The sequence below is a fragment of the Actinoallomurus iriomotensis genome (assembly GCF_030269445.1).
Lineage (GTDB): Bacteria > Actinomycetota > Actinomycetes > Streptosporangiales > Streptosporangiaceae > Actinoallomurus > Actinoallomurus iriomotensis.
Genome location: NZ_BSTJ01000016.1, coordinates 56,019 through 243,193, shown reverse-complemented (window position 1 = coordinate 243,193; position 187,175 = coordinate 56,019). Strand labels below are relative to the sequence as shown.

General features: G+C 71.9%; 179 protein-coding genes, 1 tRNA gene and 1 pseudogene (1 of these 181 only partly in view). 86 read left to right on the top strand and 95 right to left on the bottom strand.

The window, feature by feature from the left end:
• The 3 genes from QSK37_RS45925 to QSK37_RS45915 form a co-directional block, all read left to right on the top strand.
• A partial coding sequence (locus QSK37_RS45925; RefSeq protein WP_285634721.1) for a hypothetical protein occupies nucleotides 1–226 on the top strand: 226 nt, incomplete at its 5' end.
• 380 nt (nucleotides 227–606) lie between these two features.
• A complete protein-coding gene (locus tag QSK37_RS45920) occupies nucleotides 607–1,203 on the top strand; it encodes an Mce/MlaD family protein (protein ID WP_285634718.1) in 597 nt (198 codons plus the stop codon).
• Nucleotides 1,116–1,508, top strand: a complete 393-nt coding sequence (locus tag QSK37_RS45915; protein ID WP_285634715.1) for a hypothetical protein — start codon at nucleotides 1,116–1,118, stop codon at nucleotides 1,506–1,508. The genes QSK37_RS45920 and QSK37_RS45915 overlap by 88 nt, the downstream gene beginning before the upstream one ends.
• Nucleotides 1,509–1,512: 4 nt before the next feature.
• Here QSK37_RS45915 and QSK37_RS45910 read toward each other — a convergent pair whose 3' ends face one another.
• Entirely contained in the window at nucleotides 1,513–2,139 is a 627-nt protein-coding gene (locus QSK37_RS45910; RefSeq protein WP_285634712.1) for a TetR/AcrR family transcriptional regulator, read from the bottom strand.
• 78 nt (nucleotides 2,140–2,217) lie between these two features.
• Between QSK37_RS45910 and QSK37_RS45905 the strand changes: the two genes are divergently transcribed.
• Both QSK37_RS45905 and QSK37_RS45900 read left to right on the top strand, forming a co-directional pair.
• Entirely contained in the window at nucleotides 2,218–3,039 is an 822-nt protein-coding gene (locus QSK37_RS45905) for an oxygenase MpaB family protein (RefSeq protein WP_285634709.1), read from the top strand.
• Nucleotides 3,040–3,117: 78 nt separating this feature from the next.
• Nucleotides 3,118–3,498: a DUF1330 domain-containing protein gene (locus QSK37_RS45900; RefSeq protein WP_285634707.1), complete on the top strand. Its 381-nt coding sequence runs from the start codon at nucleotides 3,118–3,120 to the stop codon at nucleotides 3,496–3,498.
• A 62-nt stretch (nucleotides 3,499–3,560) separates the two neighbouring features.
• Here QSK37_RS45900 and QSK37_RS45895 read toward each other — a convergent pair whose 3' ends face one another.
• The 3 genes from QSK37_RS45895 to QSK37_RS45885 form a co-directional block, all read right to left on the bottom strand.
• Entirely contained in the window at nucleotides 3,561–4,373 is an 813-nt protein-coding gene (locus QSK37_RS45895) for an SAM hydrolase/SAM-dependent halogenase family protein (protein ID WP_285634705.1), read from the bottom strand.
• A gap of 248 nt (nucleotides 4,374–4,621) precedes the next feature.
• Nucleotides 4,622–4,831: a hypothetical protein gene (locus tag QSK37_RS45890; protein WP_349498047.1), complete on the bottom strand. Its 210-nt coding sequence runs from the start codon at nucleotides 4,829–4,831 to the stop codon at nucleotides 4,622–4,624.
• Nucleotides 4,832–5,155: 324 nt separating this feature from the next.
• The gene (locus tag QSK37_RS45885) at nucleotides 5,156–6,232 is read right to left on the bottom strand and encodes a 4-oxalomesaconate tautomerase (RefSeq protein WP_285634703.1); all 1,077 of its coding nucleotides are present in this window, start codon (nucleotides 6,230–6,232) and stop codon (nucleotides 5,156–5,158) included.
• Between the two features lie 353 nt (nucleotides 6,233–6,585).
• On the opposite strand from QSK37_RS45885, the gene QSK37_RS45880 reads away from it, so the two are divergent.
• Nucleotides 6,586–7,074 carry a TIGR03618 family F420-dependent PPOX class oxidoreductase gene (locus QSK37_RS45880; protein ID WP_285634701.1) on the top strand — a complete coding sequence of 163 codons (489 nt, stop codon included), beginning with the start codon at nucleotides 6,586–6,588 and terminating at the stop codon, nucleotides 7,072–7,074.
• Between the two features lie 27 nt (nucleotides 7,075–7,101).
• Here the strand turns inward: QSK37_RS45880 and QSK37_RS45875 are convergent, their stop codons facing one another.
• Complete coding sequence (locus QSK37_RS45875; RefSeq protein WP_285634698.1) at nucleotides 7,102–8,295, bottom strand: cytochrome P450; 1,194 nt, start codon at nucleotides 8,293–8,295, stop codon at nucleotides 7,102–7,104.
• Nucleotides 8,296–8,599: 304 nt separating this feature from the next.
• Between QSK37_RS45875 and QSK37_RS45870 the strand changes: the two genes are divergently transcribed.
• Nucleotides 8,600–9,811 (top strand): CoA transferase, encoded by a 1,212-nt coding sequence (locus tag QSK37_RS45870; RefSeq protein ID WP_285634695.1) that lies wholly within the window; start codon nucleotides 8,600–8,602, stop codon nucleotides 9,809–9,811.
• Nucleotides 9,812–9,872: 61 nt separating this feature from the next.
• Complete coding sequence (locus QSK37_RS45865) at nucleotides 9,873–11,063, top strand: acyl-CoA dehydrogenase family protein (protein ID WP_285634692.1); 1,191 nt, start codon at nucleotides 9,873–9,875, stop codon at nucleotides 11,061–11,063.
• 33 nt (nucleotides 11,064–11,096) lie between these two features.
• Here the strand turns inward: QSK37_RS45865 and QSK37_RS45860 are convergent, their stop codons facing one another.
• Nucleotides 11,097–11,774 carry a TetR/AcrR family transcriptional regulator gene (locus QSK37_RS45860; protein WP_285634689.1) on the bottom strand — a complete coding sequence of 226 codons (678 nt, stop codon included), beginning with the start codon at nucleotides 11,772–11,774 and terminating at the stop codon, nucleotides 11,097–11,099.
• A 215-nt stretch (nucleotides 11,775–11,989) separates the two neighbouring features.
• Between QSK37_RS45860 and QSK37_RS45855 the strand changes: the two genes are divergently transcribed.
• Nucleotides 11,990–12,547 carry a MarR family winged helix-turn-helix transcriptional regulator gene (locus QSK37_RS45855; protein ID WP_285634686.1) on the top strand — a complete coding sequence of 186 codons (558 nt, stop codon included), beginning with the start codon at nucleotides 11,990–11,992 and terminating at the stop codon, nucleotides 12,545–12,547.
• Nucleotides 12,548–12,869: 322 nt separating this feature from the next.
• Here QSK37_RS45855 and QSK37_RS45850 read toward each other — a convergent pair whose 3' ends face one another.
• On the bottom strand, nucleotides 12,870–13,787 hold the full coding sequence (locus QSK37_RS45850) for an LLM class flavin-dependent oxidoreductase (protein WP_285634683.1): 918 nt from the start codon (nucleotides 13,785–13,787) through the stop codon (nucleotides 12,870–12,872).
• 113 nt (nucleotides 13,788–13,900) lie between these two features.
• On the opposite strand from QSK37_RS45850, the gene QSK37_RS45845 reads away from it, so the two are divergent.
• Nucleotides 13,901–14,056 carry a hypothetical protein gene (locus tag QSK37_RS45845; RefSeq protein ID WP_285578574.1) on the top strand — a complete coding sequence of 52 codons (156 nt, stop codon included), beginning with the start codon at nucleotides 13,901–13,903 and terminating at the stop codon, nucleotides 14,054–14,056.
• Nucleotides 14,057–14,067: 11 nt separating this feature from the next.
• Here the strand turns inward: QSK37_RS45845 and QSK37_RS45840 are convergent, their stop codons facing one another.
• The gene (locus QSK37_RS45840; RefSeq protein WP_285634680.1) at nucleotides 14,068–15,363 is read right to left on the bottom strand and encodes an amidohydrolase family protein; all 1,296 of its coding nucleotides are present in this window, start codon (nucleotides 15,361–15,363) and stop codon (nucleotides 14,068–14,070) included.
• 95 nt (nucleotides 15,364–15,458) lie between these two features.
• On the opposite strand from QSK37_RS45840, the gene QSK37_RS45835 reads away from it, so the two are divergent.
• Nucleotides 15,459–15,935: a MarR family winged helix-turn-helix transcriptional regulator gene (locus QSK37_RS45835; protein ID WP_285634677.1), complete on the top strand. Its 477-nt coding sequence runs from the start codon at nucleotides 15,459–15,461 to the stop codon at nucleotides 15,933–15,935.
• A 72-nt stretch (nucleotides 15,936–16,007) separates the two neighbouring features.
• Here QSK37_RS45835 and QSK37_RS45830 read toward each other — a convergent pair whose 3' ends face one another.
• From QSK37_RS45830 to aroB, 11 genes are all read right to left on the bottom strand, one after another.
• On the bottom strand, nucleotides 16,008–16,427 hold the full coding sequence (locus QSK37_RS45830; RefSeq protein ID WP_285634674.1) for a hypothetical protein: 420 nt from the start codon (nucleotides 16,425–16,427) through the stop codon (nucleotides 16,008–16,010).
• A gap of 61 nt (nucleotides 16,428–16,488) precedes the next feature.
• Nucleotides 16,489–16,839, bottom strand: a complete 351-nt coding sequence (locus QSK37_RS45825) for an STAS domain-containing protein (protein WP_285634671.1) — start codon at nucleotides 16,837–16,839, stop codon at nucleotides 16,489–16,491.
• Between the two features lie 192 nt (nucleotides 16,840–17,031).
• Nucleotides 17,032–17,634: a hypothetical protein gene (locus QSK37_RS45820; protein ID WP_285634669.1), complete on the bottom strand. Its 603-nt coding sequence runs from the start codon at nucleotides 17,632–17,634 to the stop codon at nucleotides 17,032–17,034.
• Nucleotides 17,621–19,207 (bottom strand): vWA domain-containing protein, encoded by a 1,587-nt coding sequence (locus QSK37_RS45815; protein ID WP_285634666.1) that lies wholly within the window; start codon nucleotides 19,205–19,207, stop codon nucleotides 17,621–17,623. The genes QSK37_RS45820 and QSK37_RS45815 overlap by 14 nt, the downstream gene beginning before the upstream one ends.
• The gene (locus QSK37_RS45810) at nucleotides 19,204–20,367 is read right to left on the bottom strand and encodes a toxic anion resistance protein (RefSeq protein WP_285634663.1); all 1,164 of its coding nucleotides are present in this window, start codon (nucleotides 20,365–20,367) and stop codon (nucleotides 19,204–19,206) included. Before QSK37_RS45810 ends, QSK37_RS45815 begins: the two co-directional genes overlap by 4 nt.
• Nucleotides 20,368–20,393: 26 nt before the next feature.
• Entirely contained in the window at nucleotides 20,394–21,461 is a 1,068-nt protein-coding gene (locus tag QSK37_RS45805; RefSeq protein WP_285634660.1) for a hypothetical protein, read from the bottom strand.
• Nucleotides 21,462–21,566: 105 nt separating this feature from the next.
• Nucleotides 21,567–22,424 (bottom strand): TIGR03619 family F420-dependent LLM class oxidoreductase, encoded by an 858-nt coding sequence (locus tag QSK37_RS45800; RefSeq protein WP_285634657.1) that lies wholly within the window; start codon nucleotides 22,422–22,424, stop codon nucleotides 21,567–21,569.
• On the bottom strand, nucleotides 22,421–23,935 hold the full coding sequence (locus QSK37_RS45795; RefSeq protein ID WP_285634654.1) for a GMC family oxidoreductase: 1,515 nt from the start codon (nucleotides 23,933–23,935) through the stop codon (nucleotides 22,421–22,423). The genes QSK37_RS45800 and QSK37_RS45795 overlap by 4 nt, the downstream gene beginning before the upstream one ends.
• Before the next feature lie 24 nt (nucleotides 23,936–23,959).
• Nucleotides 23,960–25,063, bottom strand: coding sequence for a sugar phosphate nucleotidyltransferase (locus tag QSK37_RS45790; RefSeq protein ID WP_285634650.1), 1,104 nt, complete (start codon nucleotides 25,061–25,063; stop codon nucleotides 23,960–23,962).
• 23 nt (nucleotides 25,064–25,086) lie between these two features.
• A complete protein-coding gene (locus QSK37_RS45785; RefSeq protein WP_285634647.1) occupies nucleotides 25,087–27,342 on the bottom strand; it encodes a TIM barrel protein in 2,256 nt (751 codons plus the stop codon).
• Between the two features lie 203 nt (nucleotides 27,343–27,545).
• The gene (gene aroB, locus QSK37_RS45780; protein WP_285634642.1) at nucleotides 27,546–28,718 is read right to left on the bottom strand and encodes a 3-dehydroquinate synthase; all 1,173 of its coding nucleotides are present in this window, start codon (nucleotides 28,716–28,718) and stop codon (nucleotides 27,546–27,548) included.
• 276 nt (nucleotides 28,719–28,994) lie between these two features.
• Here aroB and QSK37_RS45775 point away from each other — a divergent pair, with 276 nt between their 5' ends.
• From QSK37_RS45775 to QSK37_RS45760, 4 genes are read left to right on the top strand one after another with little or no spacing between them, the layout of a single operon-like run.
• Entirely contained in the window at nucleotides 28,995–29,915 is a 921-nt protein-coding gene (locus tag QSK37_RS45775) for an SDR family oxidoreductase (protein ID WP_285634639.1), read from the top strand.
• A 26-nt stretch (nucleotides 29,916–29,941) separates the two neighbouring features.
• Nucleotides 29,942–31,366, top strand: a complete 1,425-nt coding sequence (locus QSK37_RS45770) for a trehalose-6-phosphate synthase (protein WP_285634636.1) — start codon at nucleotides 29,942–29,944, stop codon at nucleotides 31,364–31,366.
• Nucleotides 31,366–32,625 (top strand): aspartate aminotransferase family protein, encoded by a 1,260-nt coding sequence (locus tag QSK37_RS45765; protein WP_285634633.1) that lies wholly within the window; start codon nucleotides 31,366–31,368, stop codon nucleotides 32,623–32,625. The genes QSK37_RS45770 and QSK37_RS45765 overlap by 1 nt, the downstream gene beginning before the upstream one ends.
• A 32-nt stretch (nucleotides 32,626–32,657) precedes the next feature.
• Nucleotides 32,658–33,662: an alcohol dehydrogenase catalytic domain-containing protein gene (locus QSK37_RS45760; RefSeq protein WP_285634630.1), complete on the top strand. Its 1,005-nt coding sequence runs from the start codon at nucleotides 32,658–32,660 to the stop codon at nucleotides 33,660–33,662.
• On the opposite strand, the gene QSK37_RS45755 is transcribed toward QSK37_RS45760, so the two are convergent.
• Nucleotides 33,571–34,026 carry a MerR family transcriptional regulator gene (locus tag QSK37_RS45755; RefSeq protein ID WP_285634626.1) on the bottom strand — a complete coding sequence of 152 codons (456 nt, stop codon included), beginning with the start codon at nucleotides 34,024–34,026 and terminating at the stop codon, nucleotides 33,571–33,573. The genes QSK37_RS45760 and QSK37_RS45755 overlap by 92 nt on opposite strands.
• Before the next feature lie 87 nt (nucleotides 34,027–34,113).
• Here QSK37_RS45755 and QSK37_RS45750 point away from each other — a divergent pair, with 87 nt between their 5' ends.
• Nucleotides 34,114–34,773 carry an SDR family NAD(P)-dependent oxidoreductase gene (locus QSK37_RS45750; protein WP_285634623.1) on the top strand — a complete coding sequence of 220 codons (660 nt, stop codon included), beginning with the start codon at nucleotides 34,114–34,116 and terminating at the stop codon, nucleotides 34,771–34,773.
• A 16-nt stretch (nucleotides 34,774–34,789) separates the two neighbouring features.
• Here the strand turns inward: QSK37_RS45750 and QSK37_RS45745 are convergent, their stop codons facing one another.
• Nucleotides 34,790–35,647 (bottom strand): NADP-dependent oxidoreductase, encoded by an 858-nt coding sequence (locus QSK37_RS45745; protein ID WP_285634620.1) that lies wholly within the window; start codon nucleotides 35,645–35,647, stop codon nucleotides 34,790–34,792.
• Nucleotides 35,648–35,687: 40 nt separating this feature from the next.
• Between QSK37_RS45745 and QSK37_RS51970 the strand changes: the two are divergent.
• A pseudogene (locus QSK37_RS51970) lies at nucleotides 35,688–35,864 on the top strand (helix-turn-helix domain-containing protein); the annotation flags it as partial.
• A 384-nt stretch (nucleotides 35,865–36,248) separates the two neighbouring features.
• Here the strand turns inward: QSK37_RS51970 and QSK37_RS45740 are convergent.
• The gene (locus QSK37_RS45740) at nucleotides 36,249–36,950 is read right to left on the bottom strand and encodes an HAD family hydrolase (protein ID WP_285634618.1); all 702 of its coding nucleotides are present in this window, start codon (nucleotides 36,948–36,950) and stop codon (nucleotides 36,249–36,251) included.
• A 177-nt stretch (nucleotides 36,951–37,127) separates the two neighbouring features.
• On the opposite strand from QSK37_RS45740, the gene QSK37_RS45735 reads away from it, so the two are divergent.
• The 5 genes from QSK37_RS45735 to QSK37_RS45715 all read left to right on the top strand — a co-directional run bounded on the left by QSK37_RS45735 (nucleotide 37,128) and on the right by QSK37_RS45715 (nucleotide 40,906).
• Nucleotides 37,128–37,493 carry a histone-like nucleoid-structuring protein Lsr2 gene (locus QSK37_RS45735; protein ID WP_285578536.1) on the top strand — a complete coding sequence of 122 codons (366 nt, stop codon included), beginning with the start codon at nucleotides 37,128–37,130 and terminating at the stop codon, nucleotides 37,491–37,493.
• A 31-nt stretch (nucleotides 37,494–37,524) separates the two neighbouring features.
• Nucleotides 37,525–37,917, top strand: a complete 393-nt coding sequence (locus tag QSK37_RS45730; RefSeq protein ID WP_432705666.1) for a histone-like nucleoid-structuring protein Lsr2 — start codon at nucleotides 37,525–37,527, stop codon at nucleotides 37,915–37,917.
• A gap of 1,279 nt (nucleotides 37,918–39,196) precedes the next feature.
• Entirely contained in the window at nucleotides 39,197–39,508 is a 312-nt protein-coding gene (locus QSK37_RS45725) for a hypothetical protein (protein WP_285634616.1), read from the top strand.
• Nucleotides 39,505–39,831: a hypothetical protein gene (locus QSK37_RS45720; protein WP_285634614.1), complete on the top strand. Its 327-nt coding sequence runs from the start codon at nucleotides 39,505–39,507 to the stop codon at nucleotides 39,829–39,831. The genes QSK37_RS45725 and QSK37_RS45720 overlap by 4 nt, the downstream gene beginning before the upstream one ends.
• Nucleotides 39,832–39,916: 85 nt before the next feature.
• Complete coding sequence (locus tag QSK37_RS45715; protein ID WP_285634611.1) at nucleotides 39,917–40,906, top strand: glutathione S-transferase family protein; 990 nt, start codon at nucleotides 39,917–39,919, stop codon at nucleotides 40,904–40,906.
• 6 nt (nucleotides 40,907–40,912) lie between these two features.
• Here the strand turns inward: QSK37_RS45715 and QSK37_RS45710 are convergent, their stop codons facing one another.
• Nucleotides 40,913–41,884: a zinc-binding dehydrogenase gene (locus QSK37_RS45710; RefSeq protein ID WP_285634608.1), complete on the bottom strand. Its 972-nt coding sequence runs from the start codon at nucleotides 41,882–41,884 to the stop codon at nucleotides 40,913–40,915.
• Between the two features lie 133 nt (nucleotides 41,885–42,017).
• On the opposite strand from QSK37_RS45710, the gene QSK37_RS45705 reads away from it, so the two are divergent.
• Entirely contained in the window at nucleotides 42,018–42,560 is a 543-nt protein-coding gene (locus QSK37_RS45705) for a TetR/AcrR family transcriptional regulator (RefSeq protein WP_285634605.1), read from the top strand.
• Here the strand turns inward: QSK37_RS45705 and QSK37_RS45700 are convergent.
• From QSK37_RS45700 to QSK37_RS45620, 17 genes are all read right to left on the bottom strand, one after another.
• Nucleotides 42,538–43,077, bottom strand: coding sequence for a hypothetical protein (locus tag QSK37_RS45700; protein ID WP_285634602.1), 540 nt, complete (start codon nucleotides 43,075–43,077; stop codon nucleotides 42,538–42,540). The two genes, QSK37_RS45705 and QSK37_RS45700, sit on opposite strands and share 23 nt — an antisense overlap.
• Before the next feature lie 101 nt (nucleotides 43,078–43,178).
• Nucleotides 43,179–43,769 (bottom strand): hypothetical protein, encoded by a 591-nt coding sequence (locus QSK37_RS45695; protein ID WP_285634598.1) that lies wholly within the window; start codon nucleotides 43,767–43,769, stop codon nucleotides 43,179–43,181.
• 32 nt (nucleotides 43,770–43,801) lie between these two features.
• The gene (locus QSK37_RS45690) at nucleotides 43,802–44,557 is read right to left on the bottom strand and encodes an Rv1363c family protein (protein WP_285634595.1); all 756 of its coding nucleotides are present in this window, start codon (nucleotides 44,555–44,557) and stop codon (nucleotides 43,802–43,804) included.
• Nucleotides 44,558–44,587: 30 nt separating this feature from the next.
• A complete protein-coding gene (locus QSK37_RS45685) occupies nucleotides 44,588–45,244 on the bottom strand; it encodes a hypothetical protein (protein ID WP_285634592.1) in 657 nt (218 codons plus the stop codon).
• 11 nt (nucleotides 45,245–45,255) lie between these two features.
• The gene (locus QSK37_RS45680) at nucleotides 45,256–45,732 is read right to left on the bottom strand and encodes an Rv1363c family protein (RefSeq protein WP_285634589.1); all 477 of its coding nucleotides are present in this window, start codon (nucleotides 45,730–45,732) and stop codon (nucleotides 45,256–45,258) included.
• Nucleotides 45,732–46,973: an MCE family protein gene (locus QSK37_RS45675; RefSeq protein ID WP_285634586.1), complete on the bottom strand. Its 1,242-nt coding sequence runs from the start codon at nucleotides 46,971–46,973 to the stop codon at nucleotides 45,732–45,734. Before QSK37_RS45675 ends, QSK37_RS45680 begins: the two co-directional genes overlap by 1 nt.
• The gene (locus QSK37_RS45670; protein ID WP_285634583.1) at nucleotides 46,973–48,184 is read right to left on the bottom strand and encodes an MCE family protein; all 1,212 of its coding nucleotides are present in this window, start codon (nucleotides 48,182–48,184) and stop codon (nucleotides 46,973–46,975) included. Before QSK37_RS45670 ends, QSK37_RS45675 begins: the two co-directional genes overlap by 1 nt.
• Nucleotides 48,184–49,350 (bottom strand): MCE family protein, encoded by a 1,167-nt coding sequence (locus tag QSK37_RS45665; RefSeq protein WP_285634580.1) that lies wholly within the window; start codon nucleotides 49,348–49,350, stop codon nucleotides 48,184–48,186. The genes QSK37_RS45670 and QSK37_RS45665 overlap by 1 nt, the downstream gene beginning before the upstream one ends.
• Complete coding sequence (locus QSK37_RS45660) at nucleotides 49,350–50,360, bottom strand: MCE family protein (protein WP_285578518.1); 1,011 nt, start codon at nucleotides 50,358–50,360, stop codon at nucleotides 49,350–49,352. The genes QSK37_RS45665 and QSK37_RS45660 overlap by 1 nt, the downstream gene beginning before the upstream one ends.
• Nucleotides 50,357–51,403 carry an MCE family protein gene (locus QSK37_RS45655; RefSeq protein WP_285634577.1) on the bottom strand — a complete coding sequence of 349 codons (1,047 nt, stop codon included), beginning with the start codon at nucleotides 51,401–51,403 and terminating at the stop codon, nucleotides 50,357–50,359. The genes QSK37_RS45660 and QSK37_RS45655 overlap by 4 nt, the downstream gene beginning before the upstream one ends.
• Nucleotides 51,400–52,626 carry an MCE family protein gene (locus tag QSK37_RS45650; RefSeq protein ID WP_285578515.1) on the bottom strand — a complete coding sequence of 409 codons (1,227 nt, stop codon included), beginning with the start codon at nucleotides 52,624–52,626 and terminating at the stop codon, nucleotides 51,400–51,402. Before QSK37_RS45650 ends, QSK37_RS45655 begins: the two co-directional genes overlap by 4 nt.
• A complete protein-coding gene (locus tag QSK37_RS45645) occupies nucleotides 52,623–53,450 on the bottom strand; it encodes an MlaE family ABC transporter permease (RefSeq protein WP_285634574.1) in 828 nt (275 codons plus the stop codon). Before QSK37_RS45645 ends, QSK37_RS45650 begins: the two co-directional genes overlap by 4 nt.
• A 3-nt stretch (nucleotides 53,451–53,453) precedes the next feature.
• Nucleotides 53,454–54,242 carry an MlaE family ABC transporter permease gene (locus QSK37_RS45640; RefSeq protein ID WP_285578511.1) on the bottom strand — a complete coding sequence of 263 codons (789 nt, stop codon included), beginning with the start codon at nucleotides 54,240–54,242 and terminating at the stop codon, nucleotides 53,454–53,456.
• On the bottom strand, nucleotides 54,239–55,210 hold the full coding sequence (locus tag QSK37_RS45635; protein ID WP_285578510.1) for an ABC transporter ATP-binding protein: 972 nt from the start codon (nucleotides 55,208–55,210) through the stop codon (nucleotides 54,239–54,241). Before QSK37_RS45635 ends, QSK37_RS45640 begins: the two co-directional genes overlap by 4 nt.
• Before the next feature lie 286 nt (nucleotides 55,211–55,496).
• Complete coding sequence (locus QSK37_RS45630; protein WP_285634568.1) at nucleotides 55,497–56,435, bottom strand: hypothetical protein; 939 nt, start codon at nucleotides 56,433–56,435, stop codon at nucleotides 55,497–55,499.
• Between the two features lie 236 nt (nucleotides 56,436–56,671).
• Nucleotides 56,672–58,096, bottom strand: coding sequence for a DUF6801 domain-containing protein (locus tag QSK37_RS45625; protein WP_285634565.1), 1,425 nt, complete (start codon nucleotides 58,094–58,096; stop codon nucleotides 56,672–56,674).
• A 384-nt stretch (nucleotides 58,097–58,480) separates the two neighbouring features.
• Nucleotides 58,481–59,134 (bottom strand): hypothetical protein, encoded by a 654-nt coding sequence (locus QSK37_RS45620; RefSeq protein WP_285578507.1) that lies wholly within the window; start codon nucleotides 59,132–59,134, stop codon nucleotides 58,481–58,483.
• 572 nt (nucleotides 59,135–59,706) lie between these two features.
• Here QSK37_RS45620 and QSK37_RS45615 point away from each other — a divergent pair.
• The 6 genes from QSK37_RS45615 to QSK37_RS45590 all read left to right on the top strand — a co-directional run bounded on the left by QSK37_RS45615 (nucleotide 59,707) and on the right by QSK37_RS45590 (nucleotide 68,963).
• Nucleotides 59,707–61,017 (top strand): PucR-like N-terminal domain-containing protein, encoded by a 1,311-nt coding sequence (locus tag QSK37_RS45615; protein ID WP_285634562.1) that lies wholly within the window; start codon nucleotides 59,707–59,709, stop codon nucleotides 61,015–61,017.
• A 210-nt stretch (nucleotides 61,018–61,227) separates the two neighbouring features.
• Nucleotides 61,228–62,442 carry a PucR-like N-terminal domain-containing protein gene (locus tag QSK37_RS45610; RefSeq protein WP_285634559.1) on the top strand — a complete coding sequence of 405 codons (1,215 nt, stop codon included), beginning with the start codon at nucleotides 61,228–61,230 and terminating at the stop codon, nucleotides 62,440–62,442.
• Between the two features lie 173 nt (nucleotides 62,443–62,615).
• Complete coding sequence (locus QSK37_RS45605; protein WP_285634556.1) at nucleotides 62,616–63,554, top strand: hypothetical protein; 939 nt, start codon at nucleotides 62,616–62,618, stop codon at nucleotides 63,552–63,554.
• A gap of 175 nt (nucleotides 63,555–63,729) precedes the next feature.
• Entirely contained in the window at nucleotides 63,730–67,107 is a 3,378-nt protein-coding gene (locus tag QSK37_RS45600) for a pyruvate carboxylase (protein WP_285634553.1), read from the top strand.
• Nucleotides 67,108–67,237: 130 nt separating this feature from the next.
• Entirely contained in the window at nucleotides 67,238–68,446 is a 1,209-nt protein-coding gene (locus QSK37_RS45595) for a serine hydrolase domain-containing protein (protein WP_285634550.1), read from the top strand.
• A 253-nt stretch (nucleotides 68,447–68,699) separates the two neighbouring features.
• Nucleotides 68,700–68,963, top strand: a complete 264-nt coding sequence (locus tag QSK37_RS45590) for a GlsB/YeaQ/YmgE family stress response membrane protein (RefSeq protein WP_285578499.1) — start codon at nucleotides 68,700–68,702, stop codon at nucleotides 68,961–68,963.
• 583 nt (nucleotides 68,964–69,546) lie between these two features.
• Here the strand turns inward: QSK37_RS45590 and QSK37_RS45585 are convergent.
• Entirely contained in the window at nucleotides 69,547–70,077 is a 531-nt protein-coding gene (locus QSK37_RS45585; protein ID WP_285634737.1) for a hypothetical protein, read from the bottom strand.
• On the opposite strand from QSK37_RS45585, the gene QSK37_RS45580 reads away from it, so the two are divergent.
• Nucleotides 69,973–71,241 carry an acyltransferase family protein gene (locus QSK37_RS45580; protein ID WP_285634734.1) on the top strand — a complete coding sequence of 423 codons (1,269 nt, stop codon included), beginning with the start codon at nucleotides 69,973–69,975 and terminating at the stop codon, nucleotides 71,239–71,241. The genes QSK37_RS45585 and QSK37_RS45580 overlap by 105 nt on opposite strands.
• A gap of 88 nt (nucleotides 71,242–71,329) precedes the next feature.
• Nucleotides 71,330–72,331, top strand: a complete 1,002-nt coding sequence (locus QSK37_RS45575; RefSeq protein WP_285634547.1) for a sulfotransferase family protein — start codon at nucleotides 71,330–71,332, stop codon at nucleotides 72,329–72,331.
• A gap of 309 nt (nucleotides 72,332–72,640) precedes the next feature.
• On the opposite strand, the gene QSK37_RS45570 is transcribed toward QSK37_RS45575, so the two are convergent.
• A tRNA-Leu gene (locus QSK37_RS45570) sits at nucleotides 72,641–72,716 on the bottom strand.
• 1,019 nt (nucleotides 72,717–73,735) lie between these two features.
• Here QSK37_RS45570 and QSK37_RS45565 point away from each other — a divergent pair.
• Entirely contained in the window at nucleotides 73,736–74,992 is a 1,257-nt protein-coding gene (locus QSK37_RS45565; protein WP_285634544.1) for a lactate racemase domain-containing protein, read from the top strand.
• Here the strand turns inward: QSK37_RS45565 and QSK37_RS45560 are convergent.
• The 7 genes from QSK37_RS45560 to QSK37_RS45530 form a co-directional block, all read right to left on the bottom strand.
• On the bottom strand, nucleotides 74,930–75,880 hold the full coding sequence (locus QSK37_RS45560) for a LysR family transcriptional regulator (RefSeq protein WP_285634541.1): 951 nt from the start codon (nucleotides 75,878–75,880) through the stop codon (nucleotides 74,930–74,932). The genes QSK37_RS45565 and QSK37_RS45560 overlap by 63 nt on opposite strands.
• Before the next feature lie 53 nt (nucleotides 75,881–75,933).
• Complete coding sequence (locus QSK37_RS45555; protein ID WP_285634539.1) at nucleotides 75,934–76,731, bottom strand: SAM-dependent methyltransferase; 798 nt, start codon at nucleotides 76,729–76,731, stop codon at nucleotides 75,934–75,936.
• A gap of 103 nt (nucleotides 76,732–76,834) precedes the next feature.
• Nucleotides 76,835–77,710: a LysR family transcriptional regulator gene (locus QSK37_RS45550; protein WP_285634536.1), complete on the bottom strand. Its 876-nt coding sequence runs from the start codon at nucleotides 77,708–77,710 to the stop codon at nucleotides 76,835–76,837.
• Between the two features lie 318 nt (nucleotides 77,711–78,028).
• Nucleotides 78,029–80,554: an aminopeptidase N gene (gene pepN, locus QSK37_RS45545; protein WP_285634533.1), complete on the bottom strand. Its 2,526-nt coding sequence runs from the start codon at nucleotides 80,552–80,554 to the stop codon at nucleotides 78,029–78,031.
• An 80-nt stretch (nucleotides 80,555–80,634) separates the two neighbouring features.
• A complete protein-coding gene (locus tag QSK37_RS45540) occupies nucleotides 80,635–82,068 on the bottom strand; it encodes an aldehyde dehydrogenase family protein (RefSeq protein ID WP_285634530.1) in 1,434 nt (477 codons plus the stop codon).
• Between the two features lie 35 nt (nucleotides 82,069–82,103).
• Nucleotides 82,104–83,441, bottom strand: coding sequence for a 4-aminobutyrate--2-oxoglutarate transaminase (gene gabT, locus QSK37_RS45535; protein WP_285634527.1), 1,338 nt, complete (start codon nucleotides 83,439–83,441; stop codon nucleotides 82,104–82,106).
• A 119-nt stretch (nucleotides 83,442–83,560) separates the two neighbouring features.
• The gene (locus QSK37_RS45530) at nucleotides 83,561–84,235 is read right to left on the bottom strand and encodes a cyclase family protein (RefSeq protein ID WP_285634524.1); all 675 of its coding nucleotides are present in this window, start codon (nucleotides 84,233–84,235) and stop codon (nucleotides 83,561–83,563) included.
• A gap of 184 nt (nucleotides 84,236–84,419) precedes the next feature.
• Between QSK37_RS45530 and QSK37_RS45525 the strand changes: the two genes are divergently transcribed.
• The 3 genes from QSK37_RS45525 (at nucleotide 84,420) to QSK37_RS45515 (ending at nucleotide 87,820) form a co-directional block, all read left to right on the top strand.
• The gene (locus QSK37_RS45525) at nucleotides 84,420–85,010 is read left to right on the top strand and encodes a helix-turn-helix domain-containing protein (protein ID WP_285634522.1); all 591 of its coding nucleotides are present in this window, start codon (nucleotides 84,420–84,422) and stop codon (nucleotides 85,008–85,010) included.
• 186 nt (nucleotides 85,011–85,196) lie between these two features.
• Nucleotides 85,197–85,718, top strand: coding sequence for a hypothetical protein (locus QSK37_RS45520; RefSeq protein ID WP_285634519.1), 522 nt, complete (start codon nucleotides 85,197–85,199; stop codon nucleotides 85,716–85,718).
• Between the two features lie 137 nt (nucleotides 85,719–85,855).
• On the top strand, nucleotides 85,856–87,820 hold the full coding sequence (locus QSK37_RS45515; protein WP_285634731.1) for a S9 family peptidase: 1,965 nt from the start codon (nucleotides 85,856–85,858) through the stop codon (nucleotides 87,818–87,820).
• 19 nt (nucleotides 87,821–87,839) lie between these two features.
• Here the strand turns inward: QSK37_RS45515 and QSK37_RS45510 are convergent, their stop codons facing one another.
• The gene (locus QSK37_RS45510; RefSeq protein ID WP_285634516.1) at nucleotides 87,840–88,286 is read right to left on the bottom strand and encodes a MarR family winged helix-turn-helix transcriptional regulator; all 447 of its coding nucleotides are present in this window, start codon (nucleotides 88,284–88,286) and stop codon (nucleotides 87,840–87,842) included.
• Nucleotides 88,287–88,360: 74 nt separating this feature from the next.
• Here QSK37_RS45510 and QSK37_RS45505 point away from each other — a divergent pair, with 74 nt between their 5' ends.
• On the top strand, nucleotides 88,361–89,197 hold the full coding sequence (locus QSK37_RS45505; protein WP_285634513.1) for a nitroreductase/quinone reductase family protein: 837 nt from the start codon (nucleotides 88,361–88,363) through the stop codon (nucleotides 89,195–89,197).
• Between the two features lie 232 nt (nucleotides 89,198–89,429).
• On the opposite strand, the gene QSK37_RS45500 is transcribed toward QSK37_RS45505, so the two are convergent.
• Nucleotides 89,430–89,960, bottom strand: coding sequence for a hypothetical protein (locus QSK37_RS45500; protein ID WP_285634510.1), 531 nt, complete (start codon nucleotides 89,958–89,960; stop codon nucleotides 89,430–89,432).
• A 125-nt stretch (nucleotides 89,961–90,085) separates the two neighbouring features.
• Here QSK37_RS45500 and QSK37_RS45495 point away from each other — a divergent pair, with 125 nt between their 5' ends.
• Nucleotides 90,086–91,210 (top strand): helix-turn-helix domain-containing protein, encoded by a 1,125-nt coding sequence (locus tag QSK37_RS45495; RefSeq protein WP_285634507.1) that lies wholly within the window; start codon nucleotides 90,086–90,088, stop codon nucleotides 91,208–91,210.
• A gap of 134 nt (nucleotides 91,211–91,344) precedes the next feature.
• Here the strand turns inward: QSK37_RS45495 and QSK37_RS45490 are convergent, their stop codons facing one another.
• Nucleotides 91,345–92,394, bottom strand: coding sequence for a LacI family DNA-binding transcriptional regulator (locus QSK37_RS45490; protein WP_285634504.1), 1,050 nt, complete (start codon nucleotides 92,392–92,394; stop codon nucleotides 91,345–91,347).
• A gap of 157 nt (nucleotides 92,395–92,551) precedes the next feature.
• On the opposite strand from QSK37_RS45490, the gene QSK37_RS45485 reads away from it, so the two are divergent.
• From QSK37_RS45485 to QSK37_RS45465, 5 genes are all read left to right on the top strand, one after another.
• Nucleotides 92,552–93,274 carry an MBL fold metallo-hydrolase gene (locus QSK37_RS45485; protein WP_285634501.1) on the top strand — a complete coding sequence of 241 codons (723 nt, stop codon included), beginning with the start codon at nucleotides 92,552–92,554 and terminating at the stop codon, nucleotides 93,272–93,274.
• A 121-nt stretch (nucleotides 93,275–93,395) separates the two neighbouring features.
• Nucleotides 93,396–94,238, top strand: coding sequence for a metallophosphoesterase family protein (locus QSK37_RS45480; protein ID WP_285634497.1), 843 nt, complete (start codon nucleotides 93,396–93,398; stop codon nucleotides 94,236–94,238).
• On the top strand, nucleotides 94,238–94,927 hold the full coding sequence (locus QSK37_RS45475; RefSeq protein WP_285634494.1) for a 4'-phosphopantetheinyl transferase family protein: 690 nt from the start codon (nucleotides 94,238–94,240) through the stop codon (nucleotides 94,925–94,927). Before QSK37_RS45480 ends, QSK37_RS45475 begins: the two co-directional genes overlap by 1 nt.
• Nucleotides 94,928–94,972: 45 nt before the next feature.
• Nucleotides 94,973–95,671 carry an LppX_LprAFG lipoprotein gene (locus QSK37_RS45470; RefSeq protein ID WP_285634491.1) on the top strand — a complete coding sequence of 233 codons (699 nt, stop codon included), beginning with the start codon at nucleotides 94,973–94,975 and terminating at the stop codon, nucleotides 95,669–95,671.
• On the top strand, nucleotides 95,668–97,227 hold the full coding sequence (locus QSK37_RS45465; RefSeq protein WP_285634488.1) for an MFS transporter: 1,560 nt from the start codon (nucleotides 95,668–95,670) through the stop codon (nucleotides 97,225–97,227). Before QSK37_RS45470 ends, QSK37_RS45465 begins: the two co-directional genes overlap by 4 nt.
• Nucleotides 97,228–97,234: 7 nt before the next feature.
• On the opposite strand, the gene QSK37_RS45460 is transcribed toward QSK37_RS45465, so the two are convergent.
• Complete coding sequence (locus QSK37_RS45460) at nucleotides 97,235–98,692, bottom strand: MFS transporter (protein ID WP_285634485.1); 1,458 nt, start codon at nucleotides 98,690–98,692, stop codon at nucleotides 97,235–97,237.
• Nucleotides 98,693–98,746: 54 nt separating this feature from the next.
• On the opposite strand from QSK37_RS45460, the gene QSK37_RS45455 reads away from it, so the two are divergent.
• The gene (locus tag QSK37_RS45455; protein ID WP_285634481.1) at nucleotides 98,747–98,938 is read left to right on the top strand and encodes a hypothetical protein; all 192 of its coding nucleotides are present in this window, start codon (nucleotides 98,747–98,749) and stop codon (nucleotides 98,936–98,938) included.
• 27 nt (nucleotides 98,939–98,965) lie between these two features.
• Here QSK37_RS45455 and QSK37_RS45450 read toward each other — a convergent pair whose 3' ends face one another.
• The 3 genes from QSK37_RS45450 to QSK37_RS45440 all read right to left on the bottom strand — a co-directional run bounded on the left by QSK37_RS45450 (nucleotide 98,966) and on the right by QSK37_RS45440 (nucleotide 103,235).
• On the bottom strand, nucleotides 98,966–102,493 hold the full coding sequence (locus QSK37_RS45450; protein ID WP_285634478.1) for an FG-GAP-like repeat-containing protein: 3,528 nt from the start codon (nucleotides 102,491–102,493) through the stop codon (nucleotides 98,966–98,968).
• A gap of 288 nt (nucleotides 102,494–102,781) precedes the next feature.
• Nucleotides 102,782–103,000, bottom strand: coding sequence for a hypothetical protein (locus QSK37_RS45445; protein ID WP_285634470.1), 219 nt, complete (start codon nucleotides 102,998–103,000; stop codon nucleotides 102,782–102,784).
• Nucleotides 102,987–103,235, bottom strand: coding sequence for a DUF6400 family protein (locus tag QSK37_RS45440; protein ID WP_285634467.1), 249 nt, complete (start codon nucleotides 103,233–103,235; stop codon nucleotides 102,987–102,989). Before QSK37_RS45440 ends, QSK37_RS45445 begins: the two co-directional genes overlap by 14 nt.
• A gap of 232 nt (nucleotides 103,236–103,467) precedes the next feature.
• Between QSK37_RS45440 and QSK37_RS45435 the strand changes: the two genes are divergently transcribed.
• From QSK37_RS45435 to hypE, 12 genes are all read left to right on the top strand, one after another.
• Nucleotides 103,468–104,253 carry a hypothetical protein gene (locus QSK37_RS45435; RefSeq protein WP_285634463.1) on the top strand — a complete coding sequence of 262 codons (786 nt, stop codon included), beginning with the start codon at nucleotides 103,468–103,470 and terminating at the stop codon, nucleotides 104,251–104,253.
• A gap of 91 nt (nucleotides 104,254–104,344) precedes the next feature.
• Nucleotides 104,345–104,950 (top strand): sigma-70 family RNA polymerase sigma factor, encoded by a 606-nt coding sequence (locus QSK37_RS45430; protein WP_285634460.1) that lies wholly within the window; start codon nucleotides 104,345–104,347, stop codon nucleotides 104,948–104,950.
• Nucleotides 104,947–105,660 carry an anti-sigma factor gene (locus tag QSK37_RS45425; protein WP_285634457.1) on the top strand — a complete coding sequence of 238 codons (714 nt, stop codon included), beginning with the start codon at nucleotides 104,947–104,949 and terminating at the stop codon, nucleotides 105,658–105,660. The genes QSK37_RS45430 and QSK37_RS45425 overlap by 4 nt, the downstream gene beginning before the upstream one ends.
• Before the next feature lie 157 nt (nucleotides 105,661–105,817).
• Entirely contained in the window at nucleotides 105,818–106,417 is a 600-nt protein-coding gene (locus QSK37_RS45420; protein ID WP_285634454.1) for a D-sedoheptulose-7-phosphate isomerase, read from the top strand.
• On the top strand, nucleotides 106,414–106,617 hold the full coding sequence (locus tag QSK37_RS45415; protein ID WP_285634452.1) for a HypC/HybG/HupF family hydrogenase formation chaperone: 204 nt from the start codon (nucleotides 106,414–106,416) through the stop codon (nucleotides 106,615–106,617). The genes QSK37_RS45420 and QSK37_RS45415 overlap by 4 nt, the downstream gene beginning before the upstream one ends.
• The gene (locus tag QSK37_RS45410) at nucleotides 106,614–107,273 is read left to right on the top strand and encodes a D-sedoheptulose-7-phosphate isomerase (protein WP_285634449.1); all 660 of its coding nucleotides are present in this window, start codon (nucleotides 106,614–106,616) and stop codon (nucleotides 107,271–107,273) included. The genes QSK37_RS45415 and QSK37_RS45410 overlap by 4 nt, the downstream gene beginning before the upstream one ends.
• Before the next feature lie 154 nt (nucleotides 107,274–107,427).
• Nucleotides 107,428–108,432 (top strand): hypothetical protein, encoded by a 1,005-nt coding sequence (locus tag QSK37_RS45405; RefSeq protein WP_285634446.1) that lies wholly within the window; start codon nucleotides 107,428–107,430, stop codon nucleotides 108,430–108,432.
• Nucleotides 108,429–108,920 (top strand): hydrogenase maturation protease, encoded by a 492-nt coding sequence (locus QSK37_RS45400; protein ID WP_285578460.1) that lies wholly within the window; start codon nucleotides 108,429–108,431, stop codon nucleotides 108,918–108,920. Before QSK37_RS45405 ends, QSK37_RS45400 begins: the two co-directional genes overlap by 4 nt.
• Complete coding sequence (locus tag QSK37_RS45395) at nucleotides 108,913–109,305, top strand: hydrogenase maturation nickel metallochaperone HypA/HybF (RefSeq protein ID WP_285634443.1); 393 nt, start codon at nucleotides 108,913–108,915, stop codon at nucleotides 109,303–109,305. Before QSK37_RS45400 ends, QSK37_RS45395 begins: the two co-directional genes overlap by 8 nt.
• Nucleotides 109,280–109,525 (top strand): HypC/HybG/HupF family hydrogenase formation chaperone, encoded by a 246-nt coding sequence (locus QSK37_RS45390; RefSeq protein ID WP_349497877.1) that lies wholly within the window; start codon nucleotides 109,280–109,282, stop codon nucleotides 109,523–109,525. Before QSK37_RS45395 ends, QSK37_RS45390 begins: the two co-directional genes overlap by 26 nt.
• Nucleotides 109,525–110,652, top strand: a complete 1,128-nt coding sequence (gene hypD, locus QSK37_RS45385; RefSeq protein ID WP_285634441.1) for a hydrogenase formation protein HypD — start codon at nucleotides 109,525–109,527, stop codon at nucleotides 110,650–110,652. Before QSK37_RS45390 ends, hypD begins: the two co-directional genes overlap by 1 nt.
• On the top strand, nucleotides 110,645–111,772 hold the full coding sequence (gene hypE / locus QSK37_RS45380; RefSeq protein WP_285634439.1) for a hydrogenase expression/formation protein HypE: 1,128 nt from the start codon (nucleotides 110,645–110,647) through the stop codon (nucleotides 111,770–111,772). The genes hypD and hypE overlap by 8 nt, the downstream gene beginning before the upstream one ends.
• A 9-nt stretch (nucleotides 111,773–111,781) precedes the next feature.
• Here the strand turns inward: hypE and QSK37_RS45375 are convergent, their stop codons facing one another.
• From QSK37_RS45375 to QSK37_RS45365, 3 genes are all read right to left on the bottom strand, one after another.
• Complete coding sequence (locus QSK37_RS45375) at nucleotides 111,782–112,951, bottom strand: MFS transporter (RefSeq protein ID WP_285634437.1); 1,170 nt, start codon at nucleotides 112,949–112,951, stop codon at nucleotides 111,782–111,784.
• A 178-nt stretch (nucleotides 112,952–113,129) separates the two neighbouring features.
• A complete protein-coding gene (gene hypF, locus QSK37_RS45370; RefSeq protein WP_285634435.1) occupies nucleotides 113,130–115,352 on the bottom strand; it encodes a carbamoyltransferase HypF in 2,223 nt (740 codons plus the stop codon).
• 51 nt (nucleotides 115,353–115,403) lie between these two features.
• Complete coding sequence (locus tag QSK37_RS45365) at nucleotides 115,404–116,057, bottom strand: C39 family peptidase (protein ID WP_285634433.1); 654 nt, start codon at nucleotides 116,055–116,057, stop codon at nucleotides 115,404–115,406.
• Between the two features lie 120 nt (nucleotides 116,058–116,177).
• Between QSK37_RS45365 and QSK37_RS45360 the strand changes: the two genes are divergently transcribed.
• Entirely contained in the window at nucleotides 116,178–117,146 is a 969-nt protein-coding gene (locus QSK37_RS45360; protein WP_285634431.1) for an ArsR/SmtB family transcription factor, read from the top strand.
• Here the strand turns inward: QSK37_RS45360 and QSK37_RS45355 are convergent.
• Nucleotides 117,143–118,192 carry an epoxide hydrolase family protein gene (locus QSK37_RS45355; protein ID WP_285634429.1) on the bottom strand — a complete coding sequence of 350 codons (1,050 nt, stop codon included), beginning with the start codon at nucleotides 118,190–118,192 and terminating at the stop codon, nucleotides 117,143–117,145. The genes QSK37_RS45360 and QSK37_RS45355 overlap by 4 nt on opposite strands.
• 37 nt (nucleotides 118,193–118,229) lie before the next feature.
• Between QSK37_RS45355 and QSK37_RS45350 the strand changes: the two genes are divergently transcribed.
• Nucleotides 118,230–118,790, top strand: a complete 561-nt coding sequence (locus tag QSK37_RS45350; protein WP_285634427.1) for a TetR/AcrR family transcriptional regulator — start codon at nucleotides 118,230–118,232, stop codon at nucleotides 118,788–118,790.
• Between the two features lie 16 nt (nucleotides 118,791–118,806).
• Here QSK37_RS45350 and nhaA read toward each other — a convergent pair whose 3' ends face one another.
• From nhaA to QSK37_RS45315, 7 genes are all read right to left on the bottom strand, one after another.
• A complete protein-coding gene (gene nhaA, locus QSK37_RS45345; protein WP_285634424.1) occupies nucleotides 118,807–120,702 on the bottom strand; it encodes a Na+/H+ antiporter NhaA in 1,896 nt (631 codons plus the stop codon).
• Nucleotides 120,703–120,823: 121 nt separating this feature from the next.
• Nucleotides 120,824–123,295 (bottom strand): discoidin domain-containing protein, encoded by a 2,472-nt coding sequence (locus tag QSK37_RS45340; protein ID WP_285634422.1) that lies wholly within the window; start codon nucleotides 123,293–123,295, stop codon nucleotides 120,824–120,826.
• Between the two features lie 104 nt (nucleotides 123,296–123,399).
• Nucleotides 123,400–123,858 carry a TIGR03618 family F420-dependent PPOX class oxidoreductase gene (locus QSK37_RS45335; protein ID WP_285634420.1) on the bottom strand — a complete coding sequence of 153 codons (459 nt, stop codon included), beginning with the start codon at nucleotides 123,856–123,858 and terminating at the stop codon, nucleotides 123,400–123,402.
• A gap of 26 nt (nucleotides 123,859–123,884) precedes the next feature.
• The gene (locus QSK37_RS45330; RefSeq protein WP_285634418.1) at nucleotides 123,885–124,685 is read right to left on the bottom strand and encodes a DUF4253 domain-containing protein; all 801 of its coding nucleotides are present in this window, start codon (nucleotides 124,683–124,685) and stop codon (nucleotides 123,885–123,887) included.
• Between the two features lie 116 nt (nucleotides 124,686–124,801).
• Nucleotides 124,802–125,635 carry an SGNH/GDSL hydrolase family protein gene (locus QSK37_RS45325; RefSeq protein ID WP_285634417.1) on the bottom strand — a complete coding sequence of 278 codons (834 nt, stop codon included), beginning with the start codon at nucleotides 125,633–125,635 and terminating at the stop codon, nucleotides 124,802–124,804.
• A 140-nt stretch (nucleotides 125,636–125,775) separates the two neighbouring features.
• On the bottom strand, nucleotides 125,776–126,756 hold the full coding sequence (locus tag QSK37_RS45320) for an alpha/beta hydrolase (protein WP_285634415.1): 981 nt from the start codon (nucleotides 126,754–126,756) through the stop codon (nucleotides 125,776–125,778).
• A gap of 307 nt (nucleotides 126,757–127,063) precedes the next feature.
• Complete coding sequence (locus QSK37_RS45315; RefSeq protein WP_285634413.1) at nucleotides 127,064–127,321, bottom strand: hypothetical protein; 258 nt, start codon at nucleotides 127,319–127,321, stop codon at nucleotides 127,064–127,066.
• An 803-nt stretch (nucleotides 127,322–128,124) separates the two neighbouring features.
• Here QSK37_RS45315 and QSK37_RS45310 point away from each other — a divergent pair.
• A complete protein-coding gene (locus QSK37_RS45310; RefSeq protein ID WP_285634411.1) occupies nucleotides 128,125–128,409 on the top strand; it encodes a hypothetical protein in 285 nt (94 codons plus the stop codon).
• 524 nt (nucleotides 128,410–128,933) lie between these two features.
• The gene (locus QSK37_RS45305) at nucleotides 128,934–129,542 is read left to right on the top strand and encodes a TetR family transcriptional regulator (RefSeq protein WP_285634410.1); all 609 of its coding nucleotides are present in this window, start codon (nucleotides 128,934–128,936) and stop codon (nucleotides 129,540–129,542) included.
• A gap of 58 nt (nucleotides 129,543–129,600) precedes the next feature.
• Here the strand turns inward: QSK37_RS45305 and mctP are convergent, their stop codons facing one another.
• Together mctP and QSK37_RS45295 are read right to left on the bottom strand one after the other, a co-directional pair.
• A complete protein-coding gene (mctP, locus tag QSK37_RS45300; protein WP_285634408.1) occupies nucleotides 129,601–131,226 on the bottom strand; it encodes a monocarboxylate uptake permease MctP in 1,626 nt (541 codons plus the stop codon).
• A gap of 3 nt (nucleotides 131,227–131,229) precedes the next feature.
• Complete coding sequence (locus tag QSK37_RS45295; protein ID WP_285634406.1) at nucleotides 131,230–131,505, bottom strand: DUF3311 domain-containing protein; 276 nt, start codon at nucleotides 131,503–131,505, stop codon at nucleotides 131,230–131,232.
• Nucleotides 131,506–131,841: 336 nt separating this feature from the next.
• Here QSK37_RS45295 and QSK37_RS45290 point away from each other — a divergent pair, with 336 nt between their 5' ends.
• Complete coding sequence (locus QSK37_RS45290) at nucleotides 131,842–133,998, top strand: anthranilate synthase component I (protein ID WP_285634404.1); 2,157 nt, start codon at nucleotides 131,842–131,844, stop codon at nucleotides 133,996–133,998.
• A 26-nt stretch (nucleotides 133,999–134,024) separates the two neighbouring features.
• On the opposite strand, the gene QSK37_RS45285 is transcribed toward QSK37_RS45290, so the two are convergent.
• From QSK37_RS45285 to QSK37_RS45275, 3 genes are all read right to left on the bottom strand, one after another.
• Nucleotides 134,025–134,744: a hypothetical protein gene (locus QSK37_RS45285; RefSeq protein ID WP_285634391.1), complete on the bottom strand. Its 720-nt coding sequence runs from the start codon at nucleotides 134,742–134,744 to the stop codon at nucleotides 134,025–134,027.
• Between the two features lie 128 nt (nucleotides 134,745–134,872).
• A complete protein-coding gene (locus QSK37_RS45280; protein WP_285634389.1) occupies nucleotides 134,873–136,900 on the bottom strand; it encodes a molybdopterin-containing oxidoreductase family protein in 2,028 nt (675 codons plus the stop codon).
• A complete protein-coding gene (locus QSK37_RS45275; RefSeq protein WP_285634387.1) occupies nucleotides 136,897–137,400 on the bottom strand; it encodes a hypothetical protein in 504 nt (167 codons plus the stop codon). Before QSK37_RS45275 ends, QSK37_RS45280 begins: the two co-directional genes overlap by 4 nt.
• 125 nt (nucleotides 137,401–137,525) lie before the next feature.
• Here QSK37_RS45275 and thyX (QSK37_RS45270) point away from each other — a divergent pair, with 125 nt between their 5' ends.
• Both thyX (QSK37_RS45270) and thyX (QSK37_RS45265) read left to right on the top strand, forming a co-directional pair.
• Nucleotides 137,526–138,323 carry an FAD-dependent thymidylate synthase gene (thyX, locus tag QSK37_RS45270; protein ID WP_285634385.1) on the top strand — a complete coding sequence of 266 codons (798 nt, stop codon included), beginning with the start codon at nucleotides 137,526–137,528 and terminating at the stop codon, nucleotides 138,321–138,323.
• Between the two features lie 5 nt (nucleotides 138,324–138,328).
• A complete protein-coding gene (gene thyX / locus QSK37_RS45265) occupies nucleotides 138,329–139,042 on the top strand; it encodes an FAD-dependent thymidylate synthase (protein WP_285634382.1) in 714 nt (237 codons plus the stop codon).
• Nucleotides 139,043–139,077: 35 nt separating this feature from the next.
• On the opposite strand, the gene QSK37_RS45260 is transcribed toward thyX (QSK37_RS45265), so the two are convergent.
• The gene (locus QSK37_RS45260; protein WP_285634379.1) at nucleotides 139,078–139,770 is read right to left on the bottom strand and encodes an SMI1/KNR4 family protein; all 693 of its coding nucleotides are present in this window, start codon (nucleotides 139,768–139,770) and stop codon (nucleotides 139,078–139,080) included.
• A gap of 60 nt (nucleotides 139,771–139,830) precedes the next feature.
• Complete coding sequence (locus QSK37_RS45255) at nucleotides 139,831–140,226, bottom strand: PaaI family thioesterase (protein WP_285578432.1); 396 nt, start codon at nucleotides 140,224–140,226, stop codon at nucleotides 139,831–139,833.
• Nucleotides 140,227–140,373: 147 nt separating this feature from the next.
• Here QSK37_RS45255 and QSK37_RS45250 point away from each other — a divergent pair, with 147 nt between their 5' ends.
• The 3 genes from QSK37_RS45250 to QSK37_RS45240 all read left to right on the top strand — a co-directional run bounded on the left by QSK37_RS45250 (nucleotide 140,374) and on the right by QSK37_RS45240 (nucleotide 143,917).
• Nucleotides 140,374–141,258, top strand: a complete 885-nt coding sequence (locus QSK37_RS45250) for a DUF4231 domain-containing protein (RefSeq protein ID WP_285578431.1) — start codon at nucleotides 140,374–140,376, stop codon at nucleotides 141,256–141,258.
• 72 nt (nucleotides 141,259–141,330) lie between these two features.
• A complete protein-coding gene (locus tag QSK37_RS45245; protein WP_285634376.1) occupies nucleotides 141,331–143,394 on the top strand; it encodes a toll/interleukin-1 receptor domain-containing protein in 2,064 nt (687 codons plus the stop codon).
• Between the two features lies 1 nt (nucleotide 143,395).
• Complete coding sequence (locus tag QSK37_RS45240) at nucleotides 143,396–143,917, top strand: hypothetical protein (RefSeq protein WP_285634373.1); 522 nt, start codon at nucleotides 143,396–143,398, stop codon at nucleotides 143,915–143,917.
• Nucleotides 143,918–144,051: 134 nt separating this feature from the next.
• Here QSK37_RS45240 and QSK37_RS45235 read toward each other — a convergent pair whose 3' ends face one another.
• Together QSK37_RS45235 and QSK37_RS45230 are read right to left on the bottom strand one after the other, a co-directional pair.
• Nucleotides 144,052–144,711, bottom strand: a complete 660-nt coding sequence (locus QSK37_RS45235; RefSeq protein WP_285634370.1) for a hypothetical protein — start codon at nucleotides 144,709–144,711, stop codon at nucleotides 144,052–144,054.
• Complete coding sequence (locus QSK37_RS45230; protein WP_285634367.1) at nucleotides 144,708–145,304, bottom strand: RNA polymerase sigma factor; 597 nt, start codon at nucleotides 145,302–145,304, stop codon at nucleotides 144,708–144,710. Before QSK37_RS45230 ends, QSK37_RS45235 begins: the two co-directional genes overlap by 4 nt.
• A gap of 262 nt (nucleotides 145,305–145,566) precedes the next feature.
• Between QSK37_RS45230 and QSK37_RS45225 the strand changes: the two genes are divergently transcribed.
• Entirely contained in the window at nucleotides 145,567–146,307 is a 741-nt protein-coding gene (locus QSK37_RS45225; RefSeq protein ID WP_285634364.1) for a type 1 glutamine amidotransferase, read from the top strand.
• Between the two features lie 23 nt (nucleotides 146,308–146,330).
• Here the strand turns inward: QSK37_RS45225 and QSK37_RS45220 are convergent, their stop codons facing one another.
• Complete coding sequence (locus QSK37_RS45220; RefSeq protein WP_285634361.1) at nucleotides 146,331–146,699, bottom strand: hypothetical protein; 369 nt, start codon at nucleotides 146,697–146,699, stop codon at nucleotides 146,331–146,333.
• A gap of 12 nt (nucleotides 146,700–146,711) precedes the next feature.
• On the opposite strand from QSK37_RS45220, the gene QSK37_RS45215 reads away from it, so the two are divergent.
• Complete coding sequence (locus QSK37_RS45215; RefSeq protein WP_285634358.1) at nucleotides 146,712–147,515, top strand: ABC transporter permease; 804 nt, start codon at nucleotides 146,712–146,714, stop codon at nucleotides 147,513–147,515.
• A 44-nt stretch (nucleotides 147,516–147,559) separates the two neighbouring features.
• Here the strand turns inward: QSK37_RS45215 and QSK37_RS45210 are convergent, their stop codons facing one another.
• Nucleotides 147,560–149,512 (bottom strand): discoidin domain-containing protein, encoded by a 1,953-nt coding sequence (locus QSK37_RS45210; protein ID WP_285634356.1) that lies wholly within the window; start codon nucleotides 149,510–149,512, stop codon nucleotides 147,560–147,562.
• Nucleotides 149,513–149,809: 297 nt separating this feature from the next.
• Between QSK37_RS45210 and QSK37_RS45205 the strand changes: the two genes are divergently transcribed.
• Nucleotides 149,810–150,316: a MarR family winged helix-turn-helix transcriptional regulator gene (locus QSK37_RS45205; protein ID WP_285575397.1), complete on the top strand. Its 507-nt coding sequence runs from the start codon at nucleotides 149,810–149,812 to the stop codon at nucleotides 150,314–150,316.
• A gap of 4 nt (nucleotides 150,317–150,320) precedes the next feature.
• Here QSK37_RS45205 and QSK37_RS45200 read toward each other — a convergent pair whose 3' ends face one another.
• Nucleotides 150,321–150,815 carry a universal stress protein gene (locus QSK37_RS45200; RefSeq protein WP_285634353.1) on the bottom strand — a complete coding sequence of 165 codons (495 nt, stop codon included), beginning with the start codon at nucleotides 150,813–150,815 and terminating at the stop codon, nucleotides 150,321–150,323.
• Between the two features lie 66 nt (nucleotides 150,816–150,881).
• Between QSK37_RS45200 and QSK37_RS45195 the strand changes: the two genes are divergently transcribed.
• Nucleotides 150,882–151,316 (top strand): MarR family winged helix-turn-helix transcriptional regulator, encoded by a 435-nt coding sequence (locus QSK37_RS45195; protein WP_285634350.1) that lies wholly within the window; start codon nucleotides 150,882–150,884, stop codon nucleotides 151,314–151,316.
• 119 nt (nucleotides 151,317–151,435) lie between these two features.
• On the opposite strand, the gene QSK37_RS45190 is transcribed toward QSK37_RS45195, so the two are convergent.
• Nucleotides 151,436–152,041, bottom strand: a complete 606-nt coding sequence (locus tag QSK37_RS45190; protein WP_285634347.1) for a TetR/AcrR family transcriptional regulator — start codon at nucleotides 152,039–152,041, stop codon at nucleotides 151,436–151,438.
• A 61-nt stretch (nucleotides 152,042–152,102) separates the two neighbouring features.
• On the opposite strand from QSK37_RS45190, the gene QSK37_RS45185 reads away from it, so the two are divergent.
• On the top strand, nucleotides 152,103–153,227 hold the full coding sequence (locus QSK37_RS45185; RefSeq protein WP_285634344.1) for an FAD-dependent oxidoreductase: 1,125 nt from the start codon (nucleotides 152,103–152,105) through the stop codon (nucleotides 153,225–153,227).
• A gap of 84 nt (nucleotides 153,228–153,311) precedes the next feature.
• Nucleotides 153,312–153,881, top strand: a complete 570-nt coding sequence (locus QSK37_RS45180) for a YrhB domain-containing protein (protein ID WP_285634341.1) — start codon at nucleotides 153,312–153,314, stop codon at nucleotides 153,879–153,881.
• Nucleotides 153,882–154,017: 136 nt separating this feature from the next.
• Here the strand turns inward: QSK37_RS45180 and QSK37_RS45175 are convergent, their stop codons facing one another.
• Nucleotides 154,018–155,373 (bottom strand): aminotransferase-like domain-containing protein, encoded by a 1,356-nt coding sequence (locus QSK37_RS45175; RefSeq protein ID WP_285634338.1) that lies wholly within the window; start codon nucleotides 155,371–155,373, stop codon nucleotides 154,018–154,020.
• Between the two features lie 108 nt (nucleotides 155,374–155,481).
• On the opposite strand from QSK37_RS45175, the gene QSK37_RS45170 reads away from it, so the two are divergent.
• The 5 genes from QSK37_RS45170 to QSK37_RS45150 are packed head-to-tail and all read left to right on the top strand — an operon-like array spanning nucleotide 155,482 to nucleotide 159,869.
• Nucleotides 155,482–156,420, top strand: a complete 939-nt coding sequence (locus QSK37_RS45170) for a substrate-binding domain-containing protein (protein ID WP_285634335.1) — start codon at nucleotides 155,482–155,484, stop codon at nucleotides 156,418–156,420.
• Nucleotides 156,417–157,226, top strand: coding sequence for a nitrilase-related carbon-nitrogen hydrolase (locus QSK37_RS45165; protein ID WP_285634332.1), 810 nt, complete (start codon nucleotides 156,417–156,419; stop codon nucleotides 157,224–157,226). The genes QSK37_RS45170 and QSK37_RS45165 overlap by 4 nt, the downstream gene beginning before the upstream one ends.
• Nucleotides 157,223–158,155 (top strand): ABC transporter substrate-binding protein, encoded by a 933-nt coding sequence (locus QSK37_RS45160; protein WP_285634328.1) that lies wholly within the window; start codon nucleotides 157,223–157,225, stop codon nucleotides 158,153–158,155. Before QSK37_RS45165 ends, QSK37_RS45160 begins: the two co-directional genes overlap by 4 nt.
• Before the next feature lie 5 nt (nucleotides 158,156–158,160).
• On the top strand, nucleotides 158,161–159,108 hold the full coding sequence (locus QSK37_RS45155; protein WP_285634325.1) for an amino acid ABC transporter permease: 948 nt from the start codon (nucleotides 158,161–158,163) through the stop codon (nucleotides 159,106–159,108).
• Nucleotides 159,105–159,869 (top strand): amino acid ABC transporter ATP-binding protein, encoded by a 765-nt coding sequence (locus QSK37_RS45150; RefSeq protein WP_285634322.1) that lies wholly within the window; start codon nucleotides 159,105–159,107, stop codon nucleotides 159,867–159,869. Before QSK37_RS45155 ends, QSK37_RS45150 begins: the two co-directional genes overlap by 4 nt.
• Before the next feature lie 12 nt (nucleotides 159,870–159,881).
• Here the strand turns inward: QSK37_RS45150 and QSK37_RS45145 are convergent, their stop codons facing one another.
• Nucleotides 159,882–162,140 (bottom strand): Orn/Lys/Arg family decarboxylase, encoded by a 2,259-nt coding sequence (locus QSK37_RS45145; RefSeq protein WP_285634319.1) that lies wholly within the window; start codon nucleotides 162,138–162,140, stop codon nucleotides 159,882–159,884.
• A gap of 231 nt (nucleotides 162,141–162,371) precedes the next feature.
• Here QSK37_RS45145 and QSK37_RS45140 point away from each other — a divergent pair, with 231 nt between their 5' ends.
• Nucleotides 162,372–163,475: a PP2C family protein-serine/threonine phosphatase gene (locus QSK37_RS45140; RefSeq protein WP_285634316.1), complete on the top strand. Its 1,104-nt coding sequence runs from the start codon at nucleotides 162,372–162,374 to the stop codon at nucleotides 163,473–163,475.
• On the opposite strand, the gene QSK37_RS45135 is transcribed toward QSK37_RS45140, so the two are convergent.
• Complete coding sequence (locus QSK37_RS45135; RefSeq protein ID WP_285634313.1) at nucleotides 163,476–164,036, bottom strand: TetR/AcrR family transcriptional regulator; 561 nt, start codon at nucleotides 164,034–164,036, stop codon at nucleotides 163,476–163,478.
• A 70-nt stretch (nucleotides 164,037–164,106) separates the two neighbouring features.
• Here QSK37_RS45135 and QSK37_RS45130 point away from each other — a divergent pair, with 70 nt between their 5' ends.
• Both QSK37_RS45130 and QSK37_RS45125 read left to right on the top strand, forming a co-directional pair.
• On the top strand, nucleotides 164,107–165,135 hold the full coding sequence (locus QSK37_RS45130) for an amidohydrolase family protein (RefSeq protein ID WP_285634310.1): 1,029 nt from the start codon (nucleotides 164,107–164,109) through the stop codon (nucleotides 165,133–165,135).
• Nucleotides 165,132–165,830 carry an SDR family NAD(P)-dependent oxidoreductase gene (locus QSK37_RS45125; RefSeq protein ID WP_285634307.1) on the top strand — a complete coding sequence of 233 codons (699 nt, stop codon included), beginning with the start codon at nucleotides 165,132–165,134 and terminating at the stop codon, nucleotides 165,828–165,830. Before QSK37_RS45130 ends, QSK37_RS45125 begins: the two co-directional genes overlap by 4 nt.
• A 15-nt stretch (nucleotides 165,831–165,845) precedes the next feature.
• On the opposite strand, the gene QSK37_RS45120 is transcribed toward QSK37_RS45125, so the two are convergent.
• Nucleotides 165,846–166,553, bottom strand: a complete 708-nt coding sequence (locus QSK37_RS45120; protein ID WP_285634304.1) for a phosphatase PAP2 family protein — start codon at nucleotides 166,551–166,553, stop codon at nucleotides 165,846–165,848.
• Between the two features lie 9 nt (nucleotides 166,554–166,562).
• Nucleotides 166,563–169,778: a sugar transferase gene (locus QSK37_RS45115; protein WP_285634301.1), complete on the bottom strand. Its 3,216-nt coding sequence runs from the start codon at nucleotides 169,776–169,778 to the stop codon at nucleotides 166,563–166,565.
• Nucleotides 169,779–170,025: 247 nt separating this feature from the next.
• Here QSK37_RS45115 and QSK37_RS45110 point away from each other — a divergent pair, with 247 nt between their 5' ends.
• Nucleotides 170,026–170,556 (top strand): cysteine hydrolase family protein, encoded by a 531-nt coding sequence (locus QSK37_RS45110; RefSeq protein ID WP_285634298.1) that lies wholly within the window; start codon nucleotides 170,026–170,028, stop codon nucleotides 170,554–170,556.
• 4 nt (nucleotides 170,557–170,560) lie between these two features.
• Entirely contained in the window at nucleotides 170,561–171,472 is a 912-nt protein-coding gene (locus tag QSK37_RS45105; protein ID WP_285634295.1) for a GlxA family transcriptional regulator, read from the top strand.
• A 17-nt stretch (nucleotides 171,473–171,489) separates the two neighbouring features.
• On the opposite strand, the gene QSK37_RS45100 is transcribed toward QSK37_RS45105, so the two are convergent.
• The 6 genes from QSK37_RS45100 to metX form a co-directional block, all read right to left on the bottom strand.
• The gene (locus QSK37_RS45100; protein ID WP_285634292.1) at nucleotides 171,490–172,149 is read right to left on the bottom strand and encodes a methionine ABC transporter permease; all 660 of its coding nucleotides are present in this window, start codon (nucleotides 172,147–172,149) and stop codon (nucleotides 171,490–171,492) included.
• 1 nt (nucleotide 172,150) lies between these two features.
• Entirely contained in the window at nucleotides 172,151–173,227 is a 1,077-nt protein-coding gene (locus tag QSK37_RS45095; protein WP_285634290.1) for a methionine ABC transporter ATP-binding protein, read from the bottom strand.
• 51 nt (nucleotides 173,228–173,278) lie between these two features.
• On the bottom strand, nucleotides 173,279–174,235 hold the full coding sequence (locus tag QSK37_RS45090; RefSeq protein WP_285634287.1) for a MetQ/NlpA family ABC transporter substrate-binding protein: 957 nt from the start codon (nucleotides 174,233–174,235) through the stop codon (nucleotides 173,279–173,281).
• A 294-nt stretch (nucleotides 174,236–174,529) separates the two neighbouring features.
• The gene (locus QSK37_RS45085) at nucleotides 174,530–175,012 is read right to left on the bottom strand and encodes a CoA-binding protein (protein ID WP_285584216.1); all 483 of its coding nucleotides are present in this window, start codon (nucleotides 175,010–175,012) and stop codon (nucleotides 174,530–174,532) included.
• Nucleotides 175,009–176,358 (bottom strand): O-acetylhomoserine aminocarboxypropyltransferase/cysteine synthase family protein, encoded by a 1,350-nt coding sequence (locus QSK37_RS45080; RefSeq protein WP_285634284.1) that lies wholly within the window; start codon nucleotides 176,356–176,358, stop codon nucleotides 175,009–175,011. Before QSK37_RS45080 ends, QSK37_RS45085 begins: the two co-directional genes overlap by 4 nt.
• Nucleotides 176,359–176,377: 19 nt before the next feature.
• Nucleotides 176,378–177,589: a homoserine O-acetyltransferase MetX gene (metX, locus tag QSK37_RS45075; protein WP_285634282.1), complete on the bottom strand. Its 1,212-nt coding sequence runs from the start codon at nucleotides 177,587–177,589 to the stop codon at nucleotides 176,378–176,380.
• Between the two features lie 82 nt (nucleotides 177,590–177,671).
• On the opposite strand from metX, the gene QSK37_RS45070 reads away from it, so the two are divergent.
• Genes QSK37_RS45070 through QSK37_RS45060 form a run of 3 tightly spaced genes read left to right on the top strand, consistent with a single transcriptional unit; the run spans nucleotide 177,672 to nucleotide 181,067 of the window.
• The gene (locus tag QSK37_RS45070; protein ID WP_285634279.1) at nucleotides 177,672–178,220 is read left to right on the top strand and encodes an OsmC family protein; all 549 of its coding nucleotides are present in this window, start codon (nucleotides 177,672–177,674) and stop codon (nucleotides 178,218–178,220) included.
• On the top strand, nucleotides 178,217–179,470 hold the full coding sequence (locus QSK37_RS45065) for an NAD(P)-binding domain-containing protein (protein ID WP_285634727.1): 1,254 nt from the start codon (nucleotides 178,217–178,219) through the stop codon (nucleotides 179,468–179,470). The genes QSK37_RS45070 and QSK37_RS45065 overlap by 4 nt, the downstream gene beginning before the upstream one ends.
• 7 nt (nucleotides 179,471–179,477) lie before the next feature.
• On the top strand, nucleotides 179,478–181,067 hold the full coding sequence (locus QSK37_RS45060) for an AMP-binding protein (protein ID WP_285634276.1): 1,590 nt from the start codon (nucleotides 179,478–179,480) through the stop codon (nucleotides 181,065–181,067).
• On the opposite strand, the gene QSK37_RS45055 is transcribed toward QSK37_RS45060, so the two are convergent.
• On the bottom strand, nucleotides 181,029–181,565 hold the full coding sequence (locus QSK37_RS45055; protein ID WP_285634273.1) for a dihydrofolate reductase family protein: 537 nt from the start codon (nucleotides 181,563–181,565) through the stop codon (nucleotides 181,029–181,031). The genes QSK37_RS45060 and QSK37_RS45055 overlap by 39 nt on opposite strands.
• A 63-nt stretch (nucleotides 181,566–181,628) precedes the next feature.
• Complete coding sequence (locus tag QSK37_RS45050) at nucleotides 181,629–182,585, bottom strand: AraC family transcriptional regulator (RefSeq protein ID WP_285634271.1); 957 nt, start codon at nucleotides 182,583–182,585, stop codon at nucleotides 181,629–181,631.
• A 311-nt stretch (nucleotides 182,586–182,896) separates the two neighbouring features.
• Between QSK37_RS45050 and QSK37_RS45045 the strand changes: the two genes are divergently transcribed.
• Complete coding sequence (locus QSK37_RS45045) at nucleotides 182,897–184,327, top strand: RNA polymerase sigma factor (RefSeq protein ID WP_285634268.1); 1,431 nt, start codon at nucleotides 182,897–182,899, stop codon at nucleotides 184,325–184,327.
• A gap of 354 nt (nucleotides 184,328–184,681) precedes the next feature.
• Here the strand turns inward: QSK37_RS45045 and QSK37_RS45040 are convergent, their stop codons facing one another.
• Complete coding sequence (locus tag QSK37_RS45040) at nucleotides 184,682–185,002, bottom strand: hypothetical protein (protein WP_285634265.1); 321 nt, start codon at nucleotides 185,000–185,002, stop codon at nucleotides 184,682–184,684.
• A 788-nt stretch (nucleotides 185,003–185,790) separates the two neighbouring features.
• Here QSK37_RS45040 and QSK37_RS45035 point away from each other — a divergent pair.
• A complete protein-coding gene (locus QSK37_RS45035; RefSeq protein ID WP_285634262.1) occupies nucleotides 185,791–186,591 on the top strand; it encodes a helix-turn-helix transcriptional regulator in 801 nt (266 codons plus the stop codon).
• A 137-nt stretch (nucleotides 186,592–186,728) separates the two neighbouring features.
• On the opposite strand, the gene QSK37_RS45030 is transcribed toward QSK37_RS45035, so the two are convergent.
• Nucleotides 186,729–187,175: the end of a globin domain-containing protein gene (locus tag QSK37_RS45030; protein ID WP_285634259.1), read on the bottom strand. The gene runs 663 nt beyond the window's last position; 447 of the gene's 1,110 nt are visible here — the last part of the coding sequence; its start codon lies beyond the right edge, outside the window; the stop codon is at nucleotides 186,729–186,731.

Genomic DNA, 187,175 nt, shown 5'->3' with positions numbered 1-187,175 from the left:
CTTCGCGGACACCGGCTGGGTCCAGGTCCACCTCGACACCGAAGGCGACCTGTTCCTGCTGCAGTCCCTGGTGAGCCTGGCCATCCAGGCCAACGACCCCGCGTCCCACCCGGTCCGCCCCGCCGTCGCGAACTGCCCGGCGTACGTCCGCGGGCCCGTGCCGGCACCGTCGTGGCGTGATCGCCGGGTCCGCGTCCGCAGGGGCCGGGCGAACCTGGCCGTATGACGGCCCGGCCGCCTCAGCCCGCCTCAGTCCGGATCCCGGGGCGACAGCGGATCGCGGTCACGTAGATCAGCCTGAGCGGGCACCCGCGGGTGATTCCTCGCACCGGATCGCCGAGCGGCGTCGCGTGGACGGCTCCGGGCCGTTCGAGGCGCCGCGCGGCGAACCATCCGACCGGCGAGGCGTACGGATCGGACGTCACGGTGTCATATCCATGGGGAGGACATCAAAGGGCAGAACCGGGCGAAGCATCAGCGGTTAGGGACCGACGGCCGTCATCAGACTCCCTGCGCCCGCTCCCGTACGGTGGCCGGCTCCTCCTCGGGCCGGACCGGATGAACGCCGGCCCCACGAGCGCGGCGCCGAACGCGACCGTCGCGGCCGTGTCCAGCCAGCGGCCTGGCCATCGAGCTCGTGCCCGAGCCGTCCGCCTAGCGGCGGGCCGGCCGACCTGCGTTGAGGCGCCGTACGGCGATGGCACGGCTCGCGCGCGGCGACGATCGTCGCTCGCCCTGAACGGCAAGGGCGACGACCTCAACCGGGCACTCCAGTCCACCGCCGGCCTCACCCAGGACCTGGCCGCGCAGGACCAGCGGATCGTCCGCCTCGCCAGGAACCTGCGCGCGTTCGCCGCCGGGCCGAACCGCCGGGACCGCGACCTGGGCGGCACCATCGACGACATCGCCGGCGCCGGCCGGCTGCTCACCGGGGAGCGCACCCGGCTCAAGGGGTTCCTGTCCGGCATGGTCACGGTGATCCGCAAGAGCGGCGTCCTCATCACCGCGTACCGGGAGACGCTGCCGAGCCTCACCGCGGACCTGCCCAACGTCGTGATGTCCCTCAAGGTGAACAGCGGATCGCCGCGGCAGGCGATCGGGCCGAGGGCGCCAGCGTGCGAGAACGGGTGTCGGCGAGCATCGACGGCCGGCTGGAACTGCTCGACCGCCACTCCGAGGCATGGCTCGCCGCGTTGGAGATGACCGGTTCCGGCGGTGACCCGCAGCTCGCCCGTGTCCTGGACGACGCCCGCGAACGTGCGGTCGACCGCATCAACGAGGTCGTCGGCATGACCACGCTGGCCGCCGAGCACCCGGAGGTCAACGCCGTCCTGCGCGGCTACAGCGGGATGGCGGAGTCGATCTCCCGGGAATGGCTCCGACGCGGCCGCCTGACCCGCCGCCAGGCCTACCTGCTGCTGGAGGAGGCCCTCCTGCACATCATCTCCACGGCGCTGCCCCAGGTCATCGCGAACCAGGACGAGAAGGCGCCGAACCCCGGCCGGTGAAGGGTCAGCCGGCGCCTTCGCGGCCGGCGATGGCGGTGAAGATCTTCGCGCACTCGGCCACGAGCTCCTCCTCGCTCACCGTGAGAGCGCCGGACAGCCAGGCGGTCAGCGTCTGCGCGAGACCGCCCACGACGAACTGGGCGACGAGGTCGAGTTCCGGGCTGTCCGCGATGCCGTAGACCTCCCTGGCCTGCCCGCTGAGCAGCCGGGCGAAGAACGTGGAGGACTCCAGCCGCCGCCGGGCGAGCAGGGGATCGGTCAGCGTGACCGAGAACAGCACCCGCCCGTGGCGCGGGTCGCCGGCCACGGCGCGGACCAGGTGCTCGATGCCGGCGCGGATCTTCACGTCGGTCTCGGGCCCGGCGGCCTCCAGCGCGGACAGGGCGGCCGCGGCGACGGTCTGGACGACGTGCTCGTAGACGGCCGCCACGAGCTCGTCGCGGCCGGGGAAGCTCTCGTAGAAGTAGCGCGCGGTCAGCCCGGCCCGCTGGCACACCCGGCGCACGGTGAGCTGGTCGCCCCCGGCACCGCCGAGCAGGTCCAGGCCCGCCTCGATCAGCTGCGCCCGCCGCTCCGCCCTGCGGTCGGCGCCGCTGACGCCTCCGTAGGTCCGCATCTCCGCAGCAGCCATGCGGCCATCTTGACAGGTCGTTCTCCGGCGAGGAATCTGATAACAGGCGTTGTCAGAATATTTTCCCCCGGAGCTGCCATGTCGGCCACCGAACCCGTTCCGCTGGACAAGAAGGTGATCGTCGGCGCCGCGCTCATGGCGGGCGCCGCCAACGTGATCATGCAGCTGGCTCGTCCGGAGGTCGGCTACGGCGTGATCGAGAGCAAGGTGGAGAGCGGGCAGCTGCACCGTCACCCGATCAAACGGTCCCGGACGACCTTCAGTTACCTGGCCGTCGCCCTCCTCGGCACCCCGGAGGAGAAGGCGGCCTACCGCAAGGCGGTGAACAGGTCGCACGCGCAGGTGCGCTCGGGGCCGGACAGTCCGGTGCGGTACGACGCGTTCGACCCCGGCCTGCAACTCTGGGTCGCCGCGTGCCTCTACCGAGGGTTCGAGGACACCTACCAGGCGTTCGTCGGCCCGCTCGAGCCCGCCGACCGGGAGCGGCTGTACCAGGCGGCGGCCACGCTGGGCACGACGCTGCAGGTGCCGCCGGAGGCCTGGCCCGCGGACCGTGAGGCCTTCGAGGACTACTGGCGCGGGGAGATGAAACAGGTCTCGATCGACGAGCCGGTCCGCCGTCACCTGCTCGACATCGCCGACCTGCGGTTCCTGCCCTGGCCGGTCAGCGCGGCCTTCGGAGGGTTCAACCGGTTCGTCACGACCGGGTTCCTGCCCCCGGACTTCCGTGAGGAGATGCGGCTGCCCTGGAGCGACCGGGACCAGCGCCGGTTCGACCGGCTCGTCGCCGTCGTCCGGGCGGTGGTCCGCGTACAGCCTCCGCCGGTCCGGCGATTCCCCTTCGACCTGCTGATATGGGACGTACGCCGGCGCATCCGCACGGGCCGTCCGCTGGTGTGACCGCCGCCGGTGGTCTGGGCCGGCCGGCCCATCGCGGGCAAGATGGACGCAGTCGACCAACGGATGGGCTGGTGTCGTATGGCGATCGATCCGACGGGCAAGGACCTCAAGCGCTTTCTGGCGCACGAGCCGGAGCGGCCGGTGGTGATGCTGAACCTGCTCCGCTTCAAGGACGGCGGCGCCGAAGGGTACGCCGATTATCTGCGCCACTTCAGGCGCTCCGCGGAGCAGGTGGGCGCCGCCATCATCTATTACGGCCTCGGCTTCGACCCCATCGTCGCCGAGCAGGGGCAGGACTGGGACGCCGTGTTACTCGTCTCCTACCCGAGCCGGTACGCCTTCTCCGAGATGGTGCGCGACGAGGAATACCAGCGCGGCACTCACCTCCGTACCGACTCTCTCGTGGAGGCGGTGCTCCAGCCCACGGCCGACGCGAGTCCGGCGGTCTGGGGCGACTGACCCCGGAACGGCGGCGCGCCCCCGATCGGCCCGCGTGGCCGGTCGGGGGCGCGTCCGGTGAATCAGCCGAAGGTGATCACGACACTCGCTCCGGGGACCACGGCCCACTTCTCGACGAAGCTTCCCTGGTTGACGCCCAGGGCGAATGAGCCGCGGCTGTTGACGTACGCCAGCGGCTCGCCCACGCCCACCTCACCGAACGTGTGGCAGAAGGGGATGTCGAGGGCGTTGCCGTCCAGCGCGATCTGGAGCCGCTCGCCCGGGGCCGCCTCGCGGTCGGGAAGCAGCGCCTGGGGGACGTTCGTCCAGACGTTGCCGAACGCCTTGTCGATGCGGACGACCTCGCCGCGCGCGCCGTTGTCCAGGCGCTCGGGCTCCGAGTACGGGAACCGTACGATCTTGTCGAGGTCCAGCTTCGGACCCACCTCGGAGAGCGGGGTGCCGGCGGCGAGGTGCCCGGCGCAGGCCGCGACGACGTCCTTGCCGTACCAGGTCGGCGTCACCGGCTGGTGCATGACGTCGGGCGAGGTCACCTCGTGGCACTCGACGGCGGGAACCGACCGCAGGGCATGGGTGAGCAGGCCGTTGTTCGGTGCGACGAGGAGCTGATCCTTCTCGTTACGGACGACGATCGTCCTGGTGGCGGTCCCGGTCTCAGGGTAGACGTACGCGCATATCACCGAGTTCTCGGGAAAGGATGCCGGCACGTCGGCGAGGTAGAGGGCGCCTTCGCGGACGGCGAACGGGGTGACGTCATGAGTGATGTCGACGACTAATGCGGTTGGCGCGATCGTGTACATCAGCCCTTTGCACAAGGCATGCGCCTCGTCTGCGCTTCCCGTATCGGAAAGGAAAGCGATCAAGCGGTTCGGCACGAACGGACCTCCATGTAAGGGGCGTGAAGACGCCGTATGCTGGTCGAACACTTAGTTTCAAACTCGGCTCAATTGAGCATGTACGGCCAATACGCTACGCAGAATATTGCGTCATCGCGCGGCGGTCATCCCCAAGAGCGCGAATGTATATCTATACCGTCCGGCTGTTTCGTGCGTACCAAAGTCGCAGCACGGATACGACCCTCTGCCCATGCGGGCGATAATGCGGAGGCGCCGCCGGTTTCTCGCTATTCCGGGGAGCGGCCGCCGGTCCGAGCGGGACTGTCCTGACCGGCGTGGGAGGTGCGCGTCATCGGCGGATAGAGCTGTGTGGCGGGGCCCTTGCGGTAGAGGTTCAGGAGGTCCAGGGGAACGCCCCACACCGCCTCGTACACCCGTTTGAGATCGCCCATGGTGAAGTCGCGCTCGCAGAAGGCGGTGGCCAGGGGGACGCCCATCGCGGAAGACGTAGGTGGGGCCGATGTCGGGGTCGCCGTCGCGCCGGCTGACGCCCGGCCCCGCCTCCTCGATGGCCTTGACCCGCCGGCCGAGCGCCTCCCGGGACCACGTGCGCGGCGCGGTGCGGCGGATCCCGGAGGTGTGATGCGCGGTGAGCTTGAGCGTGTGATGCTCGTAGTCGTCCCAGGTGTGCAGGTACACCGAGTCACCCTCGGCGCCGACCTCGGTCAGGCCCATGACGCGGGTGAGGAATCACCGGCTCCTGCCCGGCTCGGGCGTCAGCGGTTCGACGTTCCCGACGTGTGCGATCTCATGTGCGATGGTCACTGGGACCTCCGGGGAAAGACGGTTCCGTCCAGGAGCTTGCGGGCCGTGCGGACGACGCTGGACCGCCGTACCGACGTCCCGTCCAGTTCGACCGCGACGTCCAGCCGGCCGGTGGGATGCTCGATGCTCATCGGCTCACCCGGTGCCGGAAGCCGAGCGAGGTCGTGGCCGGCCGCGCCGTCCATCAGCAGCGCGGTCGCCACCGTGACGGCGCCGAGCACGCCGATCGAGGTGTGGACGCGCAGCGGGATGAACGTGCGCGTGCAGATCATCCCGTCCTCGCGGGGCGGCGCCACCAGCGTCGTCTTGGGGACGGAGCCGGCGGACACGTCGCCCAGCCCCATCAGCTTCCCGGCGCGCAGCCGCAGCGACTGGATCCGCTCGCGCAACTCCTCGTCACGGGCCAGGTCGGCGACGGTCTCGTAACCGGTGATCCCCAGGTCGGACGCCGCGGCGACGACGACGGGCATGCCGTTGTCGACGCAGGTGACCTCGATGCCGTCGACGATGTCGCGGACGTTCCCGGTCGGCAGCAGCGCGCCGCACGCCGAGCCCTCGGTGTTCTCGAAGTCGAGGACGATCGGCGCCGCGGTGCCGGGTACGCCGGAGATCGCGGTGTCCCCGTCGTAGCGGGGGACACCGCCGGGGGTGGGGAACGACGCGGTGACGACGCCGCCGGAGTTGACCATCCGGATCCGCACACTCGTCTGCTCCGGCCCGGCCTCGACCAGACCGCGTTCGACCGCGAACGGCCCGATCCCGGCCAGGATGTTGCCGCAGTTCTGCCGGTCGGACACGGTCGGCTCGTCCACGCCGAGCTGCAGGAACAGGTAGTCGACGTCGACGTCCGGCTCACCGGCCGGGGAGACGACCGCGACCTTGCTGGTCAGCGGGTGTGCGCCGCCGATGCCGTCGATCTGCCGGGGATCGGGCGTGCCCATCACGCGCAACAGCAACGCGTCACGTTCGGCGGGGTCCGCGGGCAGGTCCTCGGCGAGGAAGTAGGCGCCCTTGGACGTGCCGCCGCGCATCACCATGCAGCGGATGCCGTCCGTCGTGTTCGCGCCGCTCATACCGGCCGCAACCCTTCCTCGCCGTAGCTCCGGGACAGGGCGAGCGCCCCGGCCCATGATGACAATCTGGCTCCAAAATTGTCAACAATTCTGCCTCAGATCCTGGCATGGAGGCAGCGGCGAGTACACGGGTGCCGTGGAATCGAACCGCGGGCCCTGACGGGGCCAGAGGTGGCCGGGCTCGTCGTCGGCGGCCTGGAGCGTCGCCGGCGCAGGCGAAGGCGCCCTCCCGTTGCCTTCGCGACCGGCGCGGCCGGTGTACAGATTGGACTGAAGTGGATCGTCTAGAACGGAACTATCCGCTATGGTCTGTTCTGCATGATCTCACCGGAACCCGGAAGGGCTTGATTCAGATGAGCGACACCACCGCCGTACACCGCCCCGGCCAGGGGCCGGGCCCGCGGGCCCTCACCGAGCAGGAGGCGGTCCGTCTTCTCGGCGGGCAGCAGTTCGGCGTGCTGGCGACCCTGAAGCGCAGCGGCCAGCCGCATCTGGCCTCGATGGTCTACGCCTGGGACCCGCACGAGCGGATCATCCGGATCCCGTCGGTCGCCGACCGCATCAAGGTCCGTCACCTCCTCAAGGACCCGCGCGCGACGTTCCAGGTGCAGGGCGAAACCGTGCTCTCCTACGCGGTGGCCGAGGGCGAGGCGGAGGTCTCGGACGTCACCACGCGGCCCGGCGACGCCATCGGCCGGGAACTGCTGCCGCTGTTCGGGATCACCGATCCGGCCGACGAAACGGAGTTCTTCGAGCGGATGGTGCGAGACCGGCGCCTGGTCATCAGGCTTCGCGTGTCACACCTGTACGGGACGGCCCTGGACGGTCCCCTGACGCGATAGCCGGGGTGTGGCACCTCCGTGTAGCGCTCAGGGGGCCGCCGGGAACACCACCGGGACGCTGTTGATGCCGACGACCCCGGTCGGCCAGATCACCTGGGGCCGGGCGCCGGGGGCCAGCTCGTACTCGGGGATGCGGCGGTGCCACTCCTCCAGGACGATCCGCAGCTGGACCCGGGCCAGGTGGACGCCGATGCACCGGTGCGGCCCGCTGCCCCAGGTCAGGTTGTTGTACTCGCGGCCCGGGTCGAAGGCGTCCGGGTCGTTCAGTTCCCGGGGATCCCGGTTGACGGCGCCCATGGCCACCCCCACGCTGGTCCCCGCCGGAATGCGCACGCCCTCCAGGACGACGTCCTTGGCCGCCACCCGCGGGATGACGGCGTTGGGCGGGTCGATCCGCAGCATCTCCTCGATCGCCGCCGGGATGGCGGAGGGGTCCTCGGCGAGCCGGCGGCGCAGTTCGGGGTGCGTGGCCAGCCGGGCGAACATCAGGCTCAGCGCACTCGTCACGGTGTCGACGCCGGCCAGGACGAAGATGAAGCAGAGGCCGATGGCCTCCTCGTCGGTGAACGGCTCGTCCGCCGAGTCGTTCTCGAACAGGTCGCGCAGGAGGCCGTCGGCCCGGCCGGCCCGGCACTCGGCGACGTGCGCGGCGACGTAGGCGTACAGCTCGGCCGCCGACCGCACCGCCTCGGGTGTCGCCTCGCCCGATCCGGACAGGTCGGCCAGCTGGACGATGACCTCGCGCCAGGAGAGGAGGCGATCGAGGTCGTGCGCGGGTATGCCGAAGAGGGCGAGGAACGCCGCGGCCGGTATCGGCCGCGCGAGCTCGGTGACCACGTCGCAGGAACCGCGTTCGGCCACGGTGTCGATGAGCGCGACCGCGTCGTCCCGCACCGCCTGTTCTAAGGTCGCGGCCGCGCGCGGGGTGAAGAACGGCTGGAGCAGGCGCCGGTAGCGGGTGTGGGCGGGCGGGTCGAAGGCGATGGGCACCAGCGGCACGGGGCTGCCGAGCGTGTCGAACGCCTGCTGCGACGAGAAGGTCCCGGGGTTCTTGAAGACGTGCTCGGCCAGCTCGCGCGTCGTGACGAGATAGCCGGTGTCGGCGTGCACCACGGGCCCTGCCGCGCGCAGGATCGCGTAGCCCTCACCTCGATCGTCGGCCATCGGCAGCCGGTCCATCCGGAGCAGACCCTCGTCCGTCGACTCTGCGGTCATCGCCATCTCGCTTCCGTGAGGCATCGTGGGCTTGATGCGCCGAATCGTATGAGTTGCCTGGATTGCCGTTAAAGCACCGAAAGGTCGCTTCGGCGCGTCGCTGTGCGCGGGCCTTGGCAACGGAGGCGAAATGGATATCGTCGAACCGGCCGTCGATCCTGACACGAAGGGAGACAGGCCTGCGCGCGCAGCAGAACCAGAACGTCATGCCGCTCCCACAGATCTTCGACACAGTGAAACGCTGACGCCGGCCGCGCCCCGAGCGGCCTGACGGTTCCAGCATGACGGGTTCTCCAAGGGAGGCGTCGCGGTGAGTACGGACCTGGACCGGCCGCTCGCGGGGTTGCGCGTGGTCGAGTGCGCGACCTTCGTCGCGGGCCCGTCCGGCGGTATGGCGCTGGCACAGCTGGGCGCGGACGTCATCCGCGTCGACGCGATCGGCGGCGGGCCCGACCACCGGCGCTGGCCGCTCGCCCCGGCGGGCGGGAGCCTGTACTGGAACGGCCTCAACAAGGGGAAGCGTTCGGTGACCGTCGACCTGTCCGCGCCCGAGGGCCGGGAGCTGGTCACCGCGTTGGTCACCGCGCCCGGCCCGCAGGCCGGGATCCTCCTGGAGAACACCGGCCGCGCGTGGCTGTCCTACGACACGCTCGCGAAGAGGCGGCCCGACCTGATCCACCTGCGCATCCAGGGTCACGCGGACGGGCGGCCGGCGGTCGACTACACCGTGAACGCCGCGACCGGGGTCCCCGACGTGACCGGCCCGGAGACGACCACGACGCCCGTCAACCACGTCCTGCCGGCATGGGACCTGCTCACCGGCATGACGGCGACCACCGGACTCCTGGCGGCCCTGCACCGGCGGCAGCGGACCGGCCGCGGAGGTCTCATCGAGCTCGCCCTCGCCGACGTGGCACTGGCGAGCGTCGCCAACCTGGGCTGGCTGGCCGAGGCCCAGCTGAGCGGCCATGACCGTGCCAAGCAGGGCAACCATCTCTACGGCGCCTTCGGCGTCGACTTCGCCACCCGCGACGGGAGGCGGGTCATGGTGGTGGCGCTGACCGCCTCGCAGTGGCGCGCCCTGTGCCGGGCCACCGGCACCGAGAAGGTGTTCGCGGCGATGGGGGAGGCGCTGCGGGCCGACTTCTCCCAGGACGACGACCGCTACCGCTGGCGGAAGGTGATCGAGCCCATCCTGCGGCCGTGGTTCGAGGACCGGACGGCCGAGGAGGCCGGGCGCGCGCTCGACGCCGCACGCGTGCTGTGGGGCCCGTACCGGACGTTCACCGAGGCCGCCGCGGCGGGCGACCCCCTGATCGCGCAGGTGGAGCAGCCGGGGACCGGGGTGGTCGCCTCGGCCGGCAGCCCGCTGCGCTGGTCCGGCGGCGGATCGGCTCCTCCGGCCGCCGCGCCCCGCCTGGGCGCCCACACTCACGAGGTGCTCTCCGACGTGCTCGGCCTCACGCGGGCGGACCTCTCGCGGCTGTCCGAGGCGGGCGTCATCGGCGGAGTGTCCCCCTGATCCTCGCTCGTCGCCGTACCGGCGTCTCCGATCCGACCGCACCACTGAGGCAGGGAACGCGATGGCACGACTCGCCCACACCGCCGGGCTCACCGATCTGCAGCAGGAGATCCTGAGCACCGTACGGGACTTCGTCAGCAAGGAGATCATTCCGCACGCCCGTGAGCTGGAGCGCTCCGACACCTATCCCCAGGACATCGTCGACGGCATGCGGCGGCTCGGATTGTTCGGCCTGATGATCCCGGAGGAGTACGGCGGGCTCGGCGAGTCGCTGCTGACGTACGCGCTCGTCGTCGAGGAGATCGCACGAGGCTGGATGAGCGTCTCCGGCGTGATCAACACGCACTTCATCGTCGCCTACATGCTCCAGCGGTACGGCACGGAGGCACAGAAGCGGCACTTCCTGCCCAGGATGGCCGAAGGGGCCGTGCGCGGGGCGTTCTCGATGTCCGAACCGGACCTCGGCTCCGACGTCGCGGCGATCAGGACGCACGCCCGGCGGGACGGTGACGAGTACGTCATCGACGGCACGAAGATGTGGCTGACCAACGGCGGCAGCGCCAACCTCATCGCCCTGCTGGCCCGTACGGACGAGGGCGCGCGACGGCCGCACGACAACCTGACCGCCTTCCTGATCGAGAAGCCGGAGGGCTTCGGCGAGGTCCGGCCCGGGCTTACCATCCCGGGCAAGATCGAGAAGATGGGCTACAAGGGCGTCGACACGACGGAGGCCGTCTTCTCCGGCCTCCGGGTCGGGGCGGACGCGGTCCTCGGCGCCGCGCCGGGCACCGGCTTCCGCCAGATGATGGACGGCATCGAGGTCGGCCGGGTGAACGTGGCGGCGCGCGCCTGCGGCATCGCCGTCCGGGCGTTCGAGCTGGCCGTGGCGTACGCCCAGGAGCGCCACGCGTTCGGGCGGGCCATCGCCGGTCACCAGGCGATCGCCTTCAAGCTCGCGGAGATGGCGACGAAGGTCGAGGCCGCTCATCTGATGATGGTGAACGCGGCGCGGCTGAAGGATTCGGGGGAGCGCAACGACGTCCAGGCCGGGATGGCCAAGCTGCTCGCCTCCGAGTACTGCATGGAGGTCACGCAGGACGCCTTCCGGATTCACGGCGGCTACGGCTACTCGAAGGAGTACGAGATCGAGCGGCTGATGCGCGAGGCGCCGTTCCTGCTGATCGGTGAGGGCACCAGCGAGATCCAGAAGACCATCATCAGCCGGGGCCTGCTCCGCGAGTACGGGGAATGACTCAGGGAGCGGCTTCGCCGAGCGGCACCGGCGTCACCGGGAGGACGGTGCGGCCTGCCCTCCGAACGCGCCGGCCTTCCAGAGGACACGGATGTGGTCGATCAGCGGCGGTCCGACGGCGCGCAGCGCCGCGACGTCGTTCTCCGCGGCGGCGTTGGTCACCATGGCGCTGGTCGCCGCGACGATCGTCTGGCACGTGAAGCGGCCCGCCTCGTCGGTGACGCCCAGCAGGTCGGCGAGCACCGTCGTGATGGTGCCCTGCAGCCGGCTCCGGCGCTGCACGGCGGCGGACCCGGCCGCGTACACCTCGATCAGGAACAGCCGGGTGTAGGGCAGCTCGGCGGCGAGCACTTCGAGGTAGGCGGTGAACGCCAGCTCGAACCGTCGCAGCGGATCATTGGCGACCTCGGGCGCGAGCGCGCCGCTCTCGTCGGTGCCGACCATCTCCAGCAGCCGCTGCATCAGCAGGTCGGCCGCGAACTCGAACGCGGTCATGAAGCAGTCGAGCTTGGAGTCGAACACCTGGTAGAAGGTCTGCCGCGACACCCCTGACCGGGCGAGTACGTCCGCGACGGAGGTGGCCACGTATCCCTTCTCGGCCATCACCTCCGCCATCGCCGCGCACAGCCGCGCGCGCTGGATGCGCTCCAGTTCGTCCCGAGAGAGCGCGTGCCGCCCGCGGGGCAGCCTGCGCGGCAACGACTCCGACACGCGTTCACCATAGTCCGCCGCCGACCCTGAAAGTGCCAGGAGGGGCGGCGCCACGCCTGCCCAATGAGCAGGCTGTGAACGCCCGGTCACCTCTGAGGCGACGGTGACGCTTGGTGATCACCCAATGTCCGCAGAGTGAGACATATGCGCTGACCTGGGAATATGTGGCAATCGGGAGGCGGTTGCCTGACTCAAGGCACTCGGGGAGGCGGGCCATGAGCGAGTACGCGGTGGAGCGTGCACGGCAGATGTTCCAGGCGCGGCAGGCGAGCGAGAGCCGGCACTCGCGCCGGCCGGTCGCCGCGGAGACGCCCGCCGAGCCGGACGGTGACGCCGGCGATCTCATCGGCGCCCTGCATCTCATCCACTCACGGCTGCGCCGGCTCGACGGCCGGCTCCGTGCGGAGCACCGGCTCAACCTCACCGAGATGCACGTCCTCTCGGTGATCCCGACGGTCCCTCCGTCGCGGCGGACGCGCGGCGACGCGGCGGCGCGGCTGGCCAGGGACATCGAGCTCTCGCCCAGCGGCCTGACCCGTCTGGTCGACCGCCTGGTGTCGCGCGGCCTGGTGTCACGAGTCGAGGACAGGTGGGACCGGCGCGTCACGCACCTGGTGCTCACCGAGCGGGGCCGCGCCGTACGCGACGTCGTCCTGCCACGGGCCGTCGCGCACATCCGGGACGGTTGCGGCGACGAGGGAATGCCGATCGAGCGGCTGCGGTGGGCGGCCGCGGTGCCCGCCGGGCGAGGGGGGACGCCGAGAGGATCCTGACGGCCGGCGGCCGTCTCCGATCGTTGCGCGGTCAAGCGATCCGAAGAAATCGCCGCTCACCGTCCTTGGGACGGATATCGCGTCCGACGCCACTGAGACCAACGAAGGCGGGCCCGACAATGGGGTAGGGCCCGCTCCGCCCAGCGCCGCCCGGTGAACCGACCGGCCGCGGCGACACGAATCGACCGGTCCCGAGCCAAAGGGGATGGCCTCGGGACCGGTCGACCATCGTGGACGTCGGGGAGTCTCCCGACACGGTCACGATGAGTCAGCGGAACCCGATCGCGCCACGGCTTACGCGGCGAACCAACGGCTCAGGACACTAGGTGAGCCGGGGAATGACCGTCTCGGCCAGGCGTTCCATCTGCTCGGCCGGGTCGAACACCGGGGTGAACAGGATGAGTTCCGCGCCGGCCTCGGCGACTCGGCGCAGCTCGCGGACGCAGTCGTCCGGGGTGCCCGCGACGGCCGCGCTCTCGATGTCCGCCGAACGGCGGCCGTACAGCCGCTCCAGCTCGGTGTCGATCCGGTCGCGCGCCCGGCCGGCGTCGTCGTCGACGGCGACGTAGACCCGTTTGGCGATGGCGAAGTCCTCTTCCGGCCGCCCCTCCTCGGCGAGCGCCTCGCGTACGGTCCGGACCTGGTCGGCGAACGCGGCGGTGGGGGAGGAGCCGGCGCCGAAGAAGCCGTGGCCGTGGCGTACGGCACGCCGCAGCAGGTTCCGGCCCGACCCGCCGTACCAGACGGGAGGGAAGGGCTTCTGGAACGGCTTGGGCTCCAGGGTCGCGTCCTCCAGCCGCCAGAACTCCCCGGTGAAGGTGACGCGCGGCTCGCTCCACAGCGCCCTCATCACCTCGAGCCCTTCGTGGAAGCGCGCGGCGTATCGGGCGGGATCGACCTCGAAGGCGGCGAAGGGCCGTCTCTTGCCGCCGGTGCCGACGCCGACCTCGACCCGCCCCCGGCTCAGCTGGTCGAGCGTGCTCAGGCTCTGCGCCAGATGCACCGGGTTGTGCAGCGTGGACACGAACACGGCGCAGCCGAGCCGCAGCCGCTCGGTGCAGGCGGCGGCGTAGGTCATCGTCTCGATCGGCCGGAGCACCGGATAGGGCCCGAGCAGATGCTCCTGCGCCCACGCGCTCTCGAAGCCGAGCTCCTCGGCGCGTGAGAGATAGGCACGGAACGCCCCCGGATCGAACGCGCCGTCGGAGAAGAACTGCGGGATCGCGATGGCGAATCTCATGAGCCGCATCGTACGACGGGGCCTCCGGCGGCCCCGGTCGCGCGGGGTCCAATGGGCCGCTGACCGGGGATTTTGCCCCGAAAACTGTCGGTACCGGCTGGGAGAATCGACCCATGGTCGCCACCGATCAGGCCGTTCTGGCCGACGTCCTCCTCCTGCTGGTCGAGCGCGAGGACCACCTCGTACGCCGCGTCGGCGAGGAGTGGATCTGCGTACGCCCGCGCCATCGGGGCGATCCCTGCAGCACCGAGTTCACCACCCGGCGGTAGGGGGCGCGGGCTCACCCTGCCGGGGGCGTCCACGAGCCGTCGACCGCGATGCCGGCGGCCGCGGCGATCCGGTCGCGGGACTCCAGCAGCCGGGCGCGCAGCGACGGCAGGTCCACGCCGAGCAGCCGGCCGTCCCGCTTGACCGCCCGGCCGGCGACGAAGACGCTGTCCACCAGGCCGGGATGCCCGGCGGCGACGACCGCGCCGACGGGGTCGGTGACCGGGAAGATCGAGGGGTCCTCGGCGTCGAGCAGGATCAGGTCGGCGTCCTTGCCGACGGTGATGCTGCCCGTCCGGGCGTCGAGCCCGCACGCTCGGGCGCCGTCCACCGTGGCGAACTCGACGAGATCCCGTGCCGTGAGGCCGCCGCCCAGGCCGCGCTGCACGGCGAACGCCGTGCGCATCGTGGCGAATATGTCGCCGCCGGCGGACGGGCAGTCGTCGACCGACAGCGACGGGCGGATCCCGGCGGCGAGCATGCGGCCGGTCTCGGGCCAGCCCATGCCCATCTTCAACTCGACGTCCGGGCTGATCGACACCGAGCACCCCGCATCGGCCATCATCGCCACCTGGTCGTCGGATACGCCGTTGCAGTGCACGAAGGTCGTGCGATCGTCGAGCAGTCCGCGGTCCCGCATGTCGGCGATCGGGCGGCGGCCACTGGGCCAGCCGGTGGCGGAGTGCACGTGCACGCTCACGCGCAGCCCGAGTTCCCGTGCCAGCGCGACATCGGCGGCGGTGGTGTCCATCGTGGTCAGCTGCGGCCCGCGCAGGCCCAGCATCATGCCGTCGCCGGGCAGCTGGGACCGCACACGCGTCACCTCTGCCGCGATGTCCGGCTCGTCGGCGGTGCCCGCGCAGTAGCAGAACACCGAGCGGCCGGGCGCCACGCGCAGCGCCTGGATCGCGGCGTCGGCGTTCGCCGGGCGGTCGGAGCAGTGGAACCAGTCGATCATGGTCGTGACGCCCGAGCCGAGCGCCTCGATCCGGCCGAGCAGGTTGCCCAGGTACACGTCCTCCGGCTGGTAGTGCGGCTTGAGCGTGCCGTGCATGGCGACGCGGTACTGGTCGAAGGTCCAGTCCGCGCCGATGCCGCGGAACGCGGTCTGCCAGGTGTGCCGGTGGGTGTCCACGAAGCCGGGCATCACGATCTTGCCCGTCGCGTCCACGACCTCGGCGTCCGTCGCGTCGACGGCGGCGGCGACCGCGGCGATCCGGCCGTCCTCGACGAGCACGTCGCCCTCCGGGAGATCGCCCACGGCCGGGTCCATGCTGACCACCATGCCGCCGCGCAACAGTGTCCTCATCGGGCCTCCATGCATGCCAGGGAAGAGTTGACGTATCAACTCTAGAGATCGTGAAGTTGACGCGTCAACTCCCGTTCGTCGGTAGGATTCCCGCCATGGCGGAGACCCGGACGCTGGAACCCGAGGAGTGGGAGCTCTGGGACCTCTGGATGCGCGCGCAGCGCGTGCTCACCCAGGAGCTCGATCGTGTTCTGCGGCGCGACTTCGGCATCTCGAAGGCCGAGTTCAGCGTGCTCGTGACGCTGTCGCGGGCGCCCGGCCGCGAGATGCGCGTCAGTGAGCTCTGCGAGTCGCTCGCCTGGGAGAAGAGCCGCGTCTCCCACCAGCTGACGCGCATGGAGAACCGCGGCTTCGTGGAGCGCACCCAGTGCGGGGCCGGCGGCCGCCGCACCCGGATCGGGCTGACCGCCACGGGCCACCGCGCCGCGCAGAGCGCCATCCTCGGGCACGCCGGCAACATCCGCCGTTACTTCCTCGACTCGCTCACGCCCGAGCAGGCCGCGGCCATCCGGGCATGGAGCGAGCAGATGATCGACCAAGTCGAGCCGCCTCACGGTGGGTCCGACGGATGATCATCGCCCGCACCGTCCGGGCGAGTCGCGCCACGGAGCCCCGGCCCGCGTCCGCCACCTCGCCGACTCGCGTCAGCCGGAGGCGCGGGCCGTTCCGCCCGTCGCCGGCGTTGACGGCGGCCGGGACGGCGACGCCGGGGGCGTGACCGAGGGCCGGGCGAGCGCGGCCAGGCCGTCGCCGTCCGGCCTCGGCGCCTCGCCGAGACGCGGCCGCGTGGTCGTGGCCGTCTTCGGGACGGGGGCACCCGGGCCCTTCCGCGGGAAGTAGTACCAGACGACGATCTCGTGGCCGCGTTCCTTGGCCGTCATCTGGACGCGCGAGATGACGCCCTTCGGGCCGATGTCGCGGCGAACGTGCCGTACGAACCCGCGTACCGGGCGCATGTCCAGGCCGCGGCCCTCGCCCGCGGCGTACTCGCGGACGAGAGCCTCGTCCTCGGCGCGCCGCTGTGCGGCGAGGTCGGCCCAGCCGTCGTAGCCGGTCTCTTCCACGTGTCCTCCCGTGACCGCCACCGGTCTCCGCGAAGAACACGGCCGCCGGCCCGGCGAGGGTTCACCGGGGGACGGCGCCGGCGACGCTCGCCTCCACCGGAAACCGCCGGTCGAGGCCCGTCATGGCGGCGATCCGGCGGACCGGGCCGGCCGGCGGCAGGACCAGGCAGATGCGGGTACGCCGGGCCGCCGCCTCCCGTCCGGCGCGCAGGATGACGCCGACGCAGGCGCAGTCGCAGAACTCGGTGGCCGTCAGATCCAGCACCAGGGGGCCGGCGCCGGCGCCGATCAGGCGCAGCAACTGGTCGCGGATCGCGGTCGCGTTGGAGGCGTCGGCTTCGGCCGGGAACGTCCCCACCGTCGCCCCGGACACCGTGGTGACCGAGAGCGGAGAACGGGTAGTGGATGGCATCGACGAGCCGCCTCGGAGTCGGGGACGAGGAGCCGCACTGCTGGACCTGTCGCCCGGTCGCGCGGGCGGTGCTGCCTCAAGGCTCTAATGCCTGACACGCACAGTCAAGCCGTCACGACCGCCCGGCGTGGCGCGGGGGAGACGCGGGAGGAAGACCCGCTGACAGCCGCGCTGACAGTTGCACGGACGGTGTCAGACGGGTGGGGGTTCGGCGTCCCGGTCGCGCAGGTAACGCGTGTGGTCGCGCATCCGCCGTTCCTCCGAAGCGTAGACCTCGCCGGCCGTCCGGGACACCGAGTCGGCGATCAGGTCCAGCTGGGTGGTCAGCTCCTTCGTGGCGTCGCCGCCGTGCCGCGCGCCGTACCAGCGCGGCAGGTTGAGGTAGGACTCCAGGCTCGTCGGCAGGTCGGTGCGGATGGCTCGCGAGACCTCGTACAGCGCGTCCGGCGAGAGGCTGAGCAGGTCGGCGCGTTCCAGCACGTCGCGCAGCATCGCCGTGGTCTCCTCGAACCGTTCCACGGCCGGCGCCGGCAGCCGGTGCGCCGGGACCCGCGCGACCAGCCCGTCCAGGTCCGTGCGCAGCCGCGACGTCTCGGCGACGGTGTCGTCGATCACCAGCCGGACCTTCTCCGGCGGTGCGATGAGCGCCCCCGCGCCGTACAGGCCGGCCACGACGACCGGCCAGTACGGCCCGGCCGTCCCGGCGAAGTACAGTCCCAGGCCGGCCAGCCCGCCCAGGCAGCCGGCGAGGTTCTTGGCCGAACCGAGGTACCGCCACCACCTACTGGTAGCCACGGATCTCCCCGAAGACGGCGGACAGCGACTGGAGCCGGGCGTCGAAGGTACGGCCGCGGGTGAGCGCGGCGAGGGCGTTCATCTCACTCGTCGCCGACTCTCCGAACAGGATCGCGAACACCGGGATCCGCCGCAGCGCGAGCGGCTGCCGCCCGTACCAGGAGCGGAAGTCGGCGAACGAGTCGCCCTGGTTGCTCTCCCCATCCGACATGAGCACGATCGAGGTGATCCGGTCCGTCGCCGAGGACGTGCCGATCGCCGAGTACGCCTGCTCCAGGCTCTCGTAGATCGCGGTGCTGCCCCCGGCGGTCAGCTTCTCCGTGTCGGCGCGGATCCGCGCCAGCGTCGCCGCGGACCCGGTCGCGGGCAGGACGTACGTCGCGGGCCGCCGGGGCGTGCTGCTGAAGGGCAGCAGCGTCACCTGCTCACGGTCGTGGAACCGCTGGAAGCGCCCCGACAGTGACGTGTCCGCGCCGGTCAGCGCGGCCAGCGCCGCCTTCAGCGCCGCCAGCCGTGCGCCGCGCATCGACCCGGACACGTCGAGGACGTACACGGTGCGGGCGGGGCGGCGCAGGCGGTTGAAGTACGCGTCGATCAGCGCGTCGGCGGCCTCGGGACGGGCCGGGAACGGCAGTTCCGGCGGCTGGGCCCCGAACTCCGCGCCGGGACGGACCTCGGGCACGGCCGGCCGGCGGTGCGTCAGGGTCATGACGCGTCGCTGGACGGCGGGCCGCCGCAGGTAGTCGGTGAGCGAGCGCAGGGCCTCCGACGCCCGCTGCGAGGCCGAGGACAGCCGGGTCAGGGGATAGTCCGCGGTGACCACGCCGTCGGCCGGGTAGACGAGTGTGAGCGGCTCGGGCAGCCGGTGCGCGGCGTTCAGCGTGAGCAGCACGGACTCGTAGTTGACCAGGCCGTCCGCACGGCCCGGGTCGGCCGCGTAGGTGTCTGAGAGCCAGCCGGAGGAGCCGGAGGTGATCCGCTGGGCCGAGAAGAACCCCCGCAGGCTCGGCGCGACCCGTTCGACGGCCGGCGCGTCGAGGGCCGATCCGGTGCCGGAGAGCGCCGCGGCCACGCCGACGAGCGCGGAGAACCCCGAGTTGGACGACACCGGATTCGTCATGCCGTACGTGAACTTCCCGGCCGCCGCGGCGGCGGAGATCGCGGCCCAGGTCGGCCGCGTGCGGTCCCAGCCGAGCCGGTGCGCGGCCGACGCCCGCAGCCCGAGCAGCACGGGGGAGGACATGATCTTGACCGAGGGGCCGAGCCGGCTCTGCGCGGCCGGGTGCAGGGCGAGGTAGCGGTTGGAGGAGAACCAGATCGCGTCGTGGCCGCGGCCCGCCGATCCGTCGAGCACCTGCTGGACCCCGGCGAGCGTGCCGGTGTAGTCGACCTTGACTGTTACGCCGATGTCCTTCTCGGCCTGGTCGAGGATCGGCCGCATGTCGGCCAGCTCGCTGCCCGCCAGGATCCGCACCGTCCCGCCACGGCCGCCGGAGTCGCCGTCGCCGCCACCGGTGCACGCGGCGACCAGGCTCAGCGCGCCCGCGACCGCCGCGAGCCGCCACGTCCTCACGCGAGTTCGCCCCGTTCGTGGGCGCGGGCGAGGTGGGCGCTCGCCCGGGTCATCTCGGCGCCCAGCGCCTCCACGGTGGACTGCATGTTCTCCACCGCCTGCACCTTGTAGGCGTCGATCGTGTCGATCGTCCGGTAGATCTGCTCGAACGACTTGCGCAGCGTCTCCAGCCCGACGGCCGGGTCGGCCGCGATGCGCTGGATCTCCCCGCTCTGGCTCTCGAGCATCTCGGCGTTCGCGGCGATGATGTCCTCGGTCGTGCCGCGCAACGCGTTGACCTGCTCGATCACGAGCTTCTGGCTGGACAGGGCGGCGGCGATGGTGACCGCGATCCGCAGGGCCGACACCGTGGTGGTGGCCGCCCGGTCGACGCCCTTGACCAGTTCGTCGTTGTTGCGGCGCACGGTGTCCAGCGCCAGGTACCCCTGGGCGCAGACGGCGAGCTGGGTGAGGATGTCCTGGTGGCGCTGGCGTACGGGGAACAGCACGTCGGCGCGCAGGGCGTTCGCCTTCTCCTCGTCGGGCGTCTGGCGGATCCGATCCTCGACCGCGGCGTCCAGCGCCGAGGCGAGCACCGCGTACTCCTGGAGCTTGCCCATCGTGGCCCACAGCGCGGCGCGCTCGTTCTGGATCGCGGCGTTGTCGCGGCGCAGCTCGTCCTGGCCCGACCGCAGCGAGGCGACGATCTTGTTGATGTTGACGTTCGCGGACTGGTAGCGGGACACGAAGTCGCGCAGGGACCGGCCGAAGGGCAGCTTGGCGAGCAGCCTGCGGCCGGTGAGCCTGCCGGCGTCCTTCGGGTCGAGGTCCTCGACCGTGCGCCGCAGCTCCACCAGGCCGCCGGCCACCCGCTTCTGGGCGTCGGCCGCCTCGCCCCTGGCCCCGGAGAGGGCGGCGACGGAGCGGTTCAGCATCCGGTTCGCGGCCTGCGCCGACGAGCGCATCTCGCCGGCCCCGAGACCGGACACCTGCCCGATCTTGGCCAGGAACTCCGGGCTGCGCGGGTCGAGGCCGGCCAGCTCGTCCACGTACGCACGCGCGCGTTCGGTCAGGGCGTCGCGTGTCGCGTCGTCGAGGGGGATGAGGGTCTCGGCCCGTTCCGCCGGCACGGCGGCGACGGGCTCGGGCGGTGACAGGAAGAGGTCACCGGTCTCTGCCATGGGGTTCTCTCCTTCGATGGCGGCGTTCACCCGTACGCCTTGGCGACCCCGGCGAGCAGGTGTTCGAGGGTGTCGTAGGAGGGGGTGTCGACCACGTCGATCAGGTCGGTGCGGACGGGCACGTGATGGTCGGCGGTCACCGCCGCGAACCGTGCCGGGTCCGCGGTGCGGAAGCCGTGCAGGGCGGCGAGCCGCTGCAGCTCCGGGTCCGAGGTCAGCAGGCGCCCGACGCGGTCGCCCCCGTCGTCGAACGGGATCAGCGTGTGCCGGGACTGCACGGTCGGCGTGGGGTACATGAGCACCATCCCCGCCTTCAGCAGATTCCGTACGGCGGCGTCGACGAACTGCGCCTCATAGACGCAGACCAGCGGCGCCTTGCCCATGCCGAGGGACAGGTAGTCCGCGAACGGGCCCTCGGTGGTGTTGTCGGTGTAGCCCTGGTCGACGAACAGCCCCGTCAGCGTGGGCAGCACGCGACGCTCCTCCGCCGCGCCCCGTACGACCGCGTCGCCGTTGGCCACGTACGAGGCGATGGCCAGGTACATGGCGGCCGAGTTGGAGCTGCGCGGGTCGGTCGTGGAGACCAGGACGTCCCGGCGCACCGGGTACGCCGTGTTGTGCGGGAGCCGGTCCCAGCGCGTGTGCCGCGCGACCAGCCCGAGGTAGCGCGAGACGTCGAACGTCCAGACCGGACCCTGCCGCTTCGCGACGCCGGCGCCGGCGAGGAGATCGGCGATCGGCTGGAACGTCGCGATCGCCATCGGCGACGCGAACGGCGCGTACCGGGCGGTGACGTGCCGCTGCTGCTGGATCCGGTCGGCCGCCGGCGCGCTGGAGGGAAACGCGAAGTCGTACCGGCTCAGATCGACGGAGGTGGCGATCTGGCGGGACCCGGCCGAGTCGACCTCGACCGTGAGCCCGTCGCGGGCGAACGCCTTCCGCACCGCGGGGTCGGCGAAGAACGCCTCTTTCTCCGAGCCGATGACGCCGTGGACCGTGGTGGTCCGGTGGGACGAGCCGTGTCCCCGCAAGAGTGCGATCACCACGCCGGCGAGCAGAACCACCGCCAGTCCGATCGAGAGTATCCGCCGCATTTAGCGGTGATTCTCCGCGCCGTGATCGACCGGCGGAGGACGCGTCGATGGCCGGGGGGTGACCGGGACGTGACGCCTGTGGGGCGCCGGGCTCCCGGCGTCGGGTCAGAGCGCGGCGAGGGACGCCAGGACGCGGTCGGCGAAGTCGGCGAAGGCGTCGGTCAGCTCGTCCACCGGCACCTGCGGCGGGTAGACCAGCACGATCGAGACGCCCATCGCGCGCAGCTCCGCCGCGCGCTCGGCGGTCGGCGGGGCGGCCTCGGCGACCAGCTCGATGGCGTCCGGGTCGCGGCCCGCCGCCTCCGCGGCCCGCCGGCACTCGGCGAACAGCGGTGCCGGGTCGGCGACCGCCGGGAAGAACCCGTCGGCCAGCCGTCCCGCACGGCGTGCCGCCGCGACGCTGTGCCCGCCCATGATCAGCGGGATGCCGCCCGGCCGCACCGGTCTCGGTCGGCAGCGCACGCCCTTCAGCCGGTGGTGGCGTCCGTCGAAGTCCTCGTCGTTCCACAGCGCGCGGAGCACCCCGACGTACTCCTCGAACCGGGCGACCCGGTCGTCGAAATCGACGCCCACGGCTTCGAACTCCTCGCGGAACCAGCCGAGGCCCACGCCGAGCGACAGCCGCCCGCCCGACAGGAAGTCGAGGGTCGCGGTCTCCTTGGCCAGCACCACCGGGTTGCGCTGCGGCAGGATCAGCATCCCGGTGACCAGCCGGACCGTGGAGGTCAGCCCGGCGACGTAGCCGAGCCAGGCGAGCGGGTCGGGGTAGGGCCACTCGGCCGGTACCGGCATGCGCCCGTCGGCGGAGTAGGGGTAGGGCGTGTCGTAGGAGGCGGGCAGCACGACGTGCTCGGGCACCCACAGCGAGTGCGCGCCGTACCGCTCGGCCAGCGTCGCGATCAGGCGTGCCGCCTCCGGCGAGTCGAACGGCGGCATGCTGGGGGACAGCAGACCGACCTTCATCCGGCCTCACTCCTTCCGTGCGCGCCGCTCAGGGAGGCGGCCAGCAGCTCGCCGAGCCGGTCGGCGACCGCCACGGTCGTCAGGTGGGTGTTCGCCCGGGGGATGAGGGGCATCAGCGACGCGTCGGCGACGTAGACGTTCTCCAGGCCGTGCACCCGGCCGCGCTCGTCCGCGACCGCCAGAGGATCGTCCTCGGGGCCCATCGCGCACGTCCCGACCGGATGCCAGTAGCCGTTCGCGTCCGCGAGCACCGACTCCCTCTCCCGGCGCTCGGCAGGCCACGGCGTCAGCCCGGCGAGACCGGCCAGCGGCACGCTGCGCGCCAGCTCGTGCGCCAGGTCGATTCCGTCGAGCACCACCTGCTGGTCGTGGCCCTCGGGGTCGGTGAAGAAGCCGTGCTCGATCACCGGCGGCTCCTCCGGATCAAGCGACCCGGCCCGTACGGAGCCGCGCGCGTCCGGGGCCATCGCGAACACGTAGAACCCGGCCGTCAGCGGCCCGTTGTACAAGCCCTGCGCGTCCTCGGCCGGCGCGGCCGACGGCACGATGTGAAGGTCCCAGAACTCGTCGCGGGCGACACTGGAGCGCGCCTTGATCACCGTCTGGGCGAAGTAGGACTCGGCCGCGTCGGGCATCGCGGCGTGCAGGCTCTCCAGCGGGTCCAGCATCAGGCCGAGCGAGCTGTGGTCGACGAGGTTCTCCCCGACGCCGTCGCGCGGGTGCAGGACCGGCGCGCCGAGCCGGCGCAGCACCGCCTCGGGGCCGACCCCGCTGCGCATCAGCAGCGGAGGGTTGCCGTACGTCCCGCAGCACAGGATCACCGCGTCGGCGGTCAGCAGCCGCTCGCCGTCCTCGCCCGCCACGACCAGCCCGGTCGCCCGCTCGCCCGCGAACTCCAGCCGTACGGCGAGGGACCGGGCCACGATCCGCAGGTTCGGGCGGTCGCGGGCCGGGTCCAGGTAGGCGAACGCGGTGTGCCAGCGGGTGCCGCCCACGGCGTTCAGCGGCACCCAGCCCACGCCCTCGCGCTCGTGCTCGGCGTTGACGTCCTCCAGGTACGGCAGGCCGAGCGCGCGCCCCGCCTCGATCACCGCCTCGTGCCAGGCGGTGCGGTCGTCCGGCGCCACGGGCCGCACGCGCAGCCGGCTCACCGCCCGCCGCAGGTACGGCCGCAGCGTGGCGTTGTCCCATGAGCCGCCGGAGTACGCCGCCCAGGCGTCGTAGTCGGCGGGCGCCCCCAGCGTGGCCCAGCATCCGTTGTGCGCCGAGGAACCGCCGATCACCCGGGCGCGGGCGCAGCAGGACGGCCCCGGGCTCCAGTCGTGCCCGCGGGCCGCCGAGCGCGCGTCCAGGAGTTCGGCCGGCCAGCGTTCGACGTCGAACGTGCCATAGTCGGGCCCGGCCTCGACCAGCCCGACGCTGGTCCGTTCGTCCTCGCTGAGCCGGTTCGCGAGTACGCAGCCGGCGGCGCCGCCACCGACGATCAGTACGTTGAAGTGCGTCTGCCGCACAGAAGGTCCCTTCGGAGGTCGGCGTCAGGCGGGTTCAAGTCCGGCGAGGCCGGTGCGTGGTCCGGTCAGGTCCTCGCCGACCGCCGTGACCGTGTCGGCGAGCCGCGCGCCGGCCCGTACGCGGGCGTCCGGCAGCACCACGGAGCGCTCGATCCGCGCGCCGGGCTCGACCACGCAACCGGGGAACAGCACGCTGGACCGTACGACGGCGTCGCCCGGCACGACGACGCCGTCGCCGAGCAGGCAGCGCGTCTCCGTGTCGAAGCGCGGGGGACCGCCGGCCAGCGTCCGGGGCAGGTCGGCCGGCGGCAGCGGGCTCGGCCGCTCCAGCAGCCTCATCTGCTCCAGGTGGTAGCGCTCCACGGTGCCGATGTCGGCCCAGTAGCCGGAGACCGGGTACGCGAGCACGTGCCGGCCGTCGGCGATCATCGTGGGCAGCACGTCGCGGCTGATGTCGTGCTGCCAACCGTCCTCACCGAGCGCCGCCAGCGAGCCGAGCACCTTCTCCAGCACTTCCGCGCGGAACAGGCAGAAGGCGGTGAACACCAGGTCCGACGTCGGCTCGGCGGGCTTCTCCACCAACCGTCGCACCCGCAGGTCCCCGTCCACCTCGACCATGCCGAACAGCCGCACGAAGCGGCGCTCGATCCGCTGCACGCCGATCGTGACGTCCGCGCCCGCGTCGCGGTGCGCGGCCACCATCGGCCCGTAGTCGAAGGTGTAGACGTGGTCGGCGTGCTGCACCAGCACGTCGCGGACGCCCGGCCCGAACACGTACTCGGCGTTGGTGAGCAGCGCGTCGGCGGTGCCCGACTCGGGCGGCCGTGGCGGCAGCGGTGCCCCGGGCGGCAGGTCGCCCGAACGCACCAGCGTGTCGTGCGGGCCGAAGTGGACCCGGACGCCCGCACCGTCCCAGTACGTGGCGAGGTGGTGGACCAGGTCCCGTTCGCGGTGCATCGACAGCAGCACCACCTCCGGGATCCCGGACCGCGCGGCGTTCGCCACGCTGAAGTCGACCAGGCGGCAGGACGCCGCGTAGGGCACGAGTGGTTTGCACATGTCGTCGGTCAGCCGGCCCATCCGCTCGCCGAGGCCGCCGGCGAGCAGCGCGGCACGGACATCACGCATCATCCGATCCCTTCCGCCGTGGGTCACCAGGTGCGGCCCTGCGGGCCGCTCTGGGGCAGCAGGTCGCGCAGGAGCCGTACGGAGGCCGTCGTGCTCTGCTCCCGCGGCAGCAGGGCGTCCTCGTGCTCGACGTAGAGGACGCCGCGGAAGTCCTCGTCGAGCAGCGCCGACACGATCGCGGGCCACGGCATCTCGCCGGCGCCCAGGGCACGGAACCGGATCGGCGGTCCGGGCCCGTACCGCGACCAGCCGGCCCCGGGCGGCGGCTCCGGACGGCCCCAGCGCTGCAGGTCCTTCGCGTGCGCGGCGCCGAGGCCGGCGCCCCAGCCGCGGACCGCGTCGACCGGGTCGTGGCCGGTGGCGGCCAGGTTGGCCGGGTCGACGCACAGCCGTACCGAGGCCGACGGCTCGGTCTCGGCCGCCGCGTCGAGGAGCTGCCGGGCGCTGGCCCGGTCGTAGACGACCTGCTTGGGGTGCGGCTCGACGAGGAGCGTCACGCCGTGCTCGGCGGCCAGCCGCAGGATCGGCCGCGCCTCCTCGCACCAGAGGGCGATGTTGTCCGCCCAGCTCACCGCGCTGTGCCACCACGACAGCCAGCGCGCCACGTCCGGGACCCCGTACATCAGCCGGACGTGGGGCGCGCCGAGGTCGGCGGCGAGCCGCACGGTGTCCATCGCGGATCGCAGCGCGTGCTCCCGCTTGTCCGCGGCCGAGCCCGCGAGGACCGGGTCGGTGTGCGGGCCGTGCGGACCGAGCAGCAACTGGCTGTCGCGGCTGTTGCTCACGCACTCCACCGCGGTGCCGGCGACCGCCGCGCGCAGCTCGGCCCGGTGTTCCCTGTCCCGCGCCCAGCGCACCAGGTCGACCAGGCCGGACGTGCTGTCGGTGGGCAGGTCCACCGCGTCCACACCGCAGCGCGCGGCGTGCTCCAACGCGGTGTCCAGCCGCGACCCGCCCCAGGCGGCGAGACACAGCCCGACACCCACCGGCCGGTCCCCGGGGCTCCGCAGGGGGCGGCGCGCGGACCGCGCGCGGTGGTTCGGTCGGTGGAGGCCGGGTGGCTTGTCGGCGGGGTTTGCCGCGTTCGCGGGTGGTGTGGGGTGGTTTGGTGGGTGGGGGTCGGGTGGCTCGTCGGCGGGGTTTGCCGCGTTCGCGGGTGGTGTGGGGTTGTTTGCTGGGTGGAGATTGAGCGGCCCGTCGGCGGGGTCTCCCGCGTTCGCGGGCGGTGTGCGGTGCTCCCGTGGGTCGAGGTCGAGCGACCGGACGGCGTGGCCCACCGCGCTCGCGGGCGGCCGTACCTCCCCGTCGTCGCGTGCGAGGCTCCGCAGCGCCGCGTACACGGCCTCCGCCGGCCGGTCCACCGGCACGACCTCGGCGGCGCCCGCCTCGGTGCACAGCCGCCGGTCGAGCTCGGCCAGAAACGGCGGGCAGCCGCGCAGGACGCCGCCGCCGGCGGCCACCGACCACGCGCCGGTGAGCCCGGCGCGATCGCGGGCGGCACGGACGCCCAGGACGAGCTCGCCGACCGCCGCCGACACCAGCGAGGCCGCCACGGCGTCACCGTCGAGCCAGGCGTCGCAGACCGCCGGCGCCAGGGCGGCGACCGCGGCCTTGGGGAACGCCTCGGCGGCCAGCGCGCGGGCCAGTTCCACCGGCGACCGGCCCCCGGCGAGACCGGTCAGCCGGGCCGCGATCGCGGTCGCGGATCCGCGTCCGTCCACGGCGCGGACGGCGGCGCGCAGCCCGTCCAGGCCGAGGGTGAAGGCGCTGCCCTCGTCGCTGCCGAGGTACTCGCAACCGCCGACCCGGCACAGCGCGTCCGCGCCGTCGGCGGCGGCGAATCCCGAGCCGGTGCCGCACACCAGCACGACACCGCGGCCGGAGAGCGGCGGCGCGACCAGCCAGGGCACGCAGTCGTTGGAGACCAGCAACCGCCCGCGCACACCGGCCGCCCGCGCGAGGTCGCGCAGGCGGAGCGGCTCGTCCGCACCGACGTCCAGGTCGACCGCGGCGGTGGCGATCCACCCCGTACCGTCCCGCCCGTCCAGCGCCGCCGCGACGTCACCGAACAGGTCGCGCAGGGTCCGCGCCGCCGGCCCGGCTCCGACCGAGGCCGGGTTGACCGACCCGTAGGTCCTGACCTCCCCGGCCCCGGGAAGGACCGCCGTCGTCGTACTCCCACCCGCGTCGACCGCCCACAACGCGGTCGTGAGGCCTCCTTCGTCGGGGGGAGTGACCACCGGGCCGTGCTTTCTGGTTCTCTCGCTTCGCTCGGTCACGGGGCCTCCTTCGTCGGAGGGGGTGACCACCGGGCCGTGCTTTCTGGTTCTCTCGCTTCGCTCGGTCACGGGGCCTCCTTCGTCGGAGGGGGTGACCACCGGGCCGTGCTTTCTGGTTCTCTCGCTTCGTTCGGTCACGGGGCCTCCTTCGTCGGAGGGGGTGACCACCGGGCCGTGCTTTCTGGTTCCCTCGCTTCGCTCGGTCACGGGCCGCCCACCGGGACGTCGTCGGAGACGGTGCGGAGCAGGGCCTGCCGCACCTCGTCCTCGGTGACGTCTTCGGCGATGAGCGTGGTGCCCAGCTCGACCGGGAGGACGAAGCGCAGGCTGCCGTCCCGGATCTCGCGGATCTTGTCCAGCGCGCCGAGCACGTCGTCGATGCGCGGCACGGAGCGGAGCTGTTCGAGCCGCACCGGAAGGCCGAGCCGCCGGATCAGGTCGACGATCCGCTCGGCGAGGGCGGCGTCGAGCAGGCCGCGAGCGCGGGAGATGTCCAGCGCCACGACCATCCCGTACGCGACCGCCTCCCCGTGCAGGACGGGCCCGTACCCGGTGGTCGTCTCGACCGCGTGCCCGACGGTGTGCCCGAAGTTCAGCGGGCGGCGCAGATCCACCTCGTACGGGTCGCGGCCGACGAGTTCGGTCTTGATCGCGCTGGCCGCCCGGACGAGCGGCCCGACCGCCGAAGAATGGCATCCCACCAGCGCGTCGGTGTGCCGCTCGATGTATTCGAAGAGTTCCGGTGAGGCGATTATCGCTTTTTTCAGGGCTTCGGCAAGTCCTGAGCGCGCCTGCCGCGGGTCGAGCGTCTCGAGGAACTCCAGGCAGGAAATGACGGCGCGCGGCTGGTAGAACGCGCCGACCAGGTTCTTTGCGGCATTGTGGTCGACCGCCACCTTTCCGCCGATACCGGCGTCGACCTGGGCGAGAAGGGTCGTGGGGACGTTGATGTACGGCACGCCGCGCATGAAGGCGCTGGCGACCCAGCCGACGGTATCCATGATCATTCCGCCGCCGAGGGCCACCACCACGTCCCGGCGTGCGAGGCCGAGCTGGGCCAGCCAGTCGAGGAGCCGGTAGGCGGTGTCCAGGCTCTTGCTGCGTTCGCCGGCGTCGACGACCATGCTGCCCAGCAGCAGGCCACGCTGGTCGAGGGTCTCGGTGAGCCGGTAGGCGGGAAGCGACGCGACGGTGCGCTCGGTGATCACCGCGGCGCGGCGTCCGTCGAGTTCGCCGATCAGTACGTCGGCCGCGGCCGACGCTTCGGGCACCACATGGATGCGGTAGGTGTCCCGTCGTTCGAGGCTGACCTCGATGGCCGACGAGTTCGCGGACAGTGGGATCCGATCACGAACGATATAGCTGTTCTCGGCCATCGGACTCCTTTTTTACCAAGATCCACCAATCGGGTCAGGCAGGCCACTCCGGTGCGAGAGTAATCTTCTCGGCCAAATGTTTATCAAACACGACTTTGGGCCAAAGATCGTGATGATGCACCTGAGCGAGGGCGCCGTTCCCGGCGCCGAACCAGTGACGCCGCCGGTACGAGGGGCGTCGACCCTCACAAACCGATCACCCCGACCGACGAGCCGATTCCGGAACCCGCCGATCGTGCCCGAAAGCGCGTGTCACGAGGCCGGACCGTGCTGACGATGGTCGTCGGCAGCGGCTACCTCGGCGGCCGCATCGGCGCCCACATGCGTGGGCTGGGCGGCCGGGCGGTCCTGTGCTCCCGGCGCCCGCCGACCGCCCGGTCCGCGGACGGCACGCCGTGGAGCGAGCTCGACGTACGGGACGGCCGCGCCTGCGCCGAGACGGTGCGGCGCCTCGCGCCGGACGCCCTGGTCGTCGTGCACGGGCCCTCCGACATCACCTGGTGCGAGCGGCACGCCGACGAGGCCATGGCCGCGCACGGCGCCGGCGCCGCCAACCTCGCGGCCGCCGCCGACGGGCGGCCCGTCCTGCTGATCTCGACCGACAACGTCTTTCCCGGCACCCGCCACAGCTACGGCGAGTCCGATCCGGTGGCGCCCGCCAACGCGTACGGCCGGGCGAAACTGGCCGGCGAGCGGACCCTGCTCGACACCGGGAACGCCCTGGTGCTGCGGGTCAGCCTCGTCTACGGCTGGGACCCCGACGGGCACCGGCCCAACTACTTCACCACCTGCGTGCGCGGGCTGCGCGACGGCCGCGCCGTCCCGGCGCCCGCCGACCACTGGAACACCCCGGTCCTGGTCGACGACGTCGCCGCCTGGTCCGCCGCGCTGCTGCACGCCGGGCGTACGGGCGTGCTCCACCTGGGCGGGCCCGAACGCCTGTCCCGGTACGAGTGGGCCGGCCGGATCGCCAAGGGACTCGGCCTGGACGACCGGCCGATCCGCCCGACCGCCAAGGCCGGTACGCCGTACGCCTGCCGGCCCGACAACGCCTGCCTGCACAGCGAGCGGGCGGCGGACCTGCCGGAGCTGGCCGGGCTGCGTCCGGCCGACGTCGACGAGGGCACCCGCCGCCTGGCGTCCGTGGCCCTCGCCGAGGCAACACCCGAACCACGACCTGCGGAGGATCGCCTGTGAGCGAGCGAACCGACGAAGGAGGGGCCGTGACCAGACGCGTCTTCCTCGCCAGCAAGCGCGCGGTGGTGACCTACGCGCCCGAGCCGGAGACCGGGCAGCTGCGCGCGTGGCTGGCCCCCGGCGGCACCGGGAACGTCGTCGCCGAGCAGGCCGGCTACCTGGACGTCGCGTGGATCGTCAGCGCGGACAGCGACGACGACCACCGGGCCGCCCTGGAGAACCCCGACGGCATGCGCATCGAGCTGCCGTCGGGCCGCGGGGTACGCCTCCACCAGCTGCGCCACGACCGCGAGACCTTCCGCGTCGTGCAGAACTTCTTCACCGCCGAGCTGATGTGGGCCGGCAACAACTACGGCTGGGACCGGTGGACGCAGCCGTCCTTCGGCGACGAGACGCGGGCGGCCTGGGAGCGCTTCGGGGAGTTCACCGAGGACTTCGCCGGCGAGATGCTGCGGCGCTCCGAGGGTGAGTCCGACCCGGTCTTCCTCGTCCATGATTACCAGCTCGTGTGCGTCCCCGCGCGGCTGCGGGAGAAGCGCCCCGACGCGCCGATTCTGCTGTTCGTGCACATCCCGTGGCCCTCGGCCGACTACTGGCGCATCCTGCCGCGCGTGATGCGCGTCGGTGTGCTGGAGGGCATGCTCGCCGCCGACACGATCGGCTTCTTCGCCCGCCGCTGGAGCGCGAACTTCCTCGCCTGCGTCGCCGACCTGCTGCCGGACGCCGAGGTCGACCTTCAGGCCGGCACCGTACGGCGCGGCGGGCACCTGACCCGGGTCCGCACCCAGCCGCTCGGCTACAGCCCCGAGACGCTCCACCGCCGCGACGCGCGGCTGCCCGACGGCATCGCGGAGTGGGCCGGCGACCGCCCGCTCGTGGTGCACTCCGGGCGCACCGACCCGATCAAGAACGGTGAGCGAGCGGTACGCGCCTTCGTCCTCGCCGTGCGGCGGGAGGAACGGCTGCGCGACGCGCGCATGCTGGTGCGGATGAACCCGAACCGGCTGTACGTCGAGGCCAACGCGGAGTACCGACGGCGCGTGGAGAAGGCCGTCGCCGAGGCCAACGCCGAACTGGGGCCCGACACCGTGCGCACGCACTGCGACAACGAGGTCGGCCACAGCTTCGGCTGCTTCGAGCGCGCCGACCTGCTGATGTTCAACTCCACCGTCGACGGCCAGAACCTCAGCGTCTTCGAGGCGCCGCTGGTCAACGAGCGCGACGCCGACGTGGTGCTGTCGGAGATGGCCGGCGCGGCCGAGATCCTCGGCCCGGTGTGCCGTACGGTCAACCCGTACGACCTGGTCGAGCAGGCCGACGCGATCGCCGCCGGGCTGCTCGCCTCTCCGGCCGAGCGCGCGGAGGCGGCACGGCTGCGCCGCGAGACCGCGCGGCCGTGGACGCTCGAGTCGTGGGTCACCGCCCAGCTCGCCAGCCTGGACGTGCGGTGATGGAGGCGACCGACGCACGGGCCTTCGCCTACTACGAGCTCGGCGACGCGGAACTGGTGCACGGCGAGGGCGTCCGCGTGTGGGACTCCGAGGGCCGGGAGTACCTCGACTGCGTGTCCGGCACCTTCAACCTCGTGCTCGGGCACAACCACCCGGCGGTGGTCGCGGCGGTGCGCGGCCAGCTCGACGACCTGGTGTTCGCCAGCTCCTCCTTCCGGACCACACCGACCGACCGGGTGATGGAACTGCTCGTGGAGCTGAGCCCGCCCTCGCTCACCCGGGTCAACCTGCGCAGCACCGGCGGCTCGACGGCCAACGAGGGCGCCATCAAGATCGCCCAGTGGCTCACCGGGAAGCGCGACGTCATCGTGCCCTTCCGCGGGCACGTCGGCCAGAGCATCGCCGCCACGAGCTACAACGGGACCTCACGGATGCGCGAGCCGTTCCCGTACCACCTGCCGGGCGCCGTGCACGTGCCCGAACCGTACTGCTTCCGCTGCTTCTACCGGCAGACACCGGACACCTGCGGCATGTGGTGCGTCGACCGGATCGAGGACTTCATCACCTACGCCAGCTCCGGCAGCGTGGCGGCGATGATCATCGAGCCGATCAGCGGAGTGGGCGGCAACGTCGTGCCGCCGCCGGGCTACCTCCAGCGGCTCAAGGAGTTCTGCGACGAGCGCGGCATCATCCTGATCTTCGACGAGAACCAGACCGGGCTCGGCCGCACCGGCAGCCTGTTCGCCGCCGACCACTTCGGCGTCACCCCGCACATCATGACGCTGTCGAAGGGCCTGACCGGCAGCGGTTTCCCGCTGGCCGCCATCCTCACCGAGGAACGCCTGGTCGGCATGCCGCGCTCGATGCACGGCTTCACGTACGGCAGCCACACCCTGTCCGCCGCGGCCGCCGTCGCGACGCTGAACGAGGTGCGGCGCCCGGAGTTCCTCGCCGGCGTGCGGACCACCGGCGCCGCCCTCGTGGACCGGCTGCGCGGGCTCCAGACCGACTTCCCGTGCGTGGGCGACGTCCGCGGCGTCGGCCTCATGCTGGGCGTCGAACTGGTCGAGCCCGACGGCTCCCGCTCGAACCGGCTGGCCACCGCGCTGAACAAGGCGCTCACGGACCTGCGGGTCATCACCCGCGTGTCCGAGCACGGCCAGGGCAACGTCATCGAGCTGCGGCCGCCGCTGGTGCTGTCGGTCGAGGACGCGAACCTGGTCGCGGACCGGTTCGGTGAGGCGCTGGAGACCCTTTGACACCCGGCGCCGAACCGGCCACACGGACGCCGATGAGCGTCGAGCTGACGCCCGCCGGGCCGCGCCTGTCCTGCGAGCGACCACGGCGGCCGGACACGCCCCACGCCGTGCTGGTCGAACCGGCTCTCGTCGGCGTCTGCCGCTCCGATCTGAAGGAGATCGGCGGACGGCGGCCGGGCCCGAGCCAGTTCGGCCACGAGCTGGTCGGAGTCGTGACGCGCAGCTCGACGCCGCGGCTCCCGGTCGGCTCGCGGGTCTGCCTCGACCCGAACGTCCCGCTGCGGCGGGGGACCGGCTTCGCCCGCCGGATGTGGGCGGGCGGGGAGGCCTCCGCGCTCGCGCGGGCGCTGCCGCCGGCTCCGGCGGGGGTCGGCGAGCGGCGGCTGGTCTTCGCCGAGCCGCTGGCCTGCGCCGCCCACTGCCTCACCATGACCCGCCACCACCTCGGCGCCGCCGACCTGCGCGGCGCGCGGATCTGTGTGCTGGGCGCGGGCATGGCGGGTGTGCTCATCGCCCGGCTGGCCGAGGCGGACGGCGCCCACGTGCTGCTGGCCAACCGTGACCGGGACCGGCTGGACTTCCTCGCCGAGCGCGCCGCCCTGCCGTCCGGCGGCGGCGCGAGGCTGGCCGAGACGCCCGGCGGTGCGTACGACGTCGCGGTGGTCGCGACGAGCTTCGTCCTGCCCGAGCTGCTGGAGCGGGCCCTGACGTCCGTACGCCGCGACGGCCTGGTCATGCTGTACGGCGGGACCGCGGCCGGCGACCGGCTGCCGGGCCTCGCCTGCGACCTGGACCGCGTGCGGCGCTCCGAGCTCGTCGAGGCCGTCGCGTGGCGGGGCCGCCCGGCCCTCGTGGGCGGCAGCTACGGGACCACGCGCGACGACTTCGCGCACGCGCTGCGCGCGCTGTCCGACACACCGGACGGCCTCGGCGTCGAGCGGCTCGTCACCGCGGAGGTCTCGCTGCCGGAACTGCCCGCCACCCTTCGCCGCCTCGCGGCGGAGCGATTGTTCGGGAAGGTGCTGATGCGTCCGTGAACCCCGGCTGCCCCAGGGCGGCGGCGAGCATGGTGTCGAGCGCCTGCTGGGACGACTGAAGCCGGGTGATCGCCTCGGCGATGCGGTGGCGCTCCCGCCGCAGGTCGGTGACCATTCCGGGGCAGGACGACGGGACCAGCCGCTCACCGTCGTCGTGCACGCAGTCCAGCAGCCGCGCGATCACCGTGGTGGGCAGGCCGGCGGCCAGCAGGTCGCGGATGTGACGCACCGCGGTGACGTCGGATTCGGCGAACTCCCGGTAGCCGTTGGCCAGCCGCAGCGGCCGGAGCAGACCCTGCTCCTCGTAGTAGCGCAGCAGCCGCCGGCTGACGCCCGTCCGCTGGGCCAGGGCACCGATCCGCATGTGACTCCCCGCTCCGGGTTGACCTTCACACCGATGTGACACCTTAACGTCCCGGTTGTCGGTCCTCATCCAGAGAAGGAGCAGGTCATGCCGGGAGCAGTGGTCATCGGAGCCGGGCCGGGGATCGGCCGGTCGGTCGCCCGGCGGTTCGCCCGCGAGGGCCTGCCGGTCGCCCTCATCACCCGGAACGCCGGAACGCTCGCCGGCGCGGCCGAAGCCGTGTCGGCGTTCGGCGTGCCGGTGGTCCCGCTGACCGCCGACAGCACCGACGAGACGGAGCTGCGCGCCGCCCTCGACGCGGCGTCCGGCGCGCTCGGCCTCCCGGACGCCGTCGTCTACAACGCGGCCCTCATCCGCCCGGACCGGCCCGGGGAGGCGTCCGCGCGGGCCCAGCTGGACGCCTGGGCGGTCAACGTGGTCGGAGCGCTCATCGCCGCCGCCCACGTCGCGCCGGAGATGGCGCGGCGGGGGAGCGGCTCGTTCCTCATCACCGGCGGCATGCCCGAGCCGAAGGCGGAGTACGTCAGTCTCTCACTCGGCAAGGCGGGAGTACGGACGCTGGTGGAACTGCTCGACCAGGAGTACGGGCCCGCGGGCGTCCACGTCGCCAGCGTCACGGTGGCCGGTCCCGTCGCCGCCGGCACCGCGTTCGACCCGGACGACATCGCCGAGCACTACTGGCGGCTGCACACGCAGTCGCGAGACCGGTGGGAGCGAGAGGTCCTCCACGGCCCCGAGCCGGCGTGACCGCCCGGCCCGGCCGTCAGCCGGCACCGCGCATCCCCGCGAGGTCGATGACGATCTTGCCCTGCCGTGGTCCCCGAGCGGCGGCCGCGTGGGCCTCGGCCGCCCGTGCCGCGGGGAAGACCCGCTCAACCGGGATCCGGACCCGCCCCTCGGCCGAGAGAGCGGCGGCGAGTGCGAGTCCGTGCCGTCCGTCCGGCTCTCCGCCGTACCGGCCGCGCGAGAGCCGCACTCCGCGCTCCGGGCCGGTGAAGTCCGCGAGGGTGACCACCGTCGCCGTGCCGGTGACGGTGATGAGCTCCTCGAGCGAGCCCGCGCCGGCGACGTCGAGCGCCAGGTCGACCCGCGGGACGCCGAGAGCGCGGACCCGCCCGGCCAGTCCCGGACCGTACGCGACGGGCGTCGCGCCGAGCCCGGCGAGGAGGATATGACTCTCGGGCCGGGTCGTCCCGATCACGCGAGCCCCGCGCGCCGTCGCGAGCTGGACCGCGACGCTCCCGACGCCGCCCGCCGCCCCGTCGATCAGCAGCGTCGTCCCCTCGCCGGCGCCGAGCAGGTCGAGGGCCCGGGTCGCCGTCTCGGCGCTCGTGCCGGCGGCGCCCGCCTCCTCCCAGGGCATGGAGCTCGGTTTCGCGGCCCAGAACGCCGGCACGGCGAACTCGGCGCTCGCACCGCCCAGGCGGGCGACGTCGACCGCGCCGAACATGTCGTCCCCGTTCGTGAAACCGGCGACTCCCGCGCCGACCTCATCGATCACCCCGGCCGCGTCGGCCCCGGGGACGTGCGGCAGGGCGAGACCGTCACGCGAGGGGGAGTCGCCGGCCCGCAGGGCGAGGTCGACGGGTGAGACGCCGGCCGTTCGCACCCTGATCCGCACTTCGCCTGTTCCGGATCGCCGGAGAGTGAGAGGTGCGCGGATGACGGTCACTCGGAGACCTCGGGTGGACGCGGAACACAACCGCCGGCACATCGTCACCGTGGCGCGCGCCGCGTTCGCCGACCAAGGGCTGGACCTGCCGATGCGCGAGATCGCTCGGCGGGCGGGCCCGGGCATCGCGACGGTCTACCGGCACTTCCCCACACGGACGGATCTGGTCGCCGCCGCTCTCGCCGAGCATGTGGCCGCGTGCCGCGCGGACCTGCGGGCGGCCCTCGACGAGCCCGACGCCTGGCGTGCGCTGAGCGGGACCATCCGCCGTTTCGCGGAGCGCCGGATCCGGGACCGGGGACTGAACGAGGCGCTGTTCGGCTCCCACCCCGCGGCGGCCGCGTTCGCCGAAGACCGCCGCGCGCACGCGAGGGAACTGGAACGGCTCGTCGACCGCGCTCGCGGCGCCGGTGCGGTCCCGAGCCGAGGTGTCCGTGGAGGACGTACGCGCCGGTCTGACGGCCATCGCGTCCCTCCAGGCGCTCCGGCCGGAGCGGGCGGCGCCCTCGACGTGGAGGCTGGTGGATCTGCTTCTGGCCGGGCTGTCGGCCTAGAGCGCGAGGCGGAGCACGGCCGCGAGGCCGCGTGGCGTGTTCGCGTCGCGTTCGCTCGGGAGCAGGTAGACCGGCAGGCCCGCGCGTACCGCCGCGCCGTCCTTCACCGGGTCGTCGCCGACGTACAGCACGCGGGCCGGTTGGGCGCCCAGGCGCTCGCAGGCGAGCGCGAACAACGCGGGGTCGGGCTTGGCGACACCGTGCTCGCACGAGAGGACGACCGTGCGCAGCGAGGTCAGCGCGCCGACCCGTTCGAAGGCCGGCCGGATGTCCCAGCCGATGTTGCTGAGCACACCGACGGGCACTCCGGCGTCGCGCAACGCGCCCAGCACCGGCACGGTGTCCGGGTACGGGCTCCAGGCGCCGGGGTCGGTGAGGCAGGAGTACACCGCCTCGGTGAGTTCCGGACCGAACGGCCCGGCCTCGGCGATCAGTTTGGTCCAGACCGTCCGGTGCGCCTGCTGGGACAGGTCGCAGCCCTCGCGCGCGGCGAACCCCGCAGGGGAGTCGACGTGGCGCAGGGTCCGCCGGATGACGTCCTCGGCCTCGGCCGCGCCGAGGGTCACACCCTGCCGCGCGGCCGCAGCGACCAGCGCCGGCGCGTCAAGGACTCCGGTGTCGTCGAACAGCGTCCCGGAGAAGTCGAACAGGACCGCTTCCACGCGCTCGCTCACTGATCCGTCCACTGGTTCGCCCACGGCGACAGCATAGAGAACCGCGCGTGTCGCACAAGATCCGGATGCCGGGCGGCGGTGACGGTGGCCGGTGTTCCGCCGCGGGCGCCATAACGACGCGTCGAGGCGCCCGGATGCCCCTTCTACGGGTGCCGAAATACTATCCTTGCTCAGGCAACGTCCCCGAGAAAGGAACGATTAGTGGCAACCAGGGTCATCATGGTGGATGATTTCGACGGTCATGACGGCGAGGACGTCGCGAAGCGGGATTTCGAGATCGGCGAGAGCACTTACACCATCGATCTCGGTGATGAGAACTTCAAGAAACTGCAAGAGGCGATCGAGGTCCTCAGGCCGTATCTGGAGAAGGCGACCCGGGTGAAGCAGGCGGGCCGCTCCCGTCGGCCGACCGCCGACACGGCCCCTCGCCTGCGCGGATACTCTAACAGTGACGTGCGTGAATGGGCCAGGCAGGAAGGCGTCGAGGTCAGCGCGCGGGGGAAGATCGGTGATGAGGTCTATGAGAAGTTCATAGCGGCTCACCCCGACGCCAACCCGGATGACTGACTGGCCGTGAGAGACTGCAGGAGATATTGAGATGGCACAAGAAACGATCGTTCGGCTCCTCGATGACATCGACGGCAAGCCGGCGGACGAGACGGTGAGCTTTTCACTCGACGGCGTCCCCTACGAAATCGATCTCAGGTCGAAAAACGCGGACAAGCTTCGCAAGGTGTTCGCGCCGTACGTTGAGAAGGGGCGCAAGGCCGGCGCTCGCCGCACCGGACGCGGAGGACGCGGCCGCACGGCGCACAACCGTGAGCGTGCTGCCGACATCCGGGGCTGGGCGAAGGAACACGGGATCTCCATCAACGACCGGGGCCGGATCCCCGCTGAGATCGTCCAGGCGTACGAGGCGAAGGATCCCGGCCGGGCCAAGAACCCGGGCGCGAAGGTCCCCCAGACGAAGTTCCAGGCCGCGAGTCGCTGAGCGACCTCGCCGCCCGGCCCGCACCGGCACGATGACGGCCGCCGGGCCACCACCGGTCCGGCCCTCGCCGGGTGGGCCGAGCACCGGACATCGCGCGTAGCCGTGGCGCCACCGAGAGCGCCGCGGCCCCGCCGTCCCGGCCCGCACGGCATGATGATCGCCGCCGGGCCGGTACGCGGGTGGGCCGTCGCCGGCTGGGCCGAGCACCGGATATCGCGCGTGGCCGTTGCACCGCGGCCCACCGATGCGGGCCCTCCCGCGGCGCTCGCCGTCGGCGTCGCGGGTCGGAAGCGGCCACGCGTCGGCGGCCGCCGGCGTCCGCGTCTCACGGGCCGTCTCGGCCTGCCGGTGGGGTTCGTTCCCCGTCCCGGCGATCGGCCGGTCGTGCCGATCGAGGCGGCGCCGTTCTCGTTCGCCCGCCTGCCTCGTGCCGCCGGGGTGGGTGCGGCCGGCATCGTCTGGCCGAGGTCGGCCTGGGGTGCCGGCCGCCCGCGACGGGGCATGACCGTCGCCTCGGACGCGACGGCGACGACCCGCAGCGGTGCCGGCATCGGTGATCCGCGGCTGTACGTCGCGGCCGGTGGCGCCCGCCTTTCACGGGCCGTCTCCGCTCGCCCGTGGGGTTCGTCGCCCACCCCGGCGATCGGCCGGCCGGGGCGGCGCCGTTCTCGTTCGCCGGCCGGCTTCGTGCCGCCGGGATGGTGCGGTGGGCATCGTCCGGCGACGGCTGCGTCGGATTCACCTTCGGCGTTCAAGCCACCGGGTGCCACTGCCGCCTGCCGCCTGCCGCCGGGCGCGGCGGCGGACGGCGCGGCGTGGCCTGACGGGTCACCGGCGCGGGTGCCGCGTCGCCCGGCGTCGACCGGTCGGGCGTCGTCACCGTGAACGACCGGTCCCCGGCGCGGTCCTGTGAGTTCACCGCGCGGGATGCGCGCGCACGCCGGTCCGCACCACGCAGGCCAAGGCGCTGCGAACGAGTGCGCGCACCGGCCTAGGACCTTCTCTTCTCCACCGCCCTATGTCAGGAATCGCTTACTTCCTGGCCCGTTCACCGCCCGGACGCCGCCCGTGACGGTACCCCGCTGACCTGGCCCACCGCGGCGCGACTGCGCGAGGACGGGACACTGCTGGTCACGACCTCCCTGGCGTTCGCGCAGAAGGCGATCAACGTACGTCGTGACGGGCGGGTGGCGCTGCGTTCTCCGACCCGACCGGCAGCGGGCTCACCGACGCGCCCCAGGTGTTCATCGCCGGCACCGCCGTCTGCCCGGATGAGATCATGACCGGTCCGAACGGCGCGGAGGAGTACTGGCGGATCCTGTTCGAGCGCCAGCCGCACAGCCGCGCGTACGTCCGGCCGCCGGCCCGCTGGTTCATGGAGTGGTACTACCTGCGGCTCCTCATCACCGTCACGCCCACCGACGTGAGTGTCCGGCCGCCCCTCGAAGAGCTCCTCCGGGCCAAGCCACCCGGTGCGGTCACGGTGAGCGACGCGCCGCCCGGCGCGGAGCCGCTGGCGCGGTTTCCCAGCGCCGTTCTGGGTGCCCGCGACGAGTCCGGCGCGCCCCTGCTCATGCGCGTCCGTCGGTGACGACCGAAGGCGGCTTCCGCGTGGCCCCCGAGTGCGAGGTCACCCCCGGCCCGGCGAGCCTGCTGGTGCACGAGCACAATGACGAACTCGCGGCCGTGCGGAAAGCCCTGATCCGCGGCGAACTGCGAAAGGACGGCGACGGCTGGCTGCTGGTCCCCTCCAAGGTCGTCGAGCCGGGCTCCACCAGCACACCGCAGGACGCCGTCCGTACCCTCCGCCGGGTCCAGAAGGCGACCACGCGCTACGTGAACCGCCGTGACCTGCCCCGGCCCCGGGTCCGCTGGAGCGAGTTCCAGGCGCTCGTCCGCCCGCGCGGCGAATGAGGCCCCCGCCGAGCGGGCCGTGGTGATCGAGCTCCGGCCGTGGGTAGGGGCTACCGTGTTGTCCGAATAGAGCCGGGAGGGCCGCATGGGCACTGATGGGTCCGCGTACGTCCGGGACCAGCGTTATCTCACCACGCGTATCACCGCCGACGGGCGGGACGGGTACCCCGTCGAGCCCGGCCGCTACCGGCTCGTCGTCAGCCGGGCCTGTCCGTGGGCCAACCGCAGTGTCATCGTGCGGCGGCTCCTCGGACTGGAACCCGTGCTGTCCATGGGCATCTGCGGGCCGACGCACGACGAGCGGAGCTGGACCTTCGACCTCGACCCCGGCGGCCGGGACCCCGTGCTGAAGATCGAACGGCTCCAGGAGGCCTTCTTCGCGCGGGACCCGGACTACCCGCTCGGGATCACCGTGCCGGCCATCGTCGACATCCCCACCGGCAAGGTCGTCACCAACGACTTCGCGCAGATCACGCTCGACCTGTCCACCGAGTGGAGGGCGCACCACCGGCCCGGTGCGCCCGATCTGTACCCCGAGCGGCACCGGGACGAGATCGACACGATCAACGCCGACGTCTTCCGCGACGTCAACAACGCCGTCTACGAGGCCGGGTTCGCCACGGGCCAGGACGCCTACGAGCGCGCCTACCGCAAGCTGTTCCGGCGCCTCGACATCCTCGAAGAGCACCTCGCCGCCCGCCGGTACCTCGTCGGGGACACCATCACCGAGGCCGACATCAGGCTGTTCACCACGCTCGTCCGCTTCGACGCCGTCTACCACGGGCACTTCAAGTGCAATCGCGGCAAACTCGCCGAGATGCCAGTGCTGTGGGCGTACGCCCGGGATCTGTTCCAGACCCCGGGCTTCGGGGACACCATCGACTTTCCGCAGATCAAGGAGCACTACTACGTCGTCCACCGCGACGTGAACCCCACCGGTGTCGTGCCGCTCGGCCCGGACACCTCCGGCTGGCTCACCCCGCACGGCCGGGATCGGCTCGGCGGACGGCCCTTCGGCGACGGGACACCGCCCGGTCCGGTCGCCTCCGGCGAGGCCGTGACCGCCCCCGTCTGACCGCGCTCAGGCCGGCACGGCGAGCAGCACGGCGCCGACCGAGCGGCGCCGCTCGATCTCGGCGTGCGCGTCCGCGGCGCGGTCCAGCGGGTAGGTGGCGTGGATCCGCGGTCGGAGGCGGCCGTCCGCCGCCGCGGCCAACGCGCGCTCGGCGTCGTCGCGCTGCTCGGCGTCGGGCTTGGCGAACACGGCGCCGAGCGGGCCGGCCACGGTCAGCCCGCGCCGGGCGAGCACCTGGGCGTCGAGCGGCAGCCAGGCACCGGAGGCGAAGCCGTAGATCCCGAACCTGCCGCGGCCGTCCGCGGCGGCCTCCAGGGCCTGGGCGCCGATCTCGCCGCCGATCGCGTCGAGCACGACGTCCACGCCGCCGCCGCTGAGCGCGCGCACCCGGTCCGGCCAGTCCCCGGCGCCGTAGTCGACCGCATGGTCCGCGCCGAAGTCCTCGACCGCGGCGGCCTTGTCCGCCCCGGCCGCGCCGATCACCGTCGCCCCGGCCGCCTTGGCGAGCTGCACCAGCAGCGATCCGATCCGGCCCGCCGCGGCGGTGATCAGCACGGTCTCACCGTCGCGTACGCGCATGGCGGCCAGCATCCCGCTCGCCACCGCGCCGGCCTGGAAGACGGCCAGCGCCACCGGCAGGGCCAGCTCGTTCGGCACGGGGAACGTCCACGCGGCCGGCGCCAGGGCGCGCTCCCCGTAGCCGCCGGTGTTGCCCACGGTGGTGGCCACGACGCGACGGCCGAGCAACGACCGGTCCGTCCCGGGACCGACCGCGACGACCTGCCCGCCCACTTCCAGGCCGGGCACGTACGGCAGCGGGAACGGATACCCTCCTGACCGCACGATCACATCGCCGTACCCGACGCCGGCCGTCTCGACGGCCACCACCACCTGGCCCGCCCCCGGTTCCGGCTCCGGCATCTCCTCGACGCGGAGCACCTCCGGCGTCCCGAACTCACGCACCCTGACCACCCGCACGATCGGCTCCTCTCCGTTGACAGTCTGATCGCAACGAGACATGGTGTCTCGGTCGACCAGTCTTGGCGGGTGGTCCCTGCCACGACAAGCGCCGATTCGCGGGGTCTGTCCCAGTCGAGACAAGGAGCCGGAAGTGTCTCAGCCCAACGTGCGGGTCAGGCGTACGCGCAAGCTGCTGCGTGAGGCGCTGGTGGAGCTCATCGAGGAGCGCGGCTTCGACCGGATCACGGTCGGGGAGATCACCTCCCGGGCGATGGTGAGCCGGGCGGCCTTCTACCGCAACTACCGCGACAAGTACCACCTGGTCGAGCAGATCTTCGATGAGGCGATGGCCGAGCTGCGCGGCACGGTGGACGGCGACGCACGGCCGAGCGGCGAACGGTGGGTGGGCTTCTTCGAGCACGTGGCCGCCTACCGACGGCTGTACGGCGCGCTGCTGGGCCGCCGGGGCAGCCCCTGGTTCGCCGACCGGATGCGCGCCGCGCTCGCCGCGATGACCACGGAGCATTTTCGGGAGGACGATCCCGACCAGCTGGCGCCCAGCCTGCTGTCGGCCATGTTCCTGCAGACGATCACCTGGTGGCTGGAGCACGGCCGGGACATGCCCCCACGCGAGATCGCGGCGCGGTCCGCGCGCCTCGCCGCCGCGGTCATCACCGAGGCCAATCGCGTCTGAGCGCGGCCGAGCGGGATGCCGGACGCGAACGGCGGCGGTGGTAGGCCACGGTCACCGCGGCCAGCAGCGGACCCCAGGCGAGAAGCGGCGCGTAACAGCCATAGATCGCCCACAGCGCCGGACCGTGAAAGCCGGCCGCGCCGTTCGCCAGATCGGGGGAGTTCACCGCCGCGAACGTCCAGATCACGGTGACCGCGCACGCCCCGAGGGCCGCCGGCACGACCGCCGCCATCGTCGGGATCCGCCGGCCGCCCAGCAGCGGGATCCCGTCCGGCACCACCTCGCCCCACGGGCGTACGAGCCCGAGCGCGAGCAGCGCGAGAGCCTCGGAGACCACCGAGAGCGACAGGATCACCGCCGAATCCCAGGGCCGCGGCGGCCCCCGGTGCCCGGCGAGCCCCAGGACGAACGCGACCCGCCACAGGCCCGACGGCAGGGTGCACAGCGGGATGAGATGGGCGGCCCGCACCGCCCAGCGGGGCACCGTCTCCGGCGGCCGTACGGTCGCGCTGGTCATCGTTTCCTCCTGAGGAGTCGTGAGGTCCTCAGGATCCGGGGTACGGCACCTCCGGCTCCTCCCTCGCGGGCGCCGGTCCGGTCCCCCTCAGGAGTGATCGTTCAGCGCGGCACGTTCAGCGTGTCCAGGTTGCTGATCTTCCAGCGGCCGTCCCGGCGGACCGCGTCGACGGCGAGCATGGCCGCGGCGTACGTGGTCTGCTTGCCGCTCGTGCGGGTGTTGCGCTGGTCGGCGAAGACGAGCAGGCGGGCGCGGTCGCCTTCGAGCATCTCCACCGCGCTGTCGGTGACCGTCGTGGTCAGGACGAGCTTCTGGGTGGGAGCCTGCGTACGCACCTGGGCGATCATGGTGTCGTACTGGCCGACCGCCTTGCCGGTGAGCAGGCTGTCCTCGGCCTGTTGCGTCCGGCCCGCGTCGGTGTAGTCGTAGGAGAACAGGGCGTTCACGGCGTCGCTCACCTGACCCGTGACCTCGCTCGTACGCGCCGGGTCGGTCAGCGCGACGTTGCCGGCTCCGGCGCGGTCGCGTACGGCGCCCGCCTCGTCGGCGAACCACACCGCCAGGCCGCCCAGCAGCACCGTCACGACGCCCAGGACGGCCGGCAGGCGCCGGACCCGGCGCTCGCGCGTCCGCTTCGGCGCCTTGTCGTCCTCGGCGGTACGGCGGCGGATGACGAACGGGAGGGAGGGCATGCGGAGGTTCCTCTCGCGAAGGGGCGGCGGGCTCAGCCGGCGGTCGTGCCGACGGGGGCCTGGCCGAGCGCGCTCAGCTTCCAGCCGGACGACGTACGGGTCAGCTGCGCCCGCATGCGGCTCTGCTTGGTGGCCGGCGTTCCGGTCGGCGGCGTGACGGTGATCTGCACGGCGACGATCGCGCCGGCCTTGCCCGCCCGGTCGTCCAGCTCGGTCACGGCGGCGTCGAGGATCTTCGCGGTGGTGACCGTCTTGGCGGCCCGTACCTGCTGGGAGAACTGGGCGCTGCCCTGGACGAGCTGCTGGTGCAGGTCGCCGGTCGTGGACGCCTCCCAGGACGCCAGGCCCTGCTCCACCTTGCGGTAGTCCAGGGTGTTCATGTTCTGCACGCCCTGCTCGGCGGCGCGCAGGACGGCGTCGCGGTCGCGGGAGTAGGCGAGGGAGTCGTCGTGCGCCGCGCCGTACCAGGACCACCCGAAGTATCCGGCGCACACGCCCGCCACGACCACGAGCACGGCCGCCACCAGCAGGACCGGATCGGAGATGCGGGGCAGGCGCCTCCGCGACGCCTTCTTCGCGGCGTCCTCGTCCGCGGCGTCCCCGGCTTCGGTCTCCTCGGTGGCCTCGGCCTCTTCACCGTCGGTCTCCTCGGGTGCCGCCTGCTCCGGTTCGGCCTCCTCGGACGCCGCGTCCGCGGGCGTCGGCTCCTCGGGTGCCGGCTCCTCGGGCTGAGGCTCCGCGGCCTCGTCGGGCTCCGTGGGTCGTTTCTCGGCTGTGGTCCGTGCCACCTACTGTCACCTTTCCTGGAGCCGTACGGGTTACCGGGCGTGCATGTCGACGATGCGCCAGTGGCCGCCCTGGCGCCGGGCGGTGACCGAGAGCTGGGCCGCCGCCGACATGCCCTTGGGCCGGTCCTTGCGGACGATGACCTGGTCGAGGAAGACCAGGAGCTGCGCCGTGTCGCGGGTGAGCCGCACGACACCCGCCCGTACGACATGGGTCGTGACCGTCAGCCGTTCCGCCGCCGCGTGCTGCTTCACCTGGGCGAACAGCGTCCGGTACTCACTCGCGGCGGTACCGCTCAGCACCTCGGCCGCGTCCTGCTCGGTGGTCGCCGTGCTGTCCGGCGTGTACGAGAAGATCTTGGTGAGCCCGTTGCTGACATCGCCGATGACGACCGACGTCGCCTCGGTGTCGACCAGCGCCCGGTCACGGAGCGCCGGATCGTGCCGCGCCCGCGCGCTCAGCACCTGCAACCCCGCCCCGGCCAGCGCGAACACCAGCGTGAACGCCAGGACGAACGCCCACGGCCGGCGGATCCGCCGGCGACGCGGAGCGTCGGCGTCCTCGGTCTTCTCAACGGCCTCCGTCTTTTCGGCGACCTCCGTCTTTTCGGCGACCTCGGCCTCTTCGGCGACCGCCGCTTCTTCGGTCTCGGCCGCTTCGACGGTCTTGGGCTCTTCGGTGACGCTCAACGACCCTCCTCCTAGGCGCCGACCGGCACGGCGGTGAGCGAGCTGAGCTTCCACCGGGCGCCCGTACGCGCCAGTACGGCGGTGAACCGCTTGCGTTCCAGGGAGCTGCCGAGCTTGACCTGGACGGTCGCGATGACCTGGGCGGTGCCGGCGTGCGTGTCCAGCTCGGTCACCGCGAGGTCGGTGACGGTGCCCACCGCGGCGGTGCCGGAACTGAGGGCCTTCTGCCGGTCCTGCGCCGACGTACGCCGCAGCGAGTCGCGCAGCGTCCCGGTCGAGGCGTCCAGCCAGCGGCTCAGGCCCGCGTCGCTCTGCCGCGGGTCCAGGGTGTTGAGGACGGCGATCTCCTGCCGGGCGTCCCGCCGCACCTGGTCGCGTGCCCGCGCGAACGGCACGGACGACGAGTGCGCGCTCTGGTGATAGGTCCAGCCCGACCACCCGCAGAAGACCGCGGCGGCCGTCAGCAAGGCCACTCCGAGGACGCGCATCACCGCTCCAGCCCGAGGAGGTCGCCCATGGAGGCCGGTCCGGCCGGCACCGACGGCAGCCCGAGCGCCCCGGGCAGCGACGCCGCGGCCGCCCGGGCCGACGTGCCCGGACGTACGGGCGACGGCACCCCGCCGCCGTACGGGGCGTTGGCCGAGCCGCGCACGTCCACCCCGCTGGAGGCCGGCATCTTGCAGGACGCGGCCGTGTTCAGCGGCGGTGCGGCGGCGGTGTCCAGGCCGTTGCGGTACGTCGTGCCGCCGTACCCCTTGGTGCAGGGCAGCGGGGAGAAGAACGTCAGGGCCATGCCGAAGTTGAGTCCCTTCGAGTCGACCACCGACGCGCCCGCCGCCGCGACCTGGGGCAGGCGAACCAGGAGTTCCTGGATGCCGCGCTGCCGCGTGACGGTGAGTTCGGACGTGGTCGTCAGGTTGGCCAGCAGCACGCTGAGGCTCGGATCGAGGTCGCGCAGGAGCCCGCTGATCTCGCCGGCGGCGACCGGCGCGGTGGTGATCAGCCGCCGCAGGTCGGTGTCGGACGCGTCGAGCTGCCCGGCGAGCAGCCGCGCGCTGTGCGCGAACGACAGCAGGGCGGCGCTCTCCTCGCGCTGCGTCCGCAGCACGGTCTGCCCGTCGAGGATCAGCTGGTTGGTCTCGGGCGCGGCGTCGTTGGCGTCCTGGAAGAACTCGTCCGAACCGTCGAGCAGCGTCTGGAGGTTCTCGCCCTGCCCCTGGAACGCCTTGCCGAGTTCGTCCACCACGGTGCGCAGCGACTCCAGCGGCACCGAGGCGGCCAGGTTGTTCACGTTCGTCAGCACGTTCGTCACGGGCGGCGGCGTCTGCGTGGCGGTCCGCGGGATGAGCGCGCCGTCCGTCAGGTACGGGCCGTCGCCGCTCGCCGGCCGCAGGTCGACGTACTCCTCTCCGACCGCCGACAGGTTGGCGACCACGGCCTGCGACCGGGCGGGGATCCGGGGCGCGGAGGCGTTGATGTGCAGGTCCGCTCGTACGCCGTCGCCGGTCAGGTGCAGGTCGCCGACCCGGCCGACCGACACGCCGCGGTACGTCACGTCGGAGCCGGGGAACAGCCCACCCGTCTCGGGCAGGTCCATCCTGACGACGTAGTAGCCGCGCAGGCCGACGTAGCGCCCGAGGTCGGCGTACCGGTAGCCGATGTAGCCGATGACGAGCACGCCGATGACGATGAACGCCAGGTTCTTCAGGCGGGTCCCGAGCGTGAGCATCAGCCACCCCCGTTCGGAGAGGAGGACGGCGTCGCCGTCGGCGTCCCGGGAGGTACGGAGCCCGACGGCGACGCGGGCGTGGACGGAGAGGTGGCCGGCGGCGAGCCCGTCGGCGTGGTCCGCGCCCCGCCGACGGGAGGCAGCGGCAGCGGCAGCGGCGCGATCTGTCCCTTGCGCCCGGACGACTTCGCCTGTTCCTCCTCCGCGGGCACGATCGGCGGGATGACCTCGGTCCCGGGCGGCGCTGTCACCGACAGGTAGACGTTGAGGTAGTCGCCCTTGACCCCGTTCAGCACCTCGTCGGTGAACGGATAGGTGAGCAGCACCTGCAGCGACTTCGGCAGGTTCCGTCCGGCGTCGGACAGGTTGGCCAGCACCGGGGCGAGCGCCTGCAGGTCCGCGACCATGTCCGCCTTGCTCTTGTTGATGGTCGTGACCGCGACGCCGGACAGCTCCTCCAGCGACCGCAGCATGGTGACCAGCGCGCCGCGCTGCTGTTCGAGCACGTCCAGGCCGGGTCCGAGGTCGTCCAGCACGGTGCCGATCTGCTCCTTGCGGGAGGCGAGCGTGGCGGAGAGCCGGTCCAGCGCGTCGATGGCGTCGGTGATGTCCTTGCGATGGTCGTTGAGGTTGGAGACCAGCGTGTTCAACCGGCCGAGCATGGACCTGACCTGCGGTTCATTGCCGCCGAGAGCCTTGTTCATCTCCTGGGTGATGGTGCGGAGCTGGCTCAGGCCGCCGCCGTTCAGCAGCAGCGACAGCGCGCCGAAGACCTCCTCGATCTCCGGGTCGCGGTCGGTCCGCGCCATCGGGATGACCGCGCCGTCGGCCAGCGTGCCCGAACCACCGCCGGCGGGGGTGCTGAGCTCGATGTACTTCTCGCCGAGCAGGCTCGACTGGGCGAGCCGCGCGTACGCGTCGGCGGGCAGGTGGACCTTGCCGTTGACGAGCATGACGACGTTCGCGGTCCAGCCGTTCCGCGGCAGGGTGATCTTCGAGACCCGGCCGACCGCGACGTCGTTGACCTTCACCGCCGCCTGCGGCACGAGGTCGTGGACGTTGGCGAACTGCGCGGTGACCTGGTACGGGTGGGAACCGAGGTCCGCGCCGCCCGGCAGCGTCAGGCCGTACACGCCGCCGAACCCGCCGGAGCCGCAGCCCGCCAGAGACAGGCACACCACCACGACGGCGGCCGGCCGTGCCGCGCGCATCACCGGCCTCCGTACACGTCGCCGACCGGCGGCAGGGGCAGCGGCGCCCGCCGTGAGGGCGGCAGCGGCTTGAGACCGTCGGAGCCCAGCTTGTACTTGGCGCACAGTGACTTCAGGGACTTGGTCGCGCCGGTCACCGAGCAGAGCTGGTCGCCGGCGGTCTGCCCGGCCGAGGCGGGTGTGAGCGGCCCGCCCATGCTCAGCTCGTTGAGGTCACCTCGGCCGTCGAGCGTCCGGTTGACCGGGTCGTAGGTGTTCAGCACGTTGTCGGCGGCGAGCGGCGCGGTGTCCAGCACCTCGGCGAGCGACGCGCGCTGGTCCACCAGGGTCTGGGTGATCGACGCCAGCTTGGTCACGTTGGACTTGAGCCGCGCCCGGTTGTCGTGGATGAACCGCTGTACCTGGCCGAGCGCGGTGGCGAGCTGCTGCAGCGCCGCGCCGAGGTTCTGCCGGTCGTCGGAGAGGAAACCGGTCACCTGCGCGAGCTGCTGCTCGGCGAGCCGGACCTGCCCGTCGTTGGCCTTGAGCATGGTGGTGAACTTCTGCAGGTTCGTCAGGGTCGAGAACAGGTCGCTGGACGAGCCGGACAGGGTCTTGGCCGCCTGGCCGAGGTCGCCGACCATGTCACCGATGTCCTGCCCGTTGCCGGCCAGGTTCGCCGCGCCGGTGTTCAGCAGGTTGGACAGTGCGCCCTTGCGGTTGGCGCCGTTCGGACCGAGGGCGGTGGCGAGCCGGCTGAGGCTGTCGTAGAGCTGGTCGATCTCCACCGGCGTCGCCGTACGGCTCGCCGGAATGACCGCGTGGTCGGTCAGCCGCGCGCCGTCGGTGTAGGCGGGGGAGAGCTGGATGTAACGGTCGGCGACGACGCTCGGCGCCACGACGACGGCGACCGCGCCGGCCGGCACGGCCACTCCGTGGTCCACCGTCATCGTCACCCGCACCTGGCGGCCCTCCGGCCGCACCGAGTCGACCTTGCCGACCTTCACGCCGAGGACGCGCAGGTCCGAGCCGGTGTAGACGCCGACGGCCTGGCCGAAGTACGCGGTGATCCTCATGCCCGCGGGACGGGACAGCAGGTACAGCGCGCCGAAGAGGAGCACGATGAGCGCGAGCCCGGCGCTCATCACGGCGGGGCGGCGGGCCGGCGGAACCGAAGGTGTGCGCATCACTGACCGTCCTGCTTCGGCGGCATGCACCCGGTCGCCGGAGGCGTGCCCGGCGGCAGGTAGTTCTTGGGGACGATGCCGCACAGGTAGCTGTCGAACCAGCGCCCGTTGCCGAGCGTGTTGCCGACCAGCCGGTAGTACGGCCCGGCGACGGCGAGCGCGTGGTCGAGGCTGCCCTGGTTGCGCCGCAGCATCGCGGTCACCTGGTCGAGCGCGCGCAGCGTCGGGTCGAGCTGGGCCTGGTTGTCCTTGACCAGGCCGCTGAGCTGCGCGGAGAGCTGCTGGGTGCCGGTCAGCAACGCGTGGATCGCGAGCCGGCGGCGCGAGATCTCCGCCAGCAACTGGTTGCCGTCGTGCAGAAGCGCGGTGAAGTTGCCGTTCTGCGCGGCCAGCGTGGCGGTGATCTGTTTGGTCCCGGCCAGCAGCCGGGCGAGCTGCGCGTCCCGCGAGGAGATCGTCTTGGACAGCGCCGACAGGCCCTGGACGGCCTTGCGGACGCTGGGGGCCGTGCCGCTGAACGTGTCGGAGATCGCCTGCAGGCTCTGCCCGAGCTGGTCGGTGTCGATCTGCCCCAGCGTGCCGCCGAGCTGCTGGAACGCCTGCGTCACGTCGTACGGGGAGGTCGTGCGGCTGACCGGGATGCGCCGCGAGGGGTTCTGCCGCGCCGTGCCGAGCGGGTCGACCGCGAGGTACTTCTCGCCCAGCAGCGTCTTGATCATGATCGAGGCGGTGGAGGCGTTGCCGATCCAGGTGTCCTTGACGCGGAAGCTCACCTTCACCCGTCCGTGGTCGAGGGCGATCCCGGTGACCTTGCCGACCTTCACCCCGGCGACGCGGACCTCGTTGCCGGACTGCAGCCCGGCGGACTCGGTGAAGTCCGCGTCGTAGGTCGTGCCGCCGCCGATGAGGGGCAGGTCGTCGGCGGCGTACGCGGCGGTGCCCAGCCCGGCCAGGATCACCAGGCCGACCACGGCGACCTTGACCGGATTCCGCTCCCGGATCGGCTTCACGACTCGCACCTCGATTCGGTGACCGGGATGCCGGTCGGCGGGGGTCCGGGGATCGGCGGGCCGACCGTGGACCACGACACGCCGGAGACGGTGGCCTGGCACATGTAGAGGTTGAGCCACGAGCCGTACGAGGCGAGCCGGGCGATCGTGGTCATCTTCGTCGGCAGCATCCGTACGAAGCCCTCCACCAGCGGCTGGTCGCGGTTCAGGTTGGACGACAGCCGGCCCAGGTCGCGGATGTCGCGGCGCAGCGGGTCGCGGCCGGCGCCGAGCAGCCCGGCCGTGCTCGTGGTGAGGCCGGAGATCGCGCCGATCGCCTGGCCGATCGGCTTGCGGTCGGCGGCGAAGCCGTGCACGAGCTGTTTCAGCGTCGTGATGAGCCCTTCGAACTCGCCCTCGCGGGAGTTGACGGTCTCCACGACGGTGGTCAGGTTGTCGATGACGCGCCCGATGACCTGGTCGCGGGTGGCCAGCGTGGTGGTCAGCGTGCCGACCGTGGCGATGAGCTGCTCCATGGTGGTGCCCTCGCCCTGGAACACCTGGATGATCTCACCGGAGAGCTGGTTGACGTCCTTGGGCGACAGGGCCTGGAACAGCGGCTGGAAGCCGTTGAAGAGCTGGGTGAGGTTCAGCGCGGGCGTGGTCCGGTCCACCGGGATCGTCCCGCCCGGCCGCAGGGTGCCGCCGACCGGCCCGACGCCCTGGTCGAGCTCGATGTACCGCTGCCCGACGAGGTTGAGGTACTTGATGGACGCGGTCACCGAGGCGGGCAGCGTACGGCCGGACTCGACCGAGAACGTCACGCGCGCCAGCCGCCGGCCGGTCACGTGAATGCTCTCGACCTGGCCGACGCGCACCCCGGCGATGCGGATGCTGTCCCCGGTGTTCAGGCCGGTGACGTCGGTGAACGTCGCGTGGTAGCCGGCGGTCCGGCCCACTCCGGTGCCCGCGATGCTGAGCGCCAGGACCGCGGTGGCCAGAGTGGTGACGACGATGAAGATCGCCGACTTGGTCAGCGGCCCGGCGAGGCTCCTGCGGTTCACTTCACCGTCACCTCCGTTCCCCGGTAGATCGGGCCGACCAGCACGCTGCTCCAGTCGGGCGGCGCCTTCTGCGGCGTGGTCCCGCCCGGGTTCAGCAGCTCGTTGACGAGGTCGTTCTCTCCGGGGGAGTTGGGCACGCCGAGCGCGCCGGCGGCTCCCTGGTACGGCACGGAGTAGCAGTGCGGGCCGCCGTCGGCGTTGTAGACCGGCGTGTCGCGGCCGGGGACGTACTTGCCCTTCGACGGGACCACGCGCACGGTGACGTGCATGCCATGCCGGTCGGTGCCCTTGCCCAGCGCCCGGTCCATCGCCGGGACGAAGTCGCTGAGCGTCTTCAGCGTGCAGGGGAAGGAGGGCGAGTAGCGGGCCAGCGTCTCGAGCACCGGGCGGCTGTCGGCGGACAGCCGGATGATGTTCGCGGAGTTGGCGCGCAGGAATGCGGTGATGTCCCGCGACGAGTCGGTCACCGAGTCGTACAGCTCGCCGAGGTTGGCGCGCTGGTCGACGATGGTGCGGCTCGTGGTGGTGAAGTCGGTGAGCGCCTGGAGGATGTCCGGACTCGCCTGGGAGTACGCCTGCGCGACGCGCACCAGCTCGGTGATGTCGCGGTCGAGCGCGGGGAGCTGGGGGTTGGTCTTGCCGAGGTAGGAGTCGAAGTCCACCAGCGTCCGGCCGAGCTCCTCGCCGCGACCTTGCAGCGCCTGGGCGATCGCGGTGAGCGTCGCGGACAGCTTGTCGGGCCGTACGGCGGTCAGGAGGGGCAGGACGTTGTCCAGCACCCGCTCCAGCTCGATGGCGTTGGAGCTGCGGTCCTGCCCGATGACGCTCCCGGCGGTGAGGGCCACCGGCGCCGGGTCGGGCGGCGGGACCAGCGCGACGTACCGCTCGCCGAACAGCGTCGTGGGCAGCATCTGCGCGGTGACGTTCGCCGGGACGTCCTTCAGCGCGCCCGGCTGGAGGGCGAGCCGCAGACGGGCCCCCGACCCGTCCGCGGAGATGTCGCGTACCTCGCCGATGACCTGGCCCCGCATCTTCACGTCGGCGTGCGAGTGCATCTCGTTGCCCACGCTGTCGGTGCGCAGCGTCACCATGGCCACGTCCGTGAAACGCTTCTGGTAGGCCGCGATCGACAGCCACACCAGCAGGCACAGCACCAGCAGGAACGCCACGCCGGTCAGCCGCCGCCGGGCCTTGACCGCGGCCGAGTCGTCGACACTGATCATCCGGCCACCTTCACCGTCGTGGTGGCCCCCCAGATCGCCAGGCTGAGGAAGAAGTCGGTGAGGCTGATCAGCACGATGGAGGTGCGCACCGCCCGGCCGACCGCGATGCCAACCCCGGCCGGTCCGCCGGACGCCCGGTAGCCGTAGTAGCAGTGCGCGAGGATCACCATGACGGCGAAGATCAGTACCTTCCCGAACGACCAGAGCACGTCCACCGAGGTCAGGAACTGCCCGAAGTAGTGGTCGTACGTGCCGGCCGACTGGCCTTTGAACAGCACGGTGATCTCGCGTGAGGACAGGTACGAGCTGAGCAGGCCGATGCCGTACAGCGGGACGATCGCCACGGCGCCCGCCGCGATCCGCGTGGTGACCAGGTACGGCAGGCTCGGCACGCCCATGCCCTCCAGCGCGTCGACCTCCTCGTTGATGCGCATCGCGCCGAGCTGGGCGGTGAAGCCGGCGCCGACCGTCGCCGACAGTGCCAGCCCGGCGACCAGCGGCGCGATCTCACGGGTGTTGAAGTACGCGGAGACGAACCCGGTGAAGGCGGCGGTGCCGATCTGGTTGAGCGCGGCGTACCCCTGCAGGCCCACGACGGTGCCGGTGAACAGCGTCATCGCGATCATCACGCCGATGGTGCCGCCGATGACGCCGAGCGCGCCGCTGCCGAAGGTGACCTCGGCGAGCAGGCGGCGGATCTCCCGCAGGTAGCGGTGCAGTGCCCGTGGCGTCCACAGCAGCGCCCGCAGGTAGAAGGTCAGCTGGTCGCCGAGCGTGTCCAGCCAGGACAGCCGGCGGTCCAGATCGATGCGAGGTAGCGCCACGGCTCAGCTTCCCTTCGGCGGGACGATCTGCAGGTAGATGGCCGTGAGCACGAGGTTCACGAAGAACAGGAGCAGGAAGGCGATGACGACCGACTGGTTCACCGCGTCGCCGACTCCCTTGGGCCCGCCGCGCGGGTTCAGCCCGCGGTGCGCGGCGACCGCGCCCGCGATGAAGCCGAAGATGAGCGCCTTGATCTCGCTGATGTACAGGTCCGGCAGATGGGCGAGGGCGGAGAAGCTGGCCAGGTACGCGCCGGGCGTGCCGCCCTGCATGATCACGTTGAAGAAGTAGCCGCCGAGCACGCCGACCACCGAGACCAGGCCGTTGAGGAAGACGGAGACGAGCATGGCCGCCAGCACACGCGGCGCGATCAGCCGCTGGACCGGCGAGACGCCCATGACGACCATCGCGTCGATCTCCTCACGGATCGTCCGCGAGCCGATGTCCGCGCAGATCGCCGAGCCTCCGGCCCCGGCGATCAGCAGCGCCACGATCAGCGGGCTGGCCTGCTGGATGACCGCGAGCACGCTGGCCGCGCCGGTGAAGGACTGGGCGCCGAGCTGCTGGGTGAGCGAACCGACCTGCAGGGCGATCACCGCGCCGAACGGGATGGACACGAGCGCGGTCGGCAGGATCGTGACGCTGGCGATGAACCAGAACTGCTCCACGAGCTCCCGCCCCTGGAACGGCCGCCGGAACATCGCGCCGAGCGAGGCCGCGGCCAGCGCGAACAGCTTGCCGGTCTCACGGAGCGCGGCGGTGCCGGGGACGGAGCCCGCCGGGGTCGTCATCGCCGCTCCCGGATGCTCGCGAGGATCGCCTGCTGCGCCGGGTACGGCAGTTCGTGCAGCATGCCCATCACCCGCGCGCGGCGGCGCTCGACGGCCTGGCGGGGCGGCAGGCCGGGACTGGGTTCGAGCTGCGGCACGATCGGCGGCAGCCCCTCGTCCTCGTCGTGGTATCCGGCGGTCCGCTCGGCCTCCAGCAGAGACTGGTCCTTCTCCTCCGACATGCCGATCGGGCCGTGCCGCCGGCCGCGGAGGAACTGCGCGACCACCGGCTCCTCACTCGTCAGCAGCACCTCGCGCGGGCCGAAGGTGACCAGGTCGCGGCGGAACAGCATGCCGATGTTGTCCGGCACCGTCGAGGCGACCTGGATGTTGTGCGTGACGATCAGGATGGTCGCGTCGATCTGCGCGTTGAGGTCGATCAGGAGCTGCGAGAGGTACGCCGTGCGGACCGGGTCCAGGCCGGAGTCCGGCTCGTCGCAGAGGATGATCTGCGGGTCGAGCACGAGGGCGCGCGCCAGCCCGGCGCGCTTGCGCATACCGCCGGAGATCTCGCCCGGCAGCTTTCCCTCGGCGCCCGCCAGGCCGACCATCTCCATCTTCTCCAGCACGATGCGCCGGATCTCCGGCTCCTTCTTGGAGGTGTGCTCGCGCAGCGGGAAGGCGATGTTCTCGAACAGGTTGAGGGAGCCGAACAGCGCGCCGTCCTGGAACATGATCCCGAACAGCTTGCGCACCTCGTGGAGCTTGCGCTCGGGGCTGTTCACCATGTCGACGCCGCCCACGAGGACACGGCCCTGCTCGGGTTTGAGCAAGCCGATCAGCGACTTGAGGAAAACGGTTTTTCCGGTCCCCGAGGGGCCGAGCATCACGCTGACCTCACCGGCGGGAAGGGTCAGGTTGATATCCCGCCAGATGTTCTGCCGGCCGAAGGATTTCGTCAGTCCTTCGACCACGACTTCAAGTCCCATTAGGTAGAGCCAACCATCGGAATTTTCCCAACTTAGGCCCCCGAATATAAATGAGCCCGAATTTATACCGAACCGTAATATGATTCCGCCGGATCGGCTCGGGCGACACCCTTTGCTACTGGCGGGTATCATACTTTTCTCGAACGGCGATAAGCAAGACATTCCACGCGACCACCAAGATCGCGCGGAATGTCCTGTCATCGAATGACAATCAATGCCTCCGGTTTTATCCACCGGTGAGCATCGGGTGTCCCGGGCCGCCGGCGACGCGTCCGGAGCTCGGCCGTCAGTGTGCCGCGGAATGCCAGAAGGCCGACATCTTGCGCCCGGAGGTGGGGGCGAAGGAGGACGGGTCGTACAGCCCGCCGAGGTAGGTCGACGCGCTGTTCAACACCAGCTTGTTCTTCCCCGCCGCGGAGGGGAGGCCGGTCTTGAGATTGACCGCGGCGTCGAGCAGGCCGAGGCCGCCGCAGCCGGTGGCGCCGGGAACGGCGAAGGAGTCGTCGCTCACGGACGCCCCGGTGAGATCGATCCTGAGCAGGTCGCCGTTGTCGGGGTCGGGGGTGCCGTTCCCGTCGAACCGCGCGAAGCTCGTGTCCGGGGCGGTGACGTTCTTCGGCTTCAACAGGATCGGGTTGGAGTCGGAGCCGATCGTGCAGGTGGAGGCCAGGAACGGGTTCTGCAGGTGGATCTTGACCGGCAGTGTGAGGATCGGCTTTCCGGAGCCGAGGCCGGCGGACAGGTCGAAGTCCGACGGCTTGCCGGCGGGCTGCACGGTGGCGATGACGTTGTTCAGCGTGTTGTCGGTGAGCTGCTGGCAGATCTGCGTGATCACCGGCACCTTGCTCGGGCACATCAGGCCGAGCAGTCCGCCGGGGATCTTCACGGGGTCGGCCACGAGGCCGCCGCCGGAGGGCGAGACCAGCGACACCGTCGATCCGGAGAGCACCCCGAACTGCATGTCGGTCACGCCGGTCGTGGCGGTGGTGTTGCCCAGCTTGATGGTGCCGCTGGACGCATGGGTGGTGAGGCACGTGTCCGTCACATTCGCGCCGTCCGCCGCGAGCATCGCCGGATCGTCGACCGGGCAGCGCGAGAACGGCGCCCAGGAGCCGTTCAGCGTCGTCGCCGAAGCCGAACCGGCCGTGACGAGCGTCGTCAGCGTGGCGAGTGTGGTGGCCACGCCCGCGGCCGCGAGCCGTGCCCTCTTACGGGAAGGACTCATTTCTCGGTCCCTTTCTCCACAGGGGACCCTCGACGGAGCCGTCGCCCCGACCGCCCGCCGATCACCGGCATTTATCCGTCTAGCCGCCGGAATTCCGCCTCGAGATCCCTACTGGCGAGTACGGTAACTATCGGCTGCACGATCGGCAATAGAACGTCTTCTGGATATTTTTGCTCGCGGAATAACGTTGCCGTCGAATGACAATCTCTCCGCCGCGATTCATCCGTGCGTGAGTCTCAGGGCCGGGGAGTCGGCCGGTCGATCGGGTCGCAGTTGACCGGATCCTGGTCCGGCGGACGCGTGCACGGGATGCCCTGGGTCAGCTTCATGTAGTTGCCCGGACCGGAGAGGGACGCGGTGAAGATTGGGTCGAGGTCCTCGCCCACTCCGCACCCGGAGAACGGCGGGATCGTGACCATGCCGGTCAGCGGCCCACCCTGGTCCACCGTGTAGTCCGGAGACTTGCCGGTCAGCGTCACGGCGAGCGACGAGGCGGTCTGGCAGTGCGGGCCCACATCGAGCGGCTTTCCGTTGACCAGCACGTCGTAGATGCGCATCGTCATCTGGGAGGTGACCGTCGAGACCTGCGGGAACCCGGTGCCGTCGAACCACGAGTGGCTGTCGATCTCCATGTGGGTGCCCGGGGGTTCCGAGAACTCGACCGTCGCGGTGGTCGGCATGAAGCCATAAGTCAGGAGGGTGGCCTTCGCGGGTGGCAGCGAATGTGCTCCGTGGTAGTCGAGCGTCGCCCTGCTCAGTACGTCGACGCTGCTGTCCGTGGCGCAGAGGTTGAGGATGACCTCGTAGTTCAGTTCCAGGAGGGTGTGCCCCGTCGTCTCGCCGTTCTCGACGCCGAGCAGTATCGCGCCCCCGAGTTTCGCGGCGTTCGCGAATCCCGCCAGGTACGCCTCCCCGGGTATCGGGTCCTGGGGCACGGGGAGCAGACACGGATCGTCGTCGAGTGGCCGGGCCGATCGAGGGTTGAGCTTGGCCCCACCCGTGCCGGGCGACGGAGTCACCGAAACCCCGGGATCGGTCACCGGAACACGTGCCAGGACCACGTCCGGGCCGGGCTCGACCTTGCAGTCGAGCGGAATATCGGCCGGGTTCGTCGCGCTGCCGTCGGCCTTGTGCGGTGTGAGGACGAGCGAGAGCGAGCCCGCGACGAAGGCCGCCGAGCCGACGGCCTTGGCCGTGACCGGCGACACCGTGGCGGATCCGGGCAGCGGCAGGCTCCCCGACGCCGGGATCGGCGCCGACGCGGCCGCGCTCGGCCAGGTGGTGGCGGCGGTGCCGCCCTTCTGTGCGACGGTGACGGAGATCCGCGCCGACGCCGTGACCGACGTCGCGTCCAGGCCGGTGAGGTCGGCGAGTGCGGCGCGCGGCAGGGTCGGGGTGATCGTCACCTGGCCGGGCTGGATGTGGTCGCCGACCGTCGCGGCGGCGGGAAGGGTGCCGGCGACCTTGACGGTGATGCGCTGAGCGCCTGAGGGGAACGGGCAGGCGTAGGCCAGGGACGCACCCATGATCTGGTCGGGCGGAGGCTCCCCGGACGAGGACTTACTGGCCGAGGACGCGGCGCCCGGGACCAGTCCCATCGCGATGATCACCAGCCCGGCGACGGTGGCCCGCGCCACCGTACGAGGCGTCCAGCGCGTCATGCTCATCCACGATCACCCGTGCCGTTCTCCGGCCGGCGTTCACCTTGGCGGAATCGGCACCGCGCGGATTCGCGGTCGTCCCCGGAAAGTGAAAGCCGAAGCATCGGAAGACCACATCCAAAAATCGTCGGCCCCGATCGCCGGAACGACAGGCCACCCAGCGCTACTGGCAAGTAGAGGTAGATTAGGTGCGGATTCCCGTCAGGGGCAAGCGGCCGCGCACGTGGGCGATCGATCGCCGCATTTTTATCACCGCACGACAAATGCTGTTCCGCCTTTTATCCGATATCGAGCACCCGGCTTCGGGCCATCGCCGTCTCGCATGCGAAGACCGGCCGGGGGGTGGACCCCGGCCGGCCTCCGGTCATACCCGGGCCTCGACCGTCAGGTGGGCCTGACGGTGAGCGGGGGAGTGGGGCTGGAGACCACGTAGGTCGCCTGGAAGGTGACGAGGTCGTTGGCGTTCAGCAGGCCCGCGCAGACGCCGCTGGTGCTGGCGATCTTGAGGGTCTGCGTGGCGGGGTCCGGGGTGAGGGTGAGCGTCCCGGTGCCGTTCGCGTAGGTGTCCTGGTTGTTGTTGCCAACGCTGCCGGTCACCGTGGCGTTGCAGGTGCCCAGAATGCTCTTGATCGTCAGGGCGGCGCTGATCCCGCTGATGTTCCCGCTGACCGTGTCGGTGCTCGAGTTGTACGTCACGGCGTTGAGGCCACCGGAGCTGATGGTCGCGCTTCCCGTGCTGCTCAGGGGGCCGGTGCAGCCGGTGAAGCTGCCGCTGGTGATGCTCGCGACCGGGTTGGACCGGCCGGTGCCGGCGGGCGCGCTGCCGTTGATGGTCGACGCGCTGCAGGTGAACGTCTGGTTGGTGTTCACGTCCTTGAACGTCACGGTCGTGCCCGACTTGAGCCCGACGGTGAACGCTCCGCTGGCGTTGCCGTTGGTGACGGTCCAGCCGGCGGCGAAGGCCGCCGGAGAACTGAGCGCGAGCGCGGCGGCGGCGGCGCCGCCGACAAAGAGCGAACTGCTGAGAAGTTTACGCATGAGGGTTCTTCCTTCGTGGTGACTGTGGCCGGCATGTGCGGCGAGGCCGGTCGACGAAATCGGAAGTCGAATTGACAGTGGTGATCTCGGCTCAGGGGCAGCCTCCTTCATCCCCGCGGGTCCGGCGGGGTTTCGGTAAGGGCATCAGAGTCTGCGGGGGTCGTTCGATCGCAAAGATGATCTTTATTTGCTAGGCTTTCCCGTATGCTTGCTACCTGTCGGTAGGTTAAGCGCGTGTTACGGCCCAATCAAGGGCGAAATTGACATTTGCGCCGAATTGTCATCGCAAGCGAAAGATCGCATTGGTCTTTATCCATTGGTGATTAAGGCATTCCATTATGACGGTTATGTGGCGTCCGTAGACGGGCCGTTCCACGGCAGGTGGCCGAATGGATGCGGAGGGTGAATGTCGTCGTCGCGTGGTGTGAATTGCGTCCGTTCCGATCAGCGATCAAGATGATCTGGATCACGCTTCGCCGGCCGGCCGGGGCCGTGCGGAGCGAGGCCGCCGGTGACCTCGCCGCCCGGTGGCCGGTGGAGACGAGTCACCCGGCCAGAGAGAGACGGCGACGGTGTGGCTCGAACAGGAGACGGAAAGACGGGAGCTCGCCGGGCTGTTGCGGTCCGAGATGGGCGGCCTTCCCGGCGAGATCTGTACCGGGATCCGCGAGGCCGTCGCGGAGTACGCGACGCCCTGTGACGGATTACAAGAGTCGCCCATGCGGCCGGCGGTCGAACAGGCGATCTTCTCCTTCGTCGACCGCGTCGCCGAACCGTCCGCGTCGTCGTCCCGGCTGACGGAGATCTTCCGGCTGCTCGGCCAGAACGAGGCGCACCACGACCGGAACCTGAACGCCCTGCAGGCGGCCTTCCGCGTCGCCTTCCGGGTGGCCTGGCACTGGACCATGGGCTTCTGCGCGCGCCATGAGCTCCCGTCCGAGACCGTCGCCGGCCTGGCCGACGCGCAACTGGAGTACATGCACGAGCTCACCTCCATCTCCGTGGAGGGCTATCTGGAGGCGAGCGCGCACTCGCCGGAAGAACTGGCCGAGCTGCGCCTGCGCCTTTTAGGCCTCATCCTCGAGCGGCCGGCCGCCCCGCGGCAGGCCATCGCCGAACTGGCCGAGCGCGCCGACTGGACGGTGCCCGCCGAGGTCACCCCGATCGTCGTGCGTCCGGGCGTTCGCCTGGTCCGCGGCGCGCTGACCGACGACGTCCTCGCCGATCCGGACGGCGCCGAGCCGCGGCTCCTGGTTCCGGGCCGGTTCACCGCGGCCCGGCGGGCGATGATCGAGGCCGCGGTGCCCCGCGACCGGATCGTCGTGGGCGTCACGGTGCCGCTGGAGGAGGCGGCGGACTCGTTTCGCTGGGCCGTGCGGACCCTCGGCCTGATCACGGAGGGGGTCGTGGACGACGCGCGGCTGACGTTCTGCGAAGACCATCTCCTGACCCTGTGGCTGATGTCGGATCCGCAGCTCATCGACGAGCTGGCGCGGCAGCGGCTCGACCGGCTCGCGGACATGCCGGCCGGCAAGCAGAAGGCCCTGACCGAGACGCTCCGGGTGTGGCTTGAGAGCTGGAGCACCGCGGCCGACGTGGGAAACCGCCTCCACGTACACCCGCAGACGGTGCGGTACCGGCTGAACCAGCTCAAGGAGAGCCTCGGCGACCGGTTCGGCGACCCGGAGGCGCGGTTCGGCCTGGAACTCGTGCTACGGGCGCAGCGGCTGCGGGACCGCCCCGCGCTCCCGGGCGGCCGCGGCGGCAGGCCCGAGCGGGCGACCCCTCTTTCTGCTCACGACGTCACAAAAAAACATAGTGCGCTGTCCGAAAACAGAGAAACGCATACGGTCAATGACAGACCGTATGGCTCCGGCAAGTGAACGCCGCAAAATCTTGCCGGAGGCTGTTCTCTGCTCTACCGTCACGGTGTCCTAGATCGCGGTTCGCCCGGGAGATACAGGGGTTCCCCGCTCGGTATTTCCCTCGCGGTCCGCGATCACCGGCGAACGCCACCTGACGGCCGATTCTGAATAAGGGCGACCCCGCCCAGCGACGCACCGACTCCGACGGTGGCGGTGGGAGGTACACGCATGCCTCGAACGCTCGAACCGGACGGCTTGAACTGGTCGAGTTCCGATCTGACCGAGCGGCTGACGGCGATCATACGGCGCGAACTGCCCAGCCTCACGCAGGAGATCGTGGGCGAGATCCGGGACGGCATTCCCGAATACGCCCGCCCGATCGACGGCCCGTACGGACGGACGCTCCGTTCCGGGGTCGAGCGCGCACTCGCCGGATTCGTCGTATGGCTCGGCTCGCCCGACGCCCTTCCGGACGACATCTGCTACAAGCTCGGCCGGTTCGAGGCGTACGAGGGCCGCCAGCTCAACGTCCTGCAGTCCGCGTACCGGATCGGCGCCCAGACGGGCTGGAGGCGGGTGATGGCCCTGCACCAGCGGTACGACCTGGCCCCGGCGACCGTGTCGGTGCTGGCGGACGCCCTGTTCACCTACATGGAGGAACTGGCGTCGTCGTCGGTGCGCGGTTACCGGGAGGCCAGGGCGCAGCTGAACGACGAGATGCGGGCCGGACGCCGGCGGCTCCTGCGGCTCATCGTGGACGCGGCACCGCACGACCTGCTCGCCGAGCACGCCGAATCGGTCCGCTGGGTGCTCCCGGACGAGGTGACCGTGGTCGTGCTGCGGCCGAACGCGCCGATCGTACGGACGCTGCTCGACGACGACCTGCTGACCGACCTCGACGGCACCGAGCCGTACCTGCTGGTCCCCGGCCCGCTGACGGCCGACCGCCGCGCGATGCTCGAACTCGCGGTGGCCGAGTCCAAGGCGGCGGCCGGGCTGACCGTGCCGCTGGACCGCGCCCCCGACTCGCTGCGCTGGGCCCGGCAGGCATTCGGCCTGGTCCACTCCCAGATCATCGATGACGGCCCGCTCACCCTCTGCGCGAACCACCTGGAGACCCTCTGGCTGTTCACGGACGCGCCGCTGATCGACCAGATCGCCCGCCGGCAGCTCGCCGCCCTGGACCACCTGACGGCGCGCCAGCGCGAACGCCTCGTCGAGACGCTGGGCGTGTGGCTGCGCACCCGCGGCACCGCCGCGCAGGTCGGCGACGAACTGGGCGTGCATCCGCAGACCGTGCGCTACCGGATGCGGCAGATCGAACACGCCCTCGGGGACGACCTCGCCGATCCGGACACACGGTTCGCCACCGAGGTCGCCCTGCGCGCGCTGTGGCTGCGTGAACAGGCACGGGAGTACGACGCGGCCGGGGACGGAGCGTGAGATTCACCTCTTCCGCTAACCGGGGGCACAAGGCGCGAGACGAATTACGCATCCGTTGATAGCGCTGCGCGCCATGGTTGATCCATCTCCTGGTCCCGTGTTCGCATGGGTTCGACCGCTTCGGGTAACGACGAGTCCCGAGGGCGGATGGCGATGGACGCGGAGGTGCCGGAGTGCTGTCCGGATCGAACGCACGACCAGTATTCGTCGCACTCGGTGCGGCGACGGTCATCACGCTCGGCGCGGTGGCGACGCCCGCGACGGCGCTGGCCGCCGACCCGTCGCCCACGGCCGCCGACGACCCGGCGCCCGATCCGTCCGGCGGCAGCACGCCCAGCGACTCGCCGAGCAATCCTCCGAGCGACTCGCCCAGCGACCCGCCGCCCGCCAGTTCGCCGCCGGTCAAGCCCGCGCCGCCGCCCTCCTCGCCGCCGTACCAGCGGACCCCGTCCCTGAGCGTCCACCTGTCGTTCTCCGCGGCCAAGGCCGCCCCGGGCGGCTCGGTCACCGCGACGGCGCGGGTCAGCGCGGCGCACGCGGTCGCCCACCACGCGATGCTGCGATTCTCCGCCACCGGCGCCTCGGTGGTCAGCGGCCTTCTCTCGCTGGGGGACGTGAGTGCGGCGCGCTCCGCGTCCGCCGTCGTGAAGATCCCCGCGGGCCACGCCGCCGGCACCGTTACCGTGACCGCCTCGCTCAGCGCCGACCGCGCGAGCACGCACAGCGACGCCGGCAAGATCACGGTCACCGGGAGCGGCTCGTCGGTGGGCGCGTCCGCCGCGGGAGCGGACCTGCCGTCGTCGGCACTGGCCACCGGCCTGGGCCTGCCCGACCAGACCGCCACGGCGGGTGCCGGCCCGGCCGGCGCTCAGCTGCCGCTGATCGCCGGGCAGGCGCCCGCGGTCGCTCCGGACCAGCTGCCCGCGGTCCAGCCGGTCTCGCTGCGCACCAAGACCTCGCCGCTCGGCCTCGACGCGACCTCCTACCGTCTCCTGTGGACCCAGGTGGCGTGGCTCACGGCGCTGCTCGTCGGCATCTCCCTGCTGCTCACCCAGCTGCGGTTGAACCGCCGCCGGCCGGCGCGCCCGGCCACCCGTCGCTCCCGGTCATGAACCCTCCTGCGTCGGAGGGAGTGACCACTGGGCCGCGCCTTTGATGCCCTCGCTTCGCTCGGTCATGGCCGTCGCGGCTCCCCGGACCTGTGGTCACGGTCCGCATCCATGGATAATCGTCGTGGCCGGCGCCACGACGATGTGATGCGGGACTACGACCACCTGAGGGAGCTCGATGTTCGGCAAGGTCCTGGTCGCCAACCGTGGCGAGATCGCGATACGGGCGTTTCGCGCCGCGTTCGAACTGGGAATCTCCACCGTCGCCGTCTATCCGTACGAGGATCGCAACTCGCTGCACCGCGCCAAGGCGGACGAGTCGTACCAGATCGGCGTGCCCGGTCACCCGGTCCGCGCCTACCTGTCCGTCGATGAGGTGATCAAGGCCGCGCGTACGGCCGGCGCCGACGCGATCTATCCCGGGTACGGCTTCCTGTCCGAGAACCCCGAGCTGGCCGCCGCCTGTGACGAGGCGGGGATCACGTTCATCGGTCCGCCGGCGCCGGTGCTGAACCTGACCGGCAACAAGGCGCGGGCGGTCGCGGCGGCGCGCGAGGCCGGCATCCCGGTGCTGCGGTCCTCAGCGCCCTCCACGGACGTCGACGCGCTCCTGGCCGCCGCCGAGGACATCGGCTTCCCGGTGTTCGTCAAGGCCGTCGCCGGCGGCGGCGGACGCGGCATGCGGCGGGTGGCCGAGCCGGCCGAGCTGCGGGAGTCGATCGACGCGGCGATGCGCGAGGCCGCGTCCGCGTTCGGCGACGCGACGGTCTTCCTGGAGCAGGCCGTGGTCAACCCGCGCCACATCGAGGTGCAGATCCTCGCCGACGCCGCGGGCAACGTCGTGCACCTGTACGAGCGCGACTGCTCGATGCAGCGGCGGCACCAGAAGGTCATCGAGATCGCGCCCGCGCCGAACCTCGACCCCGCGCTGCGGGACCGCATCTGCGCCGACGCGGTGGCCTTCGCCCGCCACATCGGCTACGTCAACGCCGGCACCGTGGAGTTCCTCCTCGACGAGCGCGGCCGGCACGTGTTCATCGAGATGAACCCGCGCATCCAGGTCGAGCACACGGTGACCGAGCAGGTCACCGACCGTGACCTGGTCATCGCCCAGATGCGCATCGCCGCGGGCCGGACCCTGCCCGAGCTGCGCCTGACCCAGGACGTGATCACGCTGTCGGGCGCGGCGCTGCAGTGCCGCATCACCACCGAGGACCCGGCCAACGGCTTCCGCCCCGACAAGGGCACCATCTCGGCGTACCGCTCGCCCGGCGGCCCCGGCGTGCGTCTCGACGGCGGCACCGTGCACACCGGCGCGGAGGTCTCCCCGCACTTCGACTCGATGCTGGTCAAGCTCACCTGCCACGGCCACGACTTCACCAACGCCGCCCGGCGGGCGCGCCGCGCGATCGCCGAGTTCCGCATCCGCGGCGTGGCCACGAACCTGCCCTTCCTCGGCGCGGTGCTCGACGACCCCGACTTCCGCGCCGGGCGGATCACCACCGCCTTCATCGACGACCGGCCGGACCTCGTGCACGCCCGGCCCTCGGCCGACCGCGGCAGCCGCGTCCTGCGCCACCTGGCCGAGACGACCGTCAACCGGCCGCACGGACCGCGTCCGGTGGTGGTCGAGCCGGCGGACAAGCTGCCCGCCGTGTCCCTGACGGACGCGCCGCCGGAGGGGTCGCGGCAGCGGCTGGCCGCCCTCGGGCCGGAGGGGTTCGCCGCCGAGCTGCGGGCCCGGTCCGCGGTCGCGATCACCGACACGACGTTCCGCGACGCACACCAGTCGCTGCTCGCCACGCGGGTCCGCACCCGTGACCTGCTCGCGGTCGCCCCGCACATCGCCCGTACGGCGCCGGAGCTGCTCAGCCTGGAGTGCTGGGGCGGCGCGACGTACGACGTGGCGCTGCGGTTCCTGGCCGAGGACCCGTGGGAGCGGCTCGCCGCGCTGCGCGAGGCGGTGCCGAACATCTGCACGCAGATGCTGCTGCGCGGCCGCAACACCGTCGGCTACACGCCGTACCCGACGGAGGTCACCGACGCGTTCGTGGCCGAGGCCGCGGAGACCGGGATGGACATCTTCCGGATCTTCGACGCGCTCAACGACGTCTCGCAGATGCGCCCCGCGATCGACGCCGTACGCGCCGCGGGCACCGCCGTCGCCGAGGTGGCGCTCTGCTACACCGGCGACCTGTCCGACCCGTCGGAGACCCTCTACACGCTCGACTACTACCTGCGGCTCGCCGAGGAGATCGTCGAGGCGGGCGCGCACATCCTGGCGATCAAGGACATGGCGGGGCTGCTGCGCCCGCCCGCCGCCCGCACGCTCGTGACCGCGCTGCGGTCGCGCTTCGACCTGCCGGTTCACCTGCACACCCACGACACCGCCGGCGGTCAGCTCGCCACGCTGATCACCGCGATCGACGCCGGGGTGGACGCCGTGGACGCGGCGGTCGCCTCGATGGCCGGAACGACCTCGCAGCCCTCGCTGTCCGCGCTGGTCGCGGCCACCGACCACACGCCGCGGGCATCCGGCCTGTCGTTGCAGGCGGTCGGCGACCTGGAGCCGTACTGGGAGGCCGTGCGCAAGGTGTACGCGCCGTTCGAGTCGGGGCTGGCCTCGCCGACCGGGCGCGTCTACCACCACGAGATCCCCGGCGGCCAGCTGTCGAACCTGCGGCAGCAGGCCATCGCGCTCGGCCTCGGAGACCGGTTCGAGCTGATCGAGGACTGCTACGCCGCCGCCGACCGGATGCTGGGCCGTCTGGTCAAGGTGACGCCGTCCTCCAAGGTCGTCGGCGACCTGGCCCTGCACCTGGTCGGGGCGGGCGTCACCGCGGCCGACTTCGAGTCCGACCCGGCCAAGTTCGACGTGCCGGACTCGGTGATCGGCTTCCTGCGCGGCGAACTCGGCGTCCCGCCGGGAGGCTGGCCGGAGCCGTTCCGCACGCGGGCGCTCGAAGGCCGGCCGCCCGCCGCACAGGTGACCCCCCTGAGCGAGGACGACCTGCGGGGGCTGGCCGAGTCGCGCCGCGCCACGCTGAACCGGCTGCTGTTCCCGGGACCGGCGAAGGAGTTCGCCCACCGGCGCGAGGTGTACGGCGACACGTCGGTGCTGTCGTCGAAGGACTTCTTCTACGGCCTCGAACCCGATACCGAGCACACCGTGACGCTGGAGCACGGCGTCTCACTGCTGATCGAGCTGGAGGCGATCTCCGAGGCCGACGAGCGCGGCTACCGTACGGTGCTGACGACGCTGAACGGCCAGCTGCGCCCGGTCCGCGTACGCGACGAGTCCATCGCCACCGACGTCAAGGCGGCCGAGAAGGCCGAGCGCGGCAACGACCGGCACGTCGCGGCGCCGTTCGCCGGAGTGGTGACGCTGCAGGTGGAGGAGGGCGCCACGGTGTCGGCCGGGCAGACGGTCGCGACCATCGAGGCGATGAAGATGGAGGCCTCCATCACCGCCCAGCGCGACGGCACGGTCCGCCGCCTCGCGGTCGGCGCGGTACAGCAGGTCGAGGGCGGAGACCTGCTCATCGAGCTCGGCTGACTCCGCGAACCCCGAGGGCCGGGGCGGCTTCGTGCCGCCCCGGCCCTCATTTTTTCAGATCACTTAAACTCCATTGTCAAAACGATTAACGCTATTGACGCCATTAATTCGCGATGCTTCGATCTACGCCATGTCATTTCCCCGTAAGGTCACGATCGCCGCTTTCCTGGTTCCGGTGATGGCGACCGTCGGCACGCTGGCCCTCACCGACGTGGCCGAGGGCCACGCGAAGGCCACCGATGTGAGGGTCGCGGCCGAGACCGAGCAGTTCTCGCTCCCCGCGCTCATCCACATCCCCCACTACCCGCTCACCCCCGTGCAGCCGTCGTCCACGCCGGTGCGGTTGAGCGGCACGGGCAAGCCCCTGGACGTGAGCTACACCTACCAGGGGCAACGCCACACGATCACCGACTTCCTGCGGCGCAGTTCGACGCTCGGCTTCCTCGTCCTGCACGACGACAAGGTCGTCGACGAGCGATACTTCCAAGGGCAGAACGCCGACAGCCGGTTCAACTCCTGGTCGGTCGGAAAATCGATCACGGCCGCCGCGATCGGCGTGGCGCTCAACGAGGGCAAAATCCGTTCGGTCGACGACCCCGTCACCCGTTACGTGCCCGAACTCAAGGGCACCGGGTACGACGGCGTCCCGCTGATCGACGTGCTCCACATGGCGTCCGGCGTGAAATGGGACGAGTCGAATTACTTCAATTTCACCGCCGGCGCCACGGCGGCCCAGCTGCGCCTGGTCCTCGGCACTCCGTTGACCGACGTCGCCAAAGAGTCGGTCAGTGAACGGCCTCCCGGCACCAAGTGGAACTACGACAGTATGGACTCCTTCGTGCTCGCCTGGGTGCTCAGCAAGGCCACCGGGCAGTCGTTGGCCTCCTATGTCCAGGACAAGATCTGGAAGCCGGCGGGCATGAAGTCCACCCTCTATCTCGGTAAGGACTGGGCGGGCAACGGCCTGGGCTACTGCTGCTATCACGTGACGACGCGCGACCTGGGCCGCTTCGGGCTGCTCTACCTCAACCAGGGCAAGGCTCAGGGGAAGCAGGTCGTACCGGCCGGGTGGGTGCGCGACTCCACCCGTGTCACCGTCCCGATCAACGAGCCGGGGCAGATCAACTCGGCGGGCTGGGGCTACGGCAGCCAGTGGTGGGTCGCTCCCACCCCGGGCGACTACACCGCGAACGGCGTGTTCGGCCAGAACGTCTACGTCAGCCCGCGCAACCACGTGGTGATCGTGAAGACGTCCCAGGACGTGCTCACCTACTCGAGCCACTTCGCCGAGTTGGCGACCGCGTTCCGTGCCGTCGCCGACGCGGTCGGGGGGAGCTGACCGGTCGATGCCACCGCCGGGGGTCGCGCAGGGTGCGCGCGGCCCCCGGCGGCGTGTTCACGGGAGGCCGGCTCGGCCGCGTTGCCCGTACTGCGGGGCTCCTGCCGGATTCTCGCTGGTCACGACGGTCATGTTCGTGCGGTCCGGTGGTCCGTGGCCCGGTCTGCCGGATTTGGTGGATGGTTTCCGCTTAAGACGGGCTAACGAGGGCAGAACGGCTGCGCGTCCTTACGAGCGAAAGGAAGCCCCCGATATGCACGTCACCGGAATCGTCATGGCGATCATCATCGGCCTGGTCATCGGTGCCCTGGGCCGGCTGGTCGTACCAGGACGTCAGCCGATCCCGATCTGGCTGACCATCGTCATCGGCATCGTCGCCGCGTTGATCGGCACCGCCATCGCGGGCGCGGTCGGTGTGGCCGACACCAGCGGAATCGACTGGATCGAACTGGCCATCCAGGTCGTACTGGCCGCGGTGGGCGTCGCGGCGACCGCCGGGTTCTATGCCCGAAGATGAGCCGGCCGGTCAGGGTCCGGCCTCCGAGCCCGGCCCCGACCGCGACGCGGACGACGACGGCCGTGGCCCGACTTCGGGCCACGGCCGCCCGCTGCCCGGAGCACCTCGGACGCGCCGTGCCCCTCCCCGGCCCGCCGGCGAGGGGCACCGGCGACCGTGTCGCTCCGGGAACGATCGGATGTGGCGGCGATTCTCAGCCTGGACCCAGGCCGATCTCATTACCCGGTGATGGGATGGCGGGCGGCGGTGCTCGCGGTGCGACCTGCAGCGGCGGAAGGGTGAAGCGCGTGAGGGTGGGAGTGGTCCGGTGACGGCTCAGGAGAAGGCGACCGACGACGGCGACCGCGAGGTGGGCCGGGAGACCGAGCCGCCCACGGCGGAAGGCGGAGACCGCGATTCGGCGGCCGGCGGCGGCTCGACGGCAGGACGCGGACCGGCGACCGGCGGTGGCCCGGAGCACCCGGCGTACTCACGGGAGCCGGGGGAGGCGACCCCGCCCGCGGGTGGTGAACCTGCGAACGGCGGCGCTTCGACGATGGCCGGTGGACCGGCGACCGATGCCCGGCCAGAGAGCTCGGCACGGTCACACCCGATGGGGCAGGCGCCCCTGGCGACCGGCGGCGAGCCTGCGAGCGGGAGCGGTTCGGCTGGTGACGGGCCGGAGCACTCGGCGCGGTCGCGTGGGGTGGGGGAGGTGCCGGCCGTCGGCGGCGGGCCTGCGGGCGGCGGTGGTTCGGCTGGTGGTGGTCGCGCCGTGGCCGGAGGCGGTTCGGTGGCGAAAAGGCGTTCGGCGGTCGGTGGGTCGGCGGCCGGTGGCGACGCGGAGGCTTACCGCGGGCGTGGTGGGGTTGCCGATCGCTCCGGTGAGACAGGCCCGGGTGACCGTCCTGGTGACGGCGGGACCGATGCCGGCGGTGGTCGTGGTGTCGGCGAAGTCGGCGGGCTCGGTGGCGGGGAGGACGCCGGTGCGGGCAGCGCCGGGCGGGAGGCCGCGCTCGGGCGGAGTGCCCTGCTGGAGCCCGGACGTCGCGCCGAGGTCACGCCCGGTGCGGATCTGGACCCTGGCTTCGGTGACCGTGGCTTCTTCGGATCGCCGCCCGGACGTGACGACCACGGCGCGGCGGGGGACGGCGGGCGACGCGGTCCCGGCGGCGCGAGTGAAGGCGCCGTCCTCGGCCTTGACCGTAGGGACGGACCCGCGGCGCCGGAGCCGCCGCCGTCCGGTGAAGCGAATCCCGCCCGGCCGGATAAATCAGGTAATGCCGACAAAGTCGCCCAGAAAACCGCGACGAGCCGGGATCCCTACTTCGACAACGCCAAGTTCCTCGCCGTCGCTCTGGTCGTCGTCGGGCACGCCTGGGAGCCGTTGCGCAGCGCGGCCGTCGGCGGGCGAATGCTCGGGGCGGGGCAGTCGTTCATCTATGCCTTCCATCTCCCCGTGTTCATCGTCATGTGCGGCTATTTCTCCCGCGGATTCAGCCGTTCCCGTGGCCGTACCCGCAAGCTCGTCGCCGCCATCGTCGTCCCGTACGTCCTGTTCAGCGCCGGCTACGTCGTCTACACCGAGGTGCTGGCGGGCCGGCACATGCGCTGGGATCCGCTCGAACCGTACTACCTGACCTGGTTCCTGCCCGCGCTGCTCGCCTGGCGGCTCTCCGTGCCGCTCTGGCAGCAGTTGCGGTTCCCGATCGCGATCGGGCTGGCGGTCGCGATCTGGCTGTTCGCCGGGCTCGTCACCCTGCCCAGCATGCTCGACGCGGTGCAGGTGCTGTCGTTCCTGCCGTTCTTCGTGCTCGGACTGATCCTCGGGTCGCGCCACTTCGCCCTGCTCAGAAGGCCGGCGGTCCGGGTCGCGGGGGCGCTGACGCTCGTCGCCGGGGCGGTGGCGGCGTACGCCCTGGAGACCAGCCTCGACCCCGAGTGGGTGCACTGGCGGCGCAGTTTCGCCGAACTCGGCGTCGGCGCGCCCTCGGGTGTCGGCTTCCGCGTGCTCGCGCTCGCCGCGGCGGGCATCCTCACCGCGGCCTTCCTGGCCGTCGTCCCGGCCCGCCGTACGTGGTTCAGCCGGCTCGGCGCCGCCTCCATGTACGCCTACCTGCTCCACGGGTTCGTCACACTCTTCCTGTCCTACCAGGACTGGTACTACCGCATCTCCGGGTGGCAGGTGCCGGCGCTCACGCTCGGCTGCGTGCTGCTGGCGGTGGTGCTCATGACCGATCCGGTCCGAAGGGTGTTCCGGTGGGCGGTCGAGCCGCGCCTCGAGTGGTTGTTCCGATGATGCCGCACTAAACCTATAGGCAATAAAAGAAAATAGCTTCTCGGTAAATTCTCAACCAACTTTCAGTAATTTTCTTTACCGTGAAGCGATGACCCAGCCGGAGCGGCCCATCTTCGTCGTCGGTTGTCCACGGTCCGGAACGACCATGCTGCAACTGATGCTGCACGCCCACCCGCGCATCGCCATCCCGCCGGAGACGCGGTTCCTGCTGCCCGCGTACGATGCGCGCGCCGACTTCGGCGATCTCCGCATCCCGGGCAACCGCCTGGCGCTCGCCCGCTGGATCGTCGACCGCGAGCAGACCCGCTTCGCGGACCTGGGGTTGGACGGGCAACGGGTCATCGAGCAGATCGTCGCCGGGCCGCCCACGCTCGGCTCCGCGCTGGGCATCGTGCTGCGCGCGTACGCGGCGAGGTTCGGCAAACCCCGCTGGGGCGACAAGCGGCCGGGGTACTTCCAGCACATCCCCACGCTGAGGCGCCTGTTCCCCGACGCGCAGATCGTCCAGCTCATCCGCGACGGCCGCGACTGCGTCGCGTCGCTGAAGGAGATGGACTGGTACAAACACGACTCTCACCACGCGCTCGCGACCTGGGTGGAGTCGATCGAGGCGGGGGAGCGCGCGGCGCGGTCGCTCGGCCCGGAGTCGTACTACCGCCTCTACTACGAACGCCTGATCGGCGACCCGGCCACCGAGCTCAAGGGGCTGTGCGAGTTCCTCGGCGAGGACTACGACCCGGCGATGTCCGAGCCGGGCCGCGTCGCCGCCGTCGCCGTACCCGGCCGCAAGGTCTGGCACTCCCGTACCCATGAGGAGGTCACGACTGCTCGCGCCGGCACGTGGCGCACGCGCCTGACGACGGCGGAGATCGTCCTGTGCGAGACCGTCGCCGGCGACCTGCTGCGCGACCACGGCTACGAGGTCGAGGGCGGAGCCCGGCCGGAGCGAGCCGACCAGGCGCACTATCGGCGGGTCGCGGCTCACCGCCGGCTGGCCGCGCGCAAGCGCGAACTGCTCGACTTCGTACACCGCCGCACCGAGCCCGGCGAGGTGGCCTACCGTCCCCCATCCTCCCTTCCGCCCGACTGACTCTGTGCGGGTTGCCGGGCTTGACGTCCCACCCGGTGGTCGTACGGATCTCTTGGCGAGCGCCGCCCTGTCGACCCCGGGCGAAGGGGCCCGAGGTGGCGGGGGATGAAAGGCGACCTTTCTTCCGTTAGGGCCATCGGCATTCGTCGCGAGGTAATAGCCGATGTATCCGGCTGGGTCAGACACTTGTACCAGTTGGCGCGAGACTCGCGCATGGTGCGGAACCTGCCGTAATGCCTGATCGTCGCCTTGTTCCTGGGGAAAGCCTCGGCGATCCGGTACGGGCGGTGCCGACGTCGATTCCGTGAGTACCCCGGGTGGGATTCGAACCCACACTTCGCGGATTTTAAGTCCGCTGCCTCCGTCCTGATTGGGCTACCGGGGCAAGCCGATCTGGTCACGGGCGGACGCCGGAGACGCCGGCGTTTCCCGCCCGATCGCGCCGATCACTCGGCGGCATCGGTGTGTGACGTTCAGCGTTCGCTCTCCGGGCCGTCTCGCGAAGAGACGATGATCTCTGCCACGTCGGCACCCCTCCTTCAGCCGCCGTCCCCCGCGCCCGTTCGGGCTTGACCCTGGCAATCTATTTCGGCAATTGCCCGGCGTCATCCCCCTAATTCGTTAGAGCAGGCATTAGATTTGCTTAATGGGCTGTCTTTAGCCGCATATCCGCAGCGCCGAAAAGGGGTGTTTTGGTCCGCTCGACGGGTTCGGCGGCCTTCGCCGCCGTGTTCTCCCTGGACAGAGCGCTGAGGGTGCTCACTCGCGTCGGAGGCTCTACGGCAGGTGCCGTGGGGGATGCGGGCGCGGGAGGCTCGCAAGGAGGCGGCCGCTCTGGACTCGCGGTGCTCTGACGGCCGGCCGTACGGGGCGGTGGCTCTGGCACGCGACGCCGCGCAGGAGATGGTCAGGCGCCGATGAACGCCTGGACAGGGTCCGGGTGGACGGATTCGGCGGCCGGACAGGGCGCGGCTCTGGACTCGTGGCGCCTTCGCGGCCGTACGGGGGGTCGCCGCTCCTTCGCGCGCTGTGCGGGCCGCGGCGGTGGGGGAGTCCGCCGCGGCCCGCAACCGCAGTGACCGTGGGGGGCGGTCAGTCGGATCTGGACCGGGGGGCCACCGGTGGAGAGCCCCGGAGGAGCTCTCGCTTTCTCTTCCGACTACGGCATCCACTTTCGCCGGTCCAGGGCCGAAAGTCAGCGCGGCCAGCACCCATCTTCAGGTCTTGCCAGCGGTAACCCACATCTTCCGGCTGGCGGGGATGCGCGACGGCCGTACGAGGGTCGCGCCGGTCCTCGTCGGCGCCGCACGTGCCCCACGCGTTCTCCCGGGTCACCGGAGTCACAGGTCTGGGCAGTGACCGACATACTGGACATGCCGATGCCGAAGAGAGGTGAGCTTGCCCATGGCCCGTGTCCTTGGTTCGCCGCGGGAGGTCCTGGACGCCGCCGACGTCGAGCGGTTCGTCCGCTCGTCGCTGGAGGACGATGAGTACACCGGCAAGAGGGTCTGCGTGCTGGTGCCGGACGCCACCCGCAGCTGCCCGTTGCCGATGCTCCTGGACGGCGTGCACGCGGCCCTGCACGGGCGCGTCGCCGAGTTGACCTTCATGGTCGCGTTGGGCACCCACCCGGCGATGAGCGAGGAGGAGCTCGCCGCCCTGTTCGGCCACCCGCCCGGTCTCGCGGCCGAGCGCTATCCCGGAGTCACCATCCGTAACCACGAGTGGTGGGATCCCGGCATGCTCACCTCGGTTGGAGTGATCAGCGGGGCGGAGCTGGCCGAGCTGTCCGGCGGCCGGCTGTCCGACCCGGTGGAGGTACGCCTCAACCGGGCCGTGGTGGAAAGCGACATCACGCTCGTCGTCGGCCCCGTCTTCCCGCACGAGGTCGTGGGGTTCTCGGGCGGCAACAAGTACCTGTTCCCCGGGGTGGCGGGCCAGGAGGTGATCGACGTGTCGCACTGGCTGGGCGCGCTGATCACCAGCGCGGAGATCATCGGCACGCGCGGTACGACGCCGGTGCGCGCGCTGATCGACCGCGCGGCGGCGAAGGTGCCCAGCGAGCTGCGCTGTTTCTCGCTCGTGGTGGAGTCCGGCACGTCGAACCTGCACGCGATCACGTACGGGGACACCCGGGACGCCTGGGCCGCCGCCGCGGACATCACCGCGCAGGTCGACGTGAAGTACCTCGACGCGCCGGTCAAACGGGTGCTGTCCCTGGTGTCGCATCGCTACGACGAGATCTGGACCGCCGCGAAGGGCATGTACAAGGTCGAGCCGGTCGTCGCCGACGGAGGCCAGGTGGTGCTGTACGCGCCGCACGTCACCGAGGTGAGCCGCACCCACGGCGAGGCGATCCGCGCCGTCGGCTACCACTGCCGCGACTACTTCGTGAAGCAGTGGGACCGGTACGAGGACCGGCCGTGGGGCGTACTGGCCCACTCCACGCACCTGCGCGGCGGCGGCACGTACGATCCGGCCACGGGTGAGGAGCGCTGCCGCATCGAGGTCACTCTGGCCACCGGTATCGACGCCCGCACCACACGTGACCTGGCGCTCTCGTACCTCGACCCGGCCGAGATCGACGTGGAGGAGTGGTCACGGGACCCCGAAACCCTCGTCGTCCCCGACGCCGGGGAGATCCTCTACCGCCTCCGGTGACGCCAGGGGGCGCCGTGAGCGGATGGCGCCGTGTTCGGCCAGGATGTCGATGAACGCCGAGATGTGCGGCACCTCGGCGGTCGTCGTGAAGGCGACCAGCTCGCGGTGGACCGGCGGGTCCGGTTCGAGCTGCACGCCGCCGAAGTCCGCCTCGATCATGTTCCGCGGCACCAGCGCCGGGCCCAGCCCGGCGGCGGCGAGCTGCACCGCGGTGGAGGTGTGGTGGGTGTGCACCGCGGGGCGGGCGATGAACCCGGCCGTCGAGCAGGCCTGGGCGACCACGCCCGCCAGCCCGTTGTCGGGCGTGTACAGCACCCAGGGGCGGCTCGCGAGCTCGGCCAGCCGTACCTGACGGTGGCCGGCGGCGGGGTCGTCCTTGGCGAGGACCACGACGAGGTCCTCCCTGCCGAGCGTGCGCACCGGGCCGTCCCAGTGCAGCGGCGCCGCGCTGACGGCGACGTCGATGCCGCCCGCCGACATGAGGTTCGCCAGGTCGGCGCTGTTGCCGAACTCCAGCAGTTCGACGTGGGAGTCCGGATAGCGCCGCCGCCACTTCAGGATCGCCGGCGGGATGATGCCGAGCGCGATCGAGTACAGCGCGGCGATCCGCAGCCCGATCCGGGTCATCTCGCCGCGAGGCCGGGCGACGTGCGCGGCCTCGTCGGCGCTGTGCAGCGCGGCGATCGCGTGCGGCAGGTACGCGCGCCCCATCGGCGTCAGGCGCACGACGTCGGGCAGCCGTTCGAGCAGCGGGTACCCGACGTAACGCTCCAGCGCCCGAATCTGGTGCGACAGCGCGGGCTGGGAGACGGAGAGCCGCTGCGCCGCGCGGGTGAAGGAGCCTTCCTCGACCACGGCCAGCAGATACTCCATCTGCCGGAAGCTCATGCGCAAATTGTATGTCCGCAGGTGAGAGGCCTTCTGATTGGCAAGGCGGGCGTTCAGCGGCGGGCGACCGCGCCGAGGAACCCGAGTGGTATGCGGTCGCCGGACGGTGGCTCTTCGGCGCGCCAGTGTTCGACTCCGACCAGGCCGGGTTCCAGCAGCTCCAGCCCCTCGAAGAACGCCGCCACCCGGGCCGGTGAGCGCGGGGTGATCGAGCCGAGAGACGTCGTCGCGTAGATCTCGCGGCCCTCGCCGACGACATCCGGGGCGACCTCATCGGCGGTGATGTGGGAGATCACCAGGTGGCTGCCGGGTGCCAGGGCGGCGCGTAACCGGGCGACGACGTCGGCGGCCTCGCGGTCGTCGGGGACGAACTGCAGTACCGCCACGAGCAGTACGCCGACGGGGCGGTCGAAGTCGATCAGTGCGCGCGTCTCCGGATGGCTCAGGATGTCGTCCGGACGGCGCAGGTCGGCCCGGATCACCGTGCTCCGCTCGTCGGTCGCCAGCAGGGCGCGGCCGTGGGAGACCACCACGGGGTCGACGTCCACGTACACCACGCGCGACTGGGGGTCGATTCGTCCGGCCACCTGGTGGACGCTGTCCTGGGTGGGCAGGCCGGTGCCGATGTCGATGAACTGCCGGATTCCCGACTCGGCGAGTAACCGTACCGCCCGGGCCAGGAAGCCCCGATTGGACCGGACCCACTCCGCGGCGTGCGGCATGATCTTCATGATCCGCGCGGCGGCCTCGCGGTCGGCGGCGAAATTGTCCTTGCCGCCGAGGTAGTAGTCGTACATCCGGGCGACGTTGGGCGTCTCCGGATCGACGCCGTCGACGCCTTCGCCGACCATGGCCGCACCGCCTTCCTGAAGATCGCGGAATGCGAGACTACCCTGCGGCACCCGGCCGCGGCTTGGGCCGCGTCATCCTCATCCGGCCATCCGGCCCGCCCCGTCACAGGGTGGCGTGCTCGGCGAGCGTCTCGATGAACGCCGACGCGGGCGGGGAGACGTACTGGCGGGTGAAGGCGACCAGTTCGCGGTGGATCGGCGGCTCGGGACGGATCGTGCAGCGTTCGAAGTCGGGGCCGATGACGTTGCCGGGTACGAGCGCGGGGCCGAGCCCGGCCGCCGCGAGTTCGACCGCGGTCGCGGTGTGGTGGGTGCGGACGGACGCCCGCGGCGTGAAGCCGGCGCGAGCGAAGGCGGCGCCGGCGAACGAGGCCAGGCCGAACTCGGGCGCGTACAGCACCCACGGGCGGTCGGCCAGCCGCCGCAGGTCGATCGACCCGCCGCTGTTCCGCAGCTCCGGGTCGTCGTACGGCAGTATCACGAAGAACTCCTCGAGTCCCAGGATCCGGCACCGGCCGGTCCAGCCCGCCGGCGCCGGTCCGATCCCGACGTCGGCGCCGCCGTGCAGCATCTCCGCCGCCAGCAGGTCGATGTGGCCGAACTCCCGGATCCTCACCCGTACCCGCGGGTGCTCGTGCCGCCACACGCGGATGGCCTGCGGGATGATGCCGAGGGCGATCGACCGCAGCGTCGCGACCCGAAGCTCGCCCCCGGAGAGCCGGCCGACCGCGCGCGCCGCACACGTCGCCTCGTCGGTGCTGCGCACCGCGGCGACGGCATGCGGCAGGAAGGCGTCGCCGAGTTCGGTCACCTCCACCGTACGGGCGAGCCGGTCCAGCAGCGGGCCGCCGATCTCGTCCTCGAGCACCTTGATCTGGTGGGACAGTGCCGGCTGGGAGACGAGCAGCCGCTCGGCCGCCCGGGTGAAGGAGTGTTCTTCGGCCACCGCGATCAGATATTCGAACTGCCGCAGCGTCATGAAGAAATTATATGAGCCCCAGAAGAAGCCGGTCTTTGCCTGACAGCCCAGGTCAGGGCCACTATGGACACGTGCTGGGGAGCGGGCCGCACCATGCGCGGCACCGCCGCCCCACACCGTGAGGACCACCAGGAGCGGCCCCGCGCGCCGGATGGAAACAGGGGATTCATCGCAGGCAGCCGATGCGAGGGCCGTGTCCCGCGGACCGGGTTCGTAGCCGACCCGGACCGCCGGGAAGGCGGGTGCCCGCGGGTCGCGGCCTTCAGGGGGAGGAGGCCGCCGCCCGCGGGCTCCGCGGCCACCCGGCCGGCGTCGCCGTCACGACTCCCGAATGCGCACCGCTCGCCGTAGATCGTCGAGCTGGTCGGCTAGAGCCCGGTGCAGCGCGGGGATGAGGTCCTCCTCCAGGCACCGCTCCGCCGCCTGTACGGTCTCCTCCGTGGCCGCGTGGGCGGGGAAGAGCACCCGCCCCAGGACGGTCGCGACCGTCGGGCCGCGCTTCCCCGCCGCCGGGACCTCCTCGAAGTAGCGCCGCACGTAGCCGTCGGTCGTCTCGGGCATCGCCGGCTGCCAGAAGCCCTCGGCGGTCGCGATCAGCAGATGGTTCGACAGCGCGCCGTCGGTGAACAGCTGCTGCCAGGCGCGTTCCTTGGTGTCCTGCCCCGGCAGCGCCGCGCCGCAGCGCGCCGCGCCCAGGCAGCCGGTCGCGCTCGGGTCGCGCGCCAGCTCTTCGGCGATCTCCTGCTCGCTCACCTCGCCGAGCGCGGAGAGCTGAAGCAGCGCCTTCCACCGAAGCTCCGGATCGAGGTCCGGCCCGCCGGGCACCCGTTCGGCGCGCAGCCATTCCCGCAACGCCGCCACGTCGTCCGGCGTCGACGAGCACCGGATCAGGCCCCGTACGGCGGCCAGCCGGATGCCGGGATCGTCGTCCGTGGTCCGGATGATCCGGCGGCAGACCTCGGCGAGGGTGGCGATCGCCGCCGAGCGCCGCTCGGGGACCAGGTAGCGGTCGGCGATCTGCTCGCGGGCGAACGCGAGCATCGCCTCGACCACGGACACGACGGGTTCGGCCGGCAGGTGGGTCTCGACGAGCGCGAGGAAGTCGGCGGTCGGCAGTTCGCCGTCGCGGACCATGTCACGGGCGGTGTTCCACAGCACCGCGCGGGTCAGCTGATCCTCGATCGCGGACAGCCCCGCGGCCACGGTCTCCCAGGACCGCAGGTCCGGCCGTACCTTCGCGTAGCTGAGGTCGTCGTCATTGATCACCAGCAGGTCGGGCCGCGCGGCGCCCGCGAGCCCGGGCAGCGCCGTACGGTCCGCGCCGCCGGCGGGCAGGTCGACGCCGATCCGGTCGCGCCGCGTCAGGCGGTACCCGCCGTCGCCGGCCGCCCGGTCGTAGAGGCCGACGAAGATCCGGTGGGGGCGCGCGGAGGAAGGCGCGCCGGGCGTACCGGTGTGCGCGATCCCGGCGGAGACGACGGCGCCGTCCTGCTCCTCGATCTCGGCGCGGAGGGTGTCCACGCCGCTGCTCCGCAGCCATCGCTCGGCCCAGGAACGGACGTCGCGGTCGGGTGCGGCACCCGCGAGGGCGTCGAGCAGGTCGTTCAGGTCGGCGTTGCCGAACCGGTGCCGGGCGAAGTGGGCGTTGACGCCCGCGAGGAAGGCCTCCTCGCCGAGCCAGGCGACGAGCTGCCGCAGGACGGAGGCGCCCTTGGCGTAGGAGATCCCGTCGAAGGCCACCCGCGCCGTCGCCGTGTCCTCCAGGCCCTGGGCGGCGACCGGGTGGGTGGAGGGGCGCTGGTCGGCGTCGTAGCCCCAGGCCTTGCGTCTGATAGCGAACCCGGTCCAGGTCGTGGCGAAGCGGCTGACCTCGGAGATCACCTGGTGACCCATGTACTCGGCGAAGGACTCGTTGAGCCACAGGTCGTCCCACCACCGCATGGTGACCAGGTCGCCGAACCACATGTGCGCCATCTCGTGCGCGATCACGATGGCCCGCGTCTCGCGTTCGGTGTCGGTGACGGCCGAACGGAACAGGAGATCGTCGCGGAAGGTCACACAGCCCGGGTTCTCCATCGCGCCGAAGTTGAACTCGGGCACGAAGGCCTGGTCGTACTTGCCGAACGGGTACCGCTCGTCGAACAGGTCGTGGTACCGGTCGAGGCTGCGCCGGGTGATGTCGAAGATCTCCTCGGCGTCGAGGTAGGGGGCGAGCGAGCGCCGGCAGTGGAGGCCGAGCGGCACGCCGTCGTGCTCGGCGCGCACCGAGTGCATCGGCCCGCCGACGACGGCGGCGAGGTACGTGCTGATCGGCGGCGTCGGGGCGAACTCCCAGCGCCCGTCCTCGGTGCGCTCGCCGGCGCCGTTGCTCACCACCGTCCAGTGCGGGGGCGCGGTCACCGAGATCTCCAGGACCGCCTTGAGGTCGGGCTGGTCGAAGCACGCGAAGACCCGGTCCGCCTCGTCCGGTGCGCACTGCGTGTAGACGTAGACCTCCCCGTCGGCCGGGTCGGTGAACCGGTGCATGCCCTCGCCCGTACGGGTGTAGTACATGTCCGCCTCGACGCGCAGTTCGTTGTCGGCGGCCAGGTCCGCCAGCGGAAGGCGGCCGTCGTCGAACGACGCGGGGTCCAGGTCGGCGCGGTTGAGGGTGAGCCGGCGCAGACGCGCGGGCCGGAGCTCGGCGAACGTCGTGGCGCCGGGCTCGGCGCAGCCGAAGCGGATCACCGTGGTCGAGCCGAACACCTCTTCGCCTCGCGTGAGGTCGAGGTGCACGGTGTAGGAGTGGACGTTCAGCAGCCGAGCGCGGTCCTGCGCCTCCGTGCGAGTCAGTGGTGCGGGCATGTCGGCTATGTTGCCCTATCTCAACGAGCTGAGACGCGGGGGGCGTATCCGATCGGCCGCCCCCCGCCCCGGCGATGCCGTCAGAGATCGAGTCCGGTCAGGACCATCACCCGCTCCTCGGTGAGGTCGTTCATCGCCGACCGCAGGCCCTCGCGGCCGACGCCGGACTGCTTCCAGCCGCCATAGGGCATCTGGTCGGCGCGGTAGCTCGGCACGTCCCCGACGATCACTCCGCCGACCTCGAGGTCGCGGTGAGCGCGGAACGCGACCCGCACGTCGGTGGTGAAGATGCCGGCCTGCAGCCCGTACTGGGAGGAGTTGACCGTCGCGAACGCCTCGTCGAGGTCGCCGAAGCGCGCCACGGACAGCACCGGGCCGAACACCTCCTCCTCGGCGATCTTCGTGCCGCCGGGCACGTCCGCCAGGACCGTCGGCGCGACGGTACGGCCCTCGCGGGTGCCGCCGGTGAGCACGGAGGCGCCCGCCTCGGCGGCCTCCGCGACCCAGCTCGTGATCCGCTCGGCCGCCGCGTCGTTGATCACCGGGCCGACCTGGACGCCGTCGGCCGACGGGTCGCCGGTGGGCAGCGCCTCGACCGCCGCGACGAGCTCGGGGACGAACGTGTCGTAGATGTCGGCTTGGACCAGGACCCGCTGGACGGCGATGCACGACTGACCGGCCTGGTAGTTGGCGAACAGCGCGATCCGCGAGGCCGCCGCGGGCAGGTCCGGCCAGTCGGCGGTGACGATCACCGCGGCGTCGCCGCCGAGCTCCAGCGTGATGTGCTTGCCCGGCGCCTGTTCCCGCAGCGACCAGCCGACCGGGCCGGAACCGGTGAAGGAGACGACCGGCAGCCGGGGGTCGGTGACGAGCGAGGACATCTTGTCGTTCGGGACCGGTAGCACCGAGACCATCCGCGGCGGCAGGTCCGTCTCGGCGATGATCTCACCGAGCAGCAGCGCGCTCAGGGGCGTGGCCGGCGCCGGCTTGACGAGGATGGGCGCGCCGACGGCGATGGCCGGCGCCACCTTGTGCGCGACCAGGTTCAGCGGGAAGTTGAACGGCGCGATGCCCAGGACGGGACCGCGCGGGAAGCGGCGGACGACCGCCATCCGCCCGGTCGCGGCGGCGTCGGTGTCGAGCCGCTGCAGGTCGCCGGCGAAACGGCGGGTCTCCTCGGCGGCCCACCGGAACGTCGACACGGCACGGGTGACCTCGCCGCGCGACCAGACCAGCGGCTTGCCGTTCTCCGCCGTGATCAGCGCCGCGATCTCCTCGGCGCGTTCGGACAGGCGGGAGGAGATGTGGTCGAGGGCCCCGGCCCGTACGTGCGCGGGCGTGGCCTGGGCCTCGTGCCGTACGGCGTGCAGGTCGGCGACGGCCTGTTCCACCTGGGCGTCGGTGGGGACGGAGACCTCGCCCACGACCGAGCCGTCCCATGGCGAGGTCACCTCGAGGGTGTCGTCTCCGGTGGTGGGCGTGCCGGACAGGAGGAAGGGCGTGACGTCGGACATGACGGAGAACCTCGCTTGAGTCGGGGACGGGTGGCTCAGACGGTCGCCGCGAAGGCGCCCTCGAGGATGTCCAGGCCCTCGGTGAGCAGGTGGTCGGGGGAGGACAGCGGGGGGAGGAAGCGCAGGACGTTGCCGTACGTGCCGGCGGTCAGGGTGACGAGGCCCTCCGCGTGGCAGGCCTTGTTCACCGCTGCCGTGAGCGCCGGGTCCGGAGTCTTGGCGGCCGGGTCCGACACGAGTTCGACCGCGAGCATCGCGCCGCGGCCGCGTACGTCGCCGATCTGGGAGTACTTGGCGGCCAGGTCGCGCAGCCGCGGCAGGAAGAGCGCCTCGACGGCGCGGGCGCGCCGCGGAAGGTCCTCGGTCTTCATCGTCTCGATCGCGCCGAGCGCCGCCGCGCAGGCCACCGGGTTGCCGCCGTAGGTGCCGCCCAGGCCGCCGGGGTGCACGGCGTCCATCACCTCGGCCCGCCCGGTCACGGCCGCGAGCGGCAGGCCGCCGGCGATGCCCTTCGCGGTGGTGATCAGGTCGGGTACCACGCCCTCGTGGTCGCACGCGAACCAGTCGCCGGTACGGCAGAAGCCGGTCTGGATCTCGTCGGCGATCAGCAGGACGCCGTTGTCGCGGCACCAGTCCGCGACGCGCGTGAGGAACCCGTCCGGCGGCACGACGAACCCGCCCTCGCCCTGGATCGGCTCGATGATGACCGCGGCGGTGTTCTCCTCGCCGATCTGCGTGTGCACCTGGCTGGTGAACTGCGCGAACGCCTCCTCGGCGCAGTTGCCCGGACCGGTCGGCCAGCGGTACGGATAGGCCATCGGCACGCGGTAGATCTCACCCGCGAACGGCCCGAAGCGGTGCTTGTAGGGCATGTTCTTCGCGGTGAGGCTCATCGTCAGGTTGGTGCGGCCGTGGTAGGCGTGCTCGAAGGCGACGACGGCCTGCCGCCCGGTGGCCGACCGCGCGATCTTCACGGCGTTCTCCACCGCCTCGGCACCGGAGTTGAACAGCGCCGAGCGCTTCTCGTGGTCGCCGGGCGTCAGCTCGGCCAGGGCCTCCGCCACCTCGACGTACTCCGCGTACGGCGTGATCATGAAGCAGGTGTGGGTGAAGTCGGCGACCTGCGCCTGAACCCGCTCGACCACGCGGGGCGCGGCGTTGCCCACCGTGGTCACGGCGATGCCGGAGCCGAAGTCGATCAGCTGGTTGCCGTCGGCGTCGACCAGGATGCCGCCCCCGGCCCGCTCGACGTAGACCGGCAGCCCGGTCGAGACGCCGGCCGAGACCGCGGCGTTCTTCCGCGCCTGCAGCGCGGCCGAACGCGGGCCGGGAATCGCCGTGTTGAGAATTCGACGCTGCTCAATACCGGTCATAAGTCCTCCTTCGTCGGGGGGAGTGACCACTGGGCCGCGCCTTTTGATTCCCTCGCTTCGCTCGGTCATGACTCTCCGATCGGTCGATAGTGCCGAGGCTACGCCGGGCAGGGGCGCAGTCATCGGATGGGAGGGGCCAGGTCCATGGCGACGGCGCGTACCGGCGCGCCGTCGGCGCCCGCGAGGCGCAGCGGGAGACACGAGACGAACGGCGTGAAGTCGATCCGCTCGAAGCCGCGCAGGTTCTCCCCGATCACGCCGCCCGCCGCCGCGATCAGCCGGTGGGCCGGGAAGCCCTCGCCGGGATGCGCGGCGTCCGGGGTCTCGTCGATGTTGGGGAAGTCGAGGAGGAAGGTCCGTACGCCCAGGTCGAGCATCCGGCGGCAGGCGTCCGCGTCGAGGAACGGATGGTCGAAGTAGGCCGGCGTTCCGTACCGGGTCGCCCAGCCGGTGTGCAGCAGCGCGATCACCCCGGGCCGCAGCCGGCCGGCCGCCGGGGCGATCGCCGCCCAGGTGATGCGGGCGCGCGGCGCCAGGCCGGTGACGTCGATGACGGCGCCCTCCCCGGCGAAGAGCGACAGGTCCATCTCGTCGATGCGGGCGCCGTCCGCGCGGAAGTGGTACGGCGCGTCGACGTGCGTGCCGGTCTGGGATCCGAGTCGCAGGCTCAGCAGGTTGAAGCCGTCCGCCTCGATGGTGGCCGCGGGCTCGATCCGCGGCACCGGATCCCCGGGGTAGACCTGCGTGGACTCCGACAGTGGCACCGACAAGTCGACGATGCGGCGAACGTGCACGGCGGCTCCCTCCGTGGACGGCTCGGGCGGGCAAGATAACTGTAGGGCAACTTTGGTTTCCTACCAAGAAACACTTGCGGCGGCCGGTGAGCGTGAGACGATCGTCCTCCGGCGGGCCCTGGGCGGTGGCTCGCCGTCCGCGACCACCCGCCGCCCGCACCGGGCGCCTGACGAAGAGGGCTCCATGAGATCAGTGCCGATCGCCGCCGGCCAGCAGGACCTGCGCATCGGGGCCCGCCTGCGCGACGCCCGGCGGCGGCAGGGCCTGACGATCGACCAGGTGGCGCGGAGCACGGGCCTGACCAAGGGGTTCATCAGCCGCATCGAGCGCGACATGACCTCGCCGAGCGTGTCGACCCTGGTGACCGTGTGCGCGGCGCTGTCGCTGCCGGTCGGGGAGCTGTTCGTCACCCCCAAGACCGACGTCGTGCGCGGCGCGGAGGCGCCGTACATCCAGCTCGCCGGCCCGGGCGCGGACGAACGCCTGCTGACCCCGCGCGGCCAGGGACGGCTCCAGCTCGTGCGCTCGGTGATCGACCCCGGCGGCACGGGCGGCGAGGAGCTCTACACCCTCGACTGCGAGGTGGAGGTCGTGCACGTGGTGCGCGGCCGGCTGGAGCTGGTGTTCTCCCGGTCGGCGGAACTCCTGGAGACGGGCGACACGATGACCTTCTCCGGCCGCGAGCCCCACACGTGGCGCAACCCGGACCCGGACGAGGCCGCCGAGGCCCTCTGGGTGATCGTCCCCGCCTCCTGGGAGACCACGGCCCGGTGAGCGGCCAGAGATCTTCGCTACGCTCCGGCCACTCGATCGACAGTAAGGGAGCCGATGCAGCCGCCTCCGCCTCCTCCGGGCCCGTACGACCACCCGCCGTTCCCCCCGCCCGGTCAGCATCTCCGGCCGGCTCCGAGACCGCGGGCGCGCGGACGCCGCGTTCCGCTCATCATCGTCGCTGCGGTCGTGCTGGCAGCGGTGGGAGTCGCCGTCGGCATCACCCTGTCGGGCGGCTCGAAGCCGCGTGGCCGGTTCACCCATGAGCTGACGGCCTGCTCGCTGCTCACCGTGCAGCAGATCCACGCGTACGTGCCGGGTGCCGCCGCGGGTAAGAGCGAGACCGACGACTTCTGCGAATGGGACGCGGAGCTCGACCCGAAGCAGGTGGCGAACCACGTCATCGTCTTCGTGGAAGGGGTCGCCCATGACACCGGCGGCGTGCCGACGGCCGCGGACGGTCATGAGAAGTTCGACATCCGCCGCCAGCAGGCCGACGAACCCGGGACGAGGATCACGCCGGCCTCCATCGGGGACGAGGCGTTCGTCGCCTGTGTGATGCGGCAGCCCGGCAACCACGCGGACTGCCGGACGTACGTGCGGGTCAGCAACGCGGTCTTCTGCGTGCAGGTCCAGAGCACCACCGGCGACCCCGCCCCCGCCTCCCGCGCCCTCGCCGCCGAGGCGGTCCGGCACCTGCCGCCGCACTGACCGGCTCATTCCGGGGACGGCTTCACGCGTAGCGGCGTGGCAGCCGGCCGATAGGCGCGCTGGATACGCTCGGCTCACGGGCCGGACCGGGCGACGAGGGAGACGATGTGACGCCGTTCCACGATCTCGCGGACTACATGGCGCTACCCAGGGTTCTCACCCTGCGGCTGTCGGGGGACGGGCGGCGTCTCGTCGCGGTCGTGCGGATCCTGACCGCCGACGGCAAGAAGTACCGGACGGCGTTGTGGGAGGTCGACCCGGCGGGCGTGGCCGAGCCGCGCCGGCTGACGCGTTCGGAGGCGGGGGAAGGGCGGCCCGCGTTCCTGCCCGACGGGTCCCTGCTGTTCACCTCCGCCCGTACGGACGCCGGCGGCGCCGGAGAGGAAGAGGTCCAGCGGCTGTGGCTGCTGCCCGCCGAGGGCGGCGAGCCGTGGCGGGTCGCGGACCATCCCGGCGGCATCGAGGACTTCGCCGTCGCGCGCGACAGCGGCACCGTGGTGTTCGCGGCGCCGGTGCTGCCCGGCGGCGACGACGCGCGTGCCGAGCGGCGTAAGGCGGCCGGCGTCACCGCCATCCTGCACGAGACTCTCCCGATCCGTGACTGGGACCGTCACCTCGGGCCCGCCGAGCGACGGCTGTTCGCGGCGGCGCCGCCCGCGCCGGACGGGTCCGGGCTCGGGACGCCGCGCGACCTCACGCCGGAGCCGGGCCAGGCGCTGGCCGGGCAGTCTTTCGCCGTCACCCCGGACGGCGCGACGGTCGTCACCGGATGGTGGCTGGCGGGCCCGCGCGGTGACCGCCGCTCCGAACTCGTCGCGCTCGACACGGCGACGGGGAAGCGGCGCCGGCTCGCGGGCGCCGAGGGGTTCGACTTCCTCCGCCCGGTCGTCTCACCGGACGGCCGCCACGTGGTCTGCGTGCGCGAGCGTCACGGCGACCTGGAGGAGCCGCCCGACGAGACGTTGTGGATCGTACCGATCGAGGGCGGTGAGGGCCGCGACCTGACGCCGGACTTCGACCGCTGGCCGTACGACCCGATCTGGTCGCCGGATGGGCGCTCCGTCTACTTCGCCGCGTACGACCAGGGCCGCGCGCCGGTCTTCCGCGTCGAGGTCGCGACGGGCGAGGTCACCCGGCTGAGCGGCGACGACGGCGCGTACGACCTCGTGGACGTCTCCCCGGACGGGCGGCATGTGTACGCCGTGCGGTCGGCCATCGACGCGCCTCAGGCGCCGGTCCGGCTGGACGCGGACGGACCGGCGCGGGAGCCGGAGCGGCTGCGGCTCTGGGACGTGCCGGAGCTGCCCGGGACCGTCACCGAGGTCACGGCGACGGCCGCCGACGGCGCGCCGCTCCGCGGCTGGCTGGTGCTGCCGGACGACGCGTCCGCGACGTCGCCGGCGCCGCTGCTGCTGTGGCCGCACGGCGGACCCTACGCCAGCTGGAGCCCCTGGGCGTGGCGGTGGAACTGGTGGCTGATGGCCGCGCGCGGGTACGCCGTCCTGCTGCCCGATCCGGCGCTGTCGCTCGGCTACGGGCAGGACTTCGTCTGCCGCGGGCACGGCTGCTGGGCGGAGCCCGCGTACGACGACCTGATGAGGATCACCGACGCCGCGGTCGCCCGCGACGACGTCGACGCCGACCGCACCGCCGTCATGGGCGGCTCGTACGGCGGGTACATGGCCAACTGGATCGCCGGGCACACCGATCGCTTCAAGGCGCTCGTCACGCACGCCAGCGCCTGGCCGGTCGAGAACTTTCTCACCTCCGACGAGGCGTACTACTTCATCCGCGAGTTCGGTGACCCGGCCGAGCGGCCCGACCGCTGGGCCGCCAACGATCCGGCGCGGCACGTCGCGAACATCCGCACGCCGATGCTGGTCATCCACGGCGACCGCGACTACCGGGTGCCGATCGCCAACGCCCTGCGGCTGTGGTGGGATCTGATCCGGCACGACGTGGAGGCGAAGTTCCTCTACTACCCGGACGAGAACCACTGGATCCTCGCGCCCGGCAACGCCACGATCTGGTACGAGACCGTGTTCGCCTTCCTCGCCCAGCACGTCCTGGGGGAGGAGTGGAAGCGGCCCGACCTGGTCTGAAGCGGCTCGGTGGGCGCGGTCAATGGCCGACCGCGTCCTCGTACGCGCGCAGGGTCGCGACGAACATCGCCCGCTGCTCGTCGGTGAGCGGTTCGAGCGCCGTGCGCCAGGCGCGCGCGCCGTTGGCGAGCCACGCGTCGACGGCGGTGCGGCTGTCATCGGCGATGCTCACGATCGTACGGCGGCGGTCGGCCTCGTCCTCGCGCCGCTCGACCACGCCCTTGCGGCTCAGTTCACCGACCATCAGGCTCACCGTGGTCGGTGCCACCTCCAGGCGGGAGGCGAGCTCGTTGACGCTCTGTGGCCCGTCGAAGAGCAGGTAGGACAGCAGCGACAGGTGCCGTGGCGCCAGGTCCAGCGACCTCAGCCGTTCGGGCACCGGTGTGCGCTTGGCGCGGCCGACCAGGCGCGGCATCAGCAGCAGCAGCGTACGGATGCCCTCGTCGACGCTCAGTCCCGTTGACATACCTTGATCTCCAAAATAGCTTTGCTTGCAAAGCAAATCTGTGTCGCCGTCATCGTCTCGGAGGCTATCGGCCCATGTCGGACTGGAATCAGAAGATCATCGAAGAGTTCCGGGCGAACGGCGGTGCGGTCGGCGGCCCGTTCGAGGGCACGCCACTCGTCCTGCTGACCACGGTCGGCGCGCGTACCGGCCGACGCCGGACCACCCCGGTCACCTGCCTGCGCGACGGCGGGCGCATCCTGGTGTTCGCCTCCAACGCGGGCGCCCCGGCCCATCCGGCCTGGTACCACAACCTGATCGCGAACCCCGGCGTCACCGTCGAGACCGGCGAGGAGACGTACGCCGCGACCGCCCAGCCGCTCGAGGGGGCCGAGCGCGACGCGCTCTACGCGCGGCAGGCCGAGATCGCCCCGGCCTTCGCCGACTACCAGGCCGGTACGAGCCGGGTGATCCCGGTCGTCGCGCTCTACCGCGACCAGCGCGCCCGCGCGCTGGGGGACGAGCTCGTCGCCATCCACCGCGGCATGCGCGAGGAACTGGCCGGGATCCTCGCCGCCGTGTCCGACCTCGCCGCCGGCCGGCCCGCGGAGGCGCCGCCCGCCGACCTCGCGGCGCGGCTGCGCTCCCGCTGCCTGTCCTTCTGCGCCGACGTCCACGCCCACCACGACAACGAGGCCGGTCGCGGCTTTCCCCTTCTCGCGCGGCGGTACCCGGGCCTGGAGCCGGTGCTCGCGGCGTTCGGTGAGGAACACGCGGTGCTGGCGGGCATCCGGTCGCGGTTCGAGGAGACGCTGGCGCGCGCCGCGTCACCGGACGAGGTGCTGGACGAACTGCGCGAGCTGGCGGGCGAGATCGAGGCGCACTTCGACCGCGAGGAACGGCGCCTCGTCCCGGCGCTGAACGCCCTCTAGACGAGTGATTCCTGGTGATGCGTCACCGCCGGTGCATCACGCGCCGGAGGCGGGTAGTCGATGGCGGGCTTCTTCTGAGAGGAGAAGATTCTCCTGTCAGGAGAACCCCTGGAGAGGAACACCCGCCTCCCGCCCGGTCCGACACGTCCGGTTCTCCCAGTGTCAGAATCTGCCCAATCCCCCGGAATCACTCATTTAGCGGCGAGATCCCCGACGCCGAAGGGCATGGGGATCAGCAGGTGTCGGCGCGGCTCCGGCGCGGAACGGCTGGGCGTGACGTGCCGGAGCCGTACGGGGACGGCACGTCGCCAGGCGTCGACATGCCGGTGTTGTGCGGGTGCGGATCGTCGGTGGGCGCCGCGGTGTTGGTGGTGTGCGGGTGCGGGTCGTCGGTGGGCGCCGCGGTGCCGGTGTCGTGTGGGTGCGGGTCGTCGGCGGGTGCCGACGTGCCGATGGCGTGGGGGCGCGGACCGTCGCCGGGCATGGCCGTGCCGGCCGGTAGGGACAGGACCCGGGAGATGACGCGGACCGCGTCCGGAATGTGGGCGGCGGGGCTGATCGGCTCGCCCCAGGACCACCACCACATCAGGCTCTCGTCGCCGTGCGGGACGGGCATGCAGCGGACGGTGTCGGTCAGCCGGGAATGGCCGCCGGGGGCGCCGACGCGGACGCGGGTCGGCGCGAGCACCTCGGCCTCCAGCCCCGCTTTCGTGCAGTCGTCGGCGAGTTTCTCGGCAAGTAGATGAACGTCGTAATTGGTCATATGGGCATAACTCCATCTCCCGGCGACCTTTGTTGCCGGGATGCCGATGTCCTGTAATGGAGAGCATGCACGAGGTAATGCGATTTCGGTAGCGCCGCAAGTTCCGGCGGTCATACGGTGACCGCATGGACGCCGACGTTCTTCCCGAAGCCCTAAAAGCGATCATGACTCGGCACGGATGGTCGCAAGTGGAGCTAGCCGCCGAACTGGGCGTGTCGCAGTCATGGGTCTCGCAGACATCGCGCGGTGTGAAAGACAGCGGTATCGCCAAGGTGCAGCGCCTTCTCGAACGCGTCGGCTGGGAAGTTCACATAACCCCCAAAACGGAGAACGATGCCGTGAAACGTAGACAATTCGTCTCGGCGGTCGGTTCGATCGCCTTCGTGCCATCCCCCAAAATCGCGCCATATCAGGACCCTGAATATGTGCGGACGCTCGCGGGCCGGCTCGCTCAAGATCGATATGAACAGGGTGGAATCCCGGTCGCCTCCACCGCGCTGCGACACCTGAAAAAAGTCGGATTTGTCATCTCCGGCAAAGATCGCAAACTCCAGTCCGCCGCGTCGGATCTGGCGTGCGAGGCCGCGCGGATCTTCTATGACGCCCGCCGATACGAGGTGGCGGAGCGCGCCGGGTCGTTCGCCTTCGAGCTCGCGCGGCGCTCTGGCGACTTCAACGGCCAGGCCGCCGCCTGCAGCGCGCTGAGCCGCATCAGCATCGACCGCGGTCAGGGCGACCGGGGGATCATGTACGCACGACAGGGTCTGGCCCTGCCCGACCTGTCCCCGTCGCAACGCGCGTGGCTGAAGCTCCGGATGGCGCGGTCACTGGCGCTGGTCGGCGGCCAGGAGCGCGCGGCCCGCCACCGCCTGGCCGAACTCGGCGACACCGAGGGGCTGTCCCCGTACGAGAAGGCCGACATGAAGGGAAACGTCGGCGTCGCGCTGGCCGGCATGCGGGCGTACCCGGACGCGCACACGGCCATCGCCGAGGCCGTCGCGCTCAGCGGACAGTGCTCCGCCCTCCTGCTGGTGGCCTACAAGGCGTGGCAGGTCGAGTCGGCACTGGCGGCGTCCGAACCGCAGATGGCCGCCGAGCACATGGCCGCCCTGGCGCGCATCGCCCCGCTGGTCTCCTCGGCCCGGGTGAACGCCCACATCACCGGCATCCTCGGCATGTCAGCGCGCTGGTCCGACGTCCCGGAGCTCCGCCAGGCGTGCGAACACCTGCGCTCAGTCCAACCGGACTGAGAGAGCGGCGGACTCCTCGCACGCGCGGCGAGGGTGGGGGCGGCCGCTGCGGCGTCCAGCGTGGACCGGCTGTCGCGGGCGGGGCTTCGCCGCTGTGCTGTGGCCGCGGCGCCGGGGCCGGATCGGACCGGGCCTCAGACCAGGCGGCGTGTGCTCTCTCGCAGGATGACCTCGCCCGAGACCGGTAGCAGCGCCGGCTCATCGTCATCCGCCGGGTTCGGCGTGAGGGCCAGACGCGCCGCCTGTTCGCCCATCTCCTCCAGCGGCAGCCGTACGGTGGTCAGTGCCGGGATCGTGTCGCGCAGCGTCGCGATGTCGTCGAATCCCGCCACCGACAGCTCCTCCGGTACGCCGACGGACCGCTCCCGCAGGGCCGCCATCGCGCCGACCGCCATCACGTCGTTCACCGCGAACACGCACGTCGCGTCGGTGCCGTGGCGGAGGAGTTCCAGCGCGGACGCGTACCCGCCGTCCCGGGTGAACGCGCCCTCCACCACGTCGCGGACCGTGCCGCCCGACGCGGCGAGACCGGTGCGGAAGCCGTCGAGCCGCTCCCGCGCGGTCACCAGGTCGTGTGGTCCGCACAGCACCGCGAAGCGGCGGTGCCCGAGCCCGGTCAGCGCACGGGCGAGGCGGTCGGCGCCCGCCTGGTTGTCCGGGCGTACGGTCGGCACGTTCAGCCCGTCCTGGCCGACGCACGCCACCCGGCCGCCCGCGGACCGGAACGCGGTCAGCTCCGCCGCGAGCCGCGACGTGGTTCCCGGGTCGGTGGTGCGGCTGCCGACGAGGACGATGGCGCGGGCCCGCTGCGCGCGCAGCGTCGCGGCGTACTCGATCTCGCGTTCGGGGTCGCGGAGCGTCGTGCCGAGGACGACGATCGCGCCCTGCTCCTCGGCGACACGCGTCACGCCGGCGGCGATCGAGGAGAAGTACGGGTCGGCGATGTCGTGCACCAGGAGTCCGACGATGTCGGAGGCGCTGCGCGCCAGCGCGCGGGCGTGCGGGTTCGCCGTGTACGACAGGCGGGCCGCCGCGTCGAGGACCTTCTCCCGCAGCTCCGGGCGTACCGCGCGGGTGCTCTTGCCGAGCACGCGGGAGGCGGTCGCCGGTGACACGCCGGCGAGCCGCGCGACGTCGTCGAGCGTCGCGGGCTCCCCGCGGGTCAGCGCCGGTTCCTCGGTCATCTCAAAGATTCAACCAGGTGCGGGCCGTGAGATGGAGCCGCGTCCGACGACCGGCCCGATGAGGCCAACGCGACCCCGCGGACGCCTCAGCTCACAGCGGATCCGCCGTGGGCGTAGAGCGCTCCCCATCCGGGTCGGGGCCGCCTAACGTCGTCGCATGGACGTCGTCGCGCTCACCCCCAGGCTGACCTTCCTCCGCTTCCCCGTCGGGCACGTCTACCTCTGGGCGGAGCCCGACGGGCTCACGCTCGTCGACTCCGGCACTCCCGGCTCGGCGCCCGCCATCGCCGACGCGATCCGCGGGCTCGGGCACCGGACCGAGGACGTGCGCCGGCTGGTCCTGACCCACTTCCACGAGGACCACGTCGGTTCCGCCGCCGCGATCACCGCCTGGGGCGAGGTGGAGGTCATCGCCCACCGCGACGACGTCCCGTTCATCCAGGGCGAGCAGGCCGGGCCCCCGCCGGACCTGCTCGACTGGGAACGGCCGATATACGAGCGGGTCACGGCCGGCCTGCCCGCGGAACCGCCGGTGCCCGTACGGGTCGGCCGCCCGGTCGGCGACGGCGACGTCCTCGACTTCGGGGGAGGGGCGCGCGTGGTCGGCGCGGCGGGGCACACGCCCGGCAGCTTGGGGCTCTTCCTACCCGGCCCCGGCGTGCTGTTCACCGGCGACGCCGTGGCGCGCACGCCGGACGGCGAGGTGATCCTCGGCGTGTTCAACGCCGACCGGGCCGGGGCGGCGGAGTCCTTCGCCCGGCTGGCCGCGGTCGACGCGGAGATCGCCTGTTTCGGTCACGGCGAGCCCCTCACGGAGGGCGCGGCCGGCCGCCTGCGCGCGGCCGCGAGCCGCCGGCCGGCGGACACCGGTCGACCGTGAACAGGGGTTCCGCGCCGCCGACCTTCTTTCTATATTCGGCCTGAGCGCCCCCGAGCGGGCGTAGGGCGACGGGAGGAGCACGGTTGTCAGCGGCCGGATCGGGGCCCGGCAGGTACGCCCGGTGAGCCCGGGTGGGAGCCTGCTGGCCATCAGCGACCTGCACACCGCCTACGAGGCGAACCGGAAGATCATCTCTGACCTGCGGCCCGAGACCGACGAGGACTGGCTCATCGTCGCCGGCGACGTCGGGGAGATCTTCGCCGACATCGAGTGGACCCTGCGCCTGCTCAGCGAGCGCTTCGCCAAGGTGATCTGGACGCCGGGCAACCACGAGCTGTGGACGCCGAAGGCGGATCCGGTACGCCTGCGCGGCGAGCACCGCTACCGGCGGCTCGTGGAGTTCTGCCAGAGCCTGGGCGTCGTCACGCCGGAGGACCCCTACCCCGTCTGGCGGGGCCCGGGCGGGCCGGTCACGGTCGCCCCGCTTTTCGTGCTGTACGACTACAGCTTCCGCCCTCCCGGGCTGAACACCAAGAAGGCGGCGCTGGAGCGGGCGTACGAGGCCGGCGTCGTGTGCACCGACGAGTTCCAGCTGCACCCGGACCCGCACCCGAGCCGTGACGCCTGGTGCCACGTGCGGATCGAGGAGACCGAGCGCCTGCTCGCCGCGCGCGACACGTCGCTCCCGACCGTTCTCGTGAACCACTTCCCGCTGGTCCGCGACCCCACGCTGGTGCTGCGCCACCCGGAGTTCGCTCTCTGGTGCGGCACGGAGCGCACCGCAGACTGGCACCGGCGCTACAACGCCGTCGCGGCCGTCTACGGTCACCTGCACATTCCCCGGACCACCTGGTACGACGGGGTCCGCTTCGAGGAGGTCTCCCTGGGCTATCCGCGCGAGTGGGAGCCGCGCGGCGGCACCCCCGGCCGGTTCCGCCGGATCCTGCCGGCCGGGTCGGCCTGATGATCGAACGGATCCTGCCGCCGCAGGTCGCCTCGGCGGACGCGTTCGACGACCGGGAGGCCGTCGTCCTCTTCCCCGACGAGGAGGCGGCGGTGGCGCGCGCGGTGGACAAGCGCCGCCGGGAGTTCACCACGGCCCGCGGGTGCGCGCGCCGCGCGCTGGCCGCTCTCGGCCTGCCGCCCGCGCCGATCGTGCCGGGCGAGCGCGGCGCCCCCGGCTGGCCCGCCGGCGTCGTCGGCAGCATGACCCACTGCGACGGCTACCGGGCGTCCGCCGTCGCGTGGGAGAAGGAGGTCCGTACGGTCGGGCTGGACGCCGAGCCCAACGGCCCGCTGCCGGACGGCGTGCTGGAGGCCGTCACCGGTCCCGCCGAGCGCGCCTGGATCGAGCGGCGAGACGGAGACGGCTCGGGAGTCTGCTGGGACCGGCTGCTGTTCAGCGCCAAGGAGTCGGTCTACAAGGCGTGGTTCCCGCTGACCCGTCGCTGGCTGGGCTTCGAGGAGGCGGTCGTCACGCCCGACCCGGACGCCGGCACGTTCACCGCGCGCCTGTGCGTCCCCGGACCGGTCGTCGACGGCCGTGCGCTCACCGGCTTCACGGGCCGCTGGATCGTGGACCGCGGGCTGGTCGTGACCGCCATCGCCGTCCCGGCGGTCGTCCCGGAACGACCGGCCGCGGGCGCACGCTGAGGCGATCTTCGCGATCCACGCCGGACGCCACGCTATGTTCTGCGTATGCCGTCTTCCCGGGCGAGACTCACCGGCCTGCTCACCGTCGTGCTCGCGATCGTCCTCACCGCCGGCTGCTCGGGCGGGGGTGGCAAGGGCGACGGACCACCGGGCGGGCAGCTGCTGCAGCAGGCGGCGAACGTCCTGCGCGGAGTCACCAGTCTCAGCTTCACCCTGCGGACGAGCGGCGATCCGGACATCACCGTCAAGAGCGTCGACGCGAAGCTGCTGAAGAACGGCAACTCCCAGGGGTCGGTGCAGGTGACCGAGCTGGGCATGCCGATCCAGCTCGACTTCGTCGTGATCGGCAAGACCGCGCACTTCAAGGGGCTGACCGGCGGATGGCAGCAGGAGCCGCTGTCCAAGGTGGCCGGGATCTATGATCCGTCCGCCATCCTCGACCCCGACCGCGGGCTGGTCCAGCTGCTGCTCACCGCCAAGAACGCCGAGACGAAGGGCAAGGAGAAGGAGGCGGGCCAGGAGTGTTACCGCGTCCACGCGACGCTGGCCCGCGCCGCGCTGAGCCGGCTCGTGCCCGGCATGAGCGCCGACGCGCCCGCCGACATCTGGGTCTCCGCCGCCGACAAGCACGTGCTCAAGTCCGAGGTGGAGGTCCCGTCGAAGAACGGCGGCAAGCCGGGCAAGGTGACGATCACGTTCGCCGACTTCGGCAAGCCGTTCCCGATCGCGGCTCCGGCCAAGTGAACGCCGAGGGGCCCGGCGCGCGCCGCGTCGCGATCGGCGTGGGCGGCGTCGTCGTGCTCCTCGCCGCCATCGACGCGTACGTGGTGGTCACCGTTCTGGTCACCATGGTCGGCGACCTCGGTGTGCCGGTGAACCACATCGAGCGCGCGAGCCTGGTCGTCACGGCGTTCCTGCTCGGCTACGTCGCCGGGATGCCGCTGCTCGGCCTGCTCTCGGACCGGTTCGGCCGCCGGGTGATGCTCCAGGCATGCCTGGCCGGGTTCGCGGCCGGGTCGGCGGTCACCGCGCTGGCCGGTTCGATGCCGACGCTGATCGCGGGGCGGGCGCTGCAGGGGCTCGCCGGGGGCGCGCTGCTGCCGATCACGATGGCCCTCGCGGGCGACCTGTGGGACGAGGAACGCCGTCCGGCCGTGCTCGGCGGGGTCGGCGCGGCGCAGGAGATGGGCAGCGTGCTCGGCCCGCTGTACGGCGCGGCGGTGGCCGCGGTGGCCGGCTGGCGCGGCATCTTCTGGATCAACATCCCGGTGGCGCTGCTCGCCATGGCGGCCGTGCAGTGGACGGTGCCCGGCGGCCGTCCCGCCGCCCGCACCCGCATCGACGTCGTCGGCGGCGGGCTGCTCGCGGCCGGGCTCGGCCTCCTCGTCGCCGGCCTGTACAACCCCGACCCGAACCACACCGCGCTGCCGTCCTGGGGCGTCCCGTGCCTCGTGGCCGGCCTGGTGGTGCTGGCGGCGTTCGTCGCCTGGGAGGCACGGGCCCGTACGCGCCTGCTCGACCTGCGCGGCGCCCGGCGCGGCGGGTTGTTCGCCGCGTTCGGCGTCAGCCTGCTGTCCGGCGCCGCGCTGATGACCACGCTGGTCGACGTGCAGCTCGTCGCCCAGACGCTCTTCGGGCGGAACGCCACCGGCGGCGCGTACCTGCTGGCTCGCTTCCTCGTGCCGCTGGCCGTCGCCGCGGTCGCTGGCGGCCTGCTGGCACGCCGCCTCGGCGAGCGCTGGCTGATCTTCGCGGGCATGTTGGTCGCCGCGGTCGGGTACGCGCGGATCGCCGCCTGGCCGCTGCGCGCCCAGGGACTGCGGTACGACCTCGCCCTGTTCACCGTCCCGCGCGTGGACGCCGACCTGGTGATCGCCGGATTGGGGCTCGGGCTGGTGATCGCGCCGCTGTCGTCGGTGGCACTGCGGTCGGTCCCCGCCGCGCAGCACGGCATCGCGTCGGCCGCCGTCGTGGTGGCCCGCATGATGGGCATGCTGATCGGCGTGGCGGCGCTGGGCGTGTGGGGGTTCCACCGGTTCCAGACGCTGACCGCGCACCTGACGACGCCGCTGCCGATCGGGATGAGCCGTACGGAGTTCGCGCACCGCCTCGCGGCCTACCTGGCCGCGGTCAAGGCGGCCCTGCACACGGAGTACGCCGACATCTTCTGGGCCACCGCCGCCCTGTGCCTGGCCGCCGCCCTGCTCGCGCTCGCCATCGGCCGCCGCCCGGCCCTCGGCGGGAGACCGGTGGCGCCGGTCGAGGAGGACGCCCTCACCGGCCCGGCGGGGACGGCGTGACGCGGGGTCACCGTCGCGCGAGTCCTGCGGCGACCTGGGCCGCGTCGTCGTCGGCGGAGAACCGCTCGGCGGCCCGTGCCGCGGTGGCGCGCGCCCACCGTCCGGTCGTGGCGATGCCCAGCACGAGCACGACGAGGCCGTACGCCGTGACCAGCCACCAGCCGGCGTGACTCGCCGAGGCGAAGCCCGACCGGAACGATCCGTGGATCCCGGAACTCACCAGCGAACCGGCGAGGGCGACGCCGAGAGACTGCCCGACCTGGCGGCTCGTGGAGGCGGTCGCGGCGGCGACGCCCGCCTGGTCACGGGGCATGCCGGACATCGCCGTGTTCGTGATCGGGGCGTTGACCATCGCCATGCCGACACCGAACACGAAGTACGCGGTGATCAGCAGGCCGGTGGGCGTACGGGTGGTCAGGCCGGTGAGCAGCAGGCCGCCGGCGACCAGGCCGACGCCCGCGATGACCAGTGAGGGACGCGGACCCCGGGCGCCGACGAGCCGGCCGGACCTCGGGGCCAGCACCATCGTCATCGCCGCGATGGGCAGGACGTACAGGCCGGCGAAGAACGGGGACAGGCCGCGCACGTCCTGCAGGTACAGGGTGTTGAGGAAGAGGAAACCACCCAGCCCCGCGAACGCGCTGACCGCGATCACCGTCGCGCCGGAGAACGGCGCGCTGCGGAAGAACCGCAGCTCGATCAGCGGATCGGCGCGGCGGGGCTCGTACGCGAGCAGCGCGGCCAGCGCGGCCGCGGACAGCCCGAAGCAGCCGAGGATCTTCCCCGAGGTCCAGCCGGCGCCCGGCCCCTCGATGATTCCGTAGGTCAGCGACGCGAGCATGACGATGACGAGCAGCTGTCCGATCGGGTCGGGCCGGCGCGCCCGGGGCGCCTTGGACTCGGGCACGAAGAGAGCGGTCAGCACGAGAGCGGCCAGCCCGACCGGCACGTTGATCCAGAAGATCGAACGCCAGCCGATCGAGTCGATGAGAGCACCGCCGACGATCGGACCCAGCGCCATGCTGACGCCGCTCACGCCACCCCAGACGCCGATGGCACGGGCGCGTTCGCGCGGCTCGGTGAACGTGTTGGTGATGATCGACATGGCGATCGGGTTGAGCATGGACCCGCCGATGGCCTGCAGCACCCGGAAGGCCACGAGCCAGCCCAGGCTCGGGGCCGTACCGCAGAGCGCCGAGCCCAGGACGAACACGACGAGGCCGGTCTGGAAGGTGCGCCTGCGGCCGATCCGGTCGCCGGTGGAACCGGCCAGCATGAGGAGACTCGCCAGCACCAGCGTGTAGGCGTCGATCGTCCACTGCAGGCCGTTGACGGGCGCGTGGAGATCGTGCTGGAGCGAGGGCAGGGCGACGTTGACGATCGTGTTGTCGAGGCCGACGATGAACAGGCTCAGACAGCAGATCGCCAGGACGAGCGTTCGCCGACGGTGGGCGAGTTCCGGCACCGACCCTCCTGTTAGTTACCGTACCTAACTATTTCAGCATAACCGCTGGCAGGAATGGCGAGCCGACGGGAGGCACGCGCCCCGCGGACAGCCGTCGTCCGGGAGACAAGGTCACCGCGTGAGGACCCGTTCGTCGTGGCCGGCGTCGCCGCCTACACGATCACGACGATCGACCCGGGCCGCGTGCACCCGGCCCTGGCGGCCGTCCTCGGCGTCGACCCCGCCCGGGTGCGTGCCTCCGGCTGACGCGCGGACCCACCGGGCGAGCGTCCGTCAGGGGCTCGTTGCGGGGCTCAGGTTGCCCGCGTCGTCCACGGCCTGGATGGTGATCTTCTGTGCGCCGGCCGGGACGGTCACGGTCTGCGTGCCGCCCGCGTCCACCGTCGCCGCGACCGTCGTCGTGGTCCCGTCGGCGGTGACGCGGTAGGACGTCGCGCGGCCCGTGTATCCGTCGTCGCCCGGCGCGGTGAAGGTGACCGTCGCGCCGCTGCGCCGCAGGTCCTTCGGCAGGCCCGGCGGGCGGCTGTCGGTGCCGTACCGGCCGGTGCGCCACTCGTCGTGGTGGTAGGCCCACGACTCGGCGTCCGGCTTACCGTCGGTCTGCCAGGCGAACAGGTAGCCCTCACGGGTCGTGGTGACCAGGTCCGTCCTCCCGTCCCCGTCCAGGTCGCCCGCCGCCGGCGAGAACAGGGTCCAGCCGCCGGTGAACTTGGGGAAGCCCGCGGCCTGTCCGGAGGAGGTGAAGGCGTGCACGGTCGAGGTGTCGCCGCCGTCGACGACCTCGGCCTTCCCGTCGCCGGTGACGTCGGTGACCAGCGGCGCGCCCAGGAAGTCCAGGCCCGCACGCTCGTGCGGGAAGCCGGCGACCGGCAGCCCGGTGACCGCGTCGTAGCCGCGCTCGAAGTTGCCGATCGGACTGCCGCTGCCCGGGTACAGCAGTGCCGCGATCAGCGATACCGCGCCCGATCCCGACTCGGCGTACCCCAGCCGCCCGGCGGTGCCGAAGCGCCCGAACGTACCGGTCGTGGTGAACGACGCGGGCACGTCGGCGGGCAGCTTGCCGCCCAGCAGCGCGCGGATCACGCTCTCGTCGCCGTTGAGCAGGCCGAGCGCCGGGTTGTTCAGCGGGCCGTACGCGTTCCGCACCTTGCCGTCCCCGCCGACGAGGAAGGTGGCGGCGAACGACGGGCCGGTCGCCACCTCGTCCTTGCCGTCGCCGTCGACGTCGGCCACGGCGGGGCTGCCCGCCGCCTCGGTGATGAACTCCTGTGCGCTGCCGTAGTAGGTGATGATCGACGGGAGCCGCACCGGCCAGCCGCCGACCGTCGAGCCGTCGGCGTGGTAGGCGTACACGTAGTTCGCGCCGAGCGGCTGGATGCCCGCGCCGGGGCTCTCGGAGTGCTGCGAGCGCACCACGATCTCCGGCTTGTGATCGCCGTCGAGGTCGGCCACGGCCGGAGTGGCGTCGAGCTTCGCGTCGTCGATGGCGATGCCGGAGGAGGGCTTCGGCGGGTCGGCGACCTTCACCGGCCAGCCGGGCACCGCGCCGCCGTCCGCGTGCCAGGCGTGGACGTGCCCGTCCCAGCCCGCCTGCACGACCTCCAGGCCGGGCGTGCCGTCCAGGTCGACGAGCACGGGCGAGGCCGTCGCGCCCTGGTGCGGCTGCCGGGTGTACGGCAGCGAGGGCCGCGGGATCGCCGGCTTGCTCACGCCCGTGTCGAGCGTCTTCGGCCAGCCGGGCAGCGCCTTTCCGGACGAGTCGAAGGCATAGGTACGGCCCGTGGTGCTGGTCGCCACGACCTCCTGCCGTCCGTCGTGGAACAGGTCGCCGACCGCGACCGGCGCGACGATCGGCTCGTGGCCGGGGTCGAAGCCGGGGACCCGGACGGGGATCGCGTTCGTGGTGGCGGGCCAGCCGGGCAGCTCCCTGCCGCTCACGCCGTCGATCGCGTGCACCCGGCCGTCGGCGTCGCCGAACACGATCGCCTGGTGGCCGGTGCCCTGAAGGTCGGCCAGCGCCGGCTGGCTCTCCCCGCCGATGCCGAACTTCTGCGGGAAGCCCGCCCGCAGGGTCGCGTCGTGGTGGACCGCGATCGTGCGCCGCTCCTCGCCCATCCGGCCCTGGTCGTCCCAGACGCGCAGGCGGAGGGTGACCGTGTACTGCTCGGTGGCGGACAGCGCCTTGTCGTCGGACATCGTGTAGGCCTTCGTCCAGAACGACCGGGGTAGCCCGGAGAGGTCGAGCGTGCCGACCCTGCCGTCGTAGACGCCGCTGCCGTCGCCCGAGCCGGCCTTGGCGAAGTCGCCTTCGGCCGGGTCGAGGCCGGGGGCGAACCGCAGTTCGTACCGGAAGCTCGACGCCCGCCGTGCCTCCACGTGCCCGGTGACCGGCACGGACGCCGTCGTCTCCGGGTCGTAGAGGGAGTACCAGTCCGGGCTCTCGATCGAGGCGACCGGCGGGATGTCGCCCTTCGCCACCGCGGCCATGGCGGCGTGGACGTTCGGCCGGCCGTACCCGTACTGGCTGTCCCAGCCGGGGCGGCCCGGCCAGCCGAGGCTCGTGTCGGCGACGTCGCTCGCGGTCGCCCGCATCACCTGCACGGCCTCGCCGTTGCTCAGCGGCCAGGCGATCTTCTTCTCCTGCGCCGCCTGCGCCCCGTACGACAGCAGTAGACCGAACAGCCCGCCGGTCGTCGGCGTCGACTCCGACGTCGAGCCGCCCATGGTGGCCACCGAGAACATCGCGTGCGCGCCGAAGGAGGTCAGGTTCGAGCGTTCGCGGTACGTCGTGGTCAGCGTGTTGGCGAGCGCACCGGAGACGCCGTCGGTGTTGGGCACCAGCCCGTTGCCGGGGATGACGTGGGGCCAGAACATGCCGCCCTGGTGGTCGGTCGAGTCGAAGTCGTTGCTGGACTCGACCATGACCACGCCGTCGTTCCAGAGCTTGTCCACGGCGCGGCGCATGGCGGAGGAGTACCCGAGGTCCGCGGTGGTGCTCACGATGACCTTGGCGCCCGCGCGCCCGGCGTACAGCCACGCGGCGGTGAGGTCGTCGGTGCGGTCGAGCGCCTCCTGGCCGGCCCGGATCGGCATGAGCCGGCACTTCGGGCAGATCCCCGCGCCGAGCGTTCCGTTGTCGGTCTGCGCGCCGGCCTTCCTGAGCTGGTCGTTGGCGTGGCCGTACGTACCGTCGAAGGTGGCCGGGTCGTTCTGGTCGTCGTAGAAGTCCCAGCCGGAGATGTCGTCGGTGAAGCCGTTGCCGTCGTCGTCCTTGCCGTCGGAGAACGCGACGATCAGGTCCTCGGGGTCGATGACACCGTTTCCGTTGGCGTCGTGGACCCGGGTGTCGTCCTTGTAGTCGGCGGCGGTGACCGCGCCGTCGCCGTCGCGGTCGTAGGACGACGAGCCCTGTGGCTTGGGCAGCTCACCGGTGTTGAGGTAGACCTTGTTCGCCAGGTCGGCGACGTCCGAGCCGTGCCAGTTGACGCCGGCCTCGACGTAGGCGATCACCGTGTCGGGCGACCCGGTGGTGTAGTCCCGCCAGGCCGTGTCGACCGACATGCCGGACGCGCCCTCGGGGTCCTTCGCGCCCGGCGTGCACCGCGGGATGAAGGAGTACAGGTTGTGCTGCTCGGCGCCCGGTGCCCCTTTCGTGAGGCAGGTAAGGACGCTGCCCTGCTCGGCGGGCGCGTAGTCGGGATCGTTCGGCGGCCCGGCCGGGAAGGCGGCGGCGCCGCCCGGTCCCGCGGAGAGCGTCACCACGAGGACGACGGCGAACACGACGGCCAGGACACGCCTCATCCGACCCACCTCAATCGCGTCTGATCGCGCTGATCACAGTGAGGCAATCGGGGAGTGGCGAATACCCCTTTGACCGCATCAGGACATGAGTAATTCTCGTGTTCGCCGGAACGGGCGCCGTCAGATGTCTCTCCCGTCCACGCCTCCGCGCCCACGGCGGGCGACACCCGCGACGCGGTGAACGCCATCGACGCGGTCGTCGTCGAGTGAGACGGAGCGGCCGTCGACGCGATCGGGCATGCGGCTCACCCTCCGGCGGGCCATCGCGCCGCGCAACCGGTTTCCGCGCTACGCGGCGCCGCCGACGGGCGTCTCGTGCTCCCACAGATGGGTGCAGGACGGGCACTGCAGGTGAAGGACGCGGCCTCGGGCGGCGAGCAGGTAGCGCCAGTGCACCGTACAGGTGCGGCCGGCGCCGCAGTCGTCGCAGGCCTCGTGGTCACGGCACCGCGGGCAGGGGATCCAGGCGCGGCGGCCGATGTCGGCGGCGGGGTCAATCGGCAGCACGGCCCGGCTCCCGTCGCGGCAGCACTCCGGCCGACACCAGCCGGTCGTAGATCTCCCGCTGTTCCGCGTCGAGGCCGGAGTAGAGCAGGTCGTGTGCCGCCTCCTCGTCGCGCAGCGCGGCGGCCGGGTCCCAGTGCGGGCCGAGCGCCGCGACGACCTCGGCGCGGCGGCGGGCCTCCTCGCGTTCGAGATCGACCTCGAAGACCACATGGTTCTGGCGGGGGTCCTGATGCATTTCGACTTCCCGGGGGAGGATGACCGCGTGTCCGGCGTGGACACGGTGATCACGGAGGGTGAGATCGGGGTTGGGGTGCGATGGCTCGTAAATCATGTTATCGCTGATCAGTGGCGTATCGCCAAGAGGTGCGTCACCGTGTGTGATGGGCGCCCGGCGGTCGCGCGCCCACGCGGCGAGAGCGACCGTGACGCCGGGCAATCCGGGCGGCGCGGTGCTCCGAATGGCTCATATGACGTTCCGTACCGAGGACTACACGAGATCGGCCGCGCCGGTGCCGCTCGACGACCTGGACTTCGCCGCGTTCGGCGTCCGGCCGCTCAGCCCCGCCGGGCTGCGATGCCTGCGCTACATGACCGACGTGGAGAACCACACCGTCTGTTACCTGCGCGACCTGCTCGTCACGCCATCGCACGCCGATCCCGAGATCACCGCGTTCCTCACCATGTGGAACTACGAGGAGTACTGGCACGGCGAGGCGCTCGCGGCCGTACTCGCCGCCCATGGCGTCACCGGCGGCGACGACCACATCCGCGCGGTCCGCCGCGCCCTGGGATGGCGGGACCGCGTCGCGCCGATCCGGCAGGCGCTGCTGGCGCAGACGATCGGCGAGGACTTCATCGCGGTCCACATGACCTGGGGTGCGATCAACGAGTGGTCCACTCACGCCGGGTATGCCCGGCTCGTCGAGCGGGAGCGTCATCCCGTGCTGACCGAACTTCTCCGGCGCATCATGCGCCAGGAGACCCGGCACGTCGCGTTCTACGTGAGCCAGGCACGGGCCCGGCTGGAGAGGTCGCGGCGCGCGCAGCGCCTGACGCGGTTCGCCCTGCGCAGGTTCTGGCAGCCGGTGGGATCCACCGTCATGCCGCGGGCCGAGACCCGGCACCTGCTCACGTACCTGCTCGCCGGGCCGGAGGGCGAACGCGCGGCGGCCGGCATCGACGCCCGCGTCGATCGGCTGCCGGGACTGGCCGGCCTCGACCTCGTGCGCCGGGCCACCGCCGAGGCGGCGTGAGCATGCGACGCGGGAGGCCGGCACGGCATGATCGGCCCGGTACGGGCCAGGAGACCTATCGTGGTCACGGCGACGAATCGGGTGTGCGGAGATGAACGATCGGCGGGCGGCGCGGCCGTGGAAGGGCGGATCCGCCCCCGGTACGGGAGGTGCGGCCGGCCTCGCCGATCTGCTGACGGCCGTCGCCCGCGGCGACCGGGAGGCGTTCGAGCGCGTGTACGACGAGGTGTCCGGCCCCGTGTACGGCCTCGCGCTGCGGATCGTGCGCGATCCGGCGCAGTCGGAGGAGGTCGCCCAGGAGGCCCTCGTCGACGTCTGGCGGACCGCCTCCCGGTACGACCCCGGGAGGGGCGGCGCGATGGCGTGGATCATGACGCTCGCCCACCGCCGCGCGGTCGACCGGGTCCGCTCCGCCCAAGCGTCGGCCGAGCGCGAGGAACGGGCCGGGCGCGCCTCGGCCGGGCCCGCGTACGACGTGGTGGCCGAGAACGTCCAGGCCCGGCTGGAGCGTGAGCAGGTACGGCGTTGCCTGTCCACGCTCACCGAGACCCAGCGCGAGTCGGTCACCCTCGCCTACTACGCCGGGTACACCTACCGCGAGGTCGCCGCGCTCCTGAAGGTGCCGCTCGGCACGATCAAGACGCGCATGCGGGACGGGCTCATCCGCCTGCGCGACTGCCTGGGGGTGAATCCATGAGTGAGAACCTGCACACCCTCGCCGCCGCGTACGCCCTCGACGGCCTCACCGACGTCGAACGCCGCCGCTTCGAGACGCACCTCATCGACTGCGACGGCTGCGCCGAGGAGGTGCGTGGAATGCGGGAGACCGCGGCCCGGCTCGGCGCCGCGGCCGCGCAGGAGCCTCCGGAGGGGCTGCGCGACCGGGTGCTGGCCCAGGCCGCGCGCACCCGCCAGGCGCCGCCGCGCGTCCAACGTCCGTCCTCCGTCCGCGCGCGCCGGCTCGGCTGGCTGCTGTCGGCGGCCTGTCTCGCGCTGGCCGTCGTCCTGGGCGTCGCCGCGGTGCGCGAACAGCGCACGCGTGAACGCGTCGACACGCTGAACCGCGAGATCGCGGCGGTGGTGTCCGCGCCCGACGCGCGTACGGTCACCGGCCCGGTCAGGTCCGGCGGCACCGGCACCGTCGTCGCGTCCCGTTCGCTCGGCAAGGCGGTCATCGTCATGTCCGGGTTGCGCTCGCTGCCGCCCACCAGGACGTACGAGCTGTGGCTCATGGGGTCCCGGCCGCCGCGTCCGGCGGGAACGATGCGCCCGCCCACCACGGGCGCCGCCGGCCCGGTGCTGGCGACCGGCCTCGGTGACGTGACCCAGATCGGCCTCACCGTCGAACCGGCCTCGGGATCGCCTCGGCCGACCACGGTACCGATCTTCGCCGTCGCGCTCTCGTAGCGAGGTCGCTTTCCACGATCGTGACCCGAGGCTCGTCGCGGTGGGTGACCGATGGGCGTCTCATGGCCGTCGTGGCGTTGTCCGCCATCGACGCTCCGACGTATCGTCCCGTGAGTCTTCGGTCACAGACCGTCACTCGCGCGGGAGAGGGGCCACGATGCCGCCGACGGAACGGGTCTTCGCCCGGCGCGAGGCTCCCGGGCGTGCGCTGGCGGCTCACGCGGAGGTCATCGCGGAGACCTGTCACGCGATGGCCGGGCGCTTTCACCGGGGCGGCCGGCTGTTCACCTTCGGCAACGGCGGCGCGGCCACCGACGCCCAGCACATCGCGGTGGAGTTCGTCCACCCGGTGATCGTCGGCAAACGCGCGCTGCCCGCGCTGTCGCTGACCGGGGACGTCGCCACGCTGACCGGGGTCGGCGCGGCGGCCGGGTTCGCGGAGGTCTTCGCGCACCAGCTGCGGCACTTCGCCGCGCCCGAGGACATCGCGCTCGGTGTCTCGCCCGACGGCCGGTGCGCCGACGTGCTCGCCGGGCTGCGCGCCGCGCGGGACATGGGGCTGCTGACGGTGGCGCTGCTCGGCGGCGACGGCGGTGACATCGCCGCGTCCGGGGTGGCCGGCCACCGGATCGTCGTGCCCTCCGATGACCCGCGGGTGGTCAAGGAGGTGCACGTCACCGCGTACCACGTGCTGTGGGAACTGGTCCATGTCCTCCTCGAACAGCCCGGCGTGCTCGATCCGGGGGTGATCGCGTGAACCACTGCGAGGGCGACCACTGCGTGACCTGCTCCGACGAGGCCGTCGCGGTGCGCGTGGTCCGGCTGCGCGACGGCGACCTGGCCGACGTCGACGTCGGCGACGGACGCACCGAGGAGGTCAGCGTCGCCCTCGTGGACGCCGACGTCGGCGACGTCGTCCTCGTCCACGCCAAAGAGGCGATCGGCGTGGTCTCATGAGTGAGTACAGGGCGCCTCTTGAGGGGATGCGGGAGCTGTACCCGTTCCTCTACTCCGGCGCGGCCGATCTGGAGTCCGTCATGGCCGACGTGCGCCGGTCCACCGCCGAGAAGGCGGAGGAGATCGTGGCGCTCCGGCGCCGCGTGCTCGCCCTGGACGGCCCGCGGCTGGAGGTCTGCGCCGCGCGGATGGCCGAGGCCTTCCGCGCCGGAGGCCGGCTGTTCACCTTCGGCAACGGCGGCAGCTCCACCGACGCGCAGGACGTCGCGGCGCTCTTCCTCAACCCCGGCGGAGACGCGCGTCCGCTGCCGGCGCTGGCGCTCACCACTGACGTCGCGGTGCTGACCGCGCTGTCCAACGACGTCGGCTTCGACGTCGTGTTCGCCCGCCAGCTCGCGGCGTTCGGCCGGGCAGGGGACATCGCGCTGGGCCTGTCGACGAGCGGCGACTCCGCCAACCTGCTCCGCGCCTTCGAGGAGGCGATGCGCCGGGGGATGCTGACCGTCGGGCTGGCCGGGCACACGGGCGGGCGGATGGCCGAGCTCGACGGCCTCGACCACCTCTTCACGGTGCCCTCCTCGTCGGTGCACCGTGTCCAGGAGGCGCAGACCACCGTCTACCACGCTCTGTGGGAGCTCACCCAGCACGCGCTCTGATCGCCGCCGCGAGGTTCGGTGGTTGTACGCCTCCACCTGGTGGGTAACTGTCAAGGGTGCCCATCGCCGCAGGTCAAAGTCAGGATGGCCCGAGAGGGAGCCGTCCTGGAGGCCGCCACGCACGGTCGGCCGCGCCTCCGGTGGGGGAGGTCCCGTGAGCGACCTGGAGGCCGCCCGCGCCGTCGCCGACGCCGTGCTCTACGACGGCGGCCGGCGCTCCTCGGACGCGGCCGGCCGGCCGCTCGGCCTGCTCGTACCACCGGGCCTCACCACCGCCGAAGAACCGTCGGCCGCACAGACCGAGTGCCTGCTGGACGGGGAGAAAGGGGCGCTGCACGTACGCCCCCGGTTCCTGCACGTACGGACGCGCACCGCCGAGGGCGCCGCGCCGTACGACGAGGCGGCCGAACGTGAGCTCGACCTCGTCTGGCCCCTCGCCGACCTGCTCGCCGGCGAGCAACGGCACGACGAGCGGATCCCCGGCGGCCGCGAGAACGCCGACGGCGTGATCCGTGCCTGGGAGCCGCTCGACGTACGGATCCGTGCCTCCGCCGAGCGCCTGCCCGGCCCGTACGGCGTGGTGCGGCTCCGGCTCCGGCTGGAGAACGTCAGCGGCTGGACCGGCGAGGAGCGGTCCGAGGCGCTGCGGCGTTCGCTCGTCTCGGCGCACGCGCTGCTCGGCCGCACCGGCGGGGTGTTCCTGTCGCTCGCGGATCCGCCGGAGTGGGCGCGGCCGTACGCCGACGGCTGTGCGAACCTCCGCGCCTGGCCGGTGCTGGTCGCGGACGACCTCGTGCTGTCGTCGCCGATCATCCTGCCGGACCGGCCGCGCGTCGCCGCGGAGCGCTCCGGCGCGCCCCCGATGACGCTCACCGACCGGCCCGGCGAGGACGCGCCGGTCGCGCCGGAGACCGACCGGATCACCATCGCCGGGCATGAGGTCGGCAGGGGCAGCAAGGTGCGCCTCACCCCCGGCGGGCGCGCCGACGCGCAGGACATGTTCGTGGCCGGGCGGACCGCGACCGTCGAGGCCGTGCTGTTCGACGTCGACGGCTCGCGGCACCTGGCCGTCACCGTCGACGACGACCCCGGTACGGACCTGCGGCGGGCCCAGGGCCGCTACTGGTACTTCGGCCCCGAGGACGTGGAACCGCTGTGAGGATCCTGGTCGCGGGCGTGGGCAACGTCTTCCTGGGCGACGACGGGTTCGGCGTCGAGGTCGCCCGGACCCTGAGCGAGCGCCTCGGCCGGACTCCGCTGCCCGACGGCGTCGTCGTCGGCGACTTCGGCATCCGCGGCATCCACCTCGCCTACGAGCTGTCCGCCTACGACACGACGATCCTGGTCGACGCCGCACCGCGCGGCGAGGAGCCCGGCACGCTGTACGCCCTGGAGCTGGGGGAGGGCGAGCCAGGGGCCGCCGTCGACGCGCACGGGATGACCCCCGACGTCGTGCTCGGCCTGGTCGGCGCCGTCGGCGGCGAGGCGCGACGGGTCCTGCTCGTCGGCTGCGAGCCCGCGGACGTCGCTCCGGGCATGGAGCTCAGCCCCCCGGTCGCCGCGGCCATCGAACCCGCCGTCCGGCTGGTTCGCGAACTCATCGAGGAGGAGCTCCGTGACCATCAGGCCGGTGACGTGAATGCATGAGATCGGCCTCGCCGAGGCGATCCTGGAAGCGGTGCAGAAACGCGCCGCGGGCCGCCCGGTCGCCCGGGCGAGGATCCGGGCCGGCGCCCTGCTGCGGATCGTCGAACCCTCGATGGACCAGGCGTTCCAGCTGGTCACCGAGGGCACCGTCGCCGAGGGCGCGGCCATCGACATGATCGTGATCCCGGCCCGGCTCACCTGCCGGGCGTGCGGTCACGACGGCAGCACGCTCGACCCGCTGGCGGTCTGCCCCACGTGCGGCGACGGCGACGTGGACGTGACCGGCGGCGACGAACTGGTGCTGGAATCCATCGAGATAGGGGAGTCACCCGATGTGCCTGGGAATCCCGGGGGAGATCGTGGAGATCCTTCCCGATCAGCCTGACCTCGCCAAGGTCGACGTCAGCGGCGTCCGGCGGGCGATCAACATCGGGTTGATCACCGACGACGAGCCGCGGCCGGGCGACTGGATCCTCATCCACGTCGGGTTCGCCCTCTCCAAGATCGACGAGGCCGAGGCCAAGGCGACGCTGGACTTCCTCGAAGGCGTCGGTCAGGCCTACGCCGACGAGATGGAGGCGCTGCGGGAATCGGGGATCGAGTGATGCGTTTCGTCGACGAGTACCGCGACGCGGACCGGGCCCGCGCCCTGGCCGCCGCGATCGCGCGCCTGTGCGACCCGGGCCGGGAGTACAAGTTCATGGAGGTCTGCGGGGGGCACACGCACACGATCTACAAGCACGGCCTGGCGGACCACCTGCCGGAGAACGTCACGCTCGTGCACGGCCCCGGCTGCCCCGTCTGTGTGATCCCGATGGGCCGGGTGGACGACGCGATCCACATCGCCGAGCGGGACGACGTCATCATGACCTCCTTCGGGGACATGATGCGGGTGCCCGGCGGGCGCGGGTCCTTCTTCGACTCCAAGGCGCACGGCGCCGACATCCGGATGGTGTACTCCCCGCTGGACGCGCTGAAGATCGCCCGGCAGAACCCGGACAAGAAGGTCGTCTTCCTGGCGATCGGCTTCGAGACGACCGCGCCGTCCACCGCGATGACCATGCTCCGGGCGAAGGCGGAAGGACTGGGTAACTTCTCGGTCTTCTGCAACCACGTGACGATCATCCCGGCGATCAAGGCGATCCTCGACTCTCCGGACCTGCGCCTCGACGGGTTCATCGGCCCCGGCCACGTCTCGACGGTGATCGGCTGCCGGCCGTACGAGTTCATCGCCCGGGAGTACGGCAAGCCGCTGGTCGTCGCCGGGTTCGAGCCGCTCGACATCCTGCGGTCGATCCACCTGCTGCTCACCCAGCTCGCCGAGGGCCGCTCGGAGGTGGAGAACCAGTACGGCCGCGTCGTGCCGTGGGAGGGCAACCCCCGGGCGCTCAGGGTCATCGCCGAGACGATGGAGCCGCGGCCGTACTTCGAGTGGCGCGGCCTGGGCTTCATCTCCCACTCCGCGCTGCGCGTCCGCGACGCGTACGCCGGGTTCGACGCCGAGCGGATCTTCGACATCCCCGGCGGCCGGGTGGCCGACCCGAAGGCCTGTCAGTGCGGCGAGGTGCTCAAGGGGGTGCTCAAGCCCTGGGAGTGCAAGGTGTTCGGCACCGCGTGCACGCCGGAGACGCCGATCGGCACCTGCATGGTCTCCTCCGAGGGCGCCTGCGCCGCGTACTACAACTTCGGCCGGTTCACCCGCGACCGGGTACGGGAGGCGACCCGTGACTGAGCGTTCCGCGGAGTGGGCGGAGGCGGCCGTGCGCGAGCACGCGCACCTCGGGGCCGCCGACCGCGAGGAGCAGGTGCTCGAACGCATCGAGCGGGCCCGCCGCGGCAGGACGCGGCTGCGTGAGGACGCCATCACCCTCGCGCACGGCTCTGGCGGCAAGGCCACCCACACGCTCATCGAGGCGGTGTTCCTCGACGCGTTCCGCAACCCGCTGCTCGAACCCCTGGACGACGGCGCCCGGTTCGGCGTCGACGGCGCCTCGCTGGTGTTCACCACCGACTCCTACGTCGTGTCGCCGCTGTTCTTCCCCGGCGGCGACATCGGCGACCTGGCCGTCAACGGCACCGTCAACGACCTGGCCGTCTCCGGGGCCGAGCCGCTGCACCTGTCGGCCGGCTTCATCCTGGAGGAGGGCTTCGCGGTCGCCGACCTGCGCCGGGTCGTGGCGTCCATGCGCGCCGCCGCCGAGACCGCGGGGGTGCGGATCGTCACGGGCGACACCAAGGTGGTCCAGCGCGGCAAGGCGGACGGCTGCTACATCAGCACCGCCGGCATCGGCGTGGTCCGGCGCCCGCTCGGCGGAGAGGTACGGCCGGGCGACGCCGTCCTGGTCTCCGGCCCGATCGGCGAGCACGGCGTGACGATCATGCTGGCCCGCGGCGAGCTGGACATCGAGTCCGACCTTGCCTCCGACACCGCGCCCCTGAACGGCCTGGTCACGGCCTTGCTGGACGCCTGCGGCGACGGCGTGCGCCGGATGCGCGACGCGACACGCGGGGGAGTGGCGACGGTCCTGAACGAGGTGGCGGGCGACGCCGGCGTGGCCGTGGTCGTGGACGAGGACGCGATCCCGGTGCGCCCGGACGTGCGCGGCGCCTGCGAACTGCTCGGCATCGACCCGCTGTACGTCGCGTGCGAGGGCCGCATGGTCGCGATCGTGTCCGGCGACTCGGCCGGCGACGCGCTGGCCGCCCTGCGCTCCCACCCGCTGGGCGAGGGAGCCGCGATCGTCGGCCGGATCAAGGCCGACCCGCCGGGGCTCGTCCTGCTCCGGACGGCGTTCGGCGGCACGCGCATCGTCGACCTGCTGGTCGGGGACCCGCTGCCGCGCATCTGCTGACGCCCCGCGTCACCGCCGGTTCCGGCTCGCGGGCACCACGGAGAGCAGGAGCGTGAGGACCCCGACGGCGATGCCCAGGGTGAGGAAGGCGCCGGCGTAGTCGGAGTCACCGATGAACCATCCGAGAGTGACGGCTCCCACTCCGACGCCGCCGTCGTAGGCGACGTTCCAGATCGTGCTCGCCGTGCCGCCGCGTCCCTCGCCGAGGCGTTGGATGCTCAGCACGAACGAATCGTTCTGGCAGGCCCCGAACCCCACGCCCAGGAGCGCGGTCCCGACGATCAGCAGGTCGTGGGCGCCGGTCAGGGCCAGGGCGATGATTCCCAGCGCGGCCGCGCAGCACAGCACCGAGACCGGCACCAGCCGGCCCGCGCCATAGCGATCGCCGAAGGCTCCGGCGCCGAGCCGCGCAGCGACAAGGCCGACCGACGCCGCGAACAACGCCCACGACGCCGTGCCGGCTCCCCGGAGTGCCACCGGCAGGAAGGTCGTCGCCGCCCCGAACGATCCGGCCGTCATCAGGAACAGCGCGATCGGTACCGCGATGTGTCGGATGTCGGCCATCGATCCGAGGTGAAACGTGCCCCGATGCCCGCGCGGCAAGAGCAGGGCCAGTACCGCACCGGCGAGACACACCGCGGCGGAACCCCAGAACACCACCGGGAAGCCCCACTCCCGCGCGACCCAGATGCCTCCGGCGAGTGCCGCGAGGTTGGGCAGAGCGGCGGCCACGCCGTACAGCGACGCCGAAGAGGACAGCCTCCCGTCGGCGGCCAGGTCGGCGACGAGCGTGGCCCCGGCCGTGACCACGAACGCGAAACCGACCCCCCTCACGACCGTGATGGCCGTGATCGGGGCGATGCCGGCGGACAGGACGTACAGCGGTGCCGGCGCCCCGAGCAGCGCCGCGCCGAGCACCACCATCGCGCGCAGCGAGAAGACCTTGAAAAGCCATGGCACGGCCAACTGCGTGGCCACGGTGGCCGCCATCATGACACCGGTCGTCGACCCCACCGCCACACCGGCAGCGCCACCGGTGGCGGACCACAGCGGAACCACCGACAGAAGCGCCGCATAGTTGACGAAGGCGAGAAAGGTCACCGCCAAGAGCACCACGAAAGCCCGCGGCCGCGCGGCCCGGGTCCCCTCGCCGCCCTTAAGGGCGATCTCCGCCGTCATCGTCTCCCCCCTCTCCGCCCCGGGCAGGACCTCGCCAAGGGGCTGGGCCGGTCCCGGCCGCGATCCACCATCATGCCGGGCGGCGTGTTCTGTCCGACAATGGGTTCCGGTGGGGCATTCACGCACACCGGTGCCATGCTCTCCCACGGCCGGCGTGATTCGGCCCGGCCCCGGCCGGTCAGTGGGTGAGCGCGCGGGCGGTGGCGACCGCGGCCTGGCCCAGGCTGATGCCGCCGTCGTTCGGGGGCACGCGGCGGTGGAGCAGCACCTCGAAGCCCTCGGTCTCCAGGCCCGTGACCGTGCGGTCCAGCAGGAGGACGTTCTGGAAGACGCCGCCGGACAGCGCCACCGTCGTCAGGCCGGTGCTCTCCCGCAGGCGTGCGGCGCCGGTCACGACGAGACGGGCGACCGTGTTGTGGAACCGCGCGGCGACGACCGGCACCCCCGCGTCCAGGTCGGCCACGACGGCCGCGACGATGTCGGCGCCCCGCACGGTGAACGGCGCATCGCCGTCGAGCCGGACCGGATAGGCGCCGCGCTCGTCCAGGTCGGCGCGCTGCTCCAGCTCGACGGCGGCCTGCCCCTCGTAGCCGACGCGGTCGCGGACGCCGAGCACGGCGGCGACGGCGTCGAACAGGCGGCCCACGCTCGACGTCGGCGGCGAGCCGACCCCGCGGCGGGCCAGCGCGACGACCCGGTCCCAGCTCGCCGCGTTGCGCCGGGCCACGTCCAGCCCGGCGGGCACGCCGTACGCGGCGGCCATCCGCCACGGCTCGCGGATCGCGGCGGCGCCGCCCGGCAGCGGCACCGGCAGCAGGTGCCCGGCCCGCTCGAACCCGGTCAGGTCGGCGATGAGGAACTCCCCGCCCCACAGCGTGCCGTCCGCGCCGTACCCGGTGCCGTCGAACGCCACGCCGATCACCGGGCCGGCCGACTCGTTGTCCGCCAGGCACGCGGCGACGTGCGCGTGGTGGTGCTGCACGCCGGCCAGCGGCAGGCCGCGATCGAGCGCGTACTTCGTGGACAGGTACTCCGGGTGCAGGTCGTGCGCGACGACGGACGGCGTGATCGCGAAGAGCCGGCGGAAGTGCGCGACGCCCTCCTCGTACGCGCGCAGCGTCTCGTAATTCTCCAGGTCGCCGATGTGGGGGGAGACGAACGCGCGCCCGTCGTGGGCCAGGCAGAAGGTGTTCTTCAGCTGCGCGCCGCAGGCGAGCACCGCGGGACCGCCGGGCGGCAGCGGCACCGGCGCGGGCACGTACCCGCGGGAGCGCCGTACGGGGAGCTCCCGTCCCCGGAAGACGCGGGTCACCGAGTCGTCGGTGCGCACGTGGATCGGCCGGTCGTGGGTCAGGAAGGCGCCGGCGATCGCGCCGAGCCGCGCGAAGGCGTCCTCGTCGCGGTGGGCGATCGGCTCGTCGGAGACGTTGCCGCTCGTCATGACGAGAGGCTCGGCGGCGAGCAGGTGGTGCAGGGGCGTGTAGGGCAGCATGACGCCGATGGACCGGTTGCCCGGCGCGACCGCCCCGGCCAGCGGGGCGCCCGCCCGCCGGTGCAGGAGCACGATCGGGCGCCGCGGGCTCGTCAGGAGAGCCTCCTCGGCGGGATCCACCTCGGCCAGCAGCCGCGCCGCGAGGAGATCCGCGACCATCACGGCGAACGGCTTGTCCGCCCGGTGTTTGCGGGACCGCAGCGCGGCGACCGCGGACTCGTCCCGCGCCGTCGCGGCCAGGTGGTACCCGCCCAGCCCCTTGAGCGCCAGCACGCCGCCGTCCGCCAGGAACGCGCGCGCGGCCTCCACCGGGTCGCCGGGCAGGGCCCGGCCGTCCGCGCCGCGCAGCACGAGCCGCGGCCCGCAGGCGGGACAGCACACGGGCTGCGCGTGGAACCTCCGGTCGGCCGGGTCGTGGTACTCGGCCGCGCACGCGTCGCACATCGCGAACCGGGCCATCGTGGTGTTGGGCCGGTCGTACGGCACGCCGGTGACGATCGTGAAGCGCGGTCCGCAGCCGGTGCAGTTGACGAACGGGTAGCGGTGGCGGCGGTCCGCCGGGTCGCGCAGCTCGCGCAGGCACGCGTCGCAGGTCGCGGAGTCGGCGGCGACCAGGGCGGCGCGCCGCCCGGTCGCGTCGCTGCCGACGATGACGAAGCCGCGCGGCCCGCCGGGCGGGAGCGGCCGGGTGGTGATCCGCTCGACCACGGCCAGCGGAGGCGGCTCGCGCAGCCCGCCGAGGAACCGCTCGACGGCGTCCCGGTCGCCCTCGACCTCGATGAAGACGCCGCGCGCGTCGTTGCCCACGAGACCGGCGAGGCCGAGCCCGGTCGCCAGCCCGTGCACGAACGGCCGGAACCCGACGCCCTGGACGACGCCCTCGACTCTCACCGCGGTACGGATGTGCACGCTCGGTGTTCTTCCCCGCGCGTGCCGTGATGACCATGGCCGGGCGGCGGCTCAGGCGGCGTACGCCTTCAGGCCGATCCACGTGCCGAGGTCGTACGTGCTGATGGTGTAGGTCTTCGGCACGGAGGTCCAGCCGGAGCCGCCGGCGCCCGCGCCCGCCGGATCGGCGATGACCGCGCTGTCCCCGCTGTCGGCGTAGCCGACGACGGCGACGTAGTGGTAGATCGTGCCGCTGGGGTAGCCCGGGGGCCGCCAGCCGCTGACGACGTTGGCGACGATCGCCCAGCCGCGGTCGACGTCGAACACCAGGTCCTGCTTGAGCAGGTCCCGCTGGGCCTGGGTCGGCGGGTCGTTCACCGGCTTGCGCTCGTACCAGGTGGTGTTCAGGAAGTGGTTGAGGGTGGCGACGACGTTGGAGATGTCGTCGGTGCCGTTCGTGGTGGTGCCCAGGCTCGCGGCGAGCGTGTCCTGCGACGGCGGCGTCATCCGGGCGCTCAGCGCGATCTTCGTGGAGGCGGGCCCGCAGTAGTAGTACCGCTCCTGCCCGTACCAGGTGAACGGCAGGGTCTTGGCGGTGGCCGGCCGTACGGTGCCCGGCGTGGCCGGCCCGGTCGGCGTGGCGTCCGCCGCGGACGGCACGCCGAGCAGAACTCCGGCGGACACCCCGGCCAGCGCGACGATCGCGCGAGGAACCGGTCGAATCATGGTCGTCTCCTCGATCCGCTGTGCACGGTGGGAACTTTCACTCACAATGCCCCTGACAGAGGTTGTTTTCCGCACCTTTCAGGCACAGCCAAAACACCGCACGGCGGAGGTGGCGGACCGATGCTGCGGATCTGGTTCGGCAGCGATGATCTGGGGCGGGTACGCGTGGCGCGGCGCCCGCACGCCCTGTGGGAGACCGTGCTCAGCCTGCAGACCCTGCAGGGCCGGCGGCACACGCCGCTCCCCGGCTGGCGGGACGTCGTGCTGGGCCGGCTCGGCGCGCCCCGGGCGTCGGCCGCGCTGAGGACGCTGCGCCCGCTCATCCCGGCCCGCGGGTACTTTCCGGACTTCCTCACTCCCGCCGACGGCGACCTCGACGGCGGCATCGCCGCGGTCCGGAACGCCCCGCCTCGGCGTGCGGCCGCCGAGCTCGAGCTCCTCGCCGGCGGGAGCCGCGCCGAGGACGACGACGCCCACCCGGTGAGCCGGCGGCTCGGGCACGTCGGCGACGCTCTCGCGTACTACCACCAGACCGCCGTCGCCCCGTACATGCCGCGGATGCGCGCGCTGATCGACGCCGACCGTGCGGTACGCGCGCGGGCGCTGCTCGACGACGGCGTCGAGGGACTTCTGCGGACCCTGCGGCCCGCCGTACGCTGGCGGCGGCCGGTGCTGGAGGCCGACTACCCGGTCGACCAGGAGCTGCGGCTGGACGGACGCGGGCTGCTGCTCGTACCGTCCGTGTTCTGCGAGCGCACGCCCGTCAGCCTCCTCGACCCGAGCCTGCCGCCCACTCTCGTCTACCCGATCGGCGACGGCGGCCCGCCCGCGACACCGGCCGGCGACGGCCTCGCCGCCCTGATCGGCGGCACCCGGGGCGAGGTGCTGCGGCGTCTCGACGAGGCGGCGGCGACGACCAGCGAACTGGCCCGCGTCCTGGGCATCTCCACGGCCTCCGCCAGCCAGCACGCCTCGGTACTGCGCCGCTCGGGCCTCGTGGTGAGCCGCCGCGCCGGCAACGCCGTGATCCACCGCATCACCCCGCTCGGCGCCGCCCTGCTGCGCGGCGGCGAGCACGGCGCCCCCTAGAGTGCGCGTCCGCCCAGCCTGACCGCACGGCGTACGTCGCCGGCGTAGGCCTCGGGCTGTTCCCAGGCCGCGAAGTGGCCCCCGGCGGGGTGTTCCACATAGTCGCGGACGTTCAGGAACGCCTCGGCGTAGCTTCGCGGCTCCGGCTTGATGTCGCGCGGAAACACCGAAAGCACGGTCGATGTGTCGATCCGGTCGGGAAGGTCGACCGGTTCGGCATAGGTGGCGAAAGAGGTGCCGATCGTGCCGGTGACCCAGTAGGCCGTGACCCAGGTGAGAAGCTCGTCCGTGGTGAAGGCCGACTCGTCGGACCAGGACTCCAGTTTCTCGACGATCCACGCAGCGAGGCCGGCGGGTGAGTCGCCGAGGGCGACGGCCAGCGTGTTCGGTCGCGTCGACTGCTCCGCGATGTACCCGCCCTCGGTCCGGAACCACTGCGCCGCTCGGCCGAGGTAGGCCGCCGCGTCGGGCGCGAGCCTCGCCGGGTCCGCCGTGAGCGCACGCTGCGGGGCGATGTTCGTGAGGTGCAGGGCGGCGACCCGGTCCGGGTGCTCGGCAGCGAGGAGTTCCGCGACGGTGCCGCCCACGTCGCCGCCGGACACCGTGTACCGCGAGTAACCGAGCTCGTCGAGGGCGTCCGCGACGACGCGGGCGATCCGGTTGACCGACATACCGGGCGTGGTGAGCGGGGCCTCGAATGGGAAGCCGGGCAGCGCGGGAACCACCACGTGCATGTCCGCGAGCAGAGGAAGGACGCGCTCGAATCGCAGCACCGAGTCCGGCCAGCCGTGCAGCAGCACGACGACCGGGGTGCCGGGATCCGCGGACCGCTGGTGGATCACACGCAGCTCGGTGCCGCCCGCCCGCACCGTCACCCAGGGGAACGCGCCGATGCGGCGCTCGTGCACGCCCCAGTCGTACCCGTTCGCCCAGCGTTCGAGCAGTTCGCCGAGGCGGGGGCCGCGGATGCCGCGCGTCTCGTCGTCACTCCACGGGGTCGTGACACGCCGCGTCCGCCGGAGTCGTTCCCGCATCTCCTCGTTCATGTGTATCAGCGTACACATAATGTGTATGCTCGTACACATGACCTCGCGCGATGCGGCCGCCACCAGACAGCGGATCCTGGAGCACGCCCGACGCCAGTTCGCCCGGCACGGGTACGCGGCGGTCACGGTCAAGGGCGTGGCCGACGCGGCCGGCGTGTCGCCCAACCTCATCACGCGCTACTTCGGCGGCAAGGACGGCCTTTTCCTGGCGGCGGCCCGGGTGGAGATCCCGGTCTCGGACTCCTTCGACGGCGACCGTTCCGCGCTGGGTTCGCGTCTGGCGGCGAGCATCGTCCAGCGCTGGTTCGGCGCACCCGGGGAGGACCCGCTGCTCGTGCTGCAACGCGCGTCCGGCGAACGCCCGGAGGCGGCGGAGGCGCTGGCCGCCTTCCTCGACACCAACTCGCTGGAGCCGCTGCACCGCTACCTGCGCGACAGCGGCCTGGACGACGCGGACGCCCGCGGCCGAGCCGCGGCGATCGACGCCTTCGTGCTCGGCGTCTCGACCCGCCGCCGGGTCCTGCGTTCCGAACTCGGCGACCCCGCTGATCTCCAGGCCTGGCTGAGCGCCACCATCCAACGCCTCGCCGATGGGTGACGCCTCGGTCAGGGCGCTAGGAAACGCTCCCCAGGTAGGCGCGGGCGCGGGCGGCGCGGATGGCCGCGGACAGGGTCTCGATGTCGTACGCGCCGTAGTGGCGCTTGCCGTTGATGAAGAACGTCGGGGTGCCGGACACGCCGCTCAGATCGGCGGAGTCGAGGTCCTCGGCGACCCGCGCCGCGCCGAGGTGGCGGCGCAGGTCGACGCCGAACCGGTCGACGTCGAGGCCGAGTGCCTCCGCGTGCCCGAGCAGGTCACGGGCGCGCAACCGGTCCTGGTTGGCGAACAGCCGGTCGTGCATGTCCCAGAACATCCCCTGGACGGCGGCCGCCTCGGAGGCCTCCGCGGCGAGCTGGGCCTCCGGGTGCACGTCGTGCAGCGGCAGGTGGCGCCAGACGTAGCGGACGTCGCCGAAGTCGGCGAGCAGCTCGCGTACGACCGGCTCGGCCTGCCCGCAGTACGGGCACTCGTAGTCGCCGTACTCGACGACGGTGACGGGGGCGTCCGACGGCCCGCGGATGTGGTCGCGGTCGGGGTCGACCGGGGCGGCCAGGTCGACGATGGGGTCGGCGGTGCCGAGCAGCGCCCGCAGCTTCAGGCGCTTGGGCAGCATGCGGGTGACACGGAAGATCGCCCAGGTGAGGACCGAGGCGACGAGCGCGGAGCCGAGGATGCCGAGCTTGGCCTCCTCCAGCTGCGTGCCGTGGAAGGCGAGGGTGGCGATCAGCAGCGAGACGGTGAAGCCGATGCCGGCGATCGCGCCGCCGCCGACGACCGCCGCCCACCCGACCGGCACCTGGATCCGCCCGCGTGTCAGGCGCGTGATCAACCAGGAGAAGCCGGTGATGCCGACCGGCTTGCCGGCGATGTAGGCGATCAGGATGCCCAGCGTGATCGGCGAGGTCAGCGCGTGGGAGAGCAATCCGCCGCTGATCGCGACCCCGGCGTTGGCGAGGGCGAAGATCGGCACGATGACGTAGCTGGTCCACGGGTGGTAGAGCAGCTGCAGCCGTTCGTTCGGCGAGATCGCCGAGGCCAGCCCGTCGCTCGCGGTGCGCGCCAGTTCGGCGGTCGGCTGCTCGCGGAACAGCCGGAACATCTCGCTCGCCCGCTGGAGGTCGTCGCGTGCGGCGGGAGAGGCGTACGTGAGCAGTCCCAGCACGAGGCCGACGACGACCGGCTCGATGCCGGACTCGAACATCGCCACCCACGCCACGATGCCGAGCGCCGCGTACACGATCCCGTGCCGCTCCCCGCGGACCCGCAGGATCAGCACGACGACGAGGACGGCCAGGGTGACGAGCAGTGGCATCATCCGGACGTGGCTGCTGTAGAACACCGCGATCACGGCGAGGGCGACCAGGTCGTCGACGACCGTGACGGTGAGCAGGTACGCGCGCATCCGCGACGGGACGTTCTTGGCGGCCAGGGTGAGCATGCCGAGCGCGAACGCCGTGTCCGTCGACATCGCCGCGCCCCAGCCGCGCGTGGACGGCCCGCCGACGTTGATCGCCAGGAAGATCGCGATGGGCACGATCATCCCGCCGACGCCGGCCATCAGCGGCAGCACGAGCCGCCGCCGGTCGCGCAGTTCGCCCATGTCGAACTCGCGGCGCGCCTCCAGCCCGACGACGAAGAAGAAGAACGTCATCAGGCCGGTGTTGACCCACTCACGCAGATCCTGGGACAGCCCCGAGCCGCCGAGCCGGATCGACAGCCGCGTGCCCCACACCGACTCGTAGGAGGACGAGTCGACGTTCGCCCACAGCAGTGCGGCCACCGTCGCGGTCAGCAACAGGGCGGCGCCGCCCGTCTCCGTACGGAGGAACTCGCTCAGCGGCGTCTTCAGCTGCAACGCCCAGGCGGTCCGTCCGGAGAACCGCTCGGCGGCCTCCCCGGCCTCGCTCATCTCGGAGAGCTCATCTGGTGCCGTCTCCGCTGGAGACCGGTCGAGATTCCCACAGAAAGCATCGTAATCGGGCGTGCCTCCACCTGGAGCCATGCGTGTCCGGCCGAAGGCGGGCCGGCTCCTACATCGCCGGGACCCCGATCTGGATCTCGGCGGCGGAGGCGTACCCGCCGCCCGCCTCAACGGCCGTGAGCCGGACGTAGCGGGCCTCGACGTCCGGCAGGGTGATCGACTTGCGGGTCGCGTCGAGCGGCCAGGTGCCGGTCGCCACCCGCGTGTAGGTCACTCCGTCGACGCTGGTGGCCAGCTCGTACCGGGTGATCACGCCGTTGTGGTTGCCGTCCTCACGCGGCTGGTAGGTGACCTGGGAGATCCGCCGCGTACGGCCGGTGTCCACGGTCACCGCCTGGGGGAGGGCGGCGCGCGGGCTCCACTCGCTGTGCCACATCGACTCGACGCTGCCGTCGACCGCCTTGCGCGGCTCGTAGCCGTGATGGAACCCGGTCCCCGTCGCGCTGAGCCACTGCCCGGGCAGATAACGGACGTCTCCGGTCGGTGCCACGGGCGTCACCGCCAGGTCGTCGAACTCCGCGTGCCGCCACGGCGCGACCGCCAGCCCGGTCTGCCCCGACGCGTGCGTCGACGAGACGACCTGGGCCAGCCGCCGGCCGTCGAGGTACGCGGTCACCTGGTCGCCGGAGAAGCGGAGCCGCAGCCGGTGCCACGTGGCCGCGCCGACCGGCGTACGGCCCGCCGCCAGCGTCCGGCGCTGGACCGGGCGCCGGCTCTGGGCCTCGACGCCCGCGCAGGCGGGGTCGCTGGGCACGCAGAGCCTGGAGTCCTGTCCCTGGAGGTTCTCGTCGTAGAGCTGCCAGTCGCCGCTGCCCGACACGCGCAGGTGGATGCCGGAGACGGCGTCCGCCCACTGCCCGTCGACCCGGCCCAGCAGCTCGACCCAGCCCTCGCCGTCGCCGTCGAGGCGGGCGTCCACCCCCGCCTCGTAGTCGCGCCAGGACCTCAGGTCCCCGACGACGGTCACCGGCCGCCGGAGCCAGCCGTTCCACCACACCGGCTGCTCATCGATGACCTGGCGCAGGCAGCGCCCGGGCCGCCCGTCACAGGGCGCGACCTCGAACGCGCCGTCGAGGTCGGAGACGTAGCGGGGCGCCGACCCGAGGGCGGTGGAGCCGAAGCCGTCGCGGTAGGGCAGCCGCAGCGGTGCCGGCGGCGGTGAGACGGCCCGGCCCCTGCCCTGCCCTCGCGTCGTCGTCAGTGTGTAGACGTGCCCCGGAGCGAGCGTGAGCGTGTCTCCGGGCCGTACGGTCCCCTCGCGTACGAACCACCGCCGTGAGTCGCCGGAGGACAGGTCCGAGGACCACACGGCCGCCGGGCCGTCCGGCAGGCCGCCGCCGACCGTGAACCGCAGCCGCTGCGGCGCGGTCGCGTCGATGGTCTCGGCGATCATGCTGTAGTCGCGGGAGTCCGGGGAGCGCAGCGCCACGTAGCTGCCGCCGCCGTCGAGGTAGCCCTTGGCGGAGTCGACGTAGCGCCAGCCCGGTTCGGTGAACTGGGTCGTGTGCGCGACGGCCCACAGGCTCGGGCCCGCGACGTACGCGCCGGACCACGGCTCGTTCGCGCCCATCAGACCGGACGCCTGGAAGGGCATCGTGTCGTACCAGGAGGCGATCAGCGCCCAGTTGATCGTCGAGGTCATCGCACCGTCGATGTAGGGCCGCGAGAGCGCGCGGGCCAGCGGCGCGGCGCCCGAGTCGTACGGCAGGGACCCCTGTTCGCTGGCGTGCAGCGGCTTGCCGAGGGCCTGCGCCGCCGCCGGGCTCGGACACTGCAGGTAGTCGGTGAGGTACCCGCAGACGTAGTGCTGCCCGACGACGTCGACGGCGGCGGCGAAGGCCGGGTTCGCGGCGATCGGCTGGAGCACGTCCCAGTTGAAACTGTCGTCGGCGACCACCTTGACGTCGCCGTACCCGTGCTCGCGCAGCGCCTGGTGGAGCCGTACGAACCAGTCGCCGTCGGAGTAGCCCTCGTTCCAGCCGCCGAGGTAGTCGATGCGCAGGTGGTGCCGTGCGGCGCAGCCGAGCCAGGAGAGCAGGTAGTCGATGTTCCGGTCCGTCCACACGGTCGGGCGCGCCGCGTCGCTGCCGGTCCAGCCGGGCGCGCCCCACTGCAGCGCGGACAGCCTGATGCCGGGGTTGCGGGCCTTTGCCTGCTCCATGAGCCACCACTCGTAGCCGCGGTCGCAGTTCAGGTCCGACGGGGTGCGCCTGTGGCTCGGCTCGGCGCCGTCGGTGGAGTTGGTGTCGCCGCCGATCTCCACCTTCAGGATCTGCAGCGCCGCCCCGTAGCCGGGCTTGAACAGGTAGTCGAGTATCCGGCTGCGCTGCGGCTCCGGATAGTCGACGAGCAGCCGGGACGAGGCGCCGGCGCTGAGCGCGCCCACGCCGTCGAAGACCCGCCCGCCCGAGGCGCCGTCGATCGTCACCTGGGGCGGTGCGGCGGCACGTGCGGGGGAGGCCAGGGCCAGCAGGGGCAGCAGGCCGAGGACGAGCAGGAGCCAGCGGGGGCGCGCGCGCATGTCGTCTCCTCACGGACAACGCAACGCACCACCGATTTTCACGTCCGTCACCGGACGTCAACAGATCTGTCCGGAACCGGCAGCCCGCCGGTCCACACGTTTCGTCAGCCGCCGGGCGTGAAAAGCACGTGCTCCGGACGCACCCGTACGGTGATCCGCCGCTCGTCGGCGGACCGGTACGGGTAGCGGTCGACGCCGAGGTACTTGTGCGCCAGCCGGTCGATCACGTCGTCGGCGCCCTCCTCTTCGAGCCGGGCCCGCCCGGAGACGCTGACGGTGCGGAAGGCGTCGTTCGGGTCGACCATGCTCACCGACACCCGGGGGTCGGCGCGCAGGTAACGCTCCTTGGCCCGCCCGACGGCGGTGTTGAAGATGACGTCGTCGCCGTCGACGTCGACCCACACGACCGTGTTGTGCAGGGATCCGTCGGGGCGCACGACCGTCGCCCACCCGGGAAAGGCCTCGGCCAGCAGCGCCTTGGCGTCATCGGTCATTCCGGCCATCGCGGCCATGAAGTCGTCTCCCGTCTTCGGCGACGGCGTGTGACATCGCCGTCTCTTCACGTGACGGAACCGAGTCTGACGGCCGATCACTCCCAGCGGAACGACCAGACCCGCGCGTCGCGGATCTGCTCGGCGTGCCCGGCCAGCGTCCCCGGCCCCTGGACGATGGCCTCGGGGCAGAACGTCGCGTGCTCGGCGGCCACCCGCAGGGCGTGCCGGAAGGTGACGGGCGGTGCGGCGACGCTGAGTTCGAGGGTGTCGAAGCCGAGGCCGACGACCCGTACGCCGAACCGGTCCTCCCAGCCCCGTACGACCGCCGACAGCGGCGCGGTGAACGCGTTGTGGTGGCGCGCGCCCTGCCAGCCGACGGCGGCCAGCACGTCGGCGCCGCGCCCGGCCGGGACGAGGCCGAGGGGGCGCCCGGCGAGCCGCGCTGCGAGGCGCTCGGCGGCCGCGCCGGGATCCTCACACGGATGCCCCGCCGGGGCGAGGCCGGGGGAGTAGCGGCCGAACGGCGTCAGGTCGATCGGCGGCTCGTGCCACTCCGCCCACACCTCGGCCACGAACGCGGCGGGGTCGTAGGTGTCGATCTCGGCCACCGGCTCGGGCGCGATCTGCCCGGCCGACCAGGGCTGGGCGGAGTCGTCCAGGAGCAGCGGCCACAGGCCGGTCTCGGCGTGCGCCGCGTGGAACCGGGCCCACAGGCCGGGCGGCGCGGGTCCGTCCGTCATCCAGAGCGCCGGCCCCGCCACCCCTTGATGCTGGGGGAAGCTCGGGTCGGGCCACACCGGATATCCGGGCGGGAGTGTCACGGAGAGTGACGGGTCCAGGGCGTGATCGGAGAACAGATCGTCTACGCCTGCCGTCAGCGGTTCGAGATCGTCCATCGCATCGCTCCGGCACCGGGCCTCCCGGCGCTGCGGGAGATCGTAATGCGACCGGGCCGCCCATGTGCGGGCGGCCCGGTCAAAGTGTGATTTCGGTTGCGGATGCGCCCGAGGCGTCAGCTGTCCTTCGCGTGCGACTTGGCCAGCGCGGAGCCGGCCCCGGAGGTGAATACCGGCAGGTAGCCGGACGCGTGACCGGTGGCCGTCGGGTGGTAGGAGTCGCTGATGTCGGTGAAGTCGACGGCGTGCAGCCAGCCGTCGCCGGAGCACAGCTCGTGCCCGGAGAACTGACCGCGTACGTCGGCGAAGGTGAACCCGGCATTCGAGGTCGCGGTGCCGATCACGCCATCGAGCACGTCGGCGGCCTGGTTGAGCGCCACGTGCTTGGTGTGGCTCAGCCCGACACAGAACGTGTCGTTGCTCGTGTACAGGTGCGGGTAGTCGAGCACGACGAAGCGCGCTGAGGGGGCGCGGTTCCGCATCGTGCTGAACAGGTTGTTGAGGTTGCCCGGCAGCGTGTTCCTCGCGTAGCTCTCGGCGGAGGCGACGGCGTTCAGGCAGTCCTGGTCGCTGCCCAGAACGCACGTCTGCATGGTGCTGGAGAAGCCCGCGTCATTGCCGCCGATGGTGATGCTCGCGAGCGTCGTGCTGGAGCTCAGGGCGCTGATCTGGTTGTTCAGCACATCGCCGGTCTTGGCGCCGGAACAGGCGACGAACTTGAACGACGCGGGGGAGTGCGAGGACGCCCACCGGGAGGCATAGGCCTTGCTGCTGCGCTGGCAGCCGCTGTCCAGGTCGTAGGACCCGGTGCCGGTGCCGGAGGAGTAGGAGTCGCCGAGGGCGACGTAGTTGGTGGACGACGCGAACGCCGGCGAGGTGGCGGCGGTGACGGCGGCGGCCGCGAGGGACACGGCGCAGGCGGTCGAGGCGACGAGGCGGGGGAATTTCATCGGCTCTCCAAGGCGGGACTGACGCTCGCCTTACTCAAGCACCGTTTCCGCCCTTTGGGGAGAAGCCGAAATCGGCCGATTTATGGATGGTTTCGCCATTGACAAATATGAACGGTACGTGTCAGATAACTGACGGTTACTTACGCGAGTGTAACCTGCGGACCGCGTCCGAGGGCGATGAGCGCCAGGTTCCGCAATGACGGCGAACCGGGCCGCAGATAGTCGCTGTGCCCTCCGGAGCCGGCCGCGAACACGCGGGCGCCGAAACCCGGGGAGACCGGGTCGGTGCCGAAGCCGAGCCCGAGCACATGAACGTGCGGCACGAACTGCATCCAGTCGCCCGACCCGCGCGCGGCCCAGACGTGCGCGCGCGTGCCGAGCGCGGCCACGGTCGCCGCCCGCATCCCCGGGCTGCCGAACGCCGCGACGTCGGTCACGGGCAGGCCCCGCAGGGCCTCGCCGCACACCACCGAGCCGTAGCTGTGGCACAGCAGCGTCGTCCCGGCCCGGGGATTGAGCCGGTGCAGGGCGCGGACCAGCCGCCGCAGCCGCGGGGCGCCGGCGTCGGCGCGCACGTCGGTCATGACGCCGGCGCTCGTCACCTTCGGCGGGCTGTAACCGAGCCAGGCGACGACCGCCAGGCCCGGATGCGGGTCGAGCGCCGTCGCCTCGGTGAGCAGGGCGCGCGCGCCGCCCCCGGGCGTGGAGTACGGCCGGTCTCCGCGCGTGTCGAACGTGGACAGCGTGGTGTCGGCGCCGGGCACGAAGATCGCCACCCGCCGGGCGTGTGCCAGATCGCCGACGACCTCCACGGCCTGCCCGGTGCCGCGGGGGTCGAAGGACAGGAACTGCCGGCCGGGCGTCAGGAGACGGCTCAGCGACCGGGCCCGCTCACCGTCCTGGATGCGCCGCGCCGTCCTCAGCGCCTGTCCGACGGCGCGCCGGTTCGCCTTGTACCGCGCGGCGAGCGTGGACACCGAGATGGCGGGCAGCGCGCCGGGCCGGGCGTACAGGTCGACGCGGGACGCGCCCAGCGTCGTCACCCAGACGGCGATGATGACGGCCACGGCCGCCAGGCACCTTCCCAGGACGCGGGAGCGGGGAAGGCGCGGCGTGGCCATACGGAACATCCTCCGGGTGTCGGGTGTCGGGTGCTGGGGAACGGGAGCCGGGCCGCGTCACCGGAGCGGACCGGCCACGGCCGGCGCGACCGCCCCCGAGCCGCCGAACATGTCGCCGGCAGGCGGGCTCTGGCCGCCGTACGAAGTGAGACGGGCGTCCGGAGCGTTTTGTTCCGGCCGGCCGCCGCCCGATCCTAAAGGTTGTTCTCACCACGCCGGACCGGCGAAACACCCTTCGCGACGGCCGCGGGTCGGGCCTCTTCACGCTGTCCTGTAAACCCCTAGGAACCGGAAGACCTCACGGCCTTCAGTCGAAGACTTCCTTCACCGCCAGCACCGACGAGAGCGGACCCTTCACGATCACCGGAGCGGCACCCACCTCGCGGGAGCCGTCCTGGAACGAGAACATCGCCACCTCGCCGCCTTGCGGGATAGCAGGTTCGATGTTGTCTAGCCAAGGGGCCGTCGTCGACACGACCCGGAACGTGCCTTCCTCGACCTCATGCCAACCGCTGGCGAGAAGAACCTCAGTGACGGCGCCGACCGTGATCCCATCTACGTCCATGGCTCGACCTTCTACTACTGCCCGCGTCAGTGTCCACTAGCGGTACTGGACCCGCAGTCAACACGGGAAACACCACCGGCTTGTGCACCCCTACCTCGTCACACCGACCGCTGCCCGAACATGAGATCAGGGTCCTTGCCCTTCTCGCATAACACGAGTTCGACCATGACCGCCATCCCCCTCTAACAGTCGAAACGACCGGGTCGGCGCACGGTTATGGGAGCGCCACGAACTTCGCGCCCAACCGCCTCAGTCTCTCCGCGGCCGCCCGCTCGTCCATCCCCACCAGCCGCAGACCGCGTCCCCGCGCTCAGGGCATCCCGCCCACCACGGACCACGATGCCGAACGTAGTGCGGGGGAGAGATACCCAGACGACGCGGTCAGCCTGCGTGACCGGCTTCGCCGCTCAGGCTGGCCAAGATGTACGGCGGGCTCGAGCTGAGATTCTCTAATCTCGACTTTCCTCTTCGGGCTTGCTCAGTGTCTCTGGCAGCCGGCCCGCTGCATTCATTGACGTGTACAGAGGGAAGATGACAAGGAACACCAGGGAGCCCATGATCGCTAGGTATACGAAGGCTTGGGCCTCCGGGTCTGGTAGATCACCACTCAAAACCTCGAGGCAGTACAACTCCGCGACTAGGTTGCACAGCCCGAGGGTGTAGAGAGCGATGATCGCTACGATGCGTCCGATGATCTGAGCTGGCCGCCGTCTAACTGCGTCGTTGGTCGCTGATCGCGCTTGGCTCGTGCTTATGACGGCTCGGGCTTCCAGGACTCCAGCTAGTGCGAAGACAGGGATGGTTTGGGCGCCGGTGCTGGCGAGGGCTTCGGTCATTGCCATGAGCGCATCCTCGGCGGGCTGATGCCGGCGGCGGGGGCATCTGGCCGTTCCTGGCCTGACGTGGACCTGTGCCGGGCCGCGGCGGAGGCGCACGATGCCGGCATGGCGAAGGCGCGGAGGCAGGTGCCGCAGTTCGTGAAAGACCGGATCGCCCGCCAAGCGACGCGCGAGAGCAACGAACAGCGGCATGGCGAGCGTGACTTGGTACCCATCATCGGTAGTTCCGGTCTCAAGCCGTTTCGCTAAGGAACTCGTAGTGATGAGTCGAAGGGAGGGCGGGCTATGTCGTCAGCGGTTGGTATGACCAGGAGCCTTTCACGAGAAGCGTCGCCATCGGGATCTGCCCGTAGATCCATGCTTCCGGCTTGCGAGGAGGGTCTCTATGGGGCCTGGCGGCGCATGGTCGGAGATCACCATCGTCCGAGGCTCATTGTGGCCGTCCCCGGCCGCTTCTGATCGACCTGTGGGTACGCCGTGTCATACGTCGCTGGATGGCGAAAGCGATCGCGCGAGGCCTCGCTGCGGTCACCTTGCGCTCTCCTGGACGTCGCTGACGCGATCCGAGAGGCGTCTCGCAGGGAGTGACATGTATTACGCCCCTACGGGACTCGTGATCCAGTGAACCTTGATGCCGGGGTGCTCCTCCGGCGCGTACGGTGACGTTCCCCGCCCGGGCCGCGTGGATGCGGCCGGCGTCACACCGGTCCCGCGGCGAGCGGCCGCGCCGCGGTGGTTACGCTCGTCGGATGGACGGCGGCCGGGGAGGCGAGATGGAGACGGAGACCGGGGCGAGGCCGCTGACCGGGCGTGACCCACGCCGCCGCCGGGCCCTGCTCGACGCCGCCGACCGCATCATCCTCCGCGAGGGACCCGACGTGTCCATGGCCTCGATCGCGGCCGAGGCGGGCATCAGCAAGCCGATCCTGTACCGCCACTTCGGCGACAAGAGCGGGCTCTACCAGGCCCTCGCCGAGCGCCATGTCCGCGTCCTGATCGACGCCGTGCGCACCGCGTTCCGCGCCCCGGGCGAACTCCGCGAGCGGGCGCGGGCGGCGATCGACACCTACCTCGCGACCATCGCCGCCAACCGTCACCTGTACGGCTTCCTCGTCCACCGCGCCGGCGCGGAGGACACCGCGACGCACAGCGTGATGGGCACGCTCATCCGCGGCCTGGGCGGCGAACTCGCCGAGATGCTGCTCGCCGAGGGCCGCCTGCGCGACCCGGTCCGCGGCCACATCTGGGGCCACGCCGTGGTGGGAATGGTCCAGGCCGCCGGAGAGTGGTGGCTGGAGCACGCGACCGTCCCCCGCGCCACCGTCGTGGACGGCATCGTGGACCTGCTCCTCGACGGCTTCCCGGCCCCCGGCCGCCCCTGACCCCGGCCGTCGTCGAAGCGGCGGCCCGGCGGGAGATCGCCGGGCCGCCGCTGTCCGCTCAGGTGGCGAGGCCCTCCTCGACCTCGCGGGTGCCCTGGACGACCTTCGGGTCGCCCTCGTCGGCGACATAGTCGTCGGCGCGGGTGATGTCGACGCCGTCGGCGGTGCGCAGGGCCCGCAGCAGCACCGTCGCCAGCACCGCGACGATCAGGTTGATCGCCAGGGCGATCGCGCCGACGTACACCGTCATCTTGGTGTCGATGCCGATGTCGCTCAGCGGGTAGGCCGAGCCGCCGAAGTGCAGCTTCTTGGTGGCCGGGTTGGGGATGCGGTAGAGCATCCACATGCCCGCCGCCATGCCGGCCACCCAGCCCGCGATCAGGCCGCCGCGGTGGAACCAGCGGGTGACCAGGCCGAGCGCGACCGAGGGCAGGGTCTGCAGGATGATGACGCCGCCGATCAGCTGCAGGTCGATGGAGAACTGCGGATCCAGCAGCAGGATGGCCAGCACCGCGCCGATCTTGACGACGAGGGAGGCGAGCTTGCTGACCGTGGCCTCCTCCGACGGGGTCGCGTCCCGCCGGAAGTACTCCTTGTAGATGTTGCGCGTGAACAGGTTCGCCGCGGCGATCGACATGATCGCGGCGGGCACCAGCGCGCCGATGCCGATCGCGGCGTACGCCACGCCGGTGAACCAGCTCGGGAAGACGTGGTCGAACAGCAGCGGCACCACCGTGTTGCCGTCCGGCTTGCCGTTGCCCCCGGCGACCGGCTTGATGCCGCCGGCGATCGCCATGAAGCCGAGCAGCGCGATCAGGCCGAGCAGGAAGCTGTACGCCGGCAGGGCCGCCATGTTCCGCTTGATGACGTTGCGGTTCTTGCTGGCCAGCACGCCGGTGACGCTGTGCGGGTACAGGAACAGCGCGAGGGCGGAGCCGAGCGCCAGCATGGCGTAGTTCAGCTGGTTGTTGTGGTTCAGCAGGGTCCCGTCCGTCGGGGCGGGCGTCTTGTCGAACTTGGCCTGCGCCGCGCCGAAGATGTGGCTCCAGCCGCCCAGCTTGTGCGGGATGTAGAAGATCGCGACGAGGATCACGACGTAGATCAGCAGGTCCTTGACGAACGCGATCAGCGCCGGCGCGCGCAGGCCCGACTGGTAGGTGTACGCCGCGAGGATGGCGAACGCGATGATCAGCGGCCAGTGGCCCTTCACGCCCATCGCCTCCAGCGTCGCCTGGATGCCGACGAGCTGCAGGGCGATGTAGGGCATGGTCGCGACGATGCCGGTGATCGCGACGAGCAGCGCGAGCGTCGAGGACCCGAACCGGGCCCGTACGAAGTCGGCCGGCGTGACGAAGCCGTGGACGTGCGAGACCGACCAGAGCCGGATCAGCACGAGGAACACCAGCGGGTACACGACGATCGTGTACGGCACGGCGTAGAAGCCGGCCGCGCCGGCGCCGAACACCAGCGCGGGCACCGCGACGAAGGTGTAGGCGGTGTACAGGTCGCCGCCGACGAGGAACCAGGTGATCCACGAGCCGAAGCTGCGGCCGCCCAGGCCCCACTCGTCCAGGCTCTGCATGGTGGTGGGCCGCCGCCAGCGGGCGGCGACGAAGCCCATCGCGCTGACGATCAGGAAGAGGACGATGAAGATGACGAGTTCGGTGGTGTGCCTGCCGGACATCGGTCAGTCCTCCTTCGTCTCGGCCGCGGAGGACGCGGAGGACGCGGAGACGTCCGCGCCGCCCGACGGGCGTCGCGTCATGAGGTAGACGATCGTCGTGCAGCCGACGCCGAGGACGATGAACGCGAACTGCATCCAGTAGAAGAACGGAAAACCGGCCAGTCGCGGCTTGTCCTTGTTGAAGAGGAACGTCAACAGGGGAACGACGACCGGGAGGATGAGCAGCCAGTTCCAGGGACTGCGGTCACTCCGGCGTGGTCCGGGCTCTGCGTCGGCCAACGGTCCTCCTCGCGTACGTCAATGGGGAGCCGCGCCGGGGTACCTTCCGGGCGGCCGAATCGTCCGCAGAAGATTTAAGGAAGGACGGGTCTCGGTTCGGTCTCGGCTACGCGTCTCTTTGGACGTTTCGTCCCCTCATCTGGGCCGTTGTCCGTGCTCACGGAGCGGACCGGCTGGCGCGCCGCCCCGCTCACGGGGTAATCTCGTGCCATGCGAACCCCGGCCAGGCAGCAGTGGTGGTGGCGCCGCTAGGCGGCGCGGGTTTCGCGTTCTCGGACACCGCAGCGACCGCCCTCGTCCGGCGGTCGTTTCTCGTTTCCGCCGACGAGGGCCTGAATGATCGAAGGGCCGATCGTGGAGACGACGACGGACTATACGACGGCGGGCGGCCTACGGGTCGTCCGTACCGACACGCCCGTTGACCCGGCGCGTAAGAGCGACGCGCTGGACGCGCTGGTCGAGGCGGTGGGCACCCGCCGGGGCGGCGTGCTCAGCTCCGGCATGGAGTACCCCGGCCGGTACAGCCGCTGGCACATGGCCTACGTCGACCCCTGCCTGGAGATCGTCGCGCGCGGACGCCGCCTGACCGTACGGGCCCTCAACGAGCGCGGGGAGGTCCTGCTCCCGGCCGTCTCGTCGGCCGTGGCCAGGACCGGCGAGCCCGCCGAGGTCCCCGGCGGCGTCGAGGTCTTCGTCCCCTCCTCCGACGAGGTCGTCGCCGAGGAGGAGCGCAGCCGCCGGCCCACGGTCTTCACCGCGCTGCGCGCCGTCTGCGACCTGTTCGCCGGGCCCGACCCGCACCTCGGCCTGTACGGCGCGTTCGGCTACGACCTGGCGTTCCAGTTCGAGCCGATCCGCCTCGCCATCGAGCGCCCGGCCGACCAGCGCGACCTCGTCCTCCACCTCGCCGACGAGATGATCGTGGTGGACCGCAAGCGCGAGACCTCGGCGCGGATGTCCTACGACTTCGAGGTCGGCGGCGTCAGCACCCGGGGCCTGCCGCGGCGGACCGAGTCCACGCCGGCGCCGCGGCCGCGTGAGCTCCCGCCGCAGCCCGAGCCCGGCGCGTACGCCGAGGTGGTGCGCGCGGCCAAGGAGAAGTTCGTCCGCGGCGACCTGTTCGAGGTCGTGCCCGGCCACGTCATGTACGGCCCGTGCCCGTCGCCGGCGGCGTTCTTCGAGCGGCTGCGGGTCACCAACCCGGCGCCGTACGAGTTCTTCTTCAACCTGGGCGAGGGCGAGTTCCTCGTCGGTGCCTCGCCGGAGATGTTCGTGCGCGTCACCGGCGACCGGGTTGAGACGTGCCCGATCTCCGGCACCATCCGGCGCGGCGGCGACCCGCTGGAAGACGCCGACAACATCCGTGAGCTGCTCAACTCCGCCAAGGACGAGTCGGAGCTGACGATGTGCACCGACGTCGACCGCAACGACAAGTCGCGGGTCTGCGTGCCCGGCAGCGTCAAGGTGATCGGCCGCCGGCAGATCGAGATGTACTCCCGGCTGATCCACACCGTCGACCACATCGAGGGGCGGCTGCGGCCCGGGTACGACGCGCTCGACGCGTTCCTGACGCACATGTGGGCGGTCACGGTGACCGGCGCACCCAAGACCTGGGCGATGCAGTTCATCGAGGACCACGAGGAGACGCCGCGGCGCTGGTACGGCGGCGCGGTCGGCTGCATCGGGTTCGACGGTTCGATGAACACCGGCCTGACGCTGCGCACCGCGCAGATCCGTGACGGCGTCGCGGCCGTGCGCGCCGGGGCCACCCTGCTGTACGACTCCGACCCCGACGCGGAGGAGCGCGAGACCTACCTCAAGGCGCGTGCCCTGATCGCCGCTCTGTCCCCGGTGGAGGACGCCGAGGGGGAGGCGAAGGCCGGGCGCGCCCAGGCGGGCGAGGGCCTGCGGGTGCTGCTCGTGGACCACCAGGACTCCTTCGTCAACACCCTGGCCGACTACTTCCGCCAGCAGGGCGCCGACGTGACGACGCTGCGGTTCGGCTTCCCCGACAAGATGCTGGACGAGATCCGGCCGGACCTCGTCGTGCTCTCGCCGGGCCCCGGCCGGCCCGCGGATTTCGACACGGCCGGCCTGCTCGACGCCGTCTACGCCCGCGACCTGCCGGTCTTCGGCGTGTGCCTCGGCCTGCAGGGCATGGTCGAGCACGCCGGGGGCGAGCTCTCCCTGCTGCCCGAGCCCGCGCACGGCAAGCCCGGCCGCGTCGCGGTGGAGGGCGGCCGCCTGTTCGCCGGCCTGCCCGCGGAGTTCACCGCGGCGCGCTACCACTCGTTGCACACCACGCGGGAGCAGGTCGGAGCGGCGTTCGAGGTGACGGCGACGCTGGACGACGTCGTCATGGCGATCGAGGACCCGGCCCGCCGGCGCTGGGCGGTGCAGTTCCACCCCGAGTCGATCCTCACCGCCACCGGCGAGACCGGGCACCGGATCATCACCAACGTCCTGGAGATGTGCCGCGCCGGACGGCGGTGAGCCGTGCGGACCGCCCGGGGGGTCTCTCAGAGACCGCCCCCGGGCCGGTCCTCCCCGCCGCCGAGGCGGTCGTGGAACTCCTCCAGCAGCGTCCGCAGGTCGGTGGGTGAGAGTCGCGGCGCGGCGCGGTCCAGCCGCTCCTCGCCCGCTCCGGGCAGGTAGACGTCGGTCGCGGCGGCGGCCACCTCGCCCTGCACGATCAGCGTGCTGGTGCCCCGTGCCATCGACGCGGCGTTGTGCACGATCGGGTACGGCTGGTGGTAGTACTCGCCGGCCGCGACCTTCTTGCGCCGCACCTCGCGCAGCCGGGCGGGGCCGGCCAGCCGCAGGACGTACTCCGCGCGGGATCCGGGGGACTCGTAGCGGTAGTGGCTCACGGCGAGCGGGCCGTCCGGATCCTCCTCGTACTCCGACAGCTCCAGCTCGCCGGCGGCGAGGTAGGACACGAAGTCCCAGCGATGGTTGTGGTAGTCGCCGTCCACCCAGGGCTGCCGCTGCCGCCACTCGTGCCACACGAGCTTTCGTCCGGCGGGCGAGACCGCGAGCACCACCTTGGTGAAGTCGTTGTGGTGCCGGTAGCCGTTCGCGGCGCACCAGGCGAGACGGCTCTCGTCCGCCAGGATCGACCGGACGAGCGACCGTACCCCGCCGCCCTCGACGAAGGGCCGGTAGAAGGTCTCGATGTAGCCGGGGGACAGAGGCAGGGCGTCGCCCAGGTCCGTGCATACCGCTTCGCGGGTCGTCATCACGCTCCGATCGACCGATGATCAGTACAGGCCAATACCCGTACGTCGCCTGTCTTGATCGGTTCAGCGATGACGTGTGCCGGTGGCAGGCCGCGGCGGGCAGGATCCACCGGAGATATCAGGAAATATCAGGCAAGATCAACCTCGACACGGTTGTCATGGAAGACCGCGCCGTGGCCCATGTCCGAGTCGCGTTCGTCGATCGTCGCGTTCACCGTGGTACCGCCGGTGAACTTCGCCCAGCGACCCTTGGTGGTGGCCGCCACGCCGGGGCGTACGCGGTCCGAGACCTCCGCCGTGGCCTCGAACGCGCCCCGCGCGTTGTGCACGCGGACCGCGGCGCCGTCGGCGATGCCCCGCGCGGCGGCGTCGTCCGGATGCAGGACGATCACCGGCCCGCCGGCCCGCCGCCGCAGCTCGGGGTTGTTGCCGAAGGTCGTGTTGAGGAAGTGGTGGGGCGCCGCGGAGATGAGCACGAGGCCCCCGCCGGAGTCGGCGTGCGGGGTGAAGGCGGGCAGCGGGTCCAGCCCCAGGCGGGTGGCGCGCTGGGAGTAGAACTCCAGCCGCCCCGAGGACGTCGGGAAGCCCTCGGCGAACGGCAGGAAGGGCCGGTCGACGTTCAGCCGGACGAACCCCTCCTCCCGCAGCCGCTCCACGGTGACGCCCTCCAGCCAGGGGTGCGGCGAGTCGAGCAGGTCCCGTACGAGCTCCTCGTCGGAGGCGTACAGGCTCGGCTCGGTCAGGCCCATGCGCCGGGCGAGCCGCCGGAACGTCTCGGAGGTGGACAGGCACTCGCCGGGCGGGGCGGCGGCGGGCTCGTTCCAGACCAGGTAGAGATGCCCGTACCCGGCGATGACGTCGAGGTGCTCGGGCTGCATCGTGGCCGGCAGCACGATGTCGGCGTAGTCGGTGGTGTCGGTGGGGAAGTGCTCCAGGACCACGGTGAACAGGTCCTCACGGGACAGCCCGCGCCGTACCTTGTTCTGGGCGGGGTTGCTGCCGACCGGGTTGGCCGCGATGACGAAGAGCGCCTTCACCGGCGGATCGTCCACCTCGAGCAGCCCTTCGCCGAGCCGGGTCATGGTGAGGCTGCGCACCGGGTGCGGCAGCAGGTCGATCCGCACCAGCTTGGGCAGGTTCAGCTTGAAGTGGCCGCTCGTGGAGTAGCACAGCCCGCCGCCCGGCAGCGCCCAGTCGCCGGTCACGCCGGGCAGGCAGGCGAGCGTGCGCAGCGCCATGCCGCCGCCGGCGTGCCGCTGGAGGCCCTGCGTCGCGCGGATCGCGGTCGGCCGGGTCCGCGCGATGCGTTCGCCGAGCGCGACGATCCGCTCCTCGGGCAGCCCGGTGATCTTGGCGACCAGGTCGGGCGGGAACTCCTCGATGCGGGCGCGGAACTCGTCCCAGCCGAGCGTGTGCGCGTCGATGTAGGCCTGGTCGTGCGCGCCCATGCGCACGATCACGTGCAGCAGGCCGAGGGCGAGCGCGGCGTCGGTGCCCGGCATCGGGGCCAGGTGCTCGTCGGCCTGCTGGGCGGTGCGGGTGCGCACCGGGTCGATGGCCACGACGTACGCCCCGTCGAGGCGGGCGTCCTGCACGGACTTCCAGAAGTGGTGACCGCTGGTCAGCGGGTTGGTGCCCCAGAGCAGGATCAGTTTCGACCGGGCGAAGTCCTCCGGGTCCATGCCGCCGGAGGTGCCCAGGGTGTACTTCAGGCCGGCGCTGCCCGCGGGCGAGCAGATGGTGGGCTCGTGCACCGAGGCGCCGAGCACGTTGAAGAACCGGCGGCCCGCGAAGCCCTCCATCCCCTGGACGTACCCCAGCGACCCGGTGCCGTGGAACGGCCAGATCGCCTGGCCGTCGTACTCGTGCATGATGTCGCCGAGCCGGCCGGCGATCTCGTCGAGAGCCTCGTCCCAGCCGATCCGCTCGAACCGGCCCTCGCCCTTGCGGCCGACGCGCCGCATCGGGTGCAGGATCCGGTCGGGGGCCGCGGTCTGCTCGAGGTAGCGGTTGACCTTCACGCACAGCGCGCCGCGCGTCACCGGGTGGGCGGGGTTGCCGCGCAGCTTCACGGCCGTGCCGTCGTCGTCCACGGTCACCAGCCAGGAGCAGGCGTCCGGGCAGTCGAGCGGGCAGGCTCCGACGGTCGTCTTCACACTTCGCCCTGGAAACGGGCGGCGAGGTAGCCCTCGATGTCGGGTCCGCCGGGCCGGGAGAGCACGTGTTCGAGCCAGGCGCGCCGTTCGAAGTCGGTGACGGCCAGCTCCCACACGCAGCCGATCGCGAGCGTCGGATGCGGCCGCATCGCGCCGAGCCGCGTCGGCAGGGCGGAGTACACCCGCTGGTGGATCTCGTTCTCGCCGGCCCACCAGTCGAACAGGGCGAAGGCGTAGTCCTTCGCGTCGTGGAGGATCACGAAGCCGACGCCGTACCGGTCGCTGTCGTGCGGGTCGCCGCCGCCGTTGTGCACGGCCGGGTGCGGCAGCACCGAGGGCACGAGGGCCTCGCCGACCGTGACGAGCTCGGGCCGGAGCGGGCCCCCGTTCACCGTGATGCCGTAGAACTTCAGCCGCCAGCCGGCCGCCTCATGAACCTTGAGGAAGCTGATGGCCCGTGGTCGGTACGCGCCGGTCCTGGTGATCGTGCTCTCCGTCACAGGCCCTCCTGAGGACAGGTACTCCTCCCTTTATACCTGCCAGGAATGTCCGTACTGAATGCGCATTACACCCCTGCCGGTGTCGCTCGGCGCGCCGCCGGTGGACCGTTCTAGGCTTGGGTTTCATGAAGAGTGTCGAACCCGAGGTCCACCTGGTCGCCCGTCCCGAGCTCGACTACGACGAGGTCGCCCGCTACCTCGCCGACGTGGGCGGCACGGCGTGGCTCGAGCGGCTGGACCGCGGCGACCTCGACACGGAGCTGAACGACCCGCAGAACCTCGCCGAGTTCGCCGGCCGGCTCTGCTACCGGTCGTGGGAGCCGGGGCTCAACCCGAACGTCACGAAGGTCCGCACCGACCAGATGGCCTACCTGGAGAACATCCTGCGCAGCCTGCACGGCTCGGTGCTGGAGCACGTCAGCTTCTCCTTCGTGCTGCACAACGTGAGCCGGGTCCTGACCCACGAGCTGGCCCGTCACCGGCCGGGTGTGGCCATCTCCCAGGAGTCGCTGCGGTTCGTGCGGCTGCAGGACATCCCGTTCTGGTTCCCCGAGTGGGCGCGCGAGGACGACGAGCTGATGAAGCGCGCCACGGCGCTCCTGTCCCAGATGGAGGAGTTCCAGGGCTGGATGGCCGAGCACTTCGGGCTCGACGACGAGGGCGTCCCGTTCAAGGAGAAGAAACACAAGACGAGCTTCATGCGCCGCTTCGCGCCCGAGGGCGTGGCGACCGGCCTGGTCTGGACGGCGAACGTCCGTACGCTGCGGCACGTGATCGAGGCCCGCACGGCCCCCGGCGCCGAAGAGGAGATCCGCCTGCTGTTCGGCAAGGTCGCCGAGGTGATGCGGCGTGAGGCGCCGGCGCTGTTCGGCGACTACGTCGTCGAGGACGGGGCCTGGACGCCCCAGTGGCGCAAGGTGTGACGCCGATGGAGATCTGTTTCCGCAGCGGCGTGACGGTGGAGCTGGTCAAGCACGCCGCCTCCGACGCCGACGTGATCTGGGCGGCCCGCGTCTCGACCAAGGGCGAGAGCTCGCTGGCCGACGTCGAGGCCGACCCGGAGCGCTCCCGCGGGCTGATCAACTTCCTGATGCGCGACCGGCACGGCACGCCGTTCGAGCACTCCACGCTCACGTTCTACGTCCGCGCGCCGATCTTCGTCTTCCGTGAGTTCATGCGGCACCGGACGTTCAGCTACAACGAGGAGAGCGGCCGCTACCGCGAGCTCGAGCCGGAGTTCTACGTGCCCGGGCCGGAGCGCAAGCTCGTGCAGGTCGGCAAGCCGGGCCGGTACGACTTCGTCGAGGGCACGCCCGAGCAGCACGCGCTGGTCACCGAGGCCACCAAGGAGGCGTACCGGCAGGCCTACGGCGCCTACCGGCGGATGCTCGACGCCGGGATCGCCCGTGAGGTGGCCCGCACGGTGCTGCCGGTCGGCCTCTACTCCTCGATGTACGCCACCTGCAACGCCCGCGCCCTGATGAACTTCCTGTCCCTGCGCACCCGGCGGGAGGACGCGGCCTTCCCGTCGTTCCCGCAGCGCGAGATCGAGATGGTGGCCGAGCGGATGGAGCGCGAGTGGGCCGCGGTCATGCCGCTGACCCACGCGGCGTTCGAGGCCAACCGCCGGGTCGCGCCCTGACCCCGTGCCGGCCGAACATCCTGGTCGCCATCGCCTCAGGGCCGGTCGCGGCCGGAGAACCGTGCGTACAGGGCGTTGAAGAAGTGCTCGTCGGGATCACCGAACCACGGACGTGGCCCGGTCCGGGTCCGGATCACGGATGACCGCCAGGCCCGGCGGTGTACCACCTCGTCCAGCAGGATCTCCAGGAGGCCGGTGAAGCCGTCGGCGCACAGGAAGTGCTTCTCCTCGTCGCGGCCGAAGTTGATGATCTGCCCCGGGGTGCCTCGTTCGGCGGGATCGAAGTCCAGGCCCACGTAGTCGGCGCGCACCGGGTCGGACCAGAGGGGAATCCAGCCGGGGGAGGTGTACAACGGCCTCACCACGTCCTCGGCCGCCGAGAACACCGAGCCGATCTCCTGGAGGCCGGCCAGGCCGCCCTCCTGCTCCTGTGACCTGCGGAGGTCTTCCCACTCTTCCCAGAGAGCCACGATGTGCCAGGTCGACAGGAACGACAGGGTCGGCAGGCAGGGCATCGCGTAGGTCTCGTCCAGCGTGGTCATCGTGGTGCGTTGCCCGTTGTGCATCCGGAGTACCTCGCTGACCTCCACGGGGAGCGCGCGCCCGGTTCGGGCCGCCACGACCTCGAGATCGGCGTCCGTGGCGCCCGGCGCCAGGTTGGCGTACGCGTCGGGAACCTCTCGGGCCAGCCAGGCCACGTACGCCGAGAACAACTCGACCGACCGCATCGTTCCTCCCGGACAGAAGGCTGGGGGTGTTGGTGATCTACAGCGTAAAGGCGCCCGCCGTCAGGACCGCAACACGGCCTGCGTCTGGGTGGTCTGGGCGACGTGGCGTCCGCCGTCGTCGTACAGGTCGGTCTGGACGACGATGGTGGTGCGCCCGGCGTGCAGCGGGCGCGCGACCGCCCGCACCCGCCCCTCGCGTACGGCGCGGAAGAAGCGGCTGCTCGACTCGACCGTCGTGGTGGCGGTGTCCGGGGGCAGGTTGAGGAAGGCGCAGGCGGCGCCGATGCTGTCGGCGAGGGTCATCAGCGCGCCGCCGTGCAGCGCGCCGCCGGCGGTGCAGCGCTCCGGCGCCCAGCCGAGCGTTCCGGTGACCTCCTCGGGGGACGCCGTTTCGATCGTTACGCCGGTGGCCTGCGCGAACGGCATCGCCGAGCGCAGCTCGTCGGGGGAGGGCATGCGCGACAGTCTGCCAGTTCCCGATCGCCGGACCCGTTACCTCCGAGGTCGTTGCGCCGATTCCCGGCTCACCGTAAATGGCGTTGGGGCTGGCCGTATAGGACGTCTCATTGACATTTATGCGTGCGGTGATGCATTTCTTGGTGTGTGGAGGTGATAGCGGAGTCGGAGTTTCCAGCGCTCTACCGTGCCGCCGACAACAGCGCGGTGGTGGGGCAGCGGCGTTTTCTCCTCGCCGTCCGGTTCCAGCTCTCCTCGCTCCTGCTCGCCGCCGTCTTCGGCTCGTTCAGCATCAACGCCGGGCACGTCGACGCCGCCGCGATCTGCGCGGCCGCGGCGCTGGCCACGGCCCTGGTCACCGAGGTCTTCCTGCTGACCGTCCGGCCCGACCGCCACTGGTACGAGGCGCGCGCCGCCGCCGAGTCCGCCAAGACCCTCGCGTGGCGCTACGCCGTCGGCGGCCAGCCGTTCGATCTGGACGGGGGCGCGGACGACCACGGCGCCGAGCGGCTCCTCCTGCGGCGCTTCACCGGTATCACCTCCAGCCTGCGCGACTTCGCCCTGGTGCCCGTGCGCGGTGGGGACCGCCAGGTGACCTCGGCGATGCGCCAGGTGCGCACGCTGCCGCTGGAGGAGCGGCAGCGGCAGTACCTCATCGGGCGGATCAACGACCAGCGGGCCTGGTACGCCGACCGGGCGCGGCGCAACGAACGCCGCAGCGCCCAGTGGTCGGTCGGGCTGGCCGCCCTGGAGACCGCCGGACTCGTCGCGGCCGTGCTGGGGGCCGTCCAGCTGATCAATTTCGATCTGCCGGGGATCGTCGGCGCCGTCGCCGCGGGCGGCGTCGCGTGGCTGCAGACCCGGCAGCACCAGCAGCTGGCCAGCGCCTACTCCGTCGCCGCGCTCGAACTCGCCGACATCGCCGAACGCGCGGAGTGGCCGCGGACCGAGACCGAATGGGCGCACTTCGTGGACGAGGCGGAGGAGGCCATCTCCCGCGAGCACACACTCTGGTGGGCCTCGCATACCTGAGACGACCCATGGGCACCGGCGGGGCGGCTCCCGCGTCGAAGTGAACGACGGCAGCGCTGAACGGAGGAATCGTTGAGCCACGGACCGGCCGGCTTCGACGTGTTCATCAGTTATGCCCATGATGACGACCGGCAGGTCATCCAGCGGCTGGCCGAGGAGCTCCAGGAGGCGTTCGCCGCGATCGCCGGCCGCCGGCTCACCGTCTTCCTCGACCAGGACGGGATCCCGACCGCGCAGCGCTGGGAGCGGACCATCACCAGCGCTCTGCGCACGAGCTCGGTGATGATCGCCGTGCTCACCGAGCGGTACCTGGTCTCGGACTGGTGCGCGCGGGAGTACGAGTTCTTCGTACGGACCGAACGGGACCACTCGCTCGAGGAGGGCTCCGCGCGCTCGATCCCCCGGATCTTCCCGGTCATGCCCGCCGGCGCGCCGGCCGAGGACGGCCTGACCGCGGAGCAGCGGCGACGGCGGCTGGACGTGAACGAGCGGCAGGGGATCGACCTCGCGGGACTGGCGGGCGCGGAGTTCACCCGGGAGGTGACCCGGCTCGCGCGCGACATCCACGACGCGCTCGTCCGCCTGCGCGGCGCCTCACCGGCCGCGCCGGCGCCGGCCGGCGACGAGGAGACCGAGCACCCGCAGGTCACCTCCGATTACGTGGGCCAGGGCGACCGGTTCGTCTCGCTGCTCACCGAGGCCGTGAACGTCACCGTCGTGGGCTGGACCAACACCAGCCTCGCCGAGTCGCTGGAGGCGGCGCTCAAGCGGAAGCGATCCCGGCACGGAAGCCACGCCTTCTGGCGTTCGCTGCGCATCGTCTTCCTGAAGGACGACCTGCTGGAGCTGGTCCGCGACGAGCACGACGCACAGTTTCCCGACAAGGAGACGGCGCTGCGACGGCGCCGGCAGAACGCCGGGTACGGGCGGCGGTCCCTGTCGGCGTTCCTGCAGAAGGAAGGCCAGCCGCACCGGCTGACCCTGTACGAGTACGGGCACATCCCGCCCTTCACCGGGACGCTGTTCGACATGCCCGATGGGCGCCGCATCGTGCAGATGGTCATCCGCCCTCCGCGGCGCAGCGCCTCCGACCACCTCATGCTGGAGTTCGCCGACCGTACCGACCAGTACTTCGGCGCGGCGTTCAACGACATCGTCGACCTCAGCGCCAGGTACGACGAGGTGCTGCCCATCGGCGAGCCCGATGACGACGACGTCTTCCAGGTCACCGAGGCGCGGTTCAGCAACCGGGTGCTGCAGGACGGCTCCGGCACGACGGGCTGGCTGCCGCTCGTCCTCGTCGTCACCTGGTGGCAGTCGCGGGGCGCGGCCGTGCCGCTGCTGCAGTTCCGCACCTCGCGCAATGCCGAGCGCGAGCTCGACCACCTCTCCCACCCCGCCGGGTACATCACGCAGGAGGACTACCGGCGGCTGGAGGAGCACGCGGCGGTCGCGACGTTCCCCCTCCCGCCGCACGCGCCGATGGTCGCCGCCCGCCGCCGGATCGCGCTGGAGCTCGGCGCGGACCTGTCGCAGGAGGTGACGTTCGCGCGGAACATGCGCTACTACCACCACGCCAAGGAACACCTGTTCTACTGGGTGTTCGACTGCAGGCTGCCGGCGCGGTTCCAGTTCCCGGCCGACGCCGAGATGCGCCCGTACACCCTGGAGGAGCTCCTGGCGATCCGGGAGAATCAGGCCGTGGAGTACGCCCTGCGGCTGTGCCGCGACCACCACGCGTCCCGGCGGGACCTCGAACGCATGGCGCGGCTGTCCGCGGACAACCTGGTCGTCCACGGCCACGACGAGCTCGCCGCCGCGCTCCTGGACACCGTGCGCGGCGACGGGGCGGCGGAGCCGGCCGCGCTCCAGGCCGAGCTGACCGCCCTCGCCGAGCGAACCCGGCGGACCAACCGCACGGGCGTGGGGGAGCGGCCGGTCCTCGGGCTGTCGGGCCTGGAGTACCGCGAGTTCTTCACCGGGATTCTTCCGCTGTACGTCCGCCTCGGGGTGCCGGGCGCGGTGGAGTACCTCGAAGGGCTGGAGGCCGACGCGACGCGCTACGCGGCCGTCGAGCGGCTCGCCGCGACCTACGCCGACGCCGGCGTGATGACCGAACTTCCCCTGGAGACCTGAGTTGACGACCGGCCTACCGGCCGCGTGCCCGCGCGTGGCGGTCACCGGCCACCGCGACCTCACCGAGCGGACCACGCACCTGGTGTCGTCCGCCATCCACGCCGCCCTCGCGCCGTACGGCCCGAACCTGGTGGGCGTCTCCTGCCTGGCCCCCGGCGCCGACCAGATCTTCGCCCGCACCGTGCTGGAGCTCGGCGGCCGGCTGCACGCGATCGTCGCGGCGAGCGGCTACCGCGCGACCCTCTCGCCGGACGCGCGCCGCACCTACGACGAGCTCCTGCACCGGGCCGAGTGGGTCGACACGCTGACGCTCGGCCCGCCGGTCCCGGCGTCGTACGCGACGGCCAACGAGGTGATGCTGGGGGCGGCGGACCACCTGATCGCCGTGTGGGACGGCCGTCCCGCGCGAGGCCGCGGCGGCACCGCCGAGGCGGTGGAGGAGGCACGCCGCCGGGCGATCCGGGTCGACGTCATGTGGCCTCGCGGCGCGCTGCGGGGGACGCCGGTCGGCGCCACGCCCTGAGCCGCGTGGGCCCCCGCCTCTCTCCCGCGTTTGAATGCAGTTCGCCCGTTACGGAACTCGCGGGAGAGAGGCGAGGACTACACCTTTCAAGCGTCGCGACGGCGATTCGTGTCACAGGTGCCCGCGGGCGTCCGTCACGGATTCGGTTCCGGCCCGGTCTTGACCTTGGGACCCTTTCCTTTTCCCTTTCCGGCGGACGGAGTGTTCGCCTTCCCGGTCGCGCTGTTCTTGACGCTCGGAACGTTCGCCTTCGGCGTCTTGGCCGGGTGTGGTTTCTCCGGTTCGGCCGACGGGCGTTCGCTGGAATGGGCCCCCGGCGTGGGATGCGAGTGCGAGGTGCCCGGACGCGGGCTCATGCTCGCGCTCGGGCTCACGCTTGTGCTTGTAGTCGTGCTCGGACTCGTGCTCGGACTCGGACTCGGGCTCGGGCCGTAACGGGCGCTCGTCCGGCCGGGCTCGGCCGGGGCGCCGGTACGGCCGGGCTGCCCGGTCCTGGCCGGCCCGCGCAAGTGCTGCCCGGTGGCCGCGAGGGCGACGCCACCGGCGAGCAGCAGAACGAGGCCCGCCACGATCGTCTTCAGGCCGACCAGCGCGGAGATCCGGCGCCGGTACGGCCGCGGGGACGGGAGCGAACGTGCCTGGCGGAACGCGGCCGCGGCCGCCTCCTCACCGGCCGGATGCCGAGCCGGGGGCGCGGCCGCCGCGGCGAGCAGCGCGGCGAGCTCCGGATGTCCGGCGGATTCTCCCCGGAGCATCCGCTCGGCGGTGTCGCGGTCGAGGCCGGGATCGTTCATCGCGGGGGCTCCAGGTCGTTGATGAGGCGCTCGAGACGGCGCAGCCCGCGGTGCGCCGCGGTCCGTACGGCTCCCGGGCGCTTGCCGATCAGCCGCGCGACGGCCTTGGCGTCCAGCCCGATGACGACACGCAGCACGATGATCTCGGCCTGGTCGCGGGGCAGACGCGCGATCAGCGCCAGGGCCGACCGGGTGGACAGCGAGTCCAGTGCCGCCGTCTCGGTGTCCTCGGACGCGGGCAGGTCGAGGAACTCGGCGACGGGCGCGTGCTCGACCGGACGGCGCCTGCGGCGGCGCAGGTGGTCGAGCGCGCGGTGGCGGGCGATGGTCGCCGTCCAGGCGCGGAAGCCCTCGGCGTCGCCGTCGAAGACGGTGATGTCCCGTGCGATGTGCAGCCACGCCTCGGAGGCGACGTCCTCGGCCTCGTCGCCGACCAGCGTGCGCACGTAGCGCAGCAGCCGAGGGTGGAACTGCCGGTAGAGCGTGCGGAAGCCGTCCTCGTTCCCGTCGCGCGCGGCCCGGAGAGCCGGGCCGAGATCGTCCGGCCCCGTCGCCGGCCAAGGCGGGTGATCGAGCTCCTCTGCATGACTCACGCGCGACATAATGCGCCATATGGGAGGTACACCCAAAGCCGCCCGCTGACCGAGCCCGCGCGCACGGGGCCGCGACAGGTCCGTGACGCCGCGAAACGCCGGGAGCCGGTGCCGTACGAGTGGCCGGCGGTGGTCATGGTGTCGCTGTGAAGCGGGCGCCTGCCGGGGCTGGGATAGTGGTCACCTGCCGGCCACGCACGAGCGAGACATCGGACGACGTGCGCCGGCGCCGACCGCAGCAGACGTTCGATGGAGCGCAGCAGTGACCTCCCTTCCTTCCCGCCGGGTTCTCGTCGTCCGCAACGCCGAGCGAAGCCCGCTCGGACGGTTCCTCCCCTGGTTCGAGGCCGACGGGCTGCACATCGCGGAGGTGACGGGCGACGCGGTCCCCGTCGAGCCGAACGGCTTCGACGCGGTGGTCCTGCTCGGCGGCGGCCTCCTGCCCGATGAGGACGAACGCGCCCCGTGGCTGGCGGCCGAACGCGAACTGACGCGGAGCGCGGTGGCGCGCGGAGTGCCGCTGCTGGGCATCTGCCTGGGCGCGCAGGTGCTGGCCGCGGTGGCGGGCGGCGTGGTCCGCGGCGAGTACGGCCGTCCGGAGCGCGGTTCGTGCCGCGTCTCGCTGCGCGAGGAGGCGAAGGCGGACCCGCTGTTCGCCGGGCTGCCGGAGCGGCTCCGCTTCATCCAGAACCACCGGGACCAGATCACCGAACTCCCACCGGACGCCGTCCGGCTGGCCGAGAGCGACGCCTGCCCGATCCAGGCCTTTCGCGTGGGAGAGCGGGCCTGGGGCGTGCAGTTCCATCCGGAGGCCGGAGCGGACCGGCTCGACCGCTGGGACGAGGCCGCCCTCGCCGACGCCGGCCTGGACCTGGGCGTCCTACGCGCCGAGGCCGAGCGAGCCGAGCCGGAGTCCTCCCGGCACGCGCGTCGCCTCGCGTCCAACTTCGCCGCCCTCGTCCACCGAACCGCACCCGTCTCCAGCGCGAATCTCCCCGGCTGACCCGCTGCGTGCGTCTCAGGAGCTCAGAACTTGGAAACGCCCGGGGCGTAGCCGTAGGCGTCCGCATCAAGCATCACCATGTCCTGGCCCTCGATGTCCAGGCGGCGGCAGCCTGGCGGGAACGGCATGGCCACGTGCTCGGCCAACATCTGCGAGAGCGCGTCGGCTTCTCTTCGAACATGCACGAGACCCTGCCGGATCCCACCCGGCGAACCAATGCGGTCACAGCACCAGATGAGCCACCCCGCCTCCAGCGCGTGATGTGCAGGCGGTGACGCATCACCGCGGGACGATCGATGCGAGCGCCGCGACGACCGGGCGAGGACCGCGTGGCCGGCGACGGGGCGGCCGTCGTGCGGTGGGGGCGGTTGCCCGGCCGATTCGGTGCCCATCAGGATCGTGGTATGACTGCGCAGAATGGACTCTGGCCTGCGGTGGAGGCGGCGCGGCCCGCCACGTTGCTGTCGGTCGGTCCGACTCTCGGCGTCGTGATGGTGGTGCTGGCGCTCGCCGCGACCGCCGTGGCGGCCGTCGGCCGGCTGGGGCACGGTCCGGCCGTGTTGCGTTCCGCGGTGCGCGCGGCGGTGCAACTCGCGCTCGTGTCCGTCGTGATCGCCACGATCACCCGGTCGATTCCGCTGACGGCGGTCTTCGTCGTGTTGATGTACCTGGTGGCCGCCCGGGTCGCCGGGCGGCGGATCACCACCGGCCGCGCCGCGTGGTGGGCGGCGGTGCCGATCGGCGTCGCCACCGCGCCGGTCATCGTCCTGCTGCTGGCGACCGGTCTGGTGCCGCCGCACGGCATCACGGTGATCCCGATCGCCGGCATCCTCATCGGCGGCGCCCTCACCGCCACGACCCTCGCGGGCCGCCGCGCCGTCGAGGAGCTGATCCACCGGCGCGGAGAGGTCGAAGCCGCCCTGTCCATCGGCTTGAGCGACCGTGACGCCGCGATGGAGATCTGCCGGCACCACGCGGCCACCGCGCTCATCCCGGCCCTGGACCAGACCCGGACCGTCGGCCTGGTCACGTTGCCCGGCGCCTTCGTCGGCATGCTGCTGGGCGGCGCGTCGCCGATCGCCGCCGGCGCGGTCCAGCTGTTCGTCCTCATCGCCCTGCTGGCGGTCGAGGCCGTCGCGATCGTGCTCACCATCGAACTGGCCGCACGCGGGCGGTTCGGCCGGCCGGTCACGGTCGCTCGCCGGTAGGCCGGGAGTCCCCGGTGGTGGTGGGGACTCCCCGGTGGTGGCGATTAGGAGCCGAAGACCGCGAACTCCCACAGCGAGTAGCCGTACTGGGTCGACCGCGCGGTCCCGTACATGCGGACGTAGCGGGCGGACGCGGTGACGTTCAGCGTCTGCGTGCCTCCGGTTCCGGTGGTGGTGGAGTAGACGGTGGTCCAGGTCTTCGCGTCGCCGGAGACCTGGATCTGGTACGCCGTGGCGTACGCGGTCTCCCAGTTCAGCGTCACCTTGCAGAGGGAGCGGGTGCTGCCGAGGTCGACCTGGAGCCACTGAGGGTCGCTGAAGGCCGACGACCACCGGGTGCCCGCGTTTCCGTCGACGGCGTCCTGCGCGGGGAAGGCCACCGACTCGGTGGAGGACGCCGTGGCGGTCCTGCCCTGCGCGATGTTCGTCGTCGAGCAGCCTCCGGCGGGGTTCACGGTCCAGGCGAAGGAGGCCGATCCGCCGGCCCCGGTCGTGTCCTTGGCGGTCACCGTGACGTTCGAGGTCCCGGTCGCGGTGGGGGTGCCGGAGATCAGTCCGGTGGAGGAGTTGATCGACAGCCCGGCGGGCAGGCCACTGGCGCTGTAGGTGAGGGTCTGGCCGGACGCCGAGTCGCTCGCGTGGATCTGCAGGCTGACCGCGGTGCCGACCGTGGACGTCTGGTCACCGGGGGTCGTCACCGTAACCGTGTTGCCGCCGCCGGTGGGCAGAGTCCACTGCTGCTGCGCGGAGCCGGTGCAGGTCTCGACGTCCAGCCGCGCGCCGGTGTTGCCGCCGGGATCGGTCAGGCACAGGCCGGAGTTGGGGTTGACCAGCTCACCGTTGGACTGATGCCTCCAGAGCTGGGCGTTGGTGCCGTTGCACGGATACCAGTCGACGTTGGTGCCGCTGGACGTCCCGGCGCTGACGACGTCGAGACAGCCTCCCTGCACGCGCAGCGTGTCGTCGCTGTAGGGCGACCAGGTCTGGCCCGCGCCGCCGTTGCAGGAGCCGACCCCGATCGGGTTGCCCTCGGTGTTCAGCGAGTTCTGGTTCGTCAGGCACAGGCCGTTGATGCCCTTCACCGTGCCGGTCCCGGTGGCGGTCGCGGTGGGCGTGGAGTTGCCGCCCTGCTCGTAGACGGCCACGTACCCGACGCTCATCGAGGCGCCGGACGTCGTGGCGGAGGTCGGCGTGGTGCAGCCGCAGATCCCGTCGGGGTAGTTGCCGCCCATCGCGAGGTCCCAGATGATGAAGAACCCGTGGTCGATGGCCTGCTGCCAGGCCGTCGTGCCGACCGAGGCCTCGGTGATCGTGCTCTCCACGGTGCCGTCCATCAGGAACTGCAGCGACTCGGCACTCGTGTTGGTGCGGTCGATGATCACCGTGTAGGTGTGGTAGCCCGTCTGGCAGGTCGAGCTCGTGTTCGGGCAGGCGATCAGGGCGTGGCCGGGGCTGTTGGCCGAGTCGTGGAGGGTCTGCGAGGCCTCGTTGAGAGCGTTGACGTCCTCCATCATGTCGATCTCGCCGGAGGTGGGCCAGCCGCCCCCGGCGCGCATCGGCGAGCCCAGGGCCCAGAACGCGGGCCAGTACCCCAGGCCGCTCGCCGGGTTCGGCTGCTGGATCGACGCCGTCATCTCCAGCTTGCCGCCGGGCGGGGCCTGGAAGTCCTCACGGGTGCTCTCCAGCCGCGCCGAGGTCCAGGTGCTGCCGTTCTTGATGGCCTTGAGCACCAGGTGGCCGTTCCCGTCGAGGTAGGAGTTGGCGGTCGAGCTGGTGGTCTGCTCGATCTCGCCGGTGCCGTAGCCGGTGCCGATGTCGTAGAACCAGTTCGCCGACGAGGGCGGCGACCCGGCGGTCCCGGTGAAGTCGTCGCCGAACACGGTCGTCCATCCGGCCGGGGGCGGCGGCACGGTGTCGGCGTACGCGGCGGGCGCGCCGGAGACGGTCGCGGTCAGGACGGCGCTGAGGCAGGCGGCGAGCAGCGCCAGGACCGCCAAGGCCGCCCGGCGCCGTCCGGGACGCGGGGCCGAAGGCGATGGTTTCGAAGCCGATGACATTGGGTCTCCTGAGGGGCGAGGCGGAGGCATCTCAGAGAGCGCTCTATCGGCCGTAGATTCGACTTATTCACGCCTTGTGTCAAGACTAAAATTAAGTACCGACAGAATGAGCGTCATGGTCGTGTCCTCGCGGTGACGCGCGACGGCGTGGCGAACCGGTGGTTTGAGGTGGCGTTAAGGTGGTGCGTGGATAATCCTCGCCGACGGCAAGTATCCGGACGAGGCGACAAGACGGTGATGACGATCGCGGCCGACCACGAGACCTACGACGCCGTCGAGCATGAGCTCGGCGTCCTCCTGCGCCGCGCGCGTGCGCTGACCGTCGGGATGATGCAGGAGGTGCACCACGGCCTCGATCCGGCGGCGTACGGGCTGCTCCTCGGCCTGTACGATCGCGCGCCGGCGCGCCCGAGCGACATCGCGGCCTACTTCGGCGTCGGCAAGGCGACGATCAGCCGCCAGCTGAAGGCGCTGGAGGACCTGGGTCTCGTCGAACGCCGTGCCGACCCCTGCGACGGGCGTGCCCACCTGCTCGCGCTCACGAGCGAGGGGCGGCGCCGGATGGACGCCGTACGGGTCGCGCGCCGCGAACGCTTCTACGCGCTGCTCGACACCTGGCCGGAGGGGGACGTGCGCACCCTGGCCACGATGCTGGCCCGCTTCAACCGGCTGGCCGAGGAGAACGGTACGCGCTCCCGGCCGGCGGGAGACGGCGAGAACCTGGCGCCGAGTTCCGGCCTGTAGGGGGTCAGCTCACCCTGGTGCGGTGAACGGGGCATATGCCCCACCGTGCCAGCCTGCGAGCCGGGCAGCGATGGAACCAGCGCGACCACGACGCGCGCGGCAGCTGCCCGACGAACAAGGCGTCGCCTTGCTCGGCGCGTGCGATCTTCGCGAGGCATCGGTCCGGGCGGCCCGAGACGACCTTGAACCTCCAGGGCCGGCCCGTCGGGTCGAGGGTCTGGACGCACTGGAGCCAGGCGTCGACCTCCCGGCTGTCCCGGCACTCGCGGCTGATCGCCACGGCGCCTGGCGCGAGGAACGCCGTCATCTCGCACATGCCGGGCAGGGAGCGGACGTGGACGCACAGGATGTGCGCGTCGACCTCCGCCGCCCGATCGGCGGCCTCCCGGAGCGCGGCGAGCCCGGACTCGGTGCCGTCCACGCCCACGATGAACAGCGGTCTGTTCCGCGAGCCCCGGACAGCGCTGTCCGAGCCGTCGGGGCCGAATGAGTGATCCATCGCCGTCCTGACTCCTTACCGCTGTTCCATAGTACGCTATGTAAATCGGTGAGCGGGGGATGAAGCGTGGAGCTTTTCGATGAATTCGTCGACGCGGTCCTGGATCTGATGCGTACGGCGCGGCGTACGGGTGGCGCCGCGCACACCGTCCGGGGCGACGGCGTCTCGGTGCCGCAGCTCGTCGTCCTCGGCGCGGTCGACGTCGCGGGCGGGCAGGGGGTGACCGCGGTGGCGGAGCGCGCGGGGCTGGCGCAGCCCACGGTGACCCGTGCGCTGGCGGCGCTGGAGCGCCGGAGTCTCGTCCTGCGCGCGCCGCACGTCAGTGACGGCCGGACCACGTCCCTCGCGCTGACCCCCGCTGGCAAGGCGGTGCTGGAGGAGACGATGCGCAACGTCATCGCACGCTTCGGCGAGCTCTGGGAGACGCTGGCGGACGACCAGCGTGAGCACTCGGTGCGCCTGATCCGCAGCCTCTCGCGGATCACGGCCGAGCTCACCTGACCCGCGCCGCCTCTCTCAGCCCTCGCGTGGGCCGGGTCCGGGATCGCTGTGATCTACTGGACCTGGCTCTGCCCTATGCCGATCACCCCGACTGGCAGCCGGCTCACTGACCGCCGGCCCTAGGCCGGAGGGCCGCCGCCCGCGTCGTTCAGGGCCCCGGTGACGGCCGCGCGGGCGAGCGTACGGGCGGTCTGCGGGTTCACGTCCGCCGGTGGGCGGGTGACCAGGGTGAACAGTGCGCCGCCGAACAGCGTCATGAGCGTCTGGACCTGCTCGGGTGAGGTCGGCAGGCCGAGCGCGCGGTGCTGGCCGATGGTGAAGTCGAGTGTGGCCCGGCCCATCCGGTCGAGCGTCTCCTGGAGGGCGGGGCGGCGCGTGGCCTCGAGGCTCAGCTCGTAGATCGCCAGATAACGGTCGCGGTGCTCGGTGGCGGACACGTACAGGGAGAGGGCGATCAATTCGACCAGGTCGCCCGGACCGGGCGGGACCGGCGACCGGGCGTTCGCGGCGCGCATCTCCGCCTCGTGCAGCTCCACGACGCGGCGCGCGGCCGCCTTGAGGAGCGCGTCCCGGCTGCGGAAGTAGTTGGACGTGGTGCCCGGCGGCAGGCCCGCCCGCTCGTCCACCGTGCGGTGACTCAGGCCGTGGACGCCGGACCGCGCCAGCACCTCGATCGCGGCGTCGGCCAGGGCCTGACGGCGTTCGACGTTCGGCTGCGGCGGCACCCTCCCAACGTACTACAACGATGATAGTACTATCATCGTAGTGACTTCCCGAGGAGGCGCTGTGCGGGTACTGGTGATCGGGGCGGGCGTCGGCGGTCTGGGCGTGGCGCGGGCGCTGCTGGCCGGCGGACATGAGGTCGGCGTGTACGAGCGTGCGCCCGCCCTGCGGACGGGCGGAGCGGCGCTGACCCTGTGGAGCAACGGCACGGGCATCCTGGACGAGCTGGGCGTCTCGGTCGCGGACGCCGGCGTGCGGATCGACGTCCTCGAACAGCGCGACCAGGACGGCCGGCTCCTCGTGAGCGTCGACGTCGCCCGAGCGGCCGCGGCGTACGGGCATCCGCACGTGTCGCTGCCCCGCCGCCGGCTGCTCGAACGGCTCGCGGACGGCCTGCCGCCGGGGACGGTCGCCTTCGACCGTGCCTGCGCGGCGATCGAACAGGACGGGGACATCGTGCGCGCGCGGTTCCGCGACGGCGGCGTCGCCGAGGGCGACCTGCTGGTCGGCGCCGACGGGCACCGCTCCGTGGTCCGCTCACAGCTGTGGGGCGGTGACCCGACCGAGCCGACCGGCTGGGTCACCTGGCAGGGTCTCAGCCCGATGGCGACCGACGTCACCTCCTCGCGGTGCGGCGTCATGGTGGTGGGCCGCGCGGGCATGTGCGGCCTCATGCCGGCGGGCGATGGGCTGCTGCAGTGGTGGTTCGACGTACGCCGCCCGTCCGGTGCGCCGACGCCGTCGTCGCCGCTCGCCGAGCTGCGGCGGCGCTTCGGCGACTGGGCCGCGCCGGTCCGTGACGTACTCGCGGCCGCCGACGACGCCGACGTGGAGTTCTTCCCCCACTACCGCCACCGCGTGCCGCGTAAGTGGGGGTCCGGCCGGGCCACCCTGGCCGGCGACGCGGCACACACGATGCCCCCGACCCAGGCACAGGGGGCGAACCAGGCGCTGGAGGACGCCTGGGCGCTGGCCGCCGCCCTGCGCGCGCCGTCCGACCTGCCGTCCGCGCTGCGGGAGTACGAGCGGTCCCGGTCCCGCCGGGCCGGTCGGGTGGCCAGACTGGCGGGTGCGGAGGTCACCGACCGCTACGGCCCGATGCTGTCCCGGCTCACCCCGGACGGTCTGGTGAGCCGCTTCCACACCCGATGGCTCAGGCGGATCAGCGACTACCTCGTCGCTCACTGAAACGCGCGGCCCGGGGCGGGGCGGCGAACGAGGCGATCCAGAAACCGGCCGGCCGCCGGCCTTGACATCATCGATGATGGGCGGATGATCGACAGAGACCGCGCGGTGCGCTTGGTCGAAGAGCTGCTCCGCGCCGAGGAACGGGAGTTCGCGGAGCGCGGCCGGCCGGTCACTCTCGCGATCTGTAAGGTCACCGAGCACCGCCTCGGCTGGATCATCGACTCGCAGTCCGCGGCATACGTTCACAGCGGCGACGTCGGCGCCATGCTCGTCGGCGGTGGTCCCTATCTGGTCGACCGCCACGATGGGAGCGTCCATCGGATTCCGGCCACCGACTACGTCGGCGGGCTTTGGGAAGAGGACTACGAGCAGCGCATCAAACCAACCGGTGCCGCCGAGGCCGATCCTCTTCGCGGCACCCCGTTCGCGACCGAGATTCGTAAAGCGTTGGAACAGGAGGGCCGGGTCGCGGCCATCCGGCGCCTCAGGCGATGTGCTCCCGGCGTGAACATGGCCCAGGCCAACGACTACGTTGCCGCGATCGCGGCCGGAGAGCGACCATCAGCCGAGCTGATCGAACTGGCCGGACCGCCCGATCGGTTCTCGAGCCGCCTGGGGATCACGACCGTCGCCGGCCCCCTGCTGACTCCCTGACGCCGTCCGGCCTGCCGTCCACGCTGGAGTACCAGCGACCTCTGTCGCGCCGGCCGGTCGTCGGGCGGGGCCGGCGGGTGCGGAGGTCGCCGACGGTGACGGCCCGATGGTGTCCCGGCTCGCTCTGGGCGGTCCGTCAGTGCAGGCTCGGGGGTGCGGCGGCCAGCGCGATCAGTTCGGCGAGTTCGGCGACGCGGTCCGGGTCCTCCGGCAGGCGGCTGGTGGCGATGCGCAGGTGCGGGCCGGTGGCGGTCACCTGGTAGCGGCTGCCCGGCCCCGCCGCGACCCCGTGCGCGGCGAGCGTGACCAGGGCCGCGGACTCCTCGGCGACCGGGACCCACAGCATCAGGCCGTCGCGGTTGGCGGTGGGCACTTCGCGCTCGGCCAGTGCGGCGGCCAGGGTCTCGCGACGCCGGGCGTACGTCTCGCGCGCGTGGGCGACGGTCCGGCGGGTCTGGGCGTCGGTGAGCAGCCAGGCCAGGGCGTCCTGCAGGATGCGGCTCGTCCAGCCGGTGCCGTAGCTGCGCAGCACCCGTACCTTCTCGACGGTCTCGCCGGCGCCGCCGATCACGGCGACGCGCAGGTCGGGGCCGTGTGACTTGGAGTAGGACCGTACCAGCACCGTACGGCCGGGCAGGTGCTCCCCGATGCTGACCGCCGGCGCGGCCGACACCTCGCCGATGCCGTCGTCCTCGACCGCGAGCGTGCCCGCGGGGGCCAGCAGCGCGGCCAGTTCCGCCGCGCGGGCCGGGGTGAGCGCGTGCCCGCACGGGGTGTGGCCGCGCGGCTGGTAGACGAACGCCGCCGGGTTGGTCCGCAGCGCTCGGGCCAGCGACGAGGGGATGGGCCCGTCGCGGTCACAGGCGACCGGCACGACCTCCGCGCCGAGCGCCTCGACGATGTCCAGCAGCCGGGCGCCGGTCGGGTCCTCGACGGCGATGCGGTCGCCGGGCAGGGCCAGGGTCTGGCAGACGAGCTGCATGCCCTCGTACCCGCCGCCGACGACGAGCCGGCGTTCCGCCGGGAACGGCCAGGTCGGTTCGACCGCCTCCCGCAGCCGCTCGGTGATCGTCTCGCGCGCGTAGTCGTTCAGCCGCTCGGTGCAGGCGGCGGCGGCGAGCGCGTCGTCCAGGCGTGGCAGGAGCGCGGGGTCGGGTGCGGCGATGGCCAGGTCGACGGCGAGCCGGCTGCCGAACTCGCCGATCCGCTCGTAGCGGGCGGGCCGCGGGACGCTGGGCGGCCCGATGACGACGGTGCCGCGCCGCCGCTGCGCGCTGACCACCCGGTGGCGGCGCAGCGTCGACCACGCCTCGGCCACCGTCGCCGGGCTCACCTCCAGCTCGGCGGCCAGCCCGCGCACCGTGGGCAGGCGGGAACCCTCGGCGATGTCGCCGCGCCGGATCAGGTCGGTCAGGGCCGCGGCGATGCCCCGGGCGCTGCGCTCGCCGATGTGCCCGGCGAGCCAGCTCGCCTCGACCGTGATCTCGCCCATATTCCCCCGCCGATGATTTTCTTTGTTCAGTAACAAAACACCCATTGTACTCACGTTTGGCTGAACATAAGGTCGGTCGTCATTACGGCCTATCCGAAACGGAGCGTTGTGTCGGTTCCACGCATTCGCCTCGCCCTGCGGGACTGGGATCATCTGGTCCCGCTCGTCACCGGCCGGGTCCGCCCCCGCGGCTTCGAGCTGGAGATCGAGTCCCGTGCCATCACCCCCGACGTTCTGGGGGAACCCGGGCTCGACGGCGGCGAGACCTCCTTCAGCCGGTACGCCCTGGGACGCGGCGACGGCGACGACCGGCTGGCCGGTCTGCCGATCTTCGTGATGCGCGGGTTCCGGCACCGTTGTGTCCTCGTACGGCGGGACAGCGGCCTGACCACCGCCAAGGACCTGGCCGGGGCGCGGATCGGGCTGACCGGCTGGCCCGACTCGGGCAACACCTGGACGCGGGCGATCCTGCGCTCGGCCGGCGTCGACCTCGGCGGCATCGCCTGGACGGTCGGCCCGCTGACGGCGGGGGAGACCGGCAAGGACCGCGTCGGCCCCCGCCCGCTGCCCGCCAACGTCACGGTGACCGACGAGTCGCTGGTGGACGGGCTCGCGGACGGCCGCTACGACGCGATCTTCACGCCGTTCATGCCCGAGGAGATGTTCACCTCCTCCAGCCGCTTCCGCCACCTGTACGACGACCACCGCGGCGCCGAGCTCGGCTACTTCGGCCGGACCGGCTTCGTGCCGGGCATCCACCTGCTGGCGCTGCGCCGCGAGGTGGTCGACGAGCATCCGTGGCTGCCGGCGGCGCTGGAGGAGGCGTTCGAGGAGTCCAAGCGGCACTGGCTGGCGCGGCGGCGTCACCTGGCCGACACGACGCCGTGGCTGCTGTCCGAGCTGGAGGCGGGCACGCGGATCTTCGGCTCGGACTGGATGCCCTACGGCGCCGCGGCCAACGCCGCGATGACCGCCGCGTTCTGCACCGAGCTGCACGAGCAGGGCATCGCCCCGCACCCGATCGACCCCGAGGAGTTGTTCGCATGAGAATCGCCGTGGGGCAGTTCGCCGCCACCGAGGACTGGCCCGCCAACCTCAAGTCCTGCCTGGCGCTGGTGGACCAGGCCGTCGCCGGCGGTGCGGACCTGCTGGTGCTGCCCGAGGACTCTCTCGCCCTGTTCATCGACGAGCCCGCCCGCATCGCCGAGGTCGCCCAGCCGCTCGACGGCCCGTTCGTGACGGCGCTGGCCGAGCGCACCGCCGGGACGTCCGTCACCGTCGTGGCCGGGCTGCACGAGCCGGCCGGCGACGGGAAGGTGTTCAACACGCTCGTCGCGGTCCGCGACGGCGCGCTCGTCACCTCGTACCGCAAGATCCACCTGTACGACGCGTTCGGGTCCCGCGAGTCCGACCGCGTCCGCCCCGGCGACGGCGAGCCGGTGGTCTTCGACTGCGCCGGATGGGCCGTGGGCCTCATGACCTGCTACGACGTAAGATTCCCGGAAATCGCCCGGTTGCTGGCCGACCGTGGCGCCGAGGTGATCGCCCTCCCCGCCGCCTGGGTACGCGGGCCGGCCAAGGAGCGGCACTGGGAGGTCATGACCGTCGCCCGCGCGCTGGAGAACACCTGCTACGTCGCGGCCTCCGGCGAGTGCGGCCGGCGCAACATCGGCGCCAGCATGATCGTCGATCCGCTCGGCACCGTACGCGCCCGGCTCGCCGACGCGCCCGGCCTGGCCTGGGCGACCGCCGACCGCGAGGAACTGGGCGAGGCCCGCCGGCGGCTCCCCGTGCTCGCCAACCGCAGGTTCGCCGTCGACCCGGCGATCCGTCCCCTGGAGGAGTGGTGTTGAAAGGCATCATCGCCGTACTCGCCGCGGTTCTGCTCCTGGGCGCGTGCGGGAAGAACCCGCCCGAGGCCGAGGGCATCCTGGGCGGCCACAAGTCCCAGGGCGTCGACCCGGCGGAGCTGCGCCAGACGACCGACCACAAGCTGCACGACCGGCTGCCCGCCAAGGTGCGGGCAGCCGGACGACTCATCTCGGTGAACAACGGGTCCTTCCCGCCGTACGAGATCGCCGGCTCCGACGGGCGCTCGCTGAGCGGCGCCTCCGCCGACATCTCCACCGCGCTGTCCCAGGTCCTCGGCGTCAAGATCGAGCACGTCACCGTCGACGGCCTGCCCAGCGAGCTGACCGGCATCAAGGCCGGCCGGTACGACTTCGCGATCGGCCCGATCGGTGACTTCCCCGACCGTGAGGGCGCCGCGGACTTCGTCGACTGGGTGCGGGAGTTCGTGGTCTTCGCGGTGCCCAAGGGCAACCCCAAGCACATCGGCTCCATCGCCGACACGTGCGGGCTGCGGATCTCGGTGATGGCCGGCGGCTCGGCCGAGGACGTGATCAAGAAGCAGTCGAAGACCTGCACCGCGCAGGGCCGCCCCGGCGTGCAGGTGCAGTCCTACAAGGACCAGCCGACCTCCATCCTCGCCGTGCGCTCCGGCCGGGCCGACGGGTTCTTCTCCTCCCAGGCCCCGCTGACGTACTTCGTCCAGCAGTCCGGCAAGGACCTGCAGCTCGCCGGCACCGGCAAGGCCAACGGCTTCGCCGACCTGTACCAGGGCGCGGTCGTCGCCCAGGGCTCGCCACTGCGCGACGTGCTCCTCGACGCCCTGCGCACCCTGGTGAAGAACGGCACCTACACCAAGGTCATGACCAAGTGGGGGCTGAGCGCCAACATCCTGACCAAGCCCGGCGTCAACCTGGCGCCGAGAGAGGGGTGATGGACATGACCGTCACCGACCGGCGGACCGAGGAAGAACGCGAGGGCCGAGCGGAGGTCGACGTGGCCGGGGCCACGCGTCCGCGGCACCCGCTGCGCTGGGTCGCCTCGCTCGTGCTGCTCGTCCTCGCGGCGCAGCTCGTGCACCTGCTCGTCACCAACGACAACTTCGAGTGGCACGTGGTCGGCGAGTACGTCAACGCGTCGATCATCGGGCACGGCATCGCGATCACGCTCGAGCTCACCGTGGTCGCCATGGCGGTCGGCATCGTCGGCGGCGTCCTGCTCGCCGTCGGCCGCCTGTCGGAGAACCGCCTGCTGCGCGGCGCCTGCGGCCTGTACGTCTGGTTCTTCCGGGGCATCCCGGTGCTGGTCCAGCTCGTGTTCTGGTACAACCTGTCCGCGCTGCTGCCGAGGATCTCCTTCGGCGTGCCGTTCGGGCCGGAGTTCGTCAGCGGCGAGACCAACCACATGATCACCCCGCTGCTGGCCGCGATCCTCGGCCTGGGCCTGAACGAGGCCGCGTACATGGCCGAGATCATCCGCGGTGGTCTGCTCGCCGTCGATCCCGGCCAGACCGAGGCCGCCCACGCACTGGGCATGAGCGACGCGCGCACGTTCCGGCGGGTCGTGATGCCGCAGGCGATGCGGTTCATCGTCCCGCCCACCGGCAGCCAGGTGATCAACATGCTGAAGGCGACGTCGCTGGTGAGCGTCATCGCCCTGGCCGACCTGCTCTACACGGTCCAGTCCATCTACAACCGGACGTTCCAGACGATCCCGCTGCTCATCGTCGCCTGCCTCTGGTACCTGCTGATCACCTCGATCCTGTACGTCGGGCAGTCCTTCATCGAACGCCGCTACGCACGCGGCGCGACCCGCCAGGCGCCCCAGGGTTTCTGGGACTTCGCCCTGCTCCGCCGTCGCGCCAAGACTCCGGAGGTGCCGTCATGACGACCGCGATGGTGCACGCCGCGGGAGTGCGGAAGAGGTTCGGGCACCTGGAGGTGCTGAACGGCATCGACCTGGACGTCGCGGCCGGCGAGGTCGTCGTCGTCCTCGGTCCGTCCGGGTCGGGCAAGTCCACCTTCCTGCGCTGCATCAACCATCTGGAGACCATCGACGGTGGCTCCATCCACGTCGACGGCGAGCTGATCGGCTTTCGCGCCGAGGGCGGGCGCGTACGGCACCTGCGCAAGCGCGAGATCACCCGGCAGCGCCGGGAGATCGGGATGGTGTTTCAGCAGTTCAACCTGTTTCCGCACCTCACCGTGCTGCAGAACATCGTGGAGGCGCCCACCGGCGTGCGCCGCGAGCCGTCGGCGCGGGCCCGCGAGCACGCGCTGGAGCTGCTGCGCCGGGTCGGGCTGGAGGACAAGGCGGGCGCCTATCCCCGGCAGCTGTCCGGCGGCCAGCAGCAGCGGGTCGCGATCGCCCGCGCCCTGGCCATGCGCCCGAAGCTGATGCTGTTCGACGAGCCGACCAGCGCGCTCGACCCCGAGCTGGTCGGCGAGGTGCTGGCCACGATGAAGAGCCTGGCCGACGACGGCCTCACCATGATCGTGGTGACCCACGAGATCGGCTTCGCCCGCGAGGTCGCGGACCGGGTGGTGTTCATGGACGACGGCCTGGTCGTGGAGTCCGGGCCGCCGTCGCAGGTGCTGGAGAACCCGGCCAACCCGCGGACGAAGGCCTTCCTCAGCAAGGTCCTGTGACCGTCGAGTGCGTCACGTGGTGACGCACTCGATCCAGTAGCGGCCGTCGTCGTCGCGGTGGGCGCCGTGGATGTCGGTGGCGAGGTAGGGGAACGCGCGGTCGAAGTCCTCCAGGGCGTGCAGGTAGCGCATCAGGGGACCGTCGTCCGGGCCGGTCGACTCGCCGGGCGTCAGCATGGGGATGCCCGGCGGGGTGACGACGACGGTCGCGGCGGAGACACGGCCGGCCAGGTCGCGCAGCGGCACCCGCTCCGTCCTGGACCGGATCAGCGCCTGGTAGCAGTCGGCCGGCGTCAGGCGCGGCTCGGGCAGGTCGGTGAAGACCTGGTCGAGCAGCACACCGCGCCGGGAGTCGTGGATGCTGCCGTGGACCCGCGCGCAGAGCCCGCGCAGCGTCACACCGGACGGGCCGAACCCGGGCAGCACCTCCGCCAGCGGAAGACGGTCGTCGTAGGCCTTCTTGAAGTCGATCAGCGCGTCGATGAGCGTGCCCCACTTGCCCTTGGTGATGCCGAGCGAGAACAGCACGAGCAGGGTGTAGTCGCCGGTCTTCTCCACCACGATGCCGCGACGTTCCAGGTAGGCGGCCACGACGCGGGCGGGCACGCCCCATTCCGTGGTGCCGCCCGCCGCGTCGGCGCCGGGACAGGTGATCGTCACCTTGATCGGGTCGAGCATGCAGTGGCCGTCGTCGAGCCCGTCGAACCCGTGCCAGGCGGCACCGGGTTCGAGCGTCCAGCAGCCGGGCCGGGTGGCCAGCAGCTCCGGATCCGCGTCCTCGAACGCGACCGTCTCGCCCGTACCGGGATCGGTCACGTGCGGTGGTTGCCAGACGCCGAAGAACCAGTCCGGGCGGGTGCCGTCCCGGCGGATGCGGACGGCCAGCCGGGCCATCGCCTGTTGGAAGCGGACCGCCTCGACGATCGCCTCGCCGGTGAGGAACGCGCCCGCCGGCCCGTCCATCATCGCCGCCGCGACGTCCAGCGAGGCGATCATGGGGTAGAGCGGCGAGGTGCTGGCGTGCATCAGGAACGTCTCGTTGAGCCGGTCGTGGTCCACCGGCGCGCGCGGCGACGAGCGTACGTGCAGCATCGACGACTGGGACAGCGCGGCCAGCAGCTTGTGCGTCGACTGCGTGGCGAAGACCGTCGGGCGGTCCGGGCCGGGCAGGGTACGCTCGTCCACCGCCATGCCGTACCGGCCCTCGTACAACGGGTTGAACCGGGCGTAGGCGAACCACGCCTCGTCGAAGTGGACGCGCGGCGCCGACGCGCCCAGCAGACCGGCGACGCCGACCGCGTCGTAGCACAGCCCGTCGTAGGTCGAATTGGTGATCACCGCGTAGGTGGGGTCGGGCCCGGCCGCCCCGTCGGCGAACGGATGGTCCGCCAGCCTGCGGCGTACGGCGGCCGCGGAGAGGGCATGGGCGGGGATCGGCCCGGCCAGGCCGAGGCCGTTGCGCTCGGGCACCAGGTAGACGGGCCGGGCGCCGGTGATGGTGAGGGAGTGCTGGATGGACTTGTGGCAGTTGCGGTCGACCAGCACTAAGTCGTCGCGGGCGATGGCGTGGTGGCCGACGACGCGGTTGGCGGTGGAGTTGCCGTTCACCACGAAGAACGTCCGCTCGGCGCCGAAGACGCGGGCGGCGTTGCGTTCGGCGTCGCCGATCGGGCCGGTGTGCTCCAGGGGCGAACCCAGCTCGGGCACGGAGATGGACAGGTCCGTGCGCAGCAGGCGCTCGCCGTAGTAGTCGAAGAACGCCCGGCCCACCGGCGACTTGAGGAACGCGACACCCCCGGCGTGGGCGGGCGTGTGCCAGGAGTAGCGGTGGCTGTCCTCCAGGCGGCGCAGCGCCTCGAAGAACGGCGGGAGCATCTGTTCGGCGTACTGCTCGGCCGCATGCGCGATGCGCCCGGCGATGAAGCCGGGAGTGTCCTCGAGCGGGAAGACGTAGCCCTGGATCACCTCGTGCACCCACAGCGGAACGTCGCGCGGCTCGTGCCCGGTCGTCAACAGGAAGACCGGCAGCCGGTGAAACCGCTTGGTCACCGCCGTCATGATCTCCTCCGCGCCGGCCGCGTCCCACGCGGCCAGCACCGCCGTCAGCGTGGCGTCCGACCGGATCACCGCTAGCGCGTCCGTGCTCCGGTGGGTCCAGCGGACCTGCACCCCGTGCCCGTCCATCGCCGTACGGAGGCGGCGCAACTGCTCGGCGACGGCGGAGTCCCCGTCCGGTCGCTCGTCGACGGCGATGAGAACCATGTGCTCCATGGGGACCTCCGGGTCGCCGCGGGATGCCGGGCCGGCATCGCGCTCGGTCACTACCAAAAGTCGTGGGGCCAATGCGAAATGTAATCGCGGAGTCCGGCGAACGTAAAGTGCCGTCCGGCGCGCCGACGGTGACGTGACGCCACGGCGTCCCTGTGGCCGGTGTGGTGCGCGTTCCGCCGTCGGGTGCCTCCCGGCGGCTTGGCGCCTCGGCCCATGAGGTAGGCAGAGAAGATGCGTCTTACCTGGTACGCGGCTCTCCGGCGGTCGTGGCGCCCGGGTCCCGCCCTGCTGGTGATCCCGCTCGTCGTGATCGTCGTGATCGTCGTGACCGACGTCGCGATCGGTCCCGGCATCCACTTGGGGCCGCTGCTCATCGTGGCCCCCGCGATTACGGCGGCCTTCGCCGGACCCGGCCTGGTCGCCCTGATCGCGGTCGTCGCCGTCGCCGGTGAGCTGGTCACCGTACTGATCGAGCGCGGGGCCGGGACCATGGAGAACGAGACGCACATCGTCGCCCTCGCGGTGGTCTCGGCCCTGATCGTGTTCTTCGCCACCGTCCGGGAACGGCACCGGCGCCAGCTGACGAAGGTCCGGGAGGTGGCCGAGATCGCCCAGCACGCGCTGATGCGCCCGCTGCCGGAGCGCATCGGCCCGCTGCGCATCGCGTCGGTCTACATCACCGCCGAGCAGGAGGCGCAGATCGGCGGCGACCTGTACGCGGCCGCCCGGATCCGATCCGGAACGCGCGTGATCGTCGGCGACGTCCGGGGCAACGGCCTGGCCGCCATCGACACGTCCGCCCTGGTGGCCGGGGCCTTCCGCGCGGCCGCCCACCAGCAGGCCGCGCTGCCGGAACTCCTCGACTTCCTGGACAACGCCGCCTGCTTCGAGCCCGCCAAGCAGGACACGGACGGAACCGACGCCGAGGAGTGCTTCGTCACGGCCGTGGCCGTGGACATCCCCGACGACGAGCCGATCGTGCACATCATCAACCGGGGACACCCGGCGCCGCTGCTGCTCAGCGGCGACCGCGTCGTCGAACTGGCGGCCCGCGAGCCCGCCCTCCCGCTCGGCCTGGGCGGCCTGGCCCGTACCGGGGGGAAGGCCGATTCCTTCCCGTTCGCACCGGGCGACCTGCTCCTGCTCTACACCGACGGGGTGATCGAGGCCCGCGACGCCGGCGGCCGTTTCTACCCGTTGGCCGAACGCGTCGCCGGCTGGCCGCGCACCGACCCCGGAGGCCTGATCGCGCGCCTGCGCGACGACCTCACCGCCCACGTCCGGGGACGCCTGGGCGACGACGCCGCCATGATCGCGATCCTGCGGTCCGCCTGATCAGCGGGCGGGCCTGACGTCCTCGTCGAGGGCCGCGGTGAGCCACGGACGGACGGTCGTCTCGATCTGCGGCCCGGAGATCTCGGCGAGCGCGTCGAGCCGGAGGAAATGCCGCGCGATCGTGAGCCCGAGGATGCTGCTCACGGTCAGCGCCGCCCGCAGGTCGGCGTCGTCGCCACCGCCGGCGCGCGCGAGGTTCGCGACCCGCTCGTTGAGGAAGTCGCGCATCGCCTCGGTCGCCTCCGGCGCGGTGAGCATCGACCGGACGAGGGCGCGGGTCTCGGGCGGGAGCTCGCCCAGGCGGACATCGAGGACGTCGAAGAGGTGTCCGGCGACGTCGTCGCCGGTGCTCTCCCGGGGCAGCCGGATCGCGATGGCGAAGAGGTCGTTCTTCGAGCCGTAGTGCTGAATGACGAGAGAGGGATCGACCCCGGCTCGTTGCGCGATCGAGCGGACGGTCGCCCCCTCGAGTCCGTGTTCGCCGAACTCGGTCTGAGCGGCCTCGAGGATCCGCTGTGCGGTGGCGGCGCGTCTGGCCGCGCGCGTCTTTGGTTCATCCACGCCTCTCACTCTACAGTCGTTGAGTGAAAGTGCTAGGCTCGCTCAACAGAACATGAGCCAAAGGAGCGCGATGAGAGTCGTCACCATCGAGGAGCACTGGACCACCGAGGGGATCGACCGGGCGCTGCGAGCCCGGCCGGCGGGCACGAGAGACGAGAGCGTGGCCCTGAACGACCGGGGGGACATTCCCGCGCGGCTGTTCGACATCGGTGAGCAGCGGGTGGCGGCGATGGACGCGGCGGGCGTCGACGTTCAGATCCTCTCGCTCGCCCCGCCGGGGACCCACGGACTCCCGGCCGGTGAGGCGATCGAGCTGAGCCGGGACGCCAACGACCGCATGAGCGAGGCGACCGGTCGCCACCCGACCCGTCTGCGGGCGATGACGACGTTGCCGATGTCGGACCCGGACGCGGCGGTGGCCGAGCTCGAGCGGACCGCGAACGACCCCGGTCACGTGGGGATCATGTCCTACGGCCGCAGCGGCGAGCGCCCGCTGGACGACCCCGCCTACGACGATCTGCTCGCGGCCGCCGCCGCCCTGCGCCGGCCGGTCTTCCTCCATCCCCAGATTCCCCCGGACGCGGTCCGCGAGGCGTCCTACCGGGGATTCGACGCGACCCTCGACCTCGCCCTGGCCACCTTCGGCTGGGGATGGCACCTCGAGGCGGGCACCGCGGCGCTCCGCCTCATCCTGCGTGGCGTCTTCGACCGCCACCCGGACCTGCAGCTCGTTCTGGGGCACTGGGGCGAGATGCTGCTGTTCGCGCTCGACCGGGTCGACAGCCTCTCCACCATCGCGACCCACCTTGAACGGCGCGTCGCCGAGTACTTCGCGACCAACATCCACATCACGACCAGCGGCATGCTGTTCCCGCGTCTGCTCCGCCACGCGCTGGACTTCACGAGCGTCGATCGCATCCTGCTCTCCGGCGACTATCCCTTCCACCGGCTCGACGCCGCGGCCGTCACCGGCTTCCTGCGGACGCTTCCCGACCCCGAGGACCGGCGGAAGATCGCTCACGCCAACGCCGAGTCGCTCTACCGCCTGCCCTCATCCGCGGCGGACGACCAGACGGCACGACTCCAGGGACGCTCATGAGCTCGAAGAACGCCACCGTGCTCCTGATCGGCGCCTCTCGCGGCCTGGGCCACGCGATCGCCGCGGAGTACGTCGACCGCGGATCGCGCGTCGTCGCCACGGTCCGCGGTACCGGGCGCACCGCGCTGCACGAGCTGCGGGACACCGCCGGCGGGCGGCTGGAGATCGAACACGTCGACATCAACGCGCCCGAACAGGTTCAGGCCCTCCGCGACCGGCTCGGTGCCCGGACGTTCGACCTGCTCTTCGTGAACGCGGGCGTCACCAACCGCCCGGAGGAGACCACCGCGGACGTCACGACCGAGGAGTTCACCCGCCTGATGGTCACCAACGCGCTGAGCCCGATGCGGGTCATCGAAACGCTCGGCGGGCTCGTCGGCCCGGACGGCACCATCGCGATCATGTCCTCCGGCCAGGGCAGCATCGCCAACAACGAGCGCGGTGGCTTCGAGATCTACCGGGCCAGCAAATCCGCCCTCAACCAGCTCATGCGCGGCTACGCCGCTCGTCACCGCGACGACGGCCGGACGCTGCTGCTCATGGCGCCCGGCTGGGTCAGGACCGAACTCGGCGGCCCGGACGCCCGCCTCACCATCGGCGAGAGCATCCCCGGCCTCGTCACGACCATCGACGCCCAACGCGGCCGTCCCGGCCTGCGTTACCTGGACTACCTCGGCCGGACCGTCGCCTGGTGAGCGGCAGGGGCGTGCTCAGGTACGGGCCCTGGGCTCCCGGTCGCGGGGCCGTACGGCCGGCAGGCGCGGGACGACCAGCGCCGCCAGGCCGAACAGCACGACCGTCAGCAGCCATCCACCGGCCACGTCGGTCGGCCAGTGCACCCCGAGATAGATCCGGGTGAGCCCGACGGCCGCCGCCCACAACGCGAGAAGGCACACCGCGACCGTTCGGGGCCGGCCGCCGTGGTGGCGGCACAGCGCCCAGATGAGCAGCCCGGCCGCCGTCGCCGAGGTCACCGTGTGACCGGAGGGAAAGGCGAACCCGGAGGCGTGGACGGCCCAGTCGGCCGCCGGAGGCCGTCCGCGGCCGATGGCGGTGGCCAACCCGAACCGCGCGAGCTGGACGACCAGCAGGGTCAGCATCGCCGCGGCGGCGGCCAGCGCCCGCTCGCGCGTGCCGCGCCTGGTCAGCGCCCCGGCGACCAGCGCGAGCAGGTACGGCACCACGCCGACGCCGGTGGCGGTGAGAGCGGCCGCCGCCGCCCTGGCCGCGCCGGGACGATGGGCGACGCTCCAGCGATGCAGTGACAGGTCGGGGGAGAACGGCCGGCCGTGCCGGACCACGACGGCGGTGAACAGCGCCACCAGCAGCACGGCGGCGACCGCGACCGTGATCGTCCCCGCCCGGGCGAGCGCCGGCGCGCGGACCGGCGGTGCGGTGTCGGCGGCTCGGGTACGCATCGCTCGACACTACCGCAGACGTACTACACCGGTAGTATTCGCGTCCGCGCGGTGCCGGCCGGCGACGATCTCCCCGATCCGGGCCAGCGTGGGAGTGTCGCTCGTCCAGTACTCACGGTGTGCCTCCCGGCTCAGTCCGCCGAGGTACCAGGGGCCCCGCGTGCCCGGGGCCGACCGGAACGTCGTGGCCCCGAAGCGGCGGCCCGCCGGTTGCGGACCGTGGAGGCCGAGGGCCCGGATGAAGTCCCACCGGGCGATCGTGGCGTGGACGTAGTAGCCCGTGTCGCCCGGGGGCACGGCGGCCAGGTGGAGCCGGCCGGCGTGGGCGGCTCCCACACCTGGGGCGGCGGTGAACACGACGTCGTCGGCGTTCAGGACCCCGTCCCGCGCGGCATGCCCGATGACCACGCTTCCGTAGCTGTATCCGATCACCGTGTGGTGCGAACGCGGCCCCTGGTGGGTGACGCGCAGGCCGTCCTGGAACCGGTGGAGCCGGGGCGCCGCGGCGTCCGCGAACCGGCGGCTCATCGCGTTGACGAGCGTGCGCGGAGCCGGGTAACCGGCCCAGGCGATCACGGCGGTCGACGACGAACCCGCCCGCCACGCGGAACGCGCGATCGCGTCGGCCACGCGGATGTGCGCCTCGGCGTTGCCGAGCCGCGCCTTCGCGCCCGGAACATAGGTCGCGACGTTCGCGGCGGTGTCGGGATTCCCGAACGCGATGACGACCCGTCCGGTGCCCTCGGTGTCGAGCGCCAGCAGGTACGGCCGCGGATGGTCGACGCTCGGCTGCATCGCCAGCCGGTCCCGTACGGCGCGGAGGCCGCCCAGCCGGTCCTCCAGGTCCCGTAGCCGCGCGGCCTCGCCCGGCCGCCCCGAGGCCAGGACGCGGTCGCGTTCCTCGACCAGGCGGATCTCCTGCTCGGAGAGGACCGCGCGGTTCGCCCGGTCCCTGACGACGACGGGTATGCCGTCCAGGGCGCCGATGCGGGCTGCGTGCCCGTGGAGGAACGACTGCCGCCGATCCGGCGTGAGCGCGTCCCACCATCTCTTGACGTCGGCGGGCAGGCCGGTGACGACGTCTCCGTCCGGGGAGACGCCGTGGTGCGGTGTGCTCACGGCGTCGCTCTCCGGCGTCGCACGCGCGGACGTGTCATCGTGCGTCTCGGGATGCCCGGCGAAGACGCGACCGCCGGGGATGGAGCTCCGCCGTGCGCCGTCCGGCCGGTCCGCCTCCGCCGGGGGAGGGGCGTGATCGGCGTCGGCCCGTACGGGGTGGGCCTCGGACGCGGGCGGGCGGTGCCCGACGAACGTCAGGCCGACGTTCAACGTCGCCTTCACGATCTTCCGATCGAGTTCGGGGCTGGCGTTGTGGAAGTACTCGATGTCCAGTTCGGCCCGGCGGAGCAGGTAGGCGTCGGTCTGGGGGGCGAGATGGACGCTCTCGTTGCCGAACATGCTGATCAGGCCGGGCCGGCTGCCCGTATAGGCCGCGTACCACTCCCGGAACCGGTCGGGGCCCAGGACGCGGGCCATGGTCTCGATGTCGCCCGCCAGCAGCGGGCGCGGCCCGACGAGCGACATCTCCCCCTTGGCGATGTTCACCAGCTGGGGCAGCTCGTCGATGGTGAACTTGCGGAGCACCTTGCCGACCCTGGTGGCCCGCGGGTCGCCGGAACCCAGGCTGGCGTCCGTGCTCTTGGAGCTGCTCATCGTGCGGAGCTTGTGGATGCGGAACGGCACGCCGTCCTTGCCGACTCTCCACTGCGAGAAGAACGGCGTCTTGCGGTCTTCGAGGAACTTCACCGCCGCTCCGGCGGCGACCGGCACGCCGGCGACCGGACCGAGCGCCATGGCCAGCCTGATGTCCTGCCGTCTCTTCCCGGGGCTGTTCAGCCAGTACGGCCCGATCCTGTCCGCGGGTGCGGGCGCGTCCGCCGCCAGGTCGGCGCCCTCGCGGTTCCGGCCGAGCGTCCTGTGCACCGCTTCGACGCCGGCGCCGACGAAGGCCATGCCGAACCCGTTCTCGGCCGCGTGCCTCCACCCCCAGCCGTCGCCGCTCGCCCGTCCGGCGGCCGCCGTCGCGACGGTCGCCACGGCGCCTCCGACGACGAAACGGGGCGCGATGCCCTTCCACGCCGGAGACTCCACGGCGTCGGCCAGGGCGGTCAGCGCGGGTGCCCGGCGCAGCAGCGCGGGCAGGCTCGCGTGCGCGCCGCCCATCAGGCCGCCGGCGATCGATCCCTGCCACAGTGCCCGGGCCAGCTCGGCCGGTTCGACCGTACCGATGCGGAACAGCTGGTCGATGACGTCCAGGCCGCCGGTGAACGCGGCGCCGAGCGCCGCCTCGCGGATCGTCAGCAGGATGATCCGCAGGGCCAGGCCCTCCAGCCGGATCAACGGCGCCAGCACCGTCTCCGACAGCGGACCGAGGACGCTCGCGGCCGCGACCAGGGACACCACGAACGTCGCCGAGGCCACGAAGTGCCACCGCGCCTTGACGGTCGCGCCGGCCGACGTCCGGCAGTACCCGGCGAGCCGGTCGCAGCGGCCCTTCAGCTCCTCCAGGAGGCCGTCCTCGCCGTGCACGACCCGCGCGGCCGACCCGAACGCGTCCGTGGCGGCCCCGTCTCCGCTGCCCGTCACCCGCCCGGCGTGCGCGGCGACGTCCACGGCCGCCCGATCGACCACGGCCGCCATCGCCGTCGCGGCGTCCCGCATCGTCGCCATCCCGCCGAGGTCGCCGTCCGGCCACGCGTAGCCGAGTCCCACCGCCTCGAAGAACCATCTCGCCGCGCGGACGACTCCCGGGGCGGGCACCGTCGACGGCAGGTCCTCGGGCCCCTCCGGCGGCCGGTACTCCCGCAGGGAGACCGGTGTGCCGGGCGACGGCGGCGCCGGGCGCCGCTGGACGCCCAGCCCATCGACGATCACGCCGTCCGCCTCGACGTAGCGGCCGCCGGCGTCGACCAGCCCGGCTCCCATTCCCCGCAGCAGGTTCACGGCGGCGGTCAGATCGGTCAGCAGGTCGTCGCGCAACCCGACGAACCCGGGTGAGCGCCGGTCGCCCTCGTACAGACTCCGCCCGAGATCGTCCCGCCCGAAGGGCCGTCCGGCCATCGCCCGGGAGAACGTGTCCACTCCGTGCGCCAGGTCCTCCGAGACGTCGGCGACGCCTCGTCCCGCGCCCAACCAGATCTCAGGTGTGACGCTGAACCCCGACATCAGGCGACACGAAGGGGAGCGCCGGTACCGGTGACCGCGGTGCCGCCGGGCCACTCGATCCGCTCGTCAGAGAACATCGGGCGCCGCACGGTCACCTCCGTGATCATCTCGGACAGGCCGCTGCGCACCTTAGCGGAACGTTCCTCCTCTCTTCCGGCGTGCCGGCGTCCGGCGCTGACCGGATCGTTCCGCCCTACGTCCGGATCGGGCCTGCCGCTCCAGTGCCTCCCCTCGTCAGAGTGGAAGCATGAATCGAGCGCTTGTCGTGGTGGATGTCCAAGAGTCCTTCCGGGCCCGCTCGGAGTGGGCCCGGATCGCCGATCCGAAGATCGCGGAGCCGGTCAACCGACTGGTCCGTCTCGCCCGCGCGAGCGGTGACCTGGTGGTCTGGGTGCTCCACACGGAGCCCGGCAGCCAGGGCGTGTTCGACCCGGCGCAAGGCCACGTGCGGCTGCTGGAGGAGCTGGAGCGGCCTGAGCCCGGCGAGCCGGTGCTCCACAAGACGTCGCACAACGCCTTCACCACCACGAACCTGCAGCAGTTGCTGACCGAGGCCGGCGTCCGGGAGCTGATGCTGTGCGGCATCCGCACCGAGCAGTGCGTGGAGACGACCGCCCGGGTCGGCAGCGACCTCGGGTACCGGGTCGTCTTCGTCACCGATGCCACCACGACCAACCCGCTCGGCGGGCTCACCGCCCAGGAGATCATCGAGCGTACGGAGACGGTGCTGCGCGATCGGTTCGCCCGGATCGCCACGGTGGCCGAGCTGGGAGCATGATGGCGTGAGGCATGTCGTGTTCGTCCTGCTGCCAGGGGTCCACCTGCTCGACCTGGCGGGCCCGGCCCAGGTGTTCGATACGGCGGCGCACTTCGGGCAGCCTTACCGGCTCGGCTATGTGGCCGAACGGGAGCAGGTCCCCAGCGCCCAGGGCCTGCCGCTGACCGCGGACGTCCGGTGGCCTGTCCTGGGCGCCGACGACCTGATCGTGGTGCCGGGCTGGCGGGCGGCCACGCTGCGCGAGGGACCGGGGCCGAGCCCGGCCTGCGTGGAGCGCCTGCGCGCTCACCACGCCGCCGGGGGGACCGTCGCCAGTGTCTGCGCGGGGGCGGACGCCCTGGGCCGGGCCGGTCTGCTGGACGGGCGCCGGTGCACGACACACCATCAGCACCAGGACGAGCTGGCGGCCCGGTATCCCCGCGCGACGGTGGTGCGGGACGTGCTGTTCACCACCGACGACGGCGTGATGACCTCGGCGGGGATCGCCAGCGGCATCGACCTGGCGCTGCACCTGCTGGCCGTCCGGCACGGCCCGGCGTTCGCCGCCCGGGTGGCGAGGGACATGGTCATCTACGCTCGCCGCAACGGCCACGAGCCGCAGGAGAGCGCCATGCTGCGGCATCGCTCGCACGTGGACGACACCGTCCACCGCACCCAGGACCTCATCGACGACCGCCTCGCCGAGCCGTTGCCGCTGGCGTACCTGGCCGCCCGTGCGGGCGTCAGCGAACGCACCCTGACGCGGCTGTTCAGCCGCGCCACGGGCGGGCTGACGCCCCTGCGGTACCAGCAGACGCTCCGGCTGGAACGCGCCCAGCACCTGATCGACCACGGAACGACGATGGAGGCCGCGGCCCGCGAGGTGGGTTTCGACGACGCCCGTATGCTCCGGCGCCTCCGCGCCCGCGTCACATGACTCACGGACCGCTCGGGTCAGCGGCGTAGCGCGCGGCGGGCGAGCCGGTTGCCCAGGAACTGGCCCGCCTGGACGATGACGATGATCGTGGCGACGGTGATGTAGACGATCGGCCAGTTGTACCGCTGCGACCCGTACGTGATGGCGAAGTCGCCGAGGCCGCCGCCGCCGAACAGCCCGGCCTGGGCGGACATGTCGACGACCGCGACGAAGATGAACGTGTAGCCGAGGACGATCGGGCCGAGTGCCTCCGGGATGAGCACCGTGACGATGATGCTCACCGGCCGGGCCCCGGCCGCGCGCGCCGCCTCGATCACGCCGGGGCTCACCGTCAGCAGGTTCTGCTCGACGATGCGGCTGACCGCGAACGCCGCGGACAGCGACAGCGCGAAGGTGACCGCGTTCGTGCCGATCGTGGTGCCGATGGTGTGCAGCATCAGCGGCTGGATCGCGGTGAGGAAGATGACGAACGGGATCGGCCGTACGACGTTGACGAGGATGTTGGCGACGACGTACACGGGCCGGTTGGCCATCAGGTTGCCCGGCCGGGTCGCGTACAGGACGAGGCCGATGGCCAGGCCGAGCACACCGCCGGCCACCACGGAGATGAGCACGATGTAGAAGGTCTGCCCGATCGCCTCGCGGAAGACCGGCAGGTTGGCGATGAACTCGTGCATCTCAGTCCTCTTCCACCAGCTCGACGCCGTCGGCCCGCAGTGCCGCCAGCGACGCGTCCACGGCGCCCGGTGGGCCGGTCAGCTCGAAGGTGAGGCTCCCGACCGGCCGGTCCTGCAGCTCGCTGATGCCGCCGAAGACGATCTCCGCCGCGACCTCATGGCGCAGGAACGTGCCGGCCAGCGCGCTCTGCAAGCCGCTGCGGTCACGCACCCGGACGGTGACGAGACGGCCGGAGTGCGTGCGCCGCAGCCGCGCGAGCGTCGCGGCCGACGGCCGATCGCGCAGCGTCGTGCCGACGAAACGGGCGGCCGCCTCGGTGCGCGGATGCGCGAAGACCTCGTACACGCTCCCGGACTCGACGAGCTCGCCGTCGTCCAGCACCACCACCCGGTCCGCGATGGCGCGGATGACGTCCAGCTCATGGGTGATGATGACGATCGTGACGCCCAGCTCACGGTTGACCCGCCGGAGCAGAGCGAGCACGTCGCCCGTCGTCTCCGGGTCGAGCGCGCTCGTGGCCTCGTCGGCGAGCAGCAGCGAGGGCTCCGTCGCCAGGGCGCGGGCGATCCCCACCCGCTGCTTCTGCCCGCCGGACAACTGCTCCGGATGGTCGTGGGCGCGGTCGAGCAGCCCCACGAAGTCCAGCAGCCGCGCCACCCTGCGGTCGCGTTCGGCTCGCTCGACACCCGCGACCTTGAGCGGGTACGCGACGTTGCCCGCGACGGTGCGCGACTGGAACAGGTTGAACTGCTGGAAGATCATGCCGATGTCGCGCCGTACGCCGCGGCGTTCGCGTTCGGACAGGGCCGTGAGCTCGTGCGGCCCGACGTGGACCCGCCCCTCCGACGGCGTCTCCAGCCCGTTGATCAGCCGTACCAGGGTGCTCTTGCCGGCGCCGGAGTGCCCGATGACGCCGAAGACCTCGCCGCGGGCGATCTCGAGGCTCACGTCGCGCAGGGCGGTCAGGGGCGCGCCGCGCCGGCCGTTCGCCGGGAAGCGCTTGGTCACGTGCTCGAAGCGCACGTACGCTTCGGCGGCCGAGCCGGAGGGCTCGGCGTCGCTGGTGGTGACGGACATCATCGCGGCGGTGGCCCGGCACCGTGCGGTCCCGGGCCACCCGTCCCCTCTCTAATTCCCGGCCGCCCGGGCCTGGGCCTCGACGGTCTTCAGCTCCTGTTGCAACGTCGCCGCCGGAACGTCGCGGAACACCGCGGTGCCACCGTTGGAGGCCTGCACGCCCTTCTCCACCGAGGGGTCGTGGTACAGCGCGGCCACTTTCAGGTACGTCGGGTCGTCCTTGTCCGCGGCGCGGGCGACGAAGATGTTCACGTACGGGGCGGCGATCGGGCTCGCCGGGTCGTCCTGGAAGATCGCGTTCGTCTTCGGCAGCTTCGCGTTCGTCGCGTAGTTGTTGTTGACGATCGCCGCGGCGGCCGAACCGGTCAGCACGGCCCGTGCGGTCTGCGACGCGTCGAGGGTGACCACGTCGACCCGGTGCGACGTGATGTCGGAGACGCTTGAGAACGCCGTGCCGCCGTTCTTCAGCGTCACGAGCTTGGCGGCCTGCAACACCAGCAGCCCGCGCGCCTCGTTGATCGCGTCGTTCGGGACGGCGACCTTGGCCCCGTCCGGCAGCGCGTCCGGCGTGCGGTACTTCAGCGAGTACAGCGGCAGCGGGTAGACCGCGGTCGCGCCGATGGGCTGCAGGTCGTCGTGCGCGGTGACGTTGTAGTTCGCCAGGTACTGGATGTGCTGGAACTCGTTGAGGTCGAGCTGCTTCTCCTTCAGCGCGGGGTTCGGCTGGCTGTAGTCGTTGAAGTTGACGTACGTCACCGTGACGTTCAGCCGCTTCTTCGCCAGCGCCGCGAACGTCTTCCAGTACGGCTCGGACGCGTCGGCGACGCCGACGTGCACCGTCTTCGCGTCGCTGGATCCGCCGGTGACGCCGACGACGATCGCGACGACGACGATGACGGCGACGACCACGGCCGAGACGATCCAGGTGACGCGTCGCCCGCCACCGGACCGGCGTTCGGGCAGGCGGGGCTCTTCCACCGGGTCGCCGGCTGTGGGGGATTCGGACATGACAACCTCCGGGGGTTCATCGATGAGGGGGGATCGCGTGGGTCGGACACGCGAGGGGCGGCACGGCGTCGTCAGGAGTGACGCCGTGCCGTTCTCATCGACAACAGAGGCAGCTTGCGACCTGGGCGTAGTCGATCACGCGCCGGATGGTCAGCCGCACCTCACGCAGGGGCGGCACCCCGGGCCGGCGAGGCCTTGACGTCGCCGGTGGCAGCGGACCGAAAAGCATGGTTTTCATGCTATTTAAGTAGGTAATACCTCGGCAAGTGGTTATCCGGTGGAAGGGTGCCGGAGCTACTGGAGCCCGGCGCGGACGGACGTGATGCGCTGCGTGTTGAAGCCCAGCCAGTGCATCCGGCCCACGTAGCGCGCGTGCTCGATCTTCAGGCAGCGGTCCATGACCACCGTCACGCCGCCGTCCTCGGCGATGCGCGCGCCCTCCTCGTTGATCACGCCGAACTGGCACCAGAGCGCACCGGCGTGGATCTCCACGGCCTCCCGCGCGATCGCCGGCAGGGCGTCCGGCGCGCGGAAGACGTTCACGACGTCCACCGGCACGGGCACGTCCAGCAGGCTCGCGTAGGACCTCTCCCCGAGGATCTCCGTCTCGCGGGGATTCACCGGGATCACGCGGTAGCCGTGCCGCTTGAGGTAGTAGCCGACGAAGTGGCTGGCCCGCAGTTCGTTGCTCGACAGGCCCACGATCGCGATCGTCCCGGCGGTGTGGAGCACGCGCTGGATCGTCAGCGGGTCCTGGTATCGCGTCGGATCGGTCATGACTTCGCCACCTTCCCTCCCGCTGCCGATTCCGCCGCAAGGGCGACGTGCGCGAAACCCTGCTCCAGGTCCCAGATCAGGTCGTCGACGGACTCGGTGCCGACCGACAGCCGCACCGTACCCGGACCGACGCCGGCCGCCCGCAGCTCCTCGTCGCTCAGCTGGCGGTGCGTCGTGCTGGCGGGGTGAATGACCAGGCTCTTCGCGTCCCCGACGTTCGCCAGGTGCGACCAGAGCGTCACGCCGCCGATGAGGCCCTGCCCGCCGGCCCGGCCGCCGGCGCAGTCGAAGGAGAACACCGCGCCCGCGCCGCGCGGCAGGTACTTCTCCACGAGCGGCCGGTACCTGCTCCCCGGCAGGCCCGGGTAGGTGACGTTCGACGCCAGCTCGTGCGACTCGAGGAACTCCGCGACCGCCCGCGCGTTCTCGACGTGGCGTTCCATCCGCAGCGACAGCGTCTCGAGCCCCTGCAGGAACAGGAAGGCGTTGAACGGCGACAGCGCACCGCCGAGGTCGCGCAGCGTCTCGGCCCGGAGTTTCATCAGGTAGCCGTACGTCCCGAACGTCTCGTGGAAGCGCAGGCCGTGGTAGGCCGGCGACGGGTCCGCGACCACGGGAAACCGCCCGTTGGACCAGTTGAACGTGCCGGCCTCGACGACGACGCCGCCGATGCTCGTGCCGTGACCGCCGATGAACTTGGTCGCCGAGTGGATCACGATGTCGGCGCCCCACTCGATCGGGCGGCACAGGTACGGCGTCGCGAACGTGTTGTCGACGACCAGCGGCAGCTCGTGCTCGTGCGCGATGGCCGCCAGGGTCTCGATGTCCAGGACGTTCCCGGCGGGGTTGCCGATCGTCTCGCCGAAGAACGCCTTGGTGTTCGCGCGGACCGCCTTCCGCCACGCCTCCGGGTCGTCGGGATCGACCCACGTCAGCTCCACGTTCATCTTGCGCAGCAGGTGCTTGAGCTGGTTCACCGTGCCGCCGTAGAGCGCCGAGGACGAGACGACGTGGTCGCCCGGCTGCAGCAGCGTGAAGAGCGCGGCCGCCTGCGCCGCGATCCCGCTGGCGAACGCCACCGCGCCGGAGCCGCCCTCGAGGTTGGCCACCCGCTCCTCGAAGACCGCGACGGTCGGGTTCATGATGCGCGAGTAGGTGTTGCCGTACTCCTGCAGGTTGAAGTACGCCGCCGCGGACTCGGGGTCCTCGAACACGTAGCTGGTCGTCTGGAAGATCGGCACCGCACGCGCGCCGGTGTTCGGGTCGGGCCGTTGCCCGGCGTGCAGCTGCCGTGTCTCGAATCCGAACGCGCGCGCCTCTTCGGCGCGGGATGGGTCGTGGGTCACCAGGTCATCTTCCTCGACGTCATACGGTCCCGCCTACATTCAGGAACCGGCGGATGATGGGCGTCTGCCGTGCCTCCTCGAGGAGGAAGCAGTCGTGGCCGTACGGCGCCTCGATCTCATGGAACTCGACCGGCCTGCCGAGCGTGCGCAGTGCCTCCTCGATCTCCCTCGACGCGGACGGCGGGTACAGCCAGTCGGAGCTGAAGGCGATCAGCAGCGTCCGCGCCGAGACGCCTTCGAGCGCCCGCGTGAGCGATCCGCCGCCGTGCTGCCGCGCGAGGTCGAAGTACGTGAGCGCGCGTGAGGTGTAGAGATAGGTGTTGGCGTCGAAGCGCTTGACGAACGACTCGGCCTGGTGGCGCAGGTAGCTCTCGACCTCGAACTCCGGCTCGGTGATCGTGTAGCGCAGGTCGTCGGCGAACTGCAGCCGCCGCCCGAACTTCTCCTCCAGCGCCGGCGCGGACAGGTACGTGATGTGGCCGACCATCCGCGCCACCCCCATGCCGGCGTCGGGCGCGCGGCCCGTGCCGTGGTAGTGGCCGCCCTGCCACGCCGGGTCGCGCATGATGGCGTCGCGGGCGATCGCGTTCCAGGCCACGCCCTGCGGATGGAGGGCGTGCGTACTGGCGATCGCGACGACGGCGTCGACCTGGCCGGGGTAGCGGATCGCCCACTCCAGCGCCTGCATCCCGCCGAGCGAACCGCCGGCCACCGCCGCGAGGCGGTCGATGCCGAGCGCGTCCAGGAACGCGCGCTCGGTCCGCACCATGTCCGCGACCGTCAGGACGGGGAAGTCGGCGCCGTACGGACGGCCGGTCGCCGGGTCGATCGACGACGGTCCCGTCGTGCCGCGGCAGCCGCCGAGCAGGTTCGTGGAGACGACGAAGAAGCGGTCGGTGTCGAACGCCTTCCCGGGGCCGATCATCCCGTCCCACCAGCCGAGGCCCCGGCCGGCCGTGCCGTCGCGGTCCTCGGCGCCGAACCCGTCGCGCGTGCTCTCTTCCGGCGGTGCCTTGGCGAAGCCCGCCGCGTGGGCGTCGCCGCTCAGCGCGTGGCACACCAGGATGACGTTGTCGCGCTCGGGCGACAGGACGCCGTACGTCTCGTACGCCACGCGGACCGGGTGCAGCTCCCGCCCGCAGTCGAGCCGCACCGGCTCCGGCAGGTCGAGGTATCGCGTTTCGACCGTGCCGGCCGAGCCGGCCGCGAGTGTCGAGACAGGCTTCGCCATGGGGGCTATGGTGCCCGGCTTCTCCGGTGTATTGTCAAGCATTCCGGTAGGAATACGGGGAGCGAGAGAGGCGTCACACACCATGACCACGGTCGTCAACGGAGTCAACGTGCAGGCACTGCTCGACGCGCGTGAAGCGCTGAAGGGCGCGCCCGAGGCCGCGCAGTTCACCTGGCGGGCGTCCTCGACATGGCAGAACGGGGTCCACAGCAGGACGACGATCCAGAACTTCTTCGGCCTCGGCCAGGAGCAGAGCCACAAGACCGAGGCGGTCTTCGACGCGGACCACCCCGAGGTCTTCGCGGCGGAGGACAACGGCATCACGCCGATCGAATACCTCCTCGTCGGCCTGGCGAGCTGCCTGACGGCGGGCGTGGCGTCCGTCGCGCAGAACCGCGGCATCCAGCTGCGCTCGGTCGAGGCGACGGTCGAGGGCGCGCACGACATCCGCGGCATCCTCGGTGTCGACAGCGACGTCCGCAACGGGTTCAACGACATCAAGGTGACGTTCACCATCGACGCGGACGCGTCGCGGCAGGACATCGAGGCGCTGGTGGCCCAGTCCCAGAAGCGCTCCGCCGTGTTCGACGCCCTGACGAACCCGACCGACGTCACCGTCGAAGTCGCCTGAGGGGCCGAGCCATCGAACGCGTCACGACAGTCGTCATCGGCGCGGGGCACGCGGGCCTCGCCGCGAGCCACTTCCTCGGCGACCGGTCGATCGACCACGTCGTCCTGGAGCGCGGCGAGGTCGCGAACTCCTGGCGGCGCGAACGCTGGGACTCGCTGCGCCTGCTCACCCCCAACTGGCAGAGCCGCCTGCCGGGCCACCGTTACGATGGCCCGGACCCCGACGGCTACATGACCATGGGGGAGGTCATCGAGTTCATCGAGCGCTTCGCCAAGGTCTCGGACGCTCCCGTCCGTACCGGCGTCGACGTCACGTCGGTGCGGCGTGCCGGCGACGGATACCACGTGACGACGAGCGGCGGCGAGATCCGCTGCCGGACGGTGGTCATCGCGAGCGGCGCCTGCAACCGTCCCACGGTGCCGCCGTTCGGCGACGCGGTGCCGGCGTCCGTCGAGCAGCTGACGCCGTTCGACTACCGCGGCCCCGACGGGCTGCCCGACGGCGGCGTGCTGGTCGTGGGAGCGTCGGCGACCGGCGTGCAGCTGGCGGCCGAGCTGAGGCGGTCGGGCCGGCCGGTGACCCTCTCCGCGGGCGAGCAGGTGCGGCTGCCGCGCACGTACCGCGGACGCGACGTGCTGTGGTGGATGGACGCCTCGGGGCTGTGGGACCAGCGGTACGACGAGGTGGACGACCTCACGCGGGCCCGGCGGCTGCCTTCGCCGCAGCTCGTCGGCGCTCCCGAGCGGACGACGCTCGACCTCAACGCGCTCATGTCGATGGGCGTCGAGCCGGTGGGCCGCTGGGCGGCCGTACGCGACGGGCGCGCGCTGTTCTCCGGCGGCCTCCGCAACGTGTTCTCACTCGCGGACCTGAAGATGAACCGCCTGCTGGACACCTTCGACGAGTGGGCGCGGACGCACGGCCGTGACGCCGAGGTCGCCCCGCCCGAACGCTTCGCGCCGACACGCGTGCCCGAGTCGACGCGGCTGCGGCTCGACCTGCGCGGTGGAGAGATCGCCGCGATCGTGTGGGCGACCGGGTTCCGGCCCGACTACGGGTGGCTCGACGTGCCCGTGGTCGACGAGAAGGGCCGGCTGCGCCACGAGGGCGGCGTGGTCGACAGCCCGGGCCTGTACGCGCTCGGCCTGCCGGTGCTGCGGCGCCGCAAGTCCACCTTCATCTACGGCATCGAGGACGACGCGCGCGAGGTCGTCGACCACCTCGCGCGCCACCTGGCCGTACGCCCGTGAGGCATCCGTGCCCGAGCTGAGCCCCACGCGGCACGTGGACACCTTCACCAGGGACCGGATCCTCGCGGTCGATCCCTGGCCGGATCTCCGCCTGCCGGGCCCGTGGGGCGGCGACTTCAACGCGACCACGCTGTTCGTCGACGGGCCGGCGGCGGCGTATCCGGACCGGACCGCGCTGATCACGGACGCGGGCGAATGGACGTACGCGGAGTTCGCCGCCCGGGTGAACCGTTCCGCCCGGATCCTCGCCGAGGACCTCGCGCTGCGGCCCGGACAGCGCGTGCTGCTCCGTGGCCGCAACGGTCCGTGGTTCGCGGTCTGGCTCCACGGCGTCCTGAAGGCCGGCGGGGTGGTCGTGCCGGTGTCCGCGCGGCTGCGCTCCGCCGAGATCGCACAGATCGTGGACATCTGCGAGGCGTCGTTCGTCCTGTGCGACGCGGCGGACGCGGACATCACCGCCGCCGTTCCGATCCTCACCTACCCGGATGATCTGCACCGCCGGGCCTCCCGGCGACCGGACGCCTTCGACACCGTCGCGACGGCCGCCGACGACGTGGCCCTCCTCGCCTTCTCCTCGGGGACCACGGGCGTCCCCAAGGCGACCATGCACTTCCACCGTGACCTCGCGTACCTGACCCACCCGGCGCGGCGGGACCTGATGGGCGTGCGTCCCGGCACGCTCATCGCCTCGAACCGGCCGATGACGTTTCCCTACGCTCTGGTGGGCCTGTGCATGATGCCGCTGAGGTACGGCGCGACCGCCCTCGCCCGTCACTTCGACGACGTCGCCGAGTTCTTCGCCGCGGTGGAGGACCGCGACGCCCGGATCGTGCTGTCCGACCCCGGCTCCTACCGCGCAGCCGAAGCGCCTCCCGGCGGGGAGCGTGCCTATTACAGCTGCGCCGAGGCGCTCTCGCCGACCGTCGCCCGCCGCTGGCACGAGCGTACGGGCAGTGTGCTGCGCAACGCGCTCGGCGTGACCGAGCATCTGTGGCTCGTCACCGGGGCCACGCCGCTGGGAGACCGGCCGGGCTCGGTCGGGGTACCGCTGCCGCGATACGACGCGGCGGTGTTCGACGCCGCCGGCGACCCGTGCGGGCCCGGCACCCCCGGCCGGCTGGGCGTGCGCGGGCCGACCGGCGTCCGCCTGATCGACCCCGAGCAGCAGCGGGCGGCCGTGCACCGGGGGTACACGCTCACCGGCGACTGGGCGCACCTGGACGCCGACGGATATGTCTGGTTGTACGGCCGCACCGACGACATGGTGAAGGTGAGGGGGATCCTCGTCGCCCCGGCGGAGATCGAGAACGTGCTGCTCGCCCATCCCGCCATCGGCGCGGCCGCCGCACTCGGCCTGCGGGACGCCGAGCGCGGCGATCGGATGCACGCGTACGTCACCCTCAGGTCGGGCGCGGACGCCGACGCGGTGATCCGGGAGGTCCGTTCGGCACTGGACGCGCGGCTCGCCGACTACCGGCGGCCCGAGCGGCTCGAGGTGCTCCCGGAGATGCCGTACGGGCCGACCGGCAAGATCGACCGCAGGGCCCTCCGGGAGCGGTCAGGTCGTCCGCTCGTAGGCGAGGAGCACGACACCTAGGTCGAAGGCCTTCGTCTCGCGCAGGCGCCAGTGCTTGAGCTCACCGTCGTCGGGGAACAGCCGTTTGCCGCTCCCCGCCACGACCGGATTGATCAACAGCCTGAGCTCGTCGAGCAGTTCGTGCTTGATCAGACTGTTGACGAGCTCACCGCTGCCGTAGATCAGGATGTCCTTGCCCGGCTGCTCTTTCAGCTTGGCGACCTCGGCGACGTCGCTGATCACCTCGGCGTTCCAGGCCGGCTCGGTCAGCGTGGTGGAGACGACGTACTTGGGATAGGCGTTCATCCGTTCGGCGAATCCGCGCTCATCGGTGATGTTCGGCCATGCCTGCGCGAAGCCCTCGTAGGTCTCGCGGCCCAGCAGCAGGGCGTCGCACGCCTTCAGCTGCGCGAGCGCGTACTCCTCGACGCTGTCGTCGGGGGTGGGCAGGGACCACTTGTACGGGGCCTCCACCACGCCGTCGAGGGAGATGATGATCGATGCGATGGTCTTTCTCATGGCCGTAACGCTAGGCGGGCGGGCCGGTCCGGCCCCAGGTCCTCATCCGCCACGAAGCGGTCCTCAGGCGACAGCGCTCCAGCGGCGCATCGCCTTGCGCAGCGCGCGCGCATCGGCGTACGCCAGCCGCGCGGCGACCGACTGCATGGTGTGCCGCTTGTCCCGCAGGAGAAGTTCGGCCAGCTCACGCCGGACCGCGTCCACCTCTTCCCGCCAGCCCGTCCCCTCCTCCTCCAGCCGGCGCTGGAGCGTGCGCGGGCTCACCATGAGCCTGCGGCCGACCACGTGCTGGGAGAGCTCCCCCTCGGCCATGGCGTCGGCGATCGCGGACCGGACCTGGTCCAGCCATCCCGGAGCCGGGCGGGCGGCGGCCGCCATGAGCTCGGCGTTGCGGCGCAGGATCCCTCCCAGGCGCAGGTCCGCACCGGGCAGCGGCCGCTCGGCGTCTTCGACGCGGAAGCTGATCTCGTTGTCCCGCGCACCGAAGTCCACCCGGTCCGTGCCGAACAGCTCGACGAGATCGCGGTGGCGGCGCGGCGCGGGGTTGGCGAACTCCACACGTACCGGTGTGACGGCGCGGCCGGTGGCGGTGCGGACGTACCAGAGGTGGCGGGACAGGACGAACTCATGGTTGGCCGCCGCGGCCGCGGTCTGGTTGATCGCACCCTGCCAGCGGAGCGTCAGCGTCCGGCCGTCCTCGATCACCTCGGCCCGCGTGCCCGGGTCGGAGATCACCTTGCGGTGTTCGACGCCGTTACGGAAGGCCTCCGCGACGGTCCGGCTGTTCACGATCACGTAGTCCCAGACGCCGAGGGCGCCCAGCGGGGCCGCCTGCGCGAGCCGCGCGCCGGTCCCGGGCCTGGTGTCGGCTTCGAGCAGGCGTTCCCAGAGCCGGGCCAGCGTGTCGGTCGGCAGCCGCAGCAGATCGTCGCCCGGCAGGTCACCGGGGAGCCCGTGGACCAGCGCGAGTTCGGGCCGGGACAGACCACAGCTCAGCGCCGCGTCCAGGACGAGACGCACCAGATGGGCACCTACCGTTGCCTCCGCCATAGTGCCCGTAGCATAGACAGCCGCTCGCGCGTGCCGCGACGCCGCGAGTCCGTGTTCATCCGGGTCACGGGATCCGGAGATCGTGGTCCTGGGCGGCGGTTTCTCCTGCTCGGCCGGCGGAGCCGCGCTCCGCCCCGGCGTCTGGAGCCCTGGCCCGTCATGCGGCCTGGTTGGACAGTCGCCTCAGAGTCGGCCAAATTGGGACAGTAGCCTGTAAACCAGAGTTCCCCTTGGGGCGTCGGAACACTCCTGCGAGCCCTGAGATCCGTCAGGAGGACCACGTGCCGGGCTGGCCGAGTATCGACAGGGCCGAGGACGAGCGGCTCGCGCAGTCGCTGTGGGCGGGAGAGATGACCGCCCTGCCAGAGATCTACGACGCCTACGCGCCACGGCTCTTCGACTACTGCCACGTCCTCCTGCGTGACGAGGAGGCCGCCGGGCTCGCCTTGCACGACGCGCTGATCACCGTACAGGAGCGCATCGGGGACCTGCCGGACGTGCGGCTCTTCCGCGGCTGGCTGTACGCCGTGACCCGCCGCGAATGCCTGCGCCGGCGGGCGCAGGACGACCTGCCGGCCCACCGGCGGCCGGCGGCCGAGGCGGACGGCTTCGGCGGCGACGACGCGATCCGCCGACTGGTGCACACGGCGCTGCTCGTACTGGACGGATCCCAGCGCGAGGCGCTCGACCTCTCGCTCCGCCACGAACTCGACTCCCACGAGCTCGCCGAGATCCTGTCCGTACTGCCGCACGAGGCGTCCGTACGCGTCGCGCAGGCGCGTCAGGACCTGGACCACGCGTTCACCGCGGTGGTCGTGGCGGCGACCGGCCGGAAGGAGTGCCCGAGCGTCGCCGAGATGGCCGGCTCGATCGACGAACCGCTCGACGCCGACGCGTACGGCAGTATCGCCCGGCACATCGCGAACTGCCGGACCTGCAGCGCGCACGGCAACCGCAAGGTCGCAACCGCGCGGCTGTTGGATGAGATGCCGACGGCCGCCCTCCCGGCCGCCTTGCGTGCCCACGTGCTGAACACCGCCGTCGCCTCGGAGTCCGCGAACCTCCGCCACACGATCGCGCTGCGCGCCGAGCCACCGGCCGACGGTGAACCCGGTCCCGAGCCGCAGCGACGCAGGCGCTCGACGCCAGGGCTCGTACCCGCCATCGTCGCCTGCTGCCTCCTCATCGTCGGCGGGATCCTCCTGGTGCGACCGGGCTCCGGACAGAGTGATGTCGACGGCGAGCAGGCCATCGGCGCGTCGGAAAGCCCTGGAAGCGCCGCCCCCGGCGGGGCGTCGCCCTCCGACTCCGCGATTCCCAGCCCCAGCCGTACGAGCGGTGACGGCGGCGGGAGCAAGGACAACAGCACGGCTGTCGCCAGGCCGAGCAGGACCCCGGCACCCACGCCGCCCCGGCGTTCGCCGACGCCGCCTCCGCCACCCCCGCAGCGGCCCGGCACACTGTCGGTGTCGGGCTGCCGGATGAACGACGGCGACCGCTGCTCGGCCACGGTGACCGCGAACGGCGGCCCGGCCGAGTGGAGCGTGACGGGCACCAGCCCGAACGTCAGCGCCAGTGGCAGCGGCACACTCACGGCCGGACAGACCGCGTACGTCACGGTCACCCGTCGCGACATCATCTGCCTCGGCGGCGGCAGCGGCTCGGTGTCCTTCAACTCAGGCGCACACGCACCGGTCACCTGGGACTGCTGAAGCCCAGGCGGCGCCCTTCGGAGCGTCCAACCGGACCTGGCCCGGTCGGCCTCTTGCAGCCACAGCTCAGCCGCGCCGACGGACGATCTCCCGCATCCCTACACAGGGGCGCGGCGGACGGGATGGACAGGTGCCGGATCGCAGGACCGCCGATCGCACCGGTTCCGCCTGTGACGAGCACTCTCATACCAAAATCGCAATCCGGCAACCGTCGTTCGGCGGCGAATCTCGAGAGTTCCGCTCATGGTGCAATCCGGATTACGGGCTGAAGCGTCCAAGGGCGTCGAAAGAGGAGCCGCGCGGCGCGCGCATGCGACTGACCACGCCGAATGAACGAATCGTCGGCAGCTCTGGTCATGGCGCGGTGGGAGGGTCCGGCCGGCGGGTTCGGATGCGAACGGCACGGTCGGTGGCCACGTTCGCTTCGATCAGTGGCCAGGGCGGTGCGACCGCAGCCCGGTAGTGCGCGTGCAGCGCCCGGCCGACCGTCGTGCGGATTTCGTCATCGCCGTCGGCCAGGCCGCGGGCCCAGACCGAGCGGCCCTGCTGGCTCTGCAGCCGGGCGAGCTGGTCAGCTGAGGCGAAACAGTGCGGCATCGCGTGGTACTGGGCGTTTAAGCCATGCCTGAAAGGGTCTGTGGAGCGGCCGTACTTTGGCGCATGTTTGTCGAACACGCAGCGTCGGCCGCAGAGGGCCGGCCGAACAGGAGAGCGTGATCAGGACGGCGTGACGCGCTGTGGTCAGAGAAGAGATCAGGCACATGAGATCGAGTACCAGGAAAGCCGTAGTCGGCTTGGCGGCCGCGGCGGCACTCACCGCTTCCACCGTGGTGGCAACGTCCAGTCCAGCCGGCGCCGCGTCGTGGAATGGGTGCAAGGCAGGTTATTCGTGCTACTGGGGTAACACAGGCACCGGAGGCGTTCCGTGGCTCGCCCCATCGCCCGGGTGGCACACGCTCTATTTCCACGTCTACTACCTGTGGAACCGAGGAGGTTCGCAGGTCTGGTTCTACAACTCAAAAAAGGCAGACCCTAATAAGTGGGACGGCCCTTACAAGATCGGTTACCAGGGCAGCGTCTCCGATTACCTGGCCGAGCAGGTTTACATCGGGAACCGCTGACCAAGCCCAACGAGGCGAGGCCCGTTCAAGGGAGAGATCCGGGGCGGCGAAGGCCGACCCCGGATCGGATCTTCCCCCAGGTCGTTCAGTCGTGGAGTGCTCCACCTTCACCACCGTGGCCTGGCCGCTCCCCACGCGGGGTGGGACGACGACGGGATGACCGGGCCGGGCGATGCCGCGCGCGCCCAAGGGTGAACGATTGCGTGTCTGGTCCTGTTCGGTGGGGCGGTGGCTGACGGCCGCTGCGCTGGTAGATGCTGAGGTCATGGGCTGCACGGAACGGCCCGCATTACCTCCCCGGTAATCGCCGGTGGTCACCGGGCTGGATAGCGTGCGGGCACTATGGTTACCGCAACCGCCACCCGGCCCGTCGGGGATCTGCTGCGTGACTGGCGTCGCCGGCGCAGGCTCAGTCAGCTCGAACTGTCCAACGAGGCGGGGATCTCCACCCGTCACCTCAGTTTCCTCGAGACCGGGCGCGCCCGGCCGAGCCGGGACATGGTGCTGCGGCTCACCGAGCGACTCGACGTGCCCCTGCGCGATCGGAACGGGCTGCTCATGGCGGCCGGGTTCGCGCCCGTCTACCGGGAGCGGTCGATCGACTCGCCCGAGATGCGACCGGCGCGGCAGGCGCTCAACCGGGTCCTCGACGGGCACGAGCCGTACCCCGCCCTCGTCGTCGACCGGCTCTGGAACCTCGTCATGGCGAACGAGGCGGCCATGCTCTTCCTGGAGGGCTTGCCCGAGGACCTGGTGCGCCCGCCGATCAACATCCACCGTCTCGCGCTGCATCCGCGGGGGCTCGCCGCGCGTGCGGTCAACCTGCCGGAGGTGCGGGCGCATCTCGTCGCGCGGATGGCGCGGCAGGTCGCGCTGACCGGTGACCCGCAGCTCACGGCCCTGCACGAGGAGACCCGGGCGTACGGCGGCGACGATGACGGCCCGCACGAGCCCTCGCACGACATCGCGCTGCCCACCCGGCTGCGGTACGACGACCAGGTGCTCGCCTTCTTCAGCACCGTCACGACCTTCGGCACCGCCGAGGACGTCACCCTCGCCGAGCTGGCCATCGAGGCGTTCTTCCCCGCCGACGACGAGACCGCCGCCTTCCTGCGACGACGTGCCGAGGCACGGCACGGCTGAGAATCGACCAGCGGATCCGCGCGGGTGATCCGGCGTTCGAGGTGCACCGCGGGGAACGGCACGCCGATGGATACCGGGAAGACGTTCGGTTCATCCCGGGCGAGCGCGAGGCGCTTCTCTCCGTGGCATGAGCGGTCCTATCGGTCGATGCGGTCGTAGTGGATGTGGTCGGCGGGGACGCCGAGCTCGTCCAGGGCCGTGACCGTGCGCTGGATCATCTCCGGCGGTCCCGCGACGTAGGCGTCGTGGCGCGACCAGTCGGGGAACCGGTCGAGGACGCCCGGCACCATGCCGTGCATGCCGTCGTACGACGGGTCCTCGGACACGACCGGGACGACCCGCAACCACGGCGTCCGTTCCTCCAGGGCCCGCAGGTCCGGCAGGTCGTACAGGTCGGCCTCGGTGCGCGCGCCGAAGAGCAGGTGGATGTCGCGGCGCAGGTCCTTCTCGACCGCCTCCTCGACCAGGGCCTTGAGCGGTGCGAGGCCGGTGCCGCCGGCGACGCAGAGGATGGGGCGGTCGGAGTCGGGGTCGAGGGTCATCGTGCCGGCCGCGTGGCCGAGCAGCAGCGTGTCGCCGATCCT

Coding starts and splice junctions, on each gene's coding strand:
- QSK37_RS45760 (WP_285634630.1), top strand. CDS start 32,658: ATGAGCGTCGAGCTGACGCCCGCCGGGCCGCGCCTGTCCTGCGAGCGA.
- QSK37_RS45875 (WP_285634698.1), bottom strand. CDS start 8,295: ATGGCGATGACCGCAGAGTCGACGGACGAGGGTCTGCTCCGGATGGAC.
- thyX (WP_285634382.1), top strand. CDS start 138,329: ATGGAGATCTGTTTCCGCAGCGGCGTGACGGTGGAGCTGGTCAAGCAC.
- QSK37_RS45440 (WP_285634467.1), bottom strand. CDS start 103,235: ATGCATCAGGACCCCCGCCAGAACCATGTGGTCTTCGAGGTCGATCTC.
- QSK37_RS45495 (WP_285634507.1), top strand. CDS start 90,086: ATGGACGCCGACGTTCTTCCCGAAGCCCTAAAAGCGATCATGACTCGG.
- aroB (WP_285634642.1), bottom strand. CDS start 28,718: ATGGCCGAGAACAGCTATATCGTTCGTGATCGGATCCCACTGTCCGCG.
- QSK37_RS45140 (WP_285634316.1), top strand. CDS start 162,372: ATGCGTCTTACCTGGTACGCGGCTCTCCGGCGGTCGTGGCGCCCGGGT.
- QSK37_RS45430 (WP_285634460.1), top strand. CDS start 104,345: ATGAACGATCGGCGGGCGGCGCGGCCGTGGAAGGGCGGATCCGCCCCC.
- QSK37_RS45725 (WP_285634616.1), top strand. CDS start 39,197: ATGACCGGTCCGAACGGCGCGGAGGAGTACTGGCGGATCCTGTTCGAG.
- QSK37_RS45155 (WP_285634325.1), top strand. CDS start 158,161: ATGACCGTCACCGACCGGCGGACCGAGGAAGAACGCGAGGGCCGAGCG.
- QSK37_RS45290 (WP_285634404.1), top strand. CDS start 131,842: ATGATCGAAGGGCCGATCGTGGAGACGACGACGGACTATACGACGGCG.
- QSK37_RS45855 (WP_285634686.1), top strand. CDS start 11,990: ATGAGCGAGTACGCGGTGGAGCGTGCACGGCAGATGTTCCAGGCGCGG.
- QSK37_RS45130 (WP_285634310.1), top strand. CDS start 164,107: ATGAGAGTCGTCACCATCGAGGAGCACTGGACCACCGAGGGGATCGAC.
- QSK37_RS45215 (WP_285634358.1), top strand. CDS start 146,712: ATGACTGCGCAGAATGGACTCTGGCCTGCGGTGGAGGCGGCGCGGCCC.
- QSK37_RS45730 (WP_432705666.1), top strand. CDS start 37,525: ATGGCACAAGAAACGATCGTTCGGCTCCTCGATGACATCGACGGCAAG.
- QSK37_RS45700 (WP_285634602.1), bottom strand. CDS start 43,077: ATGACCAGCGCGACCGTACGGCCGCCGGAGACGGTGCCCCGCTGGGCG.
- QSK37_RS45715 (WP_285634611.1), top strand. CDS start 39,917: ATGGGCACTGATGGGTCCGCGTACGTCCGGGACCAGCGTTATCTCACC.
- QSK37_RS45755 (WP_285634626.1), bottom strand. CDS start 34,026: ATGCGGATCGGTGCCCTGGCCCAGCGGACGGGCGTCAGCCGGCGGCTG.
- QSK37_RS45540 (WP_285634530.1), bottom strand. CDS start 82,068: ATGTCCGACGTCACGCCCTTCCTCCTGTCCGGCACGCCCACCACCGGA.
- QSK37_RS45365 (WP_285634433.1), bottom strand. CDS start 116,057: ATGATTCGACCGGTTCCTCGCGCGATCGTCGCGCTGGCCGGGGTGTCC.
- QSK37_RS45680 (WP_285634589.1), bottom strand. CDS start 45,732: ATGCGCGTCCTCGGAGTGGCCTTGCTGACGGCCGCCGCGGTCTTCTGC.
- QSK37_RS45450 (WP_285634478.1), bottom strand. CDS start 102,493: ATGAGGCGTGTCCTGGCCGTCGTGTTCGCCGTCGTCCTCGTGGTGACG.
- QSK37_RS45790 (WP_285634650.1), bottom strand. CDS start 25,063: ATGCGTGATGTCCGTGCCGCGCTGCTCGCCGGCGGCCTCGGCGAGCGG.
- QSK37_RS45635 (WP_285578510.1), bottom strand. CDS start 55,210: ATGGGACTTGAAGTCGTGGTCGAAGGACTGACGAAATCCTTCGGCCGG.
- QSK37_RS45125 (WP_285634307.1), top strand. CDS start 165,132: ATGAGCTCGAAGAACGCCACCGTGCTCCTGATCGGCGCCTCTCGCGGC.
- hypD (WP_285634441.1), top strand. CDS start 109,525: ATGCGTTTCGTCGACGAGTACCGCGACGCGGACCGGGCCCGCGCCCTG.
- QSK37_RS45340 (WP_285634422.1), bottom strand. CDS start 123,295: ATGCGCGCGCGCCCCCGCTGGCTCCTGCTCGTCCTCGGCCTGCTGCCC.
- QSK37_RS45475 (WP_285634494.1), top strand. CDS start 94,238: ATGATCGAACGGATCCTGCCGCCGCAGGTCGCCTCGGCGGACGCGTTC.
- QSK37_RS45550 (WP_285634536.1), bottom strand. CDS start 77,710: ATGACGCTGCGGCAGTTCGAATATCTGATCGCGGTGGCCGAAGAACAC.
- QSK37_RS45865 (WP_285634692.1), top strand. CDS start 9,873: ATGGCACGACTCGCCCACACCGCCGGGCTCACCGATCTGCAGCAGGAG.
- QSK37_RS45305 (WP_285634410.1), top strand. CDS start 128,934: ATGGAGACGGAGACCGGGGCGAGGCCGCTGACCGGGCGTGACCCACGC.
- QSK37_RS45825 (WP_285634671.1), bottom strand. CDS start 16,839: ATGCCATCCACTACCCGTTCTCCGCTCTCGGTCACCACGGTGTCCGGG.
- QSK37_RS45525 (WP_285634522.1), top strand. CDS start 84,420: ATGAGATCAGTGCCGATCGCCGCCGGCCAGCAGGACCTGCGCATCGGG.
- QSK37_RS45420 (WP_285634454.1), top strand. CDS start 105,818: ATGCCGCCGACGGAACGGGTCTTCGCCCGGCGCGAGGCTCCCGGGCGT.
- QSK37_RS45150 (WP_285634322.1), top strand. CDS start 159,105: ATGACGACCGCGATGGTGCACGCCGCGGGAGTGCGGAAGAGGTTCGGG.
- QSK37_RS45510 (WP_285634516.1), bottom strand. CDS start 88,286: ATGTCAACGGGACTGAGCGTCGACGAGGGCATCCGTACGCTGCTGCTG.
- QSK37_RS45110 (WP_285634298.1), top strand. CDS start 170,026: ATGAATCGAGCGCTTGTCGTGGTGGATGTCCAAGAGTCCTTCCGGGCC.
- QSK37_RS45630 (WP_285634568.1), bottom strand. CDS start 56,435: ATGAGTCCTTCCCGTAAGAGGGCACGGCTCGCGGCCGCGGGCGTGGCC.
- pepN (WP_285634533.1), bottom strand. CDS start 80,554: ATGCCCGCACCACTGACTCGCACGGAGGCGCAGGACCGCGCTCGGCTG.
- QSK37_RS45255 (WP_285578432.1), bottom strand. CDS start 140,226: ATGCCCTCCCCCGACGAGCTGCGCTCGGCGATGCCGTTCGCGCAGGCC.
- QSK37_RS45665 (WP_285634580.1), bottom strand. CDS start 49,350: ATGCGCACACCTTCGGTTCCGCCGGCCCGCCGCCCCGCCGTGATGAGC.
- QSK37_RS45765 (WP_285634633.1), top strand. CDS start 31,366: ATGGAGGCGACCGACGCACGGGCCTTCGCCTACTACGAGCTCGGCGAC.
- QSK37_RS45350 (WP_285634427.1), top strand. CDS start 118,230: ATGACCTCGCGCGATGCGGCCGCCACCAGACAGCGGATCCTGGAGCAC.
- QSK37_RS45120 (WP_285634304.1), bottom strand. CDS start 166,553: ATGCGTACCCGAGCCGCCGACACCGCACCGCCGGTCCGCGCGCCGGCG.
- QSK37_RS45355 (WP_285634429.1), bottom strand. CDS start 118,192: ATGAACGAGGAGATGCGGGAACGACTCCGGCGGACGCGGCGTGTCACG.
- QSK37_RS45590 (WP_285578499.1), top strand. CDS start 68,700: ATGCACGTCACCGGAATCGTCATGGCGATCATCATCGGCCTGGTCATC.
- QSK37_RS45435 (WP_285634463.1), top strand. CDS start 103,468: ATGACGTTCCGTACCGAGGACTACACGAGATCGGCCGCGCCGGTGCCG.
- QSK37_RS45905 (WP_285634709.1), top strand. CDS start 2,218: ATGTCGGCCACCGAACCCGTTCCGCTGGACAAGAAGGTGATCGTCGGC.
- QSK37_RS45035 (WP_285634262.1), top strand. CDS start 185,791: ATGGTTACCGCAACCGCCACCCGGCCCGTCGGGGATCTGCTGCGTGAC.
- QSK37_RS45360 (WP_285634431.1), top strand. CDS start 116,178: ATGCTGCGGATCTGGTTCGGCAGCGATGATCTGGGGCGGGTACGCGTG.
- QSK37_RS45115 (WP_285634301.1), bottom strand. CDS start 169,778: ATGTCGGGGTTCAGCGTCACACCTGAGATCTGGTTGGGCGCGGGACGA.
- QSK37_RS45845 (WP_285578574.1), top strand. CDS start 13,901: ATGGTCGCCACCGATCAGGCCGTTCTGGCCGACGTCCTCCTCCTGCTG.
- QSK37_RS45840 (WP_285634680.1), bottom strand. CDS start 15,363: ATGAGGACACTGTTGCGCGGCGGCATGGTGGTCAGCATGGACCCGGCC.
- QSK37_RS45880 (WP_285634701.1), top strand. CDS start 6,586: ATGAGCGACACCACCGCCGTACACCGCCCCGGCCAGGGGCCGGGCCCG.
- QSK37_RS45375 (WP_285634437.1), bottom strand. CDS start 112,951: ATGACGGCGGAGATCGCCCTTAAGGGCGGCGAGGGGACCCGGGCCGCG.
- QSK37_RS45490 (WP_285634504.1), bottom strand. CDS start 92,394: ATGACCGAGGAACCGGCGCTGACCCGCGGGGAGCCCGCGACGCTCGAC.
- QSK37_RS45055 (WP_285634273.1), bottom strand. CDS start 181,565: ATGAGAAAGACCATCGCATCGATCATCATCTCCCTCGACGGCGTGGTG.
- QSK37_RS45835 (WP_285634677.1), top strand. CDS start 15,459: ATGGCGGAGACCCGGACGCTGGAACCCGAGGAGTGGGAGCTCTGGGAC.
- QSK37_RS45425 (WP_285634457.1), top strand. CDS start 104,947: ATGAGTGAGAACCTGCACACCCTCGCCGCCGCGTACGCCCTCGACGGC.
- QSK37_RS45750 (WP_285634623.1), top strand. CDS start 34,114: ATGCCGGGAGCAGTGGTCATCGGAGCCGGGCCGGGGATCGGCCGGTCG.
- QSK37_RS45515 (WP_285634731.1), top strand. CDS start 85,856: ATGGCGCTACCCAGGGTTCTCACCCTGCGGCTGTCGGGGGACGGGCGG.
- QSK37_RS45315 (WP_285634413.1), bottom strand. CDS start 127,321: ATGGACGTAGATGGGATCACGGTCGGCGCCGTCACTGAGGTTCTTCTC.
- QSK37_RS45890 (WP_349498047.1), bottom strand. CDS start 4,831: ATGGGCGTCCCCCTGGCCACCGCCTTCTGCGAGCGCGACTTCACCATG.
- QSK37_RS45500 (WP_285634510.1), bottom strand. CDS start 89,960: ATGACCAATTACGACGTTCATCTACTTGCCGAGAAACTCGCCGACGAC.
- QSK37_RS45555 (WP_285634539.1), bottom strand. CDS start 76,731: ATGGTCGGCGAAGGCGTCGACGGCGTCGATCCGGAGACGCCCAACGTC.
- metX (WP_285634282.1), bottom strand. CDS start 177,589: ATGGCGAAGCCTGTCTCGACACTCGCGGCCGGCTCGGCCGGCACGGTC.
- gabT (WP_285634527.1), bottom strand. CDS start 83,441: ATGACCGGTATTGAGCAGCGTCGAATTCTCAACACGGCGATTCCCGGC.
- QSK37_RS45900 (WP_285634707.1), top strand. CDS start 3,118: ATGGCGATCGATCCGACGGGCAAGGACCTCAAGCGCTTTCTGGCGCAC.
- QSK37_RS45505 (WP_285634513.1), top strand. CDS start 88,361: ATGTCGGACTGGAATCAGAAGATCATCGAAGAGTTCCGGGCGAACGGC.
- QSK37_RS45600 (WP_285634553.1), top strand. CDS start 63,730: ATGTTCGGCAAGGTCCTGGTCGCCAACCGTGGCGAGATCGCGATACGG.
- QSK37_RS45620 (WP_285578507.1), bottom strand. CDS start 59,134: ATGCGTAAACTTCTCAGCAGTTCGCTCTTTGTCGGCGGCGCCGCCGCC.
- QSK37_RS45885 (WP_285634703.1), bottom strand. CDS start 6,232: ATGAGCGGCGCGAACACGACGGACGGCATCCGCTGCATGGTGATGCGC.
- QSK37_RS45775 (WP_285634639.1), top strand. CDS start 28,995: ATGGTCGTCGGCAGCGGCTACCTCGGCGGCCGCATCGGCGCCCACATG.
- nhaA (WP_285634424.1), bottom strand. CDS start 120,702: ATGAGCGAGGCCGGGGAGGCCGCCGAGCGGTTCTCCGGACGGACCGCC.
- QSK37_RS45670 (WP_285634583.1), bottom strand. CDS start 48,184: ATGCGCGCGGCACGGCCGGCCGCCGTCGTGGTGGTGTGCCTGTCTCTG.
- QSK37_RS45910 (WP_285634712.1), bottom strand. CDS start 2,139: ATGGCTGCTGCGGAGATGCGGACCTACGGAGGCGTCAGCGGCGCCGAC.
- QSK37_RS45200 (WP_285634353.1), bottom strand. CDS start 150,815: ATGGATCACTCATTCGGCCCCGACGGCTCGGACAGCGCTGTCCGGGGC.
- QSK37_RS45180 (WP_285634341.1), top strand. CDS start 153,312: ATGATCGACAGAGACCGCGCGGTGCGCTTGGTCGAAGAGCTGCTCCGC.
- QSK37_RS45175 (WP_285634338.1), bottom strand. CDS start 155,373: ATGGGCGAGATCACGGTCGAGGCGAGCTGGCTCGCCGGGCACATCGGC.
- QSK37_RS45095 (WP_285634290.1), bottom strand. CDS start 173,227: ATGTCCGTCACCACCAGCGACGCCGAGCCCTCCGGCTCGGCCGCCGAA.
- QSK37_RS45260 (WP_285634379.1), bottom strand. CDS start 139,770: ATGCGGTCGGTCGAGTTGTTCTCGGCGTACGTGGCCTGGCTGGCCCGA.
- QSK37_RS45285 (WP_285634391.1), bottom strand. CDS start 134,744: ATGACGACCCGCGAAGCGGTATGCACGGACCTGGGCGACGCCCTGCCT.
- QSK37_RS45595 (WP_285634550.1), top strand. CDS start 67,238: ATGTCATTTCCCCGTAAGGTCACGATCGCCGCTTTCCTGGTTCCGGTG.
- QSK37_RS45675 (WP_285634586.1), bottom strand. CDS start 46,973: ATGCTCACGCTCGGGACCCGCCTGAAGAACCTGGCGTTCATCGTCATC.
- QSK37_RS45565 (WP_285634544.1), top strand. CDS start 73,736: ATGGCCCGTGTCCTTGGTTCGCCGCGGGAGGTCCTGGACGCCGCCGAC.
- QSK37_RS45395 (WP_285634443.1), top strand. CDS start 108,913: ATGCATGAGATCGGCCTCGCCGAGGCGATCCTGGAAGCGGTGCAGAAA.
- QSK37_RS45220 (WP_285634361.1), bottom strand. CDS start 146,699: ATGGGCACCGAATCGGCCGGGCAACCGCCCCCACCGCACGACGGCCGC.
- QSK37_RS45560 (WP_285634541.1), bottom strand. CDS start 75,880: ATGAGCTTCCGGCAGATGGAGTATCTGCTGGCCGTGGTCGAGGAAGGC.
- QSK37_RS45145 (WP_285634319.1), bottom strand. CDS start 162,140: ATGGAGCACATGGTTCTCATCGCCGTCGACGAGCGACCGGACGGGGAC.
- QSK37_RS45070 (WP_285634279.1), top strand. CDS start 177,672: ATGACCACGGTCGTCAACGGAGTCAACGTGCAGGCACTGCTCGACGCG.
- QSK37_RS45625 (WP_285634565.1), bottom strand. CDS start 58,096: ATGACGCGCTGGACGCCTCGTACGGTGGCGCGGGCCACCGTCGCCGGG.
- QSK37_RS45640 (WP_285578511.1), bottom strand. CDS start 54,242: ATGACGACCCCGGCGGGCTCCGTCCCCGGCACCGCCGCGCTCCGTGAG.
- QSK37_RS45325 (WP_285634417.1), bottom strand. CDS start 125,635: ATGAAATTCCCCCGCCTCGTCGCCTCGACCGCCTGCGCCGTGTCCCTC.
- thyX (WP_285634385.1), top strand. CDS start 137,526: ATGAAGAGTGTCGAACCCGAGGTCCACCTGGTCGCCCGTCCCGAGCTC.
- QSK37_RS45800 (WP_285634657.1), bottom strand. CDS start 22,424: ATGAAGGTCGGTCTGCTGTCCCCCAGCATGCCGCCGTTCGACTCGCCG.
- QSK37_RS45320 (WP_285634415.1), bottom strand. CDS start 126,756: ATGGCCACGCCGCGCCTTCCCCGCTCCCGCGTCCTGGGAAGGTGCCTG.
- mctP (WP_285634408.1), bottom strand. CDS start 131,226: ATGTCCGGCAGGCACACCACCGAACTCGTCATCTTCATCGTCCTCTTC.
- QSK37_RS45850 (WP_285634683.1), bottom strand. CDS start 13,787: ATGAGATTCGCCATCGCGATCCCGCAGTTCTTCTCCGACGGCGCGTTC.
- QSK37_RS45810 (WP_285634663.1), bottom strand. CDS start 20,367: ATGGCAGAGACCGGTGACCTCTTCCTGTCACCGCCCGAGCCCGTCGCC.
- QSK37_RS45330 (WP_285634418.1), bottom strand. CDS start 124,685: ATGGACGATCTCGAACCGCTGACGGCAGGCGTAGACGATCTGTTCTCC.
- QSK37_RS45485 (WP_285634501.1), top strand. CDS start 92,552: ATGGACGTCGTCGCGCTCACCCCCAGGCTGACCTTCCTCCGCTTCCCC.
- QSK37_RS45235 (WP_285634370.1), bottom strand. CDS start 144,711: ATGAACGATCCCGGCCTCGACCGCGACACCGCCGAGCGGATGCTCCGG.
- QSK37_RS45575 (WP_285634547.1), top strand. CDS start 71,330: ATGACCCAGCCGGAGCGGCCCATCTTCGTCGTCGGTTGTCCACGGTCC.
- QSK37_RS45650 (WP_285578515.1), bottom strand. CDS start 52,626: ATGATCAGTGTCGACGACTCGGCCGCGGTCAAGGCCCGGCGGCGGCTG.
- QSK37_RS45610 (WP_285634559.1), top strand. CDS start 61,228: ATGCCTCGAACGCTCGAACCGGACGGCTTGAACTGGTCGAGTTCCGAT.
- QSK37_RS45085 (WP_285584216.1), bottom strand. CDS start 175,012: ATGACCGATCCGACGCGATACCAGGACCCGCTGACGATCCAGCGCGTG.
- QSK37_RS45805 (WP_285634660.1), bottom strand. CDS start 21,461: ATGCGGCGGATACTCTCGATCGGACTGGCGGTGGTTCTGCTCGCCGGC.
- QSK37_RS45165 (WP_285634332.1), top strand. CDS start 156,417: ATGAGAATCGCCGTGGGGCAGTTCGCCGCCACCGAGGACTGGCCCGCC.
- QSK37_RS45100 (WP_285634292.1), bottom strand. CDS start 172,149: ATGCACGAGTTCATCGCCAACCTGCCGGTCTTCCGCGAGGCGATCGGG.
- QSK37_RS45695 (WP_285634598.1), bottom strand. CDS start 43,769: ATGCCCTCCCTCCCGTTCGTCATCCGCCGCCGTACCGCCGAGGACGAC.
- QSK37_RS45090 (WP_285634287.1), bottom strand. CDS start 174,235: ATGTCCGAATCCCCCACAGCCGGCGACCCGGTGGAAGAGCCCCGCCTG.
- QSK37_RS45470 (WP_285634491.1), top strand. CDS start 94,973: ATGCCGTCTTCCCGGGCGAGACTCACCGGCCTGCTCACCGTCGTGCTC.
- QSK37_RS45205 (WP_285575397.1), top strand. CDS start 149,810: ATGACGATCGCGGCCGACCACGAGACCTACGACGCCGTCGAGCATGAG.
- QSK37_RS45410 (WP_285634449.1), top strand. CDS start 106,614: ATGAGTGAGTACAGGGCGCCTCTTGAGGGGATGCGGGAGCTGTACCCG.
- QSK37_RS45455 (WP_285634481.1), top strand. CDS start 98,747: ATGGCGAGCCGACGGGAGGCACGCGCCCCGCGGACAGCCGTCGTCCGG.